Raw genomic sequence first — 230,686 nt, forward strand, 5'->3', positions numbered from 1 at the left:
TATTCTTTTATGGCTTCTAATATATTTTGCTCAACTTTTGGTCCAAGTCTTGGTAACAGCCTTATTTTACCTTCTTTTGCTGCCTTCTCTAAGGATTCTAAATCTTTTATTCCAAGTTCTGTGTAAAGTCTATAAGCGAGTTTGGGACCGATTCCTGGTATTTTTAGAAGTTCAAGGATTTCTGGAGGTATTTCTTTTCGTAATTCTTCTAAATAAGTTACTTTTCCTGTAGTTAAATATTCTTTTATCTTTTGCCCAATACTTTCTCCAATCCCCTTTATTTGATACAATTTCCCTTCTTTAAATAATTTTTCTATGTCTTCTGGTAAATTCTCTATTCTTCTTGCAGCCTCTTGATAAGCTGCAACTTTATATCTATTTTCTCCCTTTATCTCTAAAAGGGTGGCTATCTCATCTAATATTTGAGCTACATCTCTGTTCTTCATATTCTTATTATATCATTAATAGTTTTTGTATAGGATACTCAAATTTGTTAAATAAGATTTAAGTATTTTCTTTTTGATACTTTATATCTTGTAAGTAGTTTTTAGATATTGTAAAATATCTAAAATGGTGATGGGTAGAGGGAGGGAAATTTTATGAAGACTTTTAAAATTAGGGCTGATAAATTTTTGATTTATGCTCAAGAGATTGCATTAGCTTATAGTTCTCCTTGTGTTGATGTAGAGCATTTACTTTTAGGATTAATAAAAGAAGAAAATAGCATCGTTGGTGGAATTCTTAAAAGGGTAGGAGTAGATTTAAAGAGAATAAAAACAGAACTAGAAAAAGAAATTAAGAATCTCAAAACTGAAAAGTATGAAATGTATCCGATAAGCCCAAGATTGTCAAAAATTTTAGATTATGCTCAGGATTTTGCAAAAAAATTTGGTGATGATGCTATAGATTCTGAGCATTTACTTTTAGGAATATTAAAAGAAAATACATCTTTTGCTAGTAAAATTCTTAGTTCACAAGGAGTAAATTTAGATAAAATAATTAAGGAACTTCAAAGATAGTTAACTCAAATTAAGGGCTTTTCATTAATATTGCTTTTTGTTAATACCCTATGGTATAATCTTCAATGCTTGGAGAGGTGGCCGAGTCGGTTTAAGGCAGCCGCCTGCTAAGCGGTTGTACGGGCAAAAACCCGTACCGAGGGTTCGAATCCCTCCCTCTCCGCCATTTAAAAATCTTTAGAACCTAAATCTCAAAGATTTCGTGTGGGAATAAATAGTTTAACCTAGTAAGAATAAATTTGCCTTTATTTATTTTAAAATGAGTGACTGAGCAAGAGCTAACAGTAACTCTTCCAAAACCTAAGTAAGGAATTTCTAAAAAAACATATAAAGCTGCTCTTATTATTGCTCCATGAGTAAATATTGCTATTTTATGTTCTTGATGCTCTTCTAAGATAAATTCTTTTTCTAATTTTAATCTTTCATAGGCATTTTTAAAACTTTCACCTTTAGGAATTCTTCCTCTCTCAGTATGATATAACCATAAATCTCTCTCTATAGGATATTTTTCATGTACTTCTTTTACAGTAAGTCCTTCCCATTCACCAAAATCAAACTCTATCCAATTTTTTCTTATGATAATCTCCTTATTTAACTTTTGCGATAGAGGAAGAGCTGTTTCATAAGCTCTTTTTAAGGGACTTGAATAAATAAAATCAATATTTTCCCTAATTAAATATTCAGACAATATTTGGGCTTGTTTTTTGCCCTTTTCATTTAAGGGAACATCTGTTCTTCCCTGAAATCTTCCATCCCTATTCCAATCTGTTTCTCCGTGTCTTATCAGATATATTTCTCCCATACTAAAATGAAATTTTAACCGAATTTGTGCTTATAGTCTATAATAAATAATAAGAATTTTAATTAAATGTAATGAGGTAGATATGGGTCATAGGAAAGCAGATTTAATAGAAGACATTGACCATGGAACACCAGATTTTCATCTTTTTGTACATGAGGATATATTTGTCTATAAAAATGGTAAGATAGATCCTCATTGGCATAATGAATTTGAAATACTTTATATAAAAAAAGGTATAGGTAGATTTTATATTGATAGCTATGAGTATAAAATAAAGGAAGGAGAGTATCTCTTTGTCAATGGTGGTGCAATTCATTCTGGAGAGGAACTTATAAGAAGAACAATAGGATATGCAATTGTATTTGATCTTGGAATTCTTTATTCGGAGGAACCAGATTATTGTAAATATGAGTACTTTATGCCTCTTGTTAATAAAAAAATATATATACCAAATTTGATAAACGATGACAAAATAAGAAGAGATGTGGAAGATATTATTGAAGTTTTTATAGAAAAACCCTATGGCTATGAACTTTTTATTAAAGGCTTGCTTTTTAATATTTTTGGAAGACTTTTTAGATATTATGTACAACCTATTAAAACTGATGGTAGATTAGGTTATAAATTAGAGAGGATAAAAGATGTATTAAATTATATAAACAAAAATTATAACAAAGATCTTACATTGGAAGAGTTAAGTAAAGAAGTAGATATGAGTAAATTTTATCTTTGTAGATTATTTAAAGATAATCTTAAAATGAGTCCGGTGGAATATATAAATAAAGTAAGAGTAGAGAAAGCTATAGAATTACTTAGAAACACTGATTTGAGCGTATCTGAAATAGCTTTAGAATGTGGTTTTAATAACATAAGTTATTTTATTAAGGTATTCAAGAGATATATGCAGATAACGCCCCTCAAATTTAGAAAGCAAAATTATTAAATTTATAAAGGTATTTATAAATACTCAAAATCATTATAAACATTTAATTTTCAATCTATAATTAATCCATTCATGTTTTTAATGGAATTTTAATATAAAGCAAAATATTTTTATTTTTTACCAAAATTGTAGTAGAAGGTAAAATTTTATTAAAGATAAAATTAACTTGAAAGGTATGATTTTTTTAGGTGGGAGGTTTAAGCCATGAAAAAATTTTTTCTCTTTTGTTTAATTTTTATGTTTTTATCTGTAACTGCTATAGTTCCGTCTTTTGGTCAAAAGGTATATACAGTAAAGGTTGGGAATTATACATTAAATATTGATACGCAAAAGTACAGGGGTAAGACTATTTATGTCTGGCAATTTTGGCCAGAAGAAGAAAAAAGTAGTATTCCAGGTATTCGATCAGCAAAGCAAGTAAGAGAAGAATTTGAAAAAATAACTGGTGCTAAAGTACAGATCGTATATACGACATGGGAAAACTACACACCTAAATTAAGTGCAGCCATATTGTCGGGAGCAGGAGCAGATGTAGTGTATATTGGTGCAGGTGAAAAACCTACTTGGATGATGAAGAAGATGCTCCTTCCTCTTAATAGATATATTGACTTTAAAGACAAAAATCTTTGGAATGCTGTAGGTTTTAGGAAAAGTACTGTAGACTTCTTCACATGGAGAGGGCAAGTTTATGCAGTAGCAAATATATATAGTGACAACGTATTCCCTTTTATTCTTTATTATAACAAAGAGAAATTTGAGATGGCAGGGTTACCAGATCCATTAGAGTTATATAAGCAGGGTAAATGGACATGGGAGGCTTTTTTTAATGCAGGGAAGCAACTTACACAAGACACCAATGGTGATGGAAAAATAGATCAGTATGCTTATGCTACATGGGCAGTTATACAACCATTCCTTTTTACTAATGATGTGGAAGTTGTGAAATATATTGGAGGAAGGCCTGTTTTTGCAATGGATGATCAAAAGGCATATAGGGCATTTCAAGCTATATATGAAATGGATGCAAAATATAAGATGAGACCTGCTGACTGGTGGACAGATCCACAGGGAAGATTTCAAAAGGGGATAACTTGTATGGATTATTGGGGTCCATGGGAACTTAGTGGAATGAGAAATGCTCTTGGTAAAAAGCTTGGAATAGTTCCATTCCCAAAGGGACCTAATAGTAAGAAAAAGAGTGCAGATATGGCAGATGGTGGCGCAATGGGCTATTGCTTCTTCTTCTAAATATCCAGAGCTTGCAGCCCTATACTTAATATGGATGCTAATGCCAACAGACAGAGAGAAGGAATTAATAGTGAAAGATCAGATAGAAAGGGTTGGCGGAAAGGAGATTTATGATTTGCTTTTAGATGCTTCTACGAGAGCAGTTATTGATCCTATATCTGGAATTCCTGGTTTTTGGGATCTAATTAATCAAATTGATGTGGCTAATCCTGCTAAATCTATAAAGGCCTTGAAACCTAAATTCCAAGCTGCTATTGATGCTATTTTAGAAGGGTTGAAGTAGTTTAGTCTTAGGGAGAGAAGACAATAAAATACTTGTCTTCTCTCCCAAAAAGATATAAAATTGTTTACAAAAAAGTGGAGGAATGTAAATTGGAAAAGGTGATGAAAACTTTTCTGAAAGTGGTTACCTTCATATTTATTGTTAATTTCTTGCTTTCATTTTCTTTTGCTCAAAATCAGAATTATAAATTAAATGTTATTTTTGAACTTATAAGTAGAGAAAATTCTTATGAAACTTACATATCGAAATATGTAGATAAACCAAGACCTAAATCAGTTATTATTATTCCTGGTGTGAAATATTCTAGTTTTTCTAAAGATTTAAATTTAAAAGTCTTAACTGATCTAACCTCTGACAAACATCCAGTTATACTTACTGGAGAGAATGGATATATAGAGTGGACTTTTAATATAAAAGAGGAAGGTTTATATAACATAGCAGTTAAATATTTCCCTATAAAAGGTAAAAATTCAAGTATTGAAAGAGAACTTCTTATTGATGGAAAAAGACCTTTTAATGAAGCCAGGATTTTGAGATTTGAAAGAATATGGAAAGATGGAGGACCTGCTTTAAAAGACAACAGGGGTAATGAACTTAGACCTATACAGGTGGAAAATCCTATTTGGGTAGAAAAGATTTTAGAGGATCCTGATGGTTTATATGCTGATCCTTTCCTTTTTTATTTTTCACCAGGAAAACATACTATAAGATTTGTATCAGTGAAAGAACCTATGGTTATTGATTATATAAAGATTTTTAACGAAGAAAAAAAACTAAAATATGAAGAAGTTTCACAAAAAAATAGGGAAGATAAGAAACTAAGCGGTATTTTTATAAAGGTACAAGGTGAAAATGCTACCTTAAAATCGGAGCCTACTCTTTATCCAATCTCTGATAGGTCTAATCCCCTTAACGAACCTTATGATTCTAGAAGAAAAGTATTAAATATCATAGGGGGATATAATTGGAGATCTGCAGGTCAGTGGATTGAGTGGAAGTTTAATGTACCTGAAGATGGTTTATATAAAATAGGAATTAAATATAGACAGAATGCTAATCCAGGAATACCATCAGAAAGAACTCTTTATATAGATGGAAAAATTCCTTTTGAAGAGGTTAAAAATATTAAGTTTAAATATAATACTCACTGGCAATTTTCATATTTGGGAAATGATAAAGATCCGTATTTATTTTATTTAAAAAAGGGTGAACATACCCTGCGTCTTAAAGTTACTTATGAAAGCATTGCAGATATAATAAGAAATGTACTTCAATGTTCTATTGATTTATCTCAATTATATACAAAAATTGTTATGATTACTTCTCCTAATCCAGACCCTTACAGGGATTATCTGTTAGAGCAAAATATTCCTGATCTTATAGATACTCTCCTTAAAAATGCAAAATTATTGAGAGAAAATGCAGAAAAGATAAGGAAAATTGGTGGTGAAAAGGCAAGTGAAGCAGCTACCTTGGAAACTGTGGCAATTCAATTGGAAGGAATGGCAAGAGAGCCAGAAACAATTGCTCAAAGATTGCAAAGATATAGAGATAACTTATCTTCATTATCTGCGTGGGTTCTTACAATTAGAGAACAGCCATTAGATATTGATTATATTGTAATAGCCTCACAAGATGCACAAGTACCAAGGATAAATCCCAATATATTTGAAAGGGTTATTGATGCAACTAAAAAGTTTTTCATATCTTTTATTGAAGATTATAACTTAATTGGTACTGTATATGAAAAGGATAAGGCTATTAATGTGTGGGTACAAATGGGTAGAGATCAAGCTGAAACCTTGAAGATGTTAATAGATACTGAGTTTACTCCAAAAACAGGAATAGGTGTAAACATTAATATTATAACTACTGAGGCTGCACTACTTTTCTCGGTTGCATCAAAAGAGAATCCTCCAGATGTGGCTCTTAATGTATCTCGAGGTCTTGCTGTAGATTATGGAATACGTGGGGCATTGGTAGATGTTTCAAAATTACCCGGTTTTGAAGAAGTAAAAAGTAGATTTGCTAAGTATGCTCTTGTTCCATATGGTTTCGGAGGAAAAGTATACGGTTTGCCAATGACTCAAGATTTTCCAATAATGTTTTATAGGGCAGATATCCTTGGTCGTCTAAACATTGAGATTCCAGATACATGGGATGAGCTTTACAAAACTATCGCAAAGCTTCAGAGTTATAATTTACAATTTGCTGCAGGAACAGGTGGTACAAGTTTTGATATTTTCAACATGTTGCTTCTACAAAGGGGAGGAAAATATTATACAGAAGATGGTAAAAGGTGTGTACTAAATAATGAGGAAGGTGTAGATGCATTTAGAGAGTGGACAAATTTATATGTTCTCTATGGAATACCGCTTTATTATGATTTCTTTAACAGATTTAGAACAGGAGAGATGCCCTTAGGTATTGGTCCTTATACTATGTATAATCAATTTAAAGTAGCAGCTCCGGAAATAAGTGGATTATGGGGAATAGCACCTGTTCCAGGAAGAAGAAAATCAGATGGTAGTATAGATAGAAGTGTTGCTGGTAGTGGTAACGCAGTATTAATATTTGCTCAATCCAAAAAAATCCTTGAGGCATGGGAATTTGTTAAGTGGTGGTTATCATCTGATGTACAAGCAAGGTTTGGTAGGGAATTAGAAGCTGTTTTAGGGGCAGGTGCAAGATATAACACTGCTAATGTAGAAGCTATGAGTTATTTACCATGGCCTTCTTCAGACTATAAGGTCCTTTCTGAGCAATGGAAATATCTTAAGGAGATTCCTAATGTTCCTGGTAGCTACTATACATATAGACATTTAGATAATGCTTTTAGGGAAGTAGTTATGCTTGGAGAGATACCAAGAGAAGCCATAGAGAAATATACTAAAGAGATTAATAAGGAAATTGATAGAAAACGAGAAGAGTTTGGACTTGAATTAGCAAAAGAATAATTAGAGGGAGAATTTAAAATGAGAGGAAAATTTAAAGATTTATGGAAGGAAATTAAAAAGAATAAAGAATCTTATTATTTAGTTCTTCCTTATTTTATATTATTTTTTACTTTCACTGTAATTCCTGTTATTGTAGGAGCTATCCTTAGTTTTACCAATTATAATGTAATACAGATGCCTAGATTCGTTGGATGGAATAACTACAAAAGACTCTTTTTAGAGGATGACGTTTTTCTAATTGCTTTACAAAATACCTTTAAGTTTGCTTTAATTACTGGACCATTGAGTTATCTTGCTTGCTTATTTTTTGCTTGGCTTATAAATGAACTACCCCCAAAAATTAGAGCTTTTTTAACTTTACTTTTTTATGCTCCTGCTCTATCTTCTGCAATTTTCTTCATATGGACTTACATCTTTTCTGGTGATGTATATGGATTGCTAAATGGTATTCTAATGAATTTAGGCATAATAAAGGAACCAATATATTGGTTACAGGATTCTCGTATTAATCTATACGTGCTTATGGTGATTCAACTTTGGATGAGTTTGGGGACAAGCTTTTTAGCCTTTATTGCAGGATTTCAAACTATAGACAGAAGTCTGTATGAGGCAGGAGCAGTAGATGGGATCAGAAATAGATGGCAAGAATTGTGGTATATAACTTTACCTTCTATGAAACCTCAACTTATTTTCGGAGCTATAATGCAAGTTACTGCGTCCTTTGCTGTGGCTGACATATCTGCTCAATTGATTGGCTTTCCAAGTCCTTTATATTCGGCTCATACTATAGTTCTTCATATGTGGGATTATGGAAGTATTAGATATGAAATGGGATATGCATCAGCAATAGCAGTAATTTTATTCTTAATAACAGTGAGTATTAACCAAGGAGTTAGAAAATTAATTAGGCCTGATTAATATTCATAAGGAGGTTTTACTTTTAAAATGAAATCAAGAATTAATAGATCTTGGTGGGGAAATTTGATACTAATAATTGTACTTGGAATTGTAGCAGTATTTATGGCTCTACCCCTTGTGTATTCTATAATGAATGCTTTTAAACCATTGGATGAATTATTTCTTTTTCCACCCAGATTATTTGTTAGAAGACCAACCTTAAAGAATTTTTCTGATCTCTTTTATCTCATGAGTAATTCTTTTGTGCCTTTTTCAAGATATCTTTTTAATAGTATTTTTATCAGTTTTATGAGCACATTAGGACATGTGCTTATTGCTTCTATGGCTGCCTACCCTTTGGCTAAACATAAATTTCCAGGAAGTAAGTTTTTGTTCAATCTTGTGATATTTTCTTTAATGTTTTCAGGTTATGTTACCAATATTCCAAGGTTTATTATAATGGCTAAATTGCGACTTTTAGATACATATTTTTCTCTTATTCTCCCCTATATAGGGGCTACCTTAGGTTTGTTCTTGATGAAACAGTTTATGGAACAGATTCCAGATTCCTATATTGAATCTGCTAGGATTGATGGGGCAAATGAGTTTAAGATATGGTGGTATGTGGTTATGCCTAATGTGAAGCCTGCATGGCTTACTCTTATATTATTTGCTTTTAGAGATACATGGAATGATACATACACTCCTTCATTATATATACATAATGAGGCTATGAAGCCTTTTTCCTTAGCACTTACCTATATTCAACAAGGAGGCTTTGTAAGAGCCGGAGCGGCAGCAGCTGCTGCTATTCTTATGATGTTACCTTCTTTAATTATTTTTATAGTGACCCAAAGCAATGTAGTAGAAACTATGAAATCTGCAGGTATTAAGGAGTAATTGTTTATGAGAAAAGAAAGAAGATTTTTCATTAGATTAATAGTTTTTCTTTTTCTGATTATTTGTGTAACTTACGCAGGTATACCTTATCACACTTATATTTATAATGAGCGACGTAGGCCAGTTCCTTCTTTACCTGCTTATGAGCCGGAAAAGATCTATACGGGTGAAACTATAGGATTAGACAAAGATTTTTCTTCACCAGAAGATCTTTTCGTAGATAAAAGGAATGGAGATGTATATGTGGCAGATACAGGAAATAATAGAATTGTTGTTATAGATAAAGATTTTAAACTTAAGAAAATTATTGATGGTTTTATCAATAATGGTAAAAGAGAAGGATTTAAAGCACCGACAGGTTTATTTTTAACCGATGAGGGCAAACTATATATAGCAGACTCTCAGAATGCGAGAATTGTGATTTTAAATCCAGATGGTTCTCTTTTTAAAATTGTAGGCAAACCTGTGGGAGAGGTTATACATAAGGATTTTGTATATATTCCTAAAAAAGTGGCTGTGGATAAATTGGGAAGAATATATGTGGTAGCAGAGAATGTGGTTGAAGGTTTAATACAGTTTAGTCCAAATGGAAATTTTGAAAGATTTTTTGGAAGTAATAGGGTTGAGGTAAATCCAGTAGAACTTTTCTGGAGAAGAGTACTTACAAGAGAACAAAGATCTCAACTTGTACTTTTTATTCCGATTGAGTATAGAAATGTAACAGCTGATAAAGATGGATTTATATATGGATGTGTAAGGGCTTGGTATGACCAAATTAAAAGATTAAATGCCTTAGGAGACAATATTATTAAACAGGAAGGTCGCACGGGCGGTATGTATGGTGATCTATATTTTGGTTTTACTGTTAGAGGAGAAATTGTGGATATTGCTGTAGATGATTCTGAGAATCTTTATGTTTTGGATGGTAGAGTAGGTAGGGTTTTTGTTTATAACAATCTTGGTGATTATCTTTTTGTTTTTGGTGATATTGGAAATCAAAAGGGGACCTTCCAATATCCAACCGCTATAGATATAGATAAAGGAAAAGTTTTTGTTTTAGATGAGAATAAGGGTACAATAACTACTTTTAAACCTACCACTTTTGGAGATTTAGTATTAAAAGCGAATTCTTATTATGTTCAAGGTTATTATGGAAAAGCTGCTAATATATGGGACAAAGTTGTTAAGATGGATGCCAATTATGATCTTGCTTATATTGGTATAGGCAAAAACTATCTCCATGAAGAAAAATATAAAGAAGCAATGGAAAGTTTTAGACTTGGTTTTTATCCTACAGGATATTCAAAAGCCTTAAGAGGATACAGAATAGAGTATATGAGAAGGAATTTTACATTAATAATGAACACTATACTTTTGTTGATCTTAGCTTTATATTTGATAAACAGATTTTTGGGAAATACTATTAGAAGTCATTATCATAATTTTCTCAGAAATCATGAACTTTTTTATACTGTAATGTATGTTTTTTATGTGATTAGGCATCCTTTTGATGGATTCTACGAGTTAAGAAGGAAACCTAAAGCTTTTAGAGGAGCTCTTATCTTATTAATTTTTATAATTCTCTCTTTTATAATACAAAGGTTAATGACTGCTTTTCATTTTAATCCATATCGACCTGAAGAATTGAATATTCTCTGGGAGATAGGCAGAGTGTTAATTCCTATTTTAGTATGGGTGATTATAAATTGGGCGGTTACCACCATAATGGAAGGAAAGGCAAAAATGAGAGAGATTTTTATTATGACAGTATATGGTATTTTCCCACTGGCTCTTTTGATTTTGCCTCAAACTTTATTGAGTCATGTTTTTACCTTAGATGAGGCAGCATTTTACTATTTCATAGGTACTATAGGAACTCTTTGGTCAATATGGATCATTCTTTCTGGCATGATGGAACTCCAAGAATATACCCTAAGTAAAGCTATAGGAACGTCTTTAGTAACCTTAGGTGGAATAATATTTGCTATGTTTATAGGTATGGTTTTCTTTGCTACTTTTCAACAATTTATTAGATTTGTCTATACAGTTTATTTAGAAATTAAATATATGATTGGTTAAGAGGTGAAAAGATGAAAAGATACTTCTTGAAATACAGTAATTTTTTTGTAGTTATAATAATCCTTTTATTAATTATCCCTCTATATAGCCAAGATAATGGTTTAAAAGTTGTAGCTCAAAATGAGAAATTCTCTATGTTGCTTAATAGACAAACAGCTGAAGTTATGATTAAGGAGAATAAAACAGGAAAAATTTTTAGACAATTTCCAGAAAATTGGGAAAACGATCCTTCTATGGGGGTTACTAAGTTTAGTATTCCGTCTCATTTAGTGGTAGAGATGGCAGATCAAGAAGGGAAAATTACTGTTTATAATACCTATGCTTTAGGAGTTATGAGAGGAAACTATAAAGTGAAGAATATTAAGGATGGAATAAGATTTGATTATGAATTTTCTACTCAGGGCTTATCTATTTCTATAGAGTTTTATTTGACCTCGTATGGATTAAAAGTTAGAGTACCTATGGATTCTGTAAAGGAAGAAGGAGATTTAAAGTTAAATAGAATTTGGGTTTTACCTTATTTTATATATGGTGAAAAAAGAGATAATGGTTATCTTGTTTTGCCTGATGGTTCTGGAGCTTTAGTAAGATTTGATCATAAGGCTGGAAATGAGAGAGGATTTGAAATTCCAATATATGGTTTAGATTATGGACTCCCTTTATATAATATGCCTCCAAAAACAGAGAATATAAATTTACCTATATATGGAGTGAAAAGAAACGATTTAGGAATCTTGGGAATTATTGAGAGTGGGGATGCTGATGCAAGTTTGGCTTGTTATATGGCGGGTAATGCTACTTCATATTATAGGGTTTATCCAATCTTTAATTATCGTAGGATTCATAAGTTCTTACTTTATGAAAGGGAGGCATCAACAGGACAGCCAGGAGAAGTGGTAGATGTATTGGTAAGTAAGTTTTCTCCTTATACTCTTAAGAGTGATATTGTTATAAATTATTATCTTTTTACCGGTAAAGATGTTGATTATTCTTTAATGGCAAGAACATATAGGAATTATCTTCTCAATAATGGATATCTTTATAAAAAATCTGTAAAAGTAGATAAAGTACCTTTTAATTTGACAATTATTAATAGCATAAAAATAAAAACTACTAAGGCTGGAATTCCTGTTGTTGATCTTTTTCCACTTACCACTTTTGATGAGACTATTAAGATATTACAGGAATTAAAATCTAAAGGTATTGATAATATAAACCTTATTTTGAAAGGGTATCAATCAGGGGGATATATGAGTAAAATCACAAATGGAGTAAAAGTAGAAGCAAGAATTGGAGGAGACAATGGATTAAGAAGGCTTTTAGATTATTGTAAGAAGAACAATATACCTTTATATTTAACTGCAGAAATTATAGAAATACACGAATCTGGTAATGGTTTTTCACCTTCAAGAGATGGAAATAGATATTTAAATAATGGTCTTGCTTTTCTATATAAATGGGATCCTGTTATTAAGAAGAAGAATAGAGATTATGATCCATGGTTTATTGTGCTTCCAAGTAAGGTTCCAAGTTATCTAAATAATTTCTTGAAGGGTATATCTAAATATGGAATAAATAATGCTTTAATCGAGAAGATGGGAGAGTATGTCTATTCTCAAAATAAATTTCCAAGATTGCTCTCCAGAGAAGAGGTAATTTCATTGTGGAGAGAGGCTTTATCTAGTAATATAGATAAATATAACTTTATATTTACCTCTGGTAATCTTTATATTCTTCCTTATACTTCTATGCTCCTTGATGTTTCTCTTGATTGTAGTAATTTTTCAATAGAATCAGAAGCTATTCCTTTTTATCCAATGATTATTCATGGATATATTCCTTTTAGTGGAAGACCAGGAAATTTAAGAGAGAGTCAAAAGAAAGAATTTTTAAGAATGGTAGAGTATGGTGCTATACCATATTATATGTTCATTTATAAAGATTCATCATATTTTAAAAAGAGTTTTTATAACGAAATGTTAAGTTCCAATTATAAGGATTGGATTGAACAGGCAGTAGAAGAATACAATAAAGTTAAGAATTTGTATCTGAATATATATGATGTTCCTATAAAGTCCCATAATAAGCTTACAGATGGGGTTTATCGAGTTGAGTATGAGAATGGGGCTGAAATAGTAGTTAATTATAATAAAGCATCTTATCTATATAAAGGTAAAATGGTTAGAGGAGAAGACTTTTTATTCTCCTTAGGAAAGAAATAAGGGGGAAATAATCTATGAAAAAACAAAAAAGATTTAAAACTTTGGCTCAAAGACAAGCAAGAATAGGTAGATTATTTGTTTACCCATGGCTTGTTGGATTTGTGATCTTTTTTGCATGGCCTTTTATTCAATCTATAATTTTTGCCTTTAGTCAATTAGATGTTTCTCCAGAAGGATATAAATTGACTTTTGTGGGATTGAGTAATTTTATAAAGGCTTTAAGGGAAGATCCTAATTTTATAAGATATCTGACCACTGAAATTGGAAATATTGTGGTAAATATTCCTTTAATAATAATGTTTTCTTTATTTATTGCTATACTTTTGAACCAAAGATTTAAAGGAAGAACTATAGTAAGAGCTATTTTTTTCTTACCTGTTGTCGTTATGTCGGGAGCATTACTTTATGTTTTTGAATCTAATTCTTTGGAGCAATTTAATATTGGTGCCCAAGCAGGAATGGCTATGTCTAACTCACCCTTTTTGAGAGGTATAGATTTTAGAATGTTTTTAGTAAGGATAACAGGTAATATTCCATTTTTAATGCCCGTTATTAATGCCATTGATAGGATATATGAAATTATTTGGAAATCAGGTGTGCAGATACTTATATTTTTAGCTGGATTACAATCTATTCCTTCATCGTTATATGAGGTAGCCCAAGTAGAAGGAGCAACTTCTTGGGAAGTATTTTGGAAGATTACATTACCTATGATTTCTCCTATTATTCTTGTGAATGTCATATATACGGTTATAGATTCTTTCACTGATTATAGTAATGATGTGCTTAGATATATTCTTGAAGTGGCCTTTAGACAATTAAATCACGGTTATAGTGCAGCTATTGCATGGCTCTATTTCTTGATTGTAGGTGCTATTTTACTTATTTTAATTTGGATTATATCTAAACGGGTATTTTACATGAATGAGTAAGGAGGAAAATATATGTTTAAACAATATAAAAAAGAAGAATTAATTCTTATATGGAAGCATAAAATAAGTGTCTGGACATATAATATTTTAAAAATCTTACTTTTTATAGGTCTTTCTTACGTATTATTAAGACCGGTTCTTTTTATGTTTAGTACAGCACTTAAAAGTAGAGAAGATCTTATTGATCCTACTGTAGTATGGATTCCAAAGCATCCAACTCTTGAAAATTTTATATTGGCATTTAAATCTTTAAATTATTTTAATGCTTTTAAAAATAGTCTTATTATTTCTATTATTCCTGCTATTTTTAACGTTATTGCTTGTTCCATGATAGGATACGGACTTGCCAGATTTAAATTTAAAGAAAGGGAAATTATATTTGCACTTATTATATTTACCCTTATAGTTCCACCCCAGGTTTTGCTTATTCCTTTATATGTGTTTTATCAAAGGTTTGACATCTTAAATATTATCGGATTAATAAGGGGTGAACCTCTAAATCTATTAAATTCCTATTATCCTATTATTCTTCCTACCATCTTAGGTGGTGGTTTAAGAAGTGGTCTATTTATATATATTTTTAGACAGTTTTTCAGAGGTATGTCTAAGGAGTTAGAAGAGGCAGCTTATGTGGATGGTGCTTCTCCTTTTCAAACCTATCTTAGAATTTTTATTCCTAATTCTATACCAGCAATAGTGGCTGTTTTCTTATTTTCGGTGGTTTGGCATTGGAATGATGTTTTTGAGCCATCTGTTTTTATTGGTGATTTTGATAAGTATACTCTTTCTTTAAACTTAGCAAATATAAGATCCATTATTACTGGTGGTACACAAATATTTGATCCTTTACTAATATTGCCACCGCAGTATGCTGGAGCTGTATTAGTTATGTTACCTATGCTAATATTCTATATATTTACCCAAAGGTTTTTTGTTGAGAGTGTGGAAAGAACAGGAATAATTGGTTAAAAAAAATTAAAAGGGGGTATTTATATGAAGAGATTCTTAAAGATTTCTATTCTTTTTTTAATGGTCGTAACATTGATTTTTTCTCAAATAGGTAATGTATTATTAATCTACGATGGAGAGAGTGACAATTCTAATTTGTCTTCGTTGGGTTTTTGGGTTGCTCCTGAAGGTTGTAAGGCTGAAGAATTAGAGGGTATTGCATATTCTGGTAAGAGAAGTCTTAAAATCAGCTTTGTTTGGGAAAGCTGGTGGGCTGGGATGGGAATTAATTTTGCAAAGTGGAATTTTGATAATAAAGATAAAATATTTGATCTATCTCAATATAAAACTTTAGAGTTTTATATTAAATCTGAGAAAACTGATAATTACAATCTTTTAATAACTCTTGCAGAAGCACCAAGTGAAAAAGGAGGAAAAGAGGTTTATTCTGAAAAATATACCATTTCAGGTGGAGTGCCTACTTCTTGGACAAAAATTTCAATTCCTTTAAAGTCTTTCGTTACTGTAGATCTAAAAAGAATATGGGGGATGAGCATAGAGGTTTCTGGGGTTCCGTCTGGAAAGACTATTTTGTATGTGGATGACATCAAATTTGTAAAATAAGGTGATGTATTATGAAAATCACTGGGGTAATAGTTTTGCTAAATTTACTATTCTTCTTAATAATCTTTTGTAATCAAGGATATGCAAGTTCATATAAGGGAAGTTTTAGTTATATTGATCCTCATAAAGCAGTAGAAGAAATGGATCCTGGATGGAATCTTGGAAATTCTCTGGATGCCATACCTGATGAAACTTCTTGGGGAAATCCTAAAACTGAAGGATACATCTTTGATGATATTAAGAAAACAGGATTTAAAAGTGTGAGAATTCCTGTTACATGGGTTGATCATATGGGGCCTGCTCCTGATTATAATGTGGATGAGGCTTGGATGAACAGGGTAGAAGAGGTTGTGAATATGGCTCTTGAAAGGGATCTTTTTGTAATAATAAATGTTCATCATGATTCTTGGAGATGGTTAAGTAAGGAAATGAAGCAGGATAAGGAAGAAACAATGAGAAAATTAGAGAAATTGTGGGAGCAGATAGCTAAAAGATTTAAGGATTATTCAGAGAAACTGATTTTTGAGATAATAAATGAACCTACTTATGAGGGGTTCTCCGAAGAAGAGGCTGGAAAAATTCAAAATGAAGTAAATGAAAGAATTCTAAAACTTATAAGAAATTCAGGAGGATTTAATGATAAAAGATTATTAGTAATACCTCCACTCTTGACAGATACATATAAGGCTGAGAAATACCTAATACCTCCAAAGGATGAAAATATAATCATTGGTATCCATTATTATTCGCCATGGGATTTTGTGGCTAATTGGTGGGGAAGGAAAACATGGGGAAGCAATAAAGATAAAGCACAGATGGATAATGATATTCGTATTGTTAGAGAAAAATTTCCAAATCATGCTTTTATAATTGGTGAGTTTGGAGTATCTAATGGGAATAAACCAGCAGAGTGGTATTTTATTGATAACCTTATAAGAACAGCTAAAAAATATAAGATGGCAACCTTTTATTGGGATAATGGTTTTGATAATTATGATAGGAGAAATAGGATGTGGAGGGATGAAGTACTTGTGAAAATCATTATTAATGCTTCAATGGGGAATCCTAATGCCTTTTTAAATCCTGGGATACTTTATTTAAAAGAGAAACAAGAGATTAAAGATATAGTAATCTCTTTAGAATTGAATGAGAATAAATTGGAAGGTATATATTTAGGGGAAAGGAAATTAGATTTAAATAAAGATTATATTTTGCTTAAGAATGATCAAGTTTTACTGAAATCCAGTTTAATAAAAACAATAATTAAACCTGGTGTATATGGAAGAAATGGAATTCTCATGTTTAAATTCACAAAAGGAGTAGACTATCCTTTAGAGATTATTCAATACAAAGACCCAGTTTTATTAGATAAACCATTTAATATTATTAGTGGAGTGCCAATGGATGCAAAATTTCTTATTAATTTTAATGGTACAAAATTATGTGCGATAAAGATTTTTGATGCCAAAACTGGTAGACCTATTAGAGATTCATGGACTCCTTATCTTAGAGGTTGGGATGACTTTAATGTTGTTGAATCACAAGTGGTTATAAGAAAGCAAGTTTTTGAAAATCTTCAGAGTGGAACAAATCTAAAAATAATTTTTGAATTTTTCCCGGAAGGTGTGATATTGGATACTACTGTACCAGTATTATGAGAGCAAATTTTTGCAATTTCAGGTCAATATAATGTTAGTTATTATTTTCAAATGATGTACTATGTAAACAAACACGATGGAAACTATTTACAAAAGAAAGGGGGTATACGGAAAGAATTAAAACTTTTTAAACTTAAATATCTTTTAATTTAAATTTATTAAAGGGGAGGTTAAAGAATGAGTAAAAAATCTCTGTTTATTTTGTTCTTTATAGTTTTCTTTTCTTTTGTGACTTTTGTCCCGGGCTTTGGGCAAAGAGTATATACAGTAAAAGTTGGGAATTATACATTGAATATTGATACACAAAAGTATAGAGGTAAAACTATTTATGTTTGGCAACATTGGCCTGAGGTGGAAAAAAGTGACATCCCTGGTGTAAGATCTCCTAAACAATCAAGGGAAGAGTTTGAAAAAATAACTGGAGCAAAGGTGAAAATTGTATATGTAACATGGGAAACCAAGGTGGAAAAACAAACTGCTGCTATTTTGTCTGGATCTGGAGCCGATATTGTATACATAGATAGTAGACAGAAACCTACTTGGATGATGAAGAAGATGCTTCTTCCTCTTGATAGGTATATTAATTTTAAGGATAAAAATCTTTGGAACGCTGTAGGTTTTAGGAAAAATATTTTAGATTATTTCACATGGAGAGGACAAATTTATGCAGTAACAAATATATATAATGATAATGTATTTCCATATATTCTTTACTATAATAAAGAGAAATTTGAGATGGCAGGGTTACCAGATCCATTAGAGTTGTATAAGCAGGGTAAATGGACATGGGATACCTTCTTTGAATTAGGGAAGCAACTTACACAAGATACCAATGGTGATGGAAAAATAGATCAGTATGCCTATGCAAGTTGGAGAACTTATCATCCTTTCTTATGGACTAACGATGTTTTACCTATAAAGTATATAGGTGGTAGGCCTGTATTTAATTTAGATGATCCTAAGGCATATAGAGCATTCCAAGCCTTGTATGATATGGATGCAAAATATAAGATGAGACCTGCTGACTGGTGGACAGATCCACAAGGAAGATTTCAAAAAGGGATAACCTGTATGGATTATTGGGGTCCATGGGATTTAACTAATATGAGGAATGCCCTTGGTAAGAAGCTTGGAATAGTTCCATTCCCAAAGGGGCCTGATAGTAAGAAGAAAAGTGCTGATGAAGGTGATGATGCAGCATGGGCTATTGCTTCTTCTTCTAAGGATCCAGAACTTGCAGCATTATACTTAATATGGATGCTAATGCCAACAGACAAAGAGAAGGAATTAATAGTAAAAGATCAAATAGAGAGAGTTGGTGGAAAAGAGATTTATGACTTACTTATAGACGCATCTACAAGAACAGTTATTAATCCTGCTGCCGGTATTCCTGGATTCAATGAGCTTATGGATCAGATTGACCCAGCAAATCCTGCCAAGTCTATAAAATCATTAAAACCTAAGTTTGAAGCAACAATTAATGCAATTCTTGAAGGTTTGAAATAATCTAAAGAGAGGGGCTTCTGGCTATACTCCCAGGAGCCCCCTGATTTTTTTGTATCTTATATAATTATCCTCAAAAATCTTTGAAGATGTTGGTGATATAATATCAAAGGGAGAATCCTTAAAATTTTTTGTATTTTCCACATTTGAATTTTCAGCAATAAGAAGTGCTAAACCTTTTGAGGTAGATTCCTTTTCTTTTGAAATATATATAGGTTTGTTTAATATATTTGCTTTTAATTTAATGATTTTTTTAAATCTACTCATACCTCCACTTAAATAGATTCTCTCTATTGGTATTTCCAAATTTTCAATGTTTTCTAATATATATCTACTTTCATAAAAAACTCCTTCCCATACTGCCTTGATAAGGTCTTTTATCTGAGTATTTAAATCTATCCCATAAAAAATTGCCTTAATGTTTTCCTTATATTTTCTTGAATCTTTACCTAACAAGAATGGAAAAAATAGGACATTAGTTGGAGTGTATTCTTCAATGATTAATTTCCATTTCATATTATCTTTTAACCATTTTAATATTCCTCCCGAAAAGTGTATTCCTGCTATTAAATAATAGAAGTTTTTTATGCATCCCACCGAGAACCCTAATTCTCTTACTGCTTCTTTTAGTAAAGGTTTTTCAGTGTGTAGTATAAAGGCCTCAGCTGTTCCCCAGGAATCAAATATTGAGTTTTGAAGATTATAAATAAGGCTTCCTATGGGATGATCATGCCCGCCTAATATAATGGGAAATGTATTTAATGAGAATTTATTTTTAATAAAGATATCAATTTCACCAATTATAGATCCTGTAGGTTTAATATCAGGTAATTTTTCAGGTGATATGTTACATAATCCTAAAATTTCTTCAGACCAAGTTTTTTTATTTATGTCAAAGAGAAGCATTCTGCTAGCAAGAGAATAATCTGTAACTAATTTTTTACTTAAATAAAAGTTAATAAAGTCCACAGCATTTATCCATTTGTATGCTTTCATCCAAATATCTTTTTCCTTTTTTTGAAGCCATAAAATCTTTGCCAATGAATATTTATGATGAACTTTAAGTCCAGTGATATAAAATACATCTTTTTTGCCGATACTTTCGAGGATTTTTATTTCTTCTTTTCCCTTATCATTTAACCATGAAAAGATTGGAGTTAATGGATTTCCATATTTATCTATAAGTAAACCTGCTTCGCCCATTCCTCCAACAGCTATACCCTGTATATCCTTTTTGTATTTTCTTTCTAAATTAGAGAAGAAATCATTGAGGTGATGGATGATCTTTAAGGGATCAATTGTATAGTCAGATGAGATTGGAGTAGGAAAAATTGTCTTTTTTTCTATTTTTCCTTTATGGTTCCACAAAATTATTTTTAAATTTGTGGTTCCAAGATCTATTGTAATATACATTTAACTCTTTTATGTTATAATACAAAAACTTATGAGATTCAATGGTGAATCAAGGATGAAAATTTTTGTGACAGGACAGCCTGGAGTTGGAAAGACTACTTTACTTAAGAGGGTTGATGCCTTTTGTAGGGAAAGGAATATAAGTACTTGTGGTTTTGTTACGGAAGAGGTTAGAGATGGAAAATTTAGAATTGGATTTGATATGATTTTACTGAAAACAAATGAGAGAGTCAATTTTGCATCTGTATATAATGTTACTCTTTATAGGTATGGGAAATACTTTGTAGATATAGATTGTTTTGAGAAAATAATAGAGGATATATTTAGTCAAAAAGGAGATATATTTATTATAGATGAAATAGGGAAAATGGAGTTTTTATCTCGTAAATTTAGAGATAAGATTTTTGAAATCTTAAATAGTGATCAAAATATAATTGCATCTTTACATAGGGACTTTATAACTGCATTTAAGAAATATGGTAAAACATATTATCTTACTCCTGAAACTAGAGATCTGGTTTTTAAGGAAATAAAAGAAGAAATTATATCTACCTTTTTATAATGTCTCTTTAAACCATTTTAAGGTACTGTCTATGACTTTTCTTTCCCATTCAATGGAGTTAAAAGTATGATCTGCCCCTTCTATTATTTCTAGTTTGGCTTTATGAGTTTTCTTAATTCCTTCGTAATAATCATAGGCATGTTGTACTGGTACTACAGGATCACTACTTCCATGAATAATTAATACAGGCAATATTCTTTTTTTTAATTCTTCTAATGGTTTTATTCCTACTATTTCAGCTAAAAATTTTTTACCTACAGAATTTCCTCCAAGATCGATAAAATCCCCGTAATCTTTAATTTTTTGCATTTCTTCTGGGGATCTGTTAAAGAATATATCAAAATGACATACAGCGGACCACAAAACACAGGATTTTACAATAGAACTTCTTCCAGAAGCGATACTGGCCACTGCTCCACCCATAGATAGACCTAATATACCTATTCTTTCCTTGTCTACTAAATTATTTTGTCTAAGAAAATCAAGAGCTATGAGAGCATCTGAGACTTCACCTTCCACAGTCATATCTTTGAAAGAACCCTCACTGTCTCCAGAACCACGAAAATCAATTCTCAATACACCAATTCCCTCTTTTGAAAGAGCTTCTGCTGTATTTACAAAAATTCTATGAGGTTCTACTTTTGTACCTGTAAAACCATGACAAAAGAGCACAAAAGGAGCAGGTGTTTTTTCGGGTATATGAAGGACTCCAAAAATTTTTTGTCCGAAATTCTCTAATACTATCGGCTCTCTTTTTTCTTTCATTTTAACCTCCTTTTCACAAATTATAAATTAGTATATCATAACATTTAATATGGAGAGTTTATTATTAAAAGAGAAAGATTTAGGATTTTTTCCAGATTGGGAAAGTATATTTGGAAAGAGAGCTCCTCTCTACTTGGAAATTGGAATGGGGAATGGGGAGTTTTCTATATGGCTTGCTCAAAATAATCCACATATTAACGTTATTGGTATAGATGTATCCAAAGAAATTCTTAAAAAAGCTGAAAGGAAAGTAAATAAAGCCAATTTAGAAAATCTGAGAATTGTAAGAATAGAAGGAGCTAAAGCTCTCTGCAAACTATTTAACTCCCAATCTTTAAAGGCTGTCTATATGAATTTTCCTGATCCTTGGCCAAAAAAATCCCATAAAGAAAGAAGAATTATAAACGATGCTTTTATTTATCTCTTAGGAGATAGGTTAGAAATAGAAGGGCATTTTATTATGGCGACAGATAGTTTAGATTATGCTAATTATACTGTAGATATTTTTGAAAAAATAGGAGTTTTTAAACCTTTATGGGAAAAAAGCATAATAAGCGATTTTCCTGAATATTATAAAACGAAATATGCAAGAAAATGGATATCTATTGGGCTTCCCATCTATTATATAGGCTATAAAAAATTGGAAACAATAGAGATGCCGTTATGGATTAAGGATTTTTATCCTCTTTTGAAGTTAAAGAAGGAGGAGATTATTATGCCTTATATAATTATGGAATTAAAAAAAGATCTTAAAATAGAAGAAGTTCTAAACATTCTTCCTAAGGGTATATATGAAAAGGATAACAAGATAATTAATTATATAAGTTTCTATTCAAGGAAAAATGAAATATTGATTGATACTGTCGTAGTAGAAGGTTCCCTAAAACAAAGGTTTTTTATCTCTCTTTATCTTAATGACCATAAATTAAAGATATCAATACATGAAGCAACAGATCCAGATCCTACTTATGGTGTACATGAGTCAATAGCTATTATTTTTTCTTGTTTGTATAAGAGATTTAATGAACTGAAAATATTACAAAATACATGTAAAAAAGAGATTGTTGAGGAATTTATAAATCATTAGTTTTAATTGACACTTAGTTTTTTATTTTTTATAATACATTGGTCCTTTAATTTAGCCCAGTGAGGCTAAAAAGGGAGGAAAATTGAAAAAAATATTAAAAATAAATGATTATAAAGCGGACATATCCATAATAAAAATGTGGGTATGTCCGTTTTTTTATCTCATATAAAAGAAAGGGGGTTCAAACATATATGTATTTTCAGGAAAAGGCACGAATAATGGATAAGGAAGCTATACAGCGAGCTCTTAAAAGAATCGCTCATGAAATTGTAGAAAGGAATAAAGGCGTAGATAACGTAGTACTTATCGGAATAAGAAGAAGAGGTGTACCATTAGCTAAAAGGTTACAAAAATTTCTTGCTGAGATAGAGAGAAAAGAAGTTCCTGTTGGTAGTTTAGATATTACCTTATATAGAGATGATCTGAATTTAAGATTGGATCAACCAAAGGTGGGTAAAACGGAAATTAATTTTTCCATTGAAGGTAAAGATGTGATTTTAGTGGATGATGTACTTTACACAGGAAGGACGGTAAGATCTGCTTTAGATGCTCTTATGGATATAGGTAGACCAAGAACAGTACAACTTTCTGTTTTAGTTGATAGAGGTCATAGAGAACTTCCTATTAGAGCTGATTATGTTGGAAAAAACGTACCTACTTCTCGAAAAGAACAAATTGAGGTTAGATTGGAAGAGATAGATGGGGTAGATGAAGTTGTAATTGGAGAATGGAAGGAGGAATAATAATGTGGGATAGAAAAGATTTAATAGGTATTGAAGAACTTAAAAAGGAGGAGATTGAACTAATTATTGAAACAGCAAAGTCTATGAAAGATATATTGAATAGAAGGATTAAAAAAGTACCAACTTTGAGAGGAAGAACCATATGTACTCTTTTTTATGAACCAAGCACAAGAACTCGTTCCTCTTTTGAACTTGCTGCAAAATATTTAAGTGCTGATACTATAAGTATTGCAACATCTACAAGTAGTATACAGAAAGGTGAAACTCTTCTTGATACTGTTAAGACTATAGAGGCTATGGGGGTAGAATTATTTGTTATTAGACATAGTTCTTCTGGGGTACCCCTTTTTATTGCTAAAAACATAAAGTCAAAAGTTATAAATGCAGGTGATGGAATGCATGAACATCCCACCCAGGCTCTCTTGGATGTTTTTACCGTTTATGAAAAAAAGAATAGAGTTGATGGATTAAAGATAGCTATAGTTGGGGATATATTCCATAGTAGAGTTGCAAGATCTAATATATATGCTTGGAGTAAGCTGGGAAGCTCTGTTATAGTATGTGGCCCTCCTACTTTAATTCCTAAGGATATTCATTATTTAAATGCTAAAGTCACATATAATTTAGATGAGGCTATTGAAGATGCCGATATTGTATATATTTTAAGACTTCAGTTAGAAAGGCAAAAGAAAGGGCTTTTCCCAAGCTTAAGGGAATATCATGCTTTATTTGGAGTTACAGAAGAGCGTTTAAAAAAGGCTAAAAAAGATGTTTTAATTATGCATCCTGGTCCTATGAATAGGGGTGTAGAGATATCTTCAGAAGTTGCCGATAGTACGTTATCTTTGATTAATGAACAGGTAACGAATGGTGTAGCAGTAAGAATGGCGCTTCTTTATCTTATGTTGGGAGGTAGGTCAGATGAAAATATTAATTAAGAATGCTATTTTGTTACATACAGATAAAAATAAAGAGGAGATTGGAGATCTATACATAGAAGACGGTCATATTAGAGGTATTGGAAAAGAGTTAAATTTGGACCAAAATGTGGAGATTGTGGATGGTAAGAATAAAGTTGTTGTGCCTACTTTAATAGATATGCATGTACATTTTAGAGAACCAGGTTATGAATGGAAAGAAACACTGGAGACAGGTTCAATGGCAGCTGTAGCTGGTGGATTTACTGCTGTGGCTTGTATGCCTAATACAAATCCCCCTATAGATAACAGAATGATTGTGAGGTATATATATGAAAAATCTAATATTATAGGTTTAGCAAGAATATATCCAATTGGAACTATAACTAAAGGGAGAGAAGGTATAGAGATTTCAGAGATAGGAGATATGTTTTTAGCAGGTGCTAAAGCTTTTTCAGATGATGGAAAATGTGTATTGAATAGTGAAGTATTAAGATGTGCTTTAGAATATGCAAAGGCCTTTGATGTTCCTATCATAGAACATGCGGAAGATACTAACTTAACCTCCGAAGGCAGTATGAATTGGGGAAAAACTGCTATAGTCCTTGGATTAAAAGGGATGCCATGGGTAGCAGAGGCTAGTATAGTAGCAAGAGATATTTTTCTTGCATCATTGACAGAGGGAAAATTACATTTGGCCCACATATCTTGTTGGCAAAGTGTTGAAATGATCAGATGGGGAAAGGAAAAAGGTATAAATGTAACATGTGAGGTTACTCCTCATCATTTAGTTCTTACCGAGGATTATGTTAAAGAAAGTGGATATGATACAAATACTAAAATGAATCCTCCTTTAAGAACAGAGAAAGATCAGGAAGTGCTTTGGGAAGCATTAGAGTCAGATATTATAGATGTTATTGCTACAGATCATGCCCCACATCATATAGATGAGAAAATGATAGAGTACAATTTGGCAGAGTTTGGAATCAGTGGTATTGAAACAGCTATTCCTCTTATGGTTACCTATGGATTTCATCAAAGAAAAATTCCATTATTAAAAATCTTTAAGAAGATGTCATATAATCCAGCAAAAATTCTTAATCTACCATTTATTCCTTTAGAAGAAGGAGTGCCAGCTAATCTTACAATAATTGATATAGAAGCAGAGAAAGAAGTTGATAAAGATAAGTTTTTTTCTAAAGGCAAGAATACTCCTTTTCATGGATGGAGATTGAAAGGATGGCCTATTATGACCTTTGTAGAGGGAAGGTTAGTATATAGGGAAGGGAAGATATTTAGATGAAAGAGATAGTAGGAGAAATAGTAGAAAATGAGAAAGTAGCGGAAAGGATTTATCTTTTGAAAGTAAGACTTCCAAAAGATACCTTTGAAATTTTACCTGGCCAATTTGCAATGTTGCAAGTTGAGGAAAGTTATGATCCTTTTTTAAGAAGACCTATGAGTTTTTATAATGTGGAAGATAATTTTATATATTTTCTTTATCAGAAAATAGGAAGAGGAACAGAGATTTTATCAAAAAAGAAGATTGGTGAAAAAATTTCTATGCTTTTACCTCTTGGAAATTCTTTTCCTTCTTTAAATCAAGGAGAGAAGGTTCTTATTGTTGGAGGAGGGGTAGGCATAGCACCATTGAATTTTCTTGTTAATTTTTTTAAGGAAAATGTGATTTTCTATTCCTACATTGGTTTTTCTTCGTATGTGGAAGAGAAAATTTATAGAGATATCCAAAAATATAGCTATAATTTTGTGATTTCTACCGAGGATGGAAGTGTAGGTAATAAAGGAAAGATATTAGAATTTTTACCCTCCTTATTAGAATTTGACAAGATAATTGCTTGTGGTCCCTATCCAATGCTCGAAAGTTTATATCATTTAGTAGATCAAAAGGATAAGCTTTATATTTCTTTTGAAGAAAGAATGGGATGTGGAGTAGGAATATGTTTATCTTGTTTTTTGAAAGGAAGAAGTCGCAATTTTCATGTATGTAGGGATGGACCTATCATTGTAGGATCGGAGGTTGAATTCGGTGGATAATTTAAAAATTAAAGTTGGTAGCATAATTTTTAAGAATCCAATTCTACTTGCATCAGGTACATGTGGTTTTGGAAGAGAAATAGCAAAGTTTTATGATGTAAATATTTTAGGTGGTATTGTAACAAAAAGTATTACATTAAAACCAAGAGAAGGAAATCCTACACCGAGGATATGGGAATGTTATGCCGGAATATTAAATTCTATAGGACTTGAAAATCCTGGATTAGAAAAATTTATCGAAGAAGAAATGCCCTACTTAGAAAGATTGGATACTCATGTAATCATAAGTATAGCAGGGGAAAGGGAACAAGAATATTATCAGATTGCTAAAGAACTTAGAGATTATAATTTCTCAGTTTTGGAATTAAATCTTTCTTGCCCTAATGTAGATGGTGGTGGTATGCTCTTCGGAATTGATATAGATATGGTAAAGGTTATAACAAAAAAGGTTGTGGAGATAATTAACAAGCCTGTTTGGGTTAAATTAACCCCTCAGGCTCCAAATATTTTGGATATAGTAAGGGTAGTAAAAGACTCAGGTGGCGAAGCTGTTGTAGCTTTTAATACTTTCTTAGGGCTTGCGATAGATACAAAAAAAAGAAGTCCTGTTTTTAAACGTGTTTTTGCTGGATATTCTGGACCTGCTGTTAAACCATTGGTTTTGAGGCATATTTGGGAAATCTACGAGTTAAAATTGCTTCCTATAGTAGGATGTGGAGGAATAGTAAATTTCTCGGATGTTTTAGAGTATCTTTTTTCAGGAGCTTCTTTGGTTGAGATAGGGAGTGCTAATTTTAGAGACCCATGGATTGGGAGTAAGCTGGTTAAAGAGGCTAAAGATTATTTTAAGTATGAGAGAATTCAGGATGTTATAGGAATAGCTCATCATTTTAATAGGGAGGTTGATTAAATGATTAAGAAATTTGATCCTATTATTGTAGCTCTTGATTTTCCTGAAGAGAAAAAAGCCTTAGAAATAGCTGAAAATTTGGTACCACATGTAAGAAATTTTAAGGTTGGGCTTGAACTTTTTTCCGTAGCGGGTCCTCATGTGGTAAAGGCCTTGAAAGAGATGGGTACTAATGTTTTTATTGATTTAAAGTTATTTGATATTCCTAACACGGTCGTAAGAACTATTGAAAGACTTCTTACATTGGATCCTTTTATGATAACTCTTCATATTCTTGGTGGAGAAAATATGTTAAAAGAATCAGTTAAAGTTGTATCTCAATTTAAGGAGAGTAATAAAACACAATATCCTTATCTTCTTGGTGTAACTGTATTAACCAGTTTCAATGAAGAAACCCTTAGGAGAAGTTGGGGAATATCCAGATCTTTACCAGAACAGGTATTATTTTTAGCTCAACTTGCACAAGAGACAGGTCTTGATGGCGTTATAGCTTCCCCTTGGGAGATAGAATTACTTAGGAAAAACTTTAGGCGTCCTATGCTTATTGTTACACCAGGAATAAGGCTTACAAAGGAGAAAACTGATGATCAGCAAAGAATAATGACTCCAAGAGAAGCAATAGAGAAAGGAGCTGATTATTTGGTTATTGGACGTCCTATTACTCAGAGTCCTAATCCTTATGAGGTTTTACAAAATATAAGATCCCAGATTGAAGACATCCTTGAGAGCAAGATTTAGCAAAGGGACAGGAGGAACATTTTATACTCTCTGATAAAGATTCCTTTTTTATATAACCAAGATCTTTAAGCTGAAGAAGGATCAATTCCCATTCTTCATCAGATAAATGAAGATCCTTCTTCAGCTTGTCAATATTTATAATTCTTTTGTCTTTAATGTATTCGAGCACTTTTTCTATCATAAAATGCTTGATAAGAATACTAATATATGATGGAGAATAAAAGTGAAGATATAGGCATAGATAAAAGAGTAAAAAACAGCAAATACTGTCCATTTTATGGAATTTGTTTCTTTATAGATTGTAGCAGCTGTGGCTGCACATGGTATATATAAGAGTTGAAATACTACAAAACTATAAGCTGTTATGGGATTTAATTCTCTTAACAATATATTACCAAGTTCATTTCCACTTTGACCATAGATAGCACTTAAAGTGGAAAGTGAAGCTTCTTTAGCTACAAATCCTGAAAGAAGGGCTGTAGTAAGTTGCCAATTGAAACCTAAGGGATAGACTAAAGGTAAAAATAATTTGCCTATTTGAGAGAATAATGAGTTCTCTATATTTCCAGAGGGAATGTTGGTAAGAATCCAAGTTAGTCCTGAAAGTAAAGCCATAACAGTTCCTGCTCTTATGAAAAAAGATTTTAGTTTATCCCATATATATAAAAATACTATTTTAGGGCTTGGAATTTTATATATTGGTAGTTCCATAAGAAGAGGATTCATGGAAGTTTTAAGTACCTTTTTCCTTAGTAATTTGCCACTTATATATATGGAAGTGAAACTAATAATATAAAGCGTTAATAGAAGTAAAAAGGCATATTGGGGAAAGAATATTCCAAGGAAGAATGAGGCAACTAATATTCTTGGTACACAAGGGATAAAGGAATCAATAATTATTAAAAGTATCCGGTCTTTTTCATCTTCAAGGGTTCTTGTGGCCATTACTCCAGGTACATTACAACCAAAGCTTATCACTAATGGAAGGAAAGATTTACCATGAAGTCCTAAACTATGCATTATTCTATCAGTTATGAAAGCAAGTCTTGCAAGATAGCCTGTATCTTCTAAAAGAGCTAAAAACAAGAAGAATATAGTAATTAAAGGGGTAAAAGAAAGAATAGTTGCAATACCTTGCCAAATGCCTTTAGTTATCAAGTTTCTTAGAAATTCTGGTAAAAAAGTCAAAAGGATTGATATCTTTTCTCCTATAATGTCAAGTAGATTTTCCAAAGGAATAGATATTATATTATTTATGGAGAAAGTAAGATAGAAAATTGTTACTACTATAAAAAGGGCTATAACAAATCCCCAAATGGGATGAGTAACATATTCATCTATTTTATCAGTCCAGAGAATTGCTTGTTTTTTGGGTTTTTCTATAACTTCCTTTAACATTTCTTTAATCCATTCATATCTTGCAGTTGCAACTCTTATAGGGTTATCTTCTCTTTCTTCTATGATTTTTTGAATTTTTTCCCAATCTTTTAAATTCTTTTTACATAAATCTATCATAATTGGATCATTTTCTAATAATTTTACTGCTACCCATCTTTTTGGGTATTCTTGAATTTTGTCAGGTAACAGATCTTCTATTCTTTTGATAGTCTCTTCTAATTTTGAATATTTTACTTTTGTAGGTTGAATATTATCTTTCTCATAAATCTCAATAACCTTTTCTATAAGTTCATTTAAGCCTTTACCCTTACTTGCTACCATGGGAATCACAGGTAGTCCTAACTTTTCTTCAAACTTTTTTACATCTAATTTATATTTTTTGCTTTCTAAAATATCCATCATATTAAGAGCAATAATTACATTATTGTGTAATTCTAAAATTTGAGACAACAAATATAAATTCCTTTCCAAAAGGGAAGCATCTAAAACCAGTACTAAGATATCAGGCTTTTCTTCTACTATAAATTCCCTTGCTATAAGTTCTTCTAGGGATTGAGCAGTAAGACTATAAGTTCCTGGAAGATCTACCACCTCTATTAGATAATCTTCTTTTTCTATATATCCGATCTTTTTCTCTACTGTTTTCCCTGGCCAGTTACCTGTATGTTGATTTAATCCTGTAAGTTGATTAAATACAGTACTTTTTCCTACATTGGGATTACCAGTTAAACCTACTTTAATTTTCTTTTTCATGGTTCTCTACCTCTACAAGAATACTTTCTGCTAAACCTCTACCTAAAGCTAAATTAGTATCCTTGACTTTTACTATCACAGGTCCTAGAGATTTTTGAAAAAGAACAATTTCTTCTCCTGGGATTACTCCCAATTCTGCAAGTCTTAAAATTTTTCCTTTGCCACCTATAATACTAACTACTTTTCCTTTTTCTCCCTTTTCTAATTCTATAAGTTTTTTGATCATAATTCCCTCCTTTGTTTCTTTTGGCACTCTTCACATACTCCTAATGCTTGAATCTTTATTGATGTAACTATAAAATTATCATCTTCTGTTTTTATTATCTTAGATATCTCCGAGGGATTTGTTAATTCCTTTTCCTCTACTTTCCCACATGATACACATTGGAAATGTATATGAGGATTTAAATTACTTTCATAATGAATATGTCTTTCTTCAAAGCTTATAGGCCTTATATATCCTAAACGCTCTAAAAGTTTACAACTCCTATAGACAGAGGTGAAAGATATTTTTTTATTTTGGTTTTTTAATTCTTCATAAATTTCATAAATAGAAAAATGTCCTTTTTTGTTTTGTTCAAAAAACTCAAGGACCATAAGTCTTGGTTTGCTCAATCTTATGCCTTTATTTTTCAAATTTTCTTTAAAATTCATTTGAAGTCTCTCCTTATGCTAACAGCTTAGTTCTAGTAAAAATTGTATTCTAAATGAAAAATTTTTGCAAGTGAGATGTGTATTAACGTATTTTTAATAGATTTTTTAAAATTTGATTGATATAATTCCCATAGTAAACAAATTTAGTTTGGGGGTGATATTTTTGGACAATATTCTCCAAGTAGAGAATCTTAGAAAGGTTTATGGTAAGTTAGAAGCCCTTAAAGGTATTAGTTTTGAGGTTAAAAAGGGTGAGATTTTTGCTTTGATAGGACCAAATGGTGCTGGTAAAACAACTACTCTAAGAATAATCGCAACTCTTCTTACTCCATCAGATGGAAAAGTCACATTTATGGGTAAAGATTTAAGAAAAAATCCTGATTTTGTAAGGGAAAATATTAGTTATCTACCAGAGGAGGCAGGAGCTTACAAGAATATGAAAGGTATTGATTATTTAAAATTTATGGCAACTTTTTATGCTAAGGATCAAAGAGAATTAGAAGAATTTTTAAATAGAGCAAAAGAAATAAGTGGACTTGGAGATAGATTAAATGATAAAGTTGGAACATACAGTAAAGGAATGACTAGAAAACTTTTGCTTGCAAGAGCTCTCATGACGAAGCCTACTCTAGCGATCTTGGATGAGCCTACATCTGGTTTAGATGTTATTAATGCTTTAGAAATAAGAGAGATTATAAGAGAATATGTTAAAGAAGGGACATCTGTTTTGCTTTCTTCTCATAATATGTTGGAGATAGAGTTTCTTTCTGATAGAGTTGCTCTTATTGACAAGGGAAAAATATTAGAGATAGGTGGATCAGAAGAGTTGAAGGAAAATACAATGCTAAAAATTTAGAGGAAGTATTTAGGAGGGTGGTACAATGAATAAATTTTTAAATCTTTTGAGAAAGGAAATAAAGGAACTTGTAACTTTTCAATTAATAATATCTCTTATATTTACAATATTACTTTTTAATTTTATGGGTAGTATTACAAAAAGTGAAATTAAGAAGGCTGTTGAGACAAGAAACATTTATGTATTGGATCTTGATAAATCAGAAATATCAAGGGAACTTTTGAGTAATCTTTCTTTGGCAAATTTCAAGGTTAAGTTATTAAATGAAGTTCTTTCAAAGGAAGATAAAGATTTAGCTTTTGATTTTGCAAGAAGAGAAAAAATAAATTTTTTTATTTTGATTCCTGAGAATTTTGGATCATTAGTGTCCAGATTTAAACCAGTAGAGATTGAGATATATTCTTTCATAAGGAGTTTCTCATTGGGCAGTAATGTGGGATCTGCCGTTTTGGATCAGGTTATTAACGCAATGAATAGGTATATGTCTGACCAATTTATTAGAGCTAAATTTCCAGGGATAGATCCTGATAATTTGAAAAACCCTATAAAGAAAAAAGAGTTTGTTATTGTTAAAGACAGGATTGCAGAAGGTACTACATCAGAAGTTCTTAACTCAGTTTATTCTCAATCAATATTTATTCCTATTATTCTAATGATAGTAATCATGTATACATCCCAGATGGTTCTTTCTGCTATAGCTATGGAGAAGCAGGATAAAACCCTTGAGACTCTCCTTACAGTACCTATAGGTAGAAAACATATAGTGATTGCTAAAATGATGGGAGCTGGTATAGTTGGAATAATTTCATCTTTAATTTATATGTATGGATATAGATCTTTTATGGGTGGAATAAGTGGAAATGTGGATGTAAGTAGTACATCTGATATTATTCAAAAATTAGGTGTGAGCTTTACACCTTACGGTTATACCTTGTTTGGAATTTCATTGTTTTTAGCAATTCTTTGTGGCTTAGCCTTGTCTACCATTTTAGGGGTTTTAGCTGAAGATTTAAAAAGTGCTCAAAGTATGTCTTTACCTTTAGTTTTTTTGGTTATTGTACCTTATTTTGTTTCTCTCTTTTCTGATATCAATAATCTTTCTTTGCCAGTAAGGCTTATTATAATGGCTATACCTTTTAGTCATCCTTTTATTGCATCAAGGGAAATTTTACTTGGAAATTATAATATTGTATTTTTTGGGATATTATATATGGTAGTTGTTTTTATAGCCCTTATAGTAATTGCAGCAAAAATATTTTCTACTGATAGAATTTTAACAATGAAGATAGGATTTCTAAGAAGGAAGTCTTCCTAATTTTATTAGTTTAATTATTGTCCTCAAAGATTTACTTTTATATAATTGGAGATAAAGAAAAATTTGTAAAAGGAGAGAGGGATTTAAAAAATGAAGAGGTATAATCCACAGGAAATAGAACCTAAATGGCAGAGAAAATGGCAAGAGGACAAATTGTATCATGTAACTGAAAGAAAGGATAAACCAAAGTACTATACTTTGGTTATGTTCCCGTATCCATCTGGAGATCTACATATGGGACATATGAGAAATTATACTATTGGTGATGTGGTAGCAAGATACTATACTATGCGTGGTTACAATGTTTTAAATCCTATGGGTTGGGATGCTTTTGGTCAGCCTGCAGAGAATGCAGCTATAAAGCATAAGGTACATCCAAAGGAATGGACTTATAGAAATATAGCAAGGATGAAAGAACAGCTTTTCAAAATGGGTGTGGTTTATGATTGGGATAGGGAGGTTACAGCTTGTGCTCCAGACTATTATAAGTGGACTCAGTGGATCTTTTTAAAACTTTATGAAAGAGGACTTGCATATAGAAAAAAAGCTCCTGCTAACTGGTGCCCTACTTGTAAGACAGTACTTGCTAATGAGGAAGTAATTGATGGTAAATGTTGGAGATGTAAATCAGAGGTTGAGAAGAGAGAATTTGAACAATGGTTCTTTAAAATTACTGCTTATGCTGAAGATTTATTGAATGATTTAGATACTCTGGAGTATTGGCCAGAGAAAGTTAAACTAATGCAAAAGAACTGGATAGGTAAATCTGAAGGACTTGAATTCTACTTTGATATTCAGGATTCTGATGAGAAGATATATGTTTATACTACAAGACCTGACACTATCTATGGAGTAACTTTTGTAGTACTAGCTCCAGAGCATCCATTGGTAGAAAAAATAACTAAAAAGGAATATTTAGATGAAGTGAGAGAATATGTAAAAATTGCTAAAAATAAAAGTGAGTTAGAAAGGATTGTTTCAGAAAAGGATAAAACTGGAGTATTCACAGGAAGTTATGCAATACATCCTCTTAATAAAAAACCTGTACCGATATATGTGGCTGATTATGTACTTGCAACCTACGGAACAGGGGCAATAATGGCTGTACCTGCCCATGACTCCCGAGATTATGAATTTGCAGTAAAATATAATCTTCCAATAATCCCTGTAATTACTCCGGAAATTGGCAAAGAACCTCCGCTTCCCTATGAAGAAGAAGGAATAATGATTAATTCAGAGGAATACAATGGTTTAAAAAGTTCAGAATTTTGGAAAATTATTGTTGAGAAGTTTGAAAATTTAGGGATTGGAAAGAAAAAAGTACAATATAGATTAAGAGATTGGTTAATATCTCGTCAAAGATACTGGGGAGCCCCTATTCCCATTATTTATTGCCCCAATTGTGGAATAGTACCTGTGCCTTACGAGGATTTGCCAGTAGAGCTTCCTGATCTTTCTGATTTTGAGCCCACAGGAACGGGTGAAAGTCCTTTAGCGAAAGTTCCTGAATTTGTAAATACAAAGTGTCCAAAATGTGGAAGTCATGCAAAGAGGGAAACCGATACTCTTGCCACATTTGTTGATTCTTCATGGTATTATTTTCGTTATGCTGACCCACTCAATGATAAAGAGCCATTCTCAAGAGAAAAGGCAGAGTATTGGATGCCTGTTGATCAATATACAGGTGGTATAGAACATGCTGTATTACATTTACTTTATTCTCGATTTATAACGAAGGTTCTTTATGATGCAGGATATAGCCCAGTAAAAGAACCATTTAAGAGACTTTTTACTCAAGGAATGGTTTATAAAGATGGACAGATAATGTCTAAATCCTTAGGGAATATTGTTTCTGTAGATTATATGGTGGAGAATTATGGTGCTGATACAGCCCGTTTATTTATATTGTTTGTTGCTCCTCCTGAAGTGGATATTGAGTGGAGCGATGAAGGAGTAGAAGGAGCAAATAGGTTCTTGAATAGGTTTTGGAGATTAGTTTTAGAAAGTGCAAATGAACAAAAAATTGATGATGAGGAAGAAAAGCTTGTAAGAAGAAAGTTACATAAGACTATTAAGAAGGTTACGGAGGATATAGAGAATTTTAAATTTAATACTGCTATTGCATCTATTATGGAATTAACTAATCTTCTCACAGAGCACAAGAGGGTTTATGGAAGGACTCCTGCCTTTGAAGAAGCAGTAAGGACTTCATTGTTACTTCTTTCACCCTTTGTTCCCCATATCACTGAAGAGCTGTGGAAAGAGTTAGGAAATGAATATAGTATTCATGTGCAACCCTGGCCTTCTTATGATCCAGAGTTAATAAAGGAGGAAATTGTAACCGTAGTTATTCAAATTAATGGAAAGGTAAGAGACCGAATAGATGTAAGTGCTGATGCAACTCAAGAAGAAGTTATGAATTTAGCATTACAAAGAGAAAATGTTAAAAAGTATTTGGATAATAAAGAGATTAAGAAAGTAGTTTATATTCCTGGTAAAATATTAAGTTTCAATATTTAGTTTTAAAAACATTTTAACAATTTTTGTAAAAAGTAAATGGTATAATGAAGAGGATGAAATAAAGAAAAATTTAACGATTTAGGAGGTGTTTTTATGGCTGTTAAAGTAGGTATTAATGGTTTTGGGAGAATTGGGAGACAAGTACTTAAAGCACTTTTAGAAAGGTATCCTGATAAGGTTGAAGTGGTGGCTGTTAATGATATTACTGATACAAAAACTTTAGCTCATCTATTTAAATATGATTCCAACTATGGAACCTATAAGGGTGATGTAAAATATACAGATAAGTCCATAATTATAGATGGAAAAGAGATAAGGGTTTTTGCTGAAAAGGATCCAGCAAATCTTCCTTGGAAAGATTTAGGAGTTGATGTGGTTATAGAATCAACAGGACTTTTTACTGATGCTGATAAGGCAAAAGTACATATTACCTCTGGTGGAGCAAAGAAAGTAATTATCTCTGCCCCTGCAAAAGGCGAAGATATAACAATAGTTATGGGTGTTAATGAGGAAAAATATGATCCTTCAAAGCATCATATTATTTCTAATGCTTCTTGTACCACCAACAGTTTAGCTCCAGTTGCAAAAGTTTTATTAGATAACTTTGGTATTGAGAAAGGTCTTATGACTACTGTACATTCCTATACAAATGATCAAAGAATTTTAGACCTTCCTCATAAAGATCTTAGGAGAGCAAGAGCTGCAGCATTAAATATTATTCCTACATCTACAGGTGCAGCAAAAGCTATTGGTAGAGTCATCCCTGAACTTGATGGAAAGATGCATGGGGTAGCATTGAGAGTGCCAACTCCAACTGTATCTGTAACTGATTTGGTATGTGTATTACAAAAAGATGTGACAGTAGAAGAAGTGAATGATGCATTTAGAAAGGCAGCGGAAGGAAGGATGAAGGGAATTCTTGGAGTCACTGATGAGGAGCTTGTTTCAATGGATTTCAAAGGAACCACTTATTCTACAGTAGTAGATCTACCATCTACAATTGTAATTGGTAAGAATATGGTAAAGGTTTTTGCTTGGTATGATAATGAGTGGGGTTATGCTTGCAGACTAGCAGACTTAACAGGATATGTAGCAGAGAGGCTATAAAATTTAAGAATCAAGAAGATAATATAAAGAGGGGAGAATCTTTCTCCCCTCTTTTTTAATATCTCAAGAAAGCACCTATGTTATTTATCTTTTTTGCAAGTTCTTTATTTTCAATATATTTTAATTCTGCCCCTTCTATAATTGCATCTTCTACAATTTCATCTACTATATCTGATCTTTTGATCATCTTTATATTACAATAAGGACAAGTTTCTAAATAAGTACTTCTAAAATAACATGATGGGCATTCATATCCTTCTTGTTCATAATTTTCTTCTACTAATATTTTCTGTACTCTCTTCTGATATACCTCGTGGGCAACATTTTCTAATCCCATGACTGCTTCCTTTCCTTTTGCATTGGCCACAATTAGACTTTCTACTAAGTCTTTAGCCTCTTTTTCTTCATAGTCCTTAATAAGTCCATGTGTCTTCTCAAGAATATCCTTTATTGGAGAGTCCAATTCTAAAGATATTTCTCCAATTATTGAATTATGGAGCCTTTTAGGAAGAAGTTCTAGAAATTCAGAGATATTTTTAGGAGAAGTACTTCCTATTATTATCTTTTCATTTGTATTTATTATTTTGTCTAAAAACTCAGCTACTTCTTTAAAATACCATATAACATGTGTTTCATGCCATCTTTGCCAATCAGATGCTTCCCATCCTCCTTGTTTATGTTTTTTTGGTATTTCTTCTCTTATCTCTCCTTCCTCATGAATTTCTCCCAAAAAATATTTGAAAACTCTGGCATCTCCTTTTGACAAAATTACTAAATAATAAGGTCTATTGGCAACTATAAGATGGGATAGGGGTTTTGTATAGGGGTCTTTATCTACTACTAATTTATTCTTAAGGGGAGGATAAAGAGGTATATAATATTCCCAATCTTTGGCACTACAGCTCATTAATATAATGGTATTGGCAGAACCAAAAGAGCCCTGATCTAAGATAGTCTCTATTTTTTCTAAATCTGAAAATACTGACTTTTTGATCTCTACCTCTAAATTTTGATTATTTAGATTATCTAAAACTGATTTTTTTAAATCTTTCCATATTATCTTATATTCCCCCTTGGGGTTTATCAAGGGGGATACATTTATGTAAAGAGTTGTTATCAAATACGGATAAAAATTAAGATTACCCAGTTCTTTCAGGATCTCTTTGCTCAGCATATTCCTTCACCCCCAAAAGAGCAAGATTTAAGACCTCATCAGCATGTTCCACAAAGTAAAAAGTTAGCTCATTTTTAACTTCTTCTGGTATTTCTTCCAAGTCTTTTTGATTTTCCTTAGGCATTATTACTGCTGTAAGACCTGCCCTGTGAGCTGCAAGAACCTTTTCTCGTATTCCACCTACCGGAAGAACTTTGCCACGCAAAGTGATTTCTCCTGTCATTCCAATATCTTTTTTGACAGGTCTCTTGGTAAGAGCTGAAGCTATAGCTGTTGCTATTGTTACACCCGCTGATGGGCCATCCTTAGGAATAGCACCTGATGGTACATGTACATGGATATCTGATTTTTCAAGAATTTCGTAACTTACATTTAGATCTTTTAACTTTGATCTCACATAAGAAAGGGCTGTTTTTGCTGACTCCTGCATTACTTCTCCAAGTTTACCAGTAAGTATAAGATTTCCTTTCCCTTCAACTACTAAAGCTTCAACAAAAAGAATATCACCACCTGCTTCTGTCCATGCAAGACCAGTAGCTACTCCTACCTCATCCTTTTCTCCTTTCATACCAAAGGTATATTTCTCTGGACCTAAGTATTTAGGTATATCTTCCTTATCAACAATTACCTTATCAGTAATACTTCCTTCTGCAATACCTTTTGCAATCTTTCTAATAATAGAAGCAATTTCTCTTTCTAAATTTCTTACCCCTGCCTCTCGTGTATATTCTCTTATAATTTTTTTTATGGCTTCATCAGTAAATTCAATTTGGTAATTTTCTAACCCATGTTCCTTTAATTGTCTTGGAATTAAGAAACCTTTTGCTATTCCAAGTTTTTGGTATTCTGTATATCCAGGAATTTCTAGTACTTCCATTCTATCAAGTAAAGCTGGAGGTATAGTGTATAGTACGTTTGCCGTTGCTATAAACATAACCTTAGAAAGGTCAAAAGGTACTCCTAAGTAATTGTCTACAAAAGAGTTATTTTGTTCTGGGTCAAGAACCTCTAATAATGCTGCTGCTGGATCACCTCTAAAATCTGCCCCTAATTTGTCTATCTCATCAAGCATAAATATAGGGTTATTAGACTCAGCCTTTCTCATTCCTTGAATAATTCTTCCCGGCAATGCTCCTACATAGGTTCTTCTGTGTCCTCTTATTTCAGCTTCATCCCTTATACCACCCAATGATATTCTTACAAACTTTCTTCCAAGAGCTCTTGCTATGGATTTTCCAAGGGATGTCTTACCAACACCTGGGGGTCCTACAAAACATAATATTGGACCTTTCATGTCACTTTTTAACTTCCTAACAGCTAAGTATTCTAAGATTCTTTCTTTAACCTTCTCTAAGTCATAATGGTCTTCGTTTAAAATTTCTTCAGCTCTTTTTATATCAAGGTTATCTTCTGTAGACTTTGCCCATGGCAAGCTAATTAGCCAATCTAAATAGGTCCTTGTAACAGTATATTCGGCAGAGCCGGGTGGCATTAAAGCAAGTCTTTCTAACTCTCTTTCTGCTTCTTTCATTGCTTCGGGAGGGAGTTTTGCTTCTTGAAGTTTTTGTCTTAATTCATTTATTTCCATCTCTCTAGGATCAATCTCACCAAGCTCTTTTTGTATTGCTTTCATTTGTTGTCTTAAGAAATATTCTTTTTGGCTTTTTTCTATTTCATTTTTGACTTCGTTTTGGATTTTATTTGCAATCTCAAGGATCTCTAACTCCCTTGTAAGATAATAGGTTACTTTTTGTAATCTTTCCTTTATATCAATAGTTTCTAATATTTCTTGCTTCTCGTTAATATTTAGATTAGTATTAAAGGCTATAAAATCTGCTAATTTACCTGGTTCCTGTATATTCATTGCATTAATTATTAGTTCTTCTGGAAATTGTGGTATTAAAGACGCCATCTTTTGGAATAGATTTAAAAGATTTCTCATTAATCCTTCTATTTCAACAGTTTTTTCTACCTTTTCTTCTATTACCTCTACCTTAGCTTTAAAATATGGTTCTGTCTGTGTAAATTCTATTATTCTTATTCTTTGTAATCCCTGTACAAATAGTCTAAGAGTATTGTCAGGAAATCTTAAGCTTCTTACTATTATTCCTACAGTACCAATCCTATGAATATCATCCGGTGTTGGTTCTTCCACAGGAGTTTTCTGCATGCACATTCCAATTATTTTATTACCAGCAAGGGCATCTTCTACTAATTTAATGCTCTTTTCTCTTCCCACAACAAGTGGAATAAGCATTTGAGGATATACTACTGTTTCTCTTAGTGGAAGAATTGGTAGTTCTTCTGGGATATCTGGCATTTGGTTCATTTCTTTTTCTTCCATTTTTACATCCCTCCTTTCTTTACTTTTTGGGAAGAACAATCTCCAAAAACCCATCATTATATGATGCCTCAGCATTTTGAGCATCAACTTCTACGGGTAAAGGTATTACCCTTTCAAAAGGTCCGAAGTTTATCTCCATTCTGTGGTATATCTCAGGCTCTGATATATAGTTTTCCTGTCTTGTGCCTCTTAGGATTAATTTACCTTCATGAAAGGTAATATCAATGTCTTGAATTTTCACTCCTGCAATCTCTACTAGGACTACTACTTTATCATTGGTTTCATATACGTCTACTCTTGGCACCCATGCTCCCCATTGCATAGAGAATCGAGAACTTTCTCTATAGAAACAGTCAACAATTCTAAATATTTCCCCACCAAAAGGATCATCTCTTTGTGTAAATATTCTTTTTCTCTCCATGGTTTTTATCCTCCAGAGATATAGACATTTTTTTATTTATCTTTATTTCCATTATACCATATATAAAAGTGTGATTTTAATCACTTTATTAGTTATTATTTAAGTGATACAATGTAGTTGAAAGAAATCTTTAAGAGAGGTGAGAGGAACATGAAAAGTAAGTTAATTTTGAGCTCCTTTTTGATTCTAATCTTTCTTTTTACAGTATCTTACGGAGTGACTACAAGTTATAATCTTAAGGATCTACTTTATGATCCAAGGGCTATGGGTGTGGCAGGTGCTATGACAGCTCTTGCTGATTCGCCAACCTCTGCCATATATAATCCAGCTCTAATAGGTGAATATTCAAGGCTAACTCTTAAAGCAGGTCTTGGATTAGCACCTATTTCTAATGTGCAATCTTTTATAGATCTTTACAACACATTAAATAGTAATACAGAACCTCCAAATGGTGATATTAATACCTATCTTTCTTTTGCAGGATATCTACATCTTGGTATAAGTAAAATAGGAATCACACTATTTGGAGATAGTGATGTGAACTTTAATTTCTACAAATATACCTCAGATGATCCTTCTCAAGATCTACAAGCTTATGTAAATGTTGATGTAACTGCCACTCCAAATCTTAATGGTGCCTTAACCATTGCTATACCTGCCATAGATTTATTAGGCTTGAAACTAAATCTCGGTACTAATATAAGATTAAATAATACTATGTATTACCATTACAATGAAAGTGTAAAAATAACTCAGAGTGGAGTATTATTAGCTGAAGGTTCAAATCAGCCCAATGAGAATGATTTTCATAAAAAAGTATATAATTCTATAGATGAAAAATATATTTCTATTGACCTTGGTGCTTATATGAGATTTTCTCCATTCTTAGCGGCTGGAATTTTTGCAAAGGATGTATATAGTGTGCCTCTTGAAGGTAAAGAAACTAATGGATATGAGGAAGGATATTATGATAGTAATGGCAATTATAACGAATACACACCATATTCTGAAACTACTAATCCTATTGAGGTAGCCCTTCCACCTATGTCTCTTAAGGCGGGTGTATTTGTAAAAGTACCAGTTCTTAGCACAAGAATTGCGGTTGGAGCAGATCTTGATAGCAATCTTTCTCCTACATTATACAGGATTGGTTTTGAACAGCCTATAATGATGGTTGCTATATTAAGAGGAGGAGCTATTTTAGATACTCAATTTAATCCACAACTTTATACAGCAGGTTTCGGTTTGAATTTGCTTCTTCTTCAAGCGGATTTAGGAGTTGCCTTTGATCCTCAGGATCTTACAATGCCACAAGCCCTTAGTTTATCTGGATCTATAAAGTTCTAAGAGATGAATTTTTAAGGAGGGGAGAGAAATTCTCCCCTCCTTTTTTAGCTTTTTACTGCACGAAATCTGAGTTTATAAACTAAATTTAAAAGTTCCAATACTGAGTCATCTGCTAAAGAATAATAAACGAATTGACCTACGCGTCTTTTCTTTAAAAGACCTAAGTTATAGAGATCTTTAAGATTTTGTGATGTATTAGCGAAGGATGCATTTATAATTTTTGCTATTTCTCCTGCACTTTTTTCTCCATCTTTTAACGCACATAAGATATGAATTCTTACATGGCTTGATAAAGATTTAAATACATCTGCCAAGGCTTCACATTCTTCTATAGTAAGATTCTTTTTGTTTTCCATTTCTATTACTCCCTTTCTTAAATTTTATAAGTTCTATATAAGTATAAGAAAAATCTTAATAATGTCAATATTCTTATCAAAAAGCTTTTCTTTTTCACCTCCTTTTACTGTATTTTCTTTTTAAATATTACAAACTTTTTATATAAAATTCCACCAACACCTTCTGCCTCTCTGCACATTTTAGTGTTATTAGTATTTATGGTAGAACCCTCTGCAAAAGTATAACTTCTTTTTCTTGCATGTCTGAGGAGCTCAATAAAAAGAGCTGCGGGAACACCTTTTGATTGGTACTCAGGAATTACAAAAAGTAAGAATACTCTTGCTTTATTTATTTTATTTTTATACATAAGGAATTTTAACCACCCAATCGGAAAAAGCCTACCATTAAGCTTCTTTAATATTTGATTATAATCTGGTATTGCAACAGCAAAACCAATTGGGTTTTCATTAGAAAATGCTAATTGTACGAATTCTGATGGAATAAATTTTACTAAATCTTTTGCCAGAATTAACATCTCTTCTTCAGAAGGAGGTATAAGATAATCATATTCTAAGGGTGTAAGCGATCTTTCTATTATTTTTTGTAAAGTTTTTGCTTCTTCAGGAATTCTTGAATAATCTGCAGGCCTAGTGTAAAATTTATATTTTCTCTTAGCATATTCAATTACCTTTATATGGTCGTCTAAGGGTAATTTATTTAAATCATATTTATAAGCTACAAATGTATGTTCTCTTTCAAAACCATAGCTTTCAAAGAAGTCTACATAATATGGGGGATTATAAGTTGTGTATATAACTGGTGGATCCTCAAAATTTTCAACTAACATTCCTCTATAATCATCTCCATTTGTAGGAGATACAGGACCAACCATATCTTCCATTTCTCTTTCTTTTAACCATTCTTCTGCTTTATTTAATAGAGAAAAGGCTACTTCTTTATCATTTATACATTCAAAAAGGGTAACATAACCCTCCTTTTTATTTCTCCACTTATTCATTTTTTCATCGATACCTACCGCAATTCTTCCAACTATTTCCCCAGATTTATATGCATTAAAAAAAGTATGAGGCCCACTTTGAAATAACAAGCTTCCAGGGCTTTCTATAATTCTTTTCATCTCATAGATTAAAGGTGGCACCCAAAGAGGATCATTCTTATAAAGTTTAAATGGAAACATTATAAAGTCTTTTTTATCCTTTTTACTTTTTACCTCTTTAATCTCAATGGTCATTTTTGTTCCTCCCATTTTCTAAATTAGTGGTTTTTTTTCAGGGATTCCAGGCCTTCGTGGAAATTTATCAGGAGTTGGAGAGATTTTTCTAATAATTAATAGCTTTCGAGAAATGGTGGAATCTATAGAAATTGAGATTTCCTTTTCCAGGTTTCCACCAAGGATTGATATTACATTCTTAGCCATATACCATTCATTTATATTTTTTTCGGTGGCTTGACCGAGAAATAATCCAGAGATTTTTACAAAAGGTAAAGCATATTCCAAAACAATATTGGGTTTTGCTACTCCTCTTGCTAATGCCAAATCATAAGTTTCTCTGTATTGAGGATTCTTTCCTAATTTTTCTGCTCGGTCCCATATAATTTCAACTTTATCAAGATTTAATATCTTAATAAGTTCTTCCAAAAAAGAAACTTTCTTTTTTTGGGATTCGAGAAGGGTGATATAAAGGGTAGGGATAATAATTTTGATTGGAATGCCGGGAAATCCTGCCCCAGTTCCTATATCAATAATCCTTTCTATTTTTTCATCTTTTATTGGTATAATACATGTAAGGGAATCTACAAAATGTTTTAAGATAATCTCTTCCTCCCCCTCAAGAGAAGTTAAGTTTATCTTTCTATTCCAATCCTTTAACACTTTATAGTACAGAAAAAAATTCTCCTCTTGAGAGGGAGAAAGCTCAATACCTATATTCTTTACCTTTTCTCTAAGGATTTCTTTAAAACTTTCTTCCATTTAAACATATTATAACCCAGCTTTTTCTAATTGGGCTACAGCATAATTAATTTGTTCTTTGGCTACCTTTGGAAGCCCTGGTATTTCTAAACTTAAAAATCCTCTTGTTATAGTTGACATGGCCTCATCTTTATCAAAACCTCTTGTTGTAAGGTATTCTATTTCTTCTTCATTAATTGGACCTATGGCTGCTTCATGAGACAATTCACTTTCTGGATGTTGAGCGTCTAAGATAGGCACAGCTACTATTTGAGAGGACTTACTAAGTAGTATTCCTCTACAATCTAAGAATCCTTTTGTCCCTTTTGCCTTGCCAATAATTTCACTTCTACTATATATCTTGGATGAGTCATTTGCTATGATTCTTGAGACAATTTCTCCCTTGGCATCTTCCTCTTCAAAAACCAATCTTCCTCCGAGATCTATGTAGGAATCTTTTCTCCCATAGATGATACTATAGAGACGAGCAATAGCTCCTTTTCTCACATATACAGTTGGGTAGCTTTGGATTGATTTAACAGGTTTTAAGGTTACGTAATTATTTATAAAGACACCTCCCTCTTCAACTAATACAGCAGTTCTTGGTCTTACATGAAATTCTTCTGACCAGTTATGTATCATTGTAAAGTAAAGTTTTCCACCTTTTTTTACATAAAATTCTGAGATACCTATATGGATTCCTGGTTGATCCTTAAGATGTGTAAGACAACCTGTAGTTACAAATATTTCTGCACCTTCTTCTACAATAATTATATTATGGACATTTTGACTTATATTCCCTTCCTTTATATATAGACAGGATTGAACAGGATGTTCTACTTTTTGACCTTTAAATACTCTGATAAAGTAGCCTCCTGTAGGTTTTATTTCTGCCCAAGCAGTGTACTTATCTGTGTCTGGCGGAATTAATCTACTATAATAATTTTCCAACCAATCATATTTCTCAAGAGCTTCTTGGATAGACATTATTTCAAGTTTTCCTTTATATATTTCTTGTAATTTCTCATAAACCACACTATGGTTAATTTGAAAGTAGGTACCCGCTCTATCATTTTCTGAGGGGGTTATGCCAGAATATAAGATGTTCTCTTTTATTTCATCCGGTAGTTTTTCCAGATCACCTATTGGAGTTTCTTCTATTGTTCTCATATAGGGTTCTAAATCTATATCTGGTCCTAAAATAGCAGGCTTATCTTTAGCTTTAAAAGCTTTTTCTCTAATTTCTTTAAGATAAGTTTTGAGCATAGACCAACCTCCTTACATAATCATATCCTCTTTCTTCAATTTGATGGATTATTTCTAAACCATCTTTATACACAAATTTACCATCTAATAAGACAATTACAGAATCAGGCACTACATAATCTAAGATCTTTAGATTATGGGTTACTATCAGTAAATTACTTTCTTTAGCTATTTTTCTTAGAGCTTCACCAATAAGCTTTAAGGAATCTATATCTACTCCAGAATCAGGCTCATCTAATAAGGCTAGTTTTGGTTTTGCCAGAAGTAGTTGAAGTATTTCACTTTTTTTCCTTTCTCCTCCTGAGAAGCCATAATTGATTTCTCTTTCCAAGAAACTCTCATCTAAATCTAAAGATTTTAGATAGTTATAAATCTCAACTGGTAAGTCTTTTTTGGGATCTATATCTAAGATTTTCTTTAATATATCCTTTAATCTTACTCCTCTTACAGCGGGTGGAAGTTGATATGCAAGAAAAATTCCTTTATTAAATCTTTGATCGGGAGTTAAATCAGTAATATCTTCACCATAAAAGTAAATCTTTCCTGATAACTTATACTTATGAAGGCCCATAATGGCACCGAGAAGGGTTGATTTACCAGTACCATTAGGTCCTAAGAGAACATGTACACCTTCCTCTAAGGAAAAATTTAATCTCTCTAGAATTGTTTCCTCTTTGATTTCTACCCTTAAATTCTCCACTCTTAACATTTCTGTCATAATGAAATATTTGCCTCCTTTCTTATATTTCCTGTAATTAAATCTTGTAAGGTAATATTGTTGAATAAATCTAAAATTTTAATCTCTATGAATTCCCAAATATTTTTTGTCACACAAAGATTTTGTTTATCACATAAGTTGTTTTCATGTATACACTCTATAATTTGAATTGGTCCTACTAAAGCTTCTAATATTTCTTTTAATGTTATTTCTCTGGGATGTCTTGTTAACGAATATCCTCCTGTTATACCTTTGTAACTTTCTACTAAATTTGCTTTTCTTAAATCTAACATCAACTGGGCTAAAAATTCTTTGGAAATTTTTTCGCTATTTGCTATCTCAGATAAAGAAAGTCTTCCAATATTGTAATTTAGGCCAAGAAGAATCATAGCTCTTAACCCATATTCAATTTTTGCTGATACTTTAAACATCATTTCTCCTCTCCATAAATGTTTAGTGATTCACTCAACATATACATTTTAAGTCGGAATTATAATTTTGTCAAATGTAACTTTTTATTTTTTAGGCCTCAAGGTATAATTGTTTTATATAGAATAATTCATGAAAAGGAGGAAGGAAGGATGAAATTTATAACTCAAAGAGAAGATTTATATCAATCTTTACTGTTTGTTAAAAGTGCTGTAGCCACAAAAACTACTGTCCCTATATTAACTTATGTTTATATGAAGGCTGAAAATGATACTTTATATCTTCAAGGAAATAATCTTGAGATAGGTCTTGCTCTAAGTATGCCTGTAATAGTTGAGGAGCCCGGAGAAGTATGTCTTCCAGCTAGTATTTTTATTGAAGTTGTGGGAAAACTTCCCGATGTTACCTTAGAAATTCATGTAAATGAGAGAAATAGAGCAATAATTCATGCGGGTTATTCAGATATAGAGATACAGGGTGAAAGTACTGAAGAATTTCCAAAAGTAGAAATAGGCGATATAGGAGATAAATATAACATATCCTTAGATAGAATAGAGCTTGGAAGAGCTATTAAAGAAACTATTTTTGCTGCAGCTGAAGATGAGATTAAACAGGTTCTTACAGGTGTTCTTTTTGAGGGGAAAGATGGAAAACTTAATGTGGTAGCAGTAGATGGGCATAGATTAGCATTAAAAACATTATACGTAGATAATGATTTTCCACCTACCATAATTCCAGCTAAAAGTTTAAAAGAATGGCATAAGATTCTAACAAAGGCTAAGGATGATAGGGTAAACATGGCAAGCCTTGATAGTCAAGTGGTTTTTAATTGTGGGGAGATATATTTTATTTCCAGACTGCTACAAGGACAATTTCCTGCTTATGATAAAATAATTCCCACTGATTTTACAGCATCCTTTAAGGCAAATAGAAAAGATTTTCTTGATCTTTTAGAAAGAATGGAAGTTTTTGCTGAAATTGATCAGACAAATACTGTGAAAATTACTATTAATTCCAATGAGGTAGTTGTATCTACTTTACCTTCTGAAAGAGGGTTTGCTAAAGAAGTACTTCCTGCAGAGATTGATATAAATGGAAGTTTGGAGATTGGTTTTAATGTGGAATATTTGATGGATCCCTTAGATAATATGAGTGTGGATGAGATAATAATGAAATTTACAACTGATTTAGGACCAGCATTGATAACTTCTCCAGAAGATGAAAATTATATGTATATATTAATGCCAGTAAGATTATGAAAGAGATAAAAATTTACACAGATACTATCACCTTAGGTCAATTTTTGAAGTGGGCTAAGATTGTGGATACAGGTGGACAGGCTAAAAATCTAATCCTTTCTGGTGTAGTAAAGGTAAATGGTGAGATAGAACTTCATAGAGGAAGAAAACTTAAGAAAGGGGACGTAGTAGAAGTAGGGGGAGAAAAATATTTATTAATAGGGGATGATTAGTGTTTTTAGAGGATTTGAGGGTAGTAAACTTTAGAAATCTTAAAAATGTACAATTAAGATTTTTCGATAAAAACATATTTTATGGGGAGAATGCTCAGGGAAAGACTAATCTCCTGGAGAGTATTTATTTTCTTTTTACAGGAAAATCCTTTAGAACACCATATGAAAAGGAATTAATAAATTGGAATGAGGAAAGCTTTTATATAAAGGGTAATGTATTATGGCAAAATCAAAAATTGATTTTAGAAACAGCCTTATCTAAGGCAGATAAAAAAATTAAGATAAACCAAAAATTATTAAAGAAGCAAAAAGATATGATATTTCTATTTCCTGCGGTTGTTTTTTCACAAGAAGAGATTGAAGGTTTCAAAGAAGGCCCATCTGAAAGAAGATATATTTTGGATAGATTTATTTCGACTCTTTCTTACAAATATCATAAATCACTTTCTGAGTATTATAAGGTTTTATATCAGAGAAATCTTACGTTAAAAAGTGGTGGTAATGTAGAGATATGGAACGGTTCCTTAGTAAAAAGTGGAACTTATATACTGGTAGAAAGATTGAAGATAATTAATAAATTAAGACAACTTATTCATAATATTTCTCTTGATTTTTTGGGAAGAGACTTTTTGGAAATAGAATACTACTCAATTGTTAATTTAGAAAATATGAATGAAGAAAGTTTAATGGAAAATTTTGAACTAAAGCTAAAGGAATCATTTGAGGATGAGAATAAAAAAGGTTACACATTGGTGGGACCTCACAGAGATGATCTTAGATTTTACATAAAGAAAGATTCTCTTAGATATGATATGAGAAAATATGCATCTGCTGGTGAAAGAAAACTTGCCTTTATAATCTTTAAATTAGCTACTATAAAACTTCTTTCCGAATTCAGAAGAGAAAAGCCAATTCTTATTATAGATGATCTTTTTGGAGATTTAGATGAAGAAAAACAGAAACTTGTTTGGAACGGTATAAGTATGTTTCAGATTTTTATGAGTTTGCCAATGAGAATAGATTTTTTAAAGGATTATCCACATTTTTTAGTGAAAAACGGAGAAGTATTCTATAATGAGTGATTCTTTATATTCAAAGCTTTGGGAAGTCTTTATAAGACTCAATTTAGAAAAGAAATTATGTGAATATTTAGCCATGGAGAAATGGGAAGAAGTGGTAGGTGAGACCTTATCATCTCATACTAGACCAGCATATGTGAAAAATGGGATTCTCTATGTATATGTAGATAGCAGTGTATGGGTACAAGAACTTATGCTTTTTAAGAACAAATTAATAGAAAAAATAAATAATAAACTTGTTATTCCAAATATTATAAAAGATATCGTCTTCATTGATAAAGGTAGGAATTTTAAAGCAAAGAGAAAAACTACTATTAGTCAAAAACCTATACTTTCTTTGCGTGAAGAAGAAAGAATTGCTAAAATAGTTGAGGAAGTAAAAGATGAGGAGTTAAGAGAAATTCTTAGAAATTATTATAGAAACTTAGCCATTATGCAAAAAGGAGGTATAAAAGATGACCGTAACAAAAAAGGATAAATACACTGCAGACAGTATTCAAATATTGGAAGGTACAGAGGCAGTAAGGAAAAGACCAGGTATGTATATAGGAGATGTGGGAGTAAGAGGACTCCATCATCTTGTTTTTGAATTAGTAGATAACAGTATTGATGAAGTTATGGCAGGATATTGTGATTATATATATGTAGAATTGCGTAAAGATGGTGGGGTTGTAGTGTTGGATAATGGAAGAGGTATTCCAGTAGACTTACATCCTCAAGCAAAAAAACCTGCTTTAGAGATTGTTTTAACTACACTTCATGCAGGGGGGAAGTTCTCTAATTCTATTTATAAGATAAGTGGTGGACTACATGGGGTTGGACTTTCTGTTGTTAATGCTCTTTCAAGGAGATTAGAAGTAGAGGTAATGAGAGATGGTAAATTATATTATCAGGCTTATGAGAAAGGAAAGCCTGTTACCCCTGTGATAGAAAAAGGTAGCACTGATAAAACAGGAACAAAGATACTTTTTTATCCAGATCCTGAGATTTTTGAGACTACGAAATTTGATTATGAAATTATTGCAAATAGATTGAGAGAGTTAGCCTTTCTAAATCCTGGTGTTACTATCGAATTAAAAGATGAAAACACCAGTAAGAGTAACGTATATAAATATGAGGGCGGTTTAATACAATTTATGGAATATCTCTCAAAGGGTAAAGAAGTATTACATGAACCCTTTTATTTTAAGAGAGAAGAGGAGAATTTAGTTATAGAAGTAGTTCTCCAATACAATACTGGATATGACGAATTAATATTGTCTTACGTGAACAATATACATACTATTGAGGGTGGAACTCATGTAACAGGGTTTCGTTCAGCTCTGACAAAAGTAGTAAACAGTTTTGCTAGAAGTTGGGGACTTTGGAAGGAGGCTGAATCATTATCTGGTGAAGATGTAAGGGAAGGATTAACTGCTATTATAAGTACTAAGGTTCCTAATCCTCAATTTGAAGGGCAAACTAAGACAAAACTTGGTAATTCAGAGGTTAAAAAATTTGTAGAAAAGGTTGTAGAGGAAGAGTTAACAGAGTACTTTAGTAAAAATTCGGATATTGGAAAATTAATAATTGGTAAGATTATTGAGGCTTATAGGGCAAGACAGGCAGCAAGAAAGGCAAGAGAGCTTGTTAGAAGAAAGAGTCTACTGGAGTCTACCTTACTCCCTGGAAAATTAGCAGATTGTTCTGAAAAAGATCCCACGAAGTGTGAACTCTTTATAGTTGAGGGAGAATCAGCAGGAGGTTCTGCAAAACAAGCAAGAGATAGAAGATATCAAGCTATTTTGCCTCTAAGGGGTAAAATACTAAATGTGGAGAAAGCTCAGCATCTTACCAAAATTCTGTCTAGTGAAGAGATAAAGACTATAATTGCATCCTTAGGAACAGGTATAGGTCAAGATTTCGATTTATCTAAACTTAGATATCATAAAATTATTATTATGACTGATGCTGATGTGGATGGGGCTCATATAAGAACTCTTTTACTTACATTCTTTTATAGGCATTTTAGGCCTCTGATTGAGGGAGGATATGTTTATATAGCTCAACCACCATTATACCTTTTAAGAAAAGGTAAAGAAGAAAGATATGCTTATTCCGAAGAGGAAAAGGAGGAGATTTTGAAGAAATGGGACTATCCTGATAATGTATATATACAGAGATACAAAGGTTTGGGGGAAATGGACCCAGATCAATTAAGAGAAACCACTATGGATCCTCAAAAAAGAATTCTTTTGCAGGTTACCATAGAGGATGCATTAGAAGCAGAAAGACTTTTTTCTATCCTAATGGGAAATAATGTAGAGGAGAGAAGAAATTTCATTGAGCAGAAAGCAAAATTTGTGAGAAATTTAGACATATAGGGATTTAAGATGGGAGTGGTTTGTAGAGAAATAATAAGAGAAGATGAAAATTTCTATATTCTTAGGATTAACTGTACATCAGATTTATCTAAAAAGCTTATTGATTTAGGAATAAAGTGGGTTTATAAGGGTGATCAAAATTTATTATGGGATGCTCTTATTACTGATTTAGTAATTTATAATAATTTAAAAGAGAATTTACCTTTTGTTCCTTTTATACATGATGAGAAACTTGGTACAGGGGATTATAGACTGATTCCTTTTTATAAAGATCTAGGAAGATATACTCTTACTGAGGATTATGCAGGAAAATTGACGGGAGCGGTATATATAAATCAAGATATATCTTATGGCCTTTTGTATGGGGTTCCAATTGAGCCTTCTGAATATAATGATTTAAATTTCAAACTATTGTGGTTGGCAAAGGATTGGGGGAAATTTAGGGATATAATAAAGCGAGATGACAATTTTTCAAAAAGCTTGGCTGACTTTGGTTTTTCTTTAGACTATGAAAATTATTCTGTTTTTACAGGATCTGGAATAATGGCAAATAAAGAGACATTAACTTCATATTTCCAAAGGAATCCTAAGGCAGAAATATATTATTTGTTTTCAAAATCCATAGGATGGTATGGAATTGTACCTCGTTATCCTGAAGAAATAAGTCTTTCAAGTATATATTTTGATGATGAGCTATTAAGATATTTGAAAACTCTTTTTATCTTAGGATTAAGAGGAACTTTAAAACAAGTAAAAAATAGGGAAGAAAGGAAAGGAATTTTAAAGAGAGCAAGAAAAATATATAACTGGGCCAAGGAGATCTTAGAGGAGCAAAACGTATCAATAGCTGATTTTCAAATAAGGCTTGCAGAAAAGATAATTAAGGATATATCAGAAGATTATAATTTTAATTTTCAGAGAACATCAGATATACTTAAAATTGCATCGTATGAAGATTTAAAAAATAAAAGCTTCTATTATTTCTTTGATTTATTATTGAAATATCCTATTATATTTTCTAACGCCTACAATTCAGCTCTAAATAAGGCAAGGTTACCTCTGAAAAGAGTAGTAATGAGAGAAAATACTTTACAACTGCCATATTTTTTAGAGATCTTTAATTTCCAGGGTAATAGGAAGGTATTAATAAGATGTAATTTAGAAATAATTAATCAAGACAAGCCTTATATTAGATTATCTTCTCCTCATTGTAAATCTTTTGTTCTGGTGTCTAAGGAAAATCTTGATAGTGCAGAAACTTTTCTCAAAACTTTATATGATTCTGGTAAGTTTCCTTATGGATTTGCTCTTATTGGTAAGGCAGGTCCATTTATGGCAGAAATGAGAAAGCATCCCAGAGTGTTAGCGGTTCCTGAGGAGGGATCAAAATATGCTCCAATGGTAGATTATTTTTTAGGAGAATTGAATTCTTATCTAAAAAGTATTCCTGATAGTCATCTTATTAGGGTAAGGCTTAATCTTTTAGATAATTTAGATAAAATGGATTTAGATATACAAGTTCCTAAATTTATAGAGATATATTTAGGCAAGAAAGTTATTAATTCTAAAGAATTTTCTAAGATTTGGAGAAATAAGGTTGAACAAGTTTCAAAATTTTTGGAGATTATAAAAGGTTTAGAATTAGGAGAGTATTTTCATCTTGCCAGTTTTATATTATATGAGAAGGGGTATTCGGTTGATTTAGGAAGAAGTATTAAATTAGTTAAAAAGTTAGAGTCCAAAGGATATGATGGAATATTTAAAAATTTCACATTTCCTGAAAGTTTCTTATTGATGCTCTACAATCTTTCAAATGAACGAAAAGAAGTTATTAAAAGAATAAAAGAAAAGAAGTTGGAGGCTCCTCGTGAGCTTTTTGAGTTAAGGGATTTTATTGAGTATAAAATCCTATTTCTTTTTGGTGTTCTTATAAGGAGCCTCCTAATTTTTAAAAAATCATTACATTACCTTAACTATAGACCTTATTCAATTATCTTGTATCTAATTTCCCCAGAGTTTATTAAACATCTGATAAGGAATTCAGAATTATATTTAGAAAGAGTGGAATTTAAGACTTAGCTATAAATTGAGGACAGCAGTTTTCAGCTTTTACAGGTATACCAAAGCAAGTGCCACGAGATGGATCATTAGGATTGGGTTGATAGAATTTACAATTTTTGCATTTACGATCCTCTGCCATACTCAACACCCCCATCTTTTTTTATTAATTATTATTTTATCACTAAACCCTTTTAAAAAAGAAGAAATTAATGTATAAATATTACTTAAAAATTCTTATCTAAGGAGACAGAGAATGAAAGAGAAAGTTAGAGAAATATTAGACAAGGTAAAGAGAGGAGAATTATCTGTTGAGGATGCTATGGATAGATTAAAAATTCTACCTTACGAAGATGTACAGTTTGCTAAAATCGATCACTTAAGAGCTCTTATTAGAGGATTTCCTGAAGTTGTATTCGCAGAAAGAAAGACTCCTGAGCAAGTCATGGAAATAATGGAAAGATTAGTAAAAGTGAATAATAGGGTTATCGCTACAAGGGCAAGTAAAGAGATTTTTGATAAGGTAAAGAGCAAGATTGAAGATGCTATTTATTTTGAAAAAGCAAGGATTGTTGCAGTATTGAGGGAAGAAATAGAGAGGAAAGGCAAAGTTATTGTTTCTTGTGCAGGAACTGCTGATCTTCCTGTGGCTGAGGAAGCAGCAGTAACATGTGAGATAATGGGAAGTAATGTTGAGAGAATTTATGATGTAGGGGTAGCTGGAATTCATAGATTATTTGATAGACTAGCTGAATTTCATAAAGCAAATGTTATTGTTGTAGTGGCAGGAATGGAAGGAGCACTCCCTTCTGTGGTAGGAGGATTAGTAGCAAGACCTATAATAGCTGTACCTACCAGTGTAGGATATGGCGCTAATTTTAATGGCCTTTCAGCTTTGCTTACTATGTTAAATAGTTGTGTTCCTGGGATAGCGGTGGTTAATATTGATAACGGATTTGGTGCAGGATATTTAGCAAATATGATAAATTTGATGGTGGAGGAGAAAAAATGAAGATATTATATTTTGATTGTTTTTCAGGAATAAGTGGAGATATGATTTTAGGAGCCCTTTTGGATTTGGGATTAGATGAAGAATTATGGAAAAGTGAGCTTAAAAAGATTCCTATTGAAGATTATGAAATTGAAGTAACAAAGAAGAAAAAAGGAGCACTTTATGGTACAGATGTAAACATAAGGATAAAAGATACTAAAACCCATAGACATCTTCGGGATTTAATTGATATTGTGAAAAAAAGTAGTCTATCCTCGGATATCAAAGAGAAAGCTAAAAAAATTTTCTATAAAATTGCTGAGGCAGAATCAAAAATTCATAATAAATCCATAGAAGAAGTACATTTTCATGAAGTGGGAGCTTTAGATACTATTATAGATGTTTTAGGATCTTTGATTGCTATAGAAATTTTAAATGTGGATGAAATTTATTCTTCTTCTCTTCCCTTAGGCGGAGGTTTTGTTGATACAGAGCATGGAAAAATTCCTGTTCCAGCCCCTGCAACCTTGGAGATCCTTAAAGGTGTTCCTGTTTATACTGATGGGAGAGAAGGGGAATTAGTGACACCAACAGGAGCTGCTATTATAACTACTGTTGCAAAATCTTTTGATAATATGCCTGAGATGAAAATTGAGAAAATAGGATACGGATGCGGAAAAAAGGATTTTCAGTTTCCTAATCTTCTTAGAGTAGTTTTAGGAGAAAAGGACGAAAATATGGTATTGGATGAAAAAAATATAGTTTTGGAGACTAATATTGATGATATGAATCCACAGATTTATGGATATTTAACTGAAAAGTTGTTTAATGAAGGGGCTCTTGATGTTTTCTTAACTCCTGTATATATGAAAAAGGGTAGGCCTGGAGTTCTACTTACAGTCATAGCAAATCCTATATATGAAGGAAAATTATCTGAAATTATTTTTAGAGAGACAACCACTTTAGGAATAAGAAAATATTATGTAGATAAGAGATTTATGATAAGGGAGATTAAAGAGATAGTTACACCTTGGGGTAAAGTTAGGGTTAAATTTTCTAAATATGGAGATATTGAAAAAACATATCCTGAGTATGAGGATTGCCGAAAAATCGCCGAAAAAGAGGGTATACCATTGAGAGTTGTTATTTCAGAGATTGAAAAAATTTTAGAAAGGGAGTTTGGTAATCTATGATCGGTGTTATAGATTTTGGCTCTCAATATACTCAGCTTATAGCCCGTAGATTTAGAGAAATGGGAGTATATTCAGAGATCTTTCCGCCAACAGTGAAATTTTCAGAACTAAAAAACAAAGATGTAGAAGGTATAGTACTTTCAGGAGGACCTAACAGTGTATACGATTTTAACTTAAATTTTGATATGGATATTTTTTCTGAAAAGATTCCTGTATTGGGCATATGTTTTGGCTTTCAATTAATGGCTCAAATTCTTGGTGGGAAGGTAGAAAAAGGCGAAAAAGGTGAATTTGGTTTAACTAAAATAAGAATTGTTAAAAACTCATTATTATTTAAAGGGTTAGCTGAAGAGGAAAAGGTATGGATGAGTCATTATGATGTGGTGAAAGAATTACCACCTTCTTTTGAGGTTTTGGCTTATTCTGAAAATAATTATATTGCTGCAGCTCAGTCCCAAACAAATCCTCTATTTGCGGTGCAGTTTCATCCAGAAGTTACCCATACAGAAAATGGGAAAAAGGTATTGGAGAATTTTGCTTTTGAAATTTGCAAGGCTAAGAAAAATTGGGATTTAGGAAGGTTTGTTGAAGAAAAGATCAAGGAGATAAAAGAGAGAGTGGGAGAAGATAGAGTTTTGCTCGCTGTCAGTGGAGGAGTAGATTCTTCAACTTTGGCGGTATTATTACAGAAAGCTATAGGAGATAAGTTAACTGCTATTTTTGTGGATCATGGTTTATTGAGGAAAGGTGAAAAAGAAGAGGTAAGTAATGCGTTGAGATCCTTAGGAGTGAATTTAATAGTCGTTAATGCGGAAGATAGATTTTTAAATAGATTAAAAGGAGTAACAGATCCTGAAGAGAAGAGAAAAATTATTGGACATGAGTTTATAGAAGTCTTTCTTGAGGAAGCAAAGAAAAGAGGTCCTTTTAAATATCTGGCTCAGGGAACTCTATATCCTGATGTTATAGAAAGTGCTGCTTCATCTACAGGTATGGCTGCTAAGATAAAGACACATCATAATGTGGGGGGCCTTCCTGAAAATTTAAAATTTGAATTAATAGAACCCTTTAGATATCTTTTTAAAGATGAGGTACGAAAAATTGCTGAGATTTTAAATATCCCTGATTTTATTATTAAGCGACAACCATTTCCAGGCCCAGGGCTTGCTGTAAGAATCTTAGGAGAGGTAACAAAGGATAAATTAGAGATTCTTAGAATGGCTGAAAATATATTACAGGAAGAGTTACAAAAGTGGAGTGAATATGAAAAAATTTGGCAATCATTTGCTGTACTTCTACCTATTAGAACAGTGGGAGTTAAAGGAGATTTTAGATCTTATGAGTATGTTATAGCTTTAAGGATTGTAGAGAGTGAAGATGGGATGACAGCTAATTTTGTAGAAGTACCTTATGATATACTTGGTAAGATATCAAGAAGAATTACTAATGAGGTGAAAGGTATTAATAGGGTGGTTTATGATTTAACGGATAAACCGCCAGCAACTATAGAATGGGAGTAAGGAGGTTTATCTATGGGGGATCTTAAGGGATGGTTAGAAGAGAAACAACTTAAAAGAACAGCAAATCTTTTAAAAGAAAGGGGTTTTGAAGTTTTTTTAGTAAATGATAGACATGAAGCAAGAGATTTAGTTCTTAAAATGATACCTGAAAATGCTAAAGTAGGAGTAGGTGGGAGTGTTACTATTAGAGAAATAGGGGTTATTGAAGAGTTAGAGAGAAGAGGTAACAAGGTTATTCATCATTGGAAGGAAGGATTATCTCCTGAGGAGGATTTAGAAATAAGAAGACAAGAGTTGTTATCTGATATTTTCCTTTCCAGTGTTAATGCTTTGACTTTTTCAGGGGAGATTGTAAATATGGAAGCAATTGGAAATAGGATAGCAGCACAAATTTTTGGTCCTAAAAAAGTAATTGTAGTAGTAGGTAAGAATAAGTTAGTTATTAATCTGGAAACCGCTATATGGAGAATTAAGAACGTAGTAACACCCCTTAATGCAAAAAGATTAAAACTTGAACTTCCTTGTGCAGAAGAGGGTTATTGCATTGATTGTAATCACCCTAAAAAAATATGTAGAATTACTACTATTATCGAAGCTCCTCCGGCTAAAACACCTTTTTCAATTGTATTAGTAAATGAAGAATTAGGATTTTAAGGAAAAATATGTATAAAAATTGGAATAAGAAATAGGGCAGGTAATAAATTAGCAACTTTAATTTGCTTAATATTTAACAGATTTAATGCAATACCTAATATTAATACTCCACCTACTGCTGTCATTTCTTGTACTATTATGTCTGTGAAAAATGTACTGATGAATTTTGCGAATAAAGTGATACTCCCTTGGACTACTAATACAGATATGGCTGAAAATATAACACCTAGACCTAAGGCTGAAGCTAAAGCTATGGAAGCAGTTCCATCTAGTAGGGACTTAGTATAGAGAATTTGAGGAGATTGTCCTAATCCATCTTGTAATGATCCCATTATGGTCATGGGTCCTATACAATAGAGAAGTGTTGCAGTCAGAAATCCCTTTGCAAATGTATTTTTCTCTTTTGTAAACCTTCTTTCTATCATATTTGAAAATTTTTCTAAACCCTCATGAATTCCTATTAATTCACCTATTATACCTCCTATTACTATACTAAAAACCAATGCTAAAAATTTTTCTCCTTTTATAGCCATCTCCATACCTAAAGGTAAACATATTAATCCTAATACATCCATAAGTAACTTCTGTAAACTTGAAGGAATTCTCTCTTTAAAAATTGTTCCTATGGTTCCCCCAATTATTACAGCAATAGCATTGAAGATTGTTCCCATCTTTTTCTCCTTATTTTGCTATTTTTTCTGATAACTCTTTTACTTTCCTTATAATATCCTGGATTTCTGGATGAGCTATATAGTAATATACAGACTTACCTTCTCTCTTTGTCTTCAATATTTTGATCCTTTTTAATAAAGTAAGATGTTGAGAAAGATTAGGTTGTCTTAAATCTAAAATCTTAAGTAGTTCAGAGACAGTATTAGGTTCTTTAGAAAGCAGAAGTAATAATTTGATTCTTATAGGATGAGCTAATATTTTTAGAAGGTCGCTCATATTTTGTAATGTTTCATAAGAATAAATTTCTTTGTTTTCCATATTTTATACCCTCCTTTCTTGAAAAATGTTAATGATATTTTAACATAAAAAACTTAAAACTTTTAAATTTTTGGTATAATTTTAAAATAGATTTTAATATTTATGGAGGGAGATTTAATGCTTTATCCTATAGAAACGGAGACAAGAGAAGTAAAGGACCTTTCAGGGATTTGGGATTTTAAGCGTGATGGGGAAGATAGTTTTATTCTCATGCCTGTTCCTGCAAGTTACAATGATGTAACTCAAGATATAACTCTTAGAGATTATGTTGGGAAGGTTTGGTATAGAAAGAGGACTTTTATACCGATTAGTTGGAGAGAAAATAGGGTCTTCCTAAGAATAGGATCTGCAACCCATTTTTCAGAAGTGTATGTAAATAATGTAAAAGTTATGGAGCACAAAGGTGGATTTTTGCCTTTTGAGGGTGAAATTTCATCTCTACTAAAATATGGAGGAGAAAATGAGATACTAATATCTGTTGATAATACTTTAAGCTGGGATATTCTTCCACCTGGAGAGTTGAAAATAATAAATGATGAGATGCATCCAAAAGAATGTAAAGTATTGGAATACTATTTTGATTTCTTTAATTATTCGGGGATTCATAGGCCTGTTTTGTTATATACAACCCCGATGACTTATATAAAAGATATAAAGTTAGAAACAGATATTAAAGGAAAGGACGGATTGGTAAAATACAAAGTAAGTTTAGAGGGAGAAATAGATAATATCATAATAAATTTAAGGGATGTAAATGGAAATTTAGTAGCTTCATCTAATTCTTTTAATGGTATGTTAGAGGTTAGAAATGCTAATTTATGGGAACCAGGAAATCCTTATTTATATACACTTGAAGTGAAAATTTTTTTAGATAAGAAACTTATAGATTGCTATAGATTAGATATAGGAATAAGAACTATAAGGATTGATGGCAAAAGATTTCTAATTAATAATAAACCTTTTTATTTTAAGGGTTTTGGTAAACATGAGGATTCTGATATAAGAGGAAAAGGGTTAGACCACGTAATAAATATAAAAGATTTCAATTTATTGAAATGGATAGGTGCTAATTCTTTTAGAACATCACATTATCCCTACAGCGACGAAGTGCTTTTTTTAGCTGATAAGTATGGTATAGCGGTTATAGAGGAAGCACCTGCAGTTGGTATGAATTTATGGAATCCAGAGAATAAGGTTTTTAGGAAAGGGCGAATTGATGAAAGGACTTTAGAACACCATCTGCAAGTCATAAAAGAAATGATAGATAGGGATAAAAATCATCCTTCTGTTGTTATGTGGAGTGTGGCAAACGAAGCTGCAACTTTTGAGGAAGAATCTGAGGAATATTTTAGAAAGGTTATAGAGGAGATAAAAAAGCTTGATCCAACAAGACCGGTAACAATTGTGGAAAGTACTTCTTATAAAGATACAAAAGTAAGTAAATATGTGGATATTATTTGTGTTAATCGCTATTATTCCTGGTATACTGATTCTGGAAATTTAGATATTATAGAATATCAATTAGAAAAAGAATTGAAAAATTGGTATGATAAATTTGGAAAACCTATTATACTTTCAGAATTTGGTGCTGATACTATTACTGGATTTCATAGTGATCCTCCTTTAATGTTTACTGAAGAATACCAATGGGAGATGTTAAGGCGCTTTATGGAAACCTTAGATAGATTAGACTTTGTAATAGGTGAGCATATTTGGAATTTTGCTGATTTTATGACAAAACAAGAAGTAAGAAGGGTTCTTGGTAATAGGAAAGGAATATTTACTAGGCAAAGACAACCTAAAATGGCAGCTCATTTCGTGAAAGAAAGATGGAAAAAGATTCCAGATTTTTGGGAAAAATAGAGATTATTGACAATAAATTCTATATTGTCTATAGTATGCTAAGTGTGAAAATTTAAATTTATGGGGAAGAAAGATAAAGATGTTTGAGAATTTAACAGGTAGATTGCAGGATATTTTTAGAAGACTGAGAGGAAAAGGAAGGCTCTCAGAGAAAGATATTGAAGAGGCTCTAAGAGAGATAAGACAAGCTCTCTTAGAGGCAGATGCTCATTACAAAGTAGTTAAAGAGCTTCTTAATAATGTAAAGGCTAAAGCATTACAGGAAGAAGTTTTTAGAAGTGTTACACCTGCTGAGCAAATTATCAAAATTCTTTATTATGAATTAATAAACATTCTTGGAGGAGATAGGGCTAATATTAATCTTGGGGGTAGAAAACCAGGGATTATTTTCTTAGTAGGACTTCAAGGATCTGGTAAGACTACTACAGCTGCAAAGCTTGCATATAGGCTTTTGCAGGAACAAAGAAGAGTGGTACTTGTAGGCGCAGATACTTTTAGACCAGCAGCTGGAAAACAGCTACAGGTTTTAGGGGAAAAAATAAAGGTACCGGTTTATATAGATGGTAAAACCCCACAAGAAGTAATTGAAGGAGCGATAAAATTTTCACAAGAAAGATTGGCAGACGTGATGATTGTAGATACTACTGGTAGGCTACATATTGATGAGGAGATGATGAAGGAATTAGGGGATTTAAATAAAAACTTTGAACCCTCAGAGATTCTCTTAGTAGTAGATGGGATGACAGGGCAGGATGCTGTGAATATAGCAGAAAAATTTAATGAACTTTTACCAATTACAGGTGTAATTCTTACTAAATTAGATGGTGATGCAAGAGGTGGTGCAGCTTTATCTATAAAAGCTGTAACAGGTAAACCTATAAAGTTTATTGGAGTAGGAGAAAAGGTTGAAGATTTAGAATATTTCTATCCTGATAGATTTGCGTCAAGAATCCTTGGAATGGGCGACCTCACATCCTTAGTTGAGCGTATAGAAAAAAATATTGAAATGGAAAAAATGGCAAAATTAGAAGAAAAGCTTAAAAAGTCAAAATTTGATCTTGAAGATTTCTATATACAACTTAAAGAACTCAAAAAAGTAGGATCATTTGATCAGATTTTAGATATGTTACCTTATGTACCAAAAGATAAAATTAAACCAGAAGTAGGAGAAAAGGAAATTAAAAAATTTCTTGCTATAATAGAATCGATGACTCCAGAAGAGAGAAGAAATCCTTCCATAATAAATGGAAGTAGAAGATTAAGAATTGCCAAAGGTAGTGGTACTACAGTACAAGATGTAAATAGATTATTAAAACAGTATTTTCAAACTTTAGATTTGATAAAACAATTAAATAAAGGTAAAAAATCTTTCTTTCCATTTTTAAGATAAAATAAATCTAAGAAGGAGGTGAAGAATTTTGGTAAAGATTCGTTTAACAAGGATTGGAGCAAAAAATAGTCCAGCATATCGAATAGTGGCTATGGATAGTAGAGAACCAAGAGATGGTAAACATTTAGAGATCTTAGGATATTATGATCCTAAGACTGATCCAGCCACTGTACAGTTAAAAGAAGAAAGAATATTATATTGGCTAAGTCAAGGAGCTCAACCTACCGATACTGTTCTTAGTTTGCTCAAGAAGTATGGTGTTTGGGATAAGTTCCTTGCCTTAAAGAGAACTGTTAAAAGTTCTGCATAAAGGGGGCTTTTGTTAATGAAAGAGTTATTAGAGTATATTGTTAAAGCTATTGTTCAGAAACCTGAAGAGGTTGAGGTCAGAGAAGTAGAAGGAACTAAGTCAGTAATACTTGAAGTAAAAGTAGCCCCAGAGGATAGGGGTAGAGTTATTGGAAAACAGGGACAAACTGTTAAGGCTTTACAGACGATAATAAGAGTAGCGGGTCTTAAGAAGGGTAAAAAGGTGGTCATAGAAGTACTACAATGAGGGATGGCTTCTCGTTTGGTAAGAATAGCTAAGATAGGAGAGCCTTTTGGAATAAAAGGTGGATTAAAGATATGGCCCTTCTACGACTATCTTTTAGATTTAAAGAAGGGACAAAGGATATATTTGTCTTGGGGAGATACCCTTATTGTAAAGAAGGAACTATCATTGGAATATATAAGAAAACATAACAAAGGGTTTGTTGTTTATTTTACTGAAATAACAAATAGAACAGATGCAGAAAAACTAAAAGGAAACTGGCTTCTATTAGAAGAAGAAGATTTACCGGTTCTTCCAGAAGGTTATTTTTATTCTTACCAAATAATGGGGCTTCCTGTATATGAATTGGAAGGAAAATATTTGGGAACTGTGAGGGAGATTTTAGAAACAGGAAGCAATGATGTTTTCGTGGTGGAGGGAGAAGAAGAGATTTGTATTCCTGCTATTAAGGATGTAGTAGTAAAAGTAGATCTAAAGGAAGGAAAAATTATTATTAAAAAAATGCAAGAGTATTAGTTATGATAAAGATCGATATTATTACCATATTTCCAGAGATGTTTGAAGGCCCTTTTAATGTAAGCATAATAAAAAGAGCCAAGGAAAAAGGGTTGGTGGATATTTCTATCCACAATTTAAGGGATTATACTACTGATAAGCATAGATCAGTTGATGATTACCCTTATGGTGGTGGCTCTGGAATGGTAATGAAACCAGAGCCTATATTTAGAGCTGTGAGAGCCTTAAAGAAAGAGGATTCAGAAGTAATACTTCTTTCGCCATCAGGAGATCTTTTTAATCAAAAATTGGCAGAAGAATTTGCACAAAAAAGTCATCTAATAATCATATGTGGAAGATATGAAGGCATAGATGAAAGAGTAAAAACTATAATAACCAGGGAAGTTTCCATAGGAGACTATGTTTTAAGTGGTGGAGAAATTCCTGCTATGGTTATAGTTGATGCAGTAGTAAGACTTATTCCTGGGGCTATAGGAGATCCTAATTCTTTAAGAGAAGAATCATTTCAATGGGGAATTTTGGAATATCCTCATTATACTCATCCCAGAGACTTTGAAGGCTTAAAAGTACCAGAAGTATTGTTATCTGGGGATCATGAAAAGATTAGGAGATGGAGAAGAAAAGAAGCCTTAAGAAGAACACTACTTAGAAGGCCTGATTTACTCCAGAAAACAAGACTTTCTGAAGAAGATTTTTCATTGTTAGAAGAAATTAAAAGAGAACTAAGAGAGGAGGTAAAAAATGGATCTTATAATTCAAAATCTTGAAAAAGAATTTATGAAAAAGGATTTACCACAAATATGGCCTGGTGATACTGTTAGGGTTCATTATCGTATTGTAGAAGGAGATAAAGAAAGAATTCAGGTGTATGAAGGGGTTGTTATTGCTAAAAAGCATGGTGGTATTAGAGAAACTATTACTGTAAGAAAGGTTGTACAAGGAATAGGTGTGGAAAGAATTTTTCCAATTCATTCACCTTTTGTGGAAAAGATTGAAGTAGTAAAGAGAGGAAAGGTTAGAAGAGCTAAGCTTTATTACTTAAGAGAAAGAAAAGGTAAGAGTGCCAAGATTGCTGAGAGGGTAGAAAATGAAGGATAAATTACTGGAATTTTGGAATCTTATACTTAGTAAGAGACAAGAATTGAAGAAGCATGAATGGTACGATCTTCTTGAAACTATTATATTTGCTTTTATATTAGCCTTTTTAATAAAGACATTTATATTGCAGATATCTTACATTCCTACTGGTTCTATGATACCTACTTTAAATGAAAAAGAAGCAGTTTTGGTTATAAGAATCCCTTATTATTTTAGAGAGCCAAGAAGGGGAGAGGTTATAGTTTTTAAATACCCCCAAGATCCTACTAAGGAGTATGTAAAAAGGTTAATAGGTCTTCCTGGGGATACCATAGAGATAAAAAATGGAATAGTATATGTGAATGGTAGAGCTTTAGATGAATATTATGTAAAAAATAAAAGTAGTGATAATTATGGACCAATACAAGTACCAAAGGATAGTTATTTTGTATTAGGGGATAACAGGCCTGTGAGTGTGGATAGTAGATATTGGGGATTTGTACCTAAGAAAAATTTAGTGGGAAAAGCGGTGTTACTTTTATGGCCACCCCAAAGAATAGGGTTGGTGAAATAGGAGACATAGAGAGAAGACTTTGGAGTTATTTCAAATATATAGCGGGAGTAGATGAGGCAGGTAGGGGAGCCCTAGCAGGTCCTGTATATGCTGGAGCTGTAATCTTACCTCCTTTTTCTAATATTACCGTTAAAGATTCCAAAATGTTAAAGCCAGAAGAAAGGGAAATTCTTTTTGAAAAGATTAAAGAAGAGGCTGTTTGTTGGAGTTACGGTTTTGCTAATGTGGAAGAGATAGAAAGGTTTGGCATTTTGAAAGCCACTCTTCTTGCAATGAAAAGAGCTATAGACAGCCTTAGGGTAAAGCCTGAGTATATCTTAGTAGATGGTAATATTAGTATTCCAGATTTAGATATACCACAAGAAACGGTGATTAAAGGAGATAGGTATTGTTTGAATGTGGCTTCTGCTTCTATCGTGGCTAAGGTCTTGAGAGATAGATATATGAGGACTCTTGATGAAAAATATCCTGATTATGGATTTGGAAAACATAAAGGTTATGCAACTAAGGAACATAGAGAAAAGATAAAATCGTTAGGAGTGCTTGATATCCACAGAAGGAGATTTAGACTTTTGTGAGTAATCAAGATATTGGAAAATTAGGAGAAGATTTTGCTGTAAATCTTTTAGAGAAGGAAGGATATTCTATATTATATAGAAATTTAAGAATGTCTTTAGGAGAGATAGATATTGTAGCTGAAAGAAATGGAATTTTAGTTTTTGTGGAGGTTAAAACAAGAAGATCAAATAAGTATGGTTTACCTATTGAAGCAGTAGATTTGAAAAAACAAGAGAGGATAAGGATGATAGCTGAAGTTTTTATGGCAAAATTTAAGAATAGATTTCAGAAAATGAAAGGTGTAAGGTTTGATGTTATAAGTATTTATATTTCTCCTTTAGGGAAAGTAGATAAATGGGAGCATATAACAAATGCTTTCTAAGGTTAAATCTGCTACTTTATGGGGATTGAAATGTTATGATATTGAAATTGAGGTAGATATTACTTCTGGAGTTCCAAGCTTTAACATAGTAGGATTGGCTGAACAAGAAGTGCAAGAATCTAAGGAGAGGGTAAGATCTGCATTAAAAAATTCTGGTTTTGAATTTCCTTTAAAAAGAGTGACTATAAATTTAGCCCCTGCGGATTTAAAAAAAGATACACCCTTATTTGATTTACCAATTGCTATAGGAATCCTTTCCACATTTATGAATTTTCACTTTGATAATGAAAAGACTGCTTTCTTAGGTGAACTTGCTTTTGATGGAAGGATAAGAAAAGGAAAAGGGATTTTATCTATTGTATATGGTTTGAAAAATAATGGATACAATAAAGTATTTGTACCAAAGGAAAATGAATTTGAATGTAGTTTAATAGATGGGATTGAAATTTATCATGTTTCTCATCTTTCCCAAATTGTGAGATTTCTTTTAGGGGAAATAAATTTATCTCCTGTTAAATTTCAATATCCTGAATATAATCCAGTTTATGAAGAAGATTTCTCTTTTATAAAAGGGCATTATTTACCTAAAAGAGCATTAGAAGTAGCGGCATCTGGTGGACATAATGTTCTTTTAGTAGGTCCACCGGGTACAGGTAAGACTCTTTTGGCAAAGGCCTTTTCTTCCATTTTTCCCCCATTGACTTATGAAGAGGCTTTTGAAGTTACTCAAATATATAGTGCTGCAGGTTTATTAGTAGAAGATTCTTTAATACAAAAACGGCCTTTTAGGAATCCTCATCATACTATATCTTATGCTGGACTTTTAGGGGGAGGGGTCTCTCCTCAAATCGGGGAAATTACTCTTGCCCATAAAGGAATCTTATTTTTAGATGAACTACCAGAATTTAGAAGAGATGTTTTGGAGGGATTAAGACAGCCATTAGAAGAGGGGAAGATTGTAATTTCAAGATCTAAGTATACTGTTACATATCCAGCTCAATTTGTTTTAGTGGCTGGTATGAATCCTTGTAAATGTGGATATTTTGGTGATAAAGAGAAAGAATGTACTTGTACTCCTTATGATGTAAAAAAATATTGGAGTAAGGTATCAGGTCCACTTTTAGACAGAATTGATATAAGGGTTTATGTGAATAGAGTAGAGAAAGAAAAGATCTTTAATGATAATCTTGAGGAATCATCAGAAAGGATTAGAGAAAGAGTAAAAAAAGCAAGAGAGATTCAATATGAAAGATATAAATCCGAGAAAATATATTTAAATTCCCAATTAACTCCAAAACTTATCAAAAAATATGTTAGCCTAAATCCAAGAATTAGGGATTTATTATTAAATACAGCTGAAAGAATGAAATTATCTATGAGATCTATTGATAGAATTATAAAGGTTTCAAGAACTATAGCAGATTTAGAAAGTAGTGAAGAGATTAAAGAAAGTCATTTGATTGAGGCTCTAACCTTTCGAGGTTTAGAGGATTTTGTTTCCAATCTTTAAAATTAATGAAAGGGGGTTTTTGTATTGATTAAAGCTTTGGAGAGATATTTTGGCTTTGAGAAATTTAAGACTAATTGGTCTAACGAGATCATTGCAGGGCTTACTACTTTTATTACCATGGCTTATATTTTGTTTGTAAACCCCAACATATTAGGAGATGCAGGAATGCCAAAAGGTGCTGTTTTGATGGCAACCGCTATTGGGGCTGGAATTGCTACTTTGACTATGGGATTGTATGCAAAACTTCCTTTTGCTTTGGCTCCTGGTATGGGACTTAATGCATATTTTGCTTATTCTGTATGTAAAGGAATAGGTCTTCCTTGGCAAGTTGCATTAGGAGCAGTATTTATAGATGGGATCATTTTTTTAATTTTATCGATTCTTCCAGTAAGAAGATGGATTGTACAAGCTATACCACTTAATATTAAGATGGCAACCTCAGTAGGTATAGGACTTTTTATAGCTCTTATAGGATTAAAATCTGCAGGGATTGTAGTAAAGAATGATGCTACTTTAATATCCTTAGGCAATTTAGGATCTCCAGAAACCTTGCTTTCTATTTTTGGGATTATTATTATTGCTTTACTTATGGCATTGAACGTTAAAGGAAATATATTATTAGGGATATTAATTACTACATTTATAGGCATTTTTGTAAAAGGTTCCAATGGTCAACCTATCACCTATTTTACAGGAAATATAATAGCCCTTCCTAATTGGGAAGAGTTTTCTAAAACCTTTTTAGCATTAGATATTTTAGGGGCTCTAAAATGGGGATTATTTTCTATAATCTTTACATTTACTTTTGTAGATATGTTTGATACTGTAGGTACTATTTCGGGACTTGCAGCTAAGCTTAATATGCTTAGGGAGGATGGAAGTTTTGAGGGTTCTGATAGAGCTTTAGTTTCTGATGCGGTAGGAACTGTAGCTGGAGCATTGTGTGGAACCTCAACTATAACTACATATATTGAATCTGCAGCAGGAATAGCAGAAGGAGGTAAAACAGGAGCTGTCTCATTAGTAGTAGGATTGCTTTTCCTCTTATCTGTAATTTTTTGGCCTCTTGCTGGGATTATACCATCTTCCGCTACTGCTCCTGCCTTAGTTATTGTCGGTTTCCTTATGATGGAACCTATATTAAAAGTCAATTTAAAGGAAATAGGGGAAGCTCTTCCTGCTTTTATTACTATAGTGGCTATGCCTTTTACCTATTCGGTAGCGAATGGGTTAATATTTGGTATTCTTTCTTATGTAATATTAAACCTTCTTACAGGGAAAATTAAAAAATTAAATCCAGTGTTAATAATATTGGCTGTATTATTTATTCTTTACTTTATTCTTTAAAAGAAATATTAGGGGGGATTATTTAGTCCCCCTAATATTTTGATAATTAATGTATAATTATAATCCCAAGGATAAACCATTTATATATTCTTTAAGTTATTTTCCTCCTTTATATAGAAGATGGAGGGAATGGATAGATTTTATTTCGCCACCAGAACTTTTCCTTTTATCAGATAAGGAAATTCTTGAAAGATTCTCGTATTCTTCCTTGATCCAAGAATTTATAATTTTTAAAAGAAAGATTTCTTGGGAAGACTTGTGGGAAAAACTTGTTAAAAAAGACTATAAACTTACAACTTTATGGGACGAAGAATATCCACCTTTACTCAAAGAGATAAAAAATCCTCCGTTATTTCTCACATATAGAGGAAATATTATTGGTAAAAGATATATAGCTATTGTAGGAACAAGAAGACCCACCCAATATGGAATTAAAATCTCTGAGTATTTCTCAAGAGAATTAGTAAAATATGGATTTATAATAGTAAGTGGTCTTGCTTATGGGATAGATACATATGCTCATAAAGGAGCTTTAGAGGGTGGAGGAAGAACATATGGGATTCTTGGTAGTTCTTTAGATTTTATATATCCTTCTGGAAATAGAATTTTAGCAGAAAGAATAGTAGAAAATGGAGCCTTAATAAGTGAGTATCCTTTAGGTACAAGACCTACAAGATATACCTTTCCACAAAGAAATAGGATTATTAGCGGAATATCTGAGGGAGTATTTGTAATTGAAGCAGGAGAGAAAAGTGGGGCTCTAATAACAGCAAGTTTTGCATTGAATGAAGGGAGAGAGGTTTTTGCTGTTCCAGGGAGAATAATAGATGAAAGAAGTAAAGGAACAAATAAGTTAATTCAAGAAGGAGCAAAAATGGTGTTAGATATAATAGATATATTAGAAGAATTTCACATACCTTTTATTTATAAACCTAAAAGAGATGTTATTTTAACAGAAGATGAAAAAAAGGTATTGCAATTTTTAAATTTTAATCCTATATTTATTGAGGATTTAATGATCAAATTAAACATGGATATATCAAGATTAATGTTTATAATAGTTTCTTTACAAGCCAAAGGCCTTGTAGAAGAATTTCCAGGGAATAGATATGGGAGAAGGAGTGATAATTTATAGTGAAAAATAAAAAGATTGTAATAGTTGAATCTCCAGCTAAAGCAAAAACAATTGAAAAAATACTTGGTAAAGAATTCAAAGTAGTTGCTTCTTATGGTCATGTAAGAGATCTACCCGAGAAGGAACTTGGGGTAGACATAAAGGATAATTTTAAGCCTAAATATGTAATCATCCCTTCAAGAAAAGAAGTTGTTAAGAATCTAAAGGAACTATTAAAAGAAGCAGATCATTTTTACTTAGCTACAGACCCTGATAGAGAAGGAGAAGCTATTGCATGGCACCTTGTTAATGTATTAAATATTCCAAAAGATAAATTCTCAAGAGTAGAATTTCATGAGATAACTCCAAGGGTAGTACAAGAAGCAATAAATAATCCAAGGGATCTTGATATCAGTAAAGTAGAAGCCCAACAAGCAAGAAGAATTTTGGATAGATTAGTTGGGTATGAACTTAGTCCTCTTTTATGGAAAAAGGTTAAAAGAGGACTTTCTGCCGGGAGAGTACAATCAGTAGCTCTGAGGCTTATTTGTGAAAGAGAAAAGGAGATTGAGCAATTTATACCCCAAGAATATTGGTATATATGGGGAGAGTTTTCAGATAAAACAAATAAGAAAATATATGGAAGACTCATATCATATGAAGGTAAAGAAGTCAATTTAAAAAATGAAGAAGAAGTGAATAAGATATTAGAAGAGTTAAAAGGAATAAATTATATAGTAAAAGATGTAATTAAAAAGGAAGAGAAAAAGTCCTCGCCTCAACCTTTTATAACAAGTACTTTACAACAAGAGGCCTCAAGAAGATATGCCTTTCCTGTTGGAAAGACTATGAAAATTGCTCAAACTCTTTATGAGGGTATAGATATTGGAGAAGAGAGAATAGGACTTATAACTTATATGCGAACCGATTCTACAAGAATAGCTCCTGAAGCAAGAATGGAGGCTATTAAATATATAGAAGAGAATTTTGGAAAAGAATTTATCGGAGGGGAGAAAAAGACGAAGAAGAAACTTGGTGTTCAAGATGCTCATGAGGCTATAAGGCCAACTTCAGTCTTTAGATTACCAGAAATGGTGAGGCCTTATCTTTCAGAAGATCAATTTAAGCTTTATAAACTTATATGGGAAAGATTTATCGCAAGTCAAATGGCTCCAGCTTTCTATGATGTGGTAGAAATATATGTGGAAGGAAATAAGTATCTATTTTTGTCAAAAGGAAGGAAACTTAAATTTCCTGGTTTTATGTCAGTTTATCATGAAGAGGAGGAAGAATCTGAAACTGATAAACAAGTAGAATATATTCCAGAAAAAGGTAATCTTTTAAATCTTCTTAATCTATATCCGGAACAGCATTTTACAAAACCTCCATCTCGATATTCTGAGGCTACTTTGGTGAGAACCTTAGAAAGATTTGGAGTAGGAAGGCCAAGCACCTATGCTACTATCATAGAAACGTTAAAAGAAAGAGAATATGTGGTTGTTAAGGACAGATTTTTAGTACCTACTACCTTAGGAAAAGTTGTTAATGAGTTTTTAGTCGAGAAATTCCCTAATCTAATTGATGTGAAATTTACAGCAAAGATGGAAGAAGATCTAGATAAAATTGAGACAGGAAAAGTCGAAGCCATAGATGTTTTGAAGAGGTTTTATCCAAAATTTAAAGAAGAGTTAGAGGAAGTTTATAAAAATTCAGATAGGGTACAAATTGCTGAAAAAACTGATGAAAAATGTCCCATTTGTGAAAGTGATTTGCAACTTAGAGAAAATAAAAATGGTAAATATTATGCTTGTTCACGATATCCAGACTGCAAGTATACGAAACCAATATATGATGAAGCAAAAGGCAAATGTCCTCTCTGTGGAGGTACTGTTGTTAAAAAAAGATCTAAAAAAGGAAAGACTTTTTGGGGATGCTTAAATTATCCTAAATGTACTTTTGCATCGCCCTATGAGCCTACTCACGAAAAGTGTCCAATATGTGGTAGTACTCTTTTAGAGAGCAACAGATTTAAAAAATGTAGTAATAATGATTGTAACTACATATTATGGAAGAAAGGGAGGAATAGAAAATGGAAAAAGTCAAAATCATAGGTGGAGGACTTGCAGGAGCTGAGGCTGCTTGGCAACTTGCTAAAAGAAAAATTCCTGTAGAGATATACGAAATGAGACCACAAGTTATGACTCCTGTTCATAAAACGGAATATTTAGCTGAACTTGTCTGTAGTAATTCCTTTAAATCTACAGAGATTACAAATGCCTCAGGACTTTTAAAAGAGGAAATGAGGAGGCTTGATTCCTTAGTTCTTAAAGTTGCTGAAGAAACGAAGGTTCCAGCCGGTGTTGCTTTGGCCGTTGATCGAGAACTCTTTGCTAAAAAGGTGCAACAGATATTAATGGAAAATCCTTATGTAACTATAATAAGAGAGGAAGTCAAAAAAATTCCTTCTGATGGAGTTGTTGTTGTGGCTACGGGACCTCTAACTTCTTCTGATTTTGCTCAATATTTAACTGAAATATTAGATACGGATTCTCTGTATTTTTATGATGCAGTATCACCTATTATTTATGCTGATAGTATAAATTTTGAGAAGGTTTATAGTGCTTCAAGATATGGTAAAGGGGAAGAGGCATATTTAAACTGTCCTATGAATGAGGAAGAATATAAAAGGTTTGTGAATGAATTGATAAATGCCGATGTAGTGGAATCACATTTCCCTGGTGAAGAAAAATATTTTGAGGGATGTCTTCCTATAGAAATTTTGGCAAGAAGAGGTATAGATACATTACGTTATGGTCCTATGAAACCTGTTGGTCTTCCAGATCCAAAAACAGGCAAAGAGCCTTATGCTGTGGTTCAATTGAGACCAGAAAATATACAAAAAACCCTTTATAGCATGGTGGGTTTTCAGACAAGACTTAAATTTCAAGAGCAAAGGAGGGTTTTTAGATTAATTCCTGGACTTGAAAATGCTGAATTTGCAAGATATGGGGTAATGCATAGAAATACCTATTTCTATGCCCCTAAATTTTTAAAACCAACCTTACAATTTGCTAAAGACGAGAGAATATTTTTTGCTGGTCAGGTTATTGGTGTAGAAGGATATATGGAATCTGCGAGTATGGGAATAATAGCTGGAATAAATGCAGCTCGTTTATATAAAGGAAAACCACTTATAATATTACCTCATACTACAATGATAGGGGCTCTTATTGGTTATGTGACTACTAAAGTACCTGTAAAGAATTTTCAGCCTATGAATGCTAATTTTGGAATTTTGACTCCCTTAGATATGCCTGTTAAAGATAGGAAGATGAGAAATAGATTATATGCCGAGAGAGCATTAAGGGATCTTGAGGATATGATAAGGAGGTTTGCGATCAATATATAGAAATGACAAAATTGGATTTAAAAAAAGAAATAGAAGGATATCTTAATTATTTGAGATTTGAACGTAATTATTCTCCAAATACTTTGAGAGGTTATAATATTGATCTTTTGGATTTCTATAATTATTGTAAAGAGAGAGATTTGGATTTTACGAATAAAAGAGTGATCAGGTCTTACATACAAAATATTGCTCAAAAAAACTATAAGAAGAGTACTATTGCAAGAAAATTAACTTCTTTAAGAAGTTTTTTTGAATATCTTCTTACCTATGATAAAATTAAAGAAGATCTTACTGTTTTCATTCCTATACCTAAAATAGAGAAAAGATTGCCTCAGTTTTTATCTATTGATGAGGTATATAAACTTCTCGATGCTCCATCCTTAGATAATCTTTTGGGTATAAGAGATAGAGCTATTTTAGAGACTCTATATGCTACAGGGATAAGAGTAAGTGAGCTTGTAGGTATAAATGAGGAAGATATTAATTGGAATTATGGAGAGATAAGAGTTTTTGGAAAAAGGGCTAAAGAAAGAGTAGTGATAATTGAAGAAAATACTTTAAAGATATTACAGCTTTATAATGATCATGTAAGGTCTAAACTATTGAAGAAACCTGAAAAGGCATTTTTTCTAAATGCTAAAGGAGAAAGAATTACAGATCGTGGAGTAAGGTTAATTTTGAAAAGATATACTAAATTTTTAGAAAAAAAGGTTTCTCCTCATATTTTAAGACATACCTTTGCCACACACCTTTTAGAAGGAGGAGCTGATCTTAGGTATGTACAAGAGCTTCTGGGTCATGTAAGAATTTCTACAACTCAGATTTATACTCATCTTACTTCAGAACAGATAAGAAATATTTACACAAAGGCTCATCCAAGAGCTAAAAAAGAAGAATAAAAGGAGGTTTAAGCATGAAAAGATATATGTCTCTTTTTATAATGCTTTTATTTTTACTAAATATAGGACTTGCAAAACAAAGTTTTACCATTGATTTCTCTAAAAATCCTCCCAAGGGAAATTTAGTTTTTGAGATGGGAAAAGGAGTAGTATTAGAAAGAAGTAATGGGGAATATCATTTGGCTATGTTAAGGGCAGAAGGACAGTTGAAGTTATATACTCCAGTAACTCCTCTTTTTAATCCCAAAAGAGTAGTTTTAAAGATTACAGGTATGAGTTCTTCTTTTATGACTGAAGAAACATGGGCTCCTATTTCCATATATGTAAACTCAAAAAATGTGATTTCAGGTTTTGATTTTGGCAGTGAATATTATATTACTCCTTCTTTTGATGTTACAAAGTACTGGATAGTAGGTCAAACAAATATTATAGAGATAATTCTTGAGAAGGATGCAAGTGGGGAATTTTGGTTAAAGAAATTGGAATTGATTATTTATGAAAGATAAATATTTTGTTTTTTATTGTAAAATATTCAAGTCCATCTTCTAACTTTATATCTTTTGGAAGATAAAATTCTTTTATATAGTTTTGAGAAGGTATTCCCGACCAAGATAGAATTAAGTCTTGAAGATATACTTTTTCATCTATTAACTTGTAAGAATGTTCGGGAAAATATCTTCTGTTGTTATAAAGAATTATTTCTTCAGATATTTGGGGATAATTAAAAAAATTGATAGAGAATGTAATAAACCTTATAGACTTGATATAAAAAGAGAGAACTTCCCATGTAAAATTTTCAGGACCTAATATGTTAATATCTGGTATATAGATATCTTGAGGTAAAGGTATGCTATTTTTTTCAATAAATATTCTGATATCGTCTATAATATTGTATAAATCTCTAATTAAATCTTTAAGAGAAGAACGTTTAAAGCTTAAAAAATCACTCCTTATATCTCTAATGCTTTTTAGTTTTTCTATAAAATCAGAGAGAATAATGTTATGTGAATTCATCCATTTCTGAAAGATTTTATAATTTTTGAAACTTTCTTCTATTATTCGTTCTTCTCCTTTTTCATAAAAATATAATTGATATAAACTTTCTCTTCCCCACTCAAAAGGAAAATTTAATTTATAAAAAAGATCTTTCATAGTATATTCAATTATTTTTTTAGCTATTGGTTTCATTTTTCAATATTTCTTTAAGGTATCTTATGGCTTCATCTCTTGTAGATATTTTATTATTCATCTGTGCTTCTATAAGCTTTTCTTTTAATTTACCTATTAGGGGAGACGGGGTTAGATTAAATATTTCCATGATTTCATTACCTGTTAATAAGGGTTTAGGAATATTTTTTATTTTGAAAAATTCATTTAATATTTTCCTATACCAATTCAAGTTTTCTATTTTACCTTTAATAGATATTTGATCAGCCATAAAGAGTAGTATCAAAGCAGGCACATCATCTTTTACTCTTAAAATGAGTTTATAAATAGGGTCTGATACTGGATTTTGTATGAAGCTTAAAGGGTACATATGAGTCCCAATAAGTTTTTTTAAAAAAATTATTTCTTTTTTACTTAACTTCAATCTTTCTCCTATATTATCTAAAAGTTCAACTCCTTTTTGTGAATGTCCATAGTAATGAACTAAAGAGGCTTCATCGATAGAAAAAGTTTCAGATTTACCTATATCATGAAGTAATACTGCTAATTTTAGAGTTTCAAGCTTTGTATAGTTTGAAAAGAATTTTTCATTTAAGTATGCTAAGATTTGTTGATATGAGTCTGGAAAAATAGATTCTATATTGTATATTAAATCTTCAAGAACAGATAAAGAAGTTATAGAATGCCTCAATGGATCTTCATGGTGGGGATTACTCCATGGAATATCTTTTAATACAAAAAGCTCTGGTAAAATAACCTCTAAAACTTTTGTTTCTACCATTTTAATCCATAGATAACTTGAGAATGACGAAATTAGTATTTTGTAAATTTCGTCGTGTATCCTTTCTGCTTTCACTGATTTTAATTTTTCTCTATCTTCTATAATCTTCTTATAAGTATTTTTTTCTATTTTAAAACCATATCCTAAAAATCTAAAAGCTCTTAGAATCCTTAAAGGATCTTCCTTAAAGGAGTTAGGTGAAGATATTCTTAGTATTCCTCTTTCTAAATCTTTTAAGCCATTTAAAGGATCAATTATTTTAAAGCTGAAAAGATTTAATGCAATAGAATTTATAGTAAAATCACGCCTTAGAAGTTCTAATAGTAAATTGTTTTCATATATGGGGGTAAAATCTAAAATGATGTCTCCATCATTATTATTTATAATTATTCTGTAATACTCTCGCTCCTCATCTAATTTGATAAGTTTACCGTTAAAAAGGTTAGTTAGATCAAATAAAAAATTATAATTTAAAGGGTAAACTAAAAAGTCTACGTCCTTTAATTCTTTTCCAATAAGGTAATCCCTTACAAAACCACCTACTATATAGATTTTTAAATGATTAGCTTTGGCATAATCACGTACTATTTTTAACGTTTTATAAATTAATTCTTGCCCTTCCATTTCTTAGTAGATATTTTATCTCTTCAATCTCTATATCTTTTAAATTTCTTGGGAAGTTATAAGGTACTATTCTTGGGCTTTCATTATAATAAGGTCTATTGCAATTAGGGCATCCGGTCGTTTTAAAAATTATTTCAAAAAAAGGCTCTGCTAATGATAAAATATCCTCCGTAATTAATAAATTGTCATTTTTATCAAATGACAATTCATCAAAAGAGATTAAATTTCTCTGTAAAAGAAAAGTGATAAGTTGTATTTTTCTGTATTTGTAATAATTAGGAGGGTTCATGTTTTCAAGACGAGTTCCACTTAAAGGTGTAAATGCAAATAAAGCTACTGTTACCTTCCATTTTGATAACTTATCTATAATGTAAACTAACTCCTTTTCCTCTTCTCCTAATCCTACAATTATATGAGATGTGATTTGGGAAGGAAACTTTATACTTGCTTCTTTAATAAACTCTAATCTTTCTTCAAATTCTCCATATTTTATTTTTCTAAAAAGATCTTTTCCTACCGCATCAATAGATATGTTTATTCTATCAATTTCTAATTCGAAGAATTTTTCTATATGAGATATGTTATTGAAGGGGGCAGAAATAGAAATAGGTAAATTGAAGATTTTAAATAGTTTTATTGTTTCAACTAATTCTTTTTCCCAACTTAGATGATTTGTCACTTGAAAACATAATCTTTTAAAAGGATTATATTCCTCTAATAGGTTTATTAAATCTTCTATTTCTATGAAAGGCCATGTAATTCTTGAAAGCATAAAAACATCAACGTGACTTCCTCTTGCTTGAGTGCAGAAGGCACAATTATTGAGACATTTTTGTAGTGTCATAAGATATAAAGTTGTTGGTGAATCTTCTTTTATATATTTTCTTTTAAGTACTTCCAAACTACCCGAAGAAATTCCAAATCTCATAATAGGGCACAGCATTCTTCAAAGATTTTTATATTATTCTGGGATTTTATAGCTTCAGGGTGAGGATTAACAATAGCATGAAAGTTAAGGTCTATGGCTAGAGAGTCTAATTCATATCTATAATTACCATTTGGGCGTACACATCCAAGATAAAACTTAGTATTAGGTAATTTTTTCTTAGCATAATTCCAAAGTTCTTCAACTTCTTTTATAGAAGGTAAAGATATTTCTTGGAAAGACGTGTTTTGAATGGGAGTAATCACAATGAATATAATTTTCTCAGGAGTAGGATCTTTAGATAAAAAATCTATTTCTTCATATTCTTTTTCTATCTTTCCATAATTAGCTCCCATTAAGATATGAGGACTTATTGGAAAATATTCTTTTATCATAAAGTATTCTTCTTTAAAATCGTTACTATTCTTATCCTTAAGATGAAAAATATTTTTAATAACAAAGTCATCTAACATCAAATCATATGAAACCATATCTGGTAGTGATATTAAATGTTTAATTGTTTTTTCATCTATAAGACCCATATGAAAGTTTAGTTTATATCCTGATTCTTTTAATTTTTTCATAAGATTTATAGAGGATTTTGAGAGGGGAAGATAGCCTTTTTTATTATATCCGCCACTAACCAAAATACTTTTAAAATAATTTAACTCAAGCTTTTTTGAAAGATGATCTATATTTGTCATATTTTTTAAAAAGTGAGCCTTACAATGATCACATTGCAAAGCACACCATTCCCCTGTGATACTTAGTGGAAGGGTTCTAATAGGTTTTACTGATATCATCTCCAGTTTACCTTTAGCATTTTAGCTGCATATACTTCATCTAATCTACCTACAGGTGTATTATGAGGGGCTGATTTTAATATATCAGGATTTTCCTCACTCTCTTTAATAATAGTTTTTAAAATTTCTACAAATTGATCTAAGGTATATTTGGTTTCAGTTTCTGTAGGCTCAATCATTAAAGCTTCTTCTACTATAAGAGGGAAATATATTGTAGGAGAATGTACTCCATAATCAAGTAGTCTTTTAGCTATATCAAGTACTTTAATTCCTTTTTCTTTTTGTTTTTTACCAGAGAGAACAAATTCATGCTTACAGAGATCAGGGTAAGGTAGATGGAAAAGATCTTTTAATTTTTCTTTTAAATAATTGGCATTTAATACAGCTATTTCGGTAACATTCTTCAAACCTTCAGATCCAAGAAGTCTAATATAGCAATAAGCTTTTAGAAGTACTAAAAAATTTCCATAAAACGTTCTTACTCTTCCTATACTTTTTTTGATATCATAATTAAGATAATACCTTTCTCCATCAAATTCTACTGTTGGTTTTGGTAAATAATCTTTTAAAAATGATTTTACACCTACAGGACCTGCTCCTGGGCCTCCACCTCCATGGGGAGTGGAAAAAGTTTTATGAAGGTTTATATGGACAGCATCAAATCCCATATCACCAGGTCTTGCATATCCCATGATACCATTTAAATTTGCTCCATCATAATATAAAAGAGCTCCTGTCTCATGTACCATTTGGGAAATCTTCAATATATCTTTTTCAAAAAGACCAAGAGTGTTTGGATTAGTTAGCATTAAAACAGCCACATCTTTATTTAGATATTTTGCTAATATATTAGGATTTACAAGTCCTCTTTCATCAGATGGTATTTCTATAGTTTCAAATCCTGCCATTGTTGCACTTGCAGGATTTGTTCCATGGGCTGAATCTGGAGCTAATACAATTTTTCTTTTCTCTCCTTTGTCTTTAAAATATGCTTTAATAATTAACAATGCTGTAAGTTCTCCATGAGCTCCTGCAGAAGGTTGAAAAGTAAATTTATCCATGCCTGTTATATTAGATAGATATTCTCCAAGTTTATAGATAATTTCTAAACTTCCCTGGGATAAATCTTCTGGAGTATAGGGATGTAAATTAGCAAATAATGGAAAGCTTGCTATTTCTTCATTTATTTTGGGATTATATTTCATGGTACATGAACCTAAAGGGTAGAAACCTGTATCAACCCCATAACCTCTTTGAGAAAGATTGGTAAAATGTCTCACTACTTCTGGCTCACTTATTTGAGGAATAGGTATGTCTTTTCTTATTAATTTTTCAGGTAAGATCCTCTCTGGAAGATAATCTTCTAAAGGATCTGGAAGATTGATTGTAGGTCTGTTATTATCATGTAAATCTTTTAGGAGAGGTATTTCTTTATTCAATTTTTATATATGACCTCCTTTAAAGAAGTTACTAAAAAGCTAATATCATCTAATGAATTCATCTCAGTAACTGCAATGAGGATTTCTTTTTCTCTTTCAGGATAGAACCTTTTAAGAGGAATTCCTGCTATAATATTTTTTTTCTTGAGTGCATCTATAACTATATTACTATCTATTGGAGTTTTTAAAACAAATTCGTTAAAATTATAGGAATTAGGATAGGTTAATTCAAAACCTTCTTTAGTTAAAAAATCCTTTAAATAATGAGTTCTAGAGAAACAAATTTCGGCAATTTTTCTAATACCCTTCTTGCCTAAAAGAGACATATATACTGCAGCCATTATTGCTGTGAGAGCTTCGTTTGTGCATATATTAGATGTGGCTTTTGCTCTTCTTATATGTTGTTCACGGGTTTGAAGAGTATTTACAAATCCTCTCTTATTATTTATATCCCTTGTCTCTCCTACAATTCTCCCAGGCATTTGCCTTATATATTCTCTTTTTGTAGCCAAGATACCTAAATATGGCCCACCAAAGCCTAATGGTATACCTAAGGATTGGCCTTCTCCGACTACAATATCCACATTGTACTCTCCTGGAGCTTTTAAAATTCCTAAGGATATAGGATATATGGAAAGTATTAGTAAAGAATCATGTTGGTGGGTTATTTTTTCTATTTCTTCTAATTCCTTTTCTATAACTCCAAAAAAATTAGGGTTTTGAATAATTACAGAGGAAGTATTATTGGATACTTTTTCTTTTAGAAAATCAATATCTGTTTCACCATTTTTATTAAGTGGAATCTTTACAATGTTAATTTCTTGAGCCCCTAAATATGTATAAAGTGTCTCTAAATATTCTGGATGTAACCCTTCGGATACTAAAACTTCCTTTTTACCATTTATCCTTACTCCCATGAGAACTGCTTCACAAATACCTGAGCCTGCTTCATAAAGGGAAGCATTAGCTACATCCATCTGAGTAAGATCGCATATAAGACTTTGATATTCAAATATGGATTGTAAAACTCCCTGACTAATTTCAGGCTGATATGGAGTATAGGAAGTATAGAAGTTGGGAAATTGAGCTACTATTTTAACAAAGGGGGGTATATAGTGTTTATAAGCACCACCCCCTAAGAAGGATATAAATTTTTCGCCTTTATTTTTTTGAGCTAAATTTTGTATCTCGTTGATAAGATCTATTTCTGATATTGGGGGAGGCAAAATAAAATTCTCTTTCGCTTTTTTCTTAATATCATCTGGTATATCGTTGAATAACTCCTCAGTACTACTTACTCCTATGGCTTTTAGCATCTCTAAAATTTCTTTTGAAGTATGGGGGATATAAGCCATATTTAAGCTCCTATAAATTTTTTATACTCCTCTGCATTCATTAGTGTGTCTAATTCCTTAGGATCACTAATTTCCAATTTTGCGATCCAGCCGTCATTGTAGGGATCTTCATTTATTATTTCTGGTTTTTCTTTAAGTTTTTCATTTACTTCTATTACCTTACCTGATATGGGTGAATATACATCGGAAGCAGATTTTACAGATTCAATTACAGCTAATACATCATTTTGTTTTACAGTTTTACCTATTTCTGGTAGATCTACGTAAACAATATCACCAAGTTCTTCTTGAGCATAAAAAGAGATACCAACAATTGCAATATTTCCTTCTAATTTTACCCATTCATGTTCTTTTGAATATTTAAGATTTTCAGGATACATTTTTCTTCTCTCCTTTCTTTATAGATGTATTCTTAACAAAGGGGGGCTTGACAATTTTAGCTTTTAAAAATTTATCTCTTGCTTTAATTCTTACTTCTTCATGGGTTGAATTATTATATAATAATCCAATTCCTCGTTTCAATATAGGGGAATAATTTCCACTTGTCACATAACCTATTTTTTCTTCATAACTATAGACTTCATATCCTGCTCTCGGAATACCATTTTCCAAAAGCTCAAATCCATTTAGGGTTTTTGTTTTTTTATCTCTTTTATCAATCAAAGCATCCTTTCCAATAAATTCACCTTTTTCCAACTTTACAACCCATCCTAAATTTGCTTCCCAAGGGGTTGTGTTTTCATCTAATTCATGACCATATAAGGGATACCCCATTTCTAACCTTAAGGTATCCCTTGCTCCAAGCCCGCAAAGTGTTATTTTTTCTTCTTGTATAAAGATGTTAAAAATTTCTTTCACATCCTCTATAGATACAACAATCTCAAAACCGTCTTCTCCTGTATATCCAGTTCTTGATATTATAACATTTTTATTTATTATTTTGTCCTTTACAAAATAATAATATGGAATATTATTTAGAGGATAATTTGTATATTTTTGAACAATTTTCTCAGCTTCTGGTCCCTGAATAGCTAATAGATTTGTTTGAAAGGTTATATCTTCAATATAGACATTAAACTTTTTATTATTTTCTAATAGCCAATTAAATATTTTCTCTGTATTAATAGCATTTACTATTAATAGAAATTCTTCTTCTGAAATCATATATACGAGAATATCATCCATAATTGTCCCTTGAGGGGTTAAAACTAAAGAATACTGAGCCTTTCCTGGGTGTAATTTATTAATGTCGTTAGAAGTTGTATATTGAAGGAGGTCTTTAGAGTTTTTGCCATTAACTACAATTCTTCCCATGTGGGATATATCAAAAATTCCTACTTCATATCTTACAGCAAGGTGTTCTTTTACTGTTCCTACATATTCTAAGGGCATCCACCAATTTGCAAACTCAAAAAACTTAGCCTTTAATTTTTTATGCTCATCCTCTAAAAATAGCCTCTTTGCCATTTTTTCACTCCTAAAAATAATAAGTCCCAGGCTGGAATTAGCCAGCCTGGGACTTTAGATTTATTTCTTTACTGCTTCGCGAAGCTCTTTTCCGGGACGGAATACAGGAACTTTTGTTGCTGGTATTTTAATTGGTTGTTGTGTACGAGGGTTTCTTCCCTCTCTAGCTGCTCTCTTTCTTACAGAGAAAGTACCAAATCCTACAAATTGAACTGTATCCCCCTTAGATAATGCTTCGGTTATAGTTTCTAATACAGCATTTACTACTTTAGTTGCCTCTTTCTTTGTGATTTTTGCCTTCTCTGCTACCTTTGCGATGAAATCGGCCTTTTTCATCCTTATTCACCCCCTTTCTTAATGGATTTATATCATAAGTCTATGAAGTTTTCGAAAGTTCCCAAAGTTCATTTAATTCTTTCAAGGTAAGATTTTTCCAATCTTTTCCTAACTCTTTTATCTTTTTCTCTATAAACTCAAATCTTTTAATAAATTTCTTGTTAGTTTTGCGTAATGCTTCTTCGGGTTCTATGTTTAAATGACGCGATATATTTACTATAGTGAAAAGGATATCTCCAATTTCTTCTTCTATTTTTTCTTTATTCTTGTTAGTGATTGTTTCTTCTAATTCTTTAAATTCCTCTTTTAGTTTTGGTAATATATCTTCAGTCTTTTCCCAATCAAATCCTACATGAGAAGCCTTTTCTTGAATTCTAAAGGCAGATAAAAGGGATGGCATGTTCAATGGTACACCACTTAATATACCTTTTTCTTCTTTTTCTTGACTTTTAATTTTTTCCCAATTTGTTAAAATATCTTTTACTCCATTAACTTCCACATTTCCAAAAACATGAGGATGTCTTATTATTAACTTGGTTCTTAAATTTTTACATACTTCTGCAAAACTAAATTTTTTTTCTTCCTCTCCCATAACGCTTTGCATAAGGATATGTAATAGTACATCTCCTAACTCTTCTTTTATCTTCTCAGAATTATTTTCTTCTAACCCTTCAATCAATTCATAGGTCTCCTCTAATAGATAAGGAATCAATGACTGAGGGGTTTGTTTTTGATCCCATGGGCATTCCTTTCTTACCCTCTCAACAACATTATATAATTCTATAAATTCTTTACATATATCCTCTTTTCTATTCATCGCCTTTCTTCTTATCTGTAAAAATTTGATTTTCACTAAGATTATAGCACCAACTTGAAAAAAAGCAAGTATTCAAGCTAAATTTTTCTATCTTGAATGTTTCTGAATAAGATTTTACCTATGTTCTATAAACTCATAAAAATCCTATTCATCTGTTTTTGGAAGAGGTGTTTTTGCCTCTTTTCTATAGAAAAACTGTTGTATCTCTATTAACTTTCTCCATATTACTATCCAGAGATCTTTGTCTGAAAAATCTTTTTCAATTTTTGCTTTGTTTAATTGATCTTCTAACCATTTGTTTATGACTTTGCCTCTTTTATCAGTAAGAAGTTTTTCTTCAATTTCTGCTTTTGCTTGGAAATATGGTGTTGTATAGGCCTCTTTAATTTCTGAAACCTTAGTAATATAATAACCATCTTGTGTTTTAATAGGTTTACTTATTTGATTGATTGGAAGTTTTATTGTTACTTTTTCTACTTCTTCTGGTAATGTTCCTTCTATAACAAATCCTAATTCTCCACCCTTGTCCTTTGTAGTTGTGTCTTCAGAATATTTTTTAGCTGCCTCAGTAAAGGTTATTTTATTATTTACTAAATCGTTATATATTTGGTTTGCTTTTTTCTCATCTTTTACAAGTATCAAGTGCACTTTATATTCTTTGGGATGTTCAAAAAGTTTTATGTTTTCATTATAATATTTTTTAATTTCATCCTCTGAAACTTTTTCATCCTTACCAATTTCATTCATCAATTTTCTATAAAGGAGATTTTTCTTTAATTCCTCTTTAAATGTATTTCTATCTAAACCGTATTGGGCAAGAGCCATCTCAAATTGAAGAGTATTTGGAAATTCCTTTTCTATCTCTTTTAATCTCTGTTCTACCTCTTGGTTGGAGAGACTAATCCCTCTTTTTTTAGCCTCTTCTTGTAATATCTTCCAACGAGCTAAATCTTTTATAGTTTCTTCTTTTACCTTACTTAAGAGTTTCTGTCCATCGGTTGTTGTAAAATCAATATTGTATAATATGGCATATTGGGTTTTCATAAAATTTAATCTGTCCTTGTATTCCTGTCTGCTTATGGGGATATTGTTTACTTTGATTACGGGATAGTTTTTCATCTGATGATAAACAAAGGCAACAAAAGCACCGCCTAATATAAAAAGAACAATAAATACAAGAAATACGATTTTTAGAACACTATTACCCTTCATTGCTGTTCACCTCATATCCTGTAAAGATTTTTTATAAGCAATCTGATTGCGATTATATCACAATTTTATCTTATATTGGAGAGATCTTTTAGAAAATTATAAATAAATACAAGTTTTTTGGTGATTGTTCCTTGAGGAAGAGATAGCTCTTTAATTTTTCCATCTTTTGGGTGTAATTTTAATCTTGTAGAGATTTCGATTTTTTCAATATTCATATTTTCTGCCAAGAATTTTATTTTAGAAAACAAAAAGAGATTATTTAAACTTTCAGGAATTGGTCCATAGATATCTTCCATCTCCCTCTTAATATCATCTAATTCTGAAAGGGATTTTAAGTGAGCAAGTTTCTGATAATAGTAGATACGATCACTGCTTGAGGTTATATAGTCTTCTGGTATAGAAATAGAGAAGGGATGTATTATCTTACAATTTTTTTCTTTCTCTTCTTTTTCTTGTGATTTTAATTCTTTAATGGCCTCTTCTAAAAGTTGTAGGTAGAGGTAGAATCCTACCGAGTCAATATGTCCATGTTGTTCTTTGCCTAATATTTTACCTGCTCCTCTTATCTCTAAATCACGCAATGCAAGTCTTAAGCCAGACCCCAAACTTGAAAATTCTTTTAATGCTTCCAATCTTTTTATACTTTCTTCAGATAGTTTTTTAATTGGAGCATGGAGAAAATAAGCATAAGCTTGCCTATCTGACCGTCCAATGCGACCTCTAAGTTGATACAACTGGGCAAGACCCATGTGTTCTGCATTTTCTACAAAAAGTGTATTGGCGTTAGGTACATCTATTCCTGATTCGATTATTGTGGTAGCTATAAGCACATCTATTTTTCCGTTGTAAAAATCATTCATTATTTCCGTAATCTTTTCATCTGCCATTTGACCATGAATGATACCATAAGAGGCCTCTGGAACTAATTGAGTAAGAAATTCTCTTATTTTTTCAAGTTTTGGAATATCATTGCAGACATAATATACTTGACCTCCTCTTTCTAATTCTCTTCTTATCCCTTCTTGGATGATTTGAGGATTATATTCTAATACAAAAGTTTGTATAGGTAATCGGTTTTCAGGTGGTGTTTCTAAAATAGAAAATTGCCTTATTCCTGAAAGAATCATAGAAAGGGTGCGAGGAATAGGAGTTGCAGAAAGATAGAGAATGTCTACATTGGGGTATTTCTTTTTAAAATGTTCTTTTTGCAATACTCCAAATCTATGTTCTTCATCTACTATGATAAGTCCTAAATCTCTAAATTGAACATCCTTTTGAAGGATTCTATGGGTTCCTATAATAATATCTATTTCTCCTTTTTTAATTTTTTCCAAAATTCTTTTTTGTTCCGATTTTGGTTTTAATCTGCTTAAAATCTCAATATTCACGGGAAAAACTTCAAGTCTTTCTTTAAAAACTCTCCAATGCTGAAATGCTAAAATAGTAGTGGGTACAAGAATAGCCACTTGTTTTCCATCTAATACTGCTTTAAAACTTGCTCTTAAAGCAAGCTCTGTTTTTCCAAAACCCACATCTCCAATAAGTACTCTTTCCATAGGTTTGTTCGATTCCATATCCTTTTTGATTTCGTTTAGGGCTTTAATTTGATCTTCGGTTTCAATATAAGGGAAACTTGCTTCCAGTTCTTTTTGTAGAAAATTATCTTTAGAAAAGGCAAAACCTTGAGAAATTTCCCTTTGAGCATATATTTTTAACAATTCTTCAGCAATTTCTTTAGCTGATTCTTTGACTTTTCTTTTAGTTTCCTCCCATTGTTTCGTACCAAGTTTGCTTATCTGAGGAGGAGTTTGAGAAGATGATATATACCTTTGAATAAGATGCATCTCTTCCAAAGGTACATATAAATAGCTTTTATCTGCATATTCTATAGTTATGAATTCATTCTCGATTCCTTCTATTTTTAGTTTCTTGAGACCTCTAAATATACCTATACCATAATTAACATGTACTACATAATCCCCATCTTTTAATAATGATAAATCTTTAGGTTTTAAGCCTTTTTCTGTTTTTATAACTTTTCTTTTTCTTCTCTTTCCAAAAATTTCATAATCTGTTAATACCAATATTTTTTCATTTTCCCATAAAAAGCCTTCTTTTATTTTTTCTCCTCTTAAATATTTCAAATCTATGTTTTTTAAGCGTATTTTTAATATATCTTCATGTTCAGAGGAAATGTAAATTTCCCAACCATCTTCTTTATAACTTTTTAATGTCTTTTCTAAAAAATCTCCTGTACCCTTAAATGTTGGGGGAGAGTAGATAGTAAAATTAATGTCAGGTTCATAATTGTGAAGATCTAAATATTGATATTTACCTAAATTCTCTAATAATCTTTCTTTTGTAAGAAAAAGATTAGGTGGTAACTTTTCTTTTGATGATCTTCTATTATAATTTTCTTTTCCTTTTTCCTCCCATTTTTCTAAGAGAGCTAAACTTTCTCCTAAATTTTCAAATACGATCAGGGTCTTGGAGGACAAGAAGGAGAAAATATAGTCTATTACTTCGTTATGTTTCAAGAAATATTTTTCTTCATCTAAATTTTTATCAAGTTCATATAAGGGGGTTAAAATAAATTTTGTTAAATTTTTTATAGACCTTCGGTCTTCGATACTAAAAAATCTTATTGATGTTATTTCATCTCCAAAAAATTCTAATCTTATAGGATATTCAGAGGAAGATGGAAAGATATCCAAAATTCCACCTCTAACACTATATTCTCCTATTTTCTCTACTTGAGTATTCTTCTCATATTGATTTCTTTGAAGAAAATTTTCTAAAAGATTTCTCTCTATCTCTTTACCTACCTCTAAGACTATGAAATTGTTTGAGAGTTTATATTTTGAGGTTAATGGATAGATAAGAGATTTTAAAGAAGCTATAACTGTATGATTCGGATTTAATAAGAGATCAGTAAGAACCCTTAATCTTTTTCCTTCTTTTTGTACAGATCTTAAAGGTTTTTCATAAGGTAAATGAACGTAAGAAGGAAATGTTTCTAAAATATCGATCTCATTTTTTAAATCTTCCCATAATGTTAAATTTTCATCATTATTGGTAATCCATAGAATAGGCCTTTCAAGGTTAAGTAAAGATTCAAGTAGTATAGGATATATACCTTTATAAATCCCAAAAATTTTTAAGTTTTTTCCCTCATTGATAAGATATTTTAATTTATTAAACTCTTTACTTCTAATAAATTTTTCTAAAAGAGCCATCTTCTATTATAAAGATTCTGAGCCTTATCCCATCCCTCCTTTAAAATAGTATTAATTATTTCTGGCATTTTGTTTAATACTTTTGATAAGATTTTCCATTCTTCTTCTGTAAACTCTCCTAATACGTAATTTATTGTTTCAGCTTTATCTATTGGTTTTCCTATTCCAATTCTTAAGCGATAAAAATTAGAGGTTTGAATTTCTTGTATAATAGATTTTATTCCATTGTGTCCTCCATCTTTTCCATTAAACCTAATTCTTATAGATCCTAAATTGAGATCTAAATCATCTTGTACTATTAAAATTTCTTGTGGTTCAAGATTATAATTATCAAGAAAATTTTTTACTCCTTTACCGCTTAAATTCATATATGTTTGGGGCTTAACAAGGTATATTTTAGATGATTCTATAAAGCCTTCAGAAACAAAATTTAGTTCTATTTTTTCCCATTTATTAAAGGAGAAATAATCGTATAAATAATCCACTACCATAAAACCAACATTATGGCGTGTGTTTTCATATTCTTTTCCAGGATTTCCTAATCCAATTATTCCTAATCTATCCACTTTCTTTTAGAAAAACTATTCCTGCATATCCTACTACTTCTGAATAGTCTTTCGTGATATCTCCAGAAGTACTATAGTCTATAAGTACTCCCTTTGAAGCGCCTAAATATTTACTTACTGTTATTGTTACGAAAATAGGACCTGATCCACAAATACTAATATCTTCTTCTCTTACTCGATTCATAAATTCTTCTTCATCTAAATTTAATATGGCTTCTATAGCATAGAAATCTTTTTCCTTAGCTATGGTCAGAGGTTCATAATGAGAAAAGTCAGAACTTGCAATAACAAGAATTGGATCGTTAGTTTCTAATATGGCTTTATAGATGGCTATTGCTAAATCATATAATATGGGGGTTCTATAATCCACTATTGTGATGGGAACTATACTTATATTGGGGTTTAAAAATTGCAAGAAGGGAATTTGAACCTCTATAGAATGTTCATATCTATGAGCATAAAGATCTTCAATTAAATACTTAGAGTGTTTGAGTATCTTTTCAGATAAATCGTTGTTTATATCTACCTTACCTAGTGGAGTTAACCATTTACCTTCCTTATATATTGATGCAGGTGCCCCTAAGCCATTGTGGTTGGGACCTAAAATTATAACATTGTTAGGTATTTTTATGCTTGAATATACTTTACCTGCAACTTTTCCAGAGTAAATATATCCTGCATGAGGAACAACGCATCCTATGGCAGATATTTTTTCATCTGTCTTTATAATAAACTTGGATATAAGGCTTATTAGTTCTCTTTCGTCAGCAGGATAAAAGTATCCTGCTACATATGGTATTCTGTCTTTCATATGATATAATTATAACCGATTTTTGAATAAAATAGAAATTCTAAGTTTTAATATGGTTTTAAAGAAAGTTTCTTAAAATTCTATATTTAGAGAAGGGAGGATGAAAATATGTCAAGAAGGTGCGAGATTTGTGGAAAGGGACCTTGGGTAGGTTTACAAGTAAGCCATTCTCATCGTAGGACAAAAACCAGATGGCTTCCCAACCTTCATAAGGTTCGTGCTTTAGTTAATGGAAAGGTTAAAACAATAAAAGTTTGTACCAGATGCTTAAAGGCTGGAAAGGTACAGAAGGTTGTATAAGCTATGAGGGAAGAAAAAGTTAAGGATGTAATTTCTTATATTCATGAAAAGGAAAAAGAATTAGAAGCCCAAATAGAAAAGGAAAAAATAAACATAGAAATTATATTTAACAAAAAAATAGAAGAGTTTCTTTTAAAACAAGAGGAAAAGAGACAAGAATATTTAAGGGAGATAAAAGGGATAGAGAAAGTAAGAAAAGAGGAAATAGAAAGAAAGATAGCTGAGATAGCAAAAGAGTACGATTTAAAATTAAAACAACATAAAGAAAAATTGGAAGGTAACTTACCTAAAGCCTTAGATTTTCTCTTCCAAAAACTTTTAGAAGGTTGAGGAAGAAAAAATGATTTTAGATGTAGAGAAATTTTGGTTAATTGTTCCTAAGAATGAAGAGAGTATATTGAGAGATATATTCAAAGAGTTCCCCCGTATCCATTGGGAGAAATTAGGAGATGAGGAGACCCCAGAAAAAGGAAACCCATATGATAACGAAATTTCAAGAATAGAGGATATACTAAGGATTATAAATATATTTTATCCACAAAAAAAGGGTTTTTTAGAAGCTTTTTTTGCTGGTAGAGAGGAAATTTCTGAAGAAGAGTTTGAAAAATTAAGGAGTGAGGTCTCCTTAGAAAGTTTATATAAGGAAGCAAAAAGTTTAGAAAAAAAGCTTTCAGTAATAGAAGAAAAAGAGAAAATTTTGACTGCTTTGTATGAGGAAACTAAATATTGGGAATTTCTGGATTCAGAATTAAATTTTCCCAGAACCTTTAAGCGATTTAACCTGTATAGCGGAAGTTTTAAAAAGGATGATTTTTCCGAGTTTGTGAGGGAAGCAAGTGATATATTAGAGGAAAGTTGGTATAAGTATTTTGAAATAAACGGTGAAGTAAGGATAGTTATCCTTATACCTAAGGATAAAATATTCTATTTTGAATCCCTGTTAACAAAATATAATTTTGAGAATAAAAGAATCCCTTATTTAAAACATTATCCAAAAACTGCCCTTGAGAAGATAAGTAATTTTCTAATAAAATTAAAAAAAGAACTTTCCGAACTTTTTGAGAAGGCTAAAGATCTATATACTAAAAAGAAAAACATACTTGCCTGGTATGATTATTACCTTTCTAAGGTAGGAGAGTTAGGTTATAAAGAGTATTCTTATAGAAGTAAATATTTTTCTGTTTTTTCTGGTTGGATACCTAAAAAGGATAAAAACGAATTTCTAAATATTGTTAAAAAAAGACTTACCGATTTTGGCTTTGAGAGTAGAGATCCATTACCCGATGAGGATCCACCTGTACTTTTAGATAATCCTAAATTTATAAAACCCTTTGAATTTTTAACGAAGCTTTATGGACTTCCTCCTTATGGATTTATAGATCCTACTCCCTTTATGGTACCTTTTTATATGTTATTTTTTGGTATTTGTTTGGGGGATGTGGGTTATGGACTTCTTTTACTCATCTCTACAATATGGATAAAGAAAGTTTATAAACCCGAAGATGAAACTAAGGAATTGTTGGATTTATTAACTATTCTAAGTTTCCCATCTATTTTAGTTGGTATAATTACTTGGAGTTTTTTTGGTAATCAGATATTTTTAGGTCCTGACGGTAAATTTATAGGGATATTCCCTATTATAAATCCAAGTCAGGACTTAATAACCGCTTTAGGAATTGCACTTCTCATTGGTGTAATATCTCAATTTTATGCTTTAATTTTAAGATTTATTTCTTGTTGGAGGGTAAAGGATTATAAAGGGGCTTTTTATGATGCTGGACTTTGGATACTCTTTTTAGGATCAATCCTTATATATTTTGGAGGAAATGCACTAAAAATAAATATTCCATACTTACAAATATTTAAATATCTAATTTGGTTAAGCTTGATAGGTCTTGTGTTAACTCAAGGAAGGGATAATAAGGGTGTAGCAAGATTTATTGTGGGATTAATTAGTATATACGGAATATTAGGTGGATATGGCTTGACCTCATTTGTTGGAGATATTCTTTCCTATTCAAGACTTTTTGCTTTGAACTTAGTGGGTTCAATATTTGGTTTCGTGATAACACAACTAGCTAATATGATTAAAGGGATTCCAGTTTTAGGTTTTATATTGTTGCCATTAGTATGGGTTTTCGGCCAAGTATTAAATTTTGTTTTAAGTGCTCTTTCAGCCTTTGTTCATTCTACCAGATTGCAATTTTTAGAAATGTATGGAAGGTTCTTTGTTGATGGTGGCAGAAGGTTCTCTATTTATAGAGTGGAAGGTAAGTATTTTAAATTAAAGAAACAATCTAATGGGAGGTAAGAAGTATGTTGGGTTTAGCAATTGCCCTTATTGGCGCTGCTTTAGGTGCTGGTCTTGCAGCAGCAGGTTCTGGTAAAGGAGTTGGTATTGCTGGTGAGGCCGCAGGAGGAGTATTAGCAGAAAAACCAGAGCTTTTTGGTACTGTTCTTATACTACAAGCTCTTCCTGGTACACAAGGATTTTATGGATTTATAGGAGCATTTCTTATTTTAATGAGGCTTGGGCTTCTTGGGGGTAATGTCCCTAATTTAACCCTTGAGCAGGGGCTTATGGTTTTTGCTGTAAGTATTCCTCTTATGATTGGTGAATTTGTGAGTGGAATTTGGCAGGGTAGAGCAAGTGCCGCAGCATTGCAAATGGTAGCCCAAAAACCACAAACTTCTGGTCAGGCTATTATTATTCCTGCTTTAGTTGAAACCTACGCTATTCTTTCTTTAATTACCTCAATAATATTCTTATTCTTTGGAGTGAAGATCTAATGTCTATAGAGAAAGTATTAGAAAGGCTTGAAAAAGAAAAAGAATTTAAAATTGAAGAGTTAAGAGAGAAGAAGGAAAAGGAATTTACTGATTTTGTGACAAAAAAAGAAAAAGAGTTTGAAGAGTGGAAGGAACAGATTAAGAGAGAGTTGGAAAATAGATTGAAGAAAGAGGAAGAGACTTTAACGTCTCAGATTAAACTGAAGTATTTAACTGAATCAGCTAAGATTGAGACTGAAGTTGTATACAATTTGAAATCTGAACTTTTAAAAAGAGTAAAGAAGCTTTCAAAAGATAAGTATACAGACATATGGAGATCTATTTTATTAAGGGAAAAGATTAATGAGGGTAGTATTTTGTTGACAAAGGGCGAAGATAGTCTGGATATTGAAACTCTCTCAAAGGAATTTAATCTTATACTGAGAGAAGAAAGAGTTGAAGGGATGGGTGGATTTATAATTGAAAAAGGAAATGTGATTATAGATCTTACCTTAGACACAATTTTGGAAGAGCTTGTGAATAATAATATTCTTGATATTGCTAAAATATTGCGTGGTGAAATGTAATTATGTATGCAGAATATCTATTTTTATCTACAAATTTAAAGGCTAAGTTTCCTAAATTCATAGATAAAGCAACATGGGAGCAGTTAATAAATTCCTCTATAGAAGAGTTAGTTGATTTTTTAAGGAATAATAATTATGGGAGCCTTTTAGAAGGATATGTGGGAATTATAAAAATTCTAAACGACGATCTTAAAAACATAAGGATGACTGTTAAGTCTCCATATTTAGATCTTATGCTTTTTGATTTAATGGTTCATGATGTAAGGGCGAATTTATTAAAGAGTAATATACAACAGGATTTTTTAGGGACCTTTGATGTCAAATATGGCGCTGTTTATGATCAATTAAAAAAGAGAATATTAGATAGAGCGTTTAGATTTTGGCAAGATACTAATGATTTAAACCTCTTAAATATATATATCGATTTGGAGGTAGTAAAGTATTCACAAGAGCTTACAAAAAATCTTAGTTTGCCTAATATTAAGAAATTTTGGGAATTAAGGACAGATCTTTATGTTTTAAAGATTATTTCAAGACTTCAAAGATTAAATATAAATATAGATATATTTAAAAAATATGGTATAAATCTGAGTTCTATTGAATCTTTTCATGAGAAAACATCTGGGATTTATCAAGAGGTTTTAAAAGAGGCTGAAAATGTTGACTTTGACTTTTTGATTAAAAAATATCTTTTAAATTATATGACAATGAATTTTAAAAATGTGATTAGTGGTCCTGAAGTTGTTATTTTTTATTTCTATAACAAATGGTGGGAATTAGAAGATTTAATTCTCCTTTTAGAGAGTAAAAAGAATAATATTCCAAAAGCTTTTTGGGAAAGAAGGTTGTTGAAGACAAATGCTTGAAGGTAAAATTGCTATTATAGGTTTGGAAAGTTTGGTAGAAATATTTAAGATATACGGTGTAGATGTTTTTCCTGTAAAAAATGAAAAAGAAGCCTTTGATGTTTTTAATAGATTATCTGATAAGGAATATTCTTTGATTATAGTTTTGGAAAGTGTTTCTGGAAAGATTTTAGAAAATGTAAAAGATAAGATTCCTCTTATTTTACCCGATACATTTTCACAACGAAAATTAGGGGAAGAGATTTTAAGAGATATGGCTGAAAAAGCCTTAGGAATAGATATACTTTCTGAAGGAGAGGGATAGTAATATGGAAGGAAAGATAGTTAGAGTTGCAGGTCCTTTAGTTGTAGCGAAAGGGCTTGCAAATGTTAAGATGTATGAGATGGTAAGGGTAGGAAACTTAGAGCTTTTTGGTGAAATTATTGGTTTGGATAATGATTTAGTATATATTCAAGTATATGAAGAAACTCAAGGGATAGGACCAGGAGAGCCCGTATATGCATTAGGTGAGCCTCTTTCTGTTGAACTGGGACCTGGAATTATTGGTCAGATTTATGATGGAATCCAAAGGCCATTAAATAGATTGGCCGAAATTAGTGGAGATTTTTTAAGTAGAGGACTTTCTTTCCCAGCCTTAGATAGAAACAAAAAGTGGAATTTTGAGGCAAGAGTCAAGGTAGGGGATTATGTGGAAGGTGGAGATATATTAGGAGTTGTGCAAGAAACATCAGCATTACAACATAGAATTTTAGTTCCTCCTAAGCTAAAAGGGAAAATTTTAGAAATTAAAAATGGTAGTTTTACGGTAGATGATACTATAGGAATATTAGAGGAAGAGAATGGGGATAAAGTAGAATTAAAGTTAATGCATAAATGGCCAGTAAGATACCAGAGACCTGTTAAAGAAAAGCTTCCTCCTCAAATACCTTTGATAACAGGACAGAGGGTATTGGATACTTTCTTTCCATTGGTAAAAGGTGGTACCGCTTGTGTTCCTGGACCTTTTGGAAGTGGAAAGACAATTATTCAGCACCAATTAGCTAAATGGGCAGATGCAGAAGTTGTAGTTTATATTGGTTGTGGTGAAAGAGGGAATGAGATGACCGAAGTGTTGATAGAATTTCCTGAGTTAAAAGATCCTCGAACAGGAAAACCATTAATGGAAAGAACAATTCTCATAGCAAATACATCTAATATGCCAGTAGCAGCAAGAGAGGCTTCTGTATTTACAGGTATTACAATAGCAGAATACTTTAGAGATATGGGATATCATGTAGCATTAATGGCTGATTCCACATCACGTTGGGCAGAAGCAATGAGAGAGATTTCTGGAAGACTTGGAGAAATGCCAGGAGAAGAAGGTTATCCTGCTTATTTAGCCTCTCGAGTAGCAGGATTTTATGAAAGAGCAGGCTTAGTAAGATGTTTAGGAAAAGATGAAAAGATAGGTTCAGTAAGTATTATAGGAGCCGTGTCTCCTCCTGGGGGAGACTTATCTGATCCTGTTGTACAGGCCACATTGAGAGTTGCTAAAGTATTCTGGGGACTAGATGCAAGACTTGCCTTTAGTAGACATTTTCCTGCAGTAGATTGGCTTGTAAGTTATTCTTTATATTTGGAGCCTGTTAGTAAGTATTGGAGAGAAAAAATAGCTGAAGATTATTATGAATTAAGGCAAAAAGCTATGGCAATTCTACAAAGAGAAGCGGAACTTCAAGATATTGTAAGATTAGTAGGAATGGAAGCTTTATCACCTCAAGATAGATTAACTTTAGAAACGGCAAGATCTATAAGAGAAGATTTCTTACATCAAAATGCACTTCATGAGGTTGACACCTATACTTCATTGTATAAGCAATATCTTATGCTTAAAAACATAATGAATTTTCATAATGTAGCTTTAAAGTTAATAGAAGAAGGTTATCCTTTAGAGGATATTTTAAGAATGCCAGAAAGGGAAAAGATAGCCCGAATGAAATTTATACCAGAGGATAGGAGGAAGGAGTTAGAAGATCTACTTTTTGAGGTTGCTCAGAAGTTGCGTGGTATAAAGGAGGGGACAAAGGAATATGCTTAAAGAATATACCTCTGTATCAAAAATAAGTGGACCTTTAGTTTTGGTGGAGAATATAGAAAATGTCAAATATGGAGAGGTTGTTGAAGTAAAGCTTTCTAATGGAGAAATAAGACAGGGGCAAGTTCTCGAAGCTCAAGAAGGTGCTGCTTTAGTGCAGATGTTTGCAAGCACACAAGATTTATCTTTAAAAGGTATGAGAATTAAGTTTTTGGGGCACGTTCTTGAAATAAATCTTTCTCCTTCTCTCCTTGGAAGAACTTTTGATGGTCTGGGGCGTCCAAGAGACGGTGGTCCTGAGATCATTCCTCATAAGAGGATGGATATAAATGGTAGTCCAATTAATCCTTATTCTCGAGCCTATCCATCGGAATTTATTCAAACTGGTATCTCTGCGATAGATGGAATGAATACTATTGTACGTGGACAGAAAATTCCTATATTTTCAGGATCTGGACTACCCCATGCTACATTAGCGGCACAAATAGCGAGACAAGCAAGACTCTTGAATGAGGAAGAAAAATTCGCAGTAGTTTTTGGAGCTATGGGTATTACTTTTGAAGAAGCTAATTTCTTTATAGAAAACTTTAAAGAAACGGGAGCTCTTGAAAGAAGTGTTCTTTTTATAAATCTTGCCAATGATCCAGTTATAGAAAGAATTGCAACCCCAAGATTTGCGTTAACCTGTGCTGAATATTTAGCTTTTGACTTAGACATGCATGTTTTAGTCATATTAAGTGATATGACCAATTATGCAGAAGCATTAAGAGAGGTATCAGCTGCAAGAAAAGAAGTCCCAGGAAGAAGAGGTTATCCAGGTTACCTTTATACAGATCTTGCCACATTATATGAAAGGGCAGGAAGAATTAAAGGTAAGAAAGGATCTATCACTCTACTACCTATTCTTACCATGCCAGAAGATGATAGAACTCACCCTATACCAGATCTCACAGGTTATATTACGGAGGGTCAGATATTCCTAAGTAGAGAACTTTACAGAAGAGGAATTTATCCACCTATAGATGTTCTTCAATCTTTATCAAGGCTTATGAGAGGTGGAATAGGAGAAGGAAGAACAAGAAAAGATCATGGTGATCTTTCTAACCAGCTTTATGCCGCCTACTCACGTGGATTAGAGGCTAAAGAGTTAGCGGTAGTTTTAGGAGAAGCAGCCCTTACAGAAGAGGATTTGCAGTTTTTAGAATTTGCAGAGGAATTTGAGGATAAATTTATAAGACAAGGTGAATATGAAAATAGAAGTATATTTGAGACCTTAGATTTAGGTTGGAAGCTACTTAGAAAATTGCCAAGATCCAGTCTCAAGAGAGTGAGACCTGAATATCTTGATGAATTCTGGGGGAAGGAAGATGCCTCTTAGAGTTAATCCTAACCGAATGGAACTTTTAAGACTTAAAAAAAGACTTGCTATTGCGAGGAGAGGGCATAAATTGTTGGAAGATAAATTAGAAGGTTTGATCCAAAGATTTATGGAAGAGATACAAAGCTATAGAACTTTAAGAGAACTTACAGAGGAGAAATTTTTAGAATTCTTGGCTCTCGGAGGTATTGTATATATAAAAACTTCTGGGCCTATATGGGATTTACTTGTATTTATGAATGATGGAAAAAGTCTTTTGTACCAAAAATATGAAAAGAAGATGAATATTCCTGTTAAGGAACTATCAATTTCTAACCTTTATTTTCCATCTTATAGCTTGATAGAAACTCCTGCTGATTTAGACGAGCTTTCACGTTTATGGTCTGAATTGTTAGATGAATTAGTGGCTTTAGCTAATAAAGAAAGATATATTCTTTCTCTTCTTCAAGAGATAGAGAGGACCAAGAGAAGAGTTAATGCCTTAGAATATAAATTGATTCCTCAAATTGAGGAAACCATAAAACTTATTACAGTTAAGTTAGAAGAACTAGAAAGAGGAAATTTCTTTAGGTTGTTAAGATTAAAGGAATCATAAATGGAAAATAAATTGGCTTGGAGAGAAATTGATTTATCTGCTCTTTTAAATAATTTAAAGATTATAAAAGAAAAAGTAGGAGAAAAAGTTGAAATAATAGCTGTAGTTAAAGCTGATGCTTATGGGCATGGAGCAAAAGTAGTATCAAGATTCTTGCAAAAAGAGGGAATTAAAAAATTTGCTGTTGCTCACATAGAAGAAGGAATTGAGTTAAGAAACATAGGTATAACTGGGGAGATATTAATTTTATCTCCCCAGCTTTATTATTCTATTCCTTATTTTTTTGAATTTAATCTTATTCCATTAGTTTCGGATTTGTTTTTCTTAGAGGAACTTGGTAAATACGCTAAGAAATTAGGAAAGAGATTAAAATTTCATCTTGCTATAGATACAGGCATGGGCAGAGAAGGTATACTTCCTACTGATATAGATAAAATAAAGGATATATTAAGTAAATATCCTGAACTATATTTAGAGGCTTTGTCTACACATCTTTCTACTCCAGAAAACAAAAAGGATCCTTATAATATATTTCAAAAGGACCTTTGCCAGAAAATATATAATGATCTAAAAAATTATCATGATGACATATATTTTCATGTATCCAATACAGGGGGAATTTTTAATTTTCCAGAACTACATTATCAAGCTGTAAGACCTGGTATCTCTTTGTATGGATATGGAGATAAGAAATTAAAGCCAGTTATGGAAGTCAAAGCGAGGGTTACTTTAATAAAAGAGGTACCTGCAGGATGGGGAATAGGTTATGGACATACATATATTACACAAAAAAATATGGTTTTGGCACTTATTCCTATAGGATATGCTGATGGATATAGAAGAGAACTATCAAATAAGGCTAAAGTTATAATAAAAGGTGATTTTTTTAAAGTTGTAGGAAGGATATCAATGGATCAATTTACAGTAAATGTTACGGATAAGGATATAAAAGCGGGTGATTTGGTAACAATTATGGGAAAGGAAGGAGATAAAATAATAGATGCTCAAGAACTTTCTATTCTTTCGAATACTATTCCTTATGAAATATTAACAGGGTTTGGTTCTGCAAAGAGGCTATGCAGTGTTTATAAATTTAATGGAGAAATTTTAAAGGATCCTATTGAGGAGCTTGGTTTATAATTTCATTTATAAGTTTTATTTCATCATGTTTATCTTTTATCTCATTATTAAAATGTTTCAAAAATAATAATTTTAGAGTTTCTCCTATTTTTCTTCCTCTAATACCAAGGCTAAGTAGTTCTTCTCCAGTTATATATGGTACTTTTTTCTCTTTTAGAAGTTTTATTCTAAGAATTTCTTTTTTTCTTTTTGCATTGACAGAAATAAGAAGTAATATGTGTATTGGAAGTTCATAGAGGAAAAGAATGTCTTTTTCATTAAGTATCTCTTTTTCCATGTATCTTTTCAGTATAGAGAAATAATATATGGTTTTTTTAGAAAAATGTAATTCTTCTAACCATATTGTGCCATCTTTTTCGTCGGCATTTGAAATTATATCTAAGACTTGAATTTTATAATTTTCAGGATACTCTTTTCTTAAAATATCAAGTGTTTTCTCTATATTCTTTGGAAGATTTTTAATTGGAAATATTTGGTTTATAGCATTTAATTCTTCCAATCTTCTCAATACTTTTACTGGTTCTTTTTCGTTTAAGATTAGAATTATTTCTTCTCTTAATCTTTCTTTTCCAATCTTTTTAAGAAATCCATGCTCTATGGCTTCTTTCAATAATGAAAATGTTTTTTCTTCAAAGGAAAAGGAAAGTCTTACTTCTAATCTTATTCCTCTAAGAATTCTTGTTGGATCTTCTATAAAACTTAAATTATGGAGAACTCTTAATTCTTTTCTTGTAAGATCTTCTAATCCCCCATAAAGATCTATGATTTCTCCAAAATTTTCTTCATTTAAACTCATTGCTAAAGCATTTATCGTGAAATCTCTTCTTTTTAAGTCTAACCAAAAAGAACTTCTCTCTACCTTTGGGAGGCTTCCAGGTTCCTCATAATATTCAGTTCTTGCAGTAGCGATATCTATTCTCTTTCCATCTATGACAATTTCGGATGTTCCAAATTCATCATGAACTTTCACTTTTCCAGTCCATTTATCCATTATTTTTGATATAACGATATTTATATCTCCTTCTACTACTAGATCAAGATCGTAATTAGGTATTCCCAATAAAAGATCCCTTACAAAACCTCCAATGGCATAAATAGAAATGTTATACTGTGATGTCAAATTTCTCAATTCTTCTAAAATCTCTTTCCAAGGCGAATTTTTTATTTTCTCTTCTTGGATCTGAAATATACTTCCTAAAGGTGCATAAGTTTGTGATTTCAAAAATCTAAACTTTAATATATCTTGTCTTGTAATAATTCCTACTATCTTGCCATTTTCTACTACAGGAACTCTTCCGATATTTTTTTCTACTAAAATTCTTTCTATTTCAGAGATAGATGTTTCAGGTGTGACAGTTATTACTGGTTTTGACATAAAAGATTTGACCTTTCTTTTTGTTAGTTTTAAATTTATTGCTTTTTCTACATCTCTTCTACTTATAATTCCTATAAGCTTGCCATTTTCCTCAACACATAATCCACCATAACCATATTTCATCATTATTCTGAAGGCCTCACGAATGCTTGTATCTGATGTTATTGTGACTACTGGATAGGACATTATATCTTTTGCAGTAAAATCTTTAGGTAAAGAAATTAGTAATCTTTCTTTTAAAAAATTTTCAAGGTCGTCAAGCTCTATGCTATTGCTATTCAGTACTACAGTAGTAGCACTTTTATGTCCTCCCGGATTAAATTCTTTCAAGATATCTCTAAGATCGATGTTGGGAAGTCTTGTTCTTCCTAATACATAAATTTTTTCCTTTACTTGAAGTAATATGAAAAGAATATCTCCTTCTTTTTCATCCAAAACTTTATGAGCCAATATAGAGAGACCTTCTATATATTTTTCCTTTTTTAACTTGCTTATAACAACCTTATAACCTCTTATAATTTCCTCTTTTGAGTTCTGTAAAAGTTCATCAAGAAATTCTTTTTGCTCGTCGGTTAATTTTTCGTGTAAATAATAGTTTATGATGTTTAAATCAGCACCTCTTTCTAAAAGAATGCTGGCTATTTTTAAATCTTTTGGAGTAGTATTTGCAAAGGTAAAATTCCCTGTATCCTGGTAAATTCCAATTAGAAATATGGTAGCTTCTATGGGATCTATAGGAATTTTATTTTCTATTAGTTTTTCTACTAATATGGTGGTGGTGGACCCAGTTCTTTCTATGATTTCAGTATTTCCTTTTATGTCTCCACTTTCATGATGGTCGTAAATTTCTATAATATAATTTCCTTCTTTGAATATTTCTTGAATATTTTTATCTATTCTGTTTACGTAATGGTTATCTACTAATATGATCTTTTCTATATTGTCTTTGTTTGAAATAATATACTCGTAGTTTTCTTGAAACCTAAGGATATCCTTGTATAATAAATAGAATTCATAAACTTTTCTCTCCATGCTTTTGCTTGTATAAGCTATGGCTTTTGGGTATAGTTTTTTTGCAGCATAGAGAGAGGATAAGGCATCAAAATCTAAGTAGTTATGAGAAAGAATCAATTGAATTTTTTCCTTCATAATCTATATAGGTTTATAAGGAAAATTTTCTTTATTATATGGTTCTATTTCTGACTCTTTTTCCTTTTCTCCATGTTTTATTTTTATTATTACCTTTTCTTTATTTCTATGATCGCTATAATATCCTGCAATTTTTCCTGCTATTTCTAAAATTATTTCATTTTCTATTTTCTGGGGTATTAGTACTATGGGAGACGGTTCTTCTGCTTTTATAATTATATCTTCATGATTTGCTAATTCTAACAATTTTTCGTTTTCTTCTTTGTTTCTCCCTACAATGATTTTTACCTCATCAATTCTAAAGTGTCTACCCAATTTTAAAAGTTCTAAATCTCTTTTTGAGATGAGTTTTTGATGTTCTATAAGATCTTTAAGTCTCCTTGAGAAATTAGGTTCTGTGAGGAGACAACCACCAGCAGGAGTTGGAATTTCTTTTAATCCTATTCTTTTTGCAAGATCAAGTTGTATTTTTCTTGATCTGCCCTTTATATCTAATAATTTGCTTCGATCTATTAAGCCTTCTCTTTCAGGTTTTGTTGGGGGAAGTATTTTTGCTGATAATGGTCTAAGTAATATGTCCTCTGCCTCAGAGTATTTTTCTACAATTTTTAAGGATTGTTTATTTTGGGACATGGGTCTTTCTCCCAAAACTTCACCTGTCACAATGAAATCAGCATTATATTTTTTAAGTAGTTCTTTTGCTTTTTTTATCATAAAAGCATGACAGTCAATACAAGGATTCATGTTTTTTCCATAACCATATCTTGGGTTTAATAATATAGGTATAAATTCATCAGTCACATCAATAATTTCCAAAGGGATATTGAGAAATTCAGCAGCTTTTTTGGCTTTTTCTGTATCAAAAAAGGGGGTAGAAAAAGATATTCCGATTATTTCTACCCCCTGTTGAAGGATAAGCCATGTTGCTAGTATACTATCTAATCCACCTGATAGAAGGGATATGGCTCTTTTTCTCATAAATTTTCTACAATTTCTTTATCTAATCTTTTTATTACTTCTAATATAAGTCTTTTTGCATTTAGGAAATCTTGAATATTTATTATGCTTGTATGGGAATGAATATATCTTGCTGGGACACCAATTACTATGGAAGGTACACCTTTAGCATGAATATGAATTCTTCCTCCATCAGTACCACCTTTTTCTAAGGCTGAAAATTGGATTGAAATATTTAATTTTTCCGCAGTTTCAATAAAAATTCTTCTTAGATTGATATTAGGGATCATGGTAGCATCATAAAGTATAATGGAAGGTCCTTTTCCTAAAAATACCTTTTTTTCCTCTTCTGTGCCTGGCATATCGGTAGCTATATCCGATTCTAAGACTATGGCAACATCAGGATTTATTACATAAGAAGAAGTTACTGCTCCTCTAAGACCAACTTCTTCTTGTACTGTGGCTACACCGAATACAGTGTTGGGATGATTTATACTTTTTAGTTCTTTAATAATTTCGATCATTAATGCACAACCAACTCTATCATCCCATGCCTTTGCAATAAGCAAATCAGGATTATTCATAATAGTAAAATCACTTTTTGGAGTTATAGGATCTCCTGGTCTTATTCCCATATTTAAAGCTTCTTCTTCGCTCTTAGCCCCTACATCTATATACATATCTTTCTTTTCTACAACTTTTTTTCTTTCTTCTTCTGTAAGAATATGAGGTGGTTTTGATCCGATTACTCCGATAACAGGTCCTTTTTGAGTATGTATAACTACTCTTTGAGAAAGTAACACTTGATCCCACCAACCACCAAGAGGTAAGAATTTTATATATCCATTTGTGGTAATACTCTTTACCATAAAACCAATTTCATCCATATGGGCAGCAAGCATAACCTTGGGATAAGGGTTTTGTCCCTCTTTCTTAAAGATAAGACTTCCTAAGCGATCTTCTTCTAAACTTGCATAATCTCTAAGATATTTTTTAACTACCTCTCTTATTTCCTTTTCATATCCTGAAACACCACTGGCTTCTGTGATCTCTTTTAACATTTGTAATAAGTCATTCACTTTTCTTTAAACCTCCTTTTTCTAAGATTTCAACATCGTATCCTATTCCTCTTATTTTATCAAAAATTCTTCTAATTTGGTCGGGGTTTTTTGTCTCTAAGGTAAATTCTACAGTACTCTCTATTTTAGGAAATAAAGGTAAGGATGGATCTTGATGAATTGTTATTATATTTGCTTTTTCTTCTGATATTACATTTATCACTCTTGAAAGATGTCCTGGTAAATCAGGCAATTTTACTATCATATGTACCAGTCTTCCAGTTTCGATAAGTCCGTATTCGATTATTTTTGAGAGGAGGGTTACATCAATGTTTCCTCCACTTAATATGAGTACTATTTTCTTTTCAGGAATAAAATTCCCATATTCTAATAAAACAGCAAGAGTGGTTGCTCCAGCTCCTTCAACCAGTGTTTTTGCTCTTTCCAGAAAGAGTAATATAGCTTGAGCAATTTTTTCTTCATCAACGACAAAGACATCATCTAAATATTTTTCCAATATAGAATAAGTAATTTCACCAGTTTTTTTGACTGCTATCCCTTCTGCTATGGTTTGAGAAGGTTTATTTTCTATTTTTGTATTTTTAAATTTCTCATAAAAATAAGGAAAAGCTATAGATTGTACTCCATAAACTTTTATTTTTGGATTTTTTTCTTTTATAGCTATGCAAATGCCTGCAGAAAGGCCACCTCCTCCAACAGGTACTATTACTGCGTCTATATCTTCAAGATCTTCTAAAATTTCTAAACCAATAGTTCCTTGTCCTGCTATTATTTTTTCATCATCAAAGGCTGGAATAAATTCCATTTTTTCAGCTTCTGCAATACTTTTGGCATAGGAATAAGACTCGTCATATATTTTCCCATGAAGAATAACATAAGCCCCATAACTTTTCGTGGTTATAATCTTAATTAGTGGTGTATTTTCAGGCATTACGATAATAGTTTTAATGTTAAAAAGTTTTCCAGCATATGCCACTCCCTGGGCATGATTTCCAGCGGAAGCGGTAACTATACCGTTTATTTTTTTGTCTTTTAATTGGGATATGTAGTTCATAGCTCCTCTTATTTTAAAGGAACCTGTTTTTTGAAGATTTTCAAACTTTAAATAGATATCTTTACCTGTAAGATCACTGAAACTTTGGGAGTAGGTTAGGGGGGTTTTGTGGATATAGGGTAAAATCCTCATCCTTGAGGTCTCAACATCTTTTAATCCTATCATTTAAAACACTCCTTTTATCTTAAGATTTTGATTCCTTGTTCTGCTGAATCTACCAATTTTATTTTATACCCTTTTTCTATATATTTGTTTAGTCTTTTCAAGATTTTTTTAGCCTCTTCTTTATCTTTTAACATTACAAAAATGGTTGAACCTGATCCTGTCATGGAAACATATTCAGTGACTTTCTCTATTTCTTTCTTAATCATAGCAAGTTCTGGATACATATTAAAGGTTATTTTTTCTAAAAAATTATATGGTTTAATGTAGATTCCATTGGTATATTCTGAAACCTTTTGTTCAAAATCTATATGATTTCCTAATAGATCTTTAGAGATTTTTGAGTATACCTCTTTAGTGCTTATTCCAAAAGGTGGAAAGATTAAAAGGAATTTTAATCTTTGATGTTTAATTTTTTTAATTATTTCACCTCTTCCCTCAGCAACAGAGGATCCCCCATAAAAGAAGAAAGGTATATCTGATCCCAAAAATTTTCCTATATTGGCCATTTCTTCTAAGGAAAGATTTGCTTTGGTAAGTATATTTAATCCGTATATTATACCTGCTGCATTAGAACTTCCACCTCCAAGCCCTGCTTCTTTTGGTATTCTTTTATGAAGAAAGATTTTGCATCCGATTTTTATTCCTGTCTCTTTTATAAAGGCTTTATAACCCTTATATATTAAATTTTCTTTTGGGGGTATATGGAGATTAGTTTCTAAAATAAAATAGGGATATGGAATTAAATTGATACTCATAAAATCACTCAGATTTATGTTATGTAGGAGTATTTTAACATTATGATATCCGTCAGTCCTTTTATCAATTACATCAAGAATAAGGGTAAGCTTGGCAAAAGTTAACAGTTTAATTTTCATAGTTTTTCACCTTATTAGCAAGTTCGATAAACATTTCTGGTGGTATCTCTTCTGCTCTTGCTTTTAAATCTATGTTTAAATCTTTAAATAAAGCTTTCCATTCAATCTGAGGTAAATACCTTTGTAGATTGTTAATAAGATATTTTCTTCTTTGGGTAAAGCCTATCCTTAATATGTTATAAAAAAGATCCTTATCTAAAATATTATAAGGTGTAGGAGAATATATGAGTTTTATGACTACTGATTCAATTTCTGGTGGTGGAAAAAATGAATCAGGGGAGACTTTTGTTATTAATTCATATTTGTAGTTTAAACTTAAAAGGATAGATAAAGGACTATATTTTTTAGAGCCTGCTTTCGAAGTTATTCTTTCAAACATTTCTTTTTGAAGCATGAGTACCATTATCTGGGCATAAGGTCCTTTTTTCAAGTATTCTCCTAAAAAAGATCCTGAGATATAATAGGGGAGATTTCCGGTTAGTTTATAGGGTTGCGTTATAATCTTTTTAAGATCTACTTTTAACACATCCTCAAAGATAAGTTTGATGTTATAATCTTTTAAAAGTTCCTCTAATATGGGTTTAAATCTTTTATCTACTTCAATTCCAATAACTTCTTTTGCTCTTTTTGCAAGTTCTAAAGTAAGAGTACCTACTCCGCATCCTATCTCTAAAATAGTGTCTTCCTTTGTTATACCTAATTGATCTACTATTTTTTTTAAAACATAAGGGTTTATTAAAAAATTTTGACCAAGGCTTTTTTTTAAAAATATGTTATGTTTCTTTAATAGTGATAATAATGTGCTTTTATCGGTTAATTCCATTAAGATATTCTTTTTAAAAGATAAATAGTGATTTTTCTTCTTCCAAAATTAATAACCTCTCTAACTGTGGGATAACAAAGGTCCACTTTCCATCCTTTTATTAAGCCCCCTGTATCACCTGCAATGGCAAATCCATAATTAGGAATATAAAAAGTACTTCGTAAGGGAATATATCTTGGGTCTACTGCTATTATTCCTTTCATGGCCTTCCATCCAAGAGCAGTTATATTATTTCCATCTCCTCCTGTCCAAGGCTCATAAGCTGTAGCAGTTACAGTAATTGGTTTTATTACCTCATATTCTGCTGATTTTAGATTTAAATATTTGAGTACTGGAGAGATTACATTTATTACTTTAGGGGTCATTTTTTGGATTTCTTTTGAGGATAGTTTTTTTTCTTCTGCAAGTTTTCCATTAATATATTTTCTTTTATATGTTTCTTGGATTTTTCCAATCTTTCCTGGTTGAAGAATTTCTTCTTTATAAATATTTCCAGCTTTAACTTTTAAGATAATCTTGGGTTCTATGATTCTAATTTTTTGGACTGTTTCTTCTTTTACCCTTGTGATGCGAATTTCCTTTATTCTGGCTGTAAGAGGAGTACGAGCGGGTGGACTAACAATATCATATTTCGATACTTTAATATTTTTTTCTTCTAAAACTTCCCAAACAAAACCAGCATTTGTTCTTACTTTTATAGGTCTTTTATTTCCATCAACAATAATGATTTCTTTTATAGGTCTTAAATGCAAATTTTTATTCCAAAGATTAGTTTCAATAATTTTTGCTGTTGTTATTACTACGAGGCTTCCTAAAAATACAGTTATGGTGATTATTTTTCTTTTCACTCTCTTTTAATCCTCCTAAAAAAGTGTTTTCCAACCCTCAAGATAAAGGGTTTATCAATTTCTATATCTGTATTTATATCTTCAATTCTTGTGCCATTAATTTCTACAGCGCCTTGAGATATTAATCTTTTTGCCTCACTATTACTTTTTGCTGCACCTACTAAGGTCAATAATTTTACTATCCAGATTTTAGGTTCATTAATTATTACTTCTTGTACTTCCTCAGGGAGTTCTTTGTTACGGAATATTCTATTAAATTCTTCTTCTGCTCTTATACTTGCTTCTTCTCCATGATAAATCTTCACAATTTCTCTTGCTAATCTTGCTTTTGCATCTCTTGGATTTAATATTCCTTCTTTCATTTTTCTTTCTATTTCTCTGATCTCCTCCTTAGATAGTTCTGTGGCAAGTTCAAAATATCTTATTATTAATTCATCGGGTATTGACATTACCTTACCATACATCTGATTTGGAGGTTCTGTAAGACCTATATAATTTCCAAGACTTTTGCTCATTTTCTGTCTGCCGTCTAAACCCTCTAATATAGGCATAAGCATAGCTACTTGAGGCTCTAAACCATACTCTCTTTGTATTTCTCTTCCTACTATTAGATTAAATTTTTGATCAGTTCCTCCCAATTCTATATCTGCTTTTATAGCTACAGAATCATAGGCTTGAAGGAGAGGATACATGATCTCATGTAAAAATATAGGTCTTTGTTCTTTGAATCTTTGAGCAAAATCATCCCTTTCTAACATTCTGGCAAGGGTATATTTAGATGTAAGGACTAAAACATCTTCTAACTTCATTCCCCCAAACCATTCTTCTTGGTATCTTATCTCAGCTTTTGATATATCCAGAATTTTTCCAACCTGCTCTTGATAAGTTAAAGCATTTTTCTTTACTTGTTCAGGTGTTAAAGGTTTTCTTGCTTCTGATCTTCCTGATGGGTCACCTATTCTTGCGGTAAAATCACCAATGATGAATACGACCTGATGTCCCAGATCTTGAAATTGTTTCAATTTTCTAAGCACTACAGCATGTCCTAAATGGAGATCTGGAGCAGATGGGTCTGCTCCAAGTTTAACTCTTAAAGGTCTGCCCTCTTCTCTTGCTTTTTTTAGCTTTTCTTCTAATCCATTTTCGGGTATTATTTCAACTACGTTAGAGGTTAATATCTCTAATTCTTCCTCTATTCTTACTCTTTTCATTTTGCTACCCCTTTACTCAAAATATTTTTTTAATTGTGGGCTTTTAAGTATATATAAGACAATTGGAAGTCCTATTACATAAGTAGCAATAGCTTCACCAATTCCTATATAAAGAACATTTAGAAAATATGGAAGGTTAAAGAATAAATGTAAATAAAGGCTAACCCCAAAAGCATTTACTAAAATTGGTGGTAAAGGAGCAAGATATATATTGGGCATCTTTCTTGTTAAATATGCAGCTACTAAAGTGCACAAACTACCAAAGATCATATCTATCCAACCAACGGGACTAAATATATTAGCAATAAAACATCCCAAAAAAAGCCCTGGAATTGCAAGATAATCTAAAAAAGGAAATAAAGTTAAGAATTCAGAAATTCTAACTTGAATAGGTCCATAGCTAATAGGAGAAAACACTATTGTTAGAACACTGTATATGACTGCATAAAAAGCAATTCTTGTGATCTTTTTTGTGTTCATAGAAACACCTCTTTCCTTATAGGTCTAAATCGTTAGATACAGATTTCATTGCTTCTAAGCCTAAGGATATAAATTCTTCTAAGGATAATCCTATTTCTTCACATGATTTTATTTGTTCTCTATTTGCTCCTCTGGCAAAACTTTTCTCTTTAAATCTATTTAGAATAAAGTTTGTATCTAATGGTGCAAGTTTTTTTTCAGGATGTATAAGGGCTGCAGCCACAATTAGACCTGTTAAAGGATCCACAGCATATAGTGATTTAGCTAAAAGGGTTTCTCTTGGTAAGCCATGTATTTCATTGTGAGCTTTGATAGCATCAATTATATCTGAAGGAAGAGATACATCTTTTAAAATTTCTTCTGCTAAGAGACTATGTTTTTCAGGTTCTTTTTCTGTTAATTCATAATCAATATCATGTAAAAGTCCTGTGATTCCCCATTTCTCTTCATCTTCTCCAAATTTTCTTGCTAAAGTTCTCATTATAGCTTCTGTTGCTATCATATGCTTTATTAGATTTTTATTTTTCACATATATTGTTAGTTTATTAAAAGCTTCTTCTCTTGATATCATCTATGAACCTCCCTTAAAAGATGTTAATATGGAAGGACCCAAACTTCAGTATTTGTTGGTAATTTATCTTTTGTAATTTCTATCTCTTTTTCATCAAATTTTTTAATTGGATATTTTACCTTATTTAAGAATTCGTCAACTCTAGCAAGATCAAATTTAAGATGTGGGGTCTTGTAATGCATTGGTATTGCAATTTTAGGCTTTATTATTTCTAAGGTCTTTATAGCCTTATCAGCATCAATAGTATAGATCCCACCTACTGGTATAAAGAGTATATCCACATCTCCAATTCTTTCTTTATGCTCATCCGTTAAAGGATGTCCTAAATCACCTAAATGAAGTATCTTTATTCCATCTGTTTCTATTAGATAAATAGTATTGATACCTCTTTTTTGCCCCTTTTCCTCATCATGATATGTATTAAAGCCTTTTATCTTAACATTATGGATAGTAGTTTCTCCTTCTCCTTCTACAACAATAGGATTCCCTTTTAATAGATGTACTGCATTGTGGTCAAAGTGAGAATGACTTACTGTTACAATATCTACTTCTTCTTTAGGAATCTCATATCCTACAGAGGTATCAAAAGGATCGGTAAGGATTTTCTTACCTTCTGAATTTGTGAATACAAAACATGAATGTCCATACCATATTATCTTCATAAGTTTCACCCCCCTACATTTTTTCTGGAGCTGAAACTCCTAATATATTTAAAGCATCTTTTATTATTATTCTGATACAATCAATTAGGGCTAATCTTGCTAAGGCAAGATCTTTATCTTCCACCAATACTTTATAGGAATCATAATAACCATGGAAGAGAGAGCTTAAATTAAGTAGATAAAATGGTAACTGATGAATTTCCAATGTTCTTGTTATATCTTCTAATTTTTCTGGATATCTCAAAAGAGTAAGTATAAGCTCTTTCTCTTTTTCTTCCTTTAACAATGAGAGATCTGCATTATCAAGGTCTGATAGGTTATGACCTTGAGATTCGGCATTTTTCAAAATACTACAACATCTTGCATGAGCATATTGAACATAATATACTGGATTTTCTAAGGATTGTTTCTTAGCAAGTTCCAAATCAAAATCCAATTGACTTTCAGGACTTCTTAAAAGAAAGAAAAATCTTATAGGATCTCTTCCAACTTCCTCTTGTACTTCGTCAAGAGTTATAAAATCACCTGTTCTTTTTGACATTTTTATTTCTTCGTTGCCTTTCATAAGTTTAACTACTTGTACTAAAATTATCTCTAAGATATCTTTGGAATAGCCTAAGGCTTGTATAGCTCCTTTTAGCCTTGTTACGTGGCCGTGATGATCTGCTCCCCAAACATCTATTATCCAATCAAAGCCTCGTTCAATCTTATTTAAGTGATAGGCTATGTCTGCAAGAAAGTAAGTAGGTTTTCCATCACTTTTTACTAAAACTCTATCTTTCTCATCTCCAAATTTTGTAGATGCGAACCATATAGCCCCATCTTTATAATAAGAAAAACCTCTTTTTTCAAGAATATCAAGTATCTCTTTAATTTTTCCGTTTTCGTGAAGAGTCTTTTCACTAAACCATACATCATATTCGACCCCAAAATTTAACAGGGTATTCTTTATATTCTCTAACATTCTTTTTAGTGCATAATTTTTAAAGAATTCTTTCTTTTCATTAACAGATAGTTTTTCAATTTCTTCCTTTTTATTGAGAAGTTCTTTTGCTAAGTCAATAAGGTATATTCCATGATATCCTTCTTCTGGTAACTCATAATCCTTGCCTTGAAGTTGCATATACCGGGCATATAAAGATTCTCCTAAAAGATCAATTTGTGTGCCTGCATCGTTTATATAAAATTCTTTTTCTATATTCCAGCCTATTCTTCTAAATAGATTAGCTAATGAATCACCTATAGTAACTCCTCTTGCATGAGCAATATGCATAGGTCCTGTAGGATTTATACTACCAAATTCCAACTGTATTTTTTTCTTTTTAGGGGGTATTTTTACTAACTTATCTATGTTTTTTCTTATATCTTTAATGGTTTCCCATAGAGCCTTCTCATTTAGGAAAAAGTTTATAAAGCCAGGTCCTGCAACTTCAACTTTTTCAATAAAAGGAGAACCATCTAAAAATGTAACTAATTTTTCTGCTATTAATCTTGGGGGTTTTTTATTTTTTTGGGCTATTTGAAGGGCTACAGCTGTTGCATAATCCCCATATTCTTTCTGTTTTGGGACCTCTATAATAATTTCAATTCCATCAGTACTTATATTCTCAGTCTCTTCATATTTTTTTATGGCTTTTTCTACTAAATTTTGTATATGTTTTCTCATGCTTTTTTACTCCCTATAATTTATTTTGTAAAACTATTTTAATAATATAACCTATAACTTCTCAGGATGCAACTTTTAGTAAAAATTGAACTTTTATCTACACTGATTTAAAATTTATTTATGATGGAGGAAATGTATAAGAGAATAAAAGAAAAGATTGAGAATCTTCCAGATTCACCTGGTGTATATCTTTTTAATGATTATAATGGAAAAGTAATTTATGTGGGCAAGGCAAAAAATCTAAGAAAGAGGGTAATGTCCTATTTAACTGACGATTCTCCAAAAGTGAAATATATATTAAGAAAATCTAAGGATGTTAACTACTATGTTACCGATTCGGAAACTGAAGCTTTAATTCTTGAATCCGTTTTGATTAAAAAGTATAAACCTATAATGAATGTACAGCTAAGGGATGATAAGCAGTATCCATTGTTAAAACTTACCATAAATGAGGAATATCCAAGACTGATTAAAGCAAGAAGATTTGAAGATGATGGGGCTAAATATTTTGGCCCATATCCTCAAAGTAGTACTGTAAGAGAAACCATATCTCTCGTTAAGAAAATATTTAATCTGAGATCTTGTAATTGGAACTTACCAAAAAGCAAGCCTAAAAGGCCTTGTCTTAATTATTACATAGGTAACTGTAAGGCTCCATGTCAAGGATATGTGAGTAAGGAAGAGTATTGGGATATGGTAAAAGATGTGCTTTCTTTTTTGGAAGGTAAATATGAAAGGATAATTGAGAAATTGTTTGTAGAGATGAAGAATTATTCAGATAATTTAGAGTTTGAGAAAGCAGCAAAAGTGAGAGATAAGATAAAGACTCTTCAGAATTTAGGTGAAAGACAAAAGATTATTTCTTTTAATAATGAAAACAAAGATCTTATTCAGTTATATATTGAGGATCATAAGGCCAAAATTTTAGTATATCTTGTAAGGGAAGGTAAATTAATAGAGAAAAGAATATTTGTCTTAAATCTTTCTTATGATTTTGTTAAAGATGAAATAATTAGAGCTTTTATTCTTCAGTATTATCTTAATAGGGAAATTCCAGATATTATTATAATTCCTCAAGAAATATCTTATGAAGATTTTGATATTATTAAGTATCTTTCTGAGAAGAAAGGAGCACCTGTTAATTTAAGACTACCTGCAAATGAAGATGAAAGTAAACTTTTAGAAATGGCTTTAAAGGATTTGAGTATTGAAAGCTTAAAATCAGAGAAGGTGTGGGGAGCCCTCGTAGAATTACAAAAATTGTTTGGGCTTGATGATATACCATTGTCCATAGAAGGTTTTGATATTTCAAATCTTCAAGGCAAGGAGGCTGTAGGATCTAAAGTTTTCTTTTTTAAAGGTTTTCCTGATAAGGGTAGGTATAGACGATATAAGATAAAGTACGTAGAAGAACTTCCAAATGATTTCTTAATGCTTCAAGAGGTATTAAGAAGAAGATTAAAAATGATAGATGAAGATCCTTTGGCGGATATTGTACTCGTTGATGGGGGAAAAGGACAATTAAGCTCTGCTATGGAAGTATTTAATGAGATAGGTATAAAGCCTAAATTAATTATAGCTCTTGCTAAGGAAAATGAAGAGATTTTTCTTCCAAATAGATCAAAACCAATTATTCTTCCAAAGGATTCCCATGCTCTTCATTTATTACAACATGTAAGAGACGAGGCTCATAGGTTTGCAATCTCTTATCATAGAAAGCTTCATAGAAAAAAGATATTAGAGCCTTCCTTAATGAAAATTTCAGGGGTTGGCCGGAAAAGGTGGAAAATACTTATGGAACATTTTTCTTCTATAGAAGACATAAAAAAGGCTTCTTTAGAAGAACTAAAAAACATACCAGGAATTCCTGAAAAGGTTGCTGAAAAGATATATATGTATTTTAATGGGTAACTTTAAAGTATTTTTAATACTTTAACTTTTGACAATTTTTTATAAAAGGAGTATACATTTTAAAAAATATATTCCTTTTCCTTAAAGGAGGTTGTGAAATATGGAAATATTTACAGGAACAGATAAAGTAAAAAGAGGTCTTGCTCAGATGTTAAAAGGTGGAGTTATCATGGATGTTACTAATGCTGAGCAAGCTGAAATAGCAGAGGAAGCTGGGGCTGTTGCTGTGATGGCTTTGGAGAGGGTACCTGCTGATATTAGAGCCCAGGGTGGAGTGGCGAGAATGGCTGATCCAAAGAAGATAAAAGAGATAATGTCTGCTGTTAGTATACCTGTTATGGCTAAGGTAAGGATTGGGCATTTTGTAGAAGCTCAGATTCTTGAAGCCTTAGGTGTAGATTTTATTGATGAGAGTGAAGTATTGACACCTGCCGATGAAAAGTATCATATAAATAAGCATGCTTTTAAAGTTCCTTTTGTTTGTGGTGCCAGAGATTTAGGAGAAGCTTTAAGAAGAATTGCGGAAGGTGCAGCTATGATACGTACTAAGGGTGAGGCTGGAACAGGAAACGTGGTAGAAGCAGTAAGACATATGAGACAAATTATGGATGAAATAAGATCTTTAGTGTTAATACCTGATGATGAGTTGGTAACAAAAGCTAAAGAGTTAGGTGCTCCTTTAGAGGTGTTAATGGAAACAAAAAGGCTTGGTAGGTTCCCAGTTGTAAATTTTGCTGCTGGAGGAATAGCTACGCCTGCTGATGCAGCCTTAATGATGCATCTCGGTGCAGATGGTGTATTTGTTGGATCTGGAATCTTTAAGTCTAAGGATCCAAGAAAAAGAGCAAGGGCAATTGTTCTTGCAGTAACCTACTATGATGATCCTTATGTTTTAGCTGAAATTTCTGAGGATTTAGGAGAACCTATGCCTGGTATTGACATAAGGAAGTTGAATGAAACTGAATTACTCCAGACAAGAGGTTGGTAAAATGAGAATAGGTATACTTTCTATTCAAGGTTCCATAATTGAACATAAAAATATGCTTAAAAAATTGGATGTAGATACTATTCTTATAAAGAAGCCTGAGGATTTGGATAAGATTGATGGAATCATTATACCTGGTGGAGAAAGTACTACCTTTTTAACTGTCCTTGAAAATACAGGATTATTTAAAAAACTTCAGGATGCACTAAAGGCTGGCCTTCCTGCAATGGGAACTTGTGCAGGTTTAATTCTTCTTGCAAAAAGAATAGATAATCATCCTCATCAGAAAACTTTGGGAGTTTTAGATATTACAGTTTCAAGAAATGCGTACGGTAGGCAAAGGGAAAGCTTTTCCACCTATTTAGATATCCCAGCTATAGGAGATAAACCTTTTGAGGCCGTTTTTATAAGGGCACCTCAGATATTAGATGTAGGAAAAGATGTCAAAGTACTTGGAGTATTTATGGAAAAGCCTGTTTTTGTAGAAGAAAAAAGTATTTTAGGATTAACCTTTCATCCAGAGCTAACGGATGACACAAGAATACACGAATATTTTTTACAGAGGTGTATTGGAAGGAATGAAATGTGATTTCTGCCATAAAAATTTAGCTATATATCTTTTAGAGATAAAGGATGAGAAAGGAATAAGAAAATATTCCCTTTGTGGAGAATGCTTGCAAGAATATATTAAGAAGTTTTTTCAAAATGCCTTTTCTCAGGATAAGGAAGAAAAGAGATGTCCTAATTGCGGAAGAACCTGGAAGAAAATAGAAGAAACAGGCATGGTTGGTTGCTATTATTGTTATTCTATTTTTAAGGATGAATTAGGAGAAATAATAAAGAGTTATCATGGAAACAAAGAACATAAGGGAAAAATTCCTAAGAATACTTCTAAAAAAGAAGATATACTTAGGTATAAAATAGAATTGTCGAAGGCAGTAGAAGAAGAGGATTATGAAAAAGCAGCAAAGTTAAGAGATTTCTTGAATAAATTGAATGAGAGGAGTGGATGAGAGAATTCTATTATAAGTATCTTAAGTGGATTGGAGAAGGCAATTTACATAAAGATATAATATTAAGTACTCGGATAAGATTAGCGAGGAATGTTAGAGAATTTCCATTCCCAAATCAAGCTTCCGAACCGCAAAGAAAAAGGTTTATAAATAAGGTTGAATGGGTATTTAAAAATGACACTAAATTTAATAAAGATTACGATTTTTTAAGATTGGAGAAATTACCTAAATTAGTATCTGAAGTTTTAATAGAAAAACACCTAATAAGTGAAGATCAGTTTAATAATCTATCTGGTACAGGTCTTATTGTAAGAAAAGATGGTAAATTGAGTATTAGGTTAAATGAAGAGGATCATTTCAGAATTCAGGTTTTAAGTGGCGGATTAGAAATTAATGAGAGTTGGAAAATGCTTCAATCTTTGGAAAACCACATTTCGGAATATTTTGATTTTGCCTTTGATAATAGTATGGGTTATCTTACCTCTTGTATAACAAATTTAGGATGTGGCCTAAGAATATCTTTATTGGTACATCTACCGGGTCTAACTTTTACTGGGAAAATTAAAACTCTTTTTAGGAGGTTGAGATCTTCTAAGGTTTTGATTAGGGGTTTTTATGGTGAGAATACTAAGGCTATAGCTGGTTTTTATCAAATTGCAAGTAAATCCTCTCTGGGTTGTAGCGAAGAAGAGTTAATAAAAAAAATGGAAGAAATAGCTTTAAAAATCGTCAATGAAGAAATAAAGGCTCGAGAATTACTTTTTGAGGAAAGGAGAAGATGGGTAGAAGATATTTTTGGAAGAGCATGGGGTATTATAAATTATGCTAAATATTTAGAAAGTTTGGAGGCTATCTCTTTACTTTCTAATATTAGATTTGGTATTTTTTATAAAATAATAAATTTACCAATCAAATTATTAGATTTGTTATTGATATTAACGTTGCCTGCTCATTTACAAGTTAAATTAGGTAGAGAAATGGATTCTGAAGAAAGGGATAGGGTGAGGGCAGATTTATTGCATGATGTTTTCAAAAATTATAAAATAGATTAGGGAGGTGTCATGTTAAGGAGGTGTATAGAAAATGATGGATAAGTTGACGCAAAGAGCTTACAGAGTACTACTCTTAGCACAGGAGGAGGCAAGAAGGCTTAATTATTCTACTGTTGGTACAGAACATATTCTCCTGGGGTTACTCCGTGAGGATGGAGGCATAGCTGCTCAAGTTTTAATAAACTTGGGTCTTGATCTTAATTACCTCAGGAGTGAGATAGAGAGACTAATAGGTCGTGGTGATGGTACCTCCTATGGAGCACTTCCTTTTACTTCAAGGGCCAAGAAGGTCTTAGAGTATGCTTCTGAATCTGCGCAAGAATTGAATCATAATTATATTGGTACAGAGCATTTACTTCTTGGGTTGTTGAAGGAAGGAGAAGGTGTGGCAGCTCACGTGTTAGAGGGAATGGGAGTAAGGATAGAGGATGTTACAGTAGAAATACTTAAGTTATTAGGAGAACCAATTGATCCCGCAAAGGTAAAGGGAAGACAAATTGCTTCCCAGAATACAAATAAGAAGAAGAGAGCTATAACAGCCACCTTGGATGAATTTGGTAGAGATTTAACTCAGCTTGCAAGACAGGGCAAACTTGATCCTGTTATTGGGAGAGAAAAGGAATTAGAAAGAATAATTCAAATATTGAGTAGAAGAACTAAGAATAACCCAGTACTTGTTGGAGAACCTGGAGTAGGGAAGACAGCTATTGTGGAAGGATTAGCCCAAAAAATTGTGGAAGGAGATGTACCAGAAACATTGTTAAATAAAAGAATTGTAGCTATAGATATGGGTAGCATAGTAGCTGGTACAAAGTATAGGGGTGAGTTTGAGGAAAGAATGCAGAGAATAATAGAAGAAGTAAAGATGGCAAAGGATGTAGTTTTGTTTATAGATGAGATTCATACCTTAGTTGGAGCTGGAGCTGCTGAAGGAGCTGTAGATGCAGCTAATATTTTAAAACCTTCTTTAGCAAAAGGAGAAATTCAAGTTATTGGAGCAACAACTCCCCAAGAATATAGAAAATATATAGAAAAAGATGGAGCTTTAGAAAGGAGATTCCAACCTGTTATAGTTAATGAGCCAACTCCAGAAGAGACATTGGAAATTCTTAAGGGATTGAGAGAAAAATATGAAATTCATCATAGGGTTAAAATTTCTGATGAAACATTAGAAGAGGCTGTTAAACTTTCTGTAAGGTATATCACTGATAGATTTCTTCCTGACAAAGCTATAGATGTAATAGATGAGGCAGCTGCAAGGGTCAGACTGAAAAGACAGAAATCTACCGCTCATAGTAATTTAGAATTGGAACTTGCAAGAATAAGAGAACAAAAAGAAATAGCTATCAGAAATCAAGCTTTTGAAAGGGCTGCTCAACTTAGAGATGAGGAAAGAAGAATTGAAGAATATCTTAAGAATTTCTTAGCTACCACATCTATTGAGAATGAAGGAGTGGTAACTCCAGAGGATGTAGCTCAGGTAGTGGCAAGCTGGACTAGTATACCTGTAGCACAACTTCTTATGGAAGAAAGAGAAAGATTACTCAGAATGGAAGAAGAACTTCATAAGAGAATTATTTCTCAAGATGAGGCTGTAAGTGTTGTGTCAAGGGCTATAAGAAGATCAAGATCTGGTTTGAAAGATCCAAGAAGACCTATAGGTGCATTTATGTTCTTAGGTCCAACAGGTGTTGGAAAGACTGAGCTAGCAAGAGCTTTAGCTGAATACCTTTTTGGAAATGAAAATGCTTTAATTAGATTAGATATGTCTGAATATATGGAGAAACATACTGTATCAAGACTTATTGGTGCTCCCCCTGGATATGTAGGATATGAGGAAGGTGGTCAGTTAACGGAAAAGGTTCATAGAAGACCTTATTCTGTTATCCTATTTGATGAAATAGAAAAAGCCCATAGTGATGTTTTTAATATATTGCTGCAAATAATGGATGAAGGACAGCTTACAGATGGACATGGAAGAAGAGTTAATTTTAGAAATACCATATTAATAATGACATCTAATTTTGGCGCTGAATACTTCAAACAAGAAGCTACAATAGGGTTTGCCTCAAAAGAGGATCGAGAAAAATCCTTTGATAAGATAAAGGAAACTATCCTTTCGGAAATGAAGAAATATTTCAGACCTGAATTCTTGAATAGATTGGACGAGATTGTCTTCTTTAGACCATTAACAAGGGAAGATCTTAGAAAAATATTAGATCTTCTTTTGAAACCAGTTAGAGAAAGATTGAGAGAAAAAAAATTAGATATAGAACTTTCTGATGATGTAAAAGAATTCTTATTAGAAAAAGGGTATGATCCTCAATATGGTGCAAGACCATTGAAGAGAACTATTCAATATTATATTGAAGATCCACTTGCTGAGTTTATCCTTCAGGGCGATTTTAATGAAGGAGATATTATAAAGGCAGAACTTAGTAAAGATGGTAATATTGTTTTCAAAAAAGTCACTTTAGCAAAGGAGCCATCTAAATAAAAATGTAAATGACGAAAATCAAAACTAAATTTGTATGTCAAGTATGTGGATACGAAAGTATAAGATGGTTTGGCAGATGTCCTAACTGTCAAAGTTGGAATTCCTTTATAGAAATTTCTGAAAAGGAAAGTAAAACATTAAAAGGTGAAGAAAATTTAAAAGTTGTAAGATTAGATTCTATATCACAACTAGAAGAGAAAAGACTACAAAGTGGGTTAAGAGGATTTGATTTTATATTGGGAGGGGGGATTGTTGAGGGGGCTGTAATTTTATTAAGTGGAGAACCAGGGATAGGAAAATCTACTCTACTTTTACAAATTGCTGTTGCTATTCAGAGTAAAAATGCAAAGGTTTTATATTTATCGGCAGAAGAGACTCTTTCGCAAGTAGGAATTAGGCTTAAGAGAGTTTCAAAAAATAGTTCAAATCTTCAAATAGATTTTGTATGTGAAAGGGATATTGAGGCGATTTTACCCTTTATAGAAAAATCTGATTATTCTTTGGTAATTGTGGATTCTATTCAAACTGTTTATTCCTCTGAATTTCCTACATCTCCTGGTAATGTAGTTCAAGTAAGGGAATGTACTAATAAGATGGTAAATTTTGCAAAAAAAACAAAGATCCCTGTAATTTTAGTAGGCCATGTAACAAAGGAAGGAGATATAGCAGGTCCAAAATTATTAGAACATTTAGTGGATGTGGTCTTGTATCTGGAAGGGGAAAGATATAGTGATTTGAGAGTACTTAGGGTTGTAAAAAATAGGTTTGGACCAACTAATGACTTTCTGCTTTATGAGATGAAGGATGAGGGTTTAATTGAAGTTGAAGATATTTCTCAAAGATTACTTGAGAATAGGAATTTAGCTATATCAGGATCAATAGTTATACCAATAATGGAAGGTACAAAGCCTTTATTAGTTGAAGTACAAGCATTGGTTAGTAAAACCAATACAACGTATCCAAGAAGAATTACATCAGGAATAGATTTGAATAAGGTAATACTTCTTTTAGCAGTTTTAGAGAAAAAACTTAGAATTAATTTTTCTGATAAAGATGTTTTTCTCAATGTAGTAGGAGGCTTAAAAATTGAAGAGCCTGCAATTGATTTAGGGATAGTGTTGGCCATACTCTCTGCTCTAAAGGATAAACCTCTTCCCCATGATTTGATAGCAATAGGTGAGATAGGATTAGGAGGAGAAGTAAGAAGTATACCACATTTAGAAAAGAGAATTTTGGAAGCAAAGAAATTTGGTTTTATAAAAGCAATAATTCCTTCTAAAAGTAAAATTATAGATCAAGAGGATTTTTATTTCATTCCTGTTTCTAATATTTTAGAAATAGAGAAGGTGTGGGGTTAAAATGGCAGAGCCAAAAAAATTTGTTGTACAAGCATTGAAGTTTGTGGCTCCAGGTACACCCTTAAGGGAAAGCTTAGAGCAGATTGTAAAAGCAAAAACCGGAGCATTAATAGTAATAGGAGAGTCAGAGAAACTTAAACCAATTATGAATGGTGGATTTCCACTAGATATAGAATTTACCCCCAATAGGCTTTATGAGCTTTCAAAGATGGATGGAGCAATAATACTGAGTAAAGAAGCAAAGAAAATTCTTTATGCAAATGTGATGTTATTACCTGATCCCAATATTCCTTCTTCTGAAACAGGAGCAAGACATGCTACAGCAGAAAGAGTGGCAAGGCAGATAGGATGTTTAGTTATTAGTGTTTCTCAAAGAAAGGATACGATTACCCTTTTTCAGAATGATTGGAAGTATGTTCTAAGAGATGTAGGAGAAATATTAACTAAAGCCTCTCAAGCGCTTCAAACTATGGAAAGATACAGGAATATATATGATGATCTTTTGAATAGGTTAAATTCTTTAGAATTGGAAAATCAAGTCAACCTTTATGATGTGCTTATATTTTTGCATAGGGCATGTATGCTATTCACAATTCATAAAGAAGTAGAGAATTATCTTATAGAACTTGGCATAGAAGGAAGGTTAATTGAAATACAGTTAGAAGCTTTACTTGCAGGTGTTAAGGAAGAGACAATTTTGGTTATAAAAGATTACAAGAGGAAGCCTACTGAAGCAGATGAAATTTTGAAGGAGCTTTTAGATAATTTCAAAGGAAATTTTCAAGAGTTTGCTATAGTTGCAGGTGAGATATTGGGATACAAGAAAGAAGAGATAGAAATAAGTATATTAGTAACACCAAGAGGTTATAGAATTCTAAATCGAATAACATCTATTCCGTCTGCTATTATTGATAATATTGTAGAATATTTTGGTAGTTTGCCTAAAATTATAGAAAGTAGTTTCGAGGATCTTGATAATATAGAAGGGGTTGGGGAGGTGAGAGCTAAAAAAATAAGAGAGGCTTTAAGCAGGTTACAAAGAATTTCTTCAGTTTTTTAATATTTATTTTTTTAGGGGATTTATTTAAATATTTTTTTTGGGGGACTGAGATTTTATGAAAAAACTTTGGAAATTATGGTTTATAATAGTTTCTTTGTTATTTGTAGGTCTCTTAGTTTTTTCATTCATGTCTTTTTTTTATAACAAATGCAATACTCTTTATATATTAAATTTTATTTTTGCCTTTTTAGTCTTTGCTATATATATTTATTTTATTTTCAGAATGAGGTTTTTTGATTTTAATAATTTCCCGTATGTAAAAATACTTGATACAAGTGTAATTATAGATGGAAGAATAGTAGATATATTGAAGACAAATTTTATAGAAGGTAAAATAATTATTCCCCGCTTTATTTTAAAGGAATTGCAACAACTCGCCGATTCTTCAGAATCTTTAAAAAAGAATAGGGGAAGATTTGGACTTGATAATCTAAATCAAATAAGAAAAGAATTGGGAGATCAAGTAGTAATTGTAGATATGGACTTTCCTAAAATTCAAAGTGTGGATTCTAAATTGGTAAAGTTAGCGAAACTTTTGAAGGGTAAAATAGTAACTAATGATTATGGATTAAATAAACTTGCTAAAATAGAAGGTATAACGGTGTTAAATATAAATGAGTTATCGAATGCTGTAAAACCAATATATTTACCAGGAGAAGAGCTTACTCTAAATATTGTTAAAGAAGGAAAAGAGGCTGGACAAGGGGTTGCCTATTTAGAGGATGGAACTATGGTGGTAGTGGAAAATGGAAGAAAATATATAGGACAAACTGTAAAAGTTGTTGTTACAAGTGTCTTTCAAACTGCTGCAGGAAGACTTATCTTTGGTAGGGTAAGGGAGGATAAGGATCATTGGAAAAAATAGTAGGTATAATTGTGGCTGGAGGAAAGAGTGTAAGATTTGGGGATGATAAACTTCTTGTGGAAATTAAAGATAAGCCTCTGATTTACTATTCTTTGAGGACTTTTGATAGGGTCAAAAGAATATCAGAGTTAATATTAGTAGTTAGAGAGGATAAGATAAATTTTTATCAAGAAAAGATTAAAGAATGGAATTTATCAAAAAAAATAAAATTAGTAGTAGGGGGCAAAGAAAGGCAACATTCTGTCTGTAATGGGATTAGGAGTATCGAGGAACCATGTGAATATGTAATAATACATGATGCAGCAAGACCCTTTGTAAAGATAGAGAATATAGAGAAATTAATAGATTTTTGTATTGAAAGAAAAACTTCTGGTATTTTAGGTATCCCTTCAAAAGATACAGTAAAGTTAGTAGATGAAAAAGGAAGGGTAGAGGCTACCTTAGAAAGAAAAAAGATATGGCTTATTCAAACACCCCAAATGTTTCCATATAATTTATTATTAGAAGCTCATAATAAGGCTCTTCAAGATGGATTTTTAGGCACCGATGATGCTGTATTATTAGAAAGATTGGGTTATCCAGTATACATAGTGGAAGGAGATCCTTTTAACATAAAAATTACTACAAAGGAAGATTTAATATGGATAGATTACATTTCCAAAATATTAGAGTTGGTTTAGGTTATGACGTACATCCTTTTGAAGAAGGAAAAGATTTATATATAGGTGGGGTAAAGATTCCTTATCCAAAGGGATTAAAGGGACATTCTGATGGAGATGTACTTATTCATGCTATCTCGGATGCTCTTCTTGGTGCCTCTGGACTTTATGATATTGGATATTATTTTCCAAATACGGATATAAATTATAAAGGCATATCAAGTATACTCATACTAGAAAAAGTAAGAAGTCTTTTAGAGGAAAGAAAGATAAAAATTATTAATATTGATGGTATGATTATTGCAGAAGAGCCAAAGGTTTTACCTTATAGAGAAGCTATTATTGAGAAAATATCTTTTACTTTAGGAATAGATAAATCAGCTGTAAATATAAAGGCTACTACTAACGAAGGATTGGGTTTTATTGGGAGAAAAGAGGGAATTGCAGCCTTTGCAGTAGTTTTAATTGCATATTGAATAAAAGGAGAGTTTTTATGGAAGAGAAAATATATGGAAAAAATCCTGTTTTAGAGGCTTTAAAAGGAGATTTGAATATAAACAAGATTTATATTGCAAAGGGTATTCATTTTGATAAAAAATTCAAGGAGATAATAAACCTTGCTAAAGAGAAAAATATACCTATTCAATATGTGGATAGAAATTTTATTGATAATGAAGTAAAAGATAATTCTCAAGGTATATTAGCTATTGTCTCATCTGTTCCATATGTTTCTTGGGAAGACTTAAAAACAAAGTTGGATAATAATAGCATAATCGTAATTTTAGATCATATTCAAGATCCGAGAAACTTAGGTGCGATTGCTCGAACCTGTGAGTTTTTAGGGGCATCTGCTATTGTAATCCCTAAATTTAGAAGTGTTGGATTAACTCCTACTGTTTTTAAGGCTTCAGCTGGTGCTTTATCTTTTATACCTGTTGTTAGAGTATCTAATGTGGCAAATTTTTTAAGGGATCTTAAAGAGGAGAATTTCTTTATAGTAGGCGCGGATTTGGATACTGATATTGAATTCGATAAAGTAAAATACAGATTTCCTTTGGCTTTAGTAATAGGGAGCGAAGGTGAGGGTCTTCACAGGCTTGTTAAAGAATCTTGTGATTTTTTAGTGAAGATATCACCCTATGGAAAAGTGAACTCATTGAATGTATCAGTTGCTCTTGGAATTATTTTGTATAAGATAAGAGAAAGTCTATGAGGGATAAATTAGAAGATTTTCTTTTTTATTTGAAATTCGAAAAAAATTTATCCTCTAATACTTTAGAAGCATATAAAAGGGATTTAGAACATTTTATTTCATTCTTAAAAGGAGAGAAGAAGAATTTAAAGGATTTTAATAGAGAAGATTGGCAGAAATATCTATCTACCTTATATAAGGAGTATAAGATAAAATCTATTGCCCGAAAGATTTCAGCTATAAGAACTTTTTTGAAATTTCTCATAAGAGAAGGCTATCTTTCTAAAAATTATGGAAGTATAATACTGACTCCTAAAATACCTATTTATCTTCCTGAGGTTTTAGATAAAAAAGAGATAGATAGTATTTTAGATCTTCCTGATCCTTCCTCTCCTTTAGGTATTAGGAATCAGGCTATTTTGGAAACCCTATACGGTACAGGTATAAGGGTTTCTGAGTTAGTTAATCTAAATTTATACAATGTTAACTTGAAAGAAAAATATATAAGGTGTTTTGGAAAAGGAGAAAAGGAAAGAATTGTTCCAATAGGAGAGTACGCTTCAGAGAGTATTGAGAAATATCTTAAAGTAAGGGAATATTTTAAGCCTGTAGATAGCGATGCTTTATTTTTAAATAAAAAAGGATATAGGATTACAAGACAAGGTGTTTGGTATATCATAAAAGTATATTCTAAGGTCTTAGGTTTATCTAAAAAAGTATCTCCACATACTTTTAGACATACCTTTGCTACTCATTTACTGATGAATGGTGCTGATATCCGTATTGTTCAGGAGCTTCTTGGTCACTCTGATATATCTACGACGCAAATATATACTCATGTAGTTTCTAGTAAATTACATGAAGTTTATAGAAGAGCACATCCTTTGGGGCGGAGGCAAGAAAAATGAAACGTGTAATATTAATAGTATTAGATGGAGTGGGAATTGGTGAGCTTCCTGATGCTTCTAAGTATGGAGATGAAGGAAGTAACACATTAGCAAATACAGCAGAAGCAGTGGGAGGATTAAATTTACCTAATATGGGTAAATTAGGTTTATCTAATATATATCCTATAAAAGGAATTCCTTACGAAGAAAAGCCTTTGGCATTTTATGGAAAGATGGCTGAAGCTTCTCCAGGAAAAGATACTACTACTGGTCATTGGGAAATATCAGGTATAATTTTGGATAAACCCTTTCCTACTTACCCAAATGGATTTCCAAAAGAAATAATAGAAAAATTTGAAAAAGCTATTGGGAGGAAAGTTTTAGGGAATAAGCCTGCTTCAGGAACAGAGATAATTAAGGAATTGGGAGAAGAACATATTAAAACTGGTTATCCTATTGTTTACACATCAGCAGATAGTGTGTTTCAGATTGCAGCTCATGAGGATATTATCCCTGTAGAAGAGTTATATAGAATGTGTGAAATAGCTCGTAGTATTTTACATGGTGAACATGCGGTTGCAAGGGTTATTGCGAGACCTTTTGCAGGAACCTCTGGAAATTTTTATCGTACTCCTAAGAGAAAAGATTTTTCATTACCTCCGCCCCGTAATACTCTTTTAGATCTTTTAAAAAATAATGATTATGATGTAATTGGGGTAGGAAAGATAGAAGATATTTTTGCAGGAAGAGGATTAACATATTCTCTTCATCAAAAAAATAATGCAGAGGGTATAGAAAATATTTTTCTTGCTTGGAACGAATTAAAAGAGGGTCTCATTTTTGTAAATTTAGTAGATTTTGATACCCTTTACGGTCATAGAAATGATCCTTTGGGTATGGCTAAAGCTTTGGAAGAGTTTGATAAAGCCTTACCAATGATTATGAAATTATTATCTGATAAAGATCTTTTAATAATAACCGCAGATCATGGATGTGATCCTACAACTCCAAGTACGGATCATTCAAGAGAGTATGTTCCTCTGCTTATCTATTCTCCAGATTTTAAAAACAACTATTCTTTAGGGATACAAAGGACATTTGCTAATTTAGGAAAGACGATAGCAGATTACTTTAAGGTTGAAAATAATCTTGATGGGGAGAGTTTCTTAAGTATTATTCAGAAAGGGTGGAATATATTATGAATATGGTAGATCTTATTATTAAAAAGAGAGATGGATATCCATTAACTGACGATGAAATATCATATATAGTTAATGGTTATGTAAAGGGAGATATACCAGATTATCAAATGTCGGCTTTGCTTATGGCAATTTATTTTAGAGGTATGAATATTCAAGAGATTGTTTCTTTAACAAAGGAAATGGCTTTTTCAGGTAAGGTTTTAGATTTATCAAATATTCCAGGAACAAAAATAGATAAACATAGTACAGGGGGTGTAGGTGATAAAACAACATTAGTTTTTGCTCCTCTTATTGCATCCTTAGGGTATCCTGTACCAAAAATGTCAGGAAGGAGTCTGGGACATACAGGAGGTACTATTGATAAATTAGAGTCAATCCCAGGTTTTAGAACTTATTTATCCGATGAAGAATTTATTAAGCAAGTTAAAGAAATAGGAATAGCTATAGTAGGTCAAACAGAGAATTTAGTACCAGCTGATAAAAAAATATATGCTTTAAGAGATGTAACAGGAACTGTTGATTCTATTCCTCTTATCGCAAGTAGCGTAATGAGTAAAAAGATAGCAGGAGGTTCGGATGTAATTGTATTGGATGTTAAGGTAGGTAAAGGTGCATTTATGAAAGATATAAATTCAGCTAAGGAGTTGGCTAAAATCATGGTTGAGATTGGAAAAAATATGGGTAGAAAAATGGCTGCTGTAATATCTCAAATGGACCAGCCCTTAGGAAACGCTGTTGGTAATTCTTTAGAAGTATTAGAGGCAATAGAGGTATTAAAGGGTAGAGGCCCTTCAGATCTAATAGAGTTAGTAACGGTTTTATCAATTGTTGCCCTTAAAGTTGCTGGAGAAGAAGATGACGAGATTTTGAGAGAAAAAGTTAAGAGTGCTTTGCTAAGTGGAAAGGCTTTGAATAAACTTAGAGATTTAATAATTTATCAGGGTGGAGATTTTAAGATTATTGATGATTACTCTCCTCTTTTAAATGCCAAAGTACAAAAGGAGATATATACCTTAGAAGAAGGGTATATTGAAGAGTTAGATGCATACAGGGTAGCTCAAACGGTGATGACCTTAGGTGCAGGAAGGGCTAAAAAGGATGATAAAATTGATCTTTATGTTGGTTTAAAATTGCATAAGAAGATAGGAGATAAAGTTACTAAAAATGAACCTATAGTAACTTTTTATGCTAATGATGCTGAAAAATTAAGAAAAGCTCAAGAGATATTTAAAGAAGCGATAAAAATAGGTCCCCATAAAAGGGAGCCATTACCATTAATATTGGATATAATTATGTAGGAGGTATTTATGGTATTTAATAACTTAGTATTATATTTGTGGAGAATAGTAGCCATATTGATAGCAATAACAGTTCATGAATATGCTCATGGAAAGATGGCTGAAATAGAAGGAGATCCTACTCCTCGTCTTTCAGGTAGGTTAAGCTTGAACCCTTTAGCTCATATAGATCCTATTGGTTTTTTAATGCTACTTCTTTTTAGGTTTGGTTGGGCAAAGCCTGTTCCAGTTAATTTTGATAATTTAAGAAGGGGAGAAAAAAGTATAGTTTTAGTATCTTTGGCTGGTCCTTTTGCTAATTTTACCTTAGCTTTTTTAGTAAGTATGTTTTGGAGAATAGAAGGATTATATATTCCGATTGGTTTTATCAGATTCTGTATAGAGCTTGCTATTCTTAATGTTTTTTTAGGCGTTTTTAATTTAATACCTATTCCCCCTTTAGATGGTTCTCATGTATTAGAAGCGATTCTTCCTTATAAATATAGAAGGTATTATCGATCTTTAGGAATTTATGGCATATTTATCCTAATGATTCTTATTTTGACTAATGTTCTTTATATAATTATGAGTCCCTTTTTAAGTTTCTTCTTTTATCTTTTAGGACTAAATTTTTGATATAATCCTATCTTGAAAAAATACTGAATTATCTAGGAGGGTTTTGGATGAAGGCTGGGAGAATATTAAGTGGTATGAGACCAACGGGGAAATTGCATTTGGGGCATCTTTTGGGAGTTTTAAAGAATTGGGTAGAACTTCAAGATTCCTATGAATGTTTTTTTGAAATTGCTGACTGGCATGCCTTGACCACACATTATAGGGAGACAGAAGAGGTGAAAGATAATGTTTTTAATATGATATGTGATTGGTTAGCAGTGGGAATAGATCCTAACAAAGCTGTGATATTTAGGCAATCAGATATAACTGAGCATGCTGAACTTTTTCTGTTATTTTCCATGTTTGTACCCTTACCATGGTTAGAAAGAAATCCTACCTATAAAGAGCAGTTAAGAGAGATGGAAGGAAGAGACCTTTTTACATATGGATTCTTAGGGTATCCTGTTCTCCAAGCTGCAGATATTTTAATTTATAGAGCTGATACTGTCCCTGTTGGAGAGGATCAGTTACCTCATTTAGAACTTACTCGAGAGATAGCAAGAAGATTTAATTATTTTTATTCTCCCATATTTCCAGAACCTCAAGCTAAACTTTCTGATGTCCCAGAACTTGTAGGGACAGATGGGAGAAAAATGTCAAAAAGTTATGGCAATACAATTCCTTTAGATACAGAGGAGGAAGAACTTAAAAAGATAATAAGAGGGATGGTAACTGATCCTGCACGTATAAGGAGAAATGATCCAGGACATCCAGAAGTTTGTACTGTTTTTGCTTATCATAAAATCTTTAATAAAGAGGAAACTGAAGAGATTGCAGAGGCCTGTAGAAGGGCTGAGATTGGATGTGTGGAGTGTAAAATGAAACTTTCAGAAAAATTAAATAGTTTTTTGACACCTATTAGGGAAAAACGTAAGGTTTATTTTAATGATGAAAAGACTACTTGGGATATTCTATTTGAAGGAAATAAAAAGGCTCGAGAAGAAGCCCAAAAAACCATGGATATTGTTAGAGAAGCTATGGGATTAAAGGTAAAATGGTAATTAATCCATTTCTCACAATAAAAGAATTTTTGCAAAAGGAGATTGATATATCTATTTTTCCTCTTAAGGATTTGATTGATCAGTATTACTCATTGGGAGAAAATAAGTGGAATGATCTTGAGCTTACGACATCTTTTTTAGATGTAACAGTAGAAATATTAGAGAGTAAAATTAAAAGATTATTCGGTTTAAGAAAGAAGGATATATCTGACGGAGAGAAAAAGGAAGATGAATTTTTGCTTTTTTCTGATGATTGGAGAGAATTGGTTCCTTATCTAAAGGAAAAAGAGGAAAGGAGCCTTCTCATATTTAGACGAGATTTTAGCAAAAAGGAAGACGTATTAATTTTGAATCAAAATGAAAAAATAAATTTGACAGAAATTTATCTTCTCTTTCTGGAAAGAAAAAAAAGCTTAATACAGAATTTAAATTATTTAGAGGATCATTTTACAATAGATATTGAAAATAAAGCTTTGGATATTATGGCTAAAAAAGAAGGAAAATTTTCGGAGATAGTGAAGGGGAAAAATAAAATAGATAAAATCTGTTATTTTCTTGCTTTATGTGATTTAGCAAATAAAGGAAAGGTTGTGGTTTTCCAAAATGAATATTTAGGAGAGATAATTTTTAAAGTGGTGGAAGATGAGAGAGTTGAGACAAAAGTATAAAAAACAGATAGAAGCTATTCTTTTTGTTTCTGAGAAACCTATTTCTTCTAAGGAGATAGCTAAAATCTTGGATATAGATGATAAAGAGGTGGAGGAATTATTGGAAGAACTTAAAAAAGAGTATGAAGAAAGAGGTATTAATATTTATAAAATAAATGATGGATATGAATTTGCAACCTCTCCAGATGCTGCAGAAGCTGTATGGAGATATACATCTAAGGGTACTGAGAGATTATCAAGATCAGCTTTAGAGGTGCTTGCTATAATCTATTATCATCAACCTATAACAAAGACTGAGATAGAAGCTATAAAGGGAACAAAAGTTGATGGAATTCTTTCTAATTTATTAGAGCGAAGGCTTATAAGGATTATAGGAAGAAAAGAGACTATTGGAAGACCCTTTATATATGGAATTGGAGAAGAATTCTTTAGATATTTTATTATAGAAGATAAAAAAGAATTAGAGGAAAGAGTTAAAAAATAGGTATGGAAAGACTTCAAAAATATATTGCAGAATGCGGTTTTGCTTCTCGTAGAAAAGCAGAGGAACTTATTATTCAAGGTAAGGTAAAAGTAAATGGAAATGTAATAACTACCTTAGGTTATAAAATAGATCCAGAGAAAGATAGAGTAGAAGTAGAAGGAAAAATTTTAATTCCAGAAAAAAAGATCTATTTGGCTTTATATAAGCCTGTGGGCTATATATCAAGCTTATATGATCCCTTTGGAAGAAAAACAGTAAAAGATCTTTTATTAATCAAAAATATATCCTATAGGGTATATCCTGTAGGAAGATTAGATCAAGATAGCGAAGGTCTTTTACTTTGTACTAATGATGGGGAGATTGCTAATTATATTATTCATCCGAAATATAAAATACCTAAGGTTTATGAAGTAATGGTAAAAGGAATTCCGAAAGAAGAAGAGTTGAAAAAACTGAGAGAAGGTGTTATTTTAGAAGAAGGAAAAACATTACCAGCTGAATTTGTAATACTTTGGGCTAAAGGAAATATAAGCATGCTTAGAGTGGTTTTATATCAAGGGTGGAAAAGACAGATAAGGAGAATGTTATCCTTGTTTAATTATGAAGTGTTAAAATTGAAAAGGATACAAATAGGAGAAATAAAGCTTGGAAATTTAAAACCAGGAGATATTAGGTTTTTGAGTAAAAGAGAGTTGACATGGTTGGAGAGACTAAAAGCTTAGGAGAGATATTTAGAGAAGAGAGAGAGAAGAAAGGATTAGATTTAAAAGAGGTTTCTTCTCTTTTAAAGATAAGTTATAGATATTTAGAAGCTATAGAGAATGATACTTTTGATAAGGTTAATCTATCTGATTTTTATAAAAAGGCAATCATTAAGAAATATGCAAATATTATTGGCCTAAATGAAAGTAATATCATAGATTTATACTACTCACAGTATGGGAGAAAGGAAGATAAAATAGAGATACCTTTACAAAATAAGGATAGAAGTAGTTGTGAGTGGAAATATGGAGTATATATCTTGGTTGTTGTTATACTCTTAACAACTATTTTTATATCATCATATTTTCAATCAAGATCAATAACTCAAAAAGAACCTACATATACTCTTTATTCTATAAGTAATCAGCAAGAAAGTTCATATACATATTTCCTTGGAAGCTTTACTTATACTTCTACTGAGACGATCTTTCCCCAGGGTGAAAATACATTAAGTTCTACTATAAAGGTATGTGCCAATGAAAGAACTTGGATTAGGGTTTTCAATGATGAAAAAATTATTTATGAGGGAATTTTAAATAAGGGAGATACATTAACTTGGACTTATACATCTTTATATTTTCATATAGGAAATGCAGGGGGTATAGAAATATTTTATAATGAACAAAGCATGGGAGTTTTAGGAAAAAGAGGAGAAGTAATAAAAGTAAAGGTACCATGAAAAAGGCAGGTATAATACATTTAGGTTGCGCTAAAAATCAAGTGGATACAGAAATAATTTTAGGATTTTTGAAAGAATTAGGATATACTCTTACATCCTCAGAAGAAGAGGCAGATATTCTATTAGTTAATACTTGCGCTTTTATAAAACCTGCTTTAGAGGAATCGGAAAGTAATATACGTTCATTAGAAAAATATAAGAAATTAGGTAAAAAGATAGTAGTTACAGGTTGCCTTGTGGAAAGATTTAAAAAGGATTTGGAGGGTAAATTCCCATTTGTAGATTTGTTTATAGGTCCTGGTGAATATATGAATTTCAAAAATTTGTTGAATAAGGATAACGGATTTACGGAAAAAGTTATTACCTCTCCAGCTTCTAACTTTCTTTATACTTCTGCAATGACCCGATTACTTTTTACTCCTTATAGTGCATATGTGAAAATATCAGAAGGATGTAATAATTTTTGTAGTTATTGTACTATTCCGTATATAAGGGGTAGGATGCGAAGTAGAGAGATAGAAGATATTGTAAATGAGGTAGAGAAATTAATAAGAAATGGTGTAAAAGAGATTAATATGATATCTCAAGATACCACAAGATATGGTGAAGATTTGTATGGAAAACCTTCCTTAGCAAGACTTCTTAGTAAGCTTGAAAAAATTGAAGGAGATTTTTATATAAGATTGCTATATTTGTATCCAAGTAGATTAGGTAATGAAATTATCCAACTTATAAAGAATTCTGAGAAGATTGTGCCTTATTTTGATATTCCCTTACAACATGTTAATGATGAGATCCTTAAAAATATGAATAGAAGTTATGGAAAAAATGAAATAATTAATATTTGGAATAAGATTCGTGAAAATTTTCCTGATGCTATAATTAGAACTACATTTATTGTTGGATTTCCAGGAGAATCAGAAAAAAAGTTTGAGGAATTATATAATTTCATACAAGAATACTATTTTGATAGACTTGGAGTTTTTCCATATTATCCGGAGGATGGTACCAAAGCCCAAAATCTTCCAGAGCAAATAGATGAAGAAGAAAAGAAAAAAAGGGTAGATATTATTATGAGTACACAAAAGGAAATATCTAAGGATTTAAATAAAAAGATGGTAAATAAAGAGTTAGAAGTTATAGTAGAAGGTTTTGATGGGCGATATTTTTACGGAAGAAGTTGGAGAGAAGCTCCAGAAGTAGATGGTCTTATCTACATAGTAGGGGCAGAAAAAAAGAAAATTAAAATGGGCGAAAAAGTAAAGGTTAGAATTAAAAAATACAAATCTTATGATTTATTAGGAGAGATAGTATGAATATTCCTAATTTCCTTACTATTTTCCGTATTTTCTTAACTTTTCCTATCCTTTTACTTTTTCCGAAGAGTCCTTTTTTATCTTTTGCTTTATTCTTATTAGCTATTCTGACTGATTATTTAGATGGAGAAATTGCTCGAAGGTATAACAAAATTTCTAATTTAGGTAAATTTTTGGATCCGTTAGCTGATAAGATCTTGGTTATAAGTGTTTTAATATATTTTGTTAGTATGAATTTGATTTCGCCTTGGATTGTAATATTTATTCTTTTCCGAGAATTTATGGTTACGGGATTGAGAATGGCATTACTACAAAAAAATATAATTCTCCCTGCATTAAGATCAGGTAAGATAAAAACAGTTTTTCAAGATATGGCTATAATTTTTTTTATTCTAAGCCTACCTTTAAAAGAGTATTTGATAGGAATTGCTTTAATTTTGACTTTATATTCTGGAGCTTATTATTTTTACAAATATGGCAAAGAAATCTTCTAAAGACATAAGTTATAAAAGATTATTTATAGCCATAGATTTTCCAGAAGATCTAAAGGAAAAGATTTTTGTTTTTCAGAAAAGTGTAAGAAATTCCATAATTGGTAATGTAAAATGGGTCGAAAAAGAGAATTTTCATCTTACTTTAAGGTTTATAGGAGAAGTTTCTGAAAAGTATGTTGATGAAATTAAAGAGGTTTTGGATGAGGTAAGTCACTATGTAGAGTCTTTTTCTATAACTTTAGAGGGTTTTGGGGGATTTCCGTCTCTTAGTTCTCCAAGAGTATTATGGATAGGAATTAAAGATGGATTAGGAAATTTGGAAAAGATCTTTGATCTTATTGAACGACGTTTGGTAAAAAAAGGAATACCAAAAGAGAAAAAGCCTTTTTCTCCTCATCTAACTCTTGGAAGGGTTAAAGAGAATATTAGAATTTTACAGGATTTTGATTTTAAAAAGGAAGAGATTTTAGTTGAAGAAATTGTACTTTTTGAAAGTACTCTTACTCCTCAAGGACCTATATATCAACCAATTTATAAAGTAACTCTTAAAAAACATATATAAATAGAAAAAAATCTTAAAATAATGCAAAAAATAGGATAAAGAAGAATAAATTTTCAAAAAACTCCTATTTTTAGTTATTTTTCCTAGAAAATCTCTTGATAAATGATGGTGTTAGTGATAAAATTGCTTTCGTAAAATTTTTGAGAAAGGAGGCGGGACCGAGGTGAATATCACTGGGAAATCCTTAGGAAGACATATTTTAGCTGAGATGTACAATTGCAACCGTGAAATATTAAATGATGTGGAAAAGATTAAGGAAATAATGGTAAATGCAGCTGTTGTTGCTGGAGCAGAAGTGGTTGAGGTTGTATTTCACAAATTTAGTCCATACGGTGTAAGCGGGGTAGTAGTTATATCTGAATCTCATCTTGCTATACATACATGGCCAGAATATGGATTTGCTGCTTGTGATCTTTTTACTTGTGGAGATCATGTTAATCCATGGAAGGCTTTTGAATATTTAAATAATTATTTGCAGGCAGAACAAGTAATAACTTTTGAGGCCAAGCGCGGTATTCTCCCAATAGAGGAAGGTAATTTTAATTATAAACCTAAGGAGGAGAAGGAAAAGGAAAAAGAGACTGTAGGTTGACTGGTAAAAAATAATATTGGAAAGGTGGACAATTTATGGATGCTTATTGGATAATTGAAAAAAATCATCCCAGTGAGATTCACTGGCATGGTATAAGTAGGTTTTATTATACAGGGCAATCACCTTTTCAAAAGATTGATATTATAGAAAGTAGTTTTTATGGGAAGTGTTTAGTTTTGGATGGAAGAATTCAATCCAGTGAAAAGGATGAGTTTATATATCACGAGGCAATAGTACATCCTGCTCTTGTTTTAAATCCATCCAAAGAAAAGAAAGTTTTGATTATGGGAGGAGCTGAAGGTGCCACTCTGCGTGAAGTTTTAAGACATAAAGATGTAAAGGAAGCGGTAATGGTGGATATAGATGGAGAAGTAGTTAGGGTTTCAAAAGAGTTTTTGCCAGAGTGGCATCAAGGTTCTTTTGAAGACCATAGAACAAAACTTATTATAGATGATGCAAGGGCTTACTTAGAAAGAACAGAGGATCAATTTGATGTAATTATAAGTGATTTATCTGAACCTATGGAAGGAAGTCCAGCCGTTAAATTGTTTACTTATGAGTTTTATAATATTGTTAAACAACATTTAAAGGAAGATGGAATTTTTGTAATGCAGGCGGGTACCACACATCATTTAAAGATATATTTCCATACAGTGATGAACTCAACATTAAGAGCTATTTTTAAAAAGGTTAGATCTTACCAAGCTTATGTACCTGCTTATGATTTCATATGGAGTTTTATATTTGCAAGTGATAAAATAGATCCAAAAGAATATTCGGAAAAAGAAATTGATGATATATTGAAAAATAAAGGCTTAGAGGGGCTGAAGTTTTATGATGGGGAAACCCATAAAATGATGTTTTCATTACCTAAAAATCTAAGAAATATAATTGAAAAGGAAAACAGAGTAGCATATGATAATGCTCCTCTATATGCGGTAGAGGATTAAAAGGGAGGTTTTTAATGTTTTGTTGTGATGAATGCCCATATTATAATGAGTGTTTGAATCACAAGATAGGATGTTGTCAGAAGTGTCCTCACTATAATAACTGTTATGATGTGAGAGAAGGATATAATTCGGAGGGATAATTTTATGGCAAAGAAAGCAAAAACCAAAAAAGAAAAGAAAATGCAAATTATCAGGATAGTTGCGCTGATTGTGTCGGTATTTTTTTTAGCAAGCATATTCATACTTTGGGGAATGTATTTTATTGGTAGATGAATATAAATAGGATAGCCCTTATAGGTTTCATGGGTAGTGGGAAAACCACAGTAGGTTTATTTTTGTCGAAAGAGTTGAGTTATCCTTTTATTGATTTGGATTGTTATATAGAAGAAAAAGAGGGGGAAAAAATAACTAAAATTTTCTCTGATAAGGGTGAAGATTATTTTAGAGAAAGGGAGTCATTTTATCTTAATAAAGTGATAGAGGATTATGAAAAAGTTATAATCTCAACAGGAGGGGGAATTATACTAAAGGAAGAGAATAGAAAATTATTAAAAGAAAAATCCTTTGTTATTTACTTATATAGTAATTTTGATACCTTAATAAATAGATTGCAAAAAGAAGAAGAGTTTGAAAAAAGACCAATTCTTAAAAGAGATATAAAAGAAGTTAAAGAGATATATGAAATGCGACAAAAGTATTATAGAGAGACTGCCCATTTGATTTTAGATACAGAGGGGAAAAATCCTAATTTAATTGTTAAAGAGATAGTTAAAGGTCTGCAAGCATATGGAAAAGTGTAAAATATTATTAATACATGGTCCAAACCTTAATCTTTTGGGTATTAGAGAACCCCATATTTATGGGGATTTAGATTTTAAAACTTTGAATAATATTATTATAAAAAAAGCACAGGAGAAGGGGTTTGAGATAACTATTTTGCAATCTAATTGGGAAGGTCAGATTATAGATTGGATTCAGGATTTAGGTAGTAAAGTAGACTTTATTATTATTAATGCAGGGGCTTTAACCCATTATAGTTATGCAATAAGAGATGCTATAACTGCCGTAAAAAAGCCCACTATAGAAGTTCATTTAAGTAATATTTATTCAAGAGAAGATTTTAGACATAAGTCAGTTATTGCTCCAGTATGTATAGGTCAAATATCAGGATTTGGAATTTATAGTTATTTTCTTGCCTTAGATTATATTTCTTACATTTGTAACTCTTGATTAGAAATCTTTTATTCATACTATTATCATCTCAAGTATACAACTTGACTATTTTTCTGTTATTATATATAATTTTTATAGATAGATATATGATGTAAATATATAAAAAAAATAACTATTTTGGTACCACAAAAATCGGTAGACTACAATCTGATTTAAAGTTTCATCTAAAAACAAATCTTTTGATATTCTCACTCTATAAAGGAGGTGGGGACTTATGGTAAAAGATAGGGTAGTTATAAATGTAGATTTTTTGAGTACTTATCCTCCAAGAGTATGTGGTATAGCAACTTTTACTGAAGATTTAGTATCTGAAATAGATAAAATTGCTCCTTTATATAATCCTTTTGTTAATACAAATGTTATTGCTATAAGTGATGATTTTTATCTTTATGATGAGAAAGTTATTAAAGAATTAAAACAATTTGAAGAGGAAAGTTATTTTGAAGTTGCACAATTTATCAATGAATCAGATATAGATCTTTTGGTAATACAACATGAGTATGGTATATATGGTGGGGAATATGGAGAATATCTTCTTCATTTAGTTGATAATACTAAGAAACCATTTATATTTGTTTTGCATACAGTCCTATTAAATCCAATCGACAAACAAAAGTACATTGTAAGTTATATCGGGTCAAAAGCAGTAAAAGTGGTAACAATGGCTAGAAATACAATTGAATTATTGGTGAATATTTACAATATACCTGAGGAAAAGATTTTACATATTCCTCATGGTGTTCCAATAAATACTAAAGTAGATAGAGAAAAACTTAAGAGAGAGCTTGGTTTAGAAGGAAGATTTGTAGTAAGCACATTCGGACTTATTGGACCGGGAAAGGGAATTGAATATGCTATTGAAGCTATTGCTAAAGTAAAAGATAAGATTCCCAGTATCATATATTTAATTCTTGGCAGAACTCATCCTGGTGTAATTAAGCATTCTGGAGAAAGTTATAGAGATAAATTGATGAATATGGTTAAGGAGTATAATTTAGAGGATCATGTAATGTTCGTAAATAGATATTTAACATTAGATGAGATTTTGAAATATTTACAATTATCAGATATCTATGTGACGCCATATTTAAGTAAAGAACAAGCAGTAAGTGGCACATTGAGTTATGCTCTTGCTTCTGGAAAAGTTATCATATCAACGGCTTATAGATATGCAGAGGAACTTCTTTCAGATGGAAGAGGAATATTAGTTGATTTTAGAGATTCTAATGCTATTGCTGAAGCTATTAAAGAAGTTTACTACAATAGAGATCTTAGAGAAGGTATTGAGAAAAAAGCTTTTGAATATGGCAAAAGTATGTGGTGGAATGTAGTGGCAGAGAAATATATAAAGTTGTTTGACGAAGTTGTAAATAAAAAGATAGAAACATTTAGTGGAAGGAGGTGGAAAAAATGGAACTTATTCGCCCCAGAGATGAACATTTATTCAGATTAACTGATGATACTGGAATTATTCAACACTCAAAGTTTGGAGTTCCAGATCCCCGTTTTGGGTATACTACCGATGATAATTCAAGAGCATTAATTGTTGCTACTATGTTCTATAGAAATTTTAGAGATGAAAAATATTTGGATCTTATATATAGATATTCATCTTTTATATTAAATGCTCAAACCCCAAAAGGTAACTTTAGAAATTTTATGAGTTATGATAGAAGATTTTTGGAAGATGAAGGTTCTGAAGATAGTTTTGGAAGAACAATATGGGCTCTTGGTTACTGTGTTTCTGAGAATATACTACCTTTAAATGTAAGAATGCTTTATAAAGAACTTTTGCATAATGCTTTGAAATATATTGAATATATAAAATCTCCAAGAGCTAAAGCATATGTTATATTAGGGTTATACTATTCTTTAAAAGAAAGCACCTTAGATAGAGCTCAAATTAAGGAATATGTTTCTCACCTTTCCAAATCCTTGGTAAGGCAATTTAGAGAAAATATGGATGAATCATGGAAATGGTTTGAAGATATAATGGCGTATAGTAATGCGATTCTTCCTCTCTCTCTTTTTGTGGCTTATAAGGTGTTAAGAGAAAAAGATATCTGGGATGTAGCATTAGATAGTATGGAGTTTTTAGAGAAAATTGTATTTAGATATGGATATTTTAAACCCATAGGTTGTAATGGTTGGTATATAAGAGGTGGAACTATAGCGGAATATGATGAACAACCAGTAGAAGCAGGAGAAATGATATTGCTTTACAAAGAGGCTTATGAAGTTCTAAAAGATGTAAGTTATATTGGTAAAGCTAAAGATGTCTTTATGTGGTTTCATGGAAAAAACTCAAGGAAAGTGTCTCTTATAGATAATGAGACATATGGATGCTACGATGCTATAACTCCTGATGGAGTTAACCTGAATCAAGGGTCTGAAAGCTTGCTTTCCTATCTATTAGCATATTTTACAATGATGGATTTACTAAGTGTTAGAAAAGAATTAACTGTAGTTTAGCCTGCTGTGATGCCTTTGATGGCAAGTTCTAAGTCTGAAGGATTAGGACTTGCCATCAAAGCTTCACTTGCTTCTATTATGTTTTTTCTATAGAGCTCTAATAAGTGTTGATTGAAGGATTGCATTCCTTCTAATTGACCTTCTTGAATAATCTTTGGAATCTCTGTTAGTTTATTCTCTCTTATCCATTTTCTTACAGTAGAATTCCCTATTAGAACTTCGCATGCAGGAACTAAGCCCATTTTATCTTTTCGTTTAAGAAGCCTTTGGGAAATAATTCCTACTAAGGTACTTGCAAGCTGAAATCTAACTTGATTTTGCTGGTGGGGAGGAAACATATCTACGATTCTACTTATTGTAGAAACAGCATCTATAGTATGCAAGGTGCTTAGTACCAAATGTCCAGTTTCAGCCGCCTGCAGGGTTACAGAAACGCTTTCAAGATCTCTTAACTCTCCTACCATAATTACGTTTGGGTCTTCCCTTAAAGCCATTTTAAGAGCTGAAGAAAAAGAAGCAGTGTCAATACCTATTTCTCTTTGAGAGATGAGAGATAATTTGTCTGTAAAGACATATTCAATAGGGTCTTCAATAGTGATGATATTTAGGTTCTCATTTTGATTTAAATATTCGATCATTGCTGCCAATGTGGTAGACTTCCCAGAACCAGATGGGCCAGTAACCAATATGAGACCCGCTCTCTTCATTACAAGACTTTTTATTATTTGAGGGAGACATAATTCCTCTATTGATGGTATATTAATTTTTATTAATCTCATGGAAATGGCTATGGTTTGTCTTTGGGTATAGACGTTTACTCTAAATCTTGCTAATCCTTTTTTTTCAAAAGGAAAATCTACTTCTTTGTTCTTTTGAAATATTTCTCTTGCTGTTGGAGGCATTATACTGAAGGCTAAGTTTTCTACCTCCTCTGAAGTTAAAGGATCCTCTTTTAATAAGACTATATCTTTCATGATTCTTACTGCAGGAGGTGTTCCCACTTTAAGATGGATATCTGAAGCATCAAGATTTATTGCAAGATTGATAATTTTTTCAAATTTATCAGGCCTAATTTTTCTCACCCCTCTATGGAAAGTTTTTCTAATCCTTCCATAATTTTATCATTAATTCTTAAGTTAATCACCTTTTCTGCTAATTTTAGTGCATTTTTAATAGCTTTGGACTTTGATCTTCCATGGGATATGATAACATTACCATTTATCCCAAGAAGAGGAGCTCCGCCAAATTCACTATAATCCATACTTTTTTTTATATTTCTGAATTTTGATTTTAGAAGTAATGCAAGAATAATACTCCACCATGAACTCTTTAATTCTTTTGATATTAATTCAAGTAAGGTTTCTGCAACCCCCTCTGCTGTTTTTATAGCAATATTCCCTACAAAGCCGTCGCATATAATTATATTAACTATTCCTTTAAATAAATCTTTTCCTTCCACATTTCCATAAAAATTGAAATAAGGTGTATTCTTTAATAAAGAATAAGTTTCTTGAACTAACTGATTACCTTTTCCCTCTTCTTCACCTATATTTAGTAATGCTATTTTAGGATTTTCTACATTAAAAATTGATTCCATATATATTTTACCCATTAAGGCAAATTGTACTAAATATTCCTTTTTACAATCTACATTTGCCCCTATATCTAACATAATAGTGGGTATGTTGTTTATAGTAGGAAGAACTGTAGTTATAGCTGGTCTTTTAATTCCCTTTAGCCTTCCCAAATAGAGTAATGCGCTACTCATTACTGCTCCAGTATTACCTGCAGATACCATTCCATCTACGCTTTTTTCCTTTATTAATTTAATAGATTTTACAATTGAGGAATCTTCTTTTTCTTTTACTGCAAAAGCTGGATGTTCGTGCATTTCTATTACTTCTTCTGCGTGAACTATTTCAATTCTATGTTTCTCAAATTTGTATTTGTTTAACTCGTATTCAATTAACGTTTTATTCCCTACAAGTACAATTGTTGATTTTATTTCAGGTAGTGATTCAATGGCTCCTTTTACAATCTCTATAGGAGCATAATCTCCCCCCATTGCGTCAAGAGCTATTTTCATAAAATAAAGTTCCTCCTTTCTAAATGTTATAATATTCTCTTAATTTTCTCTTTTAGGTTTATTGACGCCTTATAAACTTCCTTTTTAGGTATATTTAATTTTTTAGATACTTTCTCAATCGCATCTTTTAAAGAAAGGTCTTGTTTAATAAGTTCATCAAAAAGTATAGCTTCAATAGAAATATCTTTTTTGAAGTCTTTTTTAGCCTTTCTTTCCCGGTGTACTATGATAGTATATTCTCCTTTTTCTTTATATGGATCTTTATTAACTTCCTCTATTACCTTTTCTATATTACCATAATATACCTTTTCGAAGGTTTTTGTAAGTTCTCTACATACGCATAATATAGAATTGGGAAATATTTTTAATATATCTTGTAAAAGTTCATCAATTCTCTTGGGAGATTCATATATAACAAAAGTTTCTATCTCTTTTTCTTCTATCTTTTTTAAATACTCTGTTCTTTTTGATGATTTAGGCAAAAAACCTGCAAAGTAGAAGGTATTAAGAGGGAGTCCTGATATGGAAAGAGCTGCTATTAGTGATGAGGGGCCAGGAATTGGAATTACATCTATATTATATTCTCTAGCAGTTTTTACTATTTGATAACCAGGATCAGATATACATGGTGTTCCAGCATCTGAAACCAAAGCAATATCTAAATTTTTTTTAATAAGTAAATCTAAAAATAATTTTACCCTTTTTTCCTCGTTATATTTGTGATAAGAGATGATAGTTTTATTTTCAATCTCGTATTTTTTTAATAAAATCTTAGTATGATTAGTATCCTCAGCAGCAATTATTGGACAGCTTTTTAGAACCTCTATAGCTCTAAAAGTAATATCTTTTAAATTTCCTATTGGTGTTGCTACTACATATAATTTTCCCATACTTACCTTAAATTATAAATATATTTTTCCACTTGGCAAATGTAAAGTGGTGAAGTAAAATTATAGTAAAATGAAAAGTATGACTTCTTCAGCATTTAGAGAATTTGTTATTGATAGCCTTACTTTTTTTTTAGAAATAAAAGGCTATAATCATCGGTTTTTAGAAATTAAGGTAAACCTACCTGATGCTCTTTCTTTTTTAGAAAGGGAAATAATTGCTGAGATAAAACGCTATGTAAAAAGGGGATATGTGGTTTTTTCCTTAAAGATTCATAAATCACCTGAAAATTATTCAAGGTTAAATATAGATCTTCTTAGTAATATCTTAAAAGATCTTGGTAAAATTACTGGAAATTCAGAGGCTATATATAATTGGAAAGAGATTCTTGCTAACCCTCAAGTATTCTTTACAGAAAATAGAATTTTTAATGAAGAGGATTGTAAAAAAATAATTTCCGAGACAAAATTGTTAATAGAAGAGTTTGATAGATATAAAAGGGAAGAAGGAGAAAGCATTAAAAGGGCTATATTAGAAAGTTTAAATAAAATAGAAACACTCCTTTCTAATGTTAAAAGGGAAGAAGAGAATTGGCAAAAAGAGGCAAAACTTTTTTTAGAAAAGAAGTTAAAGGAATTTGAATTCAACATTATAAATGAGGATAGACTTTATCAAGAAATTGCTCTTCTTCTTATGAAAACTGATATCAATGAAGAGATAACTAGGATTGATGAATTTATAAGAAGATTTTATGAAGAGATAAAAAAGGATGGGTCTATAGGGAAAACATTGGAATTTATACTTCAAGAAATGAATAGAGAAATAAATACTTTATCAAGTAAAACTGCAAAAACGTCTATTATGTTTTATGCTATTGATCTAAAAAAAGAATTGGAAAAAATTAGAGAATTAACATTAAATATTGAATAGAGGGGAGTGGAACTAATTATGAAACTTATTAATATTGGGTTTGGTAATATGGTGGTGAGCTCGAGAGTTGTGGCTATTATAAGTCCTGATTCTGCACCCATAAAAAGGTTTTTATCTGATGCTAAAAATCGTAATGAACTTATAGATGCAACTTATGGGAGAAAGACAAGAGCTGTACTTGTATTAGATAGTGGTCATATAGTTTTGTCTGCTTTACATCCAGAAACTATTGCAGCAAGAATAGAGGGTGGAGAAAAATTAGAGGAGAATGAAAAATGATTTTTAAGGGAAATCTTTTTGTTCTTTCTGGCCCTTCTGGAGTTGGTAAGGATGCTATTTTAGAAAGACTTCTTGGATTGGTACCAAACTTAGTAAAATCTGTATCTTTTACCACAAGACCCAAAAGATTAGGAGAGGTAGAAGGTAAAAGTTACTATTTTACAGATGAAAAAACTTTTAAGGAAATGGTTGAAAAGGGAGAGTTCTTAGAATGGGCAGCGGTGCATGGATATCTATATGGTACTCCCAAGAGAATAATAGAGGAGTTTGTGAATAAAGGGGTTGATGTTATATTAAAAATTGATGTGCAAGGTGGAATAAATGTGAAAAAGATTTATGATAAAGCCATATTAATATTTGTTTTACCACCTGATTTTGAAGAATTAAAAAGAAGACTTATAGGCAGAGAAACAGAGGATCTAAGAGATTTAGAAATCCGTCTTAAGAATGCTCCTCTTGAAATTTCTAAAATTTCTTATTATGATTATGCTGTTATAAATGATGATCTAGAAAATGCAGTTGATAGAGTAAGAAGTATTATAATAGCAGAGAGGCATAAACTTTGTAGGGAGAAAATTGAATATTTTTTAAAATTATTTGGAGGTGAGTTTAATGAAAGAACTTAATATTGATGAACTTTTAGAAAAAATCTCAAATAAATATGTATTGACAGTAACAGTTTCAAAAAGGGCAAGACAAATTTTTGAGGAACTAAAGTTCTTAAAGACTGTGGCTAAGGATCCATTAATTCTTGCTATGGAAGAAATAGCTAAAGGAAAGGTTACCTTTAAAGAGGAAGAAGAGAGCGAACTATAAGAGCTTTTGGTGAAGGTAGCAAAAGTAATTCTTTTTGAAACCTATATTCCAGAAAGAGATTTTTTATACTATTCAATTCCAGAGGAATTTTCATATATTGAAATAGGTAGTCCTGTTATTGTTCCTCTAAAAAAATCTAAAAAAATTGGTTATATTTGGGATATCTTAGAAGATAATAGCATAGAATATAATCTTCAGCCGATACATGCTCAGCTTACAGAGGTTCCATCTCTTGGAACACCTCTTATTAATTTAGTTAATTGGGTAAGTGATTACTATGGGAATTCTTTATATAGGACCGCAAATTATATATTTCCTACAGGAATTGATTTAGATGTTAAAAGATATTTAGTAGCTAAGGATGTGGCTGTAGATATGACAAAAAAGCAAGAAAAAGTTTTTATAAGCCTTTTTGAGGAAAAAACAGTGGAAGAACTAAAAAAAGAAGTAGGAAAGATTTCTGAATCTGTTATAAATGAGCTTATTAAAAAAGGGGCCATAGAGGAGAGATTTGAAATTGTAATAAAGGAGAAGGCACCAAGAAAAACTGTTTTTCAAAGTGAAAAGATCAGCGATAGTTGGGGAAACCTTGAAATAGATATGGATAATATACTTAAAATTGTTAATAAACCTCTTTTGCTTTTTGTTGAATCTCAGAAAAAAAGATGGAAAATGTATTTTGAGTTATTAAAATATTTTTATCAGAAAGGAAAAAGTGTCCTCTTGGTATTTCCAACTATAAAGACTTTAATTAAATTTGGTGAATTTTTATCAGATTTAGTTCCAGTCCCCTTTTACTTTTACCATGGACTTTTAACAGAGGCTCAGGCATATAGAGTATATAAAATTGCAGGAACTGAAAGGGCTATCATTCTTAGTACAACTAAAGGACTTTTTTTACCCTTTAATAATCTTGGGGTAATTATTGTTGATCAAGAAGAGAATGAGTTTTATGATATAAGAGAGAAAGAACCCAAATATGATGGTGTTAAAGTAGCTTTAAAAAGGGCAGAGTTTGAGGGAATTCCCATCATATTGGGATCTAGTTCTCCCTCTATAAGGGATTTTTATCAGGCTATTTCTAAAAAAATGTTTAATTTTGTCAGAATTCCCGATTTAATAAAGAAAAAAATTACGATAATTGATTTAAGAAGAATTAAAAACGAAGATTTTTTAGATAGCTATTCCACAAAGAGAATAAATGATAATATGAGGATAAAGAGGAAAGTTCTGATATTGTTAAATCGCTTAGGTTTTTCTACATATATTCAATGTGTAGATTGTGGATATATTTTTATGTGTCCTCATTGTAGATCACCGTTAGTTTTTCATCAAGATGAAGACAAAGTTTTAAAATGTCATTACTGTGGTTTTACTTCTCTTCCACCTACCATGTGCCCTGTATGTCAAGGATATAATTTTATTTTTGGTGGTATCGGTACTGAAAAACTTGAGAGATATTTGGTTAAAACTTTCAAGAATTATAAGGTTCTAAGAATAGATAGTGAGATAGAGCTTCAGGGTGAATCCTTAATAAAAGAGGCTGATATTATTGTAGGTACAAAAATGATAGAACCTTGGTTAGATCTTGAAGATGCAGGAGTTCTTATAATATATAATTTGGATAATTTCATTCATATCCCTGATTTTTCTATGCCTGAAAAGGCTTTCAATATGTTAAATAGAATTAAATCTTTCTTTAAAGGTGAAGAAATCATATTAAGAACTTATTCTCCTTCCCATTATGTGGTAAAAGCTATAAAAAGCAATTCTTATGGTACCTTTTTAAATTATGAGTTGAAATTAAGAAAATCACTTTTTTATCCTCCCTTTTCTATTTTACATCAGATTATAGTAGAAGGTTCGGATGAAGACGAGGTTGTGGATGAGGGTAAAAAGATGGTAGCTATATTGGAGGAAAAATATGCTGATTTGGAGGTTTTAGGACCAGCTCCTTTTTATCCTTATCTTATAAAGGATAAGTTTAGATATCAGATATTGATAAAAGACAGAAAAGGAATTATAGAGAGTAGGATGCTAAAGAATATTTGTGAGGATAGTAAAACTCCTTTTTCTAATGTAAAATTTATAATAAATGTAGATATGAAGGAAACTAATTTATGAGGTGATATAAAAATGATACTTGAAATAAGAAAGATTGGAGATCCAGTGTTAAAGCAAAAAGCTCATAAAGTTGAGAGTATAGATACAAAGATTAAGAGACTTGTAGAGGATATGATTGAGACGATGAAATTTGCAAATGGTGTAGGACTTGCTGCTCCTCAAGTAGGAGAATCTCTTAGAATTATAGTGGTCGATTATGAAAATAAACCTATTGCTTTTATTAACCCTGAAATATTGGAGGCTGAAGGAGAGGTTATTGATTTAGAGGGTTGTTTGAGTATTCCAGGTATAGAGTTAAAAATAAAAAGATATGAAAGAATTGTTTTTAAGGCTCAAGATTTAAGTGGAAAAGTGAAAAAATATAGAGCAAAGGGTCTTTTAGCAAGGATTATTCAACATGAGATAGATCATTTAGATGGATTTTTAATTGTGGATAGAGGTATAGCAGAAGAGGTAGGAAACAATATATGATGAGGGTAATATTTTTCGGTACTCCAATTTTTGCAAGAATTATATTAGAAAAAATATACGAGAAATTAAATATATTGGCAGTAGTAACTCAACCTGATAAACCGCAAGGAAGAGGTAAAAAAATAATTCCATCTCCTGTTAAACTTTTTGCTAAGGAGAAAAATATTCCTCTATATCAGCCAGAGAGATTAAGGAATAATTTTGAAATAGATGAAATTATAAAAAATCTTAATCCTGATGCCTTTATAGTTGCAGCTTATGGAAAGATACTACCAGAAAACCTTTTGCTTATACCATCTTTTGGTGGTATTAATATCCATGCATCTTGTTTACCTAAGTATAGAGGTGCATCTCCTATCGAAAGAGCTCTAATGAATTGTGAAGATGAGACAGGAATTTCTATTATGCAAATGGAAAAAGGCTTAGATACAGGACCAGTTTATGCAATAAGGAAGATTCCTATTCTTCCTGAAGACAACAGGGAATCCTTAACTATAAAATTAGCTAATTTAGGGGCAGATTTACTTTTAGAGGTGCTTCCTAAAATAAAAGATGGTACTTTAAAACCTACACCTCAAAATGATAGTGAGGCAACTTATGCTCCTAAGATTTCTAAAGAAGAGGAGAGAATAGACTGGAATAATCATGTTAAAAAAATATGGTGTCAGATTAGAGCTTTGTCTCCAGAACCTGGTGCTTTTACCTTTTTTAGAGGTAAAATTCTTAAAGTTTACAAGGCAAATTACGAGATTACTAATAACTATTTAGAATATGAAAATGGTACTATTTCTGTTATAGATAGAAATAAAGGCATTGGTATTAAAGCTACAAATGGAATATTATATATATTGGAGCTTCAACCTGAAAATAAAAAAAAGATGACTTATAAAGAATTTTTAAATGGTTATCGTCTAAGTATAGGTGAAAAATTTGATTAATAATATATTAATTGGGAGGTGATATATAAATGTTTTTCTTTTGGGATCCTACATATATTATATTGCTACCTGCATTGTTATTGTCTATATATGCGAGCTTAAAAGTTAGATCGACCTTTACATATTATTCAGAGATACCTAACTCTAAGAGATTAACGGGAAGAGAAGCGGCTGAAATAATATTGAGAGCTCTTGGTTTAAATGATGTGAGAATAGAAATGGCTCCAGGAAGTCTCACAGATCATTATGATCCATCATCAAAGGTTTTGAGGCTTTCCGAACCTGTTTACTCTTCTTATTCTGTGGCAGCAGTAGGTGTAGCTGCTCATGAAATTGGACATGCTGTTCAACATGCTACAGGTTATTATGCTCTTGCTCTTAGATCTTCTCTTGTACCTATAGCTAATTTAGGGACTAATCTTGCTTTTCCACTTTTCTTCTTAGGATTTTTATTTGGTAGCCCCAGTCTCATGAATATCGGTATATTGGCCTTCTCTTTGGCTGTACTTTTCTATATTGTTACTCTTCCTGTGGAAATTAATGCAAGTAAAAGAGCTCGTGAGATTTTATTATCTTTGGGAATTGTTACACCTAAAGAAGCAGAGGGAGTAAAGCAAGTTTTAAATGCTGCAGCTCTTACTTATCTTGCTGCTGCTTTAACTGCATTATTGAACCTCTTCCGTCTTATTTTACTTGCAAATATGAGAAATCGCGACTAATGGAGGTAAGAAAAAGGTCAGCTGAGATTTTATATGAATTAGAAAAGAAGGAAGCCTATTTAAATATTCTTCTGAGGAATAGGCTTCCTATTTATAATCTTTCTATCAATGAAAAACATCTTATTACCGAGTTAGTTTATGGAGTTACGAGGTGGAGAGATACATTAGATTTTATATGGAGAAAATATGTTAAAAAAAATAATCTTTCTTTATATGCAAAAATTCTTTTAAGATTAGTAGTATATCATGTATATTTTATTAGAAATACTATTCTTCCTATTGCAATAAATGAAATCGTTGAAGTAGCAAAAGAAAAAGCTCCTAGAGAAGTTAAATTAATAAACGCCGTTGCAAGAAGAATCATTGAAAATAGAAATAATGTTGATTTAAGATCTTTTCCTGAAAATTTAAAATATGCTATTCCAGATTTTATATTAGATGAATGGGACGATTATTTAGGCACAACTGAAAAGATTAAGATAGCGTCTTGGAGTAATAGACCTCAGAGATTTTCTTTAAGGGTGAATACATTGAAAACAAATAAAGAAGAATTGAAAAGAGAATTAACAAAAAGAAGTATTGATGTAGAAGATGGTTATTTGGTTGATCAAGCCTTAATAGTGAAAAATGGAGTTTTTTTAGAAAATTTGGACCTATTTAGAGAAGGTTATTTCATTGTACAGAGTGAAGCTTCTATGTTACCTGCTTTAATATTAAATCCAAAACCAGGAGAAAAAGTTATTGATCTTTGTTCTGCTCCAGGGCTTAAAAGTACACATATGGCTGAATTAATGAAAAATGAGGGAAAAATTGTATCTGTGGATATTAATAAAAATAGGATAGGTTTGGTAGAAGAGAATGCAAAAAGGCTAGGAGTTAAAATAATAGAGACTTTAAATATAGATGCTACATCTATTCCAGAATCTTTTAATGGTATTTTTGATAAAGTTCTTTTAGATGCTCCATGTACAGGTTTAGGGGTTTTAAGTCATAAACCCGAAATAAAGTGGAGGTTATCAAAGGATCAAATTTATGAAAATTCTAAATTACAATTAAAGATTTTAGAGAGAGCAGGAAAATTAGTTAAAAGAGGAGGAAAAATTCTTTATAGTACATGTACGCTTACTTGGAGTGAGAATGAAGGTGTGGTTTTATCTTTTCTCCAAAATAATCCCAATTTTATTTTAGAAAAATTCTCCTATAGATATGAGGAGTTTAATGGGATATTTAGAGTTTTACCCTATAAATATAAAACTGATGGTTTTTTTATTAGCTTGTTGAGCCGTGAGTACTAAAAATATATTTTCACTAAATAAAGAAAATCTTTTAGAGATATTGAAAGGATGGAATGAGCTATCCTATAGGGTAGATCAGATTTTGAATTGGATATATAAAAAAGGAGAATGGGATCCTGAGAAGATGAGTAATTTGCCTATGAATCTAAGAAATAAATTAAAAGAGTTTTTCTCTTTTGACCTTCCTCATGTTGTTGATAAGAAAGATGCAGGTAATACCTTCAAATATCTTTTACAATTATCAGATGGTGAAAATATAGAAACCGTTCTTATAAGACATCATAATAGAAATACCATATGTATATCAGTGCAGGTAGGTTGTTCTTTTTCTTGTAAATTTTGTGCTACAGGACTAATAGGTTTGAAAAGAAATTTAAAGATTGAAGAGATTATTGGGCAGGCATTGACAATTCAAAAAGAGTTATGGAAAGAAGGAGAAAGAATTTCCAATATTGTTTTTATGGGAATGGGTGAACCTTTAGCTAATTATGATGCAGTAATAAGATCTATAGAGATATTCAACAGTGATTGGGGGTTTGGAATAGGTAGTAAACATATAACTATTTCTACTGTTGGAATAGTTCCAAAGATATATAATCTTGCAAATGAAAAAGTTAAAGTAAGGCTTGCTATTTCTTTACATGCTCCTGACAATGAATTGAGAAATCAAATAATTCCCATTAATAAGAAATATCCCATAGAAGAGTTATTAGAAAGTGCTTGGTTTTATGCAAATGTTACAAAAAGAAGAATAACTTTTGAATATGTGCTTATAAAAGATTTTAATGATAGAATTGAACATGCAGATAAACTATCTATACTTCTTAAGGGTAAACCTGCTCATGTGAATTTAATTCCTTGGAATAAAGTAAAGGAATATCCATGGGAACCTTCTGATATTTATTCTATTAGGAAGTTTAAAGAGATTTTAGATAAGAATGGTATAAATAATACATTGAGAATTTCTTATGGAAGTAAAATTAGGGCTGGATGTGGCCAATTAAGAGCAACTTATTTAATTATGAGGGGGATGAATTATGAAAAAAATTTCAATTAAGGAACTTATACTTTATATCCTTATAGGAATAAATCTATTAATCTTTATCCTTTTTATAATCCTTTTTAAGAATACTGTATCTTCAAATGTAGAATCTGTTGTTCCTCCTGATGTAAGAGGAAAAAATATTATGGAAGCTTCTAAGATATTATCGGAAAAAAACTTTAAAATTGTGATTGGTGGTATATTAATGGATAGAAAAAAAGATTTTTTATTGGTTTTAGATCAGAATCCATTGACTACTAAGGTTCCAATAGGAAGTAGTATAATTTTATGGATAAATATGCCTGCCTCTTTTGCTAAAGTTCCAGATGTTAGGTATAAAGATATGGGAGAGGCTTTGAATATTCTTGAGAGGGCAGGTTTTGTGGTTGATTTTGCTGGAAATAAGGAGGGATATGTGGTAAAACAAGTCCCTCAAGCTAATATATATATGGAAAAGGGTGGAACGGTTCTTTTATATACCTTTACCACGTCTTCTTATGGAAATACTCCTGAATCTACATATACTTCTGAGGAAGAGTAAAATGAAAGTCCAAGTTTTTCCTTCAATTCTTTCAGCTGATCTTTTAAATATGGAAAAATCTATAAGACTTGTCGAGGAATATTCTGATGCATTACACGTTGATATTATGGATGGACATTTTGTCCCTAATCTAAGTTATGGTCCATCTTTAGTGAAGGCGATAAAAAAGAGATTTAATTTACTTCTTAATGTACATCTTATGGTTGAAAAGCCAGAACTTTTTGTAGATATGTTTATAGAATCTGGAGCTGATCATTTAGGATTTCATATTGAAAATACCTATCATCCTCAAAGATTATTAAAATATATAAGAGAGCATAAAGTTCGTCCTTTTATAACCTTAAATCCAGCAACTCCTCTGTCTACTTTGGATTATCTTCTTGGAGAGGTGGATTTAGTTCTACTTATGACTGTAAATCCTGGTTATGGGGGGCAGGAATTTTTACCTTTTTGTCTTAAAAAAATAAGGGATCTAAGAGAAAGAGCTATTAAGGAGGGGATAAATTTAGATATAATGGTAGATGGGGGTATTGATTTAAAAACTGCTCCTTTGGTGGTTAGCGCTGGGGCAAACATATTGATTAGTGGGCAAGGAATTTTTGGTTCGGAAGATCCTAAAAATGTTATTTTAAGAATGAAGACTCTCACTTATAAGGAGGTATAATAAATGGGACTTATTTATGAACCATGGTTTATTCCTTTGGCAGTCTTATTTATGATTATATTTCATGATATACTGGAAAAAAGGGAAAGTATGTCTTATGAAGAGGATGCTAAGAAATATATAAAAGTAGAAGGAGTAGGAGAGAGTGTCCCCCCTTGGAGAAAGGATGAGAAGAAAGAAAAAGAAACACCCAAAAAGAGAGGACTAATATTTTGGTTTCTTAATTTGTTTCTTATAATATATGTACTTTTTGTATGGTATCTTACAACTCAAAAAGGTTTCAGTAAAGAGATCTATGAGGTTATTGTAGGATTTACTCTATCTTTATATTTCTTTTATTTAGATATTCCTGGATTTTTAAGTAATATTTGGATATACAGAGAATATCCAGGTAGTGTAAAGGGAGAGATTACTCTAAGTAAACATTTCATTTTTGCTTCAAAAAAAAATGAAACGAAGATTTTTTTAGTTGTTCTTTCTTTCTTTTATCTTCTAACGTTCTCCCAAGTGATATTTGGGGGTATACTTGCCCTTATAATACGAATCTGGCTTATAGATAGAAGGCTTTCTAAGATTTCTCTTCCTGATTGGTAATGTGAAAAGGTAAAAATATTTTTTTATTTTTATAATTTATTTCTGTATATCTTATGTTAAAGAGTTGATTTAAAAGATTACAATTTAATACTTCTTTTGTCTTCCCGAAGGATAGAGCCATACCATTTCTTAAAGCTAAGATATAATCTGTATAAAAAGAGGCTAAGTTTATGTCATGTAGGTTAGCTATAATAAGTATTTCTTTGCTTAATTCTCTAATCTTATCTAAGATGCTTATTTGATAATATGGATCTAAGTTATTTGTAGGTTCATCTAGAAGGATAATTTGAGGGTCTTGGGCTAATATTCTTGCGATAATAACCCTTTGTAATTCTCCTCCCGAAAGTTGATGTAATTTTTTCTTTTTAAGCATTATGGTATCTGTTGATATCATGATTTCATTTACTCTTATAATATCTTTTTTACTTAATGGTCTCCATGAGGGATGATGAGGATACCTACCTAAGGATATATATTCTTCTACTGATAAAGAGGGTTCCCATATAGGCTTTTGAGGAAGAAGAGCTATAATTTTTGCTAAATTTTCCTGTGAATATTTTTTAATATTGATATTATTTAAATATATCTCACCTAAAGTAGGTACAATATACCTTATAATTAATCTAAAAATAGTACTTTTTCCAGCCCCATTAGGGCCAATTATTCCTATAAAACCCTTTTCGGGTGTTTCCCAGGTAAAATTCTTTAATACTATTTTCTTGGTTTCGTAGCCAGCACTTACATTTAAAAATTTTATCATTGTCTTTTGATAAGAAGATAGATAAAGAATGGTACGCCTAAGAAAGACGTTATTATACCTACTGGTATTTCTGTTGGATAAAAAAGAATTCTTGATAAAATGTCCGATGATAATAAAAGGATGGATCCTGCAAGGTAACTTGATGGTATTAGCCACTTGTAGTCTGCTGTTTCCCATACTCTCATTAGATGGGGAGAAATAAGGCCAACAAATCCTATCATTCCAGATACTGCAACTGATGGGGCTATTAAAATAGTTAAAAGTATTATTATTAATGGTTGGATCTTTTTTAAAGAAATTCCAAGACTATATATCTCTTCTTCACTTAGGAATAGAATATTAAATTTTTTTCTCCACAAGAAAGCCCATGGTATGCTTATTAATGAGTAATAAAGTAGAATATAAAAGTGATTCCATGATTTGCCATTAAAGCCTCCAAGAATCCAAAAATAAACACCTTGAAAAGTTTTTTGTTTTAAAAAAAGTAATAAAGAAGTAAAGGAAGATAATAAAGAGTTTAATGATACACCTAAAAGTATTAAGGTATTTGAACTTTGAAATCTTTGATTAAAGATTAAAAGTAAAAATAGCACGAAAATCGAACCTAAAATAGCAAACCAAGGTGTCAAAAGGGGATCAATATCCCAAGTACTTCCAGCCATAAGAAAATATATGGTAGTACCTAATAGTGCTCCGGAAGATAAGCCTATAATATGAGGTTCTGCTAATGGATTGTGGAAAAGACTCTGAAGAATAGCTCCTGCAATACCAAGATTTCCACCGACAAAAATAGATAAAAGAGTCCGGGGCAACCTTATGTTATATATAATGACTCCCCGGACCTCATTATTTCCTTTTATATCTCCTATTTTTACAGAGATAATACTTAAAAAAAGTAAAAGTATTAATAAAAAAGAAAGCTTAATTTTCATATAAAGTTTTGTAGAGTACTTTAAGTCCATCCACAAGTCTTGGGCCTGGTCTGAAAACTAAATCATCATTTACTGTAAAAACTTTTTTATTTTTTACTGCATTCGTATCTTTTAAGATTGGGTGATTCATTATGGATTCTTTTGATATACCTGACATTTCTCCAATAATTATAACATCAGGATTTTTTGAGATAATAGACTCTAAACTAAGAACAGGGTATTCTGGCTCATTATTTTCTACAATATTTTTGGCTTTTAGTTTTTTCAAAAGATCACCCAGAAAGGTGGAAGGTGATACAGATATAAATGGATCATTCCAAATTAAGAAAAGAACCTTTGGAGATTTCTTTATAGAAGCAACTCTTTTTTGTATCTCTAACCATCCATTAAGCATATTGTTGTAAACTTTTCTTGCTTCATTTTCTTTTCCTACGGCCTTACCTACTAATATGATATTTTTCATTACATCTTCATAAGTTTTTGGATCAAGAACAATAAATGAAGTATTTGGTAGAGATTTTTCCAATTGGTTAAAAACTTCCTTTGGAAAACTTTTGTATAGAACGATTAAATCTGGTTTTAAGGAGATAATTTTTTCTATGTTAGGATTGCTAAAACCTCCTACTTTCTCTTTTGTTTGAGCTTCCTTTGGGTAGTTACAAAAATCAGTGACTCCAACCACTCTATCTCCAGCGCCTATTTCAAAAAGTATTTCAGTTGATGAAGGAGCAAGAGATATAATTCTCTTAGGATACTCTTTAATGGTTATTTCTCTTCCTATATCATCTTTTATAGATATTGGTAAGGTTGAAGAAAAGGAAAAGATAGTAGTTACTAAAATTACTATGATAAATATAATTGATAGTTTTTTAAATTTCATCACTTTCCTAAACCCCCTTTTATAATTTTTCAAAACCTACTAATATCTCTTCATCATACACTTTTATATTCTTTTTATAAGCAGTATCTGGTATTTCTCCTTCATGTATTTCAATAGCCAAAATTTCTTCTGAGAGTTCTTCTTTGTTTTCTTCTATGATTTCCTTTATTTTAGGAGATCCTTGATAGTAGAATTTTATTCTATCTGCATAATCTAATTTTGCTTCTTTTCTTAGCATTTGAATTTTATGCTCTAACTCTCTCAATATTCCTTTCTTTAATAAATCTTCTGTTATTGTTATGTCCAATCCTACTTGGAGATTATCATCTTGATGAATTAATATATTGTCTTTTGCCTCTGGATTATCGAAAATTACGTCATTGACATTAAGTTCTTGCTTTATGTATTTATAAAGTTTTTCAAGATTTTCTTTATTTCCTTTCGTGTTTATCCATATCTTTGATAACGGTTGTCTTATTTTTATGTTTGCTTGATTTCTAAGCATTCTTCCTATAGTAACAATATTTCTAACTATTTCCATATCTGCTTCTAATGCAGGATCTATATATTTAATTTCTCCTTGAGGATAATCACAAAGATGCACACTTTCGGGAGCTTCCTTTTCTGCTACCCTAACTATTTCTTGATATATTTTTTCTGTTGTAAATGGGATAAAAGGAGCTAAAAGCTTAGTAAGCTCTTTTATTACAGTATAAGTGGTTGTATAAGCTGACCATTTATCATTGTCTTTTTCAGATTTCCAGAATCTTTCTCTATTTAATCTAATATACCAGTTACTTAGGTCATCTATGACAAAACTTTGTATTGATCTTGCTGCAGAAGTAGCATTAAATTTGTCCATATCATCTTTTACTTTTAATATTAAGCTATTTAGTCTTGATATAATCCATCTATCAGAGACATCTTCAAGTGTTTCTAAGGAGATACTATTTTGTGTTGGATCAAAACCATCTATTTCTGCGTAAATGGAGAAGAAAGAAACAGTATTCCATAAGGTTAAAAGGAATTTTTTAAGGGCTTCATTTACAGCATCAGGAGAAAATCTTAGTGGTACCCATGGAGGACTTACAGTAAAGATATACCATCTTAAAGCATCTGCCCCGTATTTATTCAATATTAGCCAGGGATCAACTACATTACCTTTATGTTTACTCATTTTTTCGCCTTTTTCATCTAACACTAATTCCGTCACGAGAACATTATTATAAGCAGGCTTGTTAAATACTAAGGTAGATATGGCAAGAAGACTATAGAACCATCCTCTTGTTTGATCAATAGCTTCACATATGAAATCTGCGGGGAAAGAAGCTTTAAATTCTTCCTCATTTTCAAAAGGATAATGCCATTGGGCTACTGGCATAGCTCCTGAATCAAACCAACAGTCAATAACTTCAGGTACTCTATACATTGTACCCCCGCATTTTGGACATTTTAATGTAATTTTGTCTATATAAGGTTTATGAGGATCAAAGTTTTTTGTATCAGTGATACCTAATTCTTTATAGCTTCCTATACATTCTTGGTGTCCACAAGACTCACATATCCATATGGGTAGTGGAGTACCCCAATATCTTTCTCTACTTAGCGACCAATCAATATTATTAGCTAGCCAATTACCAAATCTTCCTTCTTTAATATGTTCTGGATACCAATTTATTTTTTGATTATTTCTCAGTAAATCTTCTTTTACTGCGGTAGTTTTTATATACCATGAGGCTCTGGCATAATAAATTAGAGGAGTATCACATCTCCAACAGAATGGATATGAGTGTAGATATTTTTCTTCTTTAAATAATAAGCCCCTATTTTTTAGATTTTCAATGATTAAGGGATCAGCTTTTTTTATGAACATTCCTGCCCATGGTTCAACCTCTTTTATAAATTTGCCATTTTGATCTACAGGTTGTAAGAAGGGAAGATCATATTTTTTCCCTATTTGGAAGTCCTCATCTCCAAAGGCTGGCGCAATATGGACAATTCCTGTACCATCTTCTAAGGTTACAAAATCTCCAAGTACAACATAATGAGAATCTTTATCGATGGGTAAGAAATTGAATAGGGGTTCATAATAAGTTTTTTCTAAATCTTTGCCTTTATACTTTTCTATTATTTCGTAGTTTCCTTCTGGAAATACATAAGTTAATCTTTTTTCTGCTAATATGTAGTATTCGTTATTATATTTCACTTTCACATAATCTTCATCAGGATGTACAGCTAATGCTATATTAGATATAAGGGTCCATGGAGTTGTAGTCCATGCAAGAAAATATGTATCATTTTGATTTTTTATCTTAAATTTTACAAAAATAGATGGATCTTCTGTTTCTTTATAACCTTGAGCTACCTCGTGATCTGATAGGGCTGTTTCGCATCTTGGACACCAAGGGACAATTTTATATCCTTTATAAAGTAAGCCTCTTTCCCAAATTTTTTTTAAAAGCCACCAGACTGATTCTATATAGTCATTGCTTAATGTAATATAGGGATTATCCATATCAATCCAGAAACCAATTCTCTCTGTAAATAGTCGCCATTCTCTTTCGTATCTAAATACACTTTCTCTACATTTTTTATTAAACTCTTCTATCCCGTATTTTTCTATTTCTTGTTTGCTGTTAATACCCAACTCTTTTTCTACCTCAAGCTCTACAGGAAGCCCATGGGTATCCCATCCTGCTTTTCTTGGCACGTAATATCCTTGCATGGTTTTGTATCTTGGGAAAAGGTCCTTGTATATTCTGGGTAGAACATGACCTGCATGGGGTTTACCGTTGGCAGTGGGTGGTCCCTCATAGAAATTGAATCTGGGTGATCCCTTTCTTATTTCTAAGGATTTTTTAAATGTATCTCTATCTTTCCAAAATTTCATTATCTCTTCTTCCATCTGTGGGAAGTTTATTAGTGATGGTAGTTTCTTGAACAAGTTATCCCTCCTTCCAAAAATATATGTAAAGACTTAGGTTAGTATATTATATATGAGATTTATGTCAAGAATAAAAAAAGGGGTGGAAGAATATCTTCCACCCCTTTCTTGTCTTTTAATTTTTAATGAAAGAATATTGGTAAGAATACAAGGGAAATTACAGCCATAAGTTTTATTAATATGTTGATTGAAGGTCCAGCAGTATCTTTGAAAGGATCTCCTACTGTATCTCCTACTACAGCTGCCTTATGAGCATCAGAACCCTTACCCCCAAATTTACCATGTTCAATTAGTTTTTTAGCATTATCCCAGGCTCCACCAGCATTTGCCATAAATATGGCTAAAAGTCCTCCAGATACAGTTGCTCCGGTAAGCATACCACCTAAGGCTTCTTTTCCTAATAAGAATGCAATAATAAAGGGAGATAATATCATAATTAAACTTGGAAGTATCATAGCTTTTAATGCACCGCGAGTACTTATATCTACACATTTTGCATAATCTGGGTCTGATTTTCCTTCAAGAAGTCCTTTTATTTCTCTAAATTGTCTTCTTACCTCTTCTACCATATGAGTGGCTGCCTCACCTACTGCCTTTAAAGATAGGGCGGAGAATAAAAATGGTAGCATTCCACCAATAAGAGTACCTGCAAGCACTGATGCCTTTGATACATCTATATATTGGATCTGAGCCCATTCTTTAAAAGCAGCAAACAAAGATAGAGCAGTTAATATGGCTGAACCTATAGCAAAGCCTTTACCCATAGCTGCAGTAGTGTTTCCATAAGCGTCAAGAGAGCTTGTTATTTCTCTGACTTTTTCTCCTTGGTGGGCCATTTCTGCTATTCCACTAGCATTATCAGCTATTGGTCCATAAGCATCAACAGAAAGGGTAATACCTAAGGTTGCAAGCATTCCAACTCCTGCGATTCCTATTCCCCACATGCCATTAGCTAAATAAGCTAAATATATACCAATTGCTAAAACAACTATAGTAAGAAATGTACTTTCCATTCCTACAGAAAGACCAGTTATAATGTTAGTAGCTGGACCTGTAGTACTGGCATATGCAATTCTTTCTATTGGTTTATTAGATGTATAGTATTCGCTTATTAAACCTATTGCTATACCCACAATAATTCCGATAGTACCTGCCCAGAAAGGACCTAAATTTCCTAATAGTGATTGGGATAAAAAGAAAGATCCAATAATAGTGATGATAGCTGCAATAAAGGTTCCATTTCTTAAGGCATTAGCAGGATCAGCATTTTTCCTTGCAGCATATACTTTTGTAAAGATGATTCCTATAATAGATGCATAAAGACCTATTACTGCAAAAAGGAATGGATAAAGGAGACCTTTCATCTCAGCGTATGCAAATCCTAATACCGCACCAGCGTGTATGGCTCCTACATAGGATTCATATAAATCTGCTCCCATTCCTGCCACATCTCCTACATTGTCTCCTACATTATCAGCTATTACAGCAGGGTTTCTTGGATCATCTTCAGGAATTCCTGCTTCCACTTTACCAACAAGATCTGCTCCTACATCTGCAGCCTTTGTATAAATACCACCACCCACACGAGCAAAAAGGGCAATAAAACTTGCTCCTAATGCATATCCACTGATAATTTCAAGCTTTAATCTTGGATCTGGCATAAAATTGCTAAGAATGAGGTAAATTAAACTTGAACCAAAGATTCCTAGACTTGCTTCCATAAGTCCCATAACTGCTCCACCAGAAAATGCAATATCCAAAGATTTACCTACTCCATATTTAGAGGCAGCATAAGTTGTTCTTCCATTTGCCCTTGTTGCTATCTTCATTCCTATATATCCAGAAAGCATAGAAAAGGCTGCACCAATGATGAAGGCTAATCCTAATAGAGGTTGTAATACTATTGCCATAAAAATACCGAATATTATTGCAAATATTGATACAGTTTTTATTTCACGATTTAGAAATGCATCTGCTCCTTGTTGTATGGCTTTCATGATTTTTTGGATCTCTGTAGGTCCCACTTCTTCTTTAAGAATATTTCTTGCAATAAGAAAAGCTACTAAGAGACCGATTGTGCCTGAAATGGGTGTAATCCACAGTAGGTTCTGCATTTCTTAATCCTCCTTTTAAAAAATTTTACCTCATTTTAAGATAATTTGAAGATATATTAATGTCAAGTTAAAATTAGGTTAAAGCTATATTTAAATCTTTAATCTTTTGGCTGAATTCCTCCAATAGTTCTTGAGCCTTCTTTAGAGTTGTAGATTCAGCATATATTATAAGAGCGGGCTCTTCTGGGTGTGGAATAATAAGTACCCAAGAATCATCTATATATACTTTTATTCCATCTATATATTCTATGTTTTTTTCAGCATTCTCTTCTATAAGCTTTCTCATGATTTTTCCTTTATTTTCTGCATAACAATCTACCGTAGCTTTTACTTTGAAATATTCTGGTAATTCTTCTACTAATTCTTTTAGTGTGAGATTATTCTTTGAATAGATTTCAAGAAACTTTAATAGACCATATATTCCATCAAAAACAGGTTGAAAATCAGGAAATATAAGGCCATCTTCACTAGCTCCAAATTTGGATTCTGTTCTTAATAAAGTTTTTGTTAATTCAGAAGGTGAAATTTTGCTTCTTATTATTCTTCCTCCTAAATTATTAGCTATCTTTTCTATTGATTGGGAAATATTCACCGGTATGACTATTTGCGAGTTTGGATAAAGTTTTAATGTAAGATAGGTGAGAACTGCGATTAACTCATCTTTTGCAAGATATTTTCCCCCTGGTGTTATGATTGAGAAACTTTCACCGTCATTATTGATAATTAAGCCAAAATCAGCCCCAACAGCCTTTGTAATTTTAATAACTTCTTCATTGGGAACCTTTATTTTATGTGTATCTTCTCCATATATGTTAAGAGATATGTTTTCTATCTTTAATTGGGAGAGTATATTGGGTAAGAATAAAGAAGCGCTATTTCCTTGATAATCAATTACAACTTTATATCTTTTTTTCTCAATACTTGATTTATCTATTGATTTAAGTAATCCCCATGTATAATATTCTATTACATGCGGAGGAAATTTTATTTCTCCTACTTCTTCTGTATAAGTTCTTCTAAAATCTTCTCTGAAGAAAGTATTTTCTATTTTTCTTTCAGTATTTTTATCAATGTTAATACCTGATCTATCAAAAAATTCTATTAATATTTTTTCAGGATCATAAGGTGATATTCTTATATGAACGCCTGCAACAGTATCCAAATTTGGGGTAGCATATCTGGATACGGGTATTGGAAGGGTCCTTATATCAAACACATTTACACCTGTAGAGAGAATACCTGTTAAAATAGCTCTTTTTATCATTCTACAAGCTGGCCTTGCATCTCTACTCATTACCACATAAGATGATTTGGGAAGTATGGTACCAAAAGACGCGCCTATTTTAGTTGCAAATTCAGGGGTTATTTCTATATTTATTTTTCCTGTAATTCCCCTTTGACCAAAGAGGGTTTTTCTCCAATGGCTTCCCCAGACAATACTTGTATTAACAATGGATCCAGTCTCTATATATTTATTGGGCCATATTTTAACTCCTGTATTAATAAATACTCTATCTCCTATTGTATTGTTGTCACCTATGCTTGCTCCTTCTTCTATTTTTACGGAGTTTTTTATATTACATTTACTACCTATTATGGATGAATAAATATTTGTTTTTTTACCTATATAGGTATTATTAAATATCACACTTCTTTGAATCTTGGCTTCGCTATCTACAAATACAGAATCTCCTAAAACTGTTGGTCCAAGAATAGTTGCATTTTCTTTTATTTTTGAAAATTGGCCAATGTAGACGGGCGGCTTAATAAAGGCTGAGTGAGAAATGTCCACATCTTCGTTTACAAAGATACCAGGAAGAATTTCTCTACCTGGAATCTTTATTTTTACTTTACCAGTTAGTATATCAATATTGGCTTTGAGGAATTGTTCTAAATTTCCTATATCACACCAATATCCATTTGCTATATAACCATATAAAGGTGCACCTTTTTCAAGAAGCATTGGGAATAGGTCTTTACTAAAATCAAAGGGCTCATTTTCTGGTATATAATCTAAAACCTCAGGTTCCAAAATGTATATACCTGTATTAACCGTATCACTAAATACCTCTCCCCAACTGGGTTTTTCTAAAAATTTAACTATTCTTCCCTCATCATCTGTAATTACCACGCCATACTCTAGAGGATTTTCTACACTTGTTAATACAATTGTAATTAAGGCTTTTTTTTCTTCATGGAATCTTATAATTTCTTGAAAGTTAAAATCTGTTAAGGCATCTCCACTTACTATTAAAATTCTTCCCTTTTCCTTATCCTTAAGGGCATATTTTACACTTCCAGCTGTACCGAGAGGAGATTCTTCAGTAGAATAATCGAGTTTTATGTTCCAATTGGACCCATCATTAAAATATTCTTGGATGATTTCAGGTAAATAATATAAAGTGGCAATAAATTCTTTAAAACCCTGTTCTGAAAGAAGGTTAATAATATGTTCCATTATAGGTTTACCAACAATGTGGGTCATAGGTTTGGGACGTGTGATGGTTAGAGGTCTTAATCTTGTTCCCTCTCCCCCTGCCATTACAACAACTTTCATGAAAAAACCTCCCTTACCAATCAGTTTTTAGATATTCTCTATAAATCTCAAAGTAAACCTTTTTAGTTTCTTCAGCAATACTTTTCCAAGAATATTTTTCCAAAGCTTTTTTCATTGCCATTTTTCCAATATTTTCTTTTAACTCATCATTGTATAAAAGCATTTTTATTTTATTTGCTAAATCTAATATATTTTTAGGTTCAAAAAGTATACCGTCTATTCCATCTTCAATTATCTCAGCAAAGCCACCAAGCCTACTTGCTACTACAGGCTTTCCTAAAGCCATAGCTTCTAATGCAACTATCCCAAAGGGTTCGTAGATACTGGGAAAAACACATATATCAGATGCATGGAGTAGAGCATTTCTCAGGTTATCATCTACAAAGCCTGTGAATATAACTTTTTCTTTGACACCTAAATTCTTGCTTTCTTCAATTAAATAATCAAGTTGTGGCCCTGTCCCTACAAAGATGAATTTAACTTTTGGATAATCATTATTAATATAGGGTATAGATCTTAAAAGATACTCCGCTCCCTTTTGATAATGCATTCTACCAATGAAGAGTATCATTTTTTCATCTTGACTAAGATATCTGCTTTTTATTTCATTATAATTTAATGTGGTTTTTAAGTTTTCGGGGTTTATACCGTTAGGGATAATTTTTATTTTGTCATCCGGTAAGTTAAAAAGAGATTTTACTTCATCTTTCATATTGTTACTGCATACAATTACTTTCCAAGATTCATATGTTAGCCACCATTCCACATTGTGGATAAATTTTTGTTCTTCAGTATATATCCCTTGATTTCTACCATGTTCGGTTGCATGAATTGTTGATATAAGAGGTTTTTTAAGAGAGTGTTTTAGTACATATCCAGTAAAAGCAGATAGCCAGTCATGAGCATGTATGATATCTATGGGATTTGTTCTGTTTATTTCTAAGGCTTTAATCATCATGGAGATATTGAGAAAGTAGATCCATGAGATAAAATTGGGGGTGTCTATTATTTTTTCTGGTACTCTATAAACAGAGAGATTTTCTTTATGCTCTTCCCAAGGGACATCTTTTGTACCACATGTTACGATGGAAACTTTAGTATATTTCTCTGCTAAAGCATCACTGAGATCTTTCACATGTCTACTGAGTCCGCCTACAATTCTTGGTGGATATTCCCAGCTTAACATTAAAACATGAAGTTTTTTTTCGCCTTTTTGAAGCATATATAATTCATATCCTCTTCTCAATATTTCTTTTTCTTGCTCGAAGGTAAGAAGATTATATGCATCATTAAAATACAAGAATCTTCCATCTGAGAATACATCTTCCTCGATTTTAACATTATTAGAGTCATAGGATTCCATAAGAAACCATAATACTGTTTTGTCCTCTTCAGGATGTCTTTCTGTAGCGGGAGCAATATAGTGGGTCTTTCCTATAAAATCTATAATTTTCACATTCAAATTTGTTTCTTCTTTTACCTCTCTTATAGCTGCTTCTTCTGGAGATTCTCCTTTTTCAATATGTCCCTTAGGGAGAACCCAATTAGAATTTTTTCTTTTTAGGATAAAAACTTTTTTGTTGATAGGATTAATAATTACTCCACCTGCTGAAATGGCATTTTTCATGAGTCTTCTCCTATTAAATCATTTACAAATCTTAATATTAGATCCTTAGGAATTCCACTTTTTTCTATTTCTTTCATTATTTCATCATGTCTAAGTCCTTTCGCTCTTAAGCTTTCTATCATTTTAGATACAAATTCTTTTCTTTCCCAAGGGAAGATTATCCATGCTTCTGTTTCTTTTATGTAAAAATCGGGTTTAATGATAGACCAGGGTTTGTAATATATGGTAGCAATTTTTACTTGAGTTGCCCCACATTGTTCTAAGTGTTCTTTAGCAACCTTTAAGCTTTTTCCACTATCTGCCACATCGTCAGCTATTAATACTTTTTTCCCTTCAACAATTGTTGAGATAGTTTGAGTTATAATTGGTCTTTCTTTAGTTTCTCCAACCCCTCTATAAAAATCAATTTTAAGATTAGCTGTATAAGAGTTTCCAAGAAGATCAGATAGTATTCTTGCAGGAATCCATCCTCCTCGTGCAATCCCAACTATAACTTCAGGATTAAATTTATTCTTATTAATCTCATCTGCAAGATCAAGACATAGATTATAAATTTCTTCCCAGCTGGGTGCCAAGTACTCCATTTTTCGCCTCCTTGCTTAATATTTTTATTTTCTAATTATATTCTATATTAAAGTGGCTTCTTTTAAAAGAAAATTTAAAGTTATTATTAAAAATAAGTGTTATAATAACCTTAATAAAATAAAAACAAATCTAAATTAGGAGGTGTTTCTAATTATGCCTGCAATTCTTGATGTTCGTGGTAGAGAAGTTTTAGACTCAAGAGGAAATCCTACTGTAGAAGCAGAGGTCTATTTAGAAGATGGTTCTATAGGAAGGGCTATTGTTCCTTCAGGAGCATCTACAGGAAGTAGGGAGGCTTTAGAGTTAAGAGATAACGACCCTAAGAGATATAAAGGAAAAGGGGTTTTACAGGCGGTAAGAAATATAAATGAGGTAATTGCACAAGAAATAATTGGTATAGAGGCATTAGATCAATATACAGTTGACAAAACAATGCTAGATCTTGATGGTACTGATAACAAGTCAAAACTCGGAGCAAATGCTATACTGGCGGTATCTCTTGCTACTGCAAGAGCAGCTGCAGAATCCTTAGGTGTACCTCTTTATATGTATTTAGGTGGAGTACAGGCAAGAGAATTGCCAACCCCTTTGATGAATGTAATTAATGGTGGAAAGCATGCTGATAACCCATTAGATTTTCAGGAATATATGATTGTTCCCTTAGCTACTACTTTTAAAGAGTCTCTAAGATGGGCTGTTGAAGTTTTTCATACCTTAAAGAATATCCTTAAGAGTAAAGGTTTAAATACAAATGTAGGTGATGAGGGGGGTTTTGCACCATATTTAGAGAAAAATGAGGAACCTCTGGCTATATTGGTGGAAGCAATTAAATCTGCAGGATTTGAACCTGGTAAGGATGTAGCTTTAGCGTTAGATCCAGCTGCTAGTGAATTTTATGAAGATGGTAAATATATTTTGAAGGCTGAAAATAAGGCTTTATCATCTTTAGAGATGATTTCTTTCTATGAATATCTATGTGATAAATATCCTATTGTTTCTATAGAAGATGGACTTTCTGAAAAAGATTGGGATGGTTGGGAGAAGCTAACAGAAAAGTTAGGTAAGAAAATACAGCTTGTGGGTGACGATATATTTGTTACCAATCCAAAAATCTTAGCAGAAGGAATCAGAAGAGGAATTGCAAATGCAATATTGATAAAAGTTAATCAAATTGGTACCTTAACAGAGACTCTTGATACCATAAGAATTGCCCATCAAGCTGGCTATAGAACTGTCATATCTCATAGGTCTGGAGAAACTGAAGATACATTTATTGCTGATTTAGCAGTAGCAGTGAATAGTGGGCAGATAAAAACAGGTTCTTTGAGTAGAACTGATAGAATAGCTAAGTATAATCAACTACTTAGAATAGAAGAAGATTTAGGGGATTCTGCAATTTATAGGGGTATATTGAACTTCAAGAGATAGTTTTATATAATCTACTTAAGCTTCGTATAATCCCGAGAATATGGCTCGGGAGTTTCTACCAGGCAACCGTAAATTGCCTGACTACGAGCGGAAGAGCTCCTTAGGGTCTAAAGATCCAAGCGGAGCTGGCAAGATTGTTGATCTTGCTACACCGAAGGGATAAAAGCCCAGGCGGGTAGGTTCCCTCGTAAGGAGAACCTATGAGCTTGGGCTTTTTGCTTTTAAAGGAGGTAAAAAAAGTGTTAGAAAGATATAGTAGAAAGGAATTAAGAGAAGTTTGGTCTGATGAGAAAAGATATTCTCTTTGGTGGAAGGTAGAAGAGGCAGTATTAGAAGCAAGAGCTAAATTAGGAGAGATCCCAAGTGAAGCATTTGAAAAAATAAAAAAGAAAGCAAGATTTAAAGTCGAAGAAATTAAGGAGATAGAAAAGATTAATAATCATGAGATGATAGCATTTTTAACTAATGTGGCTCAATATGTAGGAGAAGGATCTGAATACATCCATCAAGGACTTACATCATCAGATGTTATGGATACTGCTTTTTCTTTACAAATTTTAGAAGCTCTTAATTATATAGAATCAGATCTCTTAAAATTGTTAGATGAAATAGCAAAAAAAGCAATTCAATACAAAGATTTGCCTATGATGGGAAGAACTCATGGAATGCATGCAGAACCAATCACCTTAGGTTTTAAGTTTTTGGGATGGTGGTCAGAACTTAAAAGAAATTTAGAGAGGTTGAGAAAGGCAAGAGAAAACATAAGATATGGAAAATTTTCAGGTGTTGTTGGTACATTAAGTCATTTGTCACCTGAAGTAGAAGAATTGGCATGTAAGATTTTAGGATTAGAACCTGAACCAGTTGCTACACAAATTATTCCAAGAGATAGACATGCAGAAGTAATTTATGTTTTAGGAATGATAGCTTCGTCTTGTGAACGAATTGCTCTTGAAATTAGACATCTCCAAAGAACGGAAGTAGGAGAATTGGAAGAACCTTTTAGGGAAAGGCAAAAGGGATCGTCAGCTATGCCTCATAAAAGAAATCCTATTCTTTCTGAAAGAATTTGTGGACTGTCAAGAGTAATAAGGTCATATATGAATTCTGCTTTTGAAAACATTCCTTTATGGCATGAGAGAGATATTAGTCATTCTTCTGTAGAAAGAGTAATATTTCCAGATGCTACTACCCTCACTGATTATATACTTAATCTAACTTATGAGATAGTTAAAGATTTAAAAGTTAATGAAGAGAATATTCTAGAGAACATGAATACTAATTATAGAATATTTTATTCTCAAAACTTATTATTAGCTCTTACCCAAAAAGGGGTTTTAAGGGATATTGCTTATTCATGGATTCAAGAGGATGCATTTAAGGCTATCAATGAAAAAAGAGATTTTTTAGAGGTAGTTTTAGAAGATAAGAGAGTTACAGAAAAACTTTCTAAGGAAGAGATAGAAAGTTGTTTTTCTCCGCAAGTATTCCTTAAAAATATAGATTTTATATTTCAGAGATCTGGAGTTAAGGAGGAATTAAAGTGAAAGAATGGACAGTGATATTAGAGATCTTTTTAAAAGAGGGGATCTTTGATCCTCAAGGTAAAACTATTAGAAATGCTCTTCATTCCTTAGACTTTGAAGAAGTAAAAGATGTGAGGGTTGGAAAGGTCCTTAAAATTAAACTGATGGGGAATTCTGAAGAGGAAGTGATGGAAAAAGTTAGAAAAATGAGTGAAATTGTACTTGTTAATCCAGTTACAGAAGATTTTTCAATAAGGGTGGAAAGAGAATGAGGGTAGGAGTAGTGGTATTTCCAGGCACAAATTGTGATATGGATACCTTTTATGCTTTAAAGATTACAGGACATGACCCAGTTTTTCTCTGGCACAAAGATCATGATCTTCAAGAGGTGGATATGGTAATACTCCCTGGAGGATTTTCTTATGGAGACTATTTGAGAGCTGGTTCTATTGCAAGATTTTCTCCTATCATGAATGAGGTAATAGATTTTGCAAATAAAGGTGGATATGTGCTAGGTATATGTAATGGGTTCCAGATACTTTTAGAGGCAGGTCTTTTACCTGGAGCTATGTTACCAAATGTTACCAATACTTTTATATGTAAACCTGTTTTTATAAGAGTATTGAATAATCAAAATATCTTCTTGAATAGGTATTTAGTTAATCAGGTTATTAAGATACCTATAGCCCATAAAGAAGGTAGATATTATATATCAGAAAAGGGATTAGAAGATCTGAAGGAGAACAATCAAATAGTACTTAAATATGAATATGAAAATCCAAATGGTTCAATTGATAATATTGCTGGAATTATTAATAAAAAGGGTAATGTAATGGGTATGATGCCTCATCCTGAAAGAGCAGTAGAAGATATTTTGGGAAGCTCTGATGGGATTAATCTGTTCTTATCATTTCTAAAATAAAGGGGTGTAATCATGGGAATTTTTGGGCTTAAGGAAGAAGAAATAAAACATGCAAGAGAATTGCTTGGTAGAGAGCCAAATGATATAGAATGGTCTGTTATATCTGTAATATGGTCTGAACATTGTAGTTATAAACACTCAAGGAAATATCTAAAGGATTTTTATTCAAAAGCAGAGTGGGTAGAACAAGGTCCAGGCGAGAATGCAGGAATTGTAGATCTAGGAGATGGATATAAAATAGTGTTCAAGATAGAAAGCCATAATCATCCTTCAGCAGTTGAACCATTTCAAGGAGCTGCTACAGGAGTTGGAGGAATTGTAAGGGATATATTGGCTCTTGGAGCAAGGCCTATTGCTCTACTTGATTCATTAAGATTTGGTTCAATTGATAAACCAAAAAATAAGTATCTTTTTGAGGGAGTAGTAAGTGGTATAAGTTTTTATGGTAATTGTATTGGAGTACCTGTTGTGGGAGGAGAGATAGTATTTGATGAATGTTATTCATCAAATCCCTTAGTAAATGTTATGTGTTTAGGATTATTATCTCCAAATCAAAAATCTTATCGAGGAAAAGCTGAAGGTGAAGGTAATCTTCTAGTACTTGTTGGCGCAAGAACGGGTAGGGATGGTCTTCAAGGAGCAAGTTTTGCTTCAGAGAAGCTTGATGATGAAACTCACAAAAAGAAACCATCAGTTCAAGTAGGGGATCCCTTCTTGGGTAAGCTTCTTATTGAGGCAACTTTAGAGGCTGCAGCTAAGGATGGTGTTATAGGTATTCAAGATTTAGGTGCTGCAGGTCTTGTGAGTGCCTTATCAGAGTCTGCACGTAGAGGAAGAAGTGGAGTAAAAGTTTATCTTGATAAAGTTCCTCAAAGAGAGGAAAATATGACACCAGAAGAAATATTGTTATCGGAATCTCAAGAGAGAATGCTTTTTGTAGTTAGACCAGATAAAGTAAAGGATATTATTGAAGTGTTTAAAAAATGGGATCTTGAAGCAGAAGTTATAGGAGAGGTAATTAAAGAAGAAAGATTTATAGCTTATTTTAATGGAGTAAAGGTTGTTGATCTACCTACCGAGCTTTTAGTGGATGGTTCTCTTATATTTGATCCACCATCAATGGGGTCCAAGAAGGAAAGGAAAGAAAACGTAGTAACAGTCACCAATGAAGATGTGGAAAAATATATAGAGATTTTAATTCAAGATATAAAAACTAAGGAAAAAATCTATACCCAGTATGATTATTCCGTGCAAACAAATACAGTTTTACCACCTGGATTTGGTGATGCTGCTGTTTTGAGAATTAAAAATACAAATAAGGGTATTGCTATTGTTACAGATGGGAATGGTAGATATTGTTATTTGAATCCTAAACAAGGGGCTATGTATGCTGTAGCAGAGGCCTGTAGAAACATTCTTTGTGTTGGTGGCAAACCATTAGCTATAACTGATGGATTGAATTTTGGAGATCCCGATGAACCGGATGTTTTCTATCAATTTAAAGAAGTAGTAAAGGGTATTAATTTGGCATCAAGAATATTGGAAATACCTATAGTAAGTGGAAATGTTAGTTTTTATAATGGTCAAGGTGATAACAAAATTTTCCCTACTCCTATTATTGGTATGGTTGGAATTATTGAGGATCTTTCATATTTAATAACACCGGGATTAAAAGAATATGAAAATCCTATATATGTGATAGGTGATTTTTCAAGATTAACTTTAGATGGATCAAGATTTATGAAAGATCTTTATGGGGTTATAGAAGGTGAGCCCCCATATGTAGATTTAATTTGGGATAGAAAATTAAAATATTTTTTAGAGGAAATAAGGTTGGAAAAAATTATTCTTTCTTTACATGATGTAAGTGAGGGGGGAATGTTGGCTTCTTTGTTAGAACTATCGATATGGGGAAATAAAGGATTGTATGTAAATCTCCCAAGAGAAGATAAAGCTGAAATGCTTTTTGGTGAAGGTTCTATTTTAATTGCGGAGGTATCAAGAGAAAAAGAAACTATGTTTTTAAAATATGCAGAGAAATATAACTTAAATGTACAAAAAATAGGTAAAGTAATTCCAGATAAATTTATAGTTAGACCTTTTCTTGAATTAGACATAAAGACCCTTTTCTGAAAGAAGGTGAAAGGTCAAATGACCTTAAAAGAAGAATGTGGGGTTATAGGAGTTATAGTTTTTAGTGAAAGATATGCAAGTTTTTTGGCTTATAGAGGATTGTTAAAATTACAACATAGAGGCCAAGAAAGCGCGGGAATTGTAACTTTTTCCAGTGAAGGATATCATGTTCATAAGAATTTTGGTCTTGTTTCTCAAGTTTTTGATGAATTATCTCTTAAAAACTTAAAGGGAAAAATTGCTGTTGGACATGTTAGATATTCTACTTCTGGTAAGAAATCACCTCAAAGTATTCAGCCCTTTGTAGTGAATCTTCCTAGGTATGGTTATATGGCTCTTGCCCATAATGGTCATATATCTAATGCTAATTCTTTAAGAAGAAACTTGGAAAAAGAAGGGATAATATTTCAAAGTGATTCAGATACTGAAGTTATATTACATTTAACAGCTAAATCAAAAAAGCAAAGTTTACAAGAAAGGCTTGAAGAGGCTCTTAATCAAGTTGAAGGAAGTTACTCTCTAATAGTTGGAACCCACGAAGGTGTTTATGCAATCAGAGATCCATCAGGATTTAGACCACTTTTTATGGGAAGGCTCCAAGATGGAGGAGTTATTTTTGCATCTGAGACATCAGCTTTAAAAGATTTACCTATAATAGAAATTAAAGAATTGAATCCTGGTGAATGGGTTTTTTTCAGTAAAGATGGAAATGTTTTTAATTATAGATCATTTCAAGATAGACCCTCCAGATTTTGCTTGTTTGAATTTATATATTTTTCGAGGCCAGATAGTCTTTATGATGATAGGACGGTTTATTATTATAGAAAACAAATGGGAAGAATATTAGCAAAAGAAGTTCCTGTATCTGCAGATTGGGTTGTTCCTGTTCCTGATTCAGGTATTCCTGCTGCTATTGGGTATAGTGAGGAGTCAGGTATACCTCTACAGATGCTTCTCATGAGAAGTCATTATGTAGGCAGAACATTTATACAGCCAAGGCAAAAGGAAAGAGAATTGTCAGTAAGAATGAAATTTTTATTTGTTAGCGATTTAATTAAAGGAAAAAAAATAGTATTGGTAGATGATTCTTTGGTGAGAGGTACTACTGCCAAAATCCTTGCTGAGAAATTTAGGGAAGAAGGTGCTAAAGAAGTACACCTTAGACTTTCTTCACCTCCCCTTATTTCTCCTTGCCATTATGGAGTAGATATACCTAATACAAAAGAATTAATAAGTTATCATTACTCTCCTGAGGAGATTGCCAGACTTTTAGGTTTTGATTCTGTTGCTTTTTTAAGTATGGAGGGTTTAGTTAGTATACTTCCAGAAAGGGGTTATTGTGGAGAATGTTTTGGAAGAAAAATAGTAAAAAAAGAAAAAAAATTACTTATAGTCTAAGTGGTGTTAATATTTCTAAGGTAGAAAGAGCATTACAAGAGGTTAGAAAGGATATTGAATCTACCCATCAGGCATATGTATTACCTTATTGGAACGGTTTTTCCAGTATTTTAGAATTGGATTTTAAGCTATTTAAGAATCCTTTATTCTTACTTAGTACTGACGGAGTGGGAACTAAGTTGAGTCTTGCAGTTAAATATCGTAAGTTTTCAGGTATAGGTTTTGATTTAGTAGCTATGAATGTTAATGATATTCTAACCTCTGGCGGTAAGCCTTTAGCCTTTTTAGATTATTTTGGTGGATCAAAAATTGATCCAGATGTCTATAAAGAAATTTTGAAGAGTATTTCTTTAGCTTGCAAGGAAGCAAATTGTAGTTTGGTTGGTGGAGAAACTGCTGAAATGCCGGGTATATATAGGGGTAAGGAGATTGATTTGGTAGGTTTTGTACTTGGAATTGTAGAAAAAGATAATTTGCTTCCTAAGAAAGATAAAATGAAGGATGGTAATATTTTAATTGGGGTCACATCTTCCGGATTTCATAGTAATGGTTATTCTTTAATAAGGTATATTTTGAGAAAGAAGAAAATATCTTTGAAGAAAGATATAGACGGACATAATCTGTTAGAGGAGTTATTAAGACCGACGAAAATATATTCCCCTAAAATTTTGCCTCTCTTAGAGAGATATCGAGAAAATATTCTTGGCATTGCTCATATAACGGGTGGGGGAATTGTGGGTAATCTACCAAGAATTATTCCAGATAATTTAACCGCTATTGTTGAATCTTCTTGGGAAATTCCATGGATATTTAAATTTTTTATAAAGAAAGGGAATATAAGTATAAAGGAGGCTTTTAGAGTTTTCAATATGGGGATTGGCTTAATTCTTGTGGTTTCTGATAATGAAGAAAAGATATTGGAAGATTTAGATTCTATGGGAGAAAAGAGCTATATTATAGGATCATTAAAATCTGGGAAAGGTGGCGTAAAAATTGAATGGAAAAGAAAAGACTTGGAGTTCTAGTCTCAGGTAGGGGTTCAAACTTACAAGCTCTTATTGATGCTTCAAAAAAAGATGATTATCCAGCGAAGGTAGTAGTTGTTATTAGTAATAAAAGAGAAGCTTATGCTATTGAGAGGGCAAAAAAGGAGAATATTCCCGTTTATGTTGTAAAAAGAGAAGATTACAGATCCAAAAGGGAATATGAGGAAAAAATAAGAGAAATTCTTCTTGAATATAAAGTAGATTTAGTAGTATTGGCGGGATATATGAAGATTATAGGTAAAACCCTTCTTGATGCTTTTCCATGGAAAATTATTAATATCCATCCATCTCTTCTTCCCTCCTTTCCAGGATTGGAAGCTCAAAAAAAGGCATTGGAATATGGAGTGAAAATAAGCGGATGTACTGTTCATTTTGTGGATGAGGGTATAGATTCAGGTCCAATAATAGGTCAGAGAGCAGTACCTGTCTATGATGATGATACTCCAGAGACTTTGGCTGAAAGAATATTGCAGGAAGAACATAAGTTAATAGTAGAATCTGTCAAAAAAATTCTAACCGAAGAATACAAGATAATAGGAAGAAGAGTAGTATTTAAGAAGAAGGGGGCTGAGAATATATGAAAGTGATGGTTATTGGAAGTGGTGGGAGAGAGCATGCTATATGTTGGAAATTATCCCAAGATAAAAGGGTTGAAAAAATTTATGCTCTTCCTGGGAATGCTGGTATCAGTAGTTTTGCGGAATGCGTACCTATAAAATCTGAAAATATAAATGAAATTGTAAGTTTTGCTAAAGAAAATAGAATTGATTGGACTATTGTAGGACCTGAAATGCCTCTTTCTATGGGTATTGTAGATAGATTTTTAGAGGAGGGTTTAAGTATATGGGGACCAATTAAAAATCTAGCAATGCTAGAGGCAAGCAAGGCTTTTGCTAAGAAAATTATGGAGAAAGCAAAAATACCTACTGCAGATTTTAAGATATTTGATGATTTTGAATCTGCTAAAAGTTTCGTGGAAAAGGAGCATTATCCTTTAGTAATTAAGGCTGATGGTTTGGCTGCTGGTAAAGGTGTTTTTATTGTTAACTCTCAAAATGAGGCTGTAGAAGTCTTGGGTAAGTTATTAAAGGAAGGTATTTTAGGAGAAGCTGGAAGGAGAGTAGTGATTGAAAAATTCCTTGAAGGTAAAGAATTTTCTCTCATTGTAGCTATTAAAGACGGGGAAATCTATGTACTTCCACCAGCTCAAGACTATAAAAGAGTGGGAGAAGGAAACACTGGTCCTAATACTGGAGGTATGGGCTCTTTTGCTCCTGTACCATGGATTGATAGTAGTTTAATAGAGAAATCTTTAAAATTGATATTTAAGCCATTATTATCTGAACTTGAAAAGAATAATTTAAAATATGAGGGTTTTCTTTATGGAGGATTGATTTTGGTTAATAACGAACCATATGTTTTAGAATTTAATGTTAGACTTGGAGACCCAGAGGCTCAAGTTATTCTTCCTATTATTGGTTTTTCTTTATTGGATCTTAAAGATGGTAAAAATATCAAAACATATAATGAGTATGAATATTCCGAAAAAAAAGCTGTATGTGTTGTACTTGCATCTAAAGGATATCCAGAAAGGTATGAAGTCGGTAAAGAAATTAGTGTAAAGGAGACAAAAGAGACAATAATTTTTCATGCAGGAACTTCCTTTAGGAATGGTAAATTGGTTACTTCTGGTGGAAGAGTATTAAATGTGGTAGGTTTAGGTAAATCCTTTAAGGAGGCGAGGGAGAAGGTTTATAAAAATATCCAAAATATCTTTTTTGAGAATATGTATTATAGGAAAGATATTGCCTTAGAAGTAGAAGATATGTGATTTTCACAAAAAAATTTTCAAAAATTATTGACATAGGGGGTTGATTGTATTATATTTAGCGTTGAACAAAATTTTGAGGAAAGGGGTAAAAGGAAGAGGAGATGTTAGGACCGCATTTAGTTTTAGACTTATATGGGTGTCCTAAGGAAAAGTTGGAAGATGTACAATATATCTATGATCTTTTAGATGAACTGCCTGATATGATAGGCATGCAAAAGATTATGCCACCATATGTAATGAGATATGTACCCGAGGATGATCCTTTAGATTGGGGTATCTCAGGAGTGGTGCTTATTGCAGAAAGCCACATTGCAATACATACATGGCCAGATTTAAACTATGCGAGTGTTGATATCTTTTCGTGCAAAACCTTCAATATTGATAAGGCTAAAGAAATACTTGAAGAAAAACTTTTACCTGAAAGATCTGATTGGGAAATATTGGTAAGAGGCAGAGATTTTCCGGTCAATCTCTTAAAAAGAGGAAAAAATGGATCAGTATAGACCCCTTCCTTCCTTTGGTGGACTTTCGTCTTTTACTATCGAAAATTCAAGAGTTGTTATTGTTCCTTTTCCTTTGGAAGTTACAACCACATATAAAAAGGGGACCCGTGAGGGTCCCCTGTCCATTTTGTTAGCTTCCTACAATATTGAATTATATGATGAAGAGATTGACGATATACCTGCTAAAATAGGTATCTTTACTTTTCCTGATTTTTTTCTTCCTTTAGGAGACTTAAAGAAGAGTTTGTTAAATATTGAGATAATAGTAAAAGATATTCTTGAAAAGAATAAATTTCCCATATTTTTAGGTGGTGAACATACGATAACAAAAGGAATTTTAAGAGCTTATCTAAGTATGGGTTATAATTTTTCTGTTCTTCATTTCGACGCACATTCAGATCTTAGGGAAGAGTATGAAGGTACTGAAGATAGTCATGCGTGTGCACTGAGAGAAGCTTCAGAGAGGCTTAATATTGTTCAGGTAGGTATAAGAAGTTTAAGTGAAGGAGAAAGAGAATATATTAAAAAGAAAGCAAATATTAAGGTTTTTTGGGATTTTAAAATTCATACAAAGGATTTTAATATGGTGATTGAAGATATATTAACGAGCATTGAAAATGAAAATGTTTATATTACCTTTGATTTTGATGTGTTTAATCCTTCTGAAATGCCAGCTACAGGTACACCTGAGCCTGGTGGATTATCTTGGTATGAAGTGCTGAGTATTTTAAGGGAAATATTTAAAAATAAAAAAGTAATAGGAGTAGATTTCGTAGAATTTTCTCCTATTCCTGGGCTTAACTATGCAGATTATATAGCAGCGAGACTTATTTATAAAATAATAGGATATTATAAAAAATACAACATGGAGAAAACTAATGGATAAAAAGCGTATTGCATTAGTATTTGGTACAAGACCAGAAGCTATAAAAATGGCTCCTGTAGCATATGCCTTAAGGAATGTTGAGTTTTTTGAACTTCAGATTATCCTTACTGCACAACACAGAGAGCTATTAGATCAAGTTATGGAAATCTTTAAATTAAATTCTGATTACGATTTAAATATAATGCAGGAAAAACAAACCCTTACTCAAATAACCGTAAAGGTACTTGAGGGATTAGATGTAATATGGCAAAAAGATTCTCCTGATATGGTATTGGTACATGGAGATACGACTACAACCTTTGCAGCCAGTTTAGCTGCTTTTTATAAGAAGATATCCATTGGACATGTAGAATCTGGTTTAAGAACTTATGATAAATATCAACCGTATCCTGAGGAGATGAATAGACATCTTACAGGTGTACTTTCTGATTTACATTTTGCTCCAACAAAGAAAGCAAAAGAAAATTTATTAAAAGAAAATGTACCATCTAACAATATTTTTGTAACTGGTAATACAGTGATTGATGCTCTTTTATTTGTATATAACAACCTTGAAAAATTTGAGGTTAAACTTCCTGAAGAAGTTCCCAAAGGGAAATATATTTTAGTTACTTCTCATAGAAGAGAAAACTGGGGAAAACCTTTGGAAAACGTTGCCTTAGCATTAAAAGAAATCTTGAGTGAATTTGAAGATCTTTACATAGTTTATCCTGTACACCCAAATCCTATTATAAGAGAAACTGTAAATTCCATATTAGGTAATGAGAGGAGAGCTATTCTTATATCTCCTGTTGATTATGTAACAATGGTATATCTAATAGCAAATTGCAACTTAGTTCTTACAGATTCGGGGGGTCTTCAAGAGGAGGCTCCATCCTTAGGAAAACCTGTATTAGTTTTAAGGGAGGTTACTGAGAGACCTGAGGCAGTTGAGGCAGGTACAGTGAAGATAATAGGAACTGAGAGAAAAAGAATAGTGGAAGAGGTAAGTAAATTATTAATTGATGAAGACGAGTATAATAAAATGGCAAGAGCTCTAAATCCTTATGGTGACGGAAAGGCAAGTGAAAGAATAAGAGATATTCTTCTTTATTATTTCGGATTTAGCTCCTCTCTTCCAGAAGAATTTAATCCATACCATTCATGAGACATTATTTAGACTTTATTTTAGATATAATATTTCCCTCAAGATGTATTTTTTGTGGTAGATATGGATTAGGTTATGTTTGTCCAGAATGTTTTAGTAAATTCAAAATTCCTAATAAATATTGTAGGTTTTGCGGAAGACCTCTTACAGGTATTTCAGAAATCTGTTATAATTGTACTAAAGAGAGCCCTATATGGAGCGGATTTGAATTTTTAGGATATTATGATGATATGTGGGAAACAGTAATTAAGAACCTCAAATTTAGAAATAAACCTAATGTGGCTAAATTTATAGCAGATCTTGCTAAGGATAAAATCTTAAGTAAGAAATGGGACATTGATTTTCTCACCTATGTACCATTGAGTAATAAAAGACTTGTGGAGAGGGGTTATAACCAATCAGAATATTTAGCGTATTTTTTAAGTAAAAGTCTTAAAAAACCATATGGTTCTCTTTTGTCATTAAATAAGGAGGTAAAACCACAAAAAACACTTAGTTTAAAGGAAAGGAAGGAAAATGTTAAAGGAGCATTTGGTTTAGTAGAAGAGGTAAAATATTTGCATTATAGAAATATTTTGATTGTAGATGACGTCTATACTACTGGATCTACAATAAAGGAGTGTGCTTATACCTTAAAAAACAATATAAAAATTTTGGATAAGATTTATGTATTTGTAGCTGTAAGAGCTCTTTTATAAAATTTTCAAGGAGGTTGGATTATGCAGATTAACTTTTCAAGTAAAAATGTGTCTATTTCTCCTAATTTGCAAGAATATGCTGAGAAAAAACTTTCAAAACTATCTCGCTTTTTTGATAATATTGAAAATATAGAGGTTATCTTTTCGGAAGAAGATTGGAAAGATGGTAGTCGAGCTCATAGAGTAGAAGTTACTATTAGGGCAAATGGAAAGATAATAAGAGCATCAGAGGCCAATCAAGATTTTAGAAGTAGTATAGATTTGGTAATTGATAAATTGGAAAAACAACTTAAAAAATATAAAGAAAAAATGATAGACAGAGAAAAGAGGGCTCCTTCTTTGACTGAAATGTTTACAAAAGAGGAAGATGAAGGAGAGAAAAAGGTTGTTAAAGTTAAAAGATTTTCATTGAAACCTATGGATATAGAAGAAGCCATATTGCAAATGGAACTTTTAGGTCATGATTTCTTTGTTTTCATAGATGCAGATACTTATAAAACTTCTATTTTATATAGAAGAAAAGATGGAAATTATGGATTAATTATTACGGACGAAGGAGAATAAGTAAATAATATGGGATTACTATCTAAATTATTTGATTCCAATTCAAGAACTTTAAAAAGATTAGAAGAATACGTAAAGAAAATTAACGCTTTAGAACCTGAGATAAGTAAATTATCTGACGATGAACTAAAAAGAAAAACATCAGAGTTTAAACAGAGATTAGAAAGGGGTGCTACCCTTGATGATTTATTAGTAGAATCCTTTGCAGTAGTAAGAGAGGTAGCAAAAAGAACTCTTGGGATGAGACACTTTGATGTACAACTAATGGGTGGTATTGTTCTACATCAAGGAAAAATAGCTGAAATGCAAACGGGAGAGGGTAAAACTCTGGTAGCAACTCTTCCTGCCTATTTGAACGCCTTAGAGGGAAAAGGAGTACATATAGTAACAGTTAATGATTATTTGGCTAAAAGGGATAGATATTGGATGGGACCAATTTATGAGTTTTTAGGTTTGGAAGTTGGTCTTTTACAAAATAATACTCCAATTTTAGAAAGGAAAAAAGCTTATTTGGCAGATATTACATATGGTACTAATAATGAGTTTGGATTTGATTATTTAAGGGATAATATAGCATTATCAGCTGATCATTTAGTTCAAAGAGAATTAAACTATGCGATTATTGATGAAGTAGATAGTATTCTAATAGATGAGGCAAGAACTCCTCTTATTATTTCAGGTCCAGCTAAGGGAGATAGTCGGATATATAAGCTTGCGATTAGAACTGCAAGATATTTGAAGAAGGATGAAGATTATACTACTGATGAGAAAACAAGAACAGTATCTTTAACAGAAGAAGGTTTGAGAAAGGCAGAAAAATTTTTAGGTGTAAAGGACCTATATGATTTTCAAAATATGGATTTAGCTCATGCTCTTCTTCAGTGTTTAAAGGCTCTTAATTTTTATCATAGAGATAGGGATTATATAGTTAAAGACGGAGAAGTGATAATTGTTGACGAATTTACAGGAAGATTAATGTTTGGAAGAAGATATAGTGATGGATTGCATCAAGCTATTGAGGCAAAAGAAGGTGTAAGAATAAGGGAAGAAAATGTTACTTTAGCAACTATCTCTATACAAAATTATTTTAGAATGTATAAGAAGATAGCTGGTATGACGGGAACTGCAGCTACTGAGGAAGAAGAATTTGTTAAGATTTACGGATTAGAGGTAGTTGTTATACCTCCGAATAAACCTTTAAGGAGAACCAATTATCCTGATCTTGTTTTTAAAACAGAAGAAGAAAAATTTGAGGCTGTGGTAAAGGAAATTGAAAAGTTATACAAAATTGGAAGGCCTGTGCTTGTAGGTACGACATCTATAGAGAAGTCAGAAAGATTAAGTAAAATGCTTAAAAAGAAGGGGATTCCCCACAATGTATTAAACGCAAAATACCACGAAAAGGAAGCTGAAATTATTGCTAAAGCAGGCCAGAAATATGCTGTAACTATTGCTACAAATATGGCAGGAAGAGGGACAGATATTGTTTTAGGGGAAGGAGTGGCTGAGCTTGGAGGTCTTCATGTTATAGGAACAGAAAGACATGAAAGTAGAAGAATTGATAATCAGTTAAGAGGACGTGCAGGTAGACAGGGAGATCCCGGTTCTTCGAGGTTTTACGTTTCATTGGAAGATGATCTTTTAAGACTTTTTGGAGGAGATCAGATAAAAGCTTTAATGGATAGATTGGGAATGGAAAAAGGGCAACCTATTGAATCTCCTTTACTTACGAGATTAATAGAAAATAGCCAAGCTAAGGTGGAAAAGTTAAATTTTGAAATAAGAAAACAACTTTTAGAGTATGATGATGTGCTTAATAAACAAAGAGAAGTAGTTTACTCTGAAAGAAGAAAAATATTAACGATGGATAATTTGGAAGAAATAGTACAGAAGATTTTAGATAGAGTATTAGAAAGATTCTTTAATCAGATGTCTTCTCAGGAAATGGAAAGCTGGAAAAATATGTTTCTTGAGGTATTCGGATTTTTACCATCAAATTGGGAAGAGATTATAGCTGGAGATAATTTTGAGACTATTAAAGAGAAATTAGAAAAGGTAATTAAAGAAAAATATGAAGAGAGAAAGATGAAATTTGGAGAAGATACCTGGAAAGAAATTGAGAGAATAGTACTTTTATATGTAATTGATAAACTCTGGATAGAGCATCTTAATGATATGGAAGTTTTGAGGGAAGGTATTGGTTTGAGAGCTATTGCTCATCATGATCCTTTAGTAGAATATAAAAAAGAGGCTTATCAAATGTTCCAAGATATGGTAAATACTTTTGATTGGGAAAGTATAAGATACTTATTTAATATCCGTGTTACTGAAGAAACAAAAACAGCAAATCGTGGAAGGAGGAGTTGATTTGGGAGTTTCTGTAGCGGATTTGTTAATATCATATGAAGAAATACTAGAGACTTTCAATAAATTGGGTGGTTATCTTTGACTTAGATAGGATAAAGTCAAGATTAAAGGATTTAGAAAATAAAATTGCCAAGAGTAGCTGGGATGATCCGGAGAAAAATAAAGCCCTTTTAAGTGAATATAACAACTTGCAAAAGGAGTTAAATGATTGGCTTTCAATAGAGAAAGAAATTATTGAATTGAAAGAATGGAAAGATCTTATTGAAGAGGGAGATGAATTTAGAGAGGAGTTTGAAAGGAAATTAAAGGAAATTGGAGAAAAACTTAAAAACTTTGAGATTAATTTAATCCTAAAAGAACCACATGATAATGCTAATGCTATTCTTTCTTTACATGCAGGGACAGGAGGTACTGATGCTCAAGATTGGACTGAAATTCTTTTAAGAATGTATATAAGATGGGCAGAAAGAAAAGGCTTTAACGTAAAAATATTAGATATATCTCCAGGAGAAGAAGCTGGAATAAAAAGTGCTACTTTGTTAATAGAAGGTGAGAGAGCTTATGGATATCTTAAGGGGGAGAAAGGGGTTCATAGACTTGTAAGGATTTCCCCTTTTGATGCTAATCATAGAAGACATACATCATTTGCTTTAGTAGAGGTTATTCCTGAAATTCCTGAAAGTAATATTGTTATAAGACCTGAAGATTTAAGAATAGAAACTTTTAGGGCAGGAGGAGCAGGGGGACAACATGTAAATAAAGTTGAATCAGCTGTTAGAATAACCCATATTCCAACTGGTATAGTAGTTCAATGTCAAAACGAGAGGTCACAGCATGCTAATAAAGAGATGGCTTTAAGGGTTTTGAGAGCTCGTCTTGAGGAATTGGAAGAAAGGAAAAGAAGAGAACAAATAGCATCTTTAAAAGGAGAAGTACAAGAGATAAGTTGGGGGAATCAAATCAGATCTTATGTATTTCATCCATATACATTAGTAAAGGATCATAGAACAGGTTTAGAAGTGGGTAATGTACAAGCGGTTATTGATGGTGATTTAGATCCTTTCATAGAAGCATATTTATTTAGTGAATGGCAAAGGAAAAAAGATAAATGAAAAGAGTGCTTCTTTTTGGATACTATGGGGAGGGGAATCTTGGTGATGAGCTTCTTTTAAAGAGCTTATTATTCTCTTTGAGTACGAATTTTGAAGTAGGTGTTTTATCAAAGAAAAAAGACAAAAATTCAAATTATAAGGTTTTTAATAAATTTTCACCTTTTCAAGTATACAAAGCTTTAAAATGGGCAGAAGTTGTTGTTGCAGGAGGGGGAGGTCTTTTTCAAGACAAAACAAGCTTAAAATCTTTTTTTTATTATTTATCTATAATTTTCTTTGCTTTACTTTTTAATAAAAAGATATATCTTTTGGGTCAAAGCTTTTCTCCTTTAAGAAATAGAATTGAAGAAAAGCTATTAGGTTATATATTAACTCAGTGTAACAAAGTATATGTAAGAGATTCTTTTTCTTATAATTATTTGAAAAAGATAAATGTCCTGGAAGAAAAGATTAAATTATCAACAGATTTAGTCTTTTTATTAGACTTTAATTATAAAAAGTTAGAGAGAAAATATATAGGAGTTAATTTGAGAAGATGGAAAGATTATAGTTTAAATGATATATACTCCCTACTTACTAATTTAGAAGGATTAATGGAAAAAGAGATGGTATTTTATGCTTTACATACTGAAGACAAACATCTTTTTGACGAATTAGGCAACCATATAAAATCAAAAATTAAATTTGTAGAGCTAACGGATGATAATATTGAAGAGTTTTTTCCTATGAATATAATTTTTATTGGCATGAGACTTCATAGTCATATCCTATCTGTACTTTTTGAAATTCCTTTCATTGCAATTTCTTATGATGAGAAGGTTAAAGGTTTTTGTGAAGATATTGGCTGGAAATTCGTAGTTGATGAACTTTCATCTGATAAAATAAAAGATTATGTTGCCGAAATTTTGAAAAATTATGATCAATATAAGGAATACTTAAAGAAAGTAAAAATTATGCAAAAAGAGAAAATAAAGGAGGACTTAGACAATTTTAAGAAAGAAATATGTTAAATGTGGATATTTTAGGGATTAAATTTACATCTTTAGAAGATGATGAATTTAAAAAATTAATACTCTCCTTTATGGAGAGTAATAAATGTAATACTATATTCACTCCAAATGCAGAAATGTTGGTAATAGCTAATGAAAATCCTGAGTTTAAAAAGGTGTTATATGAGTCTGATTTAAATATTCCAGATGGTATTGGTATAACTCTTCTCGCTAAAAGAAAGGGATATTTTATTAGAAAGTTCCCGGGTATTGAGGCTATGGAAAAAATTCTTTCTTGGGCGGAAATATATGGATTTCCAATATTTTTCCTTGGAGCAAAAGAGGAAGTTGTTAGGAAATTAGTTGAAAATCTAAAGTTAAAATATCCAGATTTATTAGTAGCAGGATTTAGAAATGGTTATTTTTCTGATGAAGAAGAGGAAAAAATAATTAAGATGATTAATGAATCTGGAGCAAAGATTTTATTCGTGGCTTTAGGTGCTCCTAAACAAGAATTTTTTATTAGCAAATATAAAAGGGATTTGAAGGTAAGAGTTGCTATGGGGGTTGGAGGTAGTTTTGATGTTCTTTCTGGTGTAAAAAGAAGAGCTCCTTGGATTTTTAGAAAACTTGGGTTAGAATGGTTTTACAGAATTTTACAAGAGCCTAAAAGAATTTTTGTAAGGTTTCCAAGACTTCTGAGGTTTTTGCGTATATATACAAAGGGGTAGAATATATGAAAAAAATTATTGATTTATTGGGAATAACTTTGGGGGCTTTTTTTATAGCTGTAAGTATAGATGTATTTTTAGCTCCTAACAAGCTTGTGGGTGGTGGAGTTAGTGGAATAGCTATCATTCTATACTATATTTTTAGATCTCCTGTTGGTATTACTATGCTTCTTTTAAATATACCCATATTTGTATTGGGTATTAAGATGCTTGGTTCTTCTTTTGGCTTTAAAACTCTGTACGGAACTTTTATACTATCTTTATTTGTAGATCTGCTTAATCTTTTCAAATTACCTGTTATAAAAGACCCAATAATTGCGACGGTTTATGGTGGTATATTGGGGGGATTAGGGCTTGGTATAGTATTTAAATACGGAGGATCTACTGGTGGAACAGATATTTTAGCTCAAGTATTTTCTCATTTTACCGGGTTAAATATAGGACAATCATTGTTAATAATAGATGGAATTATAGTTATTTCCGCAGGTTTTATTTTTGATTTTGTTTTGGCTTTATATGCTCTTCTTGTTATTTTTATTCAAGGATATTCCATAGATTTAGTACAACAAGGATTATCGTATACTAAAGCTGCTCTTATTTTCTCAGATAGGCCAAGGGATATTGGAGAAAAAATTCTCAAAGAATTAGGCAGAGGAGTTACAGTTTTTTATGGTATGGGATTATACACTGGGAGAGAGAGGGAAATTTTATACTGTGTAGTAAGTCAATCAGAGGTTGGTAGATTAAAAGAAATAATTCATAAAAATGATCCAAAAGCTTTTGTTGTAATAACACCGGCTCATGAAGTATTAGGGGAGGGATTTAAATCTTTCAAACAATGAAAAGAGAAATAATTCTTGCATCTAATTCTCCTAGAAGAAAGGAACTTCTTAAGAGTTTAGGTATTGATTTTAAAGTTTTACCAGTAGATGTGGAAGAAATAGAAGGGAAAAGAAATATCTCGCCAGTAGATTTGGTGAAGAAAAATGCTTTAAAGAAAGCTCAAAAAGCAGCAGAACTATGCCAAAGTGAATATTCTTTAATTATTTCAGCTGATACTATTGTAGTATTAGATGGAGAAATTGTTGGTAAACCAAAAAATGAAAAGGATGCTATAAGAATTCTTAAGAGGCTAAGAGGTAAATATCATTATGTTTTTACGGGTATAGTTGTATGGGCGACTCCTGAAAACATACATTATATTTCTTCTGTTAGAAGTAAGGTAAAAATGAGGGATTATTCGGATGAGGAAATAGAAAGATACGTTGCAACAGGTGAACCTATGGATAAAGCTGGTGCTTATGGAATTCAAGGTAAAGGAGCATTATTAATTGAAAAAATAGAAGGTGATTACTATAATATAGTGGGATTACCATTAGTAAGATTGAATTATCTTCTTGATAAATTTGGATATAATCTTTTATAAAATATTATAAAAGAAAGAAGGAGGACTTATGGCTTTGAATTTTTTGGCAGGAATTTTTTCTAAGGATTTAGGTATTGATTTGGGAACTGCAAATACGGTTGTATATGTTAGAGGTAAGGGAGTAGTTATCTTTGAACCATCTATGGTGGCAATAAGAAGAAGTGATAAGAAGGTTGTTGCTGTTGGTGAAGAAGCAAAGAAAATGCTTGGAAGAACTCCTGAAGAGATTGTCACTATAAGGCCATTAAAGGATGGAGTCATAGCAGATTTTGATGCTGCGGAAAAGATGATTAGATACTTTATAGAGAAGGTTCACAATAAGAGAGATTTTTTAGTAAGTCCTCGAATGGTTATAGGTATACCGTCGGGAACAACACCTGTAGAGCGTAGAGCTGTTTTAGATACTGCATATTCTGCTGGTGCAAGAGATGTTTTGCTTGTCACAGAGCCTATTGCTAGTGCATTAGGTGCTGATCTCCCAATATGGGAACCTTCTGGTAATATTATTGTAGATATTGGTGGAGGGACTACTGAAATAGCTGTTATTTCATTAGGAGGAATAGTGGTTAGCACCTCAATAAAGGTAGCTGGGGATGAGATGGATGAAGCTATTGTTCATTATATAAGGAAAAAATACAACCTATTTATAGGAGAGAGAACTGCAGAAGAGATAAAGGTTAACCTTGGAAATGCTGCTTTTGGAGAAGAGAATAAAACTTATATGGAAGTTAAAGGAAGAGATTTACTTACTGGGGTGCCTCGTAATATAGAGATTAGTTCGGCAGAAGTTAGAGAAGCTTTAAAGGATACCATTGATATGATTGTAGAAGCAATTAGAGATACCTTAGAAAAAACACCTCCAGAACTTGCAGCAGATATTATGGATAAAGGTATAGTTTTAGCTGGTGGAGGTGCTCTCCTGAGAGGTCTTGATTCATATATATCAGAACAAATAGGGGTTGTAACTATAGTTGCAGAAGAGCCTTTACTTTGTGTAGTAAAAGGAACAGGAAAGATTATTGAAGAATTTGATAAATATAAACAGGTACTTGCTTCAGTTAAAGAGAGCTATTAAGAAGTATTTATAAATGGATAAACAAGGAATTAAATGGCGGTTGGTATTTTTAGTACTGCTACTCTCTATTCTTCTTTGGGGTAGTGGATACGTAGAAATTTGGACCACTAATATTCAAAAAGCATTTTCTAATATAATTAATGACTTAAAGATTTTTATTAATGAATTGAAAGCTATTTTTACTTTAACTGAAAGTTTGCAAAAGGAAATAGAGATATTAAGGAACGAAAACTTTGATTTATATAAGGAAAATTTAAGGCTTAAAATGATTTTAGAAAATCTAAGACGGAAAGAAGAGACAGCAATATGGTTAAAGGAATTGGAAAAGAAAAATTTTTCGTTTGTTTATGCTAACATTATTGGAAGAGATCCTGTAAAGTGGAATCTTGAATTTAAAATAGATAAGGGAGAAAAAGATGGTGTCAAAAAAGGGATGGCAGTAATTTATAAGGATCAGATAATTGGAAAAATTTATAAAACAGAGAAAAATTTTTCAATTGTAAAGACAATCTATGACCCTAGTACAGTAGTAGGAGTAATGATATGGGAAACAAAAGATTATGGAATAGTTAAAGGAGCCTTTGATCATATAGAAATGGCTTACATATTTTCAGATCATGGTATTAAAACTAATCATAATGTAATAACTTCTGGAATTGATGAATATATACCTTATGGTTTAAAGGTAGGATATATTTCTCATTTAGAAGAGAAGAATGTTTTAGCTTTTACCAGAATAAAAGTATATCCAATGGTTGATTTATCAAATATGGAGGGGGTTGCAGTTTGTCTGAAATTTTAATCTTTTTAAGTTCTTTAATTTTAGCTTTTTTGCAGACAAAAGTTTTCTTTTTAGGATTTCATCCTGATTTGGTTTTAGTTTTTTTTGTTTTTCTTCTTTTTAAAAGTTTATATTTTCAAGGAATATCTATTATTCTATCTTTTTCTTTAAAAATTTTTTCTACTATTCCTTTCTATTTATTTCTGATTTATTGGGTTATTATTGAAGTTATAATAAAAATGTGGAAAAAGAGTTTTATCTCTATTCATAAAAGTAGTGCCTTCTTTTTAATAATTGGTCTTAGTACCTTTTCCTTTTTATTTTGGAACTTTGGCTATAATTTTAGTTTGAATTATGTAATAGACCTCTTGAGATATATATCATCTAATCTTGTATTTTTTATCCCTTTTTATTTTTTTATTCCTGAGATTTATTCTACTGAAAAAGAATGAAGAATCATGAAATTTTCTTTAAAAGAATAATAGAAGTAGCTATTTTGCTGATTATATTAAGACTTTTCTATCTTCAAATATATAAAGGTGATTTTTATCAAGATCTTGCCCAAAGAAACTATATGAAATCAGTAATCCTTCCTGCCCCTCGAGGTATCATATATGATAGAAATGGAGTTATTTTAGCTGAAAATAAGATAAAATATTCATTATATTTAATTCCTCCTTACAAATATGAGAGAGAAAAAGTAAAGAGATTAAGCAATGTTATAAAAATGAAGGATAAAGATATCGAAAAGATTTATAATAAAATTTCACCGTTCTATCCTGCGGTACTTTTAAAAAATAATTTAGATATAAAGGAAATATTACTTTTAGAAGAGAATAGAGAGGATTTACCACCATTTTCTATAAATATTGAATTTGAGAGATATTATCCTTTTGGATCATTAGCTTCTCATGTTATTGGATACATGGGTGAGGTAAGTAAAGAAGAACTTGAAGATGAGGAAAGTGATTATTCTTTGGGGGAAAAATCTGGGAAATACGGAGTAGAGGCATTTTATGAAAAATATTTAAGGGGTAAGAAAGGATTTAGAGGAATATTATTGCATGCTTCAAATACTGAAAATATCACAGTTGGCCAGAAGGATCCTGTACCTGGTGAATCATTAATATTAAGTTTAGATCTGAATATTCAAAAGGTTGCTGAAGATGCCTTAGGAGAGGAAAGGGGCTGTGTCATTGTATCTCGGGCAGATACAGGAGAAGTTTTATCTATGGCAAGTCATCCTGCCTTTGACCCTAATAAATTTATAACAGGTTTTACAAAAGAAGAATGGAATAATCTTATTAATGATATCAACAAGCCATTAAACAATAAGGCGATTTCAGCCTTATACCCTCCAGGTTCTATTTTTAAATTGATAGTTGCTCTTTCTGCCTTAGAAAATAAAAAGATCTCACCAAATGATACTTTTTATTGTCCAGGAGAATTTTACTTAGGAGGATATTCTTATAAATGCTGGAAAAAGGGTGGACATAGAAGAATTAATTTTGTGGATGGAATAGCTCAATCTTGTAATGTGGTTTTTTACAATGTAGGATTGAGGGTAGGAGAAGATCAGATTTTTAAATATGCAAAAGATTTTATGTTAGATTCTAAGGTGGGTATAGATTTGCCAGGAGAGGTAAAAGGATTTATTCCATCTAAGGAATGGAAAGTAAAAACCTTTAAAGAGCCTTGGTATCCTGGAGATACAGTAAATCTTTCCATCGGTCAAGGTTTTGTACTGGTTACTCCTTTAGAAATACATGCTATGATGAGTATGCTTGCTACAGAAGGAATATTGGTTAAACCGCACGTTTTAAAGGGTATAGTAACTGAAAATGGTATAGAAGAGGTTAGGCCTGAGATTATTAAGGAAGTAAAGATAAATAAATCAATATGGGAAATATTAAAGGAGGGAATGAAAAAAGTGGTGGAGGAAGGAACAGGAATAGCTGTAAAATTTCCAGGAGTAGAAATATTTGGAAAAACAGGAACAGCTGAGAACCCGCATGGAGAAAGCCATGCTTGGTTTTCCTCTTTCTTTAGAGTTAACGATGTTCCTTATGTGGTGACTGTTTTTGTTGAGCATGGAAAAAGCGGAGGAGGTAGAGCAGCTCTAATAGCAAGAAAGATAATTGAATATATGATAAAGGGGGGTAAAAATATTGAGTAATATATCTATAAAAGGAGATTTAAAAGAAGGTATAAAGATGGTAGTTAATCCATCTTTATCTTGGGATGAAATTAAAAATCTTATAATTGATGAGATCAAGAATAAGGAAAAATTTTTTAAAGGTGTAAATATTTATATAGACTTCCAAGGAAGAGAGATAGATAATTCAGATTGGGAGGAACTCCAGAAACAAATTTATAAAAATTATGGTATAATGCTAAACAGGGACTTACCTAAGATAAGAGTTCCTTACTCCAATATTGCAAAGATTATTATCGGTCCTATGAGAAGTGGTAAACTTGTTAGTTCAAAAGAAAATCTTTTAATTTTAGGAGATGTAAATTCAGGGGCAGAAATAATTTGTAATAAGAGTGTTTTTGTTTTAGGAAAGATCAGAGGTTCTATATGGGCAGGATATGAAAATAATGACAAAGCTATTATATTTGCTTTGGGACTTGAGCCTGAAAAGATTCAAATCGCCTCTTATATTTTAGATATGCCCAAAGCAAGGTATAAAAAGGCAGGTTATTTTTTATATATAGAGGATGGTAAATTTAAGATTGATACATATTAATTTAGGGGGTAAAAAAGATGGGTAAATCTATAGTAGTAACTTCAGGGAAGGGTGGTGTTGGTAAGACTACTGCTGTGGCTAATATTGGAACTGGTCTTGCTATGAGTGGTCTTAAAGTTGCTCTTGTAGATACAGATATAGGACTTAGAAATTTAGATCTTCTTCTGGGTTTAGAAAATAGAATAGTTTACAACATAGTGGATGTGGTGGAAGGAAAATGTAGTCTTAAACAAGCATTAGTTAAGGATAAAAGATTAAATAATCTATATCTTTTACCTGCTGCCCAAACAAAAGAAAAGGAAGCTGTTTCTATTGAACAGATGAAAGGGGTAATAAATGATCTTAAGATAGAGTTTGATTATGTATTAATAGACTCTCCAGCTGGTATAGAGCATGGATTTAAGAGTGCTATATCGGGTGCTGATGAGGCTATAGTTATTACTACTCCTGAAGTTTCAGCGGTAAGAGATGCAGATAGGGTTATTGGACTTTTAGAAGCTTATGGACTTAGAGATCCAAGACTTATTGTTAACAGAGTAAGGTTTGATATGGTAAAAAATGGTGAAATGCTTGGTGTTGATGATTTGTTGGATATTCTGTCTATAGAACTTTTAGGAATTATACCAGAAGATGAAAATTTAATAATAAGTATAAATAAAGGAGAACCTATTATTTATTCAGGAAATAAGTATAAATCCGCTTTAGCTTTTAATTTAATAGTGAAGAGGCTTTTAGGAGAAGATGTATCATGGGATGAGCTTGAAAAATCCGAGAGCTTCTTAGAAAAGATTTTTAAAATATTTAAGGGGTAAAAAGGGGAGGTTAAGATGATCATAACTAATATATGGAGTAAAAAGATATCTTCTAAAGAAATTGCAAAAGAGAGACTTCAAGTTATCCTTGTTTATGATAGGGCAAAGATTGAACCTAAAATGATAGAAAGTTTAAAAGAAGATTTAATTAAGGCAGTCTCTAAATATCTCACTTTTGAACCTGATAATATGAGAATTGAATTATCTCAGGAGGATAACAAATCTATTTTAAGAATTGATATACCATTAAAAGAATAGATTTTTGGAAGAGGTAAGAATTATGGATTTTCTTAAAGACTTAAGTGAGGAACAGTTATCCGCAGTTTTAGATGTGGATAATCCTTTACTAGTACTTGCAGGAGCTGGAAGTGGTAAAACAAGGGTAATAACTTACAAAATAGCTTATCTCATATCTGAAAAGTATGCAAAGCCTGAAAACATTGTGGCTTTAACTTTTACGAATAAAGCAGCTTTTGAGATGAAAAGTAGGATAACAAGACTGATATCGTCAGAAGATGGTGAAAAAGTTTGGGCTGGAACTTTTCATGGATTTGGGTTTTATCTTTTAAAAACCTATGGAAAAAGGTTTGGGTTTCCAAGCAATTTTGTGATATATGATGAAGATGCACAAGAAGAAGTTGTAAAAGAGATACTTAAGGATTTTGCAAGAGAAAACGATTATAACTCTAAAGATATTAAAGATAAAATCTCTCGCCTAAAAGATAAGCTAATTACTCCTGAAGATTTTCAGTATATGGTTTCTAATAATTTTGATGAGATAATATTAGAAATCTATAAGAAATATGAAAATTATTTAAGGAAAAATAATGCTGTTGATTTTGCAGACCTTCTCATTTATTCTATTAAATTATTACAAGAAAATCCTGCTTTAAGAGGATATGTTCAAGACAAATTAGAATATGTTTTAGTCGATGAATATCAGGATACTAATAAGGCCCAATACGAGCTTTTTAAAATTCTTGTGGAAGAGAAAAAAAGATTTTCTGTAGTTGGAGATGACGATCAAAGTATATATAGCTGGAGGGGGGCTGATTATCAAAATATTTTTAGATTGGAGAAAGATTTCAAAAATTTGAAAGTAATATTTTTAACTAAAAATTATAGATCTACACAACAAATTCTGGATATAGCAAACGCCTTAATAGTAAATAATGATAAAAGATATCCTAAAAAGTTATGGAGTGATAAAAAGAATGGAAATTATCCTATACTTTTTAGGGCTGTAAATGAAGAAGATGAGGCAAGCTTTGTGGTAAGACAAATAAAAATAGAACTTTTAAAGGGTAAAAATCCTTCTGAAATTGCAGTTTTATACAGAACAAATAGGCAATCAAGAGTGTTCGAAGAAGCCTTTATTAGGTCTAATCTTCCATATAAAGTAATAGGGGGAATAAGTTTTTTTGATAGAAAAGAAGTTAAAGATATAGTAGCATATCTAAATATCCTACATGATCCCAATGATATTATAAGCTTAAAGAGAATAATTAATGTACCTAAGAGAGGTATTGGTGAGGCTACTTTTAATTTTATAAAGGAATATTATAACAAGGGTTATTCTTTACTGGAAGCGGTTAAGGAAGTCTCAAAGACGAAGAAAGAGGTAAAAAGTTTTTTAGATATTTGGAATTATTTATTAGAAATAAAAGATAAGATTAATATTGAAGGCCTTATAGAGACTGTTATTGATAAAACTGGCTATATGAAAGAAATAGAGAAGTATGATAGAGATACTTTAGAGGTAAAAAAAGAAAATCTCTTAGAATTAATTGAGTTTAGTAAGGGGTTTTCAGAAAAAAATGATTTGGGAGAATTCCTGTCTCATCTTACGTTAAGTAGTAGTAAGATAGAAAATTCTCTTGAGAGTGATAAGATTTCTCTTATTACTCTACACAGTGTAAAAGGATTGGAGTTTGATATTGTATTTCTTGTAGGTCTTGAAGAAGGGATACTACCTCATTATAATGCAACTACAAGAGAAGAAATAGAAGAAGAGAGAAGATTGTGTTACGTGGGTATAACAAGAGCCAAGGAGAAATTATATATGTCTTACGCTTCAAAAAGATATAATAGGTATCAAGAACCATCTCGATTTGTCGAGGAAATTTCACATCTTCTAAATGTGAAAAAGTAAGTATTTTATGGTATAATAAATAACGCGAGTCGGGGCGTAGCGCAGGGGAAGCGCGTCCGTTTGGGGTGCGGAAGGTCGCTGGTTCGAGTCCAGTCGCCCCGACCATCTTATTATGCGGGGCGTAGCGCAGTTGGCTAGCGCGCCTGCTTCGGGAGTAGGAGGTCGCTGGTTCAAGTCCAGTCGCCCCGACCAATTTAGTTGTTTATGAAGAAGTATTTTCATGTCTATATTTCAGGAGTAGTTCAGGGAGTTGGTTTTAGATATTTTGCCTATAAGTGGGCAAAGCGTCTTGGTATTTTAGGTTATGTGAGAAATCTAAATGATGGAAGAGTGGAAGTAGAAGCTATAGGAGAAGAAGAAGCATTAAAACTTTTTTTGGAAAAATTAAAAGAAGGTCCCTTAGGAGCAATAGTAGAAAAGGTTGATGTGGTTTGGAGCGATGAAAATATAAATAACTTTACTGATTTTGAGATAAGATGAAAGGGACTATGAAAAATTATAGATGGTATGTAGACACAGTTGCTGAAGATCAGCTACATTGCTATATGGTAGAGGAAGTTTTGGTTGACATTGTTTCCTATTATCAGAAGATTCAAATTATTAAAAATCCAACCTATGGAAAATGTTTGATAATAGATGGAAAAATTCAGTCCGCAGAAAAGGATGAATTCATATATCATGAAGCTCTTATTCATCCTTCTATGATATTGCACCCTAATCCTTATAAGATATTAGTTGTTGGTGCAGGAGAAGGAGCTACCCTCAGAGAGCTTTTAAAATATAACTATGTGGAAATTGTTGCAATTGAAATTGATCCTGAAGTAGTTGAGTTTTCTGAAAAGTATTTATGGGAATGGCATCAAGGTTCTTTTAAAAGTGAGAAAGTTAAATTAATATTTCAAGATGGCTGGGAATTTGTTAAGAATACAACGGATAAATTTGATATTGTGGTTTTAGATCTACCTGAACCGTACCCTGATACTCCTGCTTACCGATTATATTTGCCAGAGTTTTATTTTCTGGTTTGGAACATATTAGACGATAATGGAATATTGGTTACACAGGGAGATACAACACAATTAGGGCAAGAATATAGACATTTTTGGATAAGGGATAATTTAAAGAAAGTATTTTCTAATTCATATTCATACCAGACTTTTATTCCTTCTTTTGATAGTAATTGGGGATTTTTGATTGGTTTTAAGGATAAAAGTGTCTCACCATTCTTACAAAAAGATGAAATTGATAAGCGGATAAAGGAAAGAATTCACGGTGAATTAAAATTTTATGATGGAGACACTCATTTATCTTTATTTTATATTCCTAAGTATTTAAGAAGTTGAATTGACTTTGGATTTTAAAGATACTGATTTATTCAAACAAAAAAGAGAAAATTTAGTAGAGATATTAAGGAATGAAGGAATAAAATCTCCTGACGTTCTTAATGCTATTAGTAAAGTTCCAAGACATCTTTTTGTACCCCAAGAGTATATAGATTTAGCTTATGTAAATGAAGCATTACCAATAGGTTTTGGGCAGACCATATCCCAGCCTTATGTGGTAGCCCTAATGACAGAAGCTTTAGGACTTACTAAAAAGGAAAAAGTCTTAGAGATAGGTACAGGTTCTGGTTATCAGACAGCAATATTGGCTGAACTCTCAAAGGAAGTATATACGATTGAGCGGATCAGAGAACTATCAGAGAGAGCCCAAAAAATTTTAAAATTTTTAGGTTATACTAATATATATTTCAAGGTAGGAGATGGTACTTTGGGTTGGGAAGAAAAAGCGCCTTTTGACAGAATTATTGTGACAGCTGCATCTTACGATGTTCCTTTTCCTCTATGGGAGCAGTTAGAAGAGGGAGGAATTATGGTTATTCCCATAGGAGGGAGAGATTTTCAAAATTTATGTAAGATTATTAAAAAAAATGGCAAAATGTTGAAGGAGAATCTTGGGTATGTTAGATTTGTCCAGCTGAAAGGAGAGTTTGGATGGAAAGATTAAATAAAATAAGAAGTTTAGATGAGTTGTTACGAGAAGCAGAAAGGTGTAGAAATTGTCTATTATGGAATGAAAGAACTAATTTAGTTTTTGGTGAAGGAAATCCTAATGCTGTTATTATGTTTGTTGGTGAAGCACCTGGTTTTCATGAAGATCAACAAGGTAGGCCTTTTGTTGGGGCTGCAGGAAAGCTTTTAACAGAACTTATTGAATCCTTGGGGTTGAAAAGGGAAGATGTATATATAGCCAATGTTTTAAAATGTAGACCTCCTAATAATAGGGATCCTCTTCCAGAAGAGATCAATGCTTGTTATCCTTTTTTAAAAAAACAGATAGAAATAATTAGTCCACAAATATTATGTGCTTTAGGAAGGCACGCTGCCTATGTATTATTAGGGCATACAGTGAATATGAACACATCTCATGGTAAATACTATCAAGTTGATGGGAGGTTGGTATTTGTAACGTATCATCCAGCTGCGGCTTTATATCATGGGAAGCTTCTTGATGGAATTAAAAAAGATTTTATTGAACTTAAAAAATTATATGATGATGTTATACAGCAAAAGGAAGAGCAAAACAAAAAGGGAGAAAGAGAACAACTTTCCTTTTGGTAAAAAATATTAATTGAAAGGAGAGGATTTATAATGGATAAAGATTCTGTCCTTAAGGGATTAGATGGATTTTCTAAACTTGCAAAGCAAGATATTCTTATGAGTGTGAATACAGAAAACCCAGATTATTGGAGAAAAAATGCAGAAGCAAGACACAGTAAGTATAAGGAGCTTTATAAAAGTATAGAGGAAAAGGGATTAGAAGAGACAATAAAGTTTGCTATTGAAGAATATAAAAATTTAATAAATGATGAAAGTGATCCAGAATTAAGAGGGAAAAAAAGAGCATTAGAGAGTTTTTTTGTTCTCTTGGGTTTAGATCCTTCTCAGTTATAATACAAAAGTAATATTTTTTTGAAACTTGGCGATATGTATGGGATTTGTACATCTCCATGTACATTCAGAGTATAGTTTGCTTGATGGTGCCTGTAAGCTTGATGAATTGGTAGAAAAAGCTGTTAATTTTAACATGCCTGCTGTAGCTTTAACAGACCATGGTGTAATGTATGGTGTTATTGATTTTTATAAAATAACGAAAGAGAAGGGAATTAAACCTATAATTGGTTGTGAAGTATATGTAACTCCAGATTCACGCTTTGAGAAAAAAGGCCAAAGAGGAGATCTTTTTCATTTAATTCTTCTTGCAAAAGATTTTGAGGGTTATAAAAATTTAACCAAATTAGTTAGCTTGTCTTTTATAGAGGGCTTCTATTATAAACCAAGGGTTGATAAAGAACTTTTAAGAGAATATTCAAGAGGATTAATAGCTCTTACAAGTTGTCTTGCTGGAGAAGTACCTACCTACATCCTAAACAATAGAATAGATAAAGCAAAAGAATCTATAAAAGAGTATTTAGATATATTTGGAGAAGATTTTTATTTGGAACTTCAAGATAATGGTTTAGAAGAACAAAAATATGTTAATGAAAAATTAATTGAATTGTCTAAAGAATTTAGCGTCCCTCTTGTAGCTACTAATGATGTACATTATTTAAATAAAGAAGATGCCGAGATTCATGATATCCTCCTATGTATTCAAACAGGATCTAAATTAAACGACAAAGATAGGTTAAGATTTAAAACAAATGAATTTTATTTTAAATCAGAAGAAGAGATGTCTAGAATTTTTGAAAGTATACCTGAAGCTTTAGAAAACACAGTAAAAATTGCAGAAAAATGTAATTTAGAACTACCTTTAAACAAGGTTATTTTACCAGTATTTGAAGTACCTGAAGGTGAAACATTAGATTCTTACTTTGAAAGACTTTGTTGGGAAGGGGCAAGAAAAAGATTTGGAGATAATATTCCAAATCACATTAGAGAAAGATTAGAATACGAAATCTCAGTAATAAAACAAATGGGATTTTCTGGATATTTCTTAATTGTACAGGACTTTGTAAGGTATGCAAAGAGTAAAGGGATTCCAGTAGGTCCTGGAAGAGGTTCTGCTGCAGGATCTTTGGTTTCCTATGTTTTAGGGATTACAAATATTGAGCCTACAAGATGGGGATTGATATTTGAAAGATTTTTAAATCCTGAGAGAATAACAATGCCTGATATTGATATTGATTTTTGTTTTGAAAGAAGAGAAGAAGTTATTGATTATGTAAGAAATAAATATGGTAAAGAACATGTGGCTCAAATTATTACTTTTGGTACTATGGCAGCTCGTGCATCTGTAAGAGATGTGGGTAGAGTTTTAAATGTCCCTTATAACGAAGTAGATAGAATTGCAAAATTAATACCTCCTAACAGTAGTATAGAGGAAGCTTTACAAAGTTCACAAGAATTACAAAATCTTGTAGAAAATAATGCTCAAGCTAAAAAGATTATTGATATTGCAAAAAGGATCGAAGGACACGCAAGGCATGCTTCAATACATGCTGCTGGTTTAGTTATTTCTAAGGATCCACTAATAGAGTATGTGCCTCTCCAAGTAATGAATAGCAGTGAAATTGTAACTCAATTTCCAATGACAAATTTAGAAGAACTTGGACTATTAAAGATGGATTTTCTTGGTTTAAGAACTCTTACTGTAATTTATGATACTTTGAAAAAGATAAAAGAAAATTATGGAGTTGATATAGATATAGATAATTTACCACTGGATGATCCTAAGGTTTATGAATTGTTACAGAAAGGTGAGACGATAGGGGTCTTTCAATTAGAGAGTAGAGGAATGAGAAATCTTTTAAGAGAAATAAAGCCAGAAAAATTTGAAGACTTAATAGCAGTATTAGCTTTATATAGGCCTGGTCCTTTAGGAAGATTAGAAAGTTATATAAAGAGAAAGAGAGGAGAAGAAAAAGTAGAATATATGCATCCTTCTTTAGAACCTATTCTTTCAGAAACCTATGGCGTGATTATATATCAAGAACAGGTTATGGAAATTGCTCATAGATTGGCAGGATTTTCATTAGGACAAGCTGATGTTTTAAGAAGGGCTATGGGTAAAAAGAAGCCAGAAGTTATGGAAGAGCAAAGAGAGATATTTGTTAAAGGTGCAAAAGAGAGAGGTATTCCAGAAGAGGTAGCTAAGGATATATTTGAGGATATGGCAAAATTTGCAGAATATGGTTTTAATAAGTCTCATAGTGCAGCTTATGCCTATGTGTCTTATCAAACTGCTTTTCTTAAAGTTTATTATCCAAAGGAATTTATGTCATCATTATTAACAAGTGTGAGAAATAATACTTCAAAGTTAAGTAAATATATAGCAGAAGCCAAAAGAATGGGTATTAAAATTCTACCCCCAGATGTAAATGAAAGTATGGTTCATTTTACAGTTACAAATGAAGGAATAAGATTTGGACTTTCTGCTGTGAAAAATGTGGGTGAGGGAGTTGCTGTAGCAATTGTAAATGAGAGAGAAAATGGTAAATTTAAATCTGTTTTAGATTTTGTTAAAAGATTGAATTCTCGAGTGATTAATAAAAGAACTTTAGAAAGCTTGATAAAAAGTGGTGCTTTTGATAGTTTTGAATTAAGTAGAAGATCTTTACTTGAAAATATTGATAAGCTTTTAGATTCAGTACAATCGACTAAAAAGGTGCCAGTAACACAAGCATCCTTAATAGATACTATGGAATTAATTAGAGATCCAATGATTATGAATACTGAAGAATTTACTGTGGAAGAATTAATGGAGATGGAAAAAGAGATGCTCGGTCTTTATGTTTCCTATGATCCTCAAGAAGAATTGAGAGAAATATCACAAAAACTCTTTGAAAATACTATTGATGAGTTGGTAGATGTGGAATCTGGAAGCTGGATTGTCGTGCCTGGGATTCTTAAGAATGTGAGGGAAATTTTAGATAGAAAGAACCAAAAAATGCTTTTTGCAACATTAGAAGACTACACAGGTGAAGCTGATATAATTGTTTTTTCTTCTGTTTATAATAATTTTAAGGATGTTTTACAAGAAGGTAAGAGAGTTGTAGTAGGAGGTAAGTTAGAAGTAGATAAAGATGAAAATGAGGAAATAGTAAAAATTATGGTAGAACAGGTAGATGAATTGGATGGAAATGTTCTTTTAATTAATTTAAACGCAAATAGAACGTATGAGTTGATTTATAAAATTAGGGAGATATTAAAAAATAGAAAAGGATTAACGCCTGTGATAATAAAGGTTGATAATGAAAAAATTTTAATATCACCTGAATTTTGGATTAAATGGAATGAGGATATCAAAAAAGATCTAATTCAACTATTTAAGTTTGGTGTTACTTTTGGACTTAAACATATAAAAGATCTGTAATTAGCTAAAATAACTTTGTATGGTAAAATAATCAAAAATTAAAATTTTAAGGAGGGGAAATGTTTAGGGATTTTTTAAGAAGAAATGAAAACAAAGATAAATTTAGAGATATTCCCGATGGTTTATGGATTAAATGTCCTCAATGTTCTCAAATCATCTATTCCAAGGATTGGAATGAAAATCTAAAAGTATGTATAAAATGTGGATATCATGATCAATTAACAGCATACGAACGCATAGATCTTTTAATTGACGATGGCACTTTTGAGGAATTTGATGCTCATATTTCACCTATTGATGTACTCGGTTTTATAGATACAAAACCCTATACCCAAAGAATAAAAGAGGCACAAGAAGCTACCGGTTTAAAAGATGCCATTATTGTTGGTAAAGGGGAGATTAATGGGATTCCTGTTCATATAATAGTGATGGATTTTAGATTCATTGGGGGTAGTATGGGATCAGTTGTAGGAGAAAAAGTGGTGAGAACAATTGAAAGAGCATTAAGAGATAGAATACCTGTAGTTAGTGTAATATCTTCAGGAGGAGCAAGAATGCAAGAAGGACTTTTTTCTTTATTTCAAATGGCAAAAACAAGTGCTGCAATTGCAAGACTAAGTGAGGCTAAAATACCATATATCAATGTGTTAACCCATCCATCAACTGCAGGTGTCTTGGCAAGTTTTGGTTCCTTAGGAGATGTAATAGTTGCTGAACCAGGTGCACTAATTGGTTTTACAGGGCCTCGAGTTATTGAACAAACAATAAAACAGAAGCTTCCTGAGGGATTTCAAAGGTCAGAGTTTTTATTAGAGCATGGTATGGTAGATTTAGTAGTAGAAAGGAAGAAGCTTAAAAATACTTTATTTATAATATTGACTCATCTTTGGAGGAAATCATGGAAAGAAGATTGACGCCTTGGGAGAGAATACTTCTTGCAAGACACCCAAACCGTCCTACCTTTTCTGATTTTTTAGATGCATTGTTTGACAATTTTATTGAATTACATGGAGATAGGTTATATGGTGATGATTCTGCAATCATCGCAGGGTTAGGGACTTTTAATGATGAAAGTGTGGTAATTATAGGTCAAGAGAAGGGAAAGTCTGTTCAAGAAAAGATGAAAAGGAATTTTGGTATGCCCCATCCTGAAGGTTACAGAAAAGCTTTAAGAGTTATGAAGATAGCAGAGAAATTTTCTTTACCAGTAATATCCTTTATTGATACGGCAGGAGCATATCCAGGTATAGGTGCTGAAGAAAGAGGACAAGCTTGGGCAATAGCTCAAAATTTAAAAGAAATGTCTGTATTAAAAACCCCAATAATAGTAGTAGTTTTAAGTGAAGGTGGAAGTGGTGGTGCTTTAGGAATAGGGGTTGGAGATTATATAATGATACTTGAAAATGCCTATTACTCGGTGATATCTCCAGAGGGTTGTGCGTCAATTTTGTTTAGGGATTCTTCTAAAGCTCCCGAGGCTGCTGAGGCTCTTAAGATTACTGCTGAAGATCTTTATAAGTTAGGTCTTGTTGATGAGGTAATTCCAGAGCCTAATGGGGGTGCTCATCAGGATTTTGAAGGGACAATTAATAATTTGAGATTAGCTTTAAGGAGGGTATTGAAGAGGTTGAGAGAGAAGGAAATAAAAATCTTATTAGAAGAAAGATGGTTGAAGTTAAGAAATTATGGAAGATTTCAAGAGGAGGAAAAAGAAAAATGAAGGTAGGGGTACTTACTAGTGGTGGTGATGCGCCTGGAATGAATTCTGCAATTAGGGCTATTGTCAGATATGGATTATCTAAAAATTTAGAAATTATAGGGATTGAAAGGGGATATCAGGGTTTAATTGAAGGGGATTTTAGAAGGCTTGGAAGAGATGATGTGAGTGAAATTGTTCAACGCGGTGGAACAATTTTACATACTGCTCGATCAAAGGATTTTGAAAAGGAAGAGGGTATTTTGAAAGCTATAGAGAACATAAAAAATCAAAACATAGATGGTTTAATTGTAATTGGTGGAGAGGGTTCTCTTAAAGGAGCTTTTGAGCTATATAAGAGAGGTATAAAAGTAGTAGGAATTCCAGGAAGTATAGATAATGATATATGGGGAACTGATTTTTCAATAGGTTTTGACACTGCGTGTAATAATGTTATTGATGCTATAAATAAAATAAGGGATACAGCTGCTGCTCATGAGAGGACTTTTGTTATAGAAGTTATGGGTAGGGAGTGTGGATATATAGCTTTTGTTGCTGGATTAGTTAGTGGTGCGGATATTGTGCTTATTCCCGAGGTACCTATAGATTTTCCTTATATTACAGAAAAATTAAAAGAAAGGCAAAAAAGGAATAAAAGACATAATATTATAGTGGTTGCGGAGGGAGTTGGAAGTGCTTATTTTATTGGAAAACAAATTGAGGATAGGGTAGGTATACCTACTCGTATTGTTGTACTTGGACACATACAAAGAGGAGGATCCCCATCAGTATTCGATAGGACTATAGCAACTTTTATGGGTGTGGAAGCTGTGAAAGTTCTAATGAATGGGTTTTCGGGAGTAATGATAGGATGGCAAAATAATACTACTGTTTCTGTCTCTTTAGAGGATGTAATAAATAATAAGAAAAGAGTACCTTCTGAATTGTATTGGGAGATGGAGAAGATATGGTAAGATTAAAATTTTGGTGCCGAAGGCCGGAGTCGAACCGGCACGGGTGTTACCCACCCACCAGATTTTGAGTCTGGCGCGTCTGCCAATTCCGCCACTTCGGCACTTTTTATAAATATTAACTTTTAAAGCTATATTTTGTCAAGTGTAAAGGAAGGAGAGAGAAGATGAAAAGACTTTTTTGTCCATGGAGGATAAAATATGTTACAGCTGAAAAATCAAAGGACTGTATATTTTGTACAAAGCCTATGGAAAGTAAAGATGAAGAGAACTACATATTATTAAGAGGCGAATATAATTTCATAATCCTGAATTTATATCCTTATAATAATGGACATTTAATGATAGTACCTTATAAGCATACAAATGATATTTTATCTATTGATAAAGAAACATTACAAGAAATGATGTTTCTACTGCAGGTATCTGTCGAGGCATTAAATAATATCATGAAACCTCATGGTTTTAATATTGGTATGAATATAGGAGAGGTAGCTGGTGCAGGTATATCAGAGCACTTACATTTACATGTTGTCCCAAGATGGAATGGTGATTCAAATTTTATGGTAGTTATAGGTGATACTAAAGTAATACCAGAGGATTTAGCATCTACATATAAAAAATTAAAGCCTGTAATTGAAAAAATCTATAATGAAAAAAAGAAGTATTAAGAGATTTCTGAGATATATTTATTTAAAGCTTGTAAGAATTCAAGATACACCAGAGAAAATATCTTTAAGCTTCAGTATAGGAGTGTTTATTGGAATTTTTCCTACTTTTGGATTAGGTGGGATTATAATGATTTTTATTTGTTACATATTTAAACTTAATTATCTTGCGGGCATTTTAGGAACATTCATAATGAACTACTTTACATCTCCCTTTTTTTGGACATTGAGTTATATATTAGGAGATTTTATAACAACAGGAAAAGTTAGATGGCGTGGATTAGAAAGAACAGGTGCAAAAATTTTTATTCTAAGATATCTTTTGGGAAATCTTATTATATCAATTTTATTTTCAATTTTATCTTATTTTGTTGTGAAAGATATTATAATCACATATAGAAAAAGGAAGAGGAAGGTAAAACCCCCCTCTTCCTAAAAAGTCTTCGTTTTTATTTATTAAAGAATGTTTTTACACTTTCGTAAAATGCTGGATCAACATTCTTGGTTTTTCCTTCAATTAGTGTAATATCTACTGGTACTAATTCGCTTCCTTTTACTGCAATAAAGTAACCAGATTTACCTTCATGTACTAAATCAACTGCTGTTTTACCAAGTAATAATCCTAAGATTCTATCTCTAATAGAAGGACTTCCTCCTCTTTGAAGATGGCTAAGTATTACAGCTCTTGTTTCGATTCCAATATTTTTCTGAATTTCCTCTGCTAAGACATTACCTACTCCGCCCAATCTTATATGTCCAAAAGCGTCGACCATTCCTTCTTGTCCCTTTTGGTATGTGAAACCAGGTAACTGTACACCTTCAGCGATGGCTACTACTGCATATGTATGACCCCTAGCATATAGTTTTCTTATATGATTATATAATTCTTCAAGATTTGGTTCTACTTCGGGAATTAAAATATAATCTGCTCCACCTGCTAATCCTCCATAAAGAGCAAGCCATCCAGCATGTCTACCCATTATTTCGACTACTATTACTCTTGCATGAGATTTTGCAGTATCTCTTAATCTTTTAATAGCATCTACTACTACCTCTACTGCTGTATCAAAACCAAGTGTATAATCTGTTTCTTCTAAGTCTTTATCTATGGTTTTTGGGATTCCAATCATGGGAAGTCCAAGTTTGCTAAATTTTGATGCTACTCCCAGGGTATCTTCTCCACCAATAGCTATTAGGGCATCTAAATTTAGTTTCTTAAAACTTTCGATGCATTTTTGTACATCCTCTTCCTTCTTAAATGGGTTTGTTCTTGAACTACCTAATATGGTTCCACCAATTTCTAATATGTCTTCCACATCTTCTAATTTTAAGGGTACAGCATCTGCTTTAATAAGACCAGCCCAACCATATTTTAGTCCTATAACTTCATCTCCATAATCTAAAGCTCTCATGACTACTCCACGTATAGCTGGGTTAAGGCCTGGACAATCTCCACCACCGGTAAGCACACCTATACGTTTCTTACTCATTTTTCATCCTCCTTTTGTTAAATATTAATGCTTATTATGATTTTATTATTAAGTAGAAAAATTGACAAGGTTTTTAAACCTTGTTAGACTTTATTACCATCGTTAAAATTAATATTTTTGAGGGAGAGTTAGGATGAAGAAAAAAGTTAATAAGATTGAAGAGAAATATACTGACCATTATCTTAGACTCTTTATTTTTGCATCTTTGTTATTATTAATTTTCCTAGTACCTATTACTCAACCATATTTTTTGCGGATACATGATGTTTCGGAGCTACCTAAGGTAACATTGATAAGAATATTAGGGGGTTTAGCTTTATTACTTATCGGTCTGTGGTTAATTTTAGGAAAAAGAGAATTTATACTACCTCCTAAGAGTGTTTCTATATGGATTTTTTTATTCTTAATTTCTTGGATTTTATCTACAATTTTTTCAACTAATTTCTATCTAAGCTTTTTTGGTTCCTATATGAGACAGATGGGGTTTCTTAGCTATTTCTTTTATTTTGTTATTTTTTTCCTTATCTATGATGTGGTTGATTCTCAAAAAGAACAAAACTATTTTTTCTGGGCAATAATTTTCTCCACAGTTATTGTAACTTTTGTTGGAATTTTACAGATATACAGATTGATGCCTTGGTTTGAGAGGGTTAGAACTGAATCACGAATTATTTCTACCTTAGGGCATGCTGATTTTTTAGGCCATTTTTTAGTAATGGTTATTCCTATTATTTTGTCCAAGATTTACACCTCGGAAAAATACTATTCAAAAATATTATATCTTCTAATTTTTCTTTCTTCTTTTTTAGTTTTATTAGGTAGTTATACACGTGGTTCCTGGATAGCCTTCATTATATCTCTGGTATTCTATTATGGATATATGTTTTTAAGAAATAGAAATTTTATAAAGAAAAATTCTATAATCACAATATTGCTAATCGTAGGAATGATATTTACAGTAGGAATCTTCTATTTTACAGAACAAGAATACTATATAAAAAGACAAAATTTAGGAGTTTTCTCGTTAAAGGAAAGATTCCAAAGTATTGGTGTAGGATTAGGAGTTACACAATCAAATCCTCGTGTATTGACGTGGAGAGATAGTATTAATCTTTTTACGGATAAAATTTTAAAATCACCAAGGTTACTGATAGGACTTGGTCATGAAACTTTCTCTTTCAATTTTACTCCATATAAGTCCTTAGATCTTGCAAGATATGATCGAGGTAAAGGATATCCAGATAGGGAACATAATGAGTTTCTTGATATTCTATTTCCTCTTGGCATTTTTGGCCTTCTATCTTTTTGTATGATATTAATAAATACTTTCAGAAACGGTATTTACATGATTGATAAAATTCCTAATTCAGAGAGGATATTATATTTAGGGGTTATTTCAGGATGGATTGGTTTTATCATCCAAAGTTTGGTTCTTTTTGGATTATCAGCTACATATCTTTATTTTTGGTCTCTTACTGCTTTTATACTTCTATCCTATAAATTTTATGATTCTGATAAAGTATGGAAGATAGATGTGAGGAATTTGCCTCATATGTTAAAAAGTATTCTATTTATTATGTTTACTTTTATTAGTTTGTTTAGCATTTATATATCAGCAAGATTTTTCAGGGCAGAGGTGTTTTATAGATTCGGTTTGGATTACTCTGTATCAGGAGATGCAGGAAAGGCATCAGCTTTATTTGAGGAAGCAATTAGACTTCGTCCTCAAGAATCAGCATTTAGAGAAGCAGCAGTAAAAGCCTATTTAAATATAATGGGAGCTACTACTAATGAAAATGATAAAAATTATGCTTTTAACAGAGGTTTATATCATATAGAGGGTATGCTTAAAAATGCATATTACAGATCTTTAACATATAACCTTGTAGGAGCATTTTATGCACAGTCTTATCATTATTTAGGAGAAAAGGATAAAAGTTTACTATATAAAGCTGAAGAAAGTTTATATAAAGCTCTATCTTATGATAAATATTCAATACCGCCTATGGAGAATTTGATGAGATTATATTCTTTTGATTTGAAAGATCAGAATAAAGTGTTGGAAATTGCAAAAAGGATATTAGAGATAGATCCTAATCATGAAGAAGCGTTGAATTATATGGCACAATACTACTATACGAAAAGAAAATATGAAGAAGCAAAGAATATTTATGAAAATCTCCTTAGCAAAAAGCCGGACAGTAAGGATTTGTATGTCAATTTAGGATTAATTTATTATCAATTGAAAAATTATAAAAAGGCTGAGGAGTTATTATTGAAAGCACTATCTTATGATCCCTATGACGATAAAGTTTTAGCCCTTTTAAAGAAAGTTTATGAAGCTTGGGGAATCAAAAAATCTTTACCCCAAATAAAATTAAACGATAATGTTTTAGTACAAAGGGGTCTTGACTATTATAATAATAAAAATTATCAGAAAGCCATAGAGTTTTTTAAGAAAGCATTAGAGGCAAATCCTAACTCTTTTGAAGCTATGAATAATATTGGGGCTTGTTATTATATGTTGGGAGATTATGATAATGCTGAGTATTGGTTTTCAAAAGCAATAAATGCTAAAATTGACTATATTCAAGCTTATTCTAATCTTGCTTATGTTTTAATACAAAAAGGAAAGATAGATATGGCTGAAAAAATTATAAAGGATGGACTTAAATACAAGCCTAACGATGAATCTTTAAAGAGTCTATTAGATGAAGTGGTAAAACTTAAAGGAAAAGGGAGTAATTAAAAATGAAGAAAGTAGAATTAACTGAACAAGCTTTAAATATACTACAAAAGAGATATCTTAAAAAGGATGAAAACGGAAATGTTATTGAGACTCCGGAAGAGATGTTTGAGAGAGTTTCTGAAAGTATTGCTAAAATAGATCTTATTTATGACTCTAATGCTAATTGGGAAGAAACAAAAGAAAAATTTTATGATATGATGGTTTCTTTAGAGTTTCTTCCTAATTCGCCTACACTTATGAATGCTGGTAGACCATTAGGACAACTATCAGCATGTTTTGTTATACCAATTGAGGATTCATTAGTGAGCATATTTGATGGATTGAAGTATGCGGCTTTAATACATCAGTCTGGAGGAGGTACTGGATTTTCATTTTCTCGCCTTCGTCCTAAGGGGGATATTGTTAGGACAACTGGAGGTGTTGCTTCTGGACCAGTAAGTTTTATGAAGGTTTATGATGCAGCAACAGATACCATAAAGCAGGGTGGTGTAAGAAGAGGCGCAAATATGGGAATTCTTCGAGTTGATCATCCTGATATTTTTGAATTTATTACCTGTAAAGATAAAGAAGGAGTGCTACCCAACTTTAATATATCTGTTGCTATTACAGATAAATTTATGGAAGCTGTTTTGAGGGATGATGATTTTGAATTGATAAATCCGAGAAACAAAGAAGTTGTTAAAAAAGTAAAAGCAAGAGAAATATTTGATCTTATTGTGGAACAGGCTTGGAAAAATGGGGAACCTGGGGTAATATTCATTGATGAAATTAACAGAAAAAATCCGACGCCTGGTGTTGGAGAAATTGAGGCTACAAACCCTTGTGGTGAGCAACCTTTACTTCCTTTTGAATCTTGTAATTTGGGATCTATAAATCTTGGTAAAATGATTAAGAGTAATGGTGATAAGAATGAGATTGATTGGGATAAATTAAGAGAAACAGTACACAAGGCAGTTCATTTTTTAGATAATGTAATTGATGCTAATACATATCCTTTAAAGCAAATAGAAGAGATTACAAAAACTAATAGAAAAATTGGCCTTGGTGTTATGGGTTTTTATGATCTTTTGATTCTTCTTGAAATTCCTTATAATACTCAGAAAGCAAGAGATATAGCGGAAGAAATTATGAGGTTTATCCTTGATGAAGCAAGAAATGCTTCTCTAAATCTTGCAGAAAAAAGAGGAGTTTTCCCAAATTGGGAAAAGAGTATTTATAAGGATATGGGTTTAAGGTTAAGAAATGCTACTTTAACTACTATTGCTCCTACTGGAAGTATTAGTATAATAGCTAATGCTTCTTCTGGTATTGAGCCTATTTTTGCTTTGGCATATAAAAGAAAGGTGAGCTTAGGGGAATGGAATGAGGTTTATCCTTTGTTTAAGGAAGCGTTAATAAAGGAAGGGATATATTCAGATGAAATAATAGAAAAGATATTAGAAAAAGGCACTATTAAAGATATGGAAGAGATACCAGAGAAGATAAGAAAATTGTTTGTTACAGCATTAGATATAGATTATGAAGATCATGTTCTAATGCAAGCTGCATTTCAAAAATATGTAGATAATGCGGTATCAAAGACTGTAAATTTAAAACAATCAGCTACCAAAGATGATATAAGAAAAATTTATCTAATGGCCCATGAGTTAGGTTTGAAAGGAATAACTGTATATAGAGATAAATCAAGAACAGAACAAGTTTTGAGTGTAGAAACGAAAGAGGCAAAGGAGGATAAAACTGAACATAAAGTAAAACCACGACCACGTCCAAATATAACTCATGGTGCAACAATAAAAATAAAGACTGGTTGTGGTAATCTATATGTAACAGTGAATGAAGATGAATTTGGCATATGTGAAGTGTTCTCAACCTTAGGTAAAGCAGGAGGATGTGCAGCATCTCAAACTGAAGCAATCTCAAGACTAATTTCTTTGACCTTAAGGAGTGGTGTAGATATAAATTCTATTATTAAACAGTTAAAGGGAATAAGATGTCCTAATCCCACAAGATCAGAAGAGGGTGATTTTATCTTCTCTTGTTCTGATGCTATTGCAAAAGCATTGGAAAAATATTTAGTGCTAAAAGAAGGTGGTGTAAATTTTTCCTCTCACAATAATTTTGTAATTATGCCTAAATCTTCAGATAAGGAAAGTTCCTATTCAGGAATTCCATGTCCAGAATGTGGTGCACCTCTACAGATAGCAGAAGGTTGCTTAACGTGTAGAGTTTGTGGTTACTCAAAGTGTTATTAAAAAATAAGCCCCCTTAAAATGGGGGCTTATTTTATGCTTTGGGTTTAATCTCTCTAATACCTAAGGTATAAGGTTGTAGAGCTTTCGGAATTAAAATGCTTCCGTCTTCTTGTTGATAATTTTCAAGGATAGCAATTAATGCTCTTGAAATTGCAATAGCTGTACCATTTAGCATATGTACATATGATACTTCTCCTGTTACTCTTCTAAATCTTATATTTAGTCTTCTTGCTTGGTAGTCTGTGCAATTTGAACAGCTTGTAACCTCTCCAAAATCTCCTCTCCCTGGCATCCATGCCTCAATATCAAATTTTCTTGCAGCAGGTGCTCCCAAGTCACCAGAGCAAATATCTAAAACTCTATATGGTATTTCTAGTTTTTGGAAGATTTTTTCCTCTAATCCTAATATGTATTCATGCATGTCTTCTGAATCTTCAGGCCTACATATAATAAATATTTCTGCTTTACTAAATTGGTGGACTCTATAAAGACCTCTATTATATCTTCCATATGCTCCAGCCTCTGTCCTAAAACAGTGAGAAAAGCCTAAATATTTTAGTGGAAGGTCTAACTCATCTAAAATTTCATCTTTGTGGTAACCACCTAAAGTTATTTCTGCAGTAGCAATAAGGCCTAAATCAAAATTTTCTACTCTATAAATTTGGGCTTCAGGTCCTCTTGGTTGAAAACCTATGCCATCAATGATCTCCATTTTGGCTAAGTCTGGAGTAATAAATATTTTGAAACCTTCTGGAACTAAAGTATCTATAACCATCTGCATCAGAGCAAATTCTAATATTACAGCTTCATTTTTTAAATAGTAGAAGTTTGATCCTGTAACTTTACTACCTCTTTCAAAATCCAATAAATCATTCATCATTCCTAAGTCCAGATGGTCCTTGGGAGTAAAGTTGAATTTTTTAATTTCTCCCCATCTTTTAATTTCTACATTATCATTTTCATCTTTTCCCCTTGGGGCTTTTGGCGAAAGAAAATTAGGAAGTTGCCAGAGACGTTGATAAAGTTCTTTTTCAATATTTTTGAACTCTTCTTCGATTTTTTCAATTTTTTCCTTTAATTCTTTAGCTTCTTTGATTAACTTTTCCCTTTCTTGATCTTGTTTTTTGCCTATTTCTTGAGATATTTTATTTCTTAGTGATCTTAGGTTATCTAATTCTTTTTGGAGTTCTCTTCTTTTAGAATCTAATTCTAAAATATAGTCCACATTATATTTTTCTGGATCTAAGTTTCTTAATAGGATATTTTCTTTCATTAGATCAGGATTTTCTCTTAATGTTTTGATATCAATCATGGTTTACCTCCTAAACTTTAAAAATATTTGCAAGAAAAAAGATTATGTTTACTATTATTAAGATAATCATGAAGATCTTTTCTTCTAAGCTATTTGTACGAAATATTTTCAGACTTATTTTCCATTTTATTGGAAATACGGGATTAATCCCATGAAATGTCATCATATCGCCTATTAAATGGCCTAAATAGCCAATATTAATTCCTATATAGAATCCATTATACATGTTTATAAAACTTAATGGAAGATTTTTAAGGTTATTAATATACATTGCAGACAGAAAAAGATTTATAATTAATAAACCCCATATACTATGAAGTAAGCCTCTATGTACAAATAAGGGCTTTAGTAATAACTTAAAAACTAAAGATAGAATTATGGATACAATTGTAAAAATAACAAAAAATAAGATTATTTTATCATATATATAGTTTAGTCCAGTTTTAGAACATATCAGTAAAGATAAAGCTAAACTGAAAAAAACAGATAAAATAGGAATTAGTAAGTTGAGCAGTGTTTTTGTTGGAAGAAGTCTTTTTGAGACTTCTGAGTGAGGTGCATCAACATCTGGTACAAAAGTACCAATAGTTGTTCCTATGATGGTGCCAATACCCCAAGGAGTTAGTATCTTTTCTGGCATCCCATCTGATAGTTTAAGAATGGTCTGTAGAACTAAGTAATTTAAAGCTAAATGTGTCTTATATATCATTATTTACTATTTCCTCCTTGTATGATATATTTTATAAGTATAACAGAAAATTCAAAGTCTATTTAAAAATGTCTGTGAGGGGGAATAAGGAGAATGATGATTAATATTAGTAGAATTTTAGATTTTGTTATTTTTGGAATAATTATTGTTTTTCTTGTGTTCTTATATAGACTTTTAAGTTCATCTCAAGGTAAAATTACAGAGATATATGAGATAAATAAAAAAATAGAAGAACTGTCCAATAAGGAAGAAGCTTTGAGGAGAGAGATAAGAGAAATTTCAGAGATGTTGAGAGTTTTAAGAACACAAGAAACATCTTTATTAGAAGAGGTTAAAAAAGTAGCAGAAAAACAATCTACAACCTTAAACTTTCAAGATTTAGATCAAAAAATTGCTCTATTAGATAAAAAAATCACAAGGATTTTAGAAATTATTATGTCTAAATAAAAAAATACCCCCTCCTTCAAAATAACAAAAGAGGGGGTAGGTAGTATTTATGCTATTGAATATTTTTGAGCTTTAAGATTTCACCTAATGTTATAGGCGGAGGAGAAAATTCTTTTAGTTGTTCTTTAATTTCTTTTTCTAATCTCTCTTTTAATAATGCTTTTCTTGAAAGAATAATTTTTCTGTTTTGAGTATTAATTCTTATGATTTTAGCTTCTATATAATCTGTAACGTTTTCATTATCTTCTTTATCAAGGTATACTTGATTTTGAGGTAGGAATCCTTCTATACCTGGTTCTATTTCTACAATTATTCCATCTTTTGTTTTTTCTATTATCTTTCCTTTTATGTTATCTCCTTCTCTATATCTTTTATCTATGTCTTCCCAAGGATCTTTTAATAAATCTCTTCTACTTAAAGTGAGTTTTCTATTTTCCTTATCAATATTTATAACTTTAACCTCTATTATGTCTCCTATTTTAAAGAAAATTGAAAGGTTATCTATTCTTTCCCAAGAGAGATATTTTTTAGGAATTAAGCCTTCTAAGCCTGGTTTTATTTCTAAGAAGATCCCAAAGTCTGTAATATTAGTGATTTTACCTTTTGTTATATCTCCTACTTTTAAGATCTCATCAATCACTTCCCAGGGATTGGGTTCGGTTTGCTTTACACTCAATATGATTCTTTGCCTTTCATCATCAACCGATAATACCTTTACTTTTATTTTGTCTCCGACTTTAAATTTTTCTCTTTCTTCATTAACTCTTCCCCATGTGATCTCATTTTGAGGTACATAACCAAATAAATTATCTGTTTTAACGAGAATTCCATTTGTGATTTTAATTATTTCTCCTTCTATAATACTTCCTATGGGGTATTTTTCTTTAAATACACTCCATGGATTGGGTTGTGTTTGTTTAATACTGAGTTCTGCAGTTTTTGATTCATCATTTAACTTTAAAATCTTAGCTTTAACAATATCTCCAACCTCAAAAAATCTCCTAACATTTTTAATAAGGAACCACGATAATTCATCATAATTGACAGTTCCGATTATACCAAAACCGAGATCTACTGTTATTTTATCATCTTCTACTTTTATGATCTTGCCTCTCACTATATCAGAGTTTTTAATTTTTTCCCATAGATCTAATTTTTTTTCTTCTTGTTCCTTCTCTAATAATTCTCTAACGGATATAATTAATTGTTTTCTTTCCGGGTTAATTTTTACTATTTTCCCTTCCACTTTTTTGTTTAGATAAAATTTTGGAGGTTTTAATGGGGGCATATCTATCTCTCTATGTGGTATTATTCCAATGATTTCATTTTCAATCTCAATGATAAATTTTCTATCCTGATAGTCAATTACTTTACCCTTTATAGGTTTTTCGTTTTCATATGCCCACATTAACTCTTCCCATATTTTATTTTCTATGGCTTTTTTGTTTGATACTAAAATAACACCATCTTTAAAATTAATATGCTGAATAATGACGGGTATTTTATCTACCTTCTGTTTTTTCTCAATCTTGGATTTTATTTCCTTAGATAATTCAGTGTATGGTAAAAATGCATCATATTTTTTTCCAATATCTAACCATATCCCATCTTTATCCTCACTTAGAACAGCACCGTAAACGAGAGTGTCTGTAGTTAATGATAAATCTGAATCTTCTAATTTTATTTCTGATAATTCTTCCATATATAGAATCCCTCCTTTAATATAGCTTAATAAATTACCAAAAACCTTTTTAATTATATCATCAATTACTGTTATAAAAAATAAGCCTGCCCCTTGACTTAGATTTGATTTATGTATATACTTTTCAGTGTCCAGTTGAGATAAGTTTATGAAAGAAAAAATTAAGCCGAGGTAGCTCAGCGGCAGAGCAGCTGATTTGTAATCAGCGGGTCGGGGGTTCGAATCCCTTCCTCGGCTCCATAAGATGTGTGAATATGGGGAGGTACCCAAGTGGCCAAAGGGGGCAGACTGTAAATCTGCTGGCGGACGCCTTCGGGGGTTCAAATCCCTCCCTCCCCACCATTTAATATCGCGGGGTAGAGCAGCCAGGTAGCTCACCGGGCTCATAACCCGGAGGTCGAGGGTTCAAATCCCTCCCCCGCAACCAATTTTTTATATTTAATGGGCCCACGTAGCTCAGTCGGCAGAGCGTACCCTTGGTAAGGGTAAGGTCACCGGTTCGATCCCGGTCGTGGGCTCCATTTTAAATATAATCTTAGGTGTTTTATTTTCTAATTTTTATAATCAAAACCAAATTTTAGGAGGAGATAAAGGATGGCGAAGGAGAAATTTGTAAGGACGAAGCCACATGTAAACATAGGTACGATAGGTCACGTAGACCATGGTAAGACGACATTAACGTCGGCCATAACGATGGTATTAGCGGCGGAAGGGTTAGCGAAGCCATTGAAGTATGAAGACATAGATAAAGCGCCTGAGGAGAGGGCGAGAGGAGTGACGATAAACTTATATCATGCGGAATATGAGACACCAAACAGGCATTATGCGCACATAGATGCGCCGGGGCATGCTGACTATATAAAGAACATGATAACAGGGGCTGCACAGATGGATGGAGCGATCTTAGTAGTATCAGCGGCGGATGGGCCAATGCCGCAGACGAGGGAGCACATACTATTAGCGAGGCAAGTAAACGTGCCATACATAGTAGTATTTTTAAACAAGATAGACATGGTAGATGATCCAGAGATTGTGGACTTAGTTGAGATGGAAGTAAGGGACTTATTAACGAAGTATGGATATCCAGGGGATGAAGTACCAGTAATAAGGGGGTCAGCATTAAAAGCCGTAGAGGTAATGGGTCAGAATCCGAACACGAAGAGAGGGGAGGACAAGTGGGTAGATGCGATATGGGAATTAATGGATGCGGTAGACAGTTACATACCATTACCTGAGAGAGATGTAGACAAGCCATTTTTAATGCCAATAGAGGACATATTTAGCATAACTGGTAGAGGGACAGTAGTTACGGGGAGAGTAGAGAGAGGAAGAGTGAAGGTAGGGGATGAAGTAGAGATAGTAGGGTTAACAGATGAGATAAAGAAGAGTGTAGTAACAGGGGTAGAGATGTTCAGGAAGCAATTAGATGAAGCGATAGCTGGAGACAACATAGGGATATTATTAAGAGGGATAGACAAAGATGAAGTAGAGAGGGGACAAGTAGTAGCGGCGCCAGGGAGTATAAAGCCACATACGCATTTCAAGGCGCAAGTATACGTATTAAAGAAGGAAGAAGGGGGAAGGCACACGCCATTTTTCAGTGGATATAAGCCACAATTTTATTTCAGAACTACAGATGTAACAGGTGAGATAAGATTACCAGAGGGAGTACAGATGGTGATGCCAGGGGACAATATAGAGATGGAGATAAAGTTAATAAAGCCTGTAGCATTAGAGGAAGGTTTAAGATTTGCAATCAGAGAAGGTGGAAAGACTGTTGGTGCAGGTGTCGTAACTAAAATTATTGAATAATAACTGAGAGGTGTTATAATAAAATGAGAGTAATCATAACATTGGCTTGTACAGAATGTAAAGAAAGAAATTACACTACAGAGAAAAATAAGAAAAACGATCCAGATAGATTAGAGTTAAAAAAGTATTGCCCAAGATGTAGAAGGCATACTGTTCATAGAGAAGTAAGGTAGGCCCGTAGCTCTAATAGGGAGAGCACCGGACTCCAAATCCGGGGGTTGCAGGTTCGAGCCCTGCCGGGCCTGCCAAAAATTTTTATATTTAGGAGTGTGTACTATATATGGTAAAGGCAAGTATATTGGATAAAATAAAAAATTTTTGGGCTGAGGAAAGATTAGAATTAAAGAAGGTTGTGTGGCCTGATAAGAATAAGGTCTTTCAATTATCTTTAGCCTTAGGGATAACATTAATATTGTTAATTATAATTATATCATTCTATGATTTTGTCTTTACTCTTTTAAGTAGACTTATTTTAGAAAGTTTTACAGGCTAAAATGGAGGTAATGTCAGTGACAGGGCCTAAATGGTATGTAGTACATACATTGGCTGGACATGAACATAAGGTAAAAGCAATATTAGAAAGACAAATAAAGCTATTACATTTAGAAGATAAGGTATTTGAAATTGTTGTTCCTGAGGAAAAAGTAATGACAGTAAAAGGTGGAAAAAAGAGAATTCAGGTAAAAAAAGTTTTTCCGGGATATCTTTTTATTAGAATGGTGGAAGATGAAGATGTAAAAAGGCTTATTAGAAATACTACTGGGGTTACTGGTTTTGTTGGAACTCCAGGAAAGCCGAGTGCGCTTAATCCAGAAGAAGAACATTGGATTAAGAGATTTTTGGAGCAGAAAGAAATAAGGCCAGAACTTAAGGTTAAAAAAGGAGATAGGGTATACATTAAATCAGGACCATTTATGGGATATGAGGGATTTGTGGATGAGGTTTATCCTGATAAAGGAACAGTTAGAGTTCTTTTATCTATTTTTGGGAGAGAAACTCCAACAGAAATTGATCATACTCAAGTAGAGAAAACTGATTAAAAGGAGGGAATAGTCTTGCCTAAAAAAATTGTTGGAAAAGTTAAGCTACAGTTACCCGCAGGAAAAGCAACGCCTGCTCCTCCAGTAGGTCCTGCTTTAGGGCAATATGGGGTAAATATAATGGAATTCTGTAAGGCCTATAATGCAGCAACAGCTGGTCAAGAGGGAATGATTATACCGGTTGAAATTACTATTTATGAGGATAGAACTTTTACTTTCATTACTAAAACGCCTCCTGCATCTGATCTCCTAAAAAAGGCTGCTGGTGTGGAAAAGGGATCAGGAGAGCCTAATAAAGTAAAAGTTGGAAAAGTTAAAAAAAGTAAAATAAGAGAAATTGCAGAGTTAAAGATGAAGGATTTAAATGCACATGATATAGAAGCTGCAATGAGAATGATTGAGGGTACAGCTAGAAGTATGGGGATTGAAATAATAGAAGGATAGATGGGTTTAGGTGGGAGAGGATATACCTCGTTAAAACCACAAAGAGATAAGGAGGATATAAAATGGCAAAAAGAGGAAAAAGATATTTACAATTAGCATCATTAATTGAAAAGGGTAGATTATATTCACCCAAAGAAGCTGTAAGTTTAGTAAGAAAACTTGCTACTGCAAAATTTGATGAAACTATTAACTTGGCTGTAAGATTAGGTGTTGATCCTCGTCATGCTGATCAACAAGTTAGAGGTACAGTTGTACTACCGTATGGCACTGGTAAAGAGAAAAAGGTATTGGTTTTTGCTGAGGGAGAAAAAGCTCAAGAGGCAAAAGAGGCTGGAGCTGATTATGTAGGAGGAGAAGAGTTAGTTAAACAAATTGAGAATGGTTGGTTAGATTTTGATGTTGCTATTGCTACTCCTGATATTATGGGTACATTAAAGATTCCATCTCGACTAGGAAAGATATTAGGTCCAAGAGGACTTATGCCAAACCCAAAAACTGGTACAGTAACTAATGACATAGCAAAGGCAGTAAAGGAATATAAAGCAGGAAGAGTAGAGTTTAGAACAGATAGATATGGAATAATTCACGTTCCTATTGGAAAGGCTTCATTTTCTGAGGAGGCTTTGTATAAAAATTTAATGACAGTTTTAAGCACTATATTAAGATTAAAACCCCCTTCTGCTAAAGGTCAATATTTTAAGAGTGTGCATATATCTCCTTCAATGGGGCCGAGTGTTCCTATTGATACTAAAAATCTTGCAGATATTATAAGACAAGAGGAGGCAGCATAAACTTATACAGATATTAAATAAAGTTCTATAACTTGGGCCGAAGACCGTAGGTAAAAAATATTAAAATCCTACGTAGGCCTTACTGGTTTTTCGAAATATATGTATATTCCATAAGGGAAAGCCAGAAGGCTTTCCCTTATGTTTAATAAAAAAGGAAAAGGAGGTGAAAAATTTGCCAAAGCCAGAGAAAGTTCAAAAAGTCGAAGAGATGTATAAAAAGATGGAAAAAGCTAATGCATTAATATTTACAGATTTTAAAGGTCTAACAGTGGCTGATCTTTTCGAGCTACGTAGCAAAATTAGAGGATTACAAGCAGAATATAGGGTAGTAAAAAATACATTAGCTTTATTGGCCATCAAAAGGTTATATCCTGACAAAGAATTTGACAAGTTTTTTGTAGGACCTACAGCAATAACTTATTGTTATGATGATCCTTTTGCTGTTATAAAAGCTTTAGCAGATTATTCAAAAGATCATGAAGCCTTAAAGCTTAAAGGTGGAGTGGTAGACGGAGACATATATACAGCAGATGAAATAAAAGAGATGGCAAACCTCCCACCAAAAGAAGTTATCTTATCACAAGTAATAGGAAGTATAGCTTCACCTTTAAGTTCCTTAGTATGGAGTCTAAAATGGCCTATAAACAAATTGGTATGGACATTAGATGCTATCTCTAAAGAAAAAGAAAAGATTTCTATAAATCAATAAAAGGGAGGTAAGGAATGATGAATAAAGAAGAAATCATTCAAGCTATTAAAGAGATGAAGGTTTTGGAGTTGGTGGAATTAGTAAAGGCATTGGAGGAAGAGTTTGGTGTTAGCGCAGCTATGCCTGTTGCTGCTGTTGGAGCACCAGTAGCAGGAGCTGGAGCTGCAGCTGCTCCTGTAGAAGAGAAAACAACTTTTGATGTCATACTAAAGGATGCAGGAGCAAACAAGATAAAGGTTTTAAAGGTAGTAAGAGAAATTACTGGTCTTGGTTTGAAGGAGGCAAAAGATCTCGTAGATTCTACTCCTAAACCAGTAAAAGAAGGTGTTTCAAAACAAGAGGCTGAAGAAATTAAAGCTAAATTAGAGGCAGAAGGAGCAGTAGTAGAAATTAAGTAGTATTAAAGGGGGAGAAGATATTATTCTTCTCCCCCTAAATTGAATCCATCATGTAATGCTCTAACAGCTTTTTCAACCAAATCTCTTCTTATAATACATGTAATTTTAATTTCTGAAGTTGTTATCATCTCTATATTTATTCCAGCAGATGCAAGAATACCAAACATTTTTGCTGCAATTCCTGGAGTACTTTGAATTCCCCATCCTACTATTGATACTTTTCCTACATTATTATCGTAATTTATTTCTTTTGCACCTATTTCTTTTACCACTTCTTGTATTGCTTCGATAGTCTTTTGTAACTCTTTTTCAGGTACAGTAAAAGATAAATCTGTGATACCATCTTTACTAACGTTCTGTACTATGTCATCAACATTTATAGCTCTTTCTCCCAATGGGGCAAATATTTTATGAGCTATACCTGGTTTATCAGGTACACCCACTATGGTTACTTTAGCTATATTTTTATTATGGGCTATTCCTTTTACTTTTTGTTTTGTTTCCACTTCTTTTCCCTCCCCAATTAAAGTACCAGAATTTTCATTGAAACTTGATCTTACTATAACAGGTACTTTGTAAGTTGCTGCTAAATCTACAGACCTAAGCTGCATAACTTGCGCTCCTTGTCCTGCCATTTCTAACATTTCTTCGTAGGATATAAAGTCTAATTTTTTAGCATTAGGAACTATTCTTGGATCTGCAGTAAAAATTCCATCAACGTCAGTATATATTTCGCATATATCTGCTTTTAAAACTGCTGCAAGAGCAACCGCAGTTGCATCGGAGCCTCCTCTTCCTAATGTGGTTACATCTCCTTTTTGAAGTTCATATCCTTGAAAACCTGCTACTATAACAACTCTTCCTTTTTCTAATTCTTCAAGAATTCTTTTTGGTTCTATCTTAAGTATATTAGCTTTTGTGTGAATATTATCAGTTATAATTCCTGCCTGTTTTCCAGAAAGTGCTATTGCTGGTATTCCTAAATTTTGTAAGGCCATGGCTGTCAAAGCTGCAGATATTCTTTCTCCAGATGAGAGTAAAAAATCCATTTCTCTCGGCTCAGGATTAGGATTTATTTTTTCCGCCATTTCTATTAAATCGTCTGTTGTATCACCCATAGCAGAGACGACTACCACTAATTTGTGGCCCTCTTTATAATATTTAGCTATTCTTTTAGCTACGTTTTTGATTCTTTCTATTGATCCTACGGAAGTACCACCATATTTTTGAACAACTAAACTCACTTTTCATTCCTCCCTAATTTAGAAAATCAATTTTTCTAATATCTGTACCGCATTAAGAGCTGCACCTTTCCTTATATTGTCAGATACTACCCACATGTTGATAGCTCTTGGATCAAAGAGGTCTTTCCTTATTCTTCCTACAAATACTTCGTTTTTCCCATCGCAAAGTAGTGGCATAGGATAAAGTTTTTCTTGAGGTTTATCAATAACTTTAACTCCAGGTGCTTCTTCAAGAGTTTTATATACTTCTTCTAAAGTAAAATCATTCTCAAATTCTGCATAAATTACTTCTGAATGACCTCTTATAACAGGTACTCTTACACAAGTTGGAGAGATTTTTATTGATGAATCGTGAAGAATTTTATGAGTCTCTCTAACCATTTTCATCTCTTCTCTTGAATAATTTTCATGTTCAAAAGTATCAATGTGAGGTATTAAATTAAAACTAATAGGATAAGGAAAGGCAGAAGGAATAAATTCCTTTTCTTCTAAGAAAGCCTTTGTACTTTCCATAAGTTCATTAATAGCTTCTTTTCCTTTTCCAGAAACTGATTGGTATGTAGCCACAAATATTTTTCTAAGTTTCCATTTTTTATGTAAAGGATTTAAAGCTACTAACATTTGAATAGTGGAACAGTTTGGATTAGCTATTATATTTTTGTGATTTTTTAAATCTTCAGGATTAATCTCTGGGATAACTAAAGGTACATCAGGATTCATTCTAAACGCATTACTATTGTCTATAATTATTGTACCTTTTTTAGCAATTTCTGGAGCAAGTTCTAAGCTTATTTCTTCTCCTATTGAGAAGAGGGCAAAGTCTGCTTTTGAAATATTTTCTACAGTGGCTTTTTCTACTTTTATTTTTTCATTTCCAAAATCTACATAAGCCCCTTCAGATTTTGCTGATGCAAAGGCATAAATTTCACTTATTGGAATTCTTCTTTCCCATAAGATTTTTAGCATTTCTTGCCCCACTAAACCTGTGGCTCCTACAATTGCAATTTTATAGGGCATTTCTTAACCTCCTTTTTTCAATTAAGTTTTTCTAAAGTGATACCATTGTGTTCTATTTTTAATAATTTAAATTCACCTTTTAGGGCTTCCTTTAAATTATTTTCTAATTTTTCTAAAATTTCAAGAGCTTCTTGTTCGTTGAATAGAAGGACAAGAAGAGATGGACCAGAACCACTTAAAACAATTTTTTTGCCATGTTTTTCTACTTCTTTTGATAACAAAGGGTATTCTTTTATTAATTCAAATCTATAGGGTTGATGAATCTTATCATCTAAGCCCATTTTTACTAATTTTTCATCTTTTTGAAATAATCCAGATATTAGTATTCCGAATTTTTGAAGATTGAAAACTACATCTTCTCTTTTATAATTATGGGGTAAAATACTTCTTGCTTCTTGAGTTGATAAGTAATAGTCTGGTATATAAAGTAATCCCCAAAAATCATAGTTTATTGGTAATTTGGATATATAAATCTCTTTTTCATTTTTTAAACATATATTTATACCACCATTTATAGCTGCAGATATATTATCCAAATGGTTTTCAAATTTTAAAGCAATGTTCAGTTTCTCGTGTAGATTAAGATAGGTATTGGTTATTATCTCTGCTGTATATATTCCGCCTACTATAGCTGATGCGCTACTTCCTAAGCCCTTTCCTATGGGAATTTCTGACCATAGTTCTATAATATAATTTGATGGTTTCTTATTTATATAATTTATTGTTTCATTGAATGCTTTAATAAAAAGATCATTATTTATTTTATTTTTATTTATAATCCTTATATCATCTTTGTGTGATTCATCTTTTTTTATATAAATGTGAAGATATAAATTCCAAGCTATACCGATAGAGTCAAAGCCTGGTCCAATATTAGCAGATGTGGCAGGAACCTTTATATGATAGATCACTTTTCTAAAATCCTTTCTAATTCTTTTATATCAGGTTCTATAACATATTCTATTTTCGATTGTTTAATGGCAATATCTGGATCTTTTAAGCCATGTCCTGTAAGTACACAAACTACTTCATTACCTTTAAATTTTCCATTTCTTATAAGTTTCTTTACACCAGCCCACGATGCTGCAGAAGCCGGCTCTACAAAAACACCTTCTTTGCTTGCTAACTCTTTTTGAGCTTCTAAGATCTCCTCATCGCTAACAGTATCTATTAAGCCTGAAGATTCTTTTACTGCATTTATTGCTTTATCCCAACTTGCGGGATTTCCTATTTTTATTGCTGTTGCTATAGTTTGTGGATTTTCAATAGGATGTCCTTTTACTAAAGGAGCAGCACCTTCTGCTTGAAAACCTAACATTTTGGGTAAAGTATTACTTTTTCCTATTTTAAAATATTCTTTAAAGCCCATCCAGTATGCGGATATATTTCCTGCATTTCCTACAGGAATAGCTAAATTTTCAGGTGCTCTTTTTAAGGTATCACATATTTCAAAGGCAGCAGTTTTTTGTCCTTCTAATCTATATGGATTTATTGAGTTGACAATGGTTATGGGGAATTTTTGTCCTGCTATTTTTACTAAATTTAAGGCGTCATCAAAATTCCCTTTTATACTTATAACCTTTGCGCCATACATTAGTGCTTGCGCTAATTTTCCTAAAGCAATAGCTTTTTCTGGGAGAATAACAAAAGATTTTAAATTTGCTAATGCAGAATAAGCAGCAGCTGAAGCAGCGGTATTTCCTGTAGAGGCACATATTACTGCTTTGCTTCCTTCTTCAAGTGCTTTTGCTATAGCGACTACCATTCCTCTATCTTTAAAAGAACCTGTTGGATTCATACCTTCATATTTAAGCCAAATATCAATGTTATAAATTTTTGAGAGATTGTAAGCATAAATGAGAGGTGTGTCTCCTTCATGTAAAGATATAATAGGTGTCTTATCTGTTAAGGGTAGAAATTCTTTGTATTTAAAAAGTACTCCTTTCATTTTTATCCCTCAATTCTTATTAGACTTCCCCAATTTTCTAAGATGGGGAGTTTTTTAATCTCACTTATAGCTTTTTGCATACTATTTTCATTTGTTTTATGTGTAAGAATAACTATTTCTGCTTTTTCTTCTTTTTCTGACGTTTCTTTCTGAATAACGGAGGATATGCTTATACTATTTTCTCCCAATATCTTAGCAATTTGTGCAAGAACCCCTGGCTGATCTTTTACCCAAATTCTTATATAGTATCTGGTAAAGAAATTTTCCCAATTTTTTATTTTGGAAGGATAAAGATAAGCAAAAGAATAATATCGGGGTAACGAATATAGTAAAGTATAAGCAGATTCTAATATATCGGATAGTAATGCCATAGAAGTAGGATAGGGACCAGCACCTTCACCATATAATAAAATATCTCCTCTTTTTTCTGTTTTTAAAAGGATTGCATTATATACCCCTCTTATTGATGCAAGGGGAGAATTTATTGGAATCATAGTTGGGTGTACTCTTGTTTCAATTTCTCCGTTATTTTCTTTGCTTATGGCAAGCAATTTTATTTTATAACCTAAGTCTTTTGCGTATAACAAATCTCTTAATGTTATGTTTTCTATTCCTTCCCTGTATATGCATTGAGGTGTAATGGTTGTGTGATAAGCAAAAGAGGATAGGATGGACAATTTATAGGCTGTATCTAAACCTGAGATGTCCTTTGTTGGATCTGGTTCTGCATATCCTAATTCTTGAGCTTTCTTTAAGCTTTCATCAAAATCTTTCATTTCTTCTTCCATTTTGGTGAGTATATAATTGGTAGTACCATTTAATATAGCCCAGATTTCTTTTACTTTATCGACAACCATGGCTTCTTTTATCGTTTTTATTATGGGTATACCTCCGCCTACACTTGCCTCAAATAGTATATCTACGCCTTTTTTCCTTGCTATCTTATATAGTTCTTCTCCATATAAAGCAATAACCTCCTTATTGGCTGTAACCACAACTTTCTTTTCTTCTAGTGCTTTCTTTATATAGGAATAAGCAGGTTCTATTCCTCCCATTAATTCAACTATGATTTGGATTTCTTGATCTAATATGATTTCTTCAGGGTTTGTTGTTAATAAATCTTTTGGAATTTCTCTTTTTTTATTTAAATCCTTTACAAGAACTTTTTTAATTTCTAAAGGTTCTCTAAGAATATTTAGAATGGTTTCTTTTTCTGAATATAGTACTTTAAAGAGTGCTTGTCCTACTTGTCCCCCACCTAAAAGTCCAATTTTCATATTTGACCCCTCAAAAGATCTTCATAAGTATCTCTTTTAACTATTAATCTATCTTTTCCATTCTCTATCAGTACTACACCGGGTCTAACCGTAGCATTATACCAAGTAAACATTGAAAAGTTATAGGCTCCTGTAGAAAATGTTATTAAATAATCTTCGTAATTTGGCCATTTATCTTCAAAATCCCTTATAAGAATGTCTCCAGATTCGCAATGTTTTCCTGCTATTGTATATATGGTATTTGTACTTTCATTAGATGTTATTAATAAGGCTGAATATTTAGCTCCATATAAAGAAGGTCTAATATTATCTGACATTCCACCATCTACTGATACGTATTTTCTTATACCTGGAATCTCCTTTCTACTTTCTATTTTGTAAATTGTAATTCCTGCTCTTCCTACCAAAGATCTACCTGGTTCGCATATTAGTGTGAAATGATGTCCAATAGTTTCTTCAAATTTTTGGGATACTTGGTAAGCTAAATCTTCTATTTCTGGAGGGTTATCGTCTTTTGTATATGCAATACCTAATCCCCCACCTATACTCATTTCTTCTATGTTAGTATTAGCTGATTTTAAATTATTATATATTTCGCTTAATACTTCAGCTAATTTTACATAGGCACTTATATCAAAAATTTGAGAACCAATATGAGCATGTAATCCTTTAAAATCTATGTATTTTTCTTTCCTAATTCTTTCTATCAATTCATAAACTTGGTTAATAGGAAGACCAAATTTAGTGTCTATTTGACCTGTTCTAATAGATTTATGTGTACTTACTTCAATATTTGGTATTAACCTAATAAGTACCTTTATAGAAGTTGAATGTTTATCTGTTAGAAATTTTATTTTTTCGTATTCATCAAAGTTGTCAATTATTATGGCTCCTATATTTTCCTTTATAGCATATTCTAATTCATGGATGCTTTTTGCATTACCATGAAAATAAATTTTATGAGAATCTACACCTGCTGATCTTGCTATAAAGAGTTCTCCACCTGTTGATACAAGGAATCCTAAGCCTTCTTTATAGAAAATCCGTATTACTTCTAATATTGGTAGAGCCTTAATAGCAAAAAGTACTTTAAATTTGTTTTTATAGTACTTTTTCCATGAGTTAATATATTTCTGGGCTTGAGTTATTAATGTTTTTTTATCAATTACATATAATGGAGTACCATATTTTTCTGCTAAATTTTTAATACTGATACCATCTATTTTCCATTCATCTTGGAAATGAAAAGTTTCAGGATATATTTTATTTTGCATATACTTGACTCCCCGCTATGCCAGATTGGGCATATTCATGGAATATTTTTCTTATTTTTTGAGTTATTTCTCCAGGTTTTCCATTTCCAATGATTCTTTCATCTATTTTAATAACAGAAATTATCTCTACAGCAGTACCAGTAAGAAAAACTTCGTCAGCATTATATAGATCATATCTTGTAAAGAAACCTTCTACCACTTCTAGACCAAGTTCTTTCTTAGCCAAATCTATGACTGTTGCTCTTGTAATCCCAGGTAAAGCTCCCAGGGTTACAGAAGGTGTAAATAAAATTCCTTTTTTAACAAAAAAGATATTATCGACAGTGGCCTCTGTTACATATCCTTGATGATTAAGCATGATACCTTCCGCAGCTCCGGCAATACGTGCCTCGATTCTTGCTAAAATATTGCTCATATAATTTAGAGATTTAATTCTGGGATCTAAAACATCGGTTGGTGATCTACGAGTGGCTACTGTTACTGCAGTAAGACCAGTTTCATAAAATTCTTCAGGAAAAACCTTTATTTTATCTGCAATTATAATTACGGTACCCTTTTTACATTCCCAAGGATCAATCCCTAATCCATACTCACCACGAGTTACAATAAGTCTTATGTATGAATCTTTTAAGTTATTAACTCTTACAGTTTCTATTACAGCTTCTTCCATTTCTTCAAAAGAAAGAGGTATATTTAACCAAATGGCTTTTGCTGATGCATATAATCTTTCTAAATGCTCTTTTAACTTGAATACACTACCATTATAGGCTCTTATACCTTCAAAAACACCATCCCCATATAGTAAGCCTCGATCGAAGACTGAGATTTTTGCATTTTCTGTTTGGATAAATTCTCCATTTATATACACTAACCCCATTTTCAACTCCTCCTTTTTTTAAAGTAAAATTATACAGTTATGATGAAAAATTTTCAATTGAAATATCTTGGCTTTTTGTTAAAATAATAGTATAATTTTTGAGCTAAATCCTGCTCCATGATTAAAACATGGGGCCAAAAAGTCCAAAGGAGGTTAGAGATGCGTAAGTATGAGGTAATGTATTTAATCAGTCCTGAGCTTTCAGAAGAAGAATTGAATCAACTTACGGAGGATCTTAAAAAGGATATAGAAAATTTAGATGGAGAGGTTCAAACGGTTGATAACTGGGGTAAGAAAACATTGGCTTATCCTGTTAAGAAGTTTAATGATGGATATTACGTGATTATGACTTTTTTATTCCCACAAAATCAGTTATCTGAATTTGAAAGAAGGTTGAAGTTGAGGGAGAAGATTTTAAGGTATATGATTACTCTATTAGAGAAGGAAGAATAATGAATTATGCTTAATAAAGTATTATTGATTGGACATTTAGTAAAAGATCCAGAGATGAGATACACTCCAAGTGGGGTGCCCGTTACTACTTTTAGAATAGCTGTTAATAGACCTAAAAATAGTAAGGGTGAAAGAACAGCAGATTTCATAGACATAGTGGCATGGAGAAGGCTTGCAGAAATATGTGGTGATTATTTAAAAAAGGGAAGACTTGTGGCGGTTGAAGGAAGATTAAGGACAAGGATTTATCAAACTCCTGATGGTCAGAAAAGAAAAGTAGTAGAAGTAGAGGCTATAAATGTTCATTTTTTGGGAAAGAAAGAGGAAAATAATGAACCAAACTCTGTAGAGGAACCTATTGAAGATATTACAAGTATTGAAATTGAAAGTGAAGAAGAGATTTTAAATGAATTACTGGAGGAAAGCGAGGAGGAAGAAGAATGAGTAATGATAAGGTTTCTGCTAAAACTCAAAGATTTGCATATTCTTCAGGAAGAAAAAAGTTTTGTGTTTTTTGTAGTGAAAAAATAGATTATATAGATTATAAGAATGTGGAAAGATTACGCAGATTTATGACGGAAAAGGGCAAAATTATTCCAAGAAGAGTAAGTGGCAATTGTGCAAGACATCAAAGACAATTAAGTACTGCGATAAAAAGAGCAAGATATATGGCACTTTTACCTTATGTGGTTAAGTAAAATGATTATTAAGAGGGAGAGTATAAACTCTCCCTCCTCTTTTTGATGTATGTTCAATACTCGCAGTGTTGCTGAAGGAAGTTTAATAACAGCTATAAGTATTATTTTATTTTGGCTTTCTTATTGGTTCTTTCCTCTAATTTTCTTTTGTTCTTTGCCATTTATCTTTCTATCTTATCGGCATAATATTAAGATAAGCTTTCTTTCTCTTCTTATCTCTTTTATACTTGCAAGTTTAATGATGAATCCATTTAGTACTTTTGCTTTATTTTTGCCTTCTGGTTTTTTGGGCATTTTTATTGGATACGGCATAAAAGCAAAATGGAATATATATAAGTTGTTGTTTATCGGTTTTGTTATAATTCTATTTTTTCAAGTATTAAATATCATGATTTCTATGATATTTTTTAAGATCCCCTTTGAGAAAGCTCTGGGGTTAGATGTTTATAAGGAAAGTTGGCAGAAATCATCAGAACTTTTATCTAAATATTTTAAAGATAAAGAATCTCAAGAAATTATCAATTTACAAGGAAGTTTGGTAAAAAATATAAATCTTTTTATCCCAACCCTTCTAATTATATCTGCCTTTACCCAAGTAATTATAAATTATCTCATAGCTGAGAGGGTTTTAAGAAGATTTCAGGTAGATATTCCCAAGTTACCAAATATAGAATCTTTAAGGGTTTCTAAAAAGTTATTATTTATTCTTTTTCTTATTTATATTATCACTGGAATAACTTATAGTTTTTTAAAAACTTTACCGTGGATTCAATATTTAGGTATAAATATTTCTTTATTGATTCAAGCCTTGGTACTTGTGAATGGATATATTATTCTTTGGATATTTCTAAAAAATTATATTATGGTTAAATGGCTTAGATGGTTATTATTGATTTTCATAATTTTAAATCCTATTTTCGGGAGTATAATATTTATTGGAGGGCTTATAGACATTTTTTACCCTTTAAGAGATAAAATCTTAATGAAAAGGGAGTAGAAATATGAAAAAGATTAAAGTAATGCTTTTAAAAGATGTAGATAATCTTGGTAAAAAGGGAGATGTTATTAATGTAAGTGACGGTTATGCAAGAAATTATTTGCTTCCAAAAGGATTAGCTCGAGAAGTCAATGAGGGATTATTAGAAAATTTAAAATTACAGGAAATTTCTAAAAAGAAAAAGGAAGAAAAACTGATAGAAAAGTTTAGAAAGGAAAAAGAATTATTAGAGAAGAATACATATGTTGTAAAAGCTAAGGTAGGAGAAACAGGTAAACTTTTTGGCTCGATAACTAGTAAAGATGTGGCAGATATTATAAACGAAAAATTAAAACTTGGTATAGATAAGAAACAAGTGGAGTTAGATGAACCGATAAAATCTTTAGGAGAATATGAAGTGACTATAAAACTTCATCCTCAAGTTGTTGCTAAAGCAAAAATTATCGTGGAAGCTGAGAAATAGATGAGAAATAGGGAAGATATATTAGGAAAAGTTCCACCTCATAATGAAGAAGCAGAGCAGGCTGTTTTAGGAGCTATGCTCCTTTCCAGAGATGCTATTGCGAAAGTTATTGAAATTCTTCAATCGGATAGTTTTTATTATGAACATCATAGTATTATTTTTCGAGTGATTGTGGAGCTTTTTGAAAAGGGCCTTCCAGTAGATTTAGTATCTGTAACAGAGGAGTTGAGAAGCAGAAATTTGTTAGAAAGAGTTGGGGGAAGTGTATATGTTGCTTCTTTGTTGGATGTAGTGCCCACAGCAGCAAATGTAGAATATTACGCTAATATTGTTGCTGAGAAGGCTTTACTTAGAAAGCTTATATATGCGGGTACGGAAATAGTATCCTTAGGCTATAGAGAAAATGAAGCACCAGAACTTCTGGTAGATAAAGCTGAACAGTTAATATTTGATATAGCTCAACACCATAGATTT

The 230,686-nt window shown here is 31.9% G+C and carries 230 protein-coding genes, 9 tRNA genes, 2 pseudogenes and 1 riboswitch (2 of these 242 only partly in view); of the genes and pseudogenes, 173 read left to right on the top strand and 68 right to left on the bottom strand.

The features are described from left to right. On the bottom strand, positions 1-446 hold the 5' portion of the coding sequence (gene polX, locus ACY3IT_RS03760) for a DNA polymerase/3'-5' exonuclease PolX (protein ID WP_463083452.1). The gene continues 1,297 nt to the left of window position 1, outside the view; 446 of the gene's 1,743 nt are visible here — the first part of the coding sequence; it begins with the start codon at positions 444-446; its stop codon lies off the left edge, out of view. 153 nt (positions 447-599) lie between these two features. On the opposite strand from polX, the gene ACY3IT_RS03765 reads away from it, so the two are divergent. Together ACY3IT_RS03765 and ACY3IT_RS03770 are read left to right on the top strand one after the other, a co-directional pair. Beyond that, positions 600-1,019, top strand: coding sequence for a Clp protease N-terminal domain-containing protein (locus ACY3IT_RS03765; RefSeq protein ID WP_463083453.1), 420 nt, complete (start codon positions 600-602; stop codon positions 1,017-1,019). Between the two features lie 71 nt (positions 1,020-1,090). Further along, a tRNA-Ser gene (locus tag ACY3IT_RS03770) sits at positions 1,091-1,185 on the top strand. A gap of 18 nt (positions 1,186-1,203) precedes the next feature. On the opposite strand, the gene ACY3IT_RS03775 is transcribed toward ACY3IT_RS03770, so the two are convergent. Continuing rightward, positions 1,204-1,821: a histidine phosphatase family protein gene (locus ACY3IT_RS03775; protein ID WP_463083454.1), complete on the bottom strand. Its 618-nt coding sequence runs from the start codon at positions 1,819-1,821 to the stop codon at positions 1,204-1,206. 82 nt (positions 1,822-1,903) lie between these two features. Between ACY3IT_RS03775 and ACY3IT_RS03780 the strand changes: the two genes are divergently transcribed. The 13 genes from ACY3IT_RS03780 (at position 1,904) to ACY3IT_RS03840 (ending at position 19,018) form a co-directional block, all read left to right on the top strand. Continuing rightward, positions 1,904-2,764, top strand: a complete 861-nt coding sequence (locus tag ACY3IT_RS03780; RefSeq protein WP_463083455.1) for an AraC family transcriptional regulator — start codon at positions 1,904-1,906, stop codon at positions 2,762-2,764. A 204-nt stretch (positions 2,765-2,968) separates the two neighbouring features. After that, a complete protein-coding gene (locus ACY3IT_RS03785) occupies positions 2,969-4,012 on the top strand; it encodes an ABC transporter substrate-binding protein (RefSeq protein WP_463083456.1) in 1,044 nt (347 codons plus the stop codon). Next, positions 3,978-4,295 carry a hypothetical protein gene (locus tag ACY3IT_RS03790; RefSeq protein WP_463083457.1) on the top strand — a complete coding sequence of 106 codons (318 nt, stop codon included), beginning with the start codon at positions 3,978-3,980 and terminating at the stop codon, positions 4,293-4,295. Before ACY3IT_RS03785 ends, ACY3IT_RS03790 begins: the two co-directional genes overlap by 35 nt. A 98-nt stretch (positions 4,296-4,393) precedes the next feature. Continuing rightward, positions 4,394-7,252 carry an extracellular solute-binding protein gene (locus ACY3IT_RS03795; protein WP_463083620.1) on the top strand — a complete coding sequence of 953 codons (2,859 nt, stop codon included), beginning with the start codon at positions 4,394-4,396 and terminating at the stop codon, positions 7,250-7,252. Positions 7,253-7,270: 18 nt separating this feature from the next. Beyond that, positions 7,271-8,170: a carbohydrate ABC transporter permease gene (locus tag ACY3IT_RS03800; protein ID WP_463083458.1), complete on the top strand. Its 900-nt coding sequence runs from the start codon at positions 7,271-7,273 to the stop codon at positions 8,168-8,170. A 27-nt stretch (positions 8,171-8,197) separates the two neighbouring features. Beyond that, entirely contained in the window at positions 8,198-9,049 is an 852-nt protein-coding gene (locus ACY3IT_RS03805; RefSeq protein WP_463083459.1) for a carbohydrate ABC transporter permease, read from the top strand. A gap of 6 nt (positions 9,050-9,055) precedes the next feature. After that, complete coding sequence (locus ACY3IT_RS03810; RefSeq protein ID WP_463083460.1) at positions 9,056-11,128, top strand: YIP1 family protein; 2,073 nt, start codon at positions 9,056-9,058, stop codon at positions 11,126-11,128. Positions 11,129-11,139: 11 nt separating this feature from the next. After that, complete coding sequence (locus tag ACY3IT_RS03815; protein ID WP_463083461.1) at positions 11,140-13,350, top strand: DUF5696 domain-containing protein; 2,211 nt, start codon at positions 11,140-11,142, stop codon at positions 13,348-13,350. 14 nt (positions 13,351-13,364) lie between these two features. Next, positions 13,365-14,282, top strand: a complete 918-nt coding sequence (locus ACY3IT_RS03820) for a carbohydrate ABC transporter permease (RefSeq protein WP_463083462.1) — start codon at positions 13,365-13,367, stop codon at positions 14,280-14,282. Positions 14,283-14,294: 12 nt separating this feature from the next. Continuing rightward, entirely contained in the window at positions 14,295-15,251 is a 957-nt protein-coding gene (locus ACY3IT_RS03825) for a carbohydrate ABC transporter permease (RefSeq protein ID WP_463083463.1), read from the top strand. Between the two features lie 24 nt (positions 15,252-15,275). Beyond that, a complete protein-coding gene (locus ACY3IT_RS03830; protein WP_463083464.1) occupies positions 15,276-15,854 on the top strand; it encodes a CIA30 family protein in 579 nt (192 codons plus the stop codon). Positions 15,855-15,865: 11 nt separating this feature from the next. Then, a complete protein-coding gene (locus ACY3IT_RS03835; protein WP_463083465.1) occupies positions 15,866-17,512 on the top strand; it encodes a glycoside hydrolase family 5 protein in 1,647 nt (548 codons plus the stop codon). A gap of 177 nt (positions 17,513-17,689) precedes the next feature. Next, complete coding sequence (locus ACY3IT_RS03840) at positions 17,690-19,018, top strand: extracellular solute-binding protein (protein ID WP_463083466.1); 1,329 nt, start codon at positions 17,690-17,692, stop codon at positions 19,016-19,018. Positions 19,019-19,039: 21 nt separating this feature from the next. Here ACY3IT_RS03840 and ACY3IT_RS03845 read toward each other — a convergent pair whose 3' ends face one another. Next, positions 19,040-20,428, bottom strand: a complete 1,389-nt coding sequence (locus ACY3IT_RS03845) for an FGGY-family carbohydrate kinase (RefSeq protein WP_463083467.1) — start codon at positions 20,426-20,428, stop codon at positions 19,040-19,042. A 31-nt stretch (positions 20,429-20,459) separates the two neighbouring features. On the opposite strand from ACY3IT_RS03845, the gene ACY3IT_RS03850 reads away from it, so the two are divergent. Beyond that, entirely contained in the window at positions 20,460-20,990 is a 531-nt protein-coding gene (locus tag ACY3IT_RS03850; protein WP_463083468.1) for an NTPase, read from the top strand. Here the strand turns inward: ACY3IT_RS03850 and ACY3IT_RS03855 are convergent. Then, entirely contained in the window at positions 20,985-21,755 is a 771-nt protein-coding gene (locus tag ACY3IT_RS03855; protein ID WP_463083469.1) for an alpha/beta hydrolase family protein, read from the bottom strand. The genes ACY3IT_RS03850 and ACY3IT_RS03855 overlap by 6 nt on opposite strands. A gap of 49 nt (positions 21,756-21,804) precedes the next feature. Here ACY3IT_RS03855 and trmB point away from each other — a divergent pair, with 49 nt between their 5' ends. The 7 genes from trmB (at position 21,805) to pyrF (ending at position 28,205) form a co-directional block, all read left to right on the top strand. Further along, positions 21,805-22,842 carry a tRNA (guanosine(46)-N7)-methyltransferase TrmB gene (gene trmB, locus ACY3IT_RS03860; protein ID WP_463083470.1) on the top strand — a complete coding sequence of 346 codons (1,038 nt, stop codon included), beginning with the start codon at positions 21,805-21,807 and terminating at the stop codon, positions 22,840-22,842. A 191-nt stretch (positions 22,843-23,033) separates the two neighbouring features. Next, the gene (gene pyrR / locus ACY3IT_RS03865; RefSeq protein ID WP_463083471.1) at positions 23,034-23,585 is read left to right on the top strand and encodes a bifunctional pyr operon transcriptional regulator/uracil phosphoribosyltransferase PyrR; all 552 of its coding nucleotides are present in this window, start codon (positions 23,034-23,036) and stop codon (positions 23,583-23,585) included. Positions 23,586-23,587: 2 nt separating this feature from the next. Then, positions 23,588-24,523, top strand: coding sequence for an aspartate carbamoyltransferase catalytic subunit (locus tag ACY3IT_RS03870; protein ID WP_463083472.1), 936 nt, complete (start codon positions 23,588-23,590; stop codon positions 24,521-24,523). Next, positions 24,507-25,805: a dihydroorotase gene (locus ACY3IT_RS03875; protein WP_463083473.1), complete on the top strand. Its 1,299-nt coding sequence runs from the start codon at positions 24,507-24,509 to the stop codon at positions 25,803-25,805. The genes ACY3IT_RS03870 and ACY3IT_RS03875 overlap by 17 nt, the downstream gene beginning before the upstream one ends. Next, positions 25,802-26,557 (top strand): dihydroorotate dehydrogenase electron transfer subunit, encoded by a 756-nt coding sequence (locus tag ACY3IT_RS03880; RefSeq protein WP_463083474.1) that lies wholly within the window; start codon positions 25,802-25,804, stop codon positions 26,555-26,557. The genes ACY3IT_RS03875 and ACY3IT_RS03880 overlap by 4 nt, the downstream gene beginning before the upstream one ends. Then, positions 26,550-27,467, top strand: a complete 918-nt coding sequence (locus tag ACY3IT_RS03885; protein ID WP_463083475.1) for a dihydroorotate dehydrogenase — start codon at positions 26,550-26,552, stop codon at positions 27,465-27,467. The genes ACY3IT_RS03880 and ACY3IT_RS03885 overlap by 8 nt, the downstream gene beginning before the upstream one ends. A 3-nt stretch (positions 27,468-27,470) precedes the next feature. Further along, a complete protein-coding gene (gene pyrF / locus ACY3IT_RS03890) occupies positions 27,471-28,205 on the top strand; it encodes an orotidine-5'-phosphate decarboxylase (RefSeq protein WP_463083621.1) in 735 nt (244 codons plus the stop codon). Positions 28,206-28,382: 177 nt separating this feature from the next. Here the strand turns inward: pyrF and feoB are convergent, their stop codons facing one another. The 3 genes from feoB to ACY3IT_RS03905 are packed head-to-tail and all read right to left on the bottom strand — an operon-like array spanning position 28,383 to position 31,010. Further along, positions 28,383-30,356 (bottom strand): ferrous iron transport protein B, encoded by a 1,974-nt coding sequence (gene feoB / locus ACY3IT_RS03895; protein ID WP_463083476.1) that lies wholly within the window; start codon positions 30,354-30,356, stop codon positions 28,383-28,385. Then, positions 30,340-30,582, bottom strand: coding sequence for a FeoA family protein (locus ACY3IT_RS03900; RefSeq protein WP_463083477.1), 243 nt, complete (start codon positions 30,580-30,582; stop codon positions 30,340-30,342). The genes feoB and ACY3IT_RS03900 overlap by 17 nt, the downstream gene beginning before the upstream one ends. Then, positions 30,579-31,010, bottom strand: coding sequence for a Fur family transcriptional regulator (locus tag ACY3IT_RS03905; protein WP_463083478.1), 432 nt, complete (start codon positions 31,008-31,010; stop codon positions 30,579-30,581). The genes ACY3IT_RS03900 and ACY3IT_RS03905 overlap by 4 nt, the downstream gene beginning before the upstream one ends. Before the next feature lie 163 nt (positions 31,011-31,173). On the opposite strand from ACY3IT_RS03905, the pseudogene ACY3IT_RS03910 reads away from it, so the two are divergent. From ACY3IT_RS03910 to gap, 4 genes and pseudogenes are all read left to right on the top strand, one after another. Beyond that, positions 31,174-31,895: pseudogene (locus tag ACY3IT_RS03910) on the top strand (ABC transporter ATP-binding protein). Next, a complete protein-coding gene (locus ACY3IT_RS03915; RefSeq protein ID WP_463083479.1) occupies positions 31,892-33,181 on the top strand; it encodes an ABC transporter permease in 1,290 nt (429 codons plus the stop codon). Before ACY3IT_RS03910 ends, ACY3IT_RS03915 begins: the two are co-directional and overlap by 4 nt. Positions 33,182-33,271: 90 nt before the next feature. Continuing rightward, positions 33,272-35,701 carry a leucine--tRNA ligase gene (gene leuS / locus ACY3IT_RS03920; protein ID WP_463083480.1) on the top strand — a complete coding sequence of 810 codons (2,430 nt, stop codon included), beginning with the start codon at positions 33,272-33,274 and terminating at the stop codon, positions 35,699-35,701. 93 nt (positions 35,702-35,794) lie between these two features. Continuing rightward, the gene (gap, locus tag ACY3IT_RS03925; RefSeq protein ID WP_148806479.1) at positions 35,795-36,808 is read left to right on the top strand and encodes a type I glyceraldehyde-3-phosphate dehydrogenase; all 1,014 of its coding nucleotides are present in this window, start codon (positions 35,795-35,797) and stop codon (positions 36,806-36,808) included. Between the two features lie 55 nt (positions 36,809-36,863). Here gap and ACY3IT_RS03930 read toward each other — a convergent pair whose 3' ends face one another. From ACY3IT_RS03930 to ACY3IT_RS03940, 3 genes are read right to left on the bottom strand one after another with little or no spacing between them, the layout of a single operon-like run. Continuing rightward, complete coding sequence (locus tag ACY3IT_RS03930) at positions 36,864-37,982, bottom strand: baeRF10 domain-containing protein (protein ID WP_463083481.1); 1,119 nt, start codon at positions 37,980-37,982, stop codon at positions 36,864-36,866. Continuing rightward, a complete protein-coding gene (gene lon, locus ACY3IT_RS03935) occupies positions 37,948-40,326 on the bottom strand; it encodes an endopeptidase La (protein WP_463083482.1) in 2,379 nt (792 codons plus the stop codon). The genes ACY3IT_RS03930 and lon overlap by 35 nt, the downstream gene beginning before the upstream one ends. 19 nt (positions 40,327-40,345) lie before the next feature. Then, complete coding sequence (locus ACY3IT_RS03940; RefSeq protein WP_463083483.1) at positions 40,346-40,747, bottom strand: Hsp20/alpha crystallin family protein; 402 nt, start codon at positions 40,745-40,747, stop codon at positions 40,346-40,348. Between the two features lie 150 nt (positions 40,748-40,897). Here ACY3IT_RS03940 and ACY3IT_RS03945 point away from each other — a divergent pair, with 150 nt between their 5' ends. Next, positions 40,898-42,094 (top strand): hypothetical protein, encoded by a 1,197-nt coding sequence (locus ACY3IT_RS03945; RefSeq protein ID WP_463083484.1) that lies wholly within the window; start codon positions 40,898-40,900, stop codon positions 42,092-42,094. A 44-nt stretch (positions 42,095-42,138) separates the two neighbouring features. Here ACY3IT_RS03945 and ACY3IT_RS03950 read toward each other — a convergent pair whose 3' ends face one another. From ACY3IT_RS03950 to ACY3IT_RS03975, 6 genes are all read right to left on the bottom strand, one after another. Then, the gene (locus ACY3IT_RS03950) at positions 42,139-42,450 is read right to left on the bottom strand and encodes an ArsR/SmtB family transcription factor (protein WP_463083485.1); all 312 of its coding nucleotides are present in this window, start codon (positions 42,448-42,450) and stop codon (positions 42,139-42,141) included. A 104-nt stretch (positions 42,451-42,554) separates the two neighbouring features. Further along, positions 42,555-43,682, bottom strand: a complete 1,128-nt coding sequence (locus ACY3IT_RS03955) for a GNAT family N-acetyltransferase (RefSeq protein ID WP_463083486.1) — start codon at positions 43,680-43,682, stop codon at positions 42,555-42,557. A gap of 18 nt (positions 43,683-43,700) precedes the next feature. Further along, positions 43,701-44,423, bottom strand: coding sequence for a 16S rRNA (guanine(527)-N(7))-methyltransferase RsmG (rsmG, locus tag ACY3IT_RS03960; RefSeq protein WP_463083487.1), 723 nt, complete (start codon positions 44,421-44,423; stop codon positions 43,701-43,703). A 9-nt stretch (positions 44,424-44,432) separates the two neighbouring features. Continuing rightward, complete coding sequence (locus ACY3IT_RS03965; RefSeq protein WP_463083488.1) at positions 44,433-45,668, bottom strand: SufB/SufD family protein; 1,236 nt, start codon at positions 45,666-45,668, stop codon at positions 44,433-44,435. Next, positions 45,649-46,386: a Fe-S cluster assembly ATPase SufC gene (gene sufC, locus ACY3IT_RS03970; protein WP_463083489.1), complete on the bottom strand. Its 738-nt coding sequence runs from the start codon at positions 46,384-46,386 to the stop codon at positions 45,649-45,651. The genes ACY3IT_RS03965 and sufC overlap by 20 nt, the downstream gene beginning before the upstream one ends. Continuing rightward, on the bottom strand, positions 46,383-46,820 hold the full coding sequence (locus ACY3IT_RS03975; RefSeq protein WP_463083490.1) for an RrF2 family transcriptional regulator: 438 nt from the start codon (positions 46,818-46,820) through the stop codon (positions 46,383-46,385). Before ACY3IT_RS03975 ends, sufC begins: the two co-directional genes overlap by 4 nt. 147 nt (positions 46,821-46,967) lie before the next feature. Here ACY3IT_RS03975 and dnaN point away from each other — a divergent pair, with 147 nt between their 5' ends. Genes dnaN through ACY3IT_RS04005 form a run of 6 tightly spaced genes read left to right on the top strand, consistent with a single transcriptional unit; the run spans position 46,968 to position 53,807 of the window. Next, the gene (gene dnaN, locus ACY3IT_RS03980) at positions 46,968-48,074 is read left to right on the top strand and encodes a DNA polymerase III subunit beta (protein WP_463083491.1); all 1,107 of its coding nucleotides are present in this window, start codon (positions 46,968-46,970) and stop codon (positions 48,072-48,074) included. Continuing rightward, a complete protein-coding gene (gene yaaA, locus ACY3IT_RS03985) occupies positions 48,071-48,286 on the top strand; it encodes a S4 domain-containing protein YaaA (protein ID WP_463083492.1) in 216 nt (71 codons plus the stop codon). Before dnaN ends, yaaA begins: the two co-directional genes overlap by 4 nt. Next, positions 48,286-49,368, top strand: a complete 1,083-nt coding sequence (gene recF / locus ACY3IT_RS03990) for a DNA replication/repair protein RecF (protein ID WP_463083493.1) — start codon at positions 48,286-48,288, stop codon at positions 49,366-49,368. The genes yaaA and recF overlap by 1 nt, the downstream gene beginning before the upstream one ends. Next, positions 49,361-49,843 carry a DciA family protein gene (locus ACY3IT_RS03995; RefSeq protein WP_463083494.1) on the top strand — a complete coding sequence of 161 codons (483 nt, stop codon included), beginning with the start codon at positions 49,361-49,363 and terminating at the stop codon, positions 49,841-49,843. Before recF ends, ACY3IT_RS03995 begins: the two co-directional genes overlap by 8 nt. Then, the gene (gene gyrB, locus ACY3IT_RS04000) at positions 49,821-51,728 is read left to right on the top strand and encodes a DNA topoisomerase (ATP-hydrolyzing) subunit B (protein WP_463083495.1); all 1,908 of its coding nucleotides are present in this window, start codon (positions 49,821-49,823) and stop codon (positions 51,726-51,728) included. Before ACY3IT_RS03995 ends, gyrB begins: the two co-directional genes overlap by 23 nt. A 9-nt stretch (positions 51,729-51,737) precedes the next feature. Next, positions 51,738-53,807 (top strand): hypothetical protein, encoded by a 2,070-nt coding sequence (locus tag ACY3IT_RS04005; protein ID WP_463083496.1) that lies wholly within the window; start codon positions 51,738-51,740, stop codon positions 53,805-53,807. Here ACY3IT_RS04005 and ACY3IT_RS04010 read toward each other — a convergent pair. Then, positions 53,797-53,928: a hypothetical protein gene (locus tag ACY3IT_RS04010; protein ID WP_463083497.1), complete on the bottom strand. Its 132-nt coding sequence runs from the start codon at positions 53,926-53,928 to the stop codon at positions 53,797-53,799. The two genes, ACY3IT_RS04005 and ACY3IT_RS04010, sit on opposite strands and share 11 nt — an antisense overlap. A gap of 114 nt (positions 53,929-54,042) precedes the next feature. On the opposite strand from ACY3IT_RS04010, the gene larB reads away from it, so the two are divergent. From larB to ACY3IT_RS04030, 4 genes are read left to right on the top strand one after another with little or no spacing between them, the layout of a single operon-like run. Then, positions 54,043-54,798 carry a nickel pincer cofactor biosynthesis protein LarB gene (gene larB, locus ACY3IT_RS04015; protein WP_463083498.1) on the top strand — a complete coding sequence of 252 codons (756 nt, stop codon included), beginning with the start codon at positions 54,043-54,045 and terminating at the stop codon, positions 54,796-54,798. Then, complete coding sequence (gene larC / locus ACY3IT_RS04020; protein ID WP_463083499.1) at positions 54,795-55,970, top strand: nickel pincer cofactor biosynthesis protein LarC; 1,176 nt, start codon at positions 54,795-54,797, stop codon at positions 55,968-55,970. The genes larB and larC overlap by 4 nt, the downstream gene beginning before the upstream one ends. Further along, entirely contained in the window at positions 55,967-57,490 is a 1,524-nt protein-coding gene (guaA, locus tag ACY3IT_RS04025) for a glutamine-hydrolyzing GMP synthase (RefSeq protein ID WP_463083500.1), read from the top strand. Before larC ends, guaA begins: the two co-directional genes overlap by 4 nt. Positions 57,491-57,502: 12 nt before the next feature. Further along, on the top strand, positions 57,503-58,144 hold the full coding sequence (locus ACY3IT_RS04030; protein ID WP_463083501.1) for a lactate utilization protein: 642 nt from the start codon (positions 57,503-57,505) through the stop codon (positions 58,142-58,144). Here the strand turns inward: ACY3IT_RS04030 and ACY3IT_RS04035 are convergent. Next, positions 58,141-58,815, bottom strand: coding sequence for a DUF554 domain-containing protein (locus ACY3IT_RS04035; RefSeq protein WP_463083502.1), 675 nt, complete (start codon positions 58,813-58,815; stop codon positions 58,141-58,143). The two genes, ACY3IT_RS04030 and ACY3IT_RS04035, sit on opposite strands and share 4 nt — an antisense overlap. A 10-nt stretch (positions 58,816-58,825) precedes the next feature. Continuing rightward, positions 58,826-59,134: an ArsR/SmtB family transcription factor gene (locus ACY3IT_RS04040; RefSeq protein ID WP_463083503.1), complete on the bottom strand. Its 309-nt coding sequence runs from the start codon at positions 59,132-59,134 to the stop codon at positions 58,826-58,828. Between the two features lie 117 nt (positions 59,135-59,251). Between ACY3IT_RS04040 and uidA the strand changes: the two genes are divergently transcribed. The 17 genes from uidA to ACY3IT_RS04125 all read left to right on the top strand — a co-directional run bounded on the left by uidA (position 59,252) and on the right by ACY3IT_RS04125 (position 74,832). Then, positions 59,252-60,997: a beta-glucuronidase gene (gene uidA / locus ACY3IT_RS04045; protein ID WP_463083622.1), complete on the top strand. Its 1,746-nt coding sequence runs from the start codon at positions 59,252-59,254 to the stop codon at positions 60,995-60,997. Between the two features lie 79 nt (positions 60,998-61,076). Then, a complete protein-coding gene (gene ffh / locus ACY3IT_RS04050; protein ID WP_463083504.1) occupies positions 61,077-62,387 on the top strand; it encodes a signal recognition particle protein in 1,311 nt (436 codons plus the stop codon). 28 nt (positions 62,388-62,415) lie between these two features. Further along, positions 62,416-62,697, top strand: coding sequence for a 30S ribosomal protein S16 (rpsP, locus tag ACY3IT_RS04055; RefSeq protein ID WP_463083505.1), 282 nt, complete (start codon positions 62,416-62,418; stop codon positions 62,695-62,697). A gap of 15 nt (positions 62,698-62,712) precedes the next feature. After that, complete coding sequence (locus ACY3IT_RS04060; protein ID WP_148806647.1) at positions 62,713-62,943, top strand: KH domain-containing protein; 231 nt, start codon at positions 62,713-62,715, stop codon at positions 62,941-62,943. Between the two features lie 3 nt (positions 62,944-62,946). Beyond that, positions 62,947-63,456, top strand: coding sequence for a ribosome maturation factor RimM (gene rimM / locus ACY3IT_RS04065; RefSeq protein ID WP_463083506.1), 510 nt, complete (start codon positions 62,947-62,949; stop codon positions 63,454-63,456). Positions 63,457-63,458: 2 nt separating this feature from the next. Further along, positions 63,459-64,223 (top strand): tRNA (guanosine(37)-N1)-methyltransferase TrmD, encoded by a 765-nt coding sequence (trmD, locus tag ACY3IT_RS04070; RefSeq protein ID WP_463083507.1) that lies wholly within the window; start codon positions 63,459-63,461, stop codon positions 64,221-64,223. After that, a complete protein-coding gene (rplS, locus tag ACY3IT_RS04075) occupies positions 64,198-64,554 on the top strand; it encodes a 50S ribosomal protein L19 (protein WP_463083508.1) in 357 nt (118 codons plus the stop codon). The genes trmD and rplS overlap by 26 nt, the downstream gene beginning before the upstream one ends. Further along, positions 64,544-65,107, top strand: coding sequence for a signal peptidase I (gene lepB, locus ACY3IT_RS04080; RefSeq protein ID WP_463083509.1), 564 nt, complete (start codon positions 64,544-64,546; stop codon positions 65,105-65,107). Before rplS ends, lepB begins: the two co-directional genes overlap by 11 nt. Then, positions 65,074-65,685 carry a ribonuclease HII gene (locus ACY3IT_RS04085; RefSeq protein WP_463083510.1) on the top strand — a complete coding sequence of 204 codons (612 nt, stop codon included), beginning with the start codon at positions 65,074-65,076 and terminating at the stop codon, positions 65,683-65,685. Before lepB ends, ACY3IT_RS04085 begins: the two co-directional genes overlap by 34 nt. Then, positions 65,682-66,047, top strand: a complete 366-nt coding sequence (locus ACY3IT_RS04090) for a YraN family protein (protein ID WP_463083511.1) — start codon at positions 65,682-65,684, stop codon at positions 66,045-66,047. The genes ACY3IT_RS04085 and ACY3IT_RS04090 overlap by 4 nt, the downstream gene beginning before the upstream one ends. Next, complete coding sequence (locus ACY3IT_RS04095; RefSeq protein WP_463083512.1) at positions 66,037-67,557, top strand: YifB family Mg chelatase-like AAA ATPase; 1,521 nt, start codon at positions 66,037-66,039, stop codon at positions 67,555-67,557. The genes ACY3IT_RS04090 and ACY3IT_RS04095 overlap by 11 nt, the downstream gene beginning before the upstream one ends. Positions 67,558-67,581: 24 nt before the next feature. Continuing rightward, positions 67,582-68,904: an NCS2 family permease gene (locus ACY3IT_RS04100; RefSeq protein WP_463083513.1), complete on the top strand. Its 1,323-nt coding sequence runs from the start codon at positions 67,582-67,584 to the stop codon at positions 68,902-68,904. 49 nt (positions 68,905-68,953) lie between these two features. Then, complete coding sequence (gene dprA, locus ACY3IT_RS04105) at positions 68,954-70,039, top strand: DNA-processing protein DprA (protein WP_463083514.1); 1,086 nt, start codon at positions 68,954-68,956, stop codon at positions 70,037-70,039. Then, a complete protein-coding gene (gene topA, locus ACY3IT_RS04110) occupies positions 70,039-72,129 on the top strand; it encodes a type I DNA topoisomerase (RefSeq protein ID WP_463083515.1) in 2,091 nt (696 codons plus the stop codon). Before dprA ends, topA begins: the two co-directional genes overlap by 1 nt. Further along, positions 72,108-73,427 (top strand): methylenetetrahydrofolate--tRNA-(uracil(54)-C(5))-methyltransferase (FADH(2)-oxidizing) TrmFO, encoded by a 1,320-nt coding sequence (trmFO, locus tag ACY3IT_RS04115; RefSeq protein ID WP_463083516.1) that lies wholly within the window; start codon positions 72,108-72,110, stop codon positions 73,425-73,427. Before topA ends, trmFO begins: the two co-directional genes overlap by 22 nt. A 2-nt stretch (positions 73,428-73,429) precedes the next feature. Next, positions 73,430-74,326 carry a site-specific tyrosine recombinase/integron integrase gene (gene xerA, locus ACY3IT_RS04120; RefSeq protein WP_463083517.1) on the top strand — a complete coding sequence of 299 codons (897 nt, stop codon included), beginning with the start codon at positions 73,430-73,432 and terminating at the stop codon, positions 74,324-74,326. A 14-nt stretch (positions 74,327-74,340) separates the two neighbouring features. Further along, the gene (locus ACY3IT_RS04125) at positions 74,341-74,832 is read left to right on the top strand and encodes a hypothetical protein (RefSeq protein ID WP_463083518.1); all 492 of its coding nucleotides are present in this window, start codon (positions 74,341-74,343) and stop codon (positions 74,830-74,832) included. Here the strand turns inward: ACY3IT_RS04125 and ACY3IT_RS04130 are convergent. From ACY3IT_RS04130 to ACY3IT_RS04195, 14 genes are all read right to left on the bottom strand, one after another. Then, positions 74,816-75,514, bottom strand: coding sequence for a DNA repair protein Rad50 (locus ACY3IT_RS04130; RefSeq protein WP_463083519.1), 699 nt, complete (start codon positions 75,512-75,514; stop codon positions 74,816-74,818). The genes ACY3IT_RS04125 and ACY3IT_RS04130 overlap by 17 nt on opposite strands. Then, the gene (locus ACY3IT_RS04135; protein WP_463083520.1) at positions 75,498-76,898 is read right to left on the bottom strand and encodes a CCA tRNA nucleotidyltransferase; all 1,401 of its coding nucleotides are present in this window, start codon (positions 76,896-76,898) and stop codon (positions 75,498-75,500) included. The genes ACY3IT_RS04130 and ACY3IT_RS04135 overlap by 17 nt, the downstream gene beginning before the upstream one ends. Beyond that, entirely contained in the window at positions 76,873-77,826 is a 954-nt protein-coding gene (locus tag ACY3IT_RS04140; protein ID WP_463083521.1) for a radical SAM protein, read from the bottom strand. Before ACY3IT_RS04140 ends, ACY3IT_RS04135 begins: the two co-directional genes overlap by 26 nt. Further along, on the bottom strand, positions 77,823-78,626 hold the full coding sequence (locus ACY3IT_RS04145) for a radical SAM protein (RefSeq protein WP_463083522.1): 804 nt from the start codon (positions 78,624-78,626) through the stop codon (positions 77,823-77,825). Before ACY3IT_RS04145 ends, ACY3IT_RS04140 begins: the two co-directional genes overlap by 4 nt. Beyond that, positions 78,623-80,065 (bottom strand): aminomethyl-transferring glycine dehydrogenase subunit GcvPB, encoded by a 1,443-nt coding sequence (gcvPB, locus tag ACY3IT_RS04150; RefSeq protein WP_463083523.1) that lies wholly within the window; start codon positions 80,063-80,065, stop codon positions 78,623-78,625. The genes ACY3IT_RS04145 and gcvPB overlap by 4 nt, the downstream gene beginning before the upstream one ends. Then, entirely contained in the window at positions 80,062-81,420 is a 1,359-nt protein-coding gene (gene gcvPA / locus ACY3IT_RS04155; RefSeq protein ID WP_463083524.1) for an aminomethyl-transferring glycine dehydrogenase subunit GcvPA, read from the bottom strand. The genes gcvPB and gcvPA overlap by 4 nt, the downstream gene beginning before the upstream one ends. Positions 81,421-81,422: 2 nt before the next feature. After that, a complete protein-coding gene (gene gcvH / locus ACY3IT_RS04160) occupies positions 81,423-81,800 on the bottom strand; it encodes a glycine cleavage system protein GcvH (protein ID WP_463083525.1) in 378 nt (125 codons plus the stop codon). Next, positions 81,790-82,887 carry a glycine cleavage system aminomethyltransferase GcvT gene (gene gcvT / locus ACY3IT_RS04165; protein WP_463083526.1) on the bottom strand — a complete coding sequence of 366 codons (1,098 nt, stop codon included), beginning with the start codon at positions 82,885-82,887 and terminating at the stop codon, positions 81,790-81,792. Before gcvT ends, gcvH begins: the two co-directional genes overlap by 11 nt. Before the next feature lie 60 nt (positions 82,888-82,947). Next, on the bottom strand, positions 82,948-83,223 hold the full coding sequence (locus ACY3IT_RS04170; RefSeq protein WP_463083527.1) for an HU family DNA-binding protein: 276 nt from the start codon (positions 83,221-83,223) through the stop codon (positions 82,948-82,950). Between the two features lie 40 nt (positions 83,224-83,263). After that, positions 83,264-84,040: a nucleoside triphosphate pyrophosphohydrolase gene (gene mazG, locus ACY3IT_RS04175; RefSeq protein ID WP_463083528.1), complete on the bottom strand. Its 777-nt coding sequence runs from the start codon at positions 84,038-84,040 to the stop codon at positions 83,264-83,266. A 144-nt stretch (positions 84,041-84,184) separates the two neighbouring features. Continuing rightward, positions 84,185-85,252: a peptidyl-prolyl cis-trans isomerase gene (locus tag ACY3IT_RS04180; protein ID WP_463083529.1), complete on the bottom strand. Its 1,068-nt coding sequence runs from the start codon at positions 85,250-85,252 to the stop codon at positions 84,185-84,187. A gap of 65 nt (positions 85,253-85,317) precedes the next feature. After that, complete coding sequence (gene mfd, locus ACY3IT_RS04185) at positions 85,318-88,488, bottom strand: transcription-repair coupling factor (RefSeq protein ID WP_463083530.1); 3,171 nt, start codon at positions 88,486-88,488, stop codon at positions 85,318-85,320. Further along, positions 88,476-89,054, bottom strand: a complete 579-nt coding sequence (gene pth, locus ACY3IT_RS04190) for an aminoacyl-tRNA hydrolase (protein WP_463083531.1) — start codon at positions 89,052-89,054, stop codon at positions 88,476-88,478. Before pth ends, mfd begins: the two co-directional genes overlap by 13 nt. Then, positions 89,047-89,865 carry an MEMO1 family protein gene (locus ACY3IT_RS04195; RefSeq protein ID WP_463083532.1) on the bottom strand — a complete coding sequence of 273 codons (819 nt, stop codon included), beginning with the start codon at positions 89,863-89,865 and terminating at the stop codon, positions 89,047-89,049. Before ACY3IT_RS04195 ends, pth begins: the two co-directional genes overlap by 8 nt. A 108-nt stretch (positions 89,866-89,973) precedes the next feature. Here ACY3IT_RS04195 and rpmB point away from each other — a divergent pair, with 108 nt between their 5' ends. From rpmB to alr, 11 genes are read left to right on the top strand one after another with little or no spacing between them, the layout of a single operon-like run. After that, positions 89,974-90,165 (top strand): 50S ribosomal protein L28, encoded by a 192-nt coding sequence (rpmB, locus tag ACY3IT_RS04200; RefSeq protein WP_148806697.1) that lies wholly within the window; start codon positions 89,974-89,976, stop codon positions 90,163-90,165. A gap of 3 nt (positions 90,166-90,168) precedes the next feature. Further along, complete coding sequence (locus tag ACY3IT_RS04205; RefSeq protein ID WP_463083533.1) at positions 90,169-90,495, top strand: chromosome partitioning protein; 327 nt, start codon at positions 90,169-90,171, stop codon at positions 90,493-90,495. A 10-nt stretch (positions 90,496-90,505) separates the two neighbouring features. Beyond that, positions 90,506-92,476 carry a V-type ATP synthase subunit I gene (locus tag ACY3IT_RS04210; protein WP_463083534.1) on the top strand — a complete coding sequence of 657 codons (1,971 nt, stop codon included), beginning with the start codon at positions 90,506-90,508 and terminating at the stop codon, positions 92,474-92,476. Between the two features lie 5 nt (positions 92,477-92,481). After that, complete coding sequence (locus ACY3IT_RS04215; RefSeq protein WP_463083535.1) at positions 92,482-92,955, top strand: V-type ATP synthase subunit K; 474 nt, start codon at positions 92,482-92,484, stop codon at positions 92,953-92,955. Beyond that, complete coding sequence (locus tag ACY3IT_RS04220; protein ID WP_463083536.1) at positions 92,955-93,521, top strand: V-type proton ATPase subunit E; 567 nt, start codon at positions 92,955-92,957, stop codon at positions 93,519-93,521. Before ACY3IT_RS04215 ends, ACY3IT_RS04220 begins: the two co-directional genes overlap by 1 nt. Before the next feature lie 2 nt (positions 93,522-93,523). Beyond that, the gene (locus ACY3IT_RS04225; RefSeq protein ID WP_463083537.1) at positions 93,524-94,387 is read left to right on the top strand and encodes a V-type ATPase subunit; all 864 of its coding nucleotides are present in this window, start codon (positions 93,524-93,526) and stop codon (positions 94,385-94,387) included. Beyond that, positions 94,380-94,691: a V-type ATP synthase subunit F gene (locus tag ACY3IT_RS04230; protein WP_463083538.1), complete on the top strand. Its 312-nt coding sequence runs from the start codon at positions 94,380-94,382 to the stop codon at positions 94,689-94,691. The genes ACY3IT_RS04225 and ACY3IT_RS04230 overlap by 8 nt, the downstream gene beginning before the upstream one ends. A 4-nt stretch (positions 94,692-94,695) precedes the next feature. Next, positions 94,696-96,465: a V-type ATP synthase subunit A gene (locus ACY3IT_RS04235; RefSeq protein ID WP_463083539.1), complete on the top strand. Its 1,770-nt coding sequence runs from the start codon at positions 94,696-94,698 to the stop codon at positions 96,463-96,465. Then, positions 96,458-97,840, top strand: a complete 1,383-nt coding sequence (locus ACY3IT_RS04240; RefSeq protein WP_463083540.1) for a V-type ATP synthase subunit B — start codon at positions 96,458-96,460, stop codon at positions 97,838-97,840. The genes ACY3IT_RS04235 and ACY3IT_RS04240 overlap by 8 nt, the downstream gene beginning before the upstream one ends. Continuing rightward, positions 97,830-98,435, top strand: a complete 606-nt coding sequence (locus ACY3IT_RS04245) for a V-type ATP synthase subunit D (protein WP_463083541.1) — start codon at positions 97,830-97,832, stop codon at positions 98,433-98,435. Before ACY3IT_RS04240 ends, ACY3IT_RS04245 begins: the two co-directional genes overlap by 11 nt. Continuing rightward, on the top strand, positions 98,436-99,575 hold the full coding sequence (gene alr, locus ACY3IT_RS04250; protein WP_463083542.1) for an alanine racemase: 1,140 nt from the start codon (positions 98,436-98,438) through the stop codon (positions 99,573-99,575). It abuts the gene before it with no gap. Here the strand turns inward: alr and ACY3IT_RS04255 are convergent. The 12 genes from ACY3IT_RS04255 to argS are packed head-to-tail and all read right to left on the bottom strand — an operon-like array spanning position 99,553 to position 112,490. After that, positions 99,553-102,099, bottom strand: coding sequence for a CBS domain-containing protein (locus tag ACY3IT_RS04255; RefSeq protein WP_463083543.1), 2,547 nt, complete (start codon positions 102,097-102,099; stop codon positions 99,553-99,555). The two genes, alr and ACY3IT_RS04255, sit on opposite strands and share 23 nt — an antisense overlap. 3 nt (positions 102,100-102,102) lie before the next feature. Further along, entirely contained in the window at positions 102,103-103,077 is a 975-nt protein-coding gene (locus tag ACY3IT_RS04260) for a tRNA 4-thiouridine(8) synthase ThiI (RefSeq protein WP_463083544.1), read from the bottom strand. Beyond that, positions 103,074-104,117 carry a M42 family metallopeptidase gene (locus ACY3IT_RS04265; RefSeq protein WP_463083623.1) on the bottom strand — a complete coding sequence of 348 codons (1,044 nt, stop codon included), beginning with the start codon at positions 104,115-104,117 and terminating at the stop codon, positions 103,074-103,076. The genes ACY3IT_RS04260 and ACY3IT_RS04265 overlap by 4 nt, the downstream gene beginning before the upstream one ends. 10 nt (positions 104,118-104,127) lie before the next feature. Next, positions 104,128-105,354: a threonine ammonia-lyase gene (ilvA, locus tag ACY3IT_RS04270; protein WP_463083545.1), complete on the bottom strand. Its 1,227-nt coding sequence runs from the start codon at positions 105,352-105,354 to the stop codon at positions 104,128-104,130. A 14-nt stretch (positions 105,355-105,368) separates the two neighbouring features. Then, a complete protein-coding gene (ispE, locus tag ACY3IT_RS04275) occupies positions 105,369-106,229 on the bottom strand; it encodes a 4-(cytidine 5'-diphospho)-2-C-methyl-D-erythritol kinase (RefSeq protein WP_463083546.1) in 861 nt (286 codons plus the stop codon). Further along, entirely contained in the window at positions 106,219-107,052 is an 834-nt protein-coding gene (gene rsmA / locus ACY3IT_RS04280; protein WP_463083547.1) for a 16S rRNA (adenine(1518)-N(6)/adenine(1519)-N(6))-dimethyltransferase RsmA, read from the bottom strand. Before rsmA ends, ispE begins: the two co-directional genes overlap by 11 nt. Next, positions 107,052-107,900: a 3D domain-containing protein gene (locus ACY3IT_RS04285; protein ID WP_463083548.1), complete on the bottom strand. Its 849-nt coding sequence runs from the start codon at positions 107,898-107,900 to the stop codon at positions 107,052-107,054. The genes rsmA and ACY3IT_RS04285 overlap by 1 nt, the downstream gene beginning before the upstream one ends. Continuing rightward, on the bottom strand, positions 107,897-109,111 hold the full coding sequence (gene tyrS / locus ACY3IT_RS04290) for a tyrosine--tRNA ligase (RefSeq protein ID WP_463083549.1): 1,215 nt from the start codon (positions 109,109-109,111) through the stop codon (positions 107,897-107,899). Before tyrS ends, ACY3IT_RS04285 begins: the two co-directional genes overlap by 4 nt. Before the next feature lie 12 nt (positions 109,112-109,123). Then, positions 109,124-109,591, bottom strand: a complete 468-nt coding sequence (locus ACY3IT_RS04295; protein WP_463083550.1) for a QueT transporter family protein — start codon at positions 109,589-109,591, stop codon at positions 109,124-109,126. Positions 109,592-109,607: 16 nt separating this feature from the next. Continuing rightward, positions 109,608-110,159: an HD domain-containing protein gene (locus tag ACY3IT_RS04300; protein WP_463083624.1), complete on the bottom strand. Its 552-nt coding sequence runs from the start codon at positions 110,157-110,159 to the stop codon at positions 109,608-109,610. A gap of 26 nt (positions 110,160-110,185) precedes the next feature. Further along, positions 110,186-110,824: an MBL fold metallo-hydrolase gene (locus ACY3IT_RS04305; protein WP_463083551.1), complete on the bottom strand. Its 639-nt coding sequence runs from the start codon at positions 110,822-110,824 to the stop codon at positions 110,186-110,188. Between the two features lie 13 nt (positions 110,825-110,837). After that, positions 110,838-112,490, bottom strand: coding sequence for an arginine--tRNA ligase (argS, locus tag ACY3IT_RS04310; protein ID WP_463083552.1), 1,653 nt, complete (start codon positions 112,488-112,490; stop codon positions 110,838-110,840). A gap of 132 nt (positions 112,491-112,622) precedes the next feature. Here argS and uvrC point away from each other — a divergent pair, with 132 nt between their 5' ends. The 31 genes and pseudogenes from uvrC to ACY3IT_RS04465 all read left to right on the top strand — a co-directional run bounded on the left by uvrC (position 112,623) and on the right by ACY3IT_RS04465 (position 140,336). Then, positions 112,623-114,401 (top strand): excinuclease ABC subunit UvrC, encoded by a 1,779-nt coding sequence (gene uvrC / locus ACY3IT_RS04315; protein WP_463083553.1) that lies wholly within the window; start codon positions 112,623-112,625, stop codon positions 114,399-114,401. Between the two features lie 100 nt (positions 114,402-114,501). Beyond that, entirely contained in the window at positions 114,502-115,389 is an 888-nt protein-coding gene (gene pdxS / locus ACY3IT_RS04320) for a pyridoxal 5'-phosphate synthase lyase subunit PdxS (protein WP_463083554.1), read from the top strand. Position 115,390: 1 nt separating this feature from the next. Next, positions 115,391-115,975: a pyridoxal 5'-phosphate synthase glutaminase subunit PdxT gene (gene pdxT, locus ACY3IT_RS04325; RefSeq protein ID WP_463083555.1), complete on the top strand. Its 585-nt coding sequence runs from the start codon at positions 115,391-115,393 to the stop codon at positions 115,973-115,975. Then, positions 115,965-116,399 carry a UvrB/UvrC motif-containing protein gene (locus ACY3IT_RS04330; protein WP_463083556.1) on the top strand — a complete coding sequence of 145 codons (435 nt, stop codon included), beginning with the start codon at positions 115,965-115,967 and terminating at the stop codon, positions 116,397-116,399. Before pdxT ends, ACY3IT_RS04330 begins: the two co-directional genes overlap by 11 nt. Beyond that, positions 116,396-117,451, top strand: coding sequence for an ATP--guanido phosphotransferase (locus ACY3IT_RS04335; RefSeq protein ID WP_463083557.1), 1,056 nt, complete (start codon positions 116,396-116,398; stop codon positions 117,449-117,451). The genes ACY3IT_RS04330 and ACY3IT_RS04335 overlap by 4 nt, the downstream gene beginning before the upstream one ends. A 31-nt stretch (positions 117,452-117,482) precedes the next feature. After that, the gene (locus tag ACY3IT_RS04340) at positions 117,483-119,948 is read left to right on the top strand and encodes an ATP-dependent Clp protease ATP-binding subunit (RefSeq protein WP_463083558.1); all 2,466 of its coding nucleotides are present in this window, start codon (positions 117,483-117,485) and stop codon (positions 119,946-119,948) included. A gap of 8 nt (positions 119,949-119,956) precedes the next feature. After that, on the top strand, positions 119,957-121,306 hold the full coding sequence (gene radA / locus ACY3IT_RS04345) for a DNA repair protein RadA (protein ID WP_463083559.1): 1,350 nt from the start codon (positions 119,957-119,959) through the stop codon (positions 121,304-121,306). 1 nt (position 121,307) lies between these two features. After that, complete coding sequence (gene disA / locus ACY3IT_RS04350) at positions 121,308-122,366, top strand: DNA integrity scanning diadenylate cyclase DisA (protein ID WP_463083560.1); 1,059 nt, start codon at positions 121,308-121,310, stop codon at positions 122,364-122,366. Positions 122,367-122,625: 259 nt separating this feature from the next. After that, positions 122,626-123,231 (top strand): annotated as a pseudogene (locus ACY3IT_RS04355) (TRAM domain-containing protein); the annotation flags it as partial. Beyond that, positions 123,219-123,911: a 2-C-methyl-D-erythritol 4-phosphate cytidylyltransferase gene (gene ispD / locus ACY3IT_RS04360; protein WP_463083561.1), complete on the top strand. Its 693-nt coding sequence runs from the start codon at positions 123,219-123,221 to the stop codon at positions 123,909-123,911. The pseudogene ACY3IT_RS04355 and the gene ispD, both read left to right, overlap by 13 nt. Further along, positions 123,872-124,366: a 2-C-methyl-D-erythritol 2,4-cyclodiphosphate synthase gene (gene ispF, locus ACY3IT_RS04365; RefSeq protein ID WP_463083562.1), complete on the top strand. Its 495-nt coding sequence runs from the start codon at positions 123,872-123,874 to the stop codon at positions 124,364-124,366. The genes ispD and ispF overlap by 40 nt, the downstream gene beginning before the upstream one ends. A gap of 17 nt (positions 124,367-124,383) precedes the next feature. Continuing rightward, entirely contained in the window at positions 124,384-125,103 is a 720-nt protein-coding gene (rlmB, locus tag ACY3IT_RS04370; protein ID WP_463083563.1) for a 23S rRNA (guanosine(2251)-2'-O)-methyltransferase RlmB, read from the top strand. Beyond that, positions 125,100-125,990 carry a site-specific tyrosine recombinase XerD gene (gene xerD / locus ACY3IT_RS04375; protein WP_463083564.1) on the top strand — a complete coding sequence of 297 codons (891 nt, stop codon included), beginning with the start codon at positions 125,100-125,102 and terminating at the stop codon, positions 125,988-125,990. The genes rlmB and xerD overlap by 4 nt, the downstream gene beginning before the upstream one ends. Next, positions 125,987-127,171: a phosphopentomutase gene (locus ACY3IT_RS04380; RefSeq protein WP_463083565.1), complete on the top strand. Its 1,185-nt coding sequence runs from the start codon at positions 125,987-125,989 to the stop codon at positions 127,169-127,171. The genes xerD and ACY3IT_RS04380 overlap by 4 nt, the downstream gene beginning before the upstream one ends. Then, on the top strand, positions 127,168-128,469 hold the full coding sequence (locus tag ACY3IT_RS04385; RefSeq protein ID WP_463083566.1) for a pyrimidine-nucleoside phosphorylase: 1,302 nt from the start codon (positions 127,168-127,170) through the stop codon (positions 128,467-128,469). The genes ACY3IT_RS04380 and ACY3IT_RS04385 overlap by 4 nt, the downstream gene beginning before the upstream one ends. 9 nt (positions 128,470-128,478) lie before the next feature. Next, complete coding sequence (locus ACY3IT_RS04390) at positions 128,479-129,084, top strand: site-2 protease family protein (RefSeq protein ID WP_463083567.1); 606 nt, start codon at positions 128,479-128,481, stop codon at positions 129,082-129,084. A gap of 47 nt (positions 129,085-129,131) precedes the next feature. After that, positions 129,132-130,124 carry a tryptophan--tRNA ligase gene (gene trpS / locus ACY3IT_RS04395; RefSeq protein WP_463083568.1) on the top strand — a complete coding sequence of 331 codons (993 nt, stop codon included), beginning with the start codon at positions 129,132-129,134 and terminating at the stop codon, positions 130,122-130,124. Then, positions 130,118-130,792 carry a segregation/condensation protein A gene (locus ACY3IT_RS04400; protein ID WP_463083569.1) on the top strand — a complete coding sequence of 225 codons (675 nt, stop codon included), beginning with the start codon at positions 130,118-130,120 and terminating at the stop codon, positions 130,790-130,792. Before trpS ends, ACY3IT_RS04400 begins: the two co-directional genes overlap by 7 nt. Continuing rightward, the gene (scpB, locus tag ACY3IT_RS04405) at positions 130,767-131,276 is read left to right on the top strand and encodes an SMC-Scp complex subunit ScpB (protein WP_463083570.1); all 510 of its coding nucleotides are present in this window, start codon (positions 130,767-130,769) and stop codon (positions 131,274-131,276) included. Before ACY3IT_RS04400 ends, scpB begins: the two co-directional genes overlap by 26 nt. A 2-nt stretch (positions 131,277-131,278) precedes the next feature. Further along, positions 131,279-131,998, top strand: a complete 720-nt coding sequence (locus ACY3IT_RS04410; RefSeq protein WP_463083571.1) for a pseudouridine synthase — start codon at positions 131,279-131,281, stop codon at positions 131,996-131,998. After that, complete coding sequence (locus ACY3IT_RS04415) at positions 131,974-132,717, top strand: helix-turn-helix domain-containing protein (protein WP_463083572.1); 744 nt, start codon at positions 131,974-131,976, stop codon at positions 132,715-132,717. Before ACY3IT_RS04410 ends, ACY3IT_RS04415 begins: the two co-directional genes overlap by 25 nt. Next, positions 132,714-134,033 (top strand): 30S ribosomal protein S12 methylthiotransferase RimO, encoded by a 1,320-nt coding sequence (rimO, locus tag ACY3IT_RS04420; protein ID WP_463083573.1) that lies wholly within the window; start codon positions 132,714-132,716, stop codon positions 134,031-134,033. Before ACY3IT_RS04415 ends, rimO begins: the two co-directional genes overlap by 4 nt. After that, positions 134,030-134,527, top strand: coding sequence for a CDP-diacylglycerol--glycerol-3-phosphate 3-phosphatidyltransferase (gene pgsA / locus ACY3IT_RS04425; RefSeq protein ID WP_463083574.1), 498 nt, complete (start codon positions 134,030-134,032; stop codon positions 134,525-134,527). Before rimO ends, pgsA begins: the two co-directional genes overlap by 4 nt. Further along, a complete protein-coding gene (thpR, locus tag ACY3IT_RS04430; protein ID WP_463083575.1) occupies positions 134,508-135,089 on the top strand; it encodes an RNA 2',3'-cyclic phosphodiesterase in 582 nt (193 codons plus the stop codon). Before pgsA ends, thpR begins: the two co-directional genes overlap by 20 nt. Before the next feature lie 163 nt (positions 135,090-135,252). Continuing rightward, entirely contained in the window at positions 135,253-135,681 is a 429-nt protein-coding gene (gene speD / locus ACY3IT_RS04435) for an adenosylmethionine decarboxylase (RefSeq protein ID WP_463083576.1), read from the top strand. Between the two features lie 35 nt (positions 135,682-135,716). Then, positions 135,717-136,631 carry a polyamine aminopropyltransferase gene (speE, locus tag ACY3IT_RS04440; protein ID WP_463083577.1) on the top strand — a complete coding sequence of 305 codons (915 nt, stop codon included), beginning with the start codon at positions 135,717-135,719 and terminating at the stop codon, positions 136,629-136,631. Between the two features lie 144 nt (positions 136,632-136,775). Beyond that, positions 136,776-136,904 carry a hypothetical protein gene (locus ACY3IT_RS04445; RefSeq protein WP_463083578.1) on the top strand — a complete coding sequence of 43 codons (129 nt, stop codon included), beginning with the start codon at positions 136,776-136,778 and terminating at the stop codon, positions 136,902-136,904. Beyond that, positions 136,901-137,431, top strand: a complete 531-nt coding sequence (locus ACY3IT_RS04450; RefSeq protein WP_463083579.1) for a shikimate kinase — start codon at positions 136,901-136,903, stop codon at positions 137,429-137,431. The genes ACY3IT_RS04445 and ACY3IT_RS04450 overlap by 4 nt, the downstream gene beginning before the upstream one ends. Continuing rightward, positions 137,418-137,861 (top strand): type II 3-dehydroquinate dehydratase, encoded by a 444-nt coding sequence (gene aroQ / locus ACY3IT_RS04455; protein WP_463083580.1) that lies wholly within the window; start codon positions 137,418-137,420, stop codon positions 137,859-137,861. The genes ACY3IT_RS04450 and aroQ overlap by 14 nt, the downstream gene beginning before the upstream one ends. A 217-nt stretch (positions 137,862-138,078) precedes the next feature. Then, positions 138,079-139,317, top strand: coding sequence for a glycosyltransferase family 4 protein (locus ACY3IT_RS04460; protein ID WP_463083581.1), 1,239 nt, complete (start codon positions 138,079-138,081; stop codon positions 139,315-139,317). Then, positions 139,275-140,336 (top strand): glycosyltransferase, encoded by a 1,062-nt coding sequence (locus ACY3IT_RS04465; protein WP_463083582.1) that lies wholly within the window; start codon positions 139,275-139,277, stop codon positions 140,334-140,336. Before ACY3IT_RS04460 ends, ACY3IT_RS04465 begins: the two co-directional genes overlap by 43 nt. Here the strand turns inward: ACY3IT_RS04465 and ACY3IT_RS04470 are convergent. From ACY3IT_RS04470 to rsmI, 3 genes are read right to left on the bottom strand one after another with little or no spacing between them, the layout of a single operon-like run. Next, positions 140,333-141,418, bottom strand: coding sequence for a type IV pilus twitching motility protein PilT (locus ACY3IT_RS04470; RefSeq protein WP_463083583.1), 1,086 nt, complete (start codon positions 141,416-141,418; stop codon positions 140,333-140,335). The two genes, ACY3IT_RS04465 and ACY3IT_RS04470, sit on opposite strands and share 4 nt — an antisense overlap. Continuing rightward, positions 141,415-142,422, bottom strand: a complete 1,008-nt coding sequence (plsX, locus tag ACY3IT_RS04475) for a phosphate acyltransferase PlsX (protein WP_463083584.1) — start codon at positions 142,420-142,422, stop codon at positions 141,415-141,417. The genes ACY3IT_RS04470 and plsX overlap by 4 nt, the downstream gene beginning before the upstream one ends. A gap of 26 nt (positions 142,423-142,448) precedes the next feature. Beyond that, complete coding sequence (rsmI, locus tag ACY3IT_RS04480; RefSeq protein WP_463083585.1) at positions 142,449-143,312, bottom strand: 16S rRNA (cytidine(1402)-2'-O)-methyltransferase; 864 nt, start codon at positions 143,310-143,312, stop codon at positions 142,449-142,451. A 70-nt stretch (positions 143,313-143,382) separates the two neighbouring features. Between rsmI and ACY3IT_RS04485 the strand changes: the two genes are divergently transcribed. The 13 genes from ACY3IT_RS04485 to ACY3IT_RS04545 are packed head-to-tail and all read left to right on the top strand — an operon-like array spanning position 143,383 to position 153,723. After that, complete coding sequence (locus ACY3IT_RS04485; protein WP_463083586.1) at positions 143,383-144,240, top strand: YicC family protein; 858 nt, start codon at positions 143,383-143,385, stop codon at positions 144,238-144,240. An 18-nt stretch (positions 144,241-144,258) separates the two neighbouring features. After that, entirely contained in the window at positions 144,259-144,519 is a 261-nt protein-coding gene (locus tag ACY3IT_RS04490; RefSeq protein ID WP_463083587.1) for a DUF370 domain-containing protein, read from the top strand. After that, a complete protein-coding gene (gene gmk / locus ACY3IT_RS04495) occupies positions 144,516-145,145 on the top strand; it encodes a guanylate kinase (protein WP_463083588.1) in 630 nt (209 codons plus the stop codon). The genes ACY3IT_RS04490 and gmk overlap by 4 nt, the downstream gene beginning before the upstream one ends. Beyond that, positions 145,132-145,335 (top strand): DNA-directed RNA polymerase subunit omega, encoded by a 204-nt coding sequence (rpoZ, locus tag ACY3IT_RS04500; RefSeq protein ID WP_463083589.1) that lies wholly within the window; start codon positions 145,132-145,134, stop codon positions 145,333-145,335. Before gmk ends, rpoZ begins: the two co-directional genes overlap by 14 nt. 9 nt (positions 145,336-145,344) lie before the next feature. After that, positions 145,345-147,459 (top strand): replication restart helicase PriA, encoded by a 2,115-nt coding sequence (priA, locus tag ACY3IT_RS04505; RefSeq protein WP_463083590.1) that lies wholly within the window; start codon positions 145,345-145,347, stop codon positions 147,457-147,459. Between the two features lie 12 nt (positions 147,460-147,471). Continuing rightward, a complete protein-coding gene (gene def / locus ACY3IT_RS04510) occupies positions 147,472-147,930 on the top strand; it encodes a peptide deformylase (RefSeq protein WP_463083591.1) in 459 nt (152 codons plus the stop codon). After that, complete coding sequence (gene fmt / locus ACY3IT_RS04515) at positions 147,927-148,868, top strand: methionyl-tRNA formyltransferase (protein WP_463083592.1); 942 nt, start codon at positions 147,927-147,929, stop codon at positions 148,866-148,868. The genes def and fmt overlap by 4 nt, the downstream gene beginning before the upstream one ends. A gap of 29 nt (positions 148,869-148,897) precedes the next feature. Next, positions 148,898-149,587 carry a zinc metallopeptidase gene (locus ACY3IT_RS04520; RefSeq protein WP_463083593.1) on the top strand — a complete coding sequence of 230 codons (690 nt, stop codon included), beginning with the start codon at positions 148,898-148,900 and terminating at the stop codon, positions 149,585-149,587. After that, entirely contained in the window at positions 149,587-150,882 is a 1,296-nt protein-coding gene (gene rsmB / locus ACY3IT_RS04525) for a 16S rRNA (cytosine(967)-C(5))-methyltransferase RsmB (RefSeq protein ID WP_463083594.1), read from the top strand. Before ACY3IT_RS04520 ends, rsmB begins: the two co-directional genes overlap by 1 nt. Continuing rightward, positions 150,872-151,939 carry a dual-specificity RNA methyltransferase RlmN gene (gene rlmN, locus ACY3IT_RS04530; RefSeq protein ID WP_463083595.1) on the top strand — a complete coding sequence of 356 codons (1,068 nt, stop codon included), beginning with the start codon at positions 150,872-150,874 and terminating at the stop codon, positions 151,937-151,939. The genes rsmB and rlmN overlap by 11 nt, the downstream gene beginning before the upstream one ends. Continuing rightward, positions 151,920-152,465 (top strand): PASTA domain-containing protein, encoded by a 546-nt coding sequence (locus ACY3IT_RS04535; protein WP_463083596.1) that lies wholly within the window; start codon positions 151,920-151,922, stop codon positions 152,463-152,465. The genes rlmN and ACY3IT_RS04535 overlap by 20 nt, the downstream gene beginning before the upstream one ends. A 1-nt stretch (position 152,466) precedes the next feature. Beyond that, the gene (gene rpe / locus ACY3IT_RS04540) at positions 152,467-153,129 is read left to right on the top strand and encodes a ribulose-phosphate 3-epimerase (protein ID WP_463083597.1); all 663 of its coding nucleotides are present in this window, start codon (positions 152,467-152,469) and stop codon (positions 153,127-153,129) included. Positions 153,130-153,132: 3 nt separating this feature from the next. Then, positions 153,133-153,723, top strand: a complete 591-nt coding sequence (locus ACY3IT_RS04545; RefSeq protein ID WP_463083598.1) for a hypothetical protein — start codon at positions 153,133-153,135, stop codon at positions 153,721-153,723. Here ACY3IT_RS04545 and ACY3IT_RS04550 read toward each other — a convergent pair. The 8 genes from ACY3IT_RS04550 to ACY3IT_RS04585 form a co-directional block, all read right to left on the bottom strand. Then, positions 153,698-154,483, bottom strand: coding sequence for an ABC transporter ATP-binding protein (locus ACY3IT_RS04550; protein ID WP_463083599.1), 786 nt, complete (start codon positions 154,481-154,483; stop codon positions 153,698-153,700). The two genes, ACY3IT_RS04545 and ACY3IT_RS04550, sit on opposite strands and share 26 nt — an antisense overlap. Continuing rightward, the gene (locus ACY3IT_RS04555; protein ID WP_463083600.1) at positions 154,480-155,415 is read right to left on the bottom strand and encodes a FecCD family ABC transporter permease; all 936 of its coding nucleotides are present in this window, start codon (positions 155,413-155,415) and stop codon (positions 154,480-154,482) included. The genes ACY3IT_RS04550 and ACY3IT_RS04555 overlap by 4 nt, the downstream gene beginning before the upstream one ends. After that, complete coding sequence (locus ACY3IT_RS04560) at positions 155,405-156,295, bottom strand: ABC transporter substrate-binding protein (protein ID WP_463083625.1); 891 nt, start codon at positions 156,293-156,295, stop codon at positions 155,405-155,407. Before ACY3IT_RS04560 ends, ACY3IT_RS04555 begins: the two co-directional genes overlap by 11 nt. A 19-nt stretch (positions 156,296-156,314) precedes the next feature. Next, on the bottom strand, positions 156,315-159,239 hold the full coding sequence (ileS, locus tag ACY3IT_RS04565) for an isoleucine--tRNA ligase (RefSeq protein ID WP_463083601.1): 2,925 nt from the start codon (positions 159,237-159,239) through the stop codon (positions 156,315-156,317). A gap of 122 nt (positions 159,240-159,361) precedes the next feature. After that, complete coding sequence (locus ACY3IT_RS04570) at positions 159,362-161,353, bottom strand: sodium-translocating pyrophosphatase (RefSeq protein WP_463083602.1); 1,992 nt, start codon at positions 161,351-161,353, stop codon at positions 159,362-159,364. A 73-nt stretch (positions 161,354-161,426) separates the two neighbouring features. After that, positions 161,427-163,910, bottom strand: coding sequence for a sugar phosphate nucleotidyltransferase (locus ACY3IT_RS04575; RefSeq protein WP_463083603.1), 2,484 nt, complete (start codon positions 163,908-163,910; stop codon positions 161,427-161,429). Positions 163,911-163,923: 13 nt separating this feature from the next. Next, on the bottom strand, positions 163,924-165,537 hold the full coding sequence (locus tag ACY3IT_RS04580; protein ID WP_463083604.1) for a glycosyltransferase: 1,614 nt from the start codon (positions 165,535-165,537) through the stop codon (positions 163,924-163,926). Further along, positions 165,534-166,121, bottom strand: coding sequence for a phosphoribosyltransferase (locus ACY3IT_RS04585; protein ID WP_463083605.1), 588 nt, complete (start codon positions 166,119-166,121; stop codon positions 165,534-165,536). Before ACY3IT_RS04585 ends, ACY3IT_RS04580 begins: the two co-directional genes overlap by 4 nt. Before the next feature lie 154 nt (positions 166,122-166,275). Here ACY3IT_RS04585 and eno point away from each other — a divergent pair, with 154 nt between their 5' ends. From eno to pfkA, 39 genes are all read left to right on the top strand, one after another. After that, entirely contained in the window at positions 166,276-167,550 is a 1,275-nt protein-coding gene (gene eno, locus ACY3IT_RS04590) for a phosphopyruvate hydratase (protein WP_463081813.1), read from the top strand. Positions 167,551-167,552: 2 nt separating this feature from the next. After that, positions 167,553-167,654, top strand: a riboswitch (purine riboswitch). A 135-nt stretch (positions 167,655-167,789) separates the two neighbouring features. Further along, positions 167,790-169,097 (top strand): adenylosuccinate lyase, encoded by a 1,308-nt coding sequence (gene purB / locus ACY3IT_RS04595; RefSeq protein WP_463081814.1) that lies wholly within the window; start codon positions 167,790-167,792, stop codon positions 169,095-169,097. Continuing rightward, a complete protein-coding gene (gene purS / locus ACY3IT_RS04600) occupies positions 169,094-169,348 on the top strand; it encodes a phosphoribosylformylglycinamidine synthase subunit PurS (protein WP_463081815.1) in 255 nt (84 codons plus the stop codon). Before purB ends, purS begins: the two co-directional genes overlap by 4 nt. Then, positions 169,345-169,998, top strand: coding sequence for a phosphoribosylformylglycinamidine synthase subunit PurQ (gene purQ, locus ACY3IT_RS04605; RefSeq protein WP_463081816.1), 654 nt, complete (start codon positions 169,345-169,347; stop codon positions 169,996-169,998). The genes purS and purQ overlap by 4 nt, the downstream gene beginning before the upstream one ends. 12 nt (positions 169,999-170,010) lie before the next feature. Beyond that, positions 170,011-172,131, top strand: coding sequence for a phosphoribosylformylglycinamidine synthase subunit PurL (gene purL, locus ACY3IT_RS04610; RefSeq protein ID WP_463081817.1), 2,121 nt, complete (start codon positions 170,011-170,013; stop codon positions 172,129-172,131). A gap of 18 nt (positions 172,132-172,149) precedes the next feature. Next, on the top strand, positions 172,150-173,529 hold the full coding sequence (gene purF / locus ACY3IT_RS04615; protein WP_463081818.1) for an amidophosphoribosyltransferase: 1,380 nt from the start codon (positions 172,150-172,152) through the stop codon (positions 173,527-173,529). Beyond that, positions 173,478-174,554 carry a phosphoribosylformylglycinamidine cyclo-ligase gene (gene purM / locus ACY3IT_RS04620; RefSeq protein WP_463081819.1) on the top strand — a complete coding sequence of 359 codons (1,077 nt, stop codon included), beginning with the start codon at positions 173,478-173,480 and terminating at the stop codon, positions 174,552-174,554. The genes purF and purM overlap by 52 nt, the downstream gene beginning before the upstream one ends. Then, on the top strand, positions 174,527-175,156 hold the full coding sequence (gene purN / locus ACY3IT_RS04625) for a phosphoribosylglycinamide formyltransferase (protein ID WP_463081820.1): 630 nt from the start codon (positions 174,527-174,529) through the stop codon (positions 175,154-175,156). The genes purM and purN overlap by 28 nt, the downstream gene beginning before the upstream one ends. Then, positions 175,153-176,406 (top strand): phosphoribosylamine--glycine ligase, encoded by a 1,254-nt coding sequence (gene purD / locus ACY3IT_RS04630; RefSeq protein ID WP_463081821.1) that lies wholly within the window; start codon positions 175,153-175,155, stop codon positions 176,404-176,406. Before purN ends, purD begins: the two co-directional genes overlap by 4 nt. Positions 176,407-176,507: 101 nt before the next feature. Continuing rightward, entirely contained in the window at positions 176,508-176,909 is a 402-nt protein-coding gene (speD, locus tag ACY3IT_RS04635) for an adenosylmethionine decarboxylase (RefSeq protein ID WP_463081822.1), read from the top strand. Then, complete coding sequence (gene speB / locus ACY3IT_RS04640) at positions 176,896-177,795, top strand: agmatinase (protein ID WP_463081823.1); 900 nt, start codon at positions 176,896-176,898, stop codon at positions 177,793-177,795. Before speD (ACY3IT_RS04635) ends, speB begins: the two co-directional genes overlap by 14 nt. Continuing rightward, complete coding sequence (gene wecB / locus ACY3IT_RS04645) at positions 177,788-178,942, top strand: non-hydrolyzing UDP-N-acetylglucosamine 2-epimerase (protein WP_463081824.1); 1,155 nt, start codon at positions 177,788-177,790, stop codon at positions 178,940-178,942. Before speB ends, wecB begins: the two co-directional genes overlap by 8 nt. Beyond that, positions 178,939-179,640 (top strand): ComF family protein, encoded by a 702-nt coding sequence (locus ACY3IT_RS04650; protein WP_463081825.1) that lies wholly within the window; start codon positions 178,939-178,941, stop codon positions 179,638-179,640. The genes wecB and ACY3IT_RS04650 overlap by 4 nt, the downstream gene beginning before the upstream one ends. Positions 179,641-179,661: 21 nt before the next feature. Beyond that, the gene (gene hpf, locus ACY3IT_RS04655; RefSeq protein WP_463081826.1) at positions 179,662-180,204 is read left to right on the top strand and encodes a ribosome hibernation-promoting factor, HPF/YfiA family; all 543 of its coding nucleotides are present in this window, start codon (positions 179,662-179,664) and stop codon (positions 180,202-180,204) included. 9 nt (positions 180,205-180,213) lie between these two features. Further along, positions 180,214-182,571, top strand: coding sequence for a preprotein translocase subunit SecA (gene secA, locus ACY3IT_RS04660; RefSeq protein WP_463081827.1), 2,358 nt, complete (start codon positions 180,214-180,216; stop codon positions 182,569-182,571). Position 182,572: 1 nt separating this feature from the next. Continuing rightward, positions 182,573-183,683, top strand: a protein-coding gene (prfB, locus tag ACY3IT_RS04665) for a peptide chain release factor 2 (RefSeq protein ID WP_463081828.1) whose coding sequence is annotated in 2 segments (ribosomal slippage) — positions 182,573-182,650 and positions 182,652-183,683 — 1,110 coding nt in all. Because the reading frame shifts where the segments join, the coding sequence is not laid out codon by codon here. After that, complete coding sequence (gene csaB / locus ACY3IT_RS04670; RefSeq protein WP_463081829.1) at positions 183,680-184,693, top strand: polysaccharide pyruvyl transferase CsaB; 1,014 nt, start codon at positions 183,680-183,682, stop codon at positions 184,691-184,693. The genes prfB and csaB overlap by 4 nt, the downstream gene beginning before the upstream one ends. After that, positions 184,687-185,403 (top strand): WecB/TagA/CpsF family glycosyltransferase, encoded by a 717-nt coding sequence (locus tag ACY3IT_RS04675; protein ID WP_463081830.1) that lies wholly within the window; start codon positions 184,687-184,689, stop codon positions 185,401-185,403. Before csaB ends, ACY3IT_RS04675 begins: the two co-directional genes overlap by 7 nt. A gap of 5 nt (positions 185,404-185,408) precedes the next feature. Then, the gene (locus tag ACY3IT_RS04680; RefSeq protein ID WP_463081831.1) at positions 185,409-186,245 is read left to right on the top strand and encodes a YitT family protein; all 837 of its coding nucleotides are present in this window, start codon (positions 185,409-185,411) and stop codon (positions 186,243-186,245) included. Next, positions 186,242-186,829 (top strand): Maf family protein, encoded by a 588-nt coding sequence (locus ACY3IT_RS04685; protein ID WP_463081832.1) that lies wholly within the window; start codon positions 186,242-186,244, stop codon positions 186,827-186,829. Before ACY3IT_RS04680 ends, ACY3IT_RS04685 begins: the two co-directional genes overlap by 4 nt. Positions 186,830-186,857: 28 nt before the next feature. Next, entirely contained in the window at positions 186,858-187,904 is a 1,047-nt protein-coding gene (locus ACY3IT_RS04690; protein WP_463081833.1) for a rod shape-determining protein, read from the top strand. A gap of 13 nt (positions 187,905-187,917) precedes the next feature. Then, positions 187,918-188,706 (top strand): rod shape-determining protein MreC, encoded by a 789-nt coding sequence (gene mreC / locus ACY3IT_RS04695; protein ID WP_463081834.1) that lies wholly within the window; start codon positions 187,918-187,920, stop codon positions 188,704-188,706. Next, entirely contained in the window at positions 188,691-189,137 is a 447-nt protein-coding gene (locus ACY3IT_RS04700; protein WP_463081835.1) for a hypothetical protein, read from the top strand. The genes mreC and ACY3IT_RS04700 overlap by 16 nt, the downstream gene beginning before the upstream one ends. Next, positions 189,134-190,861, top strand: a complete 1,728-nt coding sequence (gene mrdA, locus ACY3IT_RS04705; protein WP_463081836.1) for a penicillin-binding protein 2 — start codon at positions 189,134-189,136, stop codon at positions 190,859-190,861. Before ACY3IT_RS04700 ends, mrdA begins: the two co-directional genes overlap by 4 nt. Continuing rightward, complete coding sequence (locus ACY3IT_RS04710; RefSeq protein ID WP_463081837.1) at positions 190,854-191,435, top strand: septum site-determining protein MinC; 582 nt, start codon at positions 190,854-190,856, stop codon at positions 191,433-191,435. The genes mrdA and ACY3IT_RS04710 overlap by 8 nt, the downstream gene beginning before the upstream one ends. Before the next feature lie 17 nt (positions 191,436-191,452). Further along, positions 191,453-192,247, top strand: a complete 795-nt coding sequence (minD, locus tag ACY3IT_RS04715; protein ID WP_463081838.1) for a septum site-determining protein MinD — start codon at positions 191,453-191,455, stop codon at positions 192,245-192,247. A gap of 15 nt (positions 192,248-192,262) precedes the next feature. Beyond that, on the top strand, positions 192,263-192,505 hold the full coding sequence (minE, locus tag ACY3IT_RS04720; protein WP_463081839.1) for a cell division topological specificity factor MinE: 243 nt from the start codon (positions 192,263-192,265) through the stop codon (positions 192,503-192,505). 22 nt (positions 192,506-192,527) lie between these two features. Then, complete coding sequence (locus ACY3IT_RS04725) at positions 192,528-194,399, top strand: ATP-dependent helicase (protein WP_463081840.1); 1,872 nt, start codon at positions 192,528-192,530, stop codon at positions 194,397-194,399. 30 nt (positions 194,400-194,429) lie between these two features. Further along, positions 194,430-194,504, top strand: a tRNA-Pro gene (locus ACY3IT_RS04730). Between the two features lie 10 nt (positions 194,505-194,514). Further along, positions 194,515-194,591 (top strand) — tRNA-Pro (locus tag ACY3IT_RS04735). 12 nt (positions 194,592-194,603) lie between these two features. Next, complete coding sequence (locus ACY3IT_RS04740) at positions 194,604-194,879, top strand: acylphosphatase (protein ID WP_463081841.1); 276 nt, start codon at positions 194,604-194,606, stop codon at positions 194,877-194,879. Positions 194,880-194,887: 8 nt separating this feature from the next. Beyond that, entirely contained in the window at positions 194,888-195,742 is an 855-nt protein-coding gene (locus ACY3IT_RS04745; RefSeq protein WP_463081842.1) for a spermine/spermidine synthase domain-containing protein, read from the top strand. A 7-nt stretch (positions 195,743-195,749) separates the two neighbouring features. Then, complete coding sequence (locus ACY3IT_RS04750) at positions 195,750-196,406, top strand: protein-L-isoaspartate(D-aspartate) O-methyltransferase (RefSeq protein ID WP_463081843.1); 657 nt, start codon at positions 195,750-195,752, stop codon at positions 196,404-196,406. After that, complete coding sequence (locus ACY3IT_RS04755) at positions 196,394-197,020, top strand: uracil-DNA glycosylase (RefSeq protein ID WP_463081844.1); 627 nt, start codon at positions 196,394-196,396, stop codon at positions 197,018-197,020. Before ACY3IT_RS04750 ends, ACY3IT_RS04755 begins: the two co-directional genes overlap by 13 nt. A gap of 30 nt (positions 197,021-197,050) precedes the next feature. Then, complete coding sequence (locus ACY3IT_RS04760) at positions 197,051-197,353, top strand: hypothetical protein (RefSeq protein ID WP_463081845.1); 303 nt, start codon at positions 197,051-197,053, stop codon at positions 197,351-197,353. 37 nt (positions 197,354-197,390) lie between these two features. Next, the gene (locus tag ACY3IT_RS04765) at positions 197,391-200,774 is read left to right on the top strand and encodes a DNA polymerase III subunit alpha (protein WP_463081846.1); all 3,384 of its coding nucleotides are present in this window, start codon (positions 197,391-197,393) and stop codon (positions 200,772-200,774) included. A 59-nt stretch (positions 200,775-200,833) separates the two neighbouring features. Next, positions 200,834-201,688 carry an acetyl-CoA carboxylase, carboxyltransferase subunit beta gene (accD, locus tag ACY3IT_RS04770; protein WP_463081847.1) on the top strand — a complete coding sequence of 285 codons (855 nt, stop codon included), beginning with the start codon at positions 200,834-200,836 and terminating at the stop codon, positions 201,686-201,688. After that, on the top strand, positions 201,673-202,494 hold the full coding sequence (locus ACY3IT_RS04775) for an acetyl-CoA carboxylase carboxyltransferase subunit alpha (protein WP_463081848.1): 822 nt from the start codon (positions 201,673-201,675) through the stop codon (positions 202,492-202,494). Before accD ends, ACY3IT_RS04775 begins: the two co-directional genes overlap by 16 nt. Beyond that, a complete protein-coding gene (pfkA, locus tag ACY3IT_RS04780) occupies positions 202,491-203,444 on the top strand; it encodes a 6-phosphofructokinase (protein ID WP_463081849.1) in 954 nt (317 codons plus the stop codon). The genes ACY3IT_RS04775 and pfkA overlap by 4 nt, the downstream gene beginning before the upstream one ends. An 11-nt stretch (positions 203,445-203,455) precedes the next feature. On the opposite strand, the gene ACY3IT_RS04785 is transcribed toward pfkA, so the two are convergent. After that, positions 203,456-203,545, bottom strand: a tRNA-Leu gene (locus tag ACY3IT_RS04785). 63 nt (positions 203,546-203,608) lie between these two features. Here ACY3IT_RS04785 and ACY3IT_RS04790 point away from each other — a divergent pair. After that, positions 203,609-204,112: an HIT family protein gene (locus tag ACY3IT_RS04790; protein WP_463081850.1), complete on the top strand. Its 504-nt coding sequence runs from the start codon at positions 203,609-203,611 to the stop codon at positions 204,110-204,112. Next, positions 204,093-204,545 (top strand): DUF2062 domain-containing protein, encoded by a 453-nt coding sequence (locus ACY3IT_RS04795; RefSeq protein WP_463081851.1) that lies wholly within the window; start codon positions 204,093-204,095, stop codon positions 204,543-204,545. Before ACY3IT_RS04790 ends, ACY3IT_RS04795 begins: the two co-directional genes overlap by 20 nt. A 13-nt stretch (positions 204,546-204,558) precedes the next feature. Here the strand turns inward: ACY3IT_RS04795 and ACY3IT_RS04800 are convergent, their stop codons facing one another. Next, positions 204,559-205,599 carry a 6-phosphofructokinase gene (locus tag ACY3IT_RS04800; protein WP_463081852.1) on the bottom strand — a complete coding sequence of 347 codons (1,041 nt, stop codon included), beginning with the start codon at positions 205,597-205,599 and terminating at the stop codon, positions 204,559-204,561. A gap of 133 nt (positions 205,600-205,732) precedes the next feature. Between ACY3IT_RS04800 and ACY3IT_RS04805 the strand changes: the two genes are divergently transcribed. Together ACY3IT_RS04805 and ACY3IT_RS04810 are read left to right on the top strand one after the other, a co-directional pair. Further along, positions 205,733-208,348 carry a tetratricopeptide repeat protein gene (locus ACY3IT_RS04805; RefSeq protein WP_463081853.1) on the top strand — a complete coding sequence of 872 codons (2,616 nt, stop codon included), beginning with the start codon at positions 205,733-205,735 and terminating at the stop codon, positions 208,346-208,348. Positions 208,349-208,350: 2 nt separating this feature from the next. Further along, positions 208,351-210,600 (top strand): vitamin B12-dependent ribonucleotide reductase, encoded by a 2,250-nt coding sequence (locus ACY3IT_RS04810; protein WP_463081854.1) that lies wholly within the window; start codon positions 208,351-208,353, stop codon positions 210,598-210,600. A gap of 31 nt (positions 210,601-210,631) precedes the next feature. Here the strand turns inward: ACY3IT_RS04810 and serS are convergent, their stop codons facing one another. Together serS and ACY3IT_RS04820 are read right to left on the bottom strand one after the other, a co-directional pair. Then, on the bottom strand, positions 210,632-211,912 hold the full coding sequence (gene serS, locus ACY3IT_RS04815; RefSeq protein WP_463081855.1) for a serine--tRNA ligase: 1,281 nt from the start codon (positions 211,910-211,912) through the stop codon (positions 210,632-210,634). A 10-nt stretch (positions 211,913-211,922) separates the two neighbouring features. Further along, the gene (locus ACY3IT_RS04820) at positions 211,923-212,621 is read right to left on the bottom strand and encodes a metal-dependent hydrolase (protein ID WP_463081856.1); all 699 of its coding nucleotides are present in this window, start codon (positions 212,619-212,621) and stop codon (positions 211,923-211,925) included. 93 nt (positions 212,622-212,714) lie between these two features. On the opposite strand from ACY3IT_RS04820, the gene ACY3IT_RS04825 reads away from it, so the two are divergent. Further along, positions 212,715-213,068: a hypothetical protein gene (locus ACY3IT_RS04825; RefSeq protein ID WP_463081857.1), complete on the top strand. Its 354-nt coding sequence runs from the start codon at positions 212,715-212,717 to the stop codon at positions 213,066-213,068. Positions 213,069-213,120: 52 nt separating this feature from the next. On the opposite strand, the gene ACY3IT_RS04830 is transcribed toward ACY3IT_RS04825, so the two are convergent. After that, a complete protein-coding gene (locus ACY3IT_RS04830; RefSeq protein ID WP_463081858.1) occupies positions 213,121-214,770 on the bottom strand; it encodes a S1 RNA-binding domain-containing protein in 1,650 nt (549 codons plus the stop codon). A gap of 165 nt (positions 214,771-214,935) precedes the next feature. Here ACY3IT_RS04830 and ACY3IT_RS04835 point away from each other — a divergent pair. The 13 genes from ACY3IT_RS04835 (at position 214,936) to rplL (ending at position 219,964) form a co-directional block, all read left to right on the top strand. Further along, positions 214,936-215,010, top strand: a tRNA-Thr gene (locus tag ACY3IT_RS04835). 16 nt (positions 215,011-215,026) lie between these two features. Next, a tRNA-Tyr gene (locus ACY3IT_RS04840) sits at positions 215,027-215,112 on the top strand. A gap of 8 nt (positions 215,113-215,120) precedes the next feature. Next, a tRNA-Met gene (locus ACY3IT_RS04845) sits at positions 215,121-215,197 on the top strand. A gap of 18 nt (positions 215,198-215,215) precedes the next feature. After that, positions 215,216-215,291, top strand: a tRNA-Thr gene (locus ACY3IT_RS04850). Between the two features lie 73 nt (positions 215,292-215,364). Further along, positions 215,365-216,582, top strand: coding sequence for an elongation factor Tu (tuf, locus tag ACY3IT_RS04855; RefSeq protein WP_463081859.1), 1,218 nt, complete (start codon positions 215,365-215,367; stop codon positions 216,580-216,582). Between the two features lie 23 nt (positions 216,583-216,605). Continuing rightward, positions 216,606-216,755, top strand: coding sequence for a 50S ribosomal protein L33 (gene rpmG / locus ACY3IT_RS04860; protein WP_463081860.1), 150 nt, complete (start codon positions 216,606-216,608; stop codon positions 216,753-216,755). Further along, positions 216,754-216,830, top strand: a tRNA-Trp gene (locus ACY3IT_RS04865). Before rpmG ends, ACY3IT_RS04865 begins: the two co-directional genes overlap by 2 nt. Positions 216,831-216,862: 32 nt before the next feature. Beyond that, a complete protein-coding gene (gene secE, locus ACY3IT_RS04870) occupies positions 216,863-217,075 on the top strand; it encodes a preprotein translocase subunit SecE (RefSeq protein WP_463081861.1) in 213 nt (70 codons plus the stop codon). 10 nt (positions 217,076-217,085) lie between these two features. Further along, on the top strand, positions 217,086-217,622 hold the full coding sequence (gene nusG, locus ACY3IT_RS04875; RefSeq protein ID WP_463081862.1) for a transcription termination/antitermination protein NusG: 537 nt from the start codon (positions 217,086-217,088) through the stop codon (positions 217,620-217,622). Positions 217,623-217,637: 15 nt separating this feature from the next. Then, positions 217,638-218,066 (top strand): 50S ribosomal protein L11, encoded by a 429-nt coding sequence (rplK, locus tag ACY3IT_RS04880; RefSeq protein WP_463081863.1) that lies wholly within the window; start codon positions 217,638-217,640, stop codon positions 218,064-218,066. 62 nt (positions 218,067-218,128) lie between these two features. Then, a complete protein-coding gene (gene rplA, locus ACY3IT_RS04885) occupies positions 218,129-218,857 on the top strand; it encodes a 50S ribosomal protein L1 (protein WP_463081864.1) in 729 nt (242 codons plus the stop codon). A gap of 172 nt (positions 218,858-219,029) precedes the next feature. Then, a complete protein-coding gene (rplJ, locus tag ACY3IT_RS04890) occupies positions 219,030-219,566 on the top strand; it encodes a 50S ribosomal protein L10 (protein ID WP_463081865.1) in 537 nt (178 codons plus the stop codon). Positions 219,567-219,583: 17 nt separating this feature from the next. After that, positions 219,584-219,964 (top strand): 50S ribosomal protein L7/L12, encoded by a 381-nt coding sequence (gene rplL / locus ACY3IT_RS04895; protein WP_463083626.1) that lies wholly within the window; start codon positions 219,584-219,586, stop codon positions 219,962-219,964. A gap of 20 nt (positions 219,965-219,984) precedes the next feature. Here rplL and ACY3IT_RS04900 read toward each other — a convergent pair whose 3' ends face one another. From ACY3IT_RS04900 to ilvE, 7 genes are read right to left on the bottom strand one after another with little or no spacing between them, the layout of a single operon-like run. After that, positions 219,985-221,208, bottom strand: a complete 1,224-nt coding sequence (locus ACY3IT_RS04900) for an aspartate kinase (RefSeq protein WP_463081866.1) — start codon at positions 221,206-221,208, stop codon at positions 219,985-219,987. 18 nt (positions 221,209-221,226) lie between these two features. Further along, positions 221,227-222,225, bottom strand: coding sequence for an aspartate-semialdehyde dehydrogenase (locus tag ACY3IT_RS04905; RefSeq protein ID WP_463081867.1), 999 nt, complete (start codon positions 222,223-222,225; stop codon positions 221,227-221,229). Between the two features lie 17 nt (positions 222,226-222,242). After that, positions 222,243-223,136 carry a homoserine kinase gene (gene thrB / locus ACY3IT_RS04910; protein ID WP_463081868.1) on the bottom strand — a complete coding sequence of 298 codons (894 nt, stop codon included), beginning with the start codon at positions 223,134-223,136 and terminating at the stop codon, positions 222,243-222,245. After that, positions 223,133-224,173 carry a threonine synthase gene (gene thrC / locus ACY3IT_RS04915; protein WP_463081869.1) on the bottom strand — a complete coding sequence of 347 codons (1,041 nt, stop codon included), beginning with the start codon at positions 224,171-224,173 and terminating at the stop codon, positions 223,133-223,135. Before thrC ends, thrB begins: the two co-directional genes overlap by 4 nt. Before the next feature lie 2 nt (positions 224,174-224,175). Next, the gene (locus ACY3IT_RS04920; RefSeq protein ID WP_463081870.1) at positions 224,176-225,450 is read right to left on the bottom strand and encodes a homoserine dehydrogenase; all 1,275 of its coding nucleotides are present in this window, start codon (positions 225,448-225,450) and stop codon (positions 224,176-224,178) included. After that, a complete protein-coding gene (gene lysA / locus ACY3IT_RS04925) occupies positions 225,447-226,724 on the bottom strand; it encodes a diaminopimelate decarboxylase (RefSeq protein ID WP_463081871.1) in 1,278 nt (425 codons plus the stop codon). The genes ACY3IT_RS04920 and lysA overlap by 4 nt, the downstream gene beginning before the upstream one ends. Further along, positions 226,714-227,601 (bottom strand): branched-chain-amino-acid transaminase, encoded by an 888-nt coding sequence (gene ilvE, locus ACY3IT_RS04930; RefSeq protein WP_463081872.1) that lies wholly within the window; start codon positions 227,599-227,601, stop codon positions 226,714-226,716. Before ilvE ends, lysA begins: the two co-directional genes overlap by 11 nt. Before the next feature lie 159 nt (positions 227,602-227,760). Between ilvE and rpsF the strand changes: the two genes are divergently transcribed. The 6 genes in view from rpsF to dnaB are tightly spaced (at most 49 nt apart) and all read left to right on the top strand, a layout consistent with a single transcriptional unit that may run on beyond the window. Next, the gene (gene rpsF / locus ACY3IT_RS04935; protein WP_463081873.1) at positions 227,761-228,054 is read left to right on the top strand and encodes a 30S ribosomal protein S6; all 294 of its coding nucleotides are present in this window, start codon (positions 227,761-227,763) and stop codon (positions 228,052-228,054) included. A gap of 6 nt (positions 228,055-228,060) precedes the next feature. Further along, positions 228,061-228,498 carry a single-stranded DNA-binding protein gene (locus ACY3IT_RS04940; RefSeq protein ID WP_463081874.1) on the top strand — a complete coding sequence of 146 codons (438 nt, stop codon included), beginning with the start codon at positions 228,061-228,063 and terminating at the stop codon, positions 228,496-228,498. Then, positions 228,495-228,752, top strand: coding sequence for a 30S ribosomal protein S18 (gene rpsR, locus ACY3IT_RS04945; protein ID WP_463081875.1), 258 nt, complete (start codon positions 228,495-228,497; stop codon positions 228,750-228,752). Before ACY3IT_RS04940 ends, rpsR begins: the two co-directional genes overlap by 4 nt. Positions 228,753-228,801: 49 nt before the next feature. After that, positions 228,802-229,749 (top strand): DUF2232 domain-containing protein, encoded by a 948-nt coding sequence (locus ACY3IT_RS04950; RefSeq protein ID WP_463081876.1) that lies wholly within the window; start codon positions 228,802-228,804, stop codon positions 229,747-229,749. 4 nt (positions 229,750-229,753) lie between these two features. Then, positions 229,754-230,212, top strand: a complete 459-nt coding sequence (gene rplI / locus ACY3IT_RS04955) for a 50S ribosomal protein L9 (RefSeq protein WP_463081877.1) — start codon at positions 229,754-229,756, stop codon at positions 230,210-230,212. Further along, a protein-coding gene (dnaB, locus tag ACY3IT_RS04960; protein WP_463081878.1) for a replicative DNA helicase crosses the window boundary here: on the top strand, positions 230,213-230,686 show its 5' portion. It continues 888 nt past the right edge of the window; the window shows 474 of its 1,362 coding nt (coding positions 1-474); it begins with the start codon at positions 230,213-230,215; the stop codon falls past the right edge of the window. It begins immediately after the preceding gene.

Source organism: Dictyoglomus sp. GBS (assembly GCF_055179815.1).

Excerpts from the sequence above, each read along its gene's own strand:
- ACY3IT_RS03765 (WP_463083453.1), top strand. The coding sequence starts at position 600 with ATGAAGACTTTTAAAATTAGGGCTGATAAATTTTTGATTTATGCTCAA.
- ACY3IT_RS03775 (WP_463083454.1), bottom strand. The coding sequence starts at position 1,821 with ATGGGAGAAATATATCTGATAAGACACGGAGAAACAGATTGGAATAGG.
- ACY3IT_RS03780 (WP_463083455.1), top strand. The coding sequence starts at position 1,904 with ATGGGTCATAGGAAAGCAGATTTAATAGAAGACATTGACCATGGAACA.
- ACY3IT_RS03785 (WP_463083456.1), top strand. The coding sequence starts at position 2,969 with ATGAAAAAATTTTTTCTCTTTTGTTTAATTTTTATGTTTTTATCTGTA.
- ACY3IT_RS03790 (WP_463083457.1), top strand. The coding sequence starts at position 3,978 with ATGGTGGCGCAATGGGCTATTGCTTCTTCTTCTAAATATCCAGAGCTT.
- ACY3IT_RS03800 (WP_463083458.1), top strand. The coding sequence starts at position 7,271 with ATGAGAGGAAAATTTAAAGATTTATGGAAGGAAATTAAAAAGAATAAA.
- ACY3IT_RS03805 (WP_463083459.1), top strand. The coding sequence starts at position 8,198 with ATGAAATCAAGAATTAATAGATCTTGGTGGGGAAATTTGATACTAATA.
- ACY3IT_RS03810 (WP_463083460.1), top strand. The coding sequence starts at position 9,056 with ATGAGAAAAGAAAGAAGATTTTTCATTAGATTAATAGTTTTTCTTTTT.
- ACY3IT_RS03815 (WP_463083461.1), top strand. The coding sequence starts at position 11,140 with ATGAAAAGATACTTCTTGAAATACAGTAATTTTTTTGTAGTTATAATA.
- ACY3IT_RS03820 (WP_463083462.1), top strand. The coding sequence starts at position 13,365 with ATGAAAAAACAAAAAAGATTTAAAACTTTGGCTCAAAGACAAGCAAGA.
- ACY3IT_RS03825 (WP_463083463.1), top strand. The coding sequence starts at position 14,295 with ATGTTTAAACAATATAAAAAAGAAGAATTAATTCTTATATGGAAGCAT.
- ACY3IT_RS03830 (WP_463083464.1), top strand. The coding sequence starts at position 15,276 with ATGAAGAGATTCTTAAAGATTTCTATTCTTTTTTTAATGGTCGTAACA.
- ACY3IT_RS03835 (WP_463083465.1), top strand. The coding sequence starts at position 15,866 with ATGAAAATCACTGGGGTAATAGTTTTGCTAAATTTACTATTCTTCTTA.
- ACY3IT_RS03840 (WP_463083466.1), top strand. The coding sequence starts at position 17,690 with ATGAGTAAAAAATCTCTGTTTATTTTGTTCTTTATAGTTTTCTTTTCT.
- ACY3IT_RS03845 (WP_463083467.1), bottom strand. The coding sequence starts at position 20,428 with ATGTATATTACAATAGATCTTGGAACCACAAATTTAAAAATAATTTTG.
- ACY3IT_RS03850 (WP_463083468.1), top strand. The coding sequence starts at position 20,460 with ATGAGATTCAATGGTGAATCAAGGATGAAAATTTTTGTGACAGGACAG.
- ACY3IT_RS03855 (WP_463083469.1), bottom strand. The coding sequence starts at position 21,755 with ATGAAAGAAAAAAGAGAGCCGATAGTATTAGAGAATTTCGGACAAAAA.
- trmB (WP_463083470.1), top strand. The coding sequence starts at position 21,805 with ATGGAGAGTTTATTATTAAAAGAGAAAGATTTAGGATTTTTTCCAGAT.
- pyrR (WP_463083471.1), top strand. The coding sequence starts at position 23,034 with ATGTATTTTCAGGAAAAGGCACGAATAATGGATAAGGAAGCTATACAG.
- ACY3IT_RS03870 (WP_463083472.1), top strand. The coding sequence starts at position 23,588 with ATGTGGGATAGAAAAGATTTAATAGGTATTGAAGAACTTAAAAAGGAG.
- ACY3IT_RS03875 (WP_463083473.1), top strand. The coding sequence starts at position 24,507 with ATGAAAATATTAATTAAGAATGCTATTTTGTTACATACAGATAAAAAT.
- ACY3IT_RS03880 (WP_463083474.1), top strand. The coding sequence starts at position 25,802 with ATGAAAGAGATAGTAGGAGAAATAGTAGAAAATGAGAAAGTAGCGGAA.
- feoB (WP_463083476.1), bottom strand. The coding sequence starts at position 30,356 with ATGAAAAAGAAAATTAAAGTAGGTTTAACTGGTAATCCCAATGTAGGA.
- ACY3IT_RS03900 (WP_463083477.1), bottom strand. The coding sequence starts at position 30,582 with ATGATCAAAAAACTTATAGAATTAGAAAAGGGAGAAAAAGGAAAAGTA.
- ACY3IT_RS03905 (WP_463083478.1), bottom strand. The coding sequence starts at position 31,010 with ATGAATTTTAAAGAAAATTTGAAAAATAAAGGCATAAGATTGAGCAAA.
- ACY3IT_RS03915 (WP_463083479.1), top strand. The coding sequence starts at position 31,892 with ATGAATAAATTTTTAAATCTTTTGAGAAAGGAAATAAAGGAACTTGTA.
- leuS (WP_463083480.1), top strand. The coding sequence starts at position 33,272 with ATGAAGAGGTATAATCCACAGGAAATAGAACCTAAATGGCAGAGAAAA.
- gap (WP_148806479.1), top strand. The coding sequence starts at position 35,795 with ATGGCTGTTAAAGTAGGTATTAATGGTTTTGGGAGAATTGGGAGACAA.
- ACY3IT_RS03930 (WP_463083481.1), bottom strand. The coding sequence starts at position 37,982 with ATGCTGAGCAAAGAGATCCTGAAAGAACTGGGTAATCTTAATTTTTAT.
- lon (WP_463083482.1), bottom strand. The coding sequence starts at position 40,326 with ATGGAAGAAAAAGAAATGAACCAAATGCCAGATATCCCAGAAGAACTA.
- ACY3IT_RS03940 (WP_463083483.1), bottom strand. The coding sequence starts at position 40,747 with ATGGAGAGAAAAAGAATATTTACACAAAGAGATGATCCTTTTGGTGGG.
- ACY3IT_RS03945 (WP_463083484.1), top strand. The coding sequence starts at position 40,898 with ATGAAAAGTAAGTTAATTTTGAGCTCCTTTTTGATTCTAATCTTTCTT.
- ACY3IT_RS03950 (WP_463083485.1), bottom strand. The coding sequence starts at position 42,450 with ATGGAAAACAAAAAGAATCTTACTATAGAAGAATGTGAAGCCTTGGCA.
- ACY3IT_RS03955 (WP_463083486.1), bottom strand. The coding sequence starts at position 43,682 with ATGACCATTGAGATTAAAGAGGTAAAAAGTAAAAAGGATAAAAAAGAC.
- rsmG (WP_463083487.1), bottom strand. The coding sequence starts at position 44,423 with ATGGAAGAAAGTTTTAAAGAAATCCTTAGAGAAAAGGTAAAGAATATA.
- ACY3IT_RS03965 (WP_463083488.1), bottom strand. The coding sequence starts at position 45,668 with ATGCTCAAAACTTATCTTAAAGAAATTAGAGAAAAAGCTTTTAAAGCT.
- sufC (WP_463083489.1), bottom strand. The coding sequence starts at position 46,386 with ATGACAGAAATGTTAAGAGTGGAGAATTTAAGGGTAGAAATCAAAGAG.
- ACY3IT_RS03975 (WP_463083490.1), bottom strand. The coding sequence starts at position 46,820 with ATGATGTTTAAAGTATCAGCAAAAATTGAATATGGGTTAAGAGCTATG.
- dnaN (WP_463083491.1), top strand. The coding sequence starts at position 46,968 with ATGAAATTTATAACTCAAAGAGAAGATTTATATCAATCTTTACTGTTT.
- yaaA (WP_463083492.1), top strand. The coding sequence starts at position 48,071 with ATGAAAGAGATAAAAATTTACACAGATACTATCACCTTAGGTCAATTT.
- ACY3IT_RS03995 (WP_463083494.1), top strand. The coding sequence starts at position 49,361 with ATGAGTGATTCTTTATATTCAAAGCTTTGGGAAGTCTTTATAAGACTC.
- gyrB (WP_463083495.1), top strand. The coding sequence starts at position 49,821 with ATGACCGTAACAAAAAAGGATAAATACACTGCAGACAGTATTCAAATA.
- ACY3IT_RS04005 (WP_463083496.1), top strand. The coding sequence starts at position 51,738 with ATGGGAGTGGTTTGTAGAGAAATAATAAGAGAAGATGAAAATTTCTAT.
- ACY3IT_RS04010 (WP_463083497.1), bottom strand. The coding sequence starts at position 53,928 with ATGGCAGAGGATCGTAAATGCAAAAATTGTAAATTCTATCAACCCAAT.
- larB (WP_463083498.1), top strand. The coding sequence starts at position 54,043 with ATGAAAGAGAAAGTTAGAGAAATATTAGACAAGGTAAAGAGAGGAGAA.
- larC (WP_463083499.1), top strand. The coding sequence starts at position 54,795 with ATGAAGATATTATATTTTGATTGTTTTTCAGGAATAAGTGGAGATATG.
- guaA (WP_463083500.1), top strand. The coding sequence starts at position 55,967 with ATGATCGGTGTTATAGATTTTGGCTCTCAATATACTCAGCTTATAGCC.
- ACY3IT_RS04030 (WP_463083501.1), top strand. The coding sequence starts at position 57,503 with ATGGGGGATCTTAAGGGATGGTTAGAAGAGAAACAACTTAAAAGAACA.
- ACY3IT_RS04035 (WP_463083502.1), bottom strand. The coding sequence starts at position 58,815 with ATGGGAACAATCTTCAATGCTATTGCTGTAATAATTGGGGGAACCATA.
- ACY3IT_RS04040 (WP_463083503.1), bottom strand. The coding sequence starts at position 59,134 with ATGGAAAACAAAGAAATTTATTCTTATGAAACATTACAAAATATGAGC.
- uidA (WP_463083622.1), top strand. The coding sequence starts at position 59,252 with ATGCTTTATCCTATAGAAACGGAGACAAGAGAAGTAAAGGACCTTTCA.
- ffh (WP_463083504.1), top strand. The coding sequence starts at position 61,077 with ATGTTTGAGAATTTAACAGGTAGATTGCAGGATATTTTTAGAAGACTG.
- ACY3IT_RS04060 (WP_148806647.1), top strand. The coding sequence starts at position 62,713 with ATGAAAGAGTTATTAGAGTATATTGTTAAAGCTATTGTTCAGAAACCT.
- rimM (WP_463083506.1), top strand. The coding sequence starts at position 62,947 with ATGGCTTCTCGTTTGGTAAGAATAGCTAAGATAGGAGAGCCTTTTGGA.
- trmD (WP_463083507.1), top strand. The coding sequence starts at position 63,459 with ATGATAAAGATCGATATTATTACCATATTTCCAGAGATGTTTGAAGGC.
- rplS (WP_463083508.1), top strand. The coding sequence starts at position 64,198 with ATGGATCTTATAATTCAAAATCTTGAAAAAGAATTTATGAAAAAGGAT.
- lepB (WP_463083509.1), top strand. The coding sequence starts at position 64,544 with ATGAAGGATAAATTACTGGAATTTTGGAATCTTATACTTAGTAAGAGA.
- ACY3IT_RS04085 (WP_463083510.1), top strand. The coding sequence starts at position 65,074 with ATGGCCACCCCAAAGAATAGGGTTGGTGAAATAGGAGACATAGAGAGA.
- ACY3IT_RS04095 (WP_463083512.1), top strand. The coding sequence starts at position 66,037 with ATGCTTTCTAAGGTTAAATCTGCTACTTTATGGGGATTGAAATGTTAT.
- dprA (WP_463083514.1), top strand. The coding sequence starts at position 68,954 with ATGTATAATTATAATCCCAAGGATAAACCATTTATATATTCTTTAAGT.
- trmFO (WP_463083516.1), top strand. The coding sequence starts at position 72,108 with ATGGAAAAAGTCAAAATCATAGGTGGAGGACTTGCAGGAGCTGAGGCT.
- xerA (WP_463083517.1), top strand. The coding sequence starts at position 73,430 with ATGACAAAATTGGATTTAAAAAAAGAAATAGAAGGATATCTTAATTAT.
- ACY3IT_RS04125 (WP_463083518.1), top strand. The coding sequence starts at position 74,341 with ATGAAAAGATATATGTCTCTTTTTATAATGCTTTTATTTTTACTAAAT.
- ACY3IT_RS04130 (WP_463083519.1), bottom strand. The coding sequence starts at position 75,514 with ATGAAACCAATAGCTAAAAAAATAATTGAATATACTATGAAAGATCTT.
- ACY3IT_RS04135 (WP_463083520.1), bottom strand. The coding sequence starts at position 76,898 with ATGGAAGGGCAAGAATTAATTTATAAAACGTTAAAAATAGTACGTGAT.
- ACY3IT_RS04140 (WP_463083521.1), bottom strand. The coding sequence starts at position 77,826 with ATGAGATTTGGAATTTCTTCGGGTAGTTTGGAAGTACTTAAAAGAAAA.
- ACY3IT_RS04145 (WP_463083522.1), bottom strand. The coding sequence starts at position 78,626 with ATGATATCAGTAAAACCTATTAGAACCCTTCCACTAAGTATCACAGGG.
- gcvPA (WP_463083524.1), bottom strand. The coding sequence starts at position 81,420 with ATGGCTTATATCCCCCATACTTCAAAAGAAATTTTAGAGATGCTAAAA.
- gcvH (WP_463083525.1), bottom strand. The coding sequence starts at position 81,800 with ATGTATCCTGAAAATCTTAAATATTCAAAAGAACATGAATGGGTAAAA.
- gcvT (WP_463083526.1), bottom strand. The coding sequence starts at position 82,887 with ATGGCAAAGAGGCTATTTTTAGAGGATGAGCATAAAAAATTAAAGGCT.
- ACY3IT_RS04170 (WP_463083527.1), bottom strand. The coding sequence starts at position 83,223 with ATGAAAAAGGCCGATTTCATCGCAAAGGTAGCAGAGAAGGCAAAAATC.
- mazG (WP_463083528.1), bottom strand. The coding sequence starts at position 84,040 with ATGAATAGAAAAGAGGATATATGTAAAGAATTTATAGAATTATATAAT.
- ACY3IT_RS04180 (WP_463083529.1), bottom strand. The coding sequence starts at position 85,252 with ATGAAGGGTAATAGTGTTCTAAAAATCGTATTTCTTGTATTTATTGTT.
- mfd (WP_463083530.1), bottom strand. The coding sequence starts at position 88,488 with ATGGCTCTTTTAGAAAAATTTATTAGAAGTAAAGAGTTTAATAAATTA.
- ACY3IT_RS04195 (WP_463083532.1), bottom strand. The coding sequence starts at position 89,865 with ATGAAAGACAGAATACCATATGTAGCAGGATACTTTTATCCTGCTGAC.
- rpmB (WP_148806697.1), top strand. The coding sequence starts at position 89,974 with ATGTCAAGAAGGTGCGAGATTTGTGGAAAGGGACCTTGGGTAGGTTTA.
- ACY3IT_RS04205 (WP_463083533.1), top strand. The coding sequence starts at position 90,169 with ATGAGGGAAGAAAAAGTTAAGGATGTAATTTCTTATATTCATGAAAAG.
- ACY3IT_RS04210 (WP_463083534.1), top strand. The coding sequence starts at position 90,506 with ATGATTTTAGATGTAGAGAAATTTTGGTTAATTGTTCCTAAGAATGAA.
- ACY3IT_RS04215 (WP_463083535.1), top strand. The coding sequence starts at position 92,482 with ATGTTGGGTTTAGCAATTGCCCTTATTGGCGCTGCTTTAGGTGCTGGT.
- ACY3IT_RS04220 (WP_463083536.1), top strand. The coding sequence starts at position 92,955 with ATGTCTATAGAGAAAGTATTAGAAAGGCTTGAAAAAGAAAAAGAATTT.
- ACY3IT_RS04225 (WP_463083537.1), top strand. The coding sequence starts at position 93,524 with ATGTATGCAGAATATCTATTTTTATCTACAAATTTAAAGGCTAAGTTT.
- ACY3IT_RS04230 (WP_463083538.1), top strand. The coding sequence starts at position 94,380 with ATGCTTGAAGGTAAAATTGCTATTATAGGTTTGGAAAGTTTGGTAGAA.
- ACY3IT_RS04235 (WP_463083539.1), top strand. The coding sequence starts at position 94,696 with ATGGAAGGAAAGATAGTTAGAGTTGCAGGTCCTTTAGTTGTAGCGAAA.
- ACY3IT_RS04240 (WP_463083540.1), top strand. The coding sequence starts at position 96,458 with ATGCTTAAAGAATATACCTCTGTATCAAAAATAAGTGGACCTTTAGTT.
- ACY3IT_RS04245 (WP_463083541.1), top strand. The coding sequence starts at position 97,830 with ATGCCTCTTAGAGTTAATCCTAACCGAATGGAACTTTTAAGACTTAAA.
- alr (WP_463083542.1), top strand. The coding sequence starts at position 98,436 with ATGGAAAATAAATTGGCTTGGAGAGAAATTGATTTATCTGCTCTTTTA.
- ACY3IT_RS04255 (WP_463083543.1), bottom strand. The coding sequence starts at position 102,099 with ATGAAGGAAAAAATTCAATTGATTCTTTCTCATAACTACTTAGATTTT.
- ACY3IT_RS04260 (WP_463083544.1), bottom strand. The coding sequence starts at position 103,077 with ATGAGAAAAAGAGCCATATCCCTTCTATCAGGTGGATTAGATAGTATA.
- ACY3IT_RS04265 (WP_463083623.1), bottom strand. The coding sequence starts at position 104,117 with ATGTTAAAAGAGATCACAGAAGCCAGTGGTGTTTCAGGATATGAAAAG.
- ilvA (WP_463083545.1), bottom strand. The coding sequence starts at position 105,354 with ATGATAGGATTAAAAGATGTTGAGACCTCAAGGATGAGGATTTTACCC.
- ispE (WP_463083546.1), bottom strand. The coding sequence starts at position 106,229 with ATGAAAATTAAACTGTTAACTTTTGCCAAGCTTACCCTTATTCTTGAT.
- rsmA (WP_463083547.1), bottom strand. The coding sequence starts at position 107,052 with ATGGAATTAACCGATAAAAGCACATTATTATCACTATTAAAGAAACAT.
- tyrS (WP_463083549.1), bottom strand. The coding sequence starts at position 109,111 with ATGAAAAGAGTAAGAATAGAGGAAGAATTAGAGATATTAACCTCTAAC.
- ACY3IT_RS04295 (WP_463083550.1), bottom strand. The coding sequence starts at position 109,591 with ATGAACACAAAAAAGATCACAAGAATTGCTTTTTATGCAGTCATATAC.
- ACY3IT_RS04305 (WP_463083551.1), bottom strand. The coding sequence starts at position 110,824 with ATGAAGATAATATGGTATGGACATTCATGTTTTGTATTCACAAATTCA.
- argS (WP_463083552.1), bottom strand. The coding sequence starts at position 112,490 with ATGAGAAAACATATACAAAATTTAGTAGAAAAAGCCATAAAAAAATAT.
- uvrC (WP_463083553.1), top strand. The coding sequence starts at position 112,623 with ATGTATAAGAGAATAAAAGAAAAGATTGAGAATCTTCCAGATTCACCT.
- pdxS (WP_463083554.1), top strand. The coding sequence starts at position 114,502 with ATGGAAATATTTACAGGAACAGATAAAGTAAAAAGAGGTCTTGCTCAG.
- pdxT (WP_463083555.1), top strand. The coding sequence starts at position 115,391 with ATGAGAATAGGTATACTTTCTATTCAAGGTTCCATAATTGAACATAAA.
- ACY3IT_RS04330 (WP_463083556.1), top strand. The coding sequence starts at position 115,965 with ATGAAATGTGATTTCTGCCATAAAAATTTAGCTATATATCTTTTAGAG.
- ACY3IT_RS04335 (WP_463083557.1), top strand. The coding sequence starts at position 116,396 with ATGAGAGAATTCTATTATAAGTATCTTAAGTGGATTGGAGAAGGCAAT.
- ACY3IT_RS04340 (WP_463083558.1), top strand. The coding sequence starts at position 117,483 with ATGATGGATAAGTTGACGCAAAGAGCTTACAGAGTACTACTCTTAGCA.
- radA (WP_463083559.1), top strand. The coding sequence starts at position 119,957 with ATGACGAAAATCAAAACTAAATTTGTATGTCAAGTATGTGGATACGAA.
- disA (WP_463083560.1), top strand. The coding sequence starts at position 121,308 with ATGGCAGAGCCAAAAAAATTTGTTGTACAAGCATTGAAGTTTGTGGCT.
- ispF (WP_463083562.1), top strand. The coding sequence starts at position 123,872 with ATGGATAGATTACATTTCCAAAATATTAGAGTTGGTTTAGGTTATGAC.
- rlmB (WP_463083563.1), top strand. The coding sequence starts at position 124,384 with ATGGAAGAGAAAATATATGGAAAAAATCCTGTTTTAGAGGCTTTAAAA.
- xerD (WP_463083564.1), top strand. The coding sequence starts at position 125,100 with ATGAGGGATAAATTAGAAGATTTTCTTTTTTATTTGAAATTCGAAAAA.
- ACY3IT_RS04380 (WP_463083565.1), top strand. The coding sequence starts at position 125,987 with ATGAAACGTGTAATATTAATAGTATTAGATGGAGTGGGAATTGGTGAG.
- ACY3IT_RS04385 (WP_463083566.1), top strand. The coding sequence starts at position 127,168 with ATGAATATGGTAGATCTTATTATTAAAAAGAGAGATGGATATCCATTA.
- ACY3IT_RS04390 (WP_463083567.1), top strand. The coding sequence starts at position 128,479 with ATGGTATTTAATAACTTAGTATTATATTTGTGGAGAATAGTAGCCATA.
- trpS (WP_463083568.1), top strand. The coding sequence starts at position 129,132 with ATGAAGGCTGGGAGAATATTAAGTGGTATGAGACCAACGGGGAAATTG.
- ACY3IT_RS04400 (WP_463083569.1), top strand. The coding sequence starts at position 130,118 with ATGGTAATTAATCCATTTCTCACAATAAAAGAATTTTTGCAAAAGGAG.
- scpB (WP_463083570.1), top strand. The coding sequence starts at position 130,767 with ATGAGAGAGTTGAGACAAAAGTATAAAAAACAGATAGAAGCTATTCTT.
- ACY3IT_RS04410 (WP_463083571.1), top strand. The coding sequence starts at position 131,279 with ATGGAAAGACTTCAAAAATATATTGCAGAATGCGGTTTTGCTTCTCGT.
- ACY3IT_RS04415 (WP_463083572.1), top strand. The coding sequence starts at position 131,974 with ATGGTTGGAGAGACTAAAAGCTTAGGAGAGATATTTAGAGAAGAGAGA.
- rimO (WP_463083573.1), top strand. The coding sequence starts at position 132,714 with ATGAAAAAGGCAGGTATAATACATTTAGGTTGCGCTAAAAATCAAGTG.
- pgsA (WP_463083574.1), top strand. The coding sequence starts at position 134,030 with ATGAATATTCCTAATTTCCTTACTATTTTCCGTATTTTCTTAACTTTT.
- thpR (WP_463083575.1), top strand. The coding sequence starts at position 134,508 with ATGGCAAAGAAATCTTCTAAAGACATAAGTTATAAAAGATTATTTATA.
- speE (WP_463083577.1), top strand. The coding sequence starts at position 135,717 with ATGGATGCTTATTGGATAATTGAAAAAAATCATCCCAGTGAGATTCAC.
- ACY3IT_RS04445 (WP_463083578.1), top strand. The coding sequence starts at position 136,776 with ATGGCAAAGAAAGCAAAAACCAAAAAAGAAAAGAAAATGCAAATTATC.
- ACY3IT_RS04450 (WP_463083579.1), top strand. The coding sequence starts at position 136,901 with ATGAATATAAATAGGATAGCCCTTATAGGTTTCATGGGTAGTGGGAAA.
- aroQ (WP_463083580.1), top strand. The coding sequence starts at position 137,418 with ATGGAAAAGTGTAAAATATTATTAATACATGGTCCAAACCTTAATCTT.
- ACY3IT_RS04460 (WP_463083581.1), top strand. The coding sequence starts at position 138,079 with ATGGTAAAAGATAGGGTAGTTATAAATGTAGATTTTTTGAGTACTTAT.
- ACY3IT_RS04465 (WP_463083582.1), top strand. The coding sequence starts at position 139,275 with ATGGAACTTATTCGCCCCAGAGATGAACATTTATTCAGATTAACTGAT.
- plsX (WP_463083584.1), bottom strand. The coding sequence starts at position 142,422 with ATGAAAATAGCTCTTGACGCAATGGGGGGAGATTATGCTCCTATAGAG.
- rsmI (WP_463083585.1), bottom strand. The coding sequence starts at position 143,312 with ATGGGAAAATTATATGTAGTAGCAACACCAATAGGAAATTTAAAAGAT.
- ACY3IT_RS04485 (WP_463083586.1), top strand. The coding sequence starts at position 143,383 with ATGAAAAGTATGACTTCTTCAGCATTTAGAGAATTTGTTATTGATAGC.
- ACY3IT_RS04490 (WP_463083587.1), top strand. The coding sequence starts at position 144,259 with ATGAAACTTATTAATATTGGGTTTGGTAATATGGTGGTGAGCTCGAGA.
- gmk (WP_463083588.1), top strand. The coding sequence starts at position 144,516 with ATGATTTTTAAGGGAAATCTTTTTGTTCTTTCTGGCCCTTCTGGAGTT.
- rpoZ (WP_463083589.1), top strand. The coding sequence starts at position 145,132 with ATGAAAGAACTTAATATTGATGAACTTTTAGAAAAAATCTCAAATAAA.
- def (WP_463083591.1), top strand. The coding sequence starts at position 147,472 with ATGATACTTGAAATAAGAAAGATTGGAGATCCAGTGTTAAAGCAAAAA.
- fmt (WP_463083592.1), top strand. The coding sequence starts at position 147,927 with ATGATGAGGGTAATATTTTTCGGTACTCCAATTTTTGCAAGAATTATA.
- ACY3IT_RS04520 (WP_463083593.1), top strand. The coding sequence starts at position 148,898 with ATGTTTTTCTTTTGGGATCCTACATATATTATATTGCTACCTGCATTG.
- rsmB (WP_463083594.1), top strand. The coding sequence starts at position 149,587 with ATGGAGGTAAGAAAAAGGTCAGCTGAGATTTTATATGAATTAGAAAAG.
- ACY3IT_RS04535 (WP_463083596.1), top strand. The coding sequence starts at position 151,920 with ATGAAAAAAATTTCAATTAAGGAACTTATACTTTATATCCTTATAGGA.
- rpe (WP_463083597.1), top strand. The coding sequence starts at position 152,467 with ATGAAAGTCCAAGTTTTTCCTTCAATTCTTTCAGCTGATCTTTTAAAT.
- ACY3IT_RS04545 (WP_463083598.1), top strand. The coding sequence starts at position 153,133 with ATGGGACTTATTTATGAACCATGGTTTATTCCTTTGGCAGTCTTATTT.
- ACY3IT_RS04550 (WP_463083599.1), bottom strand. The coding sequence starts at position 154,483 with ATGATAAAATTTTTAAATGTAAGTGCTGGCTACGAAACCAAGAAAATA.
- ACY3IT_RS04555 (WP_463083600.1), bottom strand. The coding sequence starts at position 155,415 with ATGAAAATTAAGCTTTCTTTTTTATTAATACTTTTACTTTTTTTAAGT.
- ACY3IT_RS04560 (WP_463083625.1), bottom strand. The coding sequence starts at position 156,295 with ATGAAATTTAAAAAACTATCAATTATATTTATCATAGTAATTTTAGTA.
- ACY3IT_RS04570 (WP_463083602.1), bottom strand. The coding sequence starts at position 161,353 with ATGCAGAACCTACTGTGGATTACACCCATTTCAGGCACAATCGGTCTC.
- ACY3IT_RS04575 (WP_463083603.1), bottom strand. The coding sequence starts at position 163,910 with ATGAAAGTTGTTGTAATGGCAGGGGGAGAGGGAACAAGATTAAGACCT.
- ACY3IT_RS04580 (WP_463083604.1), bottom strand. The coding sequence starts at position 165,537 with ATGAAAAATGCCATTTCAGCAGGTGGAGTAATTATTAATCCTATCAAC.
- ACY3IT_RS04585 (WP_463083605.1), bottom strand. The coding sequence starts at position 166,121 with ATGGAGTACTTGGCACCCAGCTGGGAAGAAATTTATAATCTATGTCTT.
- eno (WP_463081813.1), top strand. The coding sequence starts at position 166,276 with ATGCCTGCAATTCTTGATGTTCGTGGTAGAGAAGTTTTAGACTCAAGA.
- purQ (WP_463081816.1), top strand. The coding sequence starts at position 169,345 with ATGAGGGTAGGAGTAGTGGTATTTCCAGGCACAAATTGTGATATGGAT.
- purL (WP_463081817.1), top strand. The coding sequence starts at position 170,011 with ATGGGAATTTTTGGGCTTAAGGAAGAAGAAATAAAACATGCAAGAGAA.
- purF (WP_463081818.1), top strand. The coding sequence starts at position 172,150 with ATGACCTTAAAAGAAGAATGTGGGGTTATAGGAGTTATAGTTTTTAGT.
- purM (WP_463081819.1), top strand. The coding sequence starts at position 173,478 with ATGTTTTGGAAGAAAAATAGTAAAAAAAGAAAAAAAATTACTTATAGT.
- purN (WP_463081820.1), top strand. The coding sequence starts at position 174,527 with ATGGAAAAGAAAAGACTTGGAGTTCTAGTCTCAGGTAGGGGTTCAAAC.
- purD (WP_463081821.1), top strand. The coding sequence starts at position 175,153 with ATGAAAGTGATGGTTATTGGAAGTGGTGGGAGAGAGCATGCTATATGT.
- speD (WP_463081822.1), top strand. The coding sequence starts at position 176,508 with ATGTTAGGACCGCATTTAGTTTTAGACTTATATGGGTGTCCTAAGGAA.
- speB (WP_463081823.1), top strand. The coding sequence starts at position 176,896 with ATGGATCAGTATAGACCCCTTCCTTCCTTTGGTGGACTTTCGTCTTTT.
- wecB (WP_463081824.1), top strand. The coding sequence starts at position 177,788 with ATGGATAAAAAGCGTATTGCATTAGTATTTGGTACAAGACCAGAAGCT.
- ACY3IT_RS04650 (WP_463081825.1), top strand. The coding sequence starts at position 178,939 with ATGAGACATTATTTAGACTTTATTTTAGATATAATATTTCCCTCAAGA.
- hpf (WP_463081826.1), top strand. The coding sequence starts at position 179,662 with ATGCAGATTAACTTTTCAAGTAAAAATGTGTCTATTTCTCCTAATTTG.
- secA (WP_463081827.1), top strand. The coding sequence starts at position 180,214 with ATGGGATTACTATCTAAATTATTTGATTCCAATTCAAGAACTTTAAAA.
- csaB (WP_463081829.1), top strand. The coding sequence starts at position 183,680 with ATGAAAAGAGTGCTTCTTTTTGGATACTATGGGGAGGGGAATCTTGGT.
- ACY3IT_RS04675 (WP_463081830.1), top strand. The coding sequence starts at position 184,687 with ATGTTAAATGTGGATATTTTAGGGATTAAATTTACATCTTTAGAAGAT.
- ACY3IT_RS04680 (WP_463081831.1), top strand. The coding sequence starts at position 185,409 with ATGAAAAAAATTATTGATTTATTGGGAATAACTTTGGGGGCTTTTTTT.
- ACY3IT_RS04685 (WP_463081832.1), top strand. The coding sequence starts at position 186,242 with ATGAAAAGAGAAATAATTCTTGCATCTAATTCTCCTAGAAGAAAGGAA.
- ACY3IT_RS04690 (WP_463081833.1), top strand. The coding sequence starts at position 186,858 with ATGGCTTTGAATTTTTTGGCAGGAATTTTTTCTAAGGATTTAGGTATT.
- mreC (WP_463081834.1), top strand. The coding sequence starts at position 187,918 with ATGGATAAACAAGGAATTAAATGGCGGTTGGTATTTTTAGTACTGCTA.
- mrdA (WP_463081836.1), top strand. The coding sequence starts at position 189,134 with ATGAAGAATCATGAAATTTTCTTTAAAAGAATAATAGAAGTAGCTATT.
- minD (WP_463081838.1), top strand. The coding sequence starts at position 191,453 with ATGGGTAAATCTATAGTAGTAACTTCAGGGAAGGGTGGTGTTGGTAAG.
- minE (WP_463081839.1), top strand. The coding sequence starts at position 192,263 with ATGATCATAACTAATATATGGAGTAAAAAGATATCTTCTAAAGAAATT.
- ACY3IT_RS04725 (WP_463081840.1), top strand. The coding sequence starts at position 192,528 with ATGGATTTTCTTAAAGACTTAAGTGAGGAACAGTTATCCGCAGTTTTA.
- ACY3IT_RS04740 (WP_463081841.1), top strand. The coding sequence starts at position 194,604 with ATGAAGAAGTATTTTCATGTCTATATTTCAGGAGTAGTTCAGGGAGTT.
- ACY3IT_RS04745 (WP_463081842.1), top strand. The coding sequence starts at position 194,888 with ATGAAAAATTATAGATGGTATGTAGACACAGTTGCTGAAGATCAGCTA.
- ACY3IT_RS04755 (WP_463081844.1), top strand. The coding sequence starts at position 196,394 with ATGGAAAGATTAAATAAAATAAGAAGTTTAGATGAGTTGTTACGAGAA.
- ACY3IT_RS04760 (WP_463081845.1), top strand. The coding sequence starts at position 197,051 with ATGGATAAAGATTCTGTCCTTAAGGGATTAGATGGATTTTCTAAACTT.
- ACY3IT_RS04765 (WP_463081846.1), top strand. The coding sequence starts at position 197,391 with ATGGGATTTGTACATCTCCATGTACATTCAGAGTATAGTTTGCTTGAT.
- accD (WP_463081847.1), top strand. The coding sequence starts at position 200,834 with ATGTTTAGGGATTTTTTAAGAAGAAATGAAAACAAAGATAAATTTAGA.
- ACY3IT_RS04775 (WP_463081848.1), top strand. The coding sequence starts at position 201,673 with ATGGAAAGAAGATTGACGCCTTGGGAGAGAATACTTCTTGCAAGACAC.
- pfkA (WP_463081849.1), top strand. The coding sequence starts at position 202,491 with ATGAAGGTAGGGGTACTTACTAGTGGTGGTGATGCGCCTGGAATGAAT.
- ACY3IT_RS04790 (WP_463081850.1), top strand. The coding sequence starts at position 203,609 with ATGAAAAGACTTTTTTGTCCATGGAGGATAAAATATGTTACAGCTGAA.
- ACY3IT_RS04795 (WP_463081851.1), top strand. The coding sequence starts at position 204,093 with ATGAAAAAAAGAAGTATTAAGAGATTTCTGAGATATATTTATTTAAAG.
- ACY3IT_RS04800 (WP_463081852.1), bottom strand. The coding sequence starts at position 205,599 with ATGAGTAAGAAACGTATAGGTGTGCTTACCGGTGGTGGAGATTGTCCA.
- ACY3IT_RS04805 (WP_463081853.1), top strand. The coding sequence starts at position 205,733 with ATGAAGAAAAAAGTTAATAAGATTGAAGAGAAATATACTGACCATTAT.
- ACY3IT_RS04810 (WP_463081854.1), top strand. The coding sequence starts at position 208,351 with ATGAAGAAAGTAGAATTAACTGAACAAGCTTTAAATATACTACAAAAG.
- serS (WP_463081855.1), bottom strand. The coding sequence starts at position 211,912 with ATGATTGATATCAAAACATTAAGAGAAAATCCTGATCTAATGAAAGAA.
- ACY3IT_RS04820 (WP_463081856.1), bottom strand. The coding sequence starts at position 212,621 with ATGATATATAAGACACATTTAGCTTTAAATTACTTAGTTCTACAGACC.
- ACY3IT_RS04825 (WP_463081857.1), top strand. The coding sequence starts at position 212,715 with ATGATGATTAATATTAGTAGAATTTTAGATTTTGTTATTTTTGGAATA.
- ACY3IT_RS04830 (WP_463081858.1), bottom strand. The coding sequence starts at position 214,770 with ATGGAAGAATTATCAGAAATAAAATTAGAAGATTCAGATTTATCATTA.
- tuf (WP_463081859.1), top strand. The coding sequence starts at position 215,365 with ATGGCGAAGGAGAAATTTGTAAGGACGAAGCCACATGTAAACATAGGT.
- rpmG (WP_463081860.1), top strand. The coding sequence starts at position 216,606 with ATGAGAGTAATCATAACATTGGCTTGTACAGAATGTAAAGAAAGAAAT.
- secE (WP_463081861.1), top strand. The coding sequence starts at position 216,863 with ATGGTAAAGGCAAGTATATTGGATAAAATAAAAAATTTTTGGGCTGAG.
- nusG (WP_463081862.1), top strand. The coding sequence starts at position 217,086 with ATGTCAGTGACAGGGCCTAAATGGTATGTAGTACATACATTGGCTGGA.
- rplA (WP_463081864.1), top strand. The coding sequence starts at position 218,129 with ATGGCAAAAAGAGGAAAAAGATATTTACAATTAGCATCATTAATTGAA.
- rplL (WP_463083626.1), top strand. The coding sequence starts at position 219,584 with ATGAATAAAGAAGAAATCATTCAAGCTATTAAAGAGATGAAGGTTTTG.
- ACY3IT_RS04905 (WP_463081867.1), bottom strand. The coding sequence starts at position 222,225 with ATGCCCTATAAAATTGCAATTGTAGGAGCCACAGGTTTAGTGGGGCAA.
- thrC (WP_463081869.1), bottom strand. The coding sequence starts at position 224,173 with ATGAAAGGAGTACTTTTTAAATACAAAGAATTTCTACCCTTAACAGAT.
- ACY3IT_RS04920 (WP_463081870.1), bottom strand. The coding sequence starts at position 225,450 with ATGAAAATTGGACTTTTAGGTGGGGGACAAGTAGGACAAGCACTCTTT.
- lysA (WP_463081871.1), bottom strand. The coding sequence starts at position 226,724 with ATGCAAAATAAAATATATCCTGAAACTTTTCATTTCCAAGATGAATGG.
- ilvE (WP_463081872.1), bottom strand. The coding sequence starts at position 227,601 with ATGGGGTTAGTGTATATAAATGGAGAATTTATCCAAACAGAAAATGCA.
- rpsF (WP_463081873.1), top strand. The coding sequence starts at position 227,761 with ATGCGTAAGTATGAGGTAATGTATTTAATCAGTCCTGAGCTTTCAGAA.
- ACY3IT_RS04940 (WP_463081874.1), top strand. The coding sequence starts at position 228,061 with ATGCTTAATAAAGTATTATTGATTGGACATTTAGTAAAAGATCCAGAG.
- rpsR (WP_463081875.1), top strand. The coding sequence starts at position 228,495 with ATGAGTAATGATAAGGTTTCTGCTAAAACTCAAAGATTTGCATATTCT.
- ACY3IT_RS04950 (WP_463081876.1), top strand. The coding sequence starts at position 228,802 with ATGTTCAATACTCGCAGTGTTGCTGAAGGAAGTTTAATAACAGCTATA.
- rplI (WP_463081877.1), top strand. The coding sequence starts at position 229,754 with ATGAAAAAGATTAAAGTAATGCTTTTAAAAGATGTAGATAATCTTGGT.